Source organism: Vibrio sp. Vf1514 (assembly GCF_052076135.1).
Lineage (GTDB): Bacteria > Pseudomonadota > Gammaproteobacteria > Enterobacterales > Vibrionaceae > Vibrio > Vibrio furnissii.
On record NZ_CP197267.1, the window covers coordinates 460,064 to 690,749 of the forward strand.

Annotated in this window: 203 protein-coding genes, 1 other RNA gene, 1 riboswitch and 1 other annotated feature (2 of these 206 cut by a window edge); of the genes, 138 read left to right on the forward strand and 66 right to left on the reverse strand. The window is 51.1% G+C overall.

The genetic code is table 11. From position 1 onward, the window contains the following. From oadA to luxS, 8 genes are all read left to right on the forward strand, one after another. Positions 1–1,511: the 3' portion of a sodium-extruding oxaloacetate decarboxylase subunit alpha gene (oadA, locus tag ACS18Q_RS02235; protein ID WP_441257325.1), read on the forward strand. 274 nt of this gene lie to the left of the window's left edge; only the last 1,511 of its 1,785 coding nucleotides appear in the window; the start codon falls outside the window, past its left edge; it ends in the stop codon at positions 1,509–1,511. Between the two features lie 9 nt (positions 1,512–1,520). Further along, on the forward strand, positions 1,521–2,651 hold the full coding sequence (locus ACS18Q_RS02240) for a sodium ion-translocating decarboxylase subunit beta (RefSeq protein ID WP_004723858.1): 1,131 nt from the start codon (positions 1,521–1,523) through the stop codon (positions 2,649–2,651). 108 nt (positions 2,652–2,759) lie between these two features. After that, positions 2,760–3,710 carry an NADP-dependent oxidoreductase gene (locus tag ACS18Q_RS02245; protein ID WP_004723861.1) on the forward strand — a complete coding sequence of 317 codons (951 nt, stop codon included), beginning with the start codon at positions 2,760–2,762 and terminating at the stop codon, positions 3,708–3,710. Beyond that, the gene (locus ACS18Q_RS02250; protein WP_014205768.1) at positions 3,704–4,165 is read left to right on the forward strand and encodes a YqaA family protein; all 462 of its coding nucleotides are present in this window, start codon (positions 3,704–3,706) and stop codon (positions 4,163–4,165) included. The genes ACS18Q_RS02245 and ACS18Q_RS02250 overlap by 7 nt, the downstream gene beginning before the upstream one ends. A 9-nt stretch (positions 4,166–4,174) precedes the next feature. After that, positions 4,175–7,030: a M16 family metallopeptidase gene (locus ACS18Q_RS02255; protein WP_172561905.1), complete on the forward strand. Its 2,856-nt coding sequence runs from the start codon at positions 4,175–4,177 to the stop codon at positions 7,028–7,030. Positions 7,031–7,131: 101 nt separating this feature from the next. Continuing rightward, on the forward strand, positions 7,132–8,697 hold the full coding sequence (gene gshA / locus ACS18Q_RS02260; protein ID WP_441257326.1) for a glutamate--cysteine ligase: 1,566 nt from the start codon (positions 7,132–7,134) through the stop codon (positions 8,695–8,697). Position 8,698: 1 nt separating this feature from the next. Next, entirely contained in the window at positions 8,699–9,304 is a 606-nt protein-coding gene (locus ACS18Q_RS02265; RefSeq protein WP_044367718.1) for a transglycosylase SLT domain-containing protein, read from the forward strand. A 25-nt stretch (positions 9,305–9,329) separates the two neighbouring features. Continuing rightward, on the forward strand, positions 9,330–9,848 hold the full coding sequence (gene luxS / locus ACS18Q_RS02270) for an S-ribosylhomocysteine lyase (RefSeq protein ID WP_014205765.1): 519 nt from the start codon (positions 9,330–9,332) through the stop codon (positions 9,846–9,848). Positions 9,849–9,954: 106 nt separating this feature from the next. Here luxS and ACS18Q_RS02275 read toward each other — a convergent pair whose 3' ends face one another. Next, positions 9,955–11,229, reverse strand: a complete 1,275-nt coding sequence (locus ACS18Q_RS02275) for an HlyC/CorC family transporter (protein WP_004723872.1) — start codon at positions 11,227–11,229, stop codon at positions 9,955–9,957. A gap of 90 nt (positions 11,230–11,319) precedes the next feature. Beyond that, positions 11,320–12,114: a cytochrome C assembly family protein gene (locus ACS18Q_RS02280; RefSeq protein WP_004723874.1), complete on the reverse strand. Its 795-nt coding sequence runs from the start codon at positions 12,112–12,114 to the stop codon at positions 11,320–11,322. Between the two features lie 212 nt (positions 12,115–12,326). Here ACS18Q_RS02280 and ffh point away from each other — a divergent pair, with 212 nt between their 5' ends. The 5 genes from ffh to rplS all read left to right on the forward strand — a co-directional run bounded on the left by ffh (position 12,327) and on the right by rplS (position 15,927). Beyond that, positions 12,327–13,706: a signal recognition particle protein gene (gene ffh / locus ACS18Q_RS02285; protein ID WP_004723876.1), complete on the forward strand. Its 1,380-nt coding sequence runs from the start codon at positions 12,327–12,329 to the stop codon at positions 13,704–13,706. A 225-nt stretch (positions 13,707–13,931) separates the two neighbouring features. Further along, positions 13,932–14,180, forward strand: coding sequence for a 30S ribosomal protein S16 (gene rpsP, locus ACS18Q_RS02290; RefSeq protein WP_004723879.1), 249 nt, complete (start codon positions 13,932–13,934; stop codon positions 14,178–14,180). 27 nt (positions 14,181–14,207) lie between these two features. Beyond that, positions 14,208–14,762 (forward strand): ribosome maturation factor RimM, encoded by a 555-nt coding sequence (rimM, locus tag ACS18Q_RS02295; RefSeq protein ID WP_004723882.1) that lies wholly within the window; start codon positions 14,208–14,210, stop codon positions 14,760–14,762. Between the two features lie 26 nt (positions 14,763–14,788). After that, positions 14,789–15,532: a tRNA (guanosine(37)-N1)-methyltransferase TrmD gene (trmD, locus tag ACS18Q_RS02300; RefSeq protein WP_014205763.1), complete on the forward strand. Its 744-nt coding sequence runs from the start codon at positions 14,789–14,791 to the stop codon at positions 15,530–15,532. A 41-nt stretch (positions 15,533–15,573) separates the two neighbouring features. Next, positions 15,574–15,927, forward strand: a complete 354-nt coding sequence (gene rplS / locus ACS18Q_RS02305) for a 50S ribosomal protein L19 (protein ID WP_004723886.1) — start codon at positions 15,574–15,576, stop codon at positions 15,925–15,927. Positions 15,928–16,095: 168 nt separating this feature from the next. Here the strand turns inward: rplS and degS are convergent, their stop codons facing one another. The 3 genes from degS to zapG all read right to left on the reverse strand — a co-directional run bounded on the left by degS (position 16,096) and on the right by zapG (position 19,275). After that, complete coding sequence (degS, locus tag ACS18Q_RS02310) at positions 16,096–17,157, reverse strand: outer membrane-stress sensor serine endopeptidase DegS (protein WP_004723888.1); 1,062 nt, start codon at positions 17,155–17,157, stop codon at positions 16,096–16,098. A gap of 164 nt (positions 17,158–17,321) precedes the next feature. After that, positions 17,322–18,689 carry a DegQ family serine endoprotease gene (locus tag ACS18Q_RS02315; protein ID WP_041942713.1) on the reverse strand — a complete coding sequence of 456 codons (1,368 nt, stop codon included), beginning with the start codon at positions 18,687–18,689 and terminating at the stop codon, positions 17,322–17,324. Between the two features lie 136 nt (positions 18,690–18,825). Next, positions 18,826–19,275: a Z-ring associated protein ZapG gene (zapG, locus tag ACS18Q_RS02320; protein WP_441257327.1), complete on the reverse strand. Its 450-nt coding sequence runs from the start codon at positions 19,273–19,275 to the stop codon at positions 18,826–18,828. A gap of 152 nt (positions 19,276–19,427) precedes the next feature. Between zapG and zapE the strand changes: the two genes are divergently transcribed. The 8 genes from zapE to sspB all read left to right on the forward strand — a co-directional run bounded on the left by zapE (position 19,428) and on the right by sspB (position 25,774). Beyond that, a complete protein-coding gene (gene zapE / locus ACS18Q_RS02325; RefSeq protein WP_441257328.1) occupies positions 19,428–20,531 on the forward strand; it encodes a cell division protein ZapE in 1,104 nt (367 codons plus the stop codon). Between the two features lie 225 nt (positions 20,532–20,756). Further along, the gene (rplM, locus tag ACS18Q_RS02330; RefSeq protein WP_014205760.1) at positions 20,757–21,185 is read left to right on the forward strand and encodes a 50S ribosomal protein L13; all 429 of its coding nucleotides are present in this window, start codon (positions 20,757–20,759) and stop codon (positions 21,183–21,185) included. Between the two features lie 15 nt (positions 21,186–21,200). Further along, positions 21,201–21,593, forward strand: a complete 393-nt coding sequence (rpsI, locus tag ACS18Q_RS02335; protein ID WP_004723802.1) for a 30S ribosomal protein S9 — start codon at positions 21,201–21,203, stop codon at positions 21,591–21,593. Positions 21,594–21,946: 353 nt separating this feature from the next. Continuing rightward, entirely contained in the window at positions 21,947–22,540 is a 594-nt protein-coding gene (gene petA / locus ACS18Q_RS02340; protein ID WP_004723800.1) for a ubiquinol-cytochrome c reductase iron-sulfur subunit, read from the forward strand. Then, positions 22,540–23,805 (forward strand): cytochrome b, encoded by a 1,266-nt coding sequence (locus tag ACS18Q_RS02345; protein WP_004723797.1) that lies wholly within the window; start codon positions 22,540–22,542, stop codon positions 23,803–23,805. The genes petA and ACS18Q_RS02345 overlap by 1 nt, the downstream gene beginning before the upstream one ends. Beyond that, positions 23,802–24,539 (forward strand): cytochrome c1, encoded by a 738-nt coding sequence (locus tag ACS18Q_RS02350; protein WP_004723794.1) that lies wholly within the window; start codon positions 23,802–23,804, stop codon positions 24,537–24,539. The genes ACS18Q_RS02345 and ACS18Q_RS02350 overlap by 4 nt, the downstream gene beginning before the upstream one ends. A gap of 100 nt (positions 24,540–24,639) precedes the next feature. Continuing rightward, positions 24,640–25,275 (forward strand): stringent starvation protein SspA, encoded by a 636-nt coding sequence (gene sspA / locus ACS18Q_RS02355; protein ID WP_004723793.1) that lies wholly within the window; start codon positions 24,640–24,642, stop codon positions 25,273–25,275. A gap of 10 nt (positions 25,276–25,285) precedes the next feature. After that, positions 25,286–25,774: a ClpXP protease specificity-enhancing factor gene (gene sspB / locus ACS18Q_RS02360; RefSeq protein ID WP_004723790.1), complete on the forward strand. Its 489-nt coding sequence runs from the start codon at positions 25,286–25,288 to the stop codon at positions 25,772–25,774. A 64-nt stretch (positions 25,775–25,838) separates the two neighbouring features. Here sspB and ACS18Q_RS02365 read toward each other — a convergent pair whose 3' ends face one another. The 4 genes from ACS18Q_RS02365 to ACS18Q_RS02380 are packed head-to-tail and all read right to left on the reverse strand — an operon-like array spanning position 25,839 to position 29,166. After that, positions 25,839–26,408 (reverse strand): BON domain-containing protein, encoded by a 570-nt coding sequence (locus tag ACS18Q_RS02365; RefSeq protein ID WP_004723788.1) that lies wholly within the window; start codon positions 26,406–26,408, stop codon positions 25,839–25,841. 3 nt (positions 26,409–26,411) lie between these two features. Next, a complete protein-coding gene (locus ACS18Q_RS02370) occupies positions 26,412–27,002 on the reverse strand; it encodes a phosphoheptose isomerase (protein WP_004723786.1) in 591 nt (196 codons plus the stop codon). Between the two features lie 3 nt (positions 27,003–27,005). Next, a complete protein-coding gene (locus tag ACS18Q_RS02375; RefSeq protein WP_004723785.1) occupies positions 27,006–27,374 on the reverse strand; it encodes a YraN family protein in 369 nt (122 codons plus the stop codon). Continuing rightward, a complete protein-coding gene (locus ACS18Q_RS02380; RefSeq protein ID WP_041942712.1) occupies positions 27,361–29,166 on the reverse strand; it encodes a penicillin-binding protein activator in 1,806 nt (601 codons plus the stop codon). The genes ACS18Q_RS02375 and ACS18Q_RS02380 overlap by 14 nt, the downstream gene beginning before the upstream one ends. Before the next feature lie 69 nt (positions 29,167–29,235). Here ACS18Q_RS02380 and rsmI point away from each other — a divergent pair, with 69 nt between their 5' ends. The 16 genes from rsmI to lpxC all read left to right on the forward strand — a co-directional run bounded on the left by rsmI (position 29,236) and on the right by lpxC (position 47,358). Next, positions 29,236–30,099: a 16S rRNA (cytidine(1402)-2'-O)-methyltransferase gene (rsmI, locus tag ACS18Q_RS02385; RefSeq protein ID WP_014205758.1), complete on the forward strand. Its 864-nt coding sequence runs from the start codon at positions 29,236–29,238 to the stop codon at positions 30,097–30,099. Positions 30,100–30,190: 91 nt separating this feature from the next. Beyond that, an RNA gene (gene rnpB, locus ACS18Q_RS02390) (RNase P RNA component class A) lies at positions 30,191–30,584 on the forward strand. A 186-nt stretch (positions 30,585–30,770) separates the two neighbouring features. Further along, positions 30,771–31,721 carry a 16S rRNA (cytosine(1402)-N(4))-methyltransferase RsmH gene (gene rsmH, locus ACS18Q_RS02395; RefSeq protein WP_055465890.1) on the forward strand — a complete coding sequence of 317 codons (951 nt, stop codon included), beginning with the start codon at positions 30,771–30,773 and terminating at the stop codon, positions 31,719–31,721. Between the two features lie 24 nt (positions 31,722–31,745). After that, entirely contained in the window at positions 31,746–32,063 is a 318-nt protein-coding gene (gene ftsL, locus ACS18Q_RS02400) for a cell division protein FtsL (protein ID WP_041942626.1), read from the forward strand. After that, positions 32,060–33,814 carry a peptidoglycan glycosyltransferase FtsI gene (locus tag ACS18Q_RS02405; RefSeq protein WP_004723775.1) on the forward strand — a complete coding sequence of 585 codons (1,755 nt, stop codon included), beginning with the start codon at positions 32,060–32,062 and terminating at the stop codon, positions 33,812–33,814. The genes ftsL and ACS18Q_RS02405 overlap by 4 nt, the downstream gene beginning before the upstream one ends. Positions 33,815–33,858: 44 nt before the next feature. Continuing rightward, positions 33,859–35,346, forward strand: a complete 1,488-nt coding sequence (gene murE, locus ACS18Q_RS02410) for a UDP-N-acetylmuramoyl-L-alanyl-D-glutamate--2,6-diaminopimelate ligase (RefSeq protein WP_441257329.1) — start codon at positions 33,859–33,861, stop codon at positions 35,344–35,346. Then, the gene (murF, locus tag ACS18Q_RS02415; protein ID WP_441257330.1) at positions 35,343–36,704 is read left to right on the forward strand and encodes a UDP-N-acetylmuramoyl-tripeptide--D-alanyl-D-alanine ligase; all 1,362 of its coding nucleotides are present in this window, start codon (positions 35,343–35,345) and stop codon (positions 36,702–36,704) included. The genes murE and murF overlap by 4 nt, the downstream gene beginning before the upstream one ends. Next, positions 36,701–37,783: a phospho-N-acetylmuramoyl-pentapeptide-transferase gene (gene mraY / locus ACS18Q_RS02420; RefSeq protein WP_014205753.1), complete on the forward strand. Its 1,083-nt coding sequence runs from the start codon at positions 36,701–36,703 to the stop codon at positions 37,781–37,783. Before murF ends, mraY begins: the two co-directional genes overlap by 4 nt. 24 nt (positions 37,784–37,807) lie before the next feature. Next, positions 37,808–39,127, forward strand: coding sequence for a UDP-N-acetylmuramoyl-L-alanine--D-glutamate ligase (murD, locus tag ACS18Q_RS02425; RefSeq protein WP_441257331.1), 1,320 nt, complete (start codon positions 37,808–37,810; stop codon positions 39,125–39,127). A 17-nt stretch (positions 39,128–39,144) separates the two neighbouring features. After that, the gene (ftsW, locus tag ACS18Q_RS02430) at positions 39,145–40,338 is read left to right on the forward strand and encodes a cell division protein FtsW (protein WP_004723763.1); all 1,194 of its coding nucleotides are present in this window, start codon (positions 39,145–39,147) and stop codon (positions 40,336–40,338) included. Further along, a complete protein-coding gene (murG, locus tag ACS18Q_RS02435; protein ID WP_081454208.1) occupies positions 40,325–41,404 on the forward strand; it encodes an undecaprenyldiphospho-muramoylpentapeptide beta-N-acetylglucosaminyltransferase in 1,080 nt (359 codons plus the stop codon). Before ftsW ends, murG begins: the two co-directional genes overlap by 14 nt. Positions 41,405–41,414: 10 nt before the next feature. Next, positions 41,415–42,875 (forward strand): UDP-N-acetylmuramate--L-alanine ligase, encoded by a 1,461-nt coding sequence (gene murC, locus ACS18Q_RS02440; RefSeq protein WP_441257332.1) that lies wholly within the window; start codon positions 41,415–41,417, stop codon positions 42,873–42,875. 182 nt (positions 42,876–43,057) lie between these two features. Further along, positions 43,058–43,840 carry a cell division protein FtsQ/DivIB gene (locus ACS18Q_RS02445; protein ID WP_038150565.1) on the forward strand — a complete coding sequence of 261 codons (783 nt, stop codon included), beginning with the start codon at positions 43,058–43,060 and terminating at the stop codon, positions 43,838–43,840. Continuing rightward, entirely contained in the window at positions 43,833–45,095 is a 1,263-nt protein-coding gene (ftsA, locus tag ACS18Q_RS02450) for a cell division protein FtsA (protein WP_004723757.1), read from the forward strand. Before ACS18Q_RS02445 ends, ftsA begins: the two co-directional genes overlap by 8 nt. Before the next feature lie 30 nt (positions 45,096–45,125). Then, a complete protein-coding gene (gene ftsZ, locus ACS18Q_RS02455) occupies positions 45,126–46,343 on the forward strand; it encodes a cell division protein FtsZ (RefSeq protein WP_004723755.1) in 1,218 nt (405 codons plus the stop codon). A gap of 97 nt (positions 46,344–46,440) precedes the next feature. Continuing rightward, on the forward strand, positions 46,441–47,358 hold the full coding sequence (gene lpxC / locus ACS18Q_RS02460; RefSeq protein ID WP_014205749.1) for a UDP-3-O-acyl-N-acetylglucosamine deacetylase: 918 nt from the start codon (positions 46,441–46,443) through the stop codon (positions 47,356–47,358). 49 nt (positions 47,359–47,407) lie between these two features. Here the strand turns inward: lpxC and ACS18Q_RS02465 are convergent, their stop codons facing one another. Beyond that, positions 47,408–47,866 (reverse strand): DUF721 domain-containing protein, encoded by a 459-nt coding sequence (locus ACS18Q_RS02465; RefSeq protein ID WP_038150650.1) that lies wholly within the window; start codon positions 47,864–47,866, stop codon positions 47,408–47,410. Positions 47,867–48,230: 364 nt separating this feature from the next. Between ACS18Q_RS02465 and secA the strand changes: the two genes are divergently transcribed. From secA to carB, 5 genes are all read left to right on the forward strand, one after another. After that, positions 48,231–50,945 carry a preprotein translocase subunit SecA gene (gene secA, locus ACS18Q_RS02470; RefSeq protein ID WP_014205748.1) on the forward strand — a complete coding sequence of 905 codons (2,715 nt, stop codon included), beginning with the start codon at positions 48,231–48,233 and terminating at the stop codon, positions 50,943–50,945. Between the two features lie 116 nt (positions 50,946–51,061). Further along, positions 51,062–51,460 (forward strand): 8-oxo-dGTP diphosphatase MutT, encoded by a 399-nt coding sequence (gene mutT / locus ACS18Q_RS02475; protein WP_004724115.1) that lies wholly within the window; start codon positions 51,062–51,064, stop codon positions 51,458–51,460. A gap of 94 nt (positions 51,461–51,554) precedes the next feature. Continuing rightward, complete coding sequence (dapB, locus tag ACS18Q_RS02480) at positions 51,555–52,364, forward strand: 4-hydroxy-tetrahydrodipicolinate reductase (RefSeq protein WP_004724117.1); 810 nt, start codon at positions 51,555–51,557, stop codon at positions 52,362–52,364. A gap of 481 nt (positions 52,365–52,845) precedes the next feature. Continuing rightward, a complete protein-coding gene (gene carA / locus ACS18Q_RS02485) occupies positions 52,846–53,985 on the forward strand; it encodes a glutamine-hydrolyzing carbamoyl-phosphate synthase small subunit (protein ID WP_038150640.1) in 1,140 nt (379 codons plus the stop codon). 16 nt (positions 53,986–54,001) lie between these two features. Beyond that, positions 54,002–57,232: a carbamoyl-phosphate synthase large subunit gene (gene carB / locus ACS18Q_RS02490; RefSeq protein ID WP_004724121.1), complete on the forward strand. Its 3,231-nt coding sequence runs from the start codon at positions 54,002–54,004 to the stop codon at positions 57,230–57,232. A 115-nt stretch (positions 57,233–57,347) separates the two neighbouring features. Here carB and ACS18Q_RS02495 read toward each other — a convergent pair whose 3' ends face one another. Further along, entirely contained in the window at positions 57,348–58,232 is an 885-nt protein-coding gene (locus ACS18Q_RS02495) for a LysR family transcriptional regulator (RefSeq protein WP_441257333.1), read from the reverse strand. 98 nt (positions 58,233–58,330) lie between these two features. On the opposite strand from ACS18Q_RS02495, the gene ACS18Q_RS02500 reads away from it, so the two are divergent. Both ACS18Q_RS02500 and ACS18Q_RS02505 read left to right on the forward strand, forming a co-directional pair. After that, on the forward strand, positions 58,331–58,828 hold the full coding sequence (locus ACS18Q_RS02500; protein ID WP_199244825.1) for a phenolic acid decarboxylase: 498 nt from the start codon (positions 58,331–58,333) through the stop codon (positions 58,826–58,828). Positions 58,829–59,004: 176 nt separating this feature from the next. Further along, positions 59,005–59,784: a TSUP family transporter gene (locus ACS18Q_RS02505; protein WP_441257334.1), complete on the forward strand. Its 780-nt coding sequence runs from the start codon at positions 59,005–59,007 to the stop codon at positions 59,782–59,784. On the opposite strand, the gene ACS18Q_RS02510 is transcribed toward ACS18Q_RS02505, so the two are convergent. The 13 genes from ACS18Q_RS02510 to gltB (ACS18Q_RS02570) form a co-directional block, all read right to left on the reverse strand. Beyond that, positions 59,735–60,580, reverse strand: a complete 846-nt coding sequence (locus ACS18Q_RS02510; RefSeq protein WP_441257335.1) for a LysR family transcriptional regulator — start codon at positions 60,578–60,580, stop codon at positions 59,735–59,737. The two genes, ACS18Q_RS02505 and ACS18Q_RS02510, sit on opposite strands and share 50 nt — an antisense overlap. Positions 60,581–60,637: 57 nt before the next feature. Further along, positions 60,638–60,886 (reverse strand): hypothetical protein, encoded by a 249-nt coding sequence (locus ACS18Q_RS02515; RefSeq protein WP_441257336.1) that lies wholly within the window; start codon positions 60,884–60,886, stop codon positions 60,638–60,640. 8 nt (positions 60,887–60,894) lie between these two features. After that, entirely contained in the window at positions 60,895–61,452 is a 558-nt protein-coding gene (locus tag ACS18Q_RS02520; protein ID WP_004724131.1) for a flavodoxin family protein, read from the reverse strand. A 25-nt stretch (positions 61,453–61,477) separates the two neighbouring features. Further along, positions 61,478–61,891: a VOC family protein gene (locus tag ACS18Q_RS02525; RefSeq protein WP_014205741.1), complete on the reverse strand. Its 414-nt coding sequence runs from the start codon at positions 61,889–61,891 to the stop codon at positions 61,478–61,480. Positions 61,892–62,143: 252 nt separating this feature from the next. Further along, a complete protein-coding gene (locus tag ACS18Q_RS02530) occupies positions 62,144–62,764 on the reverse strand; it encodes a TRIC cation channel family protein (protein ID WP_004724133.1) in 621 nt (206 codons plus the stop codon). Positions 62,765–62,841: 77 nt separating this feature from the next. After that, positions 62,842–63,657, reverse strand: coding sequence for a vitamin B12 ABC transporter substrate-binding protein BtuF (btuF, locus tag ACS18Q_RS02535; RefSeq protein ID WP_055465904.1), 816 nt, complete (start codon positions 63,655–63,657; stop codon positions 62,842–62,844). Continuing rightward, entirely contained in the window at positions 63,658–64,611 is a 954-nt protein-coding gene (locus tag ACS18Q_RS02540) for a cobalamin biosynthesis family protein (RefSeq protein ID WP_441257337.1), read from the reverse strand. Positions 64,612–64,624: 13 nt separating this feature from the next. Then, positions 64,625–65,320 (reverse strand): 5'-methylthioadenosine/S-adenosylhomocysteine nucleosidase, encoded by a 696-nt coding sequence (mtnN, locus tag ACS18Q_RS02545; protein WP_004724136.1) that lies wholly within the window; start codon positions 65,318–65,320, stop codon positions 64,625–64,627. Positions 65,321–65,400: 80 nt separating this feature from the next. Then, positions 65,401–65,766, reverse strand: a complete 366-nt coding sequence (locus tag ACS18Q_RS02550; protein WP_004724137.1) for a DUF1499 domain-containing protein — start codon at positions 65,764–65,766, stop codon at positions 65,401–65,403. Between the two features lie 235 nt (positions 65,767–66,001). Further along, a complete protein-coding gene (locus ACS18Q_RS02555) occupies positions 66,002–67,414 on the reverse strand; it encodes an FAD-dependent oxidoreductase (RefSeq protein ID WP_441257338.1) in 1,413 nt (470 codons plus the stop codon). Between the two features lie 18 nt (positions 67,415–67,432). Beyond that, positions 67,433–71,896 (reverse strand): glutamate synthase large subunit, encoded by a 4,464-nt coding sequence (gltB, locus tag ACS18Q_RS02560; RefSeq protein WP_441257339.1) that lies wholly within the window; start codon positions 71,894–71,896, stop codon positions 67,433–67,435. Positions 71,897–72,311: 415 nt separating this feature from the next. Continuing rightward, positions 72,312–73,781 (reverse strand): glutamate synthase subunit beta, encoded by a 1,470-nt coding sequence (locus ACS18Q_RS02565; protein ID WP_441257340.1) that lies wholly within the window; start codon positions 73,779–73,781, stop codon positions 72,312–72,314. Then, positions 73,781–78,316, reverse strand: coding sequence for a glutamate synthase large subunit (gltB, locus tag ACS18Q_RS02570; RefSeq protein ID WP_441257341.1), 4,536 nt, complete (start codon positions 78,314–78,316; stop codon positions 73,781–73,783). Before gltB (ACS18Q_RS02570) ends, ACS18Q_RS02565 begins: the two co-directional genes overlap by 1 nt. Before the next feature lie 533 nt (positions 78,317–78,849). Here gltB (ACS18Q_RS02570) and ACS18Q_RS02575 point away from each other — a divergent pair. The 4 genes from ACS18Q_RS02575 to ACS18Q_RS02590 all read left to right on the forward strand — a co-directional run bounded on the left by ACS18Q_RS02575 (position 78,850) and on the right by ACS18Q_RS02590 (position 84,503). Then, entirely contained in the window at positions 78,850–79,782 is a 933-nt protein-coding gene (locus ACS18Q_RS02575; protein WP_143680182.1) for a TIGR01212 family radical SAM protein, read from the forward strand. Positions 79,783–79,857: 75 nt separating this feature from the next. After that, positions 79,858–81,609, forward strand: coding sequence for a GGDEF domain-containing protein (locus tag ACS18Q_RS02580; RefSeq protein ID WP_014205732.1), 1,752 nt, complete (start codon positions 79,858–79,860; stop codon positions 81,607–81,609). 109 nt (positions 81,610–81,718) lie between these two features. After that, positions 81,719–84,055 carry an aerobic respiration two-component sensor histidine kinase ArcB gene (gene arcB, locus ACS18Q_RS02585; protein ID WP_441257621.1) on the forward strand — a complete coding sequence of 779 codons (2,337 nt, stop codon included), beginning with the start codon at positions 81,719–81,721 and terminating at the stop codon, positions 84,053–84,055. Between the two features lies 1 nt (position 84,056). Beyond that, positions 84,057–84,503: a hypothetical protein gene (locus ACS18Q_RS02590; RefSeq protein ID WP_004724145.1), complete on the forward strand. Its 447-nt coding sequence runs from the start codon at positions 84,057–84,059 to the stop codon at positions 84,501–84,503. A 62-nt stretch (positions 84,504–84,565) separates the two neighbouring features. On the opposite strand, the gene arcA is transcribed toward ACS18Q_RS02590, so the two are convergent. Continuing rightward, positions 84,566–85,282: a two-component system response regulator ArcA gene (gene arcA, locus ACS18Q_RS02595; protein WP_004724146.1), complete on the reverse strand. Its 717-nt coding sequence runs from the start codon at positions 85,280–85,282 to the stop codon at positions 84,566–84,568. A 322-nt stretch (positions 85,283–85,604) separates the two neighbouring features. Here arcA and ACS18Q_RS02600 point away from each other — a divergent pair, with 322 nt between their 5' ends. Together ACS18Q_RS02600 and ACS18Q_RS02605 are read left to right on the forward strand one after the other, a co-directional pair. Next, positions 85,605–85,991: a DUF3293 domain-containing protein gene (locus tag ACS18Q_RS02600; protein ID WP_038150646.1), complete on the forward strand. Its 387-nt coding sequence runs from the start codon at positions 85,605–85,607 to the stop codon at positions 85,989–85,991. Between the two features lie 28 nt (positions 85,992–86,019). Beyond that, positions 86,020–86,505, forward strand: a complete 486-nt coding sequence (locus tag ACS18Q_RS02605; RefSeq protein ID WP_004724148.1) for a putative 4-hydroxy-4-methyl-2-oxoglutarate aldolase — start codon at positions 86,020–86,022, stop codon at positions 86,503–86,505. Here the strand turns inward: ACS18Q_RS02605 and ACS18Q_RS02610 are convergent. After that, a complete protein-coding gene (locus ACS18Q_RS02610; RefSeq protein WP_038150648.1) occupies positions 86,502–86,963 on the reverse strand; it encodes a hypothetical protein in 462 nt (153 codons plus the stop codon). The genes ACS18Q_RS02605 and ACS18Q_RS02610 overlap by 4 nt on opposite strands. Positions 86,964–87,262: 299 nt before the next feature. Next, positions 87,263–87,382, forward strand: a sequence feature (Thr leader region). 30 nt (positions 87,383–87,412) lie between these two features. On the opposite strand from ACS18Q_RS02610, the gene thrA reads away from it, so the two are divergent. Genes thrA through thrC form a run of 3 tightly spaced genes read left to right on the forward strand, consistent with a single transcriptional unit; the run spans position 87,413 to position 92,127 of the window. Next, positions 87,413–89,872: a bifunctional aspartate kinase/homoserine dehydrogenase I gene (gene thrA, locus ACS18Q_RS02615; protein ID WP_014205728.1), complete on the forward strand. Its 2,460-nt coding sequence runs from the start codon at positions 87,413–87,415 to the stop codon at positions 89,870–89,872. A gap of 18 nt (positions 89,873–89,890) precedes the next feature. Then, entirely contained in the window at positions 89,891–90,847 is a 957-nt protein-coding gene (gene thrB / locus ACS18Q_RS02620; RefSeq protein WP_143680236.1) for a homoserine kinase, read from the forward strand. After that, positions 90,844–92,127, forward strand: a complete 1,284-nt coding sequence (gene thrC, locus ACS18Q_RS02625; protein WP_004724152.1) for a threonine synthase — start codon at positions 90,844–90,846, stop codon at positions 92,125–92,127. The genes thrB and thrC overlap by 4 nt, the downstream gene beginning before the upstream one ends. Before the next feature lie 76 nt (positions 92,128–92,203). Here thrC and grcA read toward each other — a convergent pair whose 3' ends face one another. Then, positions 92,204–92,581 (reverse strand): autonomous glycyl radical cofactor GrcA, encoded by a 378-nt coding sequence (gene grcA, locus ACS18Q_RS02630; protein ID WP_004724153.1) that lies wholly within the window; start codon positions 92,579–92,581, stop codon positions 92,204–92,206. 325 nt (positions 92,582–92,906) lie between these two features. Between grcA and nfo the strand changes: the two genes are divergently transcribed. Continuing rightward, positions 92,907–93,785 carry a deoxyribonuclease IV gene (gene nfo / locus ACS18Q_RS02635; protein WP_238825048.1) on the forward strand — a complete coding sequence of 293 codons (879 nt, stop codon included), beginning with the start codon at positions 92,907–92,909 and terminating at the stop codon, positions 93,783–93,785. A 73-nt stretch (positions 93,786–93,858) separates the two neighbouring features. Here the strand turns inward: nfo and ACS18Q_RS02640 are convergent, their stop codons facing one another. Further along, a complete protein-coding gene (locus tag ACS18Q_RS02640; protein ID WP_014205724.1) occupies positions 93,859–94,026 on the reverse strand; it encodes a hypothetical protein in 168 nt (55 codons plus the stop codon). 68 nt (positions 94,027–94,094) lie between these two features. On the opposite strand from ACS18Q_RS02640, the gene ung reads away from it, so the two are divergent. Both ung and ACS18Q_RS02650 read left to right on the forward strand, forming a co-directional pair. Continuing rightward, positions 94,095–94,772, forward strand: a complete 678-nt coding sequence (gene ung, locus ACS18Q_RS02645) for a uracil-DNA glycosylase (protein WP_014205723.1) — start codon at positions 94,095–94,097, stop codon at positions 94,770–94,772. Between the two features lie 91 nt (positions 94,773–94,863). Further along, the gene (locus ACS18Q_RS02650) at positions 94,864–95,415 is read left to right on the forward strand and encodes a hemerythrin domain-containing protein (RefSeq protein WP_014205722.1); all 552 of its coding nucleotides are present in this window, start codon (positions 94,864–94,866) and stop codon (positions 95,413–95,415) included. A 50-nt stretch (positions 95,416–95,465) separates the two neighbouring features. Here ACS18Q_RS02650 and ACS18Q_RS02655 read toward each other — a convergent pair whose 3' ends face one another. Next, complete coding sequence (locus ACS18Q_RS02655; RefSeq protein WP_004724158.1) at positions 95,466–95,645, reverse strand: DUF3545 family protein; 180 nt, start codon at positions 95,643–95,645, stop codon at positions 95,466–95,468. Positions 95,646–96,340: 695 nt separating this feature from the next. Here ACS18Q_RS02655 and ACS18Q_RS02660 point away from each other — a divergent pair. The 10 genes from ACS18Q_RS02660 to deoD all read left to right on the forward strand — a co-directional run bounded on the left by ACS18Q_RS02660 (position 96,341) and on the right by deoD (position 106,061). Further along, complete coding sequence (locus tag ACS18Q_RS02660) at positions 96,341–97,771, forward strand: alanine/glycine:cation symporter family protein (protein WP_055465992.1); 1,431 nt, start codon at positions 96,341–96,343, stop codon at positions 97,769–97,771. Positions 97,772–97,874: 103 nt separating this feature from the next. Further along, entirely contained in the window at positions 97,875–98,648 is a 774-nt protein-coding gene (yaaA, locus tag ACS18Q_RS02665; protein WP_432583281.1) for a peroxide stress protein YaaA, read from the forward strand. Positions 98,649–98,673: 25 nt separating this feature from the next. Continuing rightward, on the forward strand, positions 98,674–98,811 hold the full coding sequence (locus ACS18Q_RS02670) for a hypothetical protein (RefSeq protein ID WP_014205718.1): 138 nt from the start codon (positions 98,674–98,676) through the stop codon (positions 98,809–98,811). Next, positions 98,786–99,607, forward strand: coding sequence for a TatD family hydrolase (locus tag ACS18Q_RS02675; RefSeq protein ID WP_441257342.1), 822 nt, complete (start codon positions 98,786–98,788; stop codon positions 99,605–99,607). Before ACS18Q_RS02670 ends, ACS18Q_RS02675 begins: the two co-directional genes overlap by 26 nt. A gap of 185 nt (positions 99,608–99,792) precedes the next feature. Continuing rightward, positions 99,793–101,058: a NupC/NupG family nucleoside CNT transporter gene (locus ACS18Q_RS02680; protein WP_014205716.1), complete on the forward strand. Its 1,266-nt coding sequence runs from the start codon at positions 99,793–99,795 to the stop codon at positions 101,056–101,058. Positions 101,059–101,319: 261 nt separating this feature from the next. Continuing rightward, positions 101,320–101,490, forward strand: a complete 171-nt coding sequence (locus ACS18Q_RS02685) for a XapX domain-containing protein (protein ID WP_004729583.1) — start codon at positions 101,320–101,322, stop codon at positions 101,488–101,490. Positions 101,491–101,736: 246 nt separating this feature from the next. Then, positions 101,737–102,516 carry a deoxyribose-phosphate aldolase gene (deoC, locus tag ACS18Q_RS02690; protein WP_004729582.1) on the forward strand — a complete coding sequence of 260 codons (780 nt, stop codon included), beginning with the start codon at positions 101,737–101,739 and terminating at the stop codon, positions 102,514–102,516. 92 nt (positions 102,517–102,608) lie between these two features. After that, positions 102,609–103,937: a thymidine phosphorylase gene (gene deoA / locus ACS18Q_RS02695; protein WP_004729581.1), complete on the forward strand. Its 1,329-nt coding sequence runs from the start codon at positions 102,609–102,611 to the stop codon at positions 103,935–103,937. 19 nt (positions 103,938–103,956) lie between these two features. Next, entirely contained in the window at positions 103,957–105,177 is a 1,221-nt protein-coding gene (gene deoB / locus ACS18Q_RS02700) for a phosphopentomutase (protein ID WP_004729580.1), read from the forward strand. Between the two features lie 158 nt (positions 105,178–105,335). Next, positions 105,336–106,061: a purine-nucleoside phosphorylase gene (deoD, locus tag ACS18Q_RS02705; RefSeq protein ID WP_004729579.1), complete on the forward strand. Its 726-nt coding sequence runs from the start codon at positions 105,336–105,338 to the stop codon at positions 106,059–106,061. Between the two features lie 69 nt (positions 106,062–106,130). Here the strand turns inward: deoD and ACS18Q_RS02710 are convergent, their stop codons facing one another. Continuing rightward, the gene (locus ACS18Q_RS02710; RefSeq protein WP_014205714.1) at positions 106,131–106,736 is read right to left on the reverse strand and encodes a YtjB family periplasmic protein; all 606 of its coding nucleotides are present in this window, start codon (positions 106,734–106,736) and stop codon (positions 106,131–106,133) included. A gap of 103 nt (positions 106,737–106,839) precedes the next feature. Between ACS18Q_RS02710 and serB the strand changes: the two genes are divergently transcribed. Then, positions 106,840–107,820 (forward strand): phosphoserine phosphatase, encoded by a 981-nt coding sequence (gene serB, locus ACS18Q_RS02715; protein ID WP_441257343.1) that lies wholly within the window; start codon positions 106,840–106,842, stop codon positions 107,818–107,820. A gap of 44 nt (positions 107,821–107,864) precedes the next feature. Here serB and ACS18Q_RS02720 read toward each other — a convergent pair whose 3' ends face one another. Then, positions 107,865–110,213: a PilZ domain-containing protein gene (locus tag ACS18Q_RS02720; RefSeq protein ID WP_238770391.1), complete on the reverse strand. Its 2,349-nt coding sequence runs from the start codon at positions 110,211–110,213 to the stop codon at positions 107,865–107,867. 132 nt (positions 110,214–110,345) lie between these two features. Here ACS18Q_RS02720 and radA point away from each other — a divergent pair, with 132 nt between their 5' ends. Next, positions 110,346–111,725 (forward strand): DNA repair protein RadA, encoded by a 1,380-nt coding sequence (gene radA / locus ACS18Q_RS02725; RefSeq protein WP_004729573.1) that lies wholly within the window; start codon positions 110,346–110,348, stop codon positions 111,723–111,725. Positions 111,726–111,916: 191 nt separating this feature from the next. Continuing rightward, complete coding sequence (gene fusA / locus ACS18Q_RS02730) at positions 111,917–114,004, forward strand: elongation factor G (protein ID WP_172561922.1); 2,088 nt, start codon at positions 111,917–111,919, stop codon at positions 114,002–114,004. A 128-nt stretch (positions 114,005–114,132) separates the two neighbouring features. Here the strand turns inward: fusA and ACS18Q_RS02735 are convergent, their stop codons facing one another. Then, positions 114,133–115,065 carry a LysR substrate-binding domain-containing protein gene (locus tag ACS18Q_RS02735; RefSeq protein ID WP_004729570.1) on the reverse strand — a complete coding sequence of 311 codons (933 nt, stop codon included), beginning with the start codon at positions 115,063–115,065 and terminating at the stop codon, positions 114,133–114,135. A gap of 98 nt (positions 115,066–115,163) precedes the next feature. Between ACS18Q_RS02735 and ACS18Q_RS02740 the strand changes: the two genes are divergently transcribed. Beyond that, positions 115,164–115,370, forward strand: a complete 207-nt coding sequence (locus ACS18Q_RS02740; protein ID WP_041942622.1) for a DUF1127 domain-containing protein — start codon at positions 115,164–115,166, stop codon at positions 115,368–115,370. Here the strand turns inward: ACS18Q_RS02740 and ACS18Q_RS02745 are convergent. From ACS18Q_RS02745 to ACS18Q_RS02755, 3 genes are all read right to left on the reverse strand, one after another. Then, complete coding sequence (locus ACS18Q_RS02745) at positions 115,367–116,272, reverse strand: LysR substrate-binding domain-containing protein (RefSeq protein ID WP_154180789.1); 906 nt, start codon at positions 116,270–116,272, stop codon at positions 115,367–115,369. The genes ACS18Q_RS02740 and ACS18Q_RS02745 overlap by 4 nt on opposite strands. A 354-nt stretch (positions 116,273–116,626) precedes the next feature. After that, the gene (locus ACS18Q_RS02750; RefSeq protein WP_154180790.1) at positions 116,627–118,312 is read right to left on the reverse strand and encodes an AMP-binding protein; all 1,686 of its coding nucleotides are present in this window, start codon (positions 118,310–118,312) and stop codon (positions 116,627–116,629) included. Positions 118,313–118,499: 187 nt separating this feature from the next. Beyond that, positions 118,500–119,129, reverse strand: a complete 630-nt coding sequence (locus ACS18Q_RS02755; protein ID WP_004729563.1) for a helix-turn-helix transcriptional regulator — start codon at positions 119,127–119,129, stop codon at positions 118,500–118,502. A gap of 577 nt (positions 119,130–119,706) precedes the next feature. Here ACS18Q_RS02755 and ACS18Q_RS02760 point away from each other — a divergent pair. From ACS18Q_RS02760 to ACS18Q_RS02825, 14 genes are read left to right on the forward strand one after another with little or no spacing between them, the layout of a single operon-like run. Next, positions 119,707–119,871, forward strand: coding sequence for a Flp family type IVb pilin (locus ACS18Q_RS02760; protein WP_055465924.1), 165 nt, complete (start codon positions 119,707–119,709; stop codon positions 119,869–119,871). Between the two features lie 31 nt (positions 119,872–119,902). After that, complete coding sequence (locus ACS18Q_RS02765) at positions 119,903–120,433, forward strand: prepilin peptidase (RefSeq protein WP_441257344.1); 531 nt, start codon at positions 119,903–119,905, stop codon at positions 120,431–120,433. Between the two features lie 27 nt (positions 120,434–120,460). Beyond that, positions 120,461–121,810: a hypothetical protein gene (locus tag ACS18Q_RS02770; protein ID WP_055465926.1), complete on the forward strand. Its 1,350-nt coding sequence runs from the start codon at positions 120,461–120,463 to the stop codon at positions 121,808–121,810. Then, complete coding sequence (gene cpaB / locus ACS18Q_RS02775) at positions 121,807–122,556, forward strand: Flp pilus assembly protein CpaB (protein ID WP_004729559.1); 750 nt, start codon at positions 121,807–121,809, stop codon at positions 122,554–122,556. The genes ACS18Q_RS02770 and cpaB overlap by 4 nt, the downstream gene beginning before the upstream one ends. An 8-nt stretch (positions 122,557–122,564) precedes the next feature. Next, entirely contained in the window at positions 122,565–124,034 is a 1,470-nt protein-coding gene (locus ACS18Q_RS02780) for a type II and III secretion system protein family protein (RefSeq protein ID WP_441257345.1), read from the forward strand. Between the two features lie 10 nt (positions 124,035–124,044). Further along, the gene (locus tag ACS18Q_RS02785; RefSeq protein ID WP_055465928.1) at positions 124,045–124,302 is read left to right on the forward strand and encodes a hypothetical protein; all 258 of its coding nucleotides are present in this window, start codon (positions 124,045–124,047) and stop codon (positions 124,300–124,302) included. Positions 124,303–124,313: 11 nt separating this feature from the next. Continuing rightward, entirely contained in the window at positions 124,314–125,534 is a 1,221-nt protein-coding gene (locus tag ACS18Q_RS02790) for a Tad domain-containing protein (RefSeq protein WP_286279860.1), read from the forward strand. Next, entirely contained in the window at positions 125,534–125,965 is a 432-nt protein-coding gene (locus ACS18Q_RS02795) for a TadE/TadG family type IV pilus assembly protein (RefSeq protein WP_055465930.1), read from the forward strand. The genes ACS18Q_RS02790 and ACS18Q_RS02795 overlap by 1 nt, the downstream gene beginning before the upstream one ends. After that, positions 125,962–126,450, forward strand: coding sequence for a TadE/TadG family type IV pilus assembly protein (locus tag ACS18Q_RS02800; protein WP_441257346.1), 489 nt, complete (start codon positions 125,962–125,964; stop codon positions 126,448–126,450). Before ACS18Q_RS02795 ends, ACS18Q_RS02800 begins: the two co-directional genes overlap by 4 nt. Positions 126,451–126,461: 11 nt before the next feature. Then, positions 126,462–127,685, forward strand: a complete 1,224-nt coding sequence (locus ACS18Q_RS02805) for an AAA family ATPase (protein ID WP_041942621.1) — start codon at positions 126,462–126,464, stop codon at positions 127,683–127,685. Positions 127,686–127,702: 17 nt separating this feature from the next. Continuing rightward, on the forward strand, positions 127,703–129,163 hold the full coding sequence (locus tag ACS18Q_RS02810) for a CpaF family protein (RefSeq protein WP_055465932.1): 1,461 nt from the start codon (positions 127,703–127,705) through the stop codon (positions 129,161–129,163). A 9-nt stretch (positions 129,164–129,172) separates the two neighbouring features. After that, on the forward strand, positions 129,173–130,138 hold the full coding sequence (locus tag ACS18Q_RS02815) for a type II secretion system F family protein (RefSeq protein WP_055465933.1): 966 nt from the start codon (positions 129,173–129,175) through the stop codon (positions 130,136–130,138). A gap of 1 nt (position 130,139) precedes the next feature. Next, positions 130,140–131,096 carry a type II secretion system F family protein gene (locus tag ACS18Q_RS02820; protein ID WP_055465934.1) on the forward strand — a complete coding sequence of 319 codons (957 nt, stop codon included), beginning with the start codon at positions 130,140–130,142 and terminating at the stop codon, positions 131,094–131,096. A 7-nt stretch (positions 131,097–131,103) separates the two neighbouring features. Next, a complete protein-coding gene (locus ACS18Q_RS02825; protein WP_158141090.1) occupies positions 131,104–132,162 on the forward strand; it encodes a tetratricopeptide repeat protein in 1,059 nt (352 codons plus the stop codon). A gap of 14 nt (positions 132,163–132,176) precedes the next feature. Here the strand turns inward: ACS18Q_RS02825 and ACS18Q_RS02830 are convergent, their stop codons facing one another. The 4 genes from ACS18Q_RS02830 to ACS18Q_RS02845 all read right to left on the reverse strand — a co-directional run bounded on the left by ACS18Q_RS02830 (position 132,177) and on the right by ACS18Q_RS02845 (position 137,006). Beyond that, entirely contained in the window at positions 132,177–133,334 is a 1,158-nt protein-coding gene (locus ACS18Q_RS02830) for an HD domain-containing phosphohydrolase (protein WP_143680168.1), read from the reverse strand. A 102-nt stretch (positions 133,335–133,436) separates the two neighbouring features. Continuing rightward, on the reverse strand, positions 133,437–134,597 hold the full coding sequence (gene chrA, locus ACS18Q_RS02835; protein ID WP_441257347.1) for a chromate efflux transporter: 1,161 nt from the start codon (positions 134,595–134,597) through the stop codon (positions 133,437–133,439). Positions 134,598–134,699: 102 nt separating this feature from the next. Next, complete coding sequence (locus tag ACS18Q_RS02840) at positions 134,700–135,548, reverse strand: phosphatase PAP2 family protein (protein WP_441257348.1); 849 nt, start codon at positions 135,546–135,548, stop codon at positions 134,700–134,702. Positions 135,549–135,917: 369 nt separating this feature from the next. After that, positions 135,918–137,006, reverse strand: a complete 1,089-nt coding sequence (locus ACS18Q_RS02845; protein WP_441257349.1) for a phosphatase PAP2 family protein — start codon at positions 137,004–137,006, stop codon at positions 135,918–135,920. Positions 137,007–137,319: 313 nt separating this feature from the next. On the opposite strand from ACS18Q_RS02845, the gene galM reads away from it, so the two are divergent. Together galM and ACS18Q_RS02855 are read left to right on the forward strand one after the other, a co-directional pair. Beyond that, the gene (galM, locus tag ACS18Q_RS02850; RefSeq protein WP_441257350.1) at positions 137,320–138,414 is read left to right on the forward strand and encodes a galactose-1-epimerase; all 1,095 of its coding nucleotides are present in this window, start codon (positions 137,320–137,322) and stop codon (positions 138,412–138,414) included. 156 nt (positions 138,415–138,570) lie between these two features. Further along, a complete protein-coding gene (locus ACS18Q_RS02855; protein WP_004729531.1) occupies positions 138,571–138,915 on the forward strand; it encodes a tRNA-binding protein in 345 nt (114 codons plus the stop codon). Here ACS18Q_RS02855 and ACS18Q_RS02860 read toward each other — a convergent pair. The 3 genes from ACS18Q_RS02860 to ACS18Q_RS02870 all read right to left on the reverse strand — a co-directional run bounded on the left by ACS18Q_RS02860 (position 138,912) and on the right by ACS18Q_RS02870 (position 142,014). Next, entirely contained in the window at positions 138,912–139,463 is a 552-nt protein-coding gene (locus ACS18Q_RS02860; protein WP_232658472.1) for a gamma-glutamylcyclotransferase family protein, read from the reverse strand. The two genes, ACS18Q_RS02855 and ACS18Q_RS02860, sit on opposite strands and share 4 nt — an antisense overlap. A gap of 110 nt (positions 139,464–139,573) precedes the next feature. Next, positions 139,574–140,515 (reverse strand): zinc transporter ZntB, encoded by a 942-nt coding sequence (locus tag ACS18Q_RS02865; RefSeq protein WP_441257351.1) that lies wholly within the window; start codon positions 140,513–140,515, stop codon positions 139,574–139,576. A 47-nt stretch (positions 140,516–140,562) separates the two neighbouring features. Then, positions 140,563–142,014: a RimK family protein gene (locus ACS18Q_RS02870; protein WP_014205691.1), complete on the reverse strand. Its 1,452-nt coding sequence runs from the start codon at positions 142,012–142,014 to the stop codon at positions 140,563–140,565. Positions 142,015–142,206: 192 nt separating this feature from the next. Between ACS18Q_RS02870 and ACS18Q_RS02875 the strand changes: the two genes are divergently transcribed. Both ACS18Q_RS02875 and ACS18Q_RS02880 read left to right on the forward strand, forming a co-directional pair. Then, complete coding sequence (locus tag ACS18Q_RS02875; RefSeq protein ID WP_004729523.1) at positions 142,207–143,310, forward strand: GNAT family N-acetyltransferase/peptidase C39 family protein; 1,104 nt, start codon at positions 142,207–142,209, stop codon at positions 143,308–143,310. A gap of 168 nt (positions 143,311–143,478) precedes the next feature. Next, positions 143,479–144,663 (forward strand): NnrS family protein, encoded by a 1,185-nt coding sequence (locus ACS18Q_RS02880; protein ID WP_441257352.1) that lies wholly within the window; start codon positions 143,479–143,481, stop codon positions 144,661–144,663. 68 nt (positions 144,664–144,731) lie between these two features. Here the strand turns inward: ACS18Q_RS02880 and ACS18Q_RS02885 are convergent, their stop codons facing one another. The 4 genes from ACS18Q_RS02885 to ACS18Q_RS02900 form a co-directional block, all read right to left on the reverse strand. Beyond that, complete coding sequence (locus tag ACS18Q_RS02885) at positions 144,732–145,739, reverse strand: adenosine deaminase (protein ID WP_014205688.1); 1,008 nt, start codon at positions 145,737–145,739, stop codon at positions 144,732–144,734. Between the two features lie 81 nt (positions 145,740–145,820). After that, positions 145,821–145,920: riboswitch (purine riboswitch) on the reverse strand. 241 nt (positions 145,921–146,161) lie between these two features. After that, positions 146,162–147,193 carry a 2,3,4,5-tetrahydropyridine-2,6-dicarboxylate N-succinyltransferase gene (gene dapD, locus ACS18Q_RS02890; protein WP_158108110.1) on the reverse strand — a complete coding sequence of 344 codons (1,032 nt, stop codon included), beginning with the start codon at positions 147,191–147,193 and terminating at the stop codon, positions 146,162–146,164. Positions 147,194–147,459: 266 nt separating this feature from the next. Next, positions 147,460–147,750 (reverse strand): YebG family protein, encoded by a 291-nt coding sequence (locus ACS18Q_RS02895; protein ID WP_004729512.1) that lies wholly within the window; start codon positions 147,748–147,750, stop codon positions 147,460–147,462. 100 nt (positions 147,751–147,850) lie between these two features. Next, a complete protein-coding gene (locus tag ACS18Q_RS02900) occupies positions 147,851–148,741 on the reverse strand; it encodes a LysR family transcriptional regulator (RefSeq protein WP_004729510.1) in 891 nt (296 codons plus the stop codon). A 146-nt stretch (positions 148,742–148,887) separates the two neighbouring features. Here ACS18Q_RS02900 and ACS18Q_RS02905 point away from each other — a divergent pair, with 146 nt between their 5' ends. The 4 genes from ACS18Q_RS02905 (at position 148,888) to recD (ending at position 159,549) form a co-directional block, all read left to right on the forward strand. Beyond that, a complete protein-coding gene (locus ACS18Q_RS02905; RefSeq protein ID WP_165880207.1) occupies positions 148,888–149,856 on the forward strand; it encodes a TDT family transporter in 969 nt (322 codons plus the stop codon). Between the two features lie 94 nt (positions 149,857–149,950). Further along, positions 149,951–153,472, forward strand: a complete 3,522-nt coding sequence (recC, locus tag ACS18Q_RS02910) for an exodeoxyribonuclease V subunit gamma (protein ID WP_441257353.1) — start codon at positions 149,951–149,953, stop codon at positions 153,470–153,472. Between the two features lie 279 nt (positions 153,473–153,751). After that, positions 153,752–157,396, forward strand: coding sequence for an exodeoxyribonuclease V subunit beta (recB, locus tag ACS18Q_RS02915; RefSeq protein ID WP_441257354.1), 3,645 nt, complete (start codon positions 153,752–153,754; stop codon positions 157,394–157,396). Next, the gene (gene recD / locus ACS18Q_RS02920; protein WP_441257355.1) at positions 157,393–159,549 is read left to right on the forward strand and encodes an exodeoxyribonuclease V subunit alpha; all 2,157 of its coding nucleotides are present in this window, start codon (positions 157,393–157,395) and stop codon (positions 159,547–159,549) included. Before recB ends, recD begins: the two co-directional genes overlap by 4 nt. Positions 159,550–159,691: 142 nt before the next feature. Here recD and ACS18Q_RS02925 read toward each other — a convergent pair whose 3' ends face one another. Next, positions 159,692–159,871 (reverse strand): hypothetical protein, encoded by a 180-nt coding sequence (locus ACS18Q_RS02925; RefSeq protein WP_004729500.1) that lies wholly within the window; start codon positions 159,869–159,871, stop codon positions 159,692–159,694. Positions 159,872–160,135: 264 nt separating this feature from the next. Next, entirely contained in the window at positions 160,136–161,473 is a 1,338-nt protein-coding gene (argA, locus tag ACS18Q_RS02930) for an amino-acid N-acetyltransferase (RefSeq protein WP_014205682.1), read from the reverse strand. Positions 161,474–161,588: 115 nt separating this feature from the next. Here argA and ACS18Q_RS02935 point away from each other — a divergent pair, with 115 nt between their 5' ends. The 4 genes from ACS18Q_RS02935 to csdE all read left to right on the forward strand — a co-directional run bounded on the left by ACS18Q_RS02935 (position 161,589) and on the right by csdE (position 164,653). Further along, a complete protein-coding gene (locus tag ACS18Q_RS02935; RefSeq protein WP_238787706.1) occupies positions 161,589–162,104 on the forward strand; it encodes a DUF2850 domain-containing protein in 516 nt (171 codons plus the stop codon). Positions 162,105–162,174: 70 nt separating this feature from the next. Beyond that, on the forward strand, positions 162,175–163,290 hold the full coding sequence (gene mltA / locus ACS18Q_RS02940; RefSeq protein ID WP_441257356.1) for a murein transglycosylase A: 1,116 nt from the start codon (positions 162,175–162,177) through the stop codon (positions 163,288–163,290). A 106-nt stretch (positions 163,291–163,396) separates the two neighbouring features. After that, entirely contained in the window at positions 163,397–164,206 is an 810-nt protein-coding gene (gene tcdA / locus ACS18Q_RS02945) for a tRNA cyclic N6-threonylcarbamoyladenosine(37) synthase TcdA (RefSeq protein ID WP_024373817.1), read from the forward strand. Between the two features lie 15 nt (positions 164,207–164,221). Beyond that, a complete protein-coding gene (csdE, locus tag ACS18Q_RS02950) occupies positions 164,222–164,653 on the forward strand; it encodes a cysteine desulfurase sulfur acceptor subunit CsdE (protein WP_014205677.1) in 432 nt (143 codons plus the stop codon). Between the two features lie 142 nt (positions 164,654–164,795). Here csdE and csdA read toward each other — a convergent pair whose 3' ends face one another. From csdA to ACS18Q_RS02970, 4 genes are all read right to left on the reverse strand, one after another. Beyond that, on the reverse strand, positions 164,796–166,007 hold the full coding sequence (gene csdA / locus ACS18Q_RS02955) for a cysteine desulfurase CsdA (RefSeq protein ID WP_441257357.1): 1,212 nt from the start codon (positions 166,005–166,007) through the stop codon (positions 164,796–164,798). A gap of 1 nt (position 166,008) precedes the next feature. Then, positions 166,009–166,608 (reverse strand): DJ-1 family glyoxalase III, encoded by a 600-nt coding sequence (locus ACS18Q_RS02960; RefSeq protein ID WP_014205675.1) that lies wholly within the window; start codon positions 166,606–166,608, stop codon positions 166,009–166,011. Continuing rightward, entirely contained in the window at positions 166,605–167,495 is an 891-nt protein-coding gene (gene panE / locus ACS18Q_RS02965) for a 2-dehydropantoate 2-reductase (RefSeq protein ID WP_441257358.1), read from the reverse strand. The genes ACS18Q_RS02960 and panE overlap by 4 nt, the downstream gene beginning before the upstream one ends. Before the next feature lie 106 nt (positions 167,496–167,601). Further along, positions 167,602–168,405 (reverse strand): nucleoside-specific channel-forming Tsx family protein, encoded by an 804-nt coding sequence (locus ACS18Q_RS02970; RefSeq protein ID WP_158164986.1) that lies wholly within the window; start codon positions 168,403–168,405, stop codon positions 167,602–167,604. Positions 168,406–168,733: 328 nt separating this feature from the next. On the opposite strand from ACS18Q_RS02970, the gene ACS18Q_RS02975 reads away from it, so the two are divergent. From ACS18Q_RS02975 to ACS18Q_RS02990, 4 genes are all read left to right on the forward strand, one after another. Next, complete coding sequence (locus ACS18Q_RS02975) at positions 168,734–169,312, forward strand: LON peptidase substrate-binding domain-containing protein (RefSeq protein WP_038152803.1); 579 nt, start codon at positions 168,734–168,736, stop codon at positions 169,310–169,312. A 226-nt stretch (positions 169,313–169,538) separates the two neighbouring features. Continuing rightward, on the forward strand, positions 169,539–170,072 hold the full coding sequence (locus ACS18Q_RS02980; protein WP_441257359.1) for a sigma-70 family RNA polymerase sigma factor: 534 nt from the start codon (positions 169,539–169,541) through the stop codon (positions 170,070–170,072). Further along, entirely contained in the window at positions 170,069–170,737 is a 669-nt protein-coding gene (locus ACS18Q_RS02985) for a ChrR family anti-sigma-E factor (RefSeq protein WP_238819675.1), read from the forward strand. The genes ACS18Q_RS02980 and ACS18Q_RS02985 overlap by 4 nt, the downstream gene beginning before the upstream one ends. 144 nt (positions 170,738–170,881) lie before the next feature. After that, entirely contained in the window at positions 170,882–172,303 is a 1,422-nt protein-coding gene (locus ACS18Q_RS02990; protein ID WP_441257360.1) for an MDR family MFS transporter, read from the forward strand. A 145-nt stretch (positions 172,304–172,448) separates the two neighbouring features. Here ACS18Q_RS02990 and ACS18Q_RS02995 read toward each other — a convergent pair whose 3' ends face one another. From ACS18Q_RS02995 to rdgC, 3 genes are all read right to left on the reverse strand, one after another. Further along, a complete protein-coding gene (locus ACS18Q_RS02995; RefSeq protein WP_014205669.1) occupies positions 172,449–172,703 on the reverse strand; it encodes a YfhL family 4Fe-4S dicluster ferredoxin in 255 nt (84 codons plus the stop codon). A gap of 2 nt (positions 172,704–172,705) precedes the next feature. After that, positions 172,706–174,106, reverse strand: coding sequence for a prephenate-dependent tRNA uridine(34) hydroxylase TrhP (gene trhP / locus ACS18Q_RS03000; RefSeq protein WP_441257361.1), 1,401 nt, complete (start codon positions 174,104–174,106; stop codon positions 172,706–172,708). Positions 174,107–174,262: 156 nt separating this feature from the next. Further along, the gene (gene rdgC, locus ACS18Q_RS03005) at positions 174,263–175,177 is read right to left on the reverse strand and encodes a recombination-associated protein RdgC (RefSeq protein ID WP_014205668.1); all 915 of its coding nucleotides are present in this window, start codon (positions 175,175–175,177) and stop codon (positions 174,263–174,265) included. A 215-nt stretch (positions 175,178–175,392) separates the two neighbouring features. Between rdgC and phoB the strand changes: the two genes are divergently transcribed. The 3 genes from phoB to ACS18Q_RS03020 are packed head-to-tail and all read left to right on the forward strand — an operon-like array spanning position 175,393 to position 178,352. Continuing rightward, a complete protein-coding gene (phoB, locus tag ACS18Q_RS03010; protein ID WP_004729465.1) occupies positions 175,393–176,082 on the forward strand; it encodes a phosphate regulon transcriptional regulator PhoB in 690 nt (229 codons plus the stop codon). Positions 176,083–176,103: 21 nt separating this feature from the next. Continuing rightward, complete coding sequence (gene phoR, locus ACS18Q_RS03015) at positions 176,104–177,402, forward strand: phosphate regulon sensor histidine kinase PhoR (protein WP_014205666.1); 1,299 nt, start codon at positions 176,104–176,106, stop codon at positions 177,400–177,402. After that, entirely contained in the window at positions 177,399–178,352 is a 954-nt protein-coding gene (locus ACS18Q_RS03020) for a PstS family phosphate ABC transporter substrate-binding protein (RefSeq protein ID WP_394624282.1), read from the forward strand. Before phoR ends, ACS18Q_RS03020 begins: the two co-directional genes overlap by 4 nt. Positions 178,353–178,419: 67 nt before the next feature. Here the strand turns inward: ACS18Q_RS03020 and ppx are convergent, their stop codons facing one another. Together ppx and ppk1 are read right to left on the reverse strand one after the other, a co-directional pair. Beyond that, positions 178,420–179,934, reverse strand: a complete 1,515-nt coding sequence (gene ppx / locus ACS18Q_RS03025) for an exopolyphosphatase (RefSeq protein WP_238819678.1) — start codon at positions 179,932–179,934, stop codon at positions 178,420–178,422. Then, positions 179,909–182,023, reverse strand: coding sequence for a polyphosphate kinase 1 (ppk1, locus tag ACS18Q_RS03030; RefSeq protein WP_014205663.1), 2,115 nt, complete (start codon positions 182,021–182,023; stop codon positions 179,909–179,911). Before ppk1 ends, ppx begins: the two co-directional genes overlap by 26 nt. Positions 182,024–182,215: 192 nt before the next feature. Between ppk1 and ACS18Q_RS03035 the strand changes: the two genes are divergently transcribed. Genes ACS18Q_RS03035 through phoU form a run of 4 tightly spaced genes read left to right on the forward strand, consistent with a single transcriptional unit; the run spans position 182,216 to position 187,626 of the window. After that, positions 182,216–184,417: an ABC transporter permease subunit gene (locus tag ACS18Q_RS03035; protein ID WP_441257362.1), complete on the forward strand. Its 2,202-nt coding sequence runs from the start codon at positions 182,216–182,218 to the stop codon at positions 184,415–184,417. A 13-nt stretch (positions 184,418–184,430) separates the two neighbouring features. Further along, entirely contained in the window at positions 184,431–186,083 is a 1,653-nt protein-coding gene (pstA, locus tag ACS18Q_RS03040; protein WP_014205661.1) for a phosphate ABC transporter permease PstA, read from the forward strand. Positions 186,084–186,085: 2 nt separating this feature from the next. Continuing rightward, complete coding sequence (gene pstB, locus ACS18Q_RS03045) at positions 186,086–186,904, forward strand: phosphate ABC transporter ATP-binding protein PstB (protein ID WP_004729454.1); 819 nt, start codon at positions 186,086–186,088, stop codon at positions 186,902–186,904. A 23-nt stretch (positions 186,905–186,927) separates the two neighbouring features. Then, entirely contained in the window at positions 186,928–187,626 is a 699-nt protein-coding gene (gene phoU, locus ACS18Q_RS03050; protein ID WP_004729452.1) for a phosphate signaling complex protein PhoU, read from the forward strand. 11 nt (positions 187,627–187,637) lie between these two features. Here phoU and ppk2 read toward each other — a convergent pair whose 3' ends face one another. The 3 genes from ppk2 to ACS18Q_RS03065 form a co-directional block, all read right to left on the reverse strand. Further along, on the reverse strand, positions 187,638–188,414 hold the full coding sequence (gene ppk2, locus ACS18Q_RS03055) for a polyphosphate kinase 2 (protein WP_441257363.1): 777 nt from the start codon (positions 188,412–188,414) through the stop codon (positions 187,638–187,640). Between the two features lie 53 nt (positions 188,415–188,467). Continuing rightward, positions 188,468–189,220 (reverse strand): copper homeostasis protein CutC, encoded by a 753-nt coding sequence (locus ACS18Q_RS03060; RefSeq protein WP_238809881.1) that lies wholly within the window; start codon positions 189,218–189,220, stop codon positions 188,468–188,470. Positions 189,221–189,473: 253 nt separating this feature from the next. Then, complete coding sequence (locus ACS18Q_RS03065; protein ID WP_055465959.1) at positions 189,474–190,085, reverse strand: peroxiredoxin C; 612 nt, start codon at positions 190,083–190,085, stop codon at positions 189,474–189,476. A gap of 195 nt (positions 190,086–190,280) precedes the next feature. Between ACS18Q_RS03065 and ACS18Q_RS03070 the strand changes: the two genes are divergently transcribed. From ACS18Q_RS03070 to aceA, 3 genes are all read left to right on the forward strand, one after another. Further along, complete coding sequence (locus tag ACS18Q_RS03070) at positions 190,281–191,186, forward strand: hydrogen peroxide-inducible genes activator (protein WP_004729444.1); 906 nt, start codon at positions 190,281–190,283, stop codon at positions 191,184–191,186. 595 nt (positions 191,187–191,781) lie between these two features. Then, positions 191,782–193,419 (forward strand): malate synthase A, encoded by a 1,638-nt coding sequence (gene aceB, locus ACS18Q_RS03075; protein WP_158164991.1) that lies wholly within the window; start codon positions 191,782–191,784, stop codon positions 193,417–193,419. Between the two features lie 120 nt (positions 193,420–193,539). Next, the gene (gene aceA, locus ACS18Q_RS03080; RefSeq protein WP_004729438.1) at positions 193,540–194,850 is read left to right on the forward strand and encodes an isocitrate lyase; all 1,311 of its coding nucleotides are present in this window, start codon (positions 193,540–193,542) and stop codon (positions 194,848–194,850) included. A gap of 177 nt (positions 194,851–195,027) precedes the next feature. On the opposite strand, the gene ACS18Q_RS03085 is transcribed toward aceA, so the two are convergent. Together ACS18Q_RS03085 and ACS18Q_RS03090 are read right to left on the reverse strand one after the other, a co-directional pair. Further along, positions 195,028–196,890, reverse strand: a complete 1,863-nt coding sequence (locus ACS18Q_RS03085; RefSeq protein WP_172561948.1) for a methyl-accepting chemotaxis protein — start codon at positions 196,888–196,890, stop codon at positions 195,028–195,030. Positions 196,891–197,144: 254 nt separating this feature from the next. Then, positions 197,145–197,615 carry a CBS domain-containing protein gene (locus tag ACS18Q_RS03090; RefSeq protein ID WP_014205655.1) on the reverse strand — a complete coding sequence of 157 codons (471 nt, stop codon included), beginning with the start codon at positions 197,613–197,615 and terminating at the stop codon, positions 197,145–197,147. 336 nt (positions 197,616–197,951) lie between these two features. Between ACS18Q_RS03090 and queA the strand changes: the two genes are divergently transcribed. The 6 genes from queA to ACS18Q_RS03120 all read left to right on the forward strand — a co-directional run bounded on the left by queA (position 197,952) and on the right by ACS18Q_RS03120 (position 204,205). Further along, entirely contained in the window at positions 197,952–199,010 is a 1,059-nt protein-coding gene (gene queA, locus ACS18Q_RS03095; RefSeq protein ID WP_055465961.1) for a tRNA preQ1(34) S-adenosylmethionine ribosyltransferase-isomerase QueA, read from the forward strand. A gap of 139 nt (positions 199,011–199,149) precedes the next feature. Further along, entirely contained in the window at positions 199,150–200,289 is a 1,140-nt protein-coding gene (gene tgt, locus ACS18Q_RS03100; protein ID WP_055465962.1) for a tRNA guanosine(34) transglycosylase Tgt, read from the forward strand. 105 nt (positions 200,290–200,394) lie between these two features. Continuing rightward, entirely contained in the window at positions 200,395–200,727 is a 333-nt protein-coding gene (gene yajC / locus ACS18Q_RS03105; RefSeq protein WP_004729429.1) for a preprotein translocase subunit YajC, read from the forward strand. A gap of 22 nt (positions 200,728–200,749) precedes the next feature. Next, positions 200,750–202,603 (forward strand): protein translocase subunit SecD, encoded by a 1,854-nt coding sequence (gene secD / locus ACS18Q_RS03110; protein ID WP_004729427.1) that lies wholly within the window; start codon positions 200,750–200,752, stop codon positions 202,601–202,603. A gap of 14 nt (positions 202,604–202,617) precedes the next feature. Further along, positions 202,618–203,565 carry a protein translocase subunit SecF gene (gene secF / locus ACS18Q_RS03115; RefSeq protein WP_004729425.1) on the forward strand — a complete coding sequence of 316 codons (948 nt, stop codon included), beginning with the start codon at positions 202,618–202,620 and terminating at the stop codon, positions 203,563–203,565. An 82-nt stretch (positions 203,566–203,647) separates the two neighbouring features. Continuing rightward, on the forward strand, positions 203,648–204,205 hold the full coding sequence (locus ACS18Q_RS03120) for an isochorismatase family protein (protein ID WP_441257364.1): 558 nt from the start codon (positions 203,648–203,650) through the stop codon (positions 204,203–204,205). 82 nt (positions 204,206–204,287) lie between these two features. Here ACS18Q_RS03120 and suhB read toward each other — a convergent pair whose 3' ends face one another. Further along, positions 204,288–205,091, reverse strand: a complete 804-nt coding sequence (suhB, locus tag ACS18Q_RS03125) for an inositol-1-monophosphatase (RefSeq protein ID WP_004729422.1) — start codon at positions 205,089–205,091, stop codon at positions 204,288–204,290. Between the two features lie 178 nt (positions 205,092–205,269). Between suhB and trmJ the strand changes: the two genes are divergently transcribed. The 20 genes from trmJ to ACS18Q_RS03225 all read left to right on the forward strand — a co-directional run bounded on the left by trmJ (position 205,270) and on the right by ACS18Q_RS03225 (position 223,681). After that, complete coding sequence (gene trmJ, locus ACS18Q_RS03130) at positions 205,270–206,001, forward strand: tRNA (cytosine(32)/uridine(32)-2'-O)-methyltransferase TrmJ (protein WP_143680139.1); 732 nt, start codon at positions 205,270–205,272, stop codon at positions 205,999–206,001. A gap of 113 nt (positions 206,002–206,114) precedes the next feature. Then, positions 206,115–206,636, forward strand: coding sequence for a Fe-S cluster assembly transcriptional regulator IscR (gene iscR / locus ACS18Q_RS03135; protein WP_081454205.1), 522 nt, complete (start codon positions 206,115–206,117; stop codon positions 206,634–206,636). Between the two features lie 26 nt (positions 206,637–206,662). Further along, positions 206,663–207,877, forward strand: a complete 1,215-nt coding sequence (locus tag ACS18Q_RS03140) for an IscS subfamily cysteine desulfurase (RefSeq protein WP_004729418.1) — start codon at positions 206,663–206,665, stop codon at positions 207,875–207,877. A 36-nt stretch (positions 207,878–207,913) separates the two neighbouring features. Further along, positions 207,914–208,297 (forward strand): Fe-S cluster assembly scaffold IscU, encoded by a 384-nt coding sequence (gene iscU, locus ACS18Q_RS03145; RefSeq protein WP_004729416.1) that lies wholly within the window; start codon positions 207,914–207,916, stop codon positions 208,295–208,297. 59 nt (positions 208,298–208,356) lie between these two features. After that, complete coding sequence (iscA, locus tag ACS18Q_RS03150) at positions 208,357–208,680, forward strand: iron-sulfur cluster assembly protein IscA (protein WP_004729414.1); 324 nt, start codon at positions 208,357–208,359, stop codon at positions 208,678–208,680. Positions 208,681–208,746: 66 nt separating this feature from the next. Beyond that, entirely contained in the window at positions 208,747–209,262 is a 516-nt protein-coding gene (hscB, locus tag ACS18Q_RS03155; protein ID WP_014205651.1) for a co-chaperone HscB, read from the forward strand. Between the two features lie 21 nt (positions 209,263–209,283). Continuing rightward, on the forward strand, positions 209,284–211,137 hold the full coding sequence (gene hscA / locus ACS18Q_RS03160) for a Fe-S protein assembly chaperone HscA (protein WP_143680138.1): 1,854 nt from the start codon (positions 209,284–209,286) through the stop codon (positions 211,135–211,137). 13 nt (positions 211,138–211,150) lie between these two features. Then, a complete protein-coding gene (gene fdx, locus ACS18Q_RS03165; RefSeq protein WP_004729409.1) occupies positions 211,151–211,489 on the forward strand; it encodes an ISC system 2Fe-2S type ferredoxin in 339 nt (112 codons plus the stop codon). Positions 211,490–211,544: 55 nt separating this feature from the next. Further along, the gene (gene iscX / locus ACS18Q_RS03170) at positions 211,545–211,739 is read left to right on the forward strand and encodes a Fe-S cluster assembly protein IscX (RefSeq protein WP_004729407.1); all 195 of its coding nucleotides are present in this window, start codon (positions 211,545–211,547) and stop codon (positions 211,737–211,739) included. A gap of 176 nt (positions 211,740–211,915) precedes the next feature. Beyond that, complete coding sequence (gene pepB, locus ACS18Q_RS03175) at positions 211,916–213,208, forward strand: aminopeptidase PepB (protein ID WP_055465968.1); 1,293 nt, start codon at positions 211,916–211,918, stop codon at positions 213,206–213,208. A gap of 66 nt (positions 213,209–213,274) precedes the next feature. Next, a complete protein-coding gene (gene ndk, locus ACS18Q_RS03180) occupies positions 213,275–213,706 on the forward strand; it encodes a nucleoside-diphosphate kinase (RefSeq protein ID WP_004729403.1) in 432 nt (143 codons plus the stop codon). 205 nt (positions 213,707–213,911) lie between these two features. Continuing rightward, positions 213,912–215,033 carry a bifunctional tRNA (adenosine(37)-C2)-methyltransferase TrmG/ribosomal RNA large subunit methyltransferase RlmN gene (locus ACS18Q_RS03185; RefSeq protein WP_004729401.1) on the forward strand — a complete coding sequence of 374 codons (1,122 nt, stop codon included), beginning with the start codon at positions 213,912–213,914 and terminating at the stop codon, positions 215,031–215,033. A gap of 317 nt (positions 215,034–215,350) precedes the next feature. Next, on the forward strand, positions 215,351–216,256 hold the full coding sequence (locus ACS18Q_RS03190) for a RodZ domain-containing protein (protein WP_055465970.1): 906 nt from the start codon (positions 215,351–215,353) through the stop codon (positions 216,254–216,256). 8 nt (positions 216,257–216,264) lie between these two features. Next, a complete protein-coding gene (gene ispG / locus ACS18Q_RS03195; protein WP_055465971.1) occupies positions 216,265–217,383 on the forward strand; it encodes a flavodoxin-dependent (E)-4-hydroxy-3-methylbut-2-enyl-diphosphate synthase in 1,119 nt (372 codons plus the stop codon). A gap of 25 nt (positions 217,384–217,408) precedes the next feature. After that, on the forward strand, positions 217,409–218,677 hold the full coding sequence (gene hisS / locus ACS18Q_RS03200) for a histidine--tRNA ligase (RefSeq protein ID WP_038152824.1): 1,269 nt from the start codon (positions 217,409–217,411) through the stop codon (positions 218,675–218,677). 37 nt (positions 218,678–218,714) lie between these two features. Then, positions 218,715–219,329, forward strand: coding sequence for a YfgM family protein (locus ACS18Q_RS03205; RefSeq protein WP_004729392.1), 615 nt, complete (start codon positions 218,715–218,717; stop codon positions 219,327–219,329). A 12-nt stretch (positions 219,330–219,341) separates the two neighbouring features. Next, on the forward strand, positions 219,342–220,499 hold the full coding sequence (gene bamB / locus ACS18Q_RS03210) for an outer membrane protein assembly factor BamB (RefSeq protein ID WP_004729391.1): 1,158 nt from the start codon (positions 219,342–219,344) through the stop codon (positions 220,497–220,499). A gap of 205 nt (positions 220,500–220,704) precedes the next feature. Continuing rightward, positions 220,705–222,192, forward strand: coding sequence for a ribosome biogenesis GTPase Der (der, locus tag ACS18Q_RS03215; RefSeq protein WP_441257365.1), 1,488 nt, complete (start codon positions 220,705–220,707; stop codon positions 222,190–222,192). A gap of 73 nt (positions 222,193–222,265) precedes the next feature. Continuing rightward, positions 222,266–223,150, forward strand: a complete 885-nt coding sequence (locus ACS18Q_RS03220) for an alanyl-tRNA editing protein (RefSeq protein WP_441257366.1) — start codon at positions 222,266–222,268, stop codon at positions 223,148–223,150. A gap of 306 nt (positions 223,151–223,456) precedes the next feature. Next, the gene (locus tag ACS18Q_RS03225) at positions 223,457–223,681 is read left to right on the forward strand and encodes a zinc ribbon domain-containing protein (protein ID WP_014205644.1); all 225 of its coding nucleotides are present in this window, start codon (positions 223,457–223,459) and stop codon (positions 223,679–223,681) included. Here the strand turns inward: ACS18Q_RS03225 and xseA are convergent. After that, the gene (xseA, locus tag ACS18Q_RS03230) at positions 223,675–225,012 is read right to left on the reverse strand and encodes an exodeoxyribonuclease VII large subunit (RefSeq protein ID WP_441257622.1); all 1,338 of its coding nucleotides are present in this window, start codon (positions 225,010–225,012) and stop codon (positions 223,675–223,677) included. The two genes, ACS18Q_RS03225 and xseA, sit on opposite strands and share 7 nt — an antisense overlap. A 214-nt stretch (positions 225,013–225,226) precedes the next feature. Here xseA and guaB point away from each other — a divergent pair, with 214 nt between their 5' ends. Next, positions 225,227–226,690: an IMP dehydrogenase gene (guaB, locus tag ACS18Q_RS03235; RefSeq protein ID WP_004729383.1), complete on the forward strand. Its 1,464-nt coding sequence runs from the start codon at positions 225,227–225,229 to the stop codon at positions 226,688–226,690. A gap of 127 nt (positions 226,691–226,817) precedes the next feature. Continuing rightward, positions 226,818–228,371 (forward strand): glutamine-hydrolyzing GMP synthase, encoded by a 1,554-nt coding sequence (gene guaA, locus ACS18Q_RS03240; protein WP_014205642.1) that lies wholly within the window; start codon positions 226,818–226,820, stop codon positions 228,369–228,371. 83 nt (positions 228,372–228,454) lie between these two features. Here guaA and ACS18Q_RS03245 read toward each other — a convergent pair whose 3' ends face one another. After that, positions 228,455–230,428 (reverse strand): alpha-amylase family glycosyl hydrolase, encoded by a 1,974-nt coding sequence (locus tag ACS18Q_RS03245; RefSeq protein WP_441257367.1) that lies wholly within the window; start codon positions 230,426–230,428, stop codon positions 228,455–228,457. Between the two features lie 37 nt (positions 230,429–230,465). After that, positions 230,466–230,686, reverse strand: the 3' end of a protein-coding gene (locus ACS18Q_RS03250) for an ABC transporter ATP-binding protein (RefSeq protein ID WP_004729327.1). It continues 910 nt past the right edge of the window; 221 of the gene's 1,131 nt are visible here — the last part of the coding sequence; its start codon lies off the right edge, out of view; the stop codon is at positions 230,466–230,468.

The window sequence follows — 230,686 nt, forward strand, 5'->3', positions numbered from 1 at the left end:
GCCATTACGCTGATGATGTGGTGGCAAAATTCGTGGAACGTGCGCATACCAACGGGATGGATGTGTTCCGTATCTTTGATGCCATGAATGATGTCCGCAACTTCGAACAAGCGGTCAAAGCGACGATTGATGTCGGCGCGCACGCTCAAGGCACGCTCTCTTACACCACCAGTCCCGTGCACAACGCGGATACGTGGGTTGATTTGGCGAAACGTTTGGAAGATCTCGGCTGCCATTCGCTGTGTATCAAAGACATGTCAGGGCTGTTGAAGCCGTATGAGGCAGAAGAGCTGATCACGCGTATCAAAGCATCCTGTGCTGTACCCCTAGCGTTGCATTGCCATGCCACTACAGGTTTATCGACCGCAACAGCAATCAAAGCGGTGGAAGCGGGCATTGATATTCTTGACACCGCCATCTCTTCGATGAGTCAAACATACGGGCATACCCCTACGGAAACCGTGGTGGCGATGCTGCAAGGTACGGCGCGTGATACACATTTGCAGCTGGAACAACTGGAACCGATTGCTGCTTATTTCCGTGACGTACGCAAGAAGTACGCGAAGTTTGAAGGTCAGTTGAAAGGGGTGGATTCACGCATTCTGATTGCTCAGGTGCCGGGCGGCATGCTGACGAATATGGAAAGTCAGTTGAAAGAGCAAGGAGCCGCGGATCGCTTGGATGAGGTTCTAAAAGAGATCCCTCGCGTGCGTGAAGACTTGGGCTTTATTCCTTTGGTGACGCCGACCTCGCAAATTGTGGGCACGCAAGCGGTGATCAACGTCTTGACCGGTGAGCGCTATAAGAGCATTACCAAAGAAACTGCAGGTGTTCTCAAAGGGGAATATGGTGCGGCACCAGCCTCAGTCAATGCGGAGCTGCAAGCCAAAGTGCTTGAAGGGAAAGCCGCTATCACTTGTCGTCCTGCGGATCTGCTGAATGCCGAAATGGATCATTTGACCACTGAATTGCTGGAAAAAGCGAAAGCGGACGGCATTTCACTGGCTGAAGATACAGTCGATGACGTGCTGACTTATGCCTTGTTCCCACAAGTGGGCCTTAAATTCCTCAAAAACCGTCATAATCCGGAAGCGTTTGAACCGGCGCCGGGCAATGAACCGGCACCCGTCGTGGCGGCTGATCCAACATTGGCTGGCGGCGTTGAAACTTACAGCGTACGTGTGGATGGCCAAGTGTATGACGTCGAAGTGGGACCGCAAGGTCAACTGACCTCCGTGACGCCAGCATCCGCAGGCCAAGCGGTGCCGACTGCGGCTCCGGCGGCCGTCAGCGCAAATGCGGAATCGGTGCCAGCGCCGCTGGCGGGGAATATCTTCAAAATCAATGTGCAAAGCGGGAGCGAAGTGGCCGAAGGTGACATTTTGATCGTGCTGGAAGCGATGAAGATGGAAACCGAAATTCGCGCGGCGCGCGGCGGTGTCGTGCAGGATCTTCATGTTAAAGAAGGGGATTCTGTGACGGTTGGTGCGCCTCTGTTGAGTTTGGCATAAGGAAGAACCATGGACGGATTAATCACCTTATGGTCTGAAACGGGCATTGCAAACTTCGAACTCGGCCAGATCATCATGATCATGGTGGGCGGCTTGCTGCTGTTTTTGGCGATTCGTAAAGGGTTTGAACCTTTGCTGCTATTGCCCATCGGGTTTGGTGCTGTGTTGGCCAACATTCCCAATGCTGGTTTTACTGAACCGGGTGGTCTGCTGTACTACGTCTATCACGTGGGGATTGAGTCAGGGGTCTTCCCACTCTTGATCTTCATGGGGGTTGGGGCGATGACGGATTTCGGGGCATTGATTGCGAATCCGAAAACGTTATGGTTAGGTGCGGCAGCGCAGTTGGGGATTTTTGCGACCCTGTTTGGCGCTATTTTGTTGAACTACGTGCCGGGCATGGAATTCACCATGGCAGACGCTTCCTCCATCGCGATTATCGGAGGCGCGGATGGCCCAACGGCGATATTCCTTGCCAGTCAGCTTTCGCCTGATCTGTTGGGCGCGATTGCGGTGGCGGCCTATAGCTACATGGCGTTGGTGCCGATCATTCAGCCGCCCATCATGAAAGCGTTAACCACACCAGAAGAACGTCAGATCAAAATGGCGCAATTGCGCCACGTCGGCAAAACCGAAAAAATCATCTTTCCTTTGGTGGTGTTATTGATGACGATTTTGTTCTTGCCCGCGGCGACACCTTTGGTGGGCATGTTCTGTCTCGGTAACTTGATGCGCGAAGCCGGCGTCGTGGAGCGTTTGTCGAAGACGGCGCAAAACGAGCTGATCAACATCGTGACGATTTTCTTGGGCTTAGGGGTCGGTTCAAAATTGCAGGCTGATAAATTCCTAAACCTTGAAACGTTGGGCATTCTGGCGCTGGGCGCGGTCGCGTTCAGCATCGGGACGGCTGGCGGTGTGATCATGGCGAAGATCCTCAACAAGTTCTCCAAAGAAGACATCAACCCACTGATTGGTGCGGCCGGTGTGTCGGCGGTGCCAATGGCGGCGCGCGTGGTGAACAAAGTGGGTTTGGAAGCCAATCCACAGAACTTCTTGCTGATGCATGCCATGGGGCCCAACGTGGCCGGGGTGCTGGGGTCGGCAGTTGCGGCCGGGGTGCTGTTGGCGCTGGTCGGTTAATCTCTGGTTAAATTGCGAACTGAGAGTTAACGGTTACTAATAAAATGGTATATATTCAAAGGGATGCTTCGGCATCCCTTTTTATTTGCCTCAATAGGGACCTTGGAAATGGACAACAAGCAGATTGCAATCACCCAGTTTGGCGGGCCAGAAGTGCTCGCGATTCAAACCACCGCGATACCTGAACCTCAGGCTGGCGAAGTGTTAGTCAAAGTGGCATTTTCAGGCATCAACCCTATTGATGTAAAAACCCGTGCCGGTCTTGGCTGGGCAGCTGCGCAGAACAAAGACAATCTACCTTGGGTGCCGGGCTACGATATTGCAGGCACCGTGGTCAGCGTGGGCGACGGCGTTCGCGAACTCAAAGCTGGGGTTCATGTGGCCGGTTTTATTGGTTTTCCACTGCGGGGCGGTGGGTACAGCCAATATGTGTGCGTGCCGGAAAAAGAGCTCAGCATTGTTCCTGATGCCGTGACCCTTGAAGCGGCGGCGGTGCTGCCTCTGGCGGGGCAGACCGCGGCACAGGCGCTCAATAAAGCCCAAGTGAAAGAGGGCGATCGAGTGTTGATCCTCGCAGGCGCCGGTGGTGTGGGGCATTTGGCGGTGCAAATCGCGATTGCGGCGAAAGCCGAAGTCTATACCACATGCAGCGAAAGCAACCTCGATTATCTGGCGACCTTGGGCGCGCACGCGATCAATTATAACTTTGCGCCAGTGTCTCAGCGCTTAGAGCAAGTAGACGTGCTGATCGATTTGGTTGGCGGTGATGCAGCGTTGGATGCACTCAAATGTCTGAACGATCATGCCCGCGTGGTGACGGTACCGACTTTGAGTGCGGAACTGATCTGCGAGAAAGCCAAAATGCTCGGCTTTGAGGCGACTGGCATGCTGGTTGACCCCAACCCAGAACAACTCAACACCATGCTTTACATGGTGAGTGTTGGGCTCTTGAAGACCGAAATTCAGCAAGTGTATCCAATGAGCGACGTGCAGCAAGCGCACACTCAAATTGAGTCCGGACACACGCGGGGCAAGGTGTTGCTTGATATGCAATGCTAGAGTGGTTTAACTCTGGCTTTACCGAACTGGCACTGCTGTTTTCTAACTCCGCCCTCTGGGTTTTGTTCCTCGGGGGCTTTTTGAGTGCAACGTTGCTTCCGGGCGGCTCGGAAGCGGCGTTAGTGGCAACGCTGTCTCTGCAACAATATTCCGTGTTGATGGTGATCGTGGTCGCGACCGTGGGCAATACCCTCGGTGGCGTAACCAACTATTGGTTAGGTTTGTGGCTGCCTAATCGAACTGAACACGAAAAACAAGGTCATAAAGCATTAGCCTGGCTGAATAAACACGGCTATTGGGCATTACTGTTGAGCTGGTTACCCATCATTGGTGATCCGCTCTGTCTGGCAGCTGGCTGGCTTCGCATGAATTGGTTTCCCGTCTTTACACTCATCCTGATTGGTAAAGCATTACGTTATTCACTGCTGGCTGCTCTCTTTTATGGTTTTTTCTAAGGAGAAGTCATGAGAAAACTTTGGTTTGGTGCTGTTTCTCTTATCGCCTTGTATGGCTGCTCATCCACATCGGCACCGGTGTCGCTTTTCTCCTCTCTGCCTTCCGGAGTGTCGCTGGTCGAAACCGTCGACGCACAACCGGGAAAAGTGATGATCCCGTATTCCAAATACCGTCTTGATAATGGGTTGACGGTGATTCTATCGCCGGATCACTCCGATCCGCTAGTGCATGTGGACGTGACTTATCACGTGGGATCTGCTCGCGAAGTGGCCGGGAAATCGGGTTTCGCGCATTTCTTTGAGCACATGATGTTTCAAGGCTCAAAGCACGTTGGCGATCAGCAACATTTTCGCATTATCACCGAAGCGGGCGGGTCGCTGAATGGCACCACCAACCGCGACCGGACCAACTACTACGAAACCGTACCGTCGAATCAGTTGGAAAAAGTGTTGTGGTTGGAATCGGATCGCATGGGCTTTTTGCTCGATGCGGTGTCGCAGCGTAAATTTGAAATTCAGCGCGATACGGTGAAAAACGAGCGCGCGCAAAACTACGACAACCGTCCATATGGTTTGATCTGGGAGAAAATGGGTGAAGCCATGTACCCAGAAGGTCATCCGTATTCATGGCAAACTATTGGCTATGTTGACGATCTCGACCGAGTCGACGTGAATGATCTGAAAGCGTTTTTCCTACGCTGGTATGGTCCGAACAATGCGGTGCTCACCATTGGTGGTGACATCGATGTGGATAAAACGCTGGCGTGGGTGAGCAAATACTTTGGCTCGATTCCACAAGGCCCTGAAGTCGACAATGCGCCCAAACAACCTGCTACTTTAACTGAAGATCGTTTTGTGACGCTGCAAGATCGCATTCAGCAACCGATGGTGGTGATTGGTTGGCCAACGGCTTATCGCGGCGCGAGCGATCAGGCCTCACTGGATGCGCTGGCAAAAGTGTTGGGCAGTGGTTCAAACAGCTTGTTGTATCAGAATCTGGTCAAAACACAAAAAGCGGTCGATGCCGGCGCGTTCCAAGATTGTGCGGAATTGGCGTGTAATTTTTACGTTTATGCCATGGCGCCTTCGGGGGACAAAGCGCAGCTTCAACCGTTGTATCACGAGTTGATGCAGACGTTGCAACAGTTCAAACAGTCGGGAGTTGATAAAGCGCGCCTTGAGCAGATCACCGGCATGGCGGAAGCCAATGCGGTGTTTGCGCTGGAAAGCGTGCAAGGCAAAGTGACTCAACTGGCCAGTAACCAAACGTTCTACGGCCAACCGGATCGCATCGAAACGCAACTTGCGGAACTACGTGCAGTGTCGCCACAATCGGTGTCGCAGGCGTATCAGCGTTACCTTGAAGGGCAGCATAAAGTGACCTTGAGCGTCGTGCCGAAAGGTCAAACGCAACTGGCGGTTCAAGCGGATAACTTCACGCCGCCAGCACGCACCTTGCCGACGTATCATAAGATCAGCGACAGTGATCTTCATTATCGTGCAGTGAAGGACAATTTCGATCGTTCATTGATGCCGAAAGTGGCTGAAGCGGTGCAAGCACACATGCCACCGCTGTATGACATCTATTTCGACAATGGTGCAGAACTTCTCGGCACGCAGACCACCGAAACACCTACCGTGCTGGTCGAGATCAAGCTGCCTGCAGGGGAGCGCCATGTGGCACCGGGGAAAGAAGGATTGGCGAATCTGACGGCAGCCATGCTGGAAGAAGGGTCGACGACGCGAACCGTTGAGCAGATTCAAGCCCAATTGGATCAATTGGGCTCTCAAGTGAGTGTCAGTGCCAATGCTTACTCAACCAGCATTGTGATTTCGAGTTTGAAAAAGAACCTAGCCGAAACCATGGCTGTGGTTGAAGAAGTGCTGTTTAAACCCGGATTTCGAAAAGACGATTTCAACCGCATCAAACAGCAAATGATTCAAGGCACCGTGTATCAACACCAGCAACCGGGGTGGTTGGCTTCGCAAGCCACGCGTCAGGTGCTGTTCGGCGATTCGATTTTTGCGCGCGCCAGTGATGGGACGCAGGCATCCATTGCGGCGTTGACGCTTGAGGATGTGAAGCACTTCTATCACCAATACTACACACCGCATGGTGCGCAAATTGTGGTTGTGGGCGACATCGGTAAACGGGACGTGCGTAAACAGCTGCAATTCTTTGCTCAGTGGCAAGGGGAAGCGTCTCCATTGCTGCGCCCGCAAGTGGTGCCGAATCTGACGGGGCAGAAAATCTACCTCGTTGATAAACCGGGAGCGCCGCAAACCATCGTCCGTTTGGTGCGTCGAGGTCTGCCGTTTGACGCGACTGGCGAGCTGTATTTAAGTCAACTGGCCAACTTTAACTTGGCCGGGAATTTCAACAGTCGCATCAACCAGAATCTGCGTGAAGATAAAGGCTACACCTACGGCGCCAGCAGTTACTTTGCCAGCAATCGAGAAGTGGGGGCGATTGTGTTCAATGCGCAGGTACGCGCCGATGCCACAGTGCCTTCGATTGTCGAAATGGAAAAAGAGATGGATCGATTTAGCCAGCAAGGGCTGACGAAAGAAGAGATGACGTTCTTGCGTTTGGCGGTGGGCCAGCAAGATGCGCTCAGTTATGAAACGCCATCACAGAAAGCGCAGCTCCTAAGTAGTATCCTGACTTACAGCTTGGATAAGGATTATCTGCAGCAGCGCAATGACATCGTCAAAAGCGTGGATAAGTCGACATTGGATGAACTGGCCGCAAAATGGTTTGTGCCAACGGACTACCAAATCATTGTTGTGGGTGATGCCAAATCGCTCAAACCCCAGCTAGAAAAGTTAACTATTCCCGTAGAAGAGCTTGAAATCATCCGCTAGAGTACACATTAAAGAGGAGGCGAAGTTCCGCCTCCTGCTTCTATCGTGGCGGGTTAAGCTCAGCTTCATTGGATTTATAACATTTATAAGCGAATCTCATTTTGACTAATTTTGCCGCGCGACTTGAACGAGTTGCTCATCAACCTGAAGTGTTTCAACAGTTTGGCCGAGGTGTTGAACGTGAAACGCTGCGTTACACTCCTGAGGGGGTGATTGCCCAAACACCTCATCCAACCGCGCTGGGTTCGGCACTGACCAATCGCTGGATCACAACGGATTTCGCTGAATCTCTGCTGGAGTTTATTACTCCGGTTTCGCATGATGTTCCGACGCTAATGTCGCAGTTGGCCGACATTCACCACTTTGCACAAAGCAAAATCGGTGAAGAAAAACTGTGGCCATTGTCGATGCCATGCTATGTCGGCAATGAAGATGACATCACGCTGGCTCAATACGGCTCGTCCAATTCTGGCCGCATGAAAACCCTTTATCGTACCGGCCTGAAGCGTCGCTACGGTAGCCTGATGCAAATCATTTCTGGTGTTCATTTCAACTTTTCTTTCCCGGACTCATTTTGGGACGCCCTGTATGGCGAACAATCAGAAGAACAACGTCAGGCCACAAAATCGGATGCCTATTTTGCGCTGATCCGCAACTATTACCGCTTTGGCTGGTTAATTCCTTACTTTTTTGGGGCGTCACCGGCATTGTGCTCGTCATTCATTCAAGGGCGTGAAACGTCGCTGGCGTTTGAGAACATCGGGCAGACCCTGTATCTGCCGCACGCTACCTCTTTGCGTTTGAGTGATTTGGGTTACACCAACCACGCACAAAGCGTGCTTAAAATTGGATTTAATGGCATTGAGCAATACCTCGCCGGACTCAATGCGGCGATTCGCACCCCGTCTGACGAGTTTGCCGAGATTGGCGTGAAAGTGGCGGGCGAATACCGTCAGCTCAACAGTAATGTGCTGCAGATTGAGAATGAACTCTACGCGCCCATTCGTCCAAAACGTGTGGCGAAAAGTGGCGAGAAACCGTCTGAAGCGCTGGCGCGTGGCGGCGTGGAATACATTGAAGTGCGCTCACTGGATGTGAACCCATTTAGTCCGATTGGCATCAGCGAGCAGCAAGTCCGCTTCCTCGATCTGTTCCTCACGTGGACCGCATTGACCGATTCGGATCCAATGGACGATTGCGAATTGGCTTGCTGGCGTGATAACTGGAGCAAAGTGGTGCTGGAAGGGCGCAAGCCAGGGCTGGAGCTGCAAATTGGTTGTCACGGCGAGAAATTGTCGCTGCAAGCTTGGGCCAAACGCGTATTTGCTGATTTGTCTCTGATTGCTGAACTGATGGATTCCGTGCATGGTGGCAGCGCGTATCAGGATGTGTGTCGCGAGCTTGAAAGCTGGATCGATCATCCGGAACGGACGTTGTCAGCACAGACGTTGGCGCTAACCAAAGAACATGGCGGTCTTGGAAAAACGGGCTGTGCACTGGGCTTGAAATACCGCGAACAGAACTTGAACCATCAATACAAAGTGTACTCCGCGACGCTCATGGAAGAGGAAGTTGTGCGCTCGGTTGCCGCTCAGCAGCAGCTTGAGCAGCAAGACCAACAGAGCTTTGATGCGTTTCTTGAACACTACTTTGCCTATCTGAAATAACATGGCAACAAAGGCGACATGGCTTTCGGTGAGCACACTCCTGCTTTTGGCGGGGTGTGCGACCACACCACCAAGCCAACAAAGCAATCTGTGTGACATTTTTCGAGAAAAGCCGCAATGGTATGACGATGCGGTGGCGATGAATGACGCGTGGGGCACGCCGATTCAGATTGCGATGGCGATCATCAAGCAGGAGAGCAGTTTTCGCCACGATGCCAAACCGCCCAAAGATTACCTATTAGGGTTTATTCCCTGGGGCCGAGTCAGCAGTGCGTATGGCTATGCGCAGGCGCAGGATCCTGCTTGGGAAGATTTTCAACGCGCAACCGACCACGGTGGCTCGCGGACCAATTTTGATGATTCGTTAATGTTTATTGGCTGGTATACCAGCGAAACACAAAAAACGCTTGGGATCTCGAAATGGGATACCTATCATCAATATCTCGCCTATCATGAAGGTCGAGGCGGCTTTAAGCGTAAAAGCTACCAGTCAAAACCGGCCTTGATCAAGGTGGCTCGGAAAGTCGAGCAACAGGCAAAAGACTATGGATGGCAGCTCAAACAGTGCCGTCAGGAATTAGAAGACAATCGAAGCTGGTTTTTCTGAACTGGCATGCAATGGAGAAAGGACAATGCCATTATTAGACAGTTTTACCGTCGACCACACTCGCATGAACGCACCGGCTGTGCGTGTTGCGAAAACCATGCAAACGCCGAAAGGCGACACCATTACGGTGTTTGACCTGCGTTTCACCATGCCAAACAAAGACATTCTGTCCGAGAAAGGGATTCATACGCTGGAGCATCTGTACGCCGGCTTTATGCGTGCGCACCTCAATGGCGCGAACGTGGAAATTATCGACATCTCGCCGATGGGATGTCGCACCGGGTTTTACATGAGCCTGATTGGTGCGCCAAGCGAAGAGCAAGTCGCTGCCGCTTGGTTGGCGTCGATGCAAGACGTATTGAGTGTCGAAAGCCAGGATCAAATTCCTGAGCTGAACGAATACCAGTGCGGCACCGCAGCGATGCACTCCCTGAATGAAGCCAAAGCGATTGCTGAAACCGTGATTGCCGCAGGCATTCAGGTCAACAAGAATGATGAACTGGCGTTGCCCGAATCGATGCTCAATGAGCTGAAAGTGCACTAAAGCTGCGCGTAACGATTACTGCACGTAACCATTGCGAGTGAAAATTCGAGTAATAAAAAAGGCTTGGGATGACCAAGCCTTTTTTGTGGATGCTGAATGTGGGCGCTTACGCTTTCTTCGTTTTACGCGGGTAGACTCGAACCAGTTTGATGCGGTTTTCTTCGAGTTCGACGATCTCCATCGGGTGACCGGCAACTTTGACACTCAGGTGACTGGCTGGAATCTCTTCCAGATGTTCCAAAATCAACCCGTTGAGTGTGCGAGGACCATCGGTCGGCAATTTCCACTTCAAGCTCTTGTTGATGTCGCGGATGTTGGCACTGCCTTCCATCAGGAAGCTGCCATCGCCTTGCGGGGTAATCTCTTCCGCTAAACTTGGCGCAATCGATGTGGTGAACTCGCCGACAATTTCTTCCAGAATGTCTTCTAGCGTGATGAGACCAATGATGTCGCCATACTCGTCGACGATGAGGCCAATCCGCTCTTTATTGCGCTGGAACTTGAGCAATTGCACGTTGAGTGGGGTACTTTCTGGAATGAAGTACACTTCATCGGCGGCCCGCAATAAGGTCTCTTTGGTGAATTCGTTTTTCTCCAACACGAAGCGCGCTGCTTCACGCAGACGCAACATGCCAACCACTTCATCAATGTGATCGCGATACAGCACCACGCGGCCATGCGGCGAGTGTGTTAGCTGACGCACAATGGATTTCCAGTCATCATTGATGTTGATGCCGGTGATCTCGTTGCGGGGAATCATGATGTCGTTCACGGTGACGTGTTCCAAATCGAGGATTGATAGCAACATGTCTTGGTGGCGACGTGGGATCAACCCACCGGCTTCATTCACCACCGTGCGTAGTTCTTCCGAGCTGAGCGGATCATCGCCCCCGTGTTGTGCAGAGAGCCCCAGTAGGCGAATAAATCCATTGGTAATGAAGTTGACGAACACCACCAGTGGCGACAACACCTTCATCAAAATCGAGAGCAGGACGCTGCTGGCGTAAGAGACGCGTTCTGGATACAGCGCGGCCAGCGTTTTGGGCGTGACTTCGGCAAACACCAAAATCACTAAGGTGAGCACACCGGTGGCAATGGCCACGCCGATATCCCCGTACAGACGCATCCCCAAAATGGTCGCAATCGCCGACGCTAAAATGTTAACGAGGTTATTACCGATCAGAATCAAGCCGATCAAACGGTCGGGGCGGCCAAGGAGTTTTTCAACGCGTTTGGCGCCTTTGTGTCCCGTGTTCGCCAAGTGTTTCAGGCGGTAGCGGTTCAGCGACATCATGCCGGTTTCTGAACCCGAGAAATAGGCGGAAATAATAATAAGACACGCGAGTAGCGCAAATAAGATACCCGTTGATATGTCGTCCAAAACGCTTGTTTTCCTTATAACAGTTTTCGGTAAATAAAGGCCTATCCCAGGCGGGGGTGTTCATGTTGATTCAGGTCTAATTCGTTGACCTTAGCGCAGAATAATCTCTCTGACAAATCGGCTGCCGAAGTACGCCAGCGTGAGCAAGGTTGCCCCGGCCACGGCGAACCACGTGACTTTACGTCCGCGCCAGCCTTTCTGATAGTGTCCCCACAACAAAATGGAATACACGACCCAAGCAATAAACGAGAGAATGCCTTTGTGCGCTTTGCCTTGGGCGAACATATCCTGAACAAACACAAAACCGGTGATCAGGGTGCCGGTGAGGAGCAGGTTACCGATCAAAATAATTTTGAACAGGTGACGTTCAACCATTAGCAAGGGCGGCAGGTTCGGGTTGATGGTAAGTCCTTTTTTCTTCTTTAACTTGTAATCCAACCAAGCCAGTTGCAAGGCGTACAACGCGCCTATCGACAAGGTAGAGTAGGAGAAGAGTGCTAAAGAAATATGAAACATCAGCTTGGGATCATTTTCCAGATGGGTCATGAACGTCCCAGGTAGAAACGCCGCCGCAGAGAGGTTAATGGCGGAGAAGCTGTACACCACCGGCAGCAGAAACCACAAACGCGCTTTGAACATCGCCACGCTCATGACCAGCGCAATGATAAAGCTGATCAGCGAGGCCACGTTCAGAATACTTAAGTTTTGACCGCTGCCGTGCAAAATGAGGTCACTCAATAGCCAGGCATGAAAAAGCAGCGCCAGCGCGGCACTGATAAATACCGTTTTAGCTTTGATCCCTGTTTGGTTGGCCAAGCCCGGTACGATCGTCGCAATGGACAGTGCATACAAGATGGCGGCAACGATAGCGATTAAGTTATCCATGCTTCTCACATAAATGGTGATTGAAGTGGCGAATTATACCCTGCATAACCCCAATGAGCTATGCCGGATCGTGATCGATTTCGAGAGTTGAGATATCGCGATGAAGCCCAATCTAACAAAGAAACGTGGATGCAACCGCGCAATGGGTATGCCTATTCATTTGGCTAAGGTATACTCACCGATATGAATCGCCTTATCGCGAAGAGAAAAAGATGTTTGAAAATTTAACGGATCGATTGTCCAAAACGCTGAAAAATATCAGCGGTAAAGGTCGTCTTACAGAAGACAACATTAAAGAGACGTTACGCGAAGTGCGTATGGCGCTGCTGGAAGCAGACGTCGCGTTACCGGTCGTACGTGAATTTGTCAGCCGCGTCAAAGAGAAAGCGGTTGGTGTTGAAGTTTCGAAATCCCTGACACCTGGCCAGGAATTCATCAAGATCGTTCGCGGTGAACTTGAAGCGGTGATGGGGGAGTCGAATGAAGCGCTGAACCTAGCGGCTCAGCCACCGGCCGTGATTCTGATGGCGGGTTTGCAGGGTGCGGGTAAAACCACATCGGTCGGCAAACTGTCAAAATTGCTGAAAGAGCGCGATAAGAAAAAAGTGCTGGTGGTTTCTGCCGACGTTTATCGCCCTGCGGCAATCAAACAGTTGGAAACCCTGGCGAACGATTTAGACGTGGATTTCTTCCCCTCTTCGCCGGATCAAAAACCAATTGATATTGCCAATGCAGCGATTGATCACGCGAAGAAAAAATTCTTTGACGTACTGATTGTCGATACCGCGGGTCGTCTGGCGATTGACGAGCAGATGATGGGCGAAATCCAAGATCTGCACAAAGCGATCAACCCAGTTGAAACGCTGTTTGTGGTCGATGCGATGACCGGTCAGGATGCGGCCAATACTGCGAAAGCGTTTGGCGACGCGCTGCCTTTAACCGGTGTGATTCTGACGAAAGTCGATGGTGACGCCCGTGGCGGTGCTGCGCTGTCTGTGCGTTATATCACGGGCAAACCGATCAAATTCCTTGGTGTGGGTGAGAAAACCGACGCCCTGGAACCATTCCACCCGGATCGCGTGGCGTCACGTATTCTGGGCATGGGTGACGTTCTGTCGCTGATTGAAGATCTGCAACGCAATGTCGACCAAGAAAAAGCCGAGAAACTGGCGAAGAAATTCAAAGAGAAGAAAGGCTTCGATTTGGAAGACTTCCGCGAACAACTGGGCCAGATGCAAAACATGGGTGGCATGATGGGCATGTTGGATAAACTGCCTGGCATGTCGCAACTGCCATCGGACATCAAAGACAAAGTTGATGACCGCATGTTTAAGCAGATGGAAGCCATCATCAGCTCCATGACCATGAAAGAGCGCCAAAACCCCGACCTCATCAAAGGCTCGCGTAAAAAACGCATTGCCGCTGGTTCAGGCACGCAAGTTCAAGACGTCAACCGCCTGCTGAAGCAATTTACGCAGATGCAGAAGATGATGAAGAAAATGCAAAAAGGCGGCATGAAAGGCATGATGCGAAACATGCAAGGCATGATGGGCGGCGGTGGCGGCTTCGGCGGCGGATTTTTCGGTCGTTAAGCATGCAGGTGAGCACCGAAAGTTTTGATGACTAAGTTTTCAAACTGTTAACATGCTCACGGTAATTTGCCCCCACTTTTGGTGGTGAAAAAATAGCTAAAACCCTTGCAATGCCTCGGAATAAGAGTAAAATTCCGAGGCTTTATTTTGGCACGAGACCCCAAACTGTTTTAGAACAACGGTTTTTGGGGTTAATTTTATTTTTGAGAAAGCAAAGAGGACGACATGGTAACCATTCGTTTGGCACGTCACGGCGCTAAAAAGCGTCCATTCTATCAAATCGTTGTTGCTGACAGCCGCAACTCTTCAACTGGCCGTTTCATTGAGAAAGTTGGTTTCTTTAACCCAACTGCTCAAGGTCAAGAAGAAGGCCTACGCCTAGATCTAGCGCGCGTGAACCACTGGGTTTCACAAGGCGCATCTGTATCAGATCGCGTAGCTAAGCTAGTTAAAGACGCTCAAAAAGCGGCTTAATTCTTACTTAGTAAGTAGCACTAGTTTATGTCGATGAAAGGTAAAGAAACAATGAGCAAGCAAGACGAAAAAATTGTTGTAGGTAAGTTTGGTGCTTCTTATGGCATTCGTGGTTGGCTTAAGGTTTTTTCCTATACAGACGATGCTGAGAGCATTTTTGATTACAGCCCATGGTTTGTGAACCATAAAGGCGAATGGGTCGAGTACAAAGTAGAAAGCTGGAAACGCCATAACAAAGGTATGGTGGCAAAACTTCAAGGACTTGATGTTCGAGAAGATGCGAACCTGATGACTAACTTTGAAATCGCGATTGACCCTGCATCACTACCTGAATTGTCAGAAGATGAGTTCTACTGGCGTGAATTGTTCGGTATGCAAGTGGTGACAACACAAGGCTACAACCTTGGTGAAGTTGTCGACATGTTAGAAACTGGCTCGAACGATGTTCTCGTGGTGAAGGCGAATCTAAAAGATGCTTTTGGCCAAAAGGAACGATTGATTCCGTTCCTTGAAGAGCAAGTGATCAAAAACATTGATCGCACGGCTCAACGGATCGAAGTTGACTGGGATCCTGCGTTTTAATTCTGAATCGATAAGGCAGAGAACACATGTGGGTTGGCGTCATTAGCCTATTTCCTGAAATGTTCCGCAGCGTTACCGATTTCGGAGTAACAGGTCAAGCGGTAAAAAAAGGGGTGTTGTCCATTGAGACTTGGAATCCTCGTGATTTCACTCATGACAAACGTCGCACTGTCGATGACAAACCCTACGGTGGCGGTCCTGGCATGTTAATGATGGTTCAACCTTTAAGGGATGCCATTCAGACAGCCAAACAGGCGGCACCGGGAAAGACGAAAGTCATTTATCTTTCTCCTCAAGGTCGAAAACTCGATCAGCAAGGGGTCGAAGAGCTGGCAACACATGAGAACCTGCTTCTCATTTGTGGCCGCTACGAAGGGGTAGATGAGCGCATCATTGAGTCTGAAGTTGACGAAGAATGGTCAATTGGCGACTTTGTGATGACGGGTGGGGAGCTCCCAGCCATGACGTTGATTGATTCGGTCTCTCGGTTTATTCCGGGGGTACTCGGTGATTTTGCGTCGGCAGAAGAAGATTCTTTTGCCAATGGCTTGTTGGATTGTCCGCACTATACGCGTCCAGAAGTGTTGGATGGAAAAGAGGTGCCTCAGGTGCTGAAATCTGGAAACCACGAGGACATTCGTCGTTGGCGACTGAAACAGTCGCTAGGCCGAACTTGGCTGAGAAGACCAGAGCTCCTGGAAAACCTAGCTCTGACTGACGAACAGGAACAATTACTGGCTGAGTACATTAAAGAGACCCAGACCCAGTAACCTATTAAATTTAGTATCAGTTTATTCTAGGAATTTAGACAATGAGTAACATCATCAAGGCTCTTGAAGAAGAGCAAATGAAGCAAGACCTACCTCAATTTGCACCAGGTGACACTGTTGTTGTACAAGTTAAGGTAAAAGAAGGTGACCGTGAGCGTCTACAGGCTTTTGAAGGCGTTGTAATCGCAATTCGTAACCGTGGCCTACACTCAGCATTCACAGTTCGTAAAATCTCGAACGGTGAAGGTGTTGAGCGTACGTTCCAAACTCACTCTCCAGTAGTGGCTAGCATCGAAGTTAAACGCCGTGGTGCAGTACGTCGTGCCAAACTGTACTACCTACGCGAACTATCTGGTAAAGCAGCTCGTATCAAAGAGAAGCTTGCTAAGAAATAATGCTAGAACTCGCGTTCTCATGAAAAAGCGGAGCCCATGGGCTCCGCTTTTTTGTGTCTGAATGATGGTGTTTTCAATTAAGCATGGTGTTTTGAATTAGAACCGTGTCTTCAATTGGGATTGAGAGTCATGCGTGGTTACGGGGCTGTTGGTTGTGAAGCGAACCGACTACTCGCGCGAATCTTCCGCAATGGTCACGGGTAACGTGATCTCTTCGCCTTTACGCAGCAGCGTGAAGTTCACCACGGTTCCTGGACGCAGATCTGTGACCGTATCCATCACGCTTTGACGGCCGTTGATCTTCTGTCCATCAATTTTCAGGATAATGTCTCTTGCTTGGAAGCCTGCACGCGATGCTGGCCCATTCGGGTCGATACCCAACACCACAATGCCACCAATGTGTTCACTGCCAAGCAGGCGTGAGGTGACTGCGTTGATGTCTTGGCCATCGACGCCAATGTACCCGCGAATCACACGGCCATCGGCGATGATTTTATCCATGATTTTACTGGCCAAAGTGAACGGGATCGCAAAGGAAATTCCATAGGTTTCCATTTCCGTTGCTTGTTGAAATGAGGCGGTATTAATGCCTACCAATTCCCCTTGCGTATTCACCAGTGCCCCGCCGGAGTTCCCTTCGTTGATGGCTGCATCGGTTTGAATAAACGCTTGGCGACCATCGGCACTGATCGATGAGCGGCCGGTTGCGGAAATGATACCAAAAGTAGTGGTTTGACCGAGGTTATATGGGTTCCCGATCGCAAGCACAACATCACCGACTTTGGCTTGATAGTTCGGGTTTTGTGGAATGATGGGCAGGTTTGTCCCTTCCACGCGCAGCACTGCGATGTCGGTACGGCGATCTTTGCCCACCAATTGCGCAGCGGCAACGCGCCCATCTTGTAACGCCACGATGATTTGATCCGCCTGCGCGACCACGTGATAGTTGGTAATGATGTAGCCTTTTTCACTGACGATTACGCCAGAGCCCAGCCCCTGTGTCGACAGTTTGGTTTTATCACTTTCTGAATATTTGCGGCTATAGATGTTCACCACCGCAGGTGCTGCGCGGCGGACGGCCTCATTAAATGAGATCTGAAGAGAGGCGAAATTGGCTGGTTGCGCGCTTTTTTCGGGCATCACATGGCTGCGCAACGATGGCACGGCCGCAATCACGACCGCTGCCGTGACCAGCCCAAGTCCGACTGAACGAACCAGAAATTTCAGCATATAGTTTCCAACCACTTACTCAACGAACCGACGAATGAACGTTACGCATCGATAACTTAGGGTGATACGAATCTGTAACGAGTTCGAAGAATAGCATTACCTTACCGAATAACAAAAGGGCAGCGTAACAATGCTGCCCTTTTCTCAAGCGACGAGTCTCGTGTTTATCGCACAACCAGATAAATGGTGCGGTCACCTCGTTGAATATTCAACGCCAGCACGTTCGGACTTTTCTCCAAAATGGCGCGTAAATCGGCGATGTTTTTCACGCGTTTACGGTTCACGCCAATAATGATGTCGTCTTTTTGCAGTTGATAACCTTCTGCGGGAGAGTCTTTCGCTACGCTGGTGACCTTCACGCCTTGAATCACATCGCTGTCGGTAGTGTTACTCAGTTCAGCTCCGCTCAGACCTTGGTGCAGTTTATCGGCCTTGGTCTTGTTGTTACTTTGCTCGCCCAAAGTCACTTCGTAGTTCTTCTCTTTTCCGTCGCGAATCACACCCAGTGTCACGGTTTTACCTGCGCCCAATGTGGCCACTTTGGCGCGTAATTCGGCAAAGGTTTCGACTTTCTTACCGTTCACGGAAATGATGATATCGCCAGCTTTGAGCCCGGCTTTATCTGCGGCGCTGTCAGGGAGGACCTGACTGACAAATGCGCCTTTGCTGGATTCATAACCCAGTGCGTCCGCCAGCTCAGAAGTAATTTCGCCCCCTTGAACACCAAGCATGCCGCGTTTCACTTCACCGAATTCCAGAATCTGATCGGCGAGGTTTTTCATCATGTTGGATGGGATCGCAAAACCGATACCGACGTTACCGCCATTGGGGCCCAGAATGGCGGTGTTGATCCCGATGAGTTCGCCGTTGAGGTTGACTAAGGCACCACCGGAGTTACCGCTGTTGATGGCTGCATCCGTTTGAATGAAGTTCTCAAAGTTTTCGATATTCAGGCCGCTGCGACCGAGCGCAGAAACGATCCCGGAAGTGACGGTTTGGCCAAGGCCAAATGGGTTACCGATCGCTACGGCAAAATCGCCGACGCGCAGTTGATCCGAATCTGCAATCTTAATTTCCGTGAGATTTTTCGCCTTTTCCAGTTTGAGCAGGGCGATGTCGGACATTTGGTCGCCGCCAACCAGTTCTGCGTCGTATTCACGACCATCATGCAACTGAACTCGGATTTTTTCCGCGCCGTTGATGACGTGATAGTTGGTCACGACGTAGCCTTTTTTAGCATTAATCACAACGCCTGAGCCCAAGCCACGGAACGGACGTTCTTGCAGTTGCTCCGTTGGAAAATCCGGGCCAAAGAAGAACCGGAATTGATCGGGAATACGTTGACGAGAGACTTGAGTACCTTCAACCGCAATGCTGACCACGGCCGGGGTGACCTTTTCCAGCATGGGTGCCAAACTCGGAACTTGCTCTCCACTCACGGAGAGAGGTAGCGCGGCAGAGGCCGGCAAGGGGGTGATGATGGAACTTAAGCTTAGAGACAGAGCGGTTAAGACAAGCAAAGGTTTTTTCATCATAAAACTCCTCATAGATTAACGCCTGGTTACAGATATATTTGTTACAAAATATAAATTTCAACAGACTCAGTGAGAGTTATGACTCAAAAACCTTTGCAAAGTTCAGTGGTCGATGATTCAACCGTAGATTAAATTAACTCGCTTTCGCGTTGACCACTTCGGAAGAGTGAATGATCGCTTTCTCTTCTGTTTTCAGCAGACCTGTTGCACCCAGCGCGTAGTCTTTCGGTGGCTGTTCGAACGATTCGTCTGCGTTGCCTGCGGCTTCATTTTCTTTGTGCTGAGCAATTTTCTTCACAAACGGATTATCTTGCTCTGGCAAATTCGGTAATAGCTCAGACGAGGTTTGGGCCATGTGTTGGTAAAGTTTGGTGTAATCCTTACCGAGTGTATCCAGCATTTCAGCCGCCTGAGCGAAATGATCAGCCAGCTCTTGGCGATGCTGTTCAATTTCAAATTTGGCGCTGTCCAAGTCTTTTTGTAGGGACTTTTGCGTCTTGTACTGCGGGGTGGTCAGGCGAGCAATAACGATCCCTGCAACAATCCCCACTAGCAAGCCCACAATGGCGTAAATCCAAGGCATAACTGCTCCTTATTGTTGTTATTTAACATGTTTTTTACTGGTTGGTTACACATGTTCAAGGGACATGTTACTATGAGACTGTTGGCGGATAAAGCAAAAAGCATGTGCTTTCAACGTCAGTTTTTTGCCCTTCATTTTTGCAGTAGACACTCATGACACCGAAGCAACGATACGAACAAGATTTAAAACGATCGGATTTTCAAAGAGATGACGCTCAGGCGCGAGCCGTCGATGGGTTGGATGCGCTGTATCATCAACTGATCGAATTCCTCGACACACCAGTGGTACGACCTTCTCGCTGGCAAAAATTACTCGGGAAAAAGGTGGAGCGTCCTATCCCGCCCAAAGGACTGTATTTTTGGGGCGGCGTGGGGCGTGGCAAAACGTATCTCATGGATACCTTTTATGACGCACTGCCCACGGAACGTAAGATGCGGGTCGATTTTCACCGTTTTATGTATCGCGTGCACGATGAACTCAGATTACTGGGCGAAACCAGTGATCCGCTTGAGGTGGTGGCCGACAAGTTCAGCCGCGAAGCGGTGATCATCTGTTTCGATGAATTTTTTGTGTCTGATATTACCGATGCGATGATTTTGGGCACGTTGTTTCAAGCCTTATTCCGTCGTGGCGTGGTGTTGGTGGCGACATCAAACATTCCACCGCACGACCTCTATCGCAACGGGTTGCAACGGGCGCGTTTTCTACCGGCTATCGCCTTAATTGAAGCCAACTGCCATATTCTGAATGTCGATAGTGGTGTCGACTACCGATTACGCACGCTTGAGCAAGCGGAAATTTACCATTATCCACTTGATGAGCAGGCGCGGGCGAATTTGAGTCAGTACTACAGTCAGTTGGTGGGGCATGAGAAACCGAACGTCAATGAAATCGAGGTGAATCGTCGCAAGCTCAGTGTGATTGAAGCCAGTGATGGCGTGCTGCACGCGTCATTTGCTCAGTTGTGTCAAACTGCGCGCAGTCAAAATGACTATATCGAAATGTCGCGTTTGTACCACACCGTGCTCTTGGCGGATGTGAAACAAATGGATCGCACCTTAGATGACGCAGCGCGTCGTTTTATAGCATTAGTCGATGAATTTTATGAGCGACACGTGAAACTGATTATTTCCGCAGAAGTAGCACTGGAATCGCTTTATACCCACGGTCAGTTGGAATTTGAGTTTAGACGTTGTCAGTCAAGGCTGATTGAAATGCAGAGCCGCGATTATCTCGCCAAAGAGCATCTGGTGTAACCACAAAATTTTTGTCATCAATCACGGGCGAAAAAATTTGTGAATTTATGCAAAAAGAGGTGATTTTTTCCGCGCTCTTCTCTATAATCCTGCGACCCACCGTTACTGCAGGTCTTTTTTAAGGCCGAGAGTGCCACCCACTCGAAGGGGTGATGACTGGGCTCTTAGACAGTGGGAGCGTATGCTCCTTTAAGTGTAAATTTGATTAAACGGGTTATTATTAGCATGAAAACTTTCGTTGCTAAACCAGAAACTGTAAAACGCGACTGGTACGTTGTAGACGCTGAAGGTAAAACTCTTGGCCGTCTAGCAAGTGAAATTGCATCTCGCCTACGTGGCAAACACAAAGCTGAATACACTCCACACGTTGACACTGGTGATTACATCATCGTTGTAAACGCGGAGAAAGTTGCTGTAACTGGTAACAAAGCTAAAGACAAAATGTACCACCGTCACACTGAATTCCCAGGTGGCCTGAAATCTTTCAGCTTCGAGAAGCTGATTGAGCGTAAGCCTGAGATGGTACTTGAGCTAGCGGTTAAAGGTATGCTTCCAAAAGGCCCTCTAGGCCGTGCTATGTACCGTAAGCTGAAAGTTTACGCAGGCGCTGAGCACAACCATACTGCTCAACAACCTAAAGTACTAGACATCTAATCGGGGATTTCGGAAATGGCAGAGAATCAATACTACGGCACTGGCCGTCGCAAAAGCTCAGCTGCACGTGTTTTTATCAAACCAGGCAGCGGCAACATCGTAATCAACAAGCGTAGCCTTGATGAGTACTTCGGTCGTCCAACTTCTCGCATGGTTGTTAAACAACCTCTAGAGCTAGTTGAGATGGTTGAGAAACTAGACCTATACATCACTGTTAAAGGTGGTGGTATTTCTGGTCAAGCAGGTGCTATCCGTCACGGTATCACTCGCGCTCTTATGGAATACGATGAATCTCTACGTCCTGTTCTACGTGCAGCTGGCTACGTTACTCGTGACGCTCGTCGCGTTGAACGTAAGAAAGTTGGTCTACGTAAAGCACGTCGTCGTCCACAGTTCTCTAAGCGTTAATCTTTTCTTTACGAAAAGAATCTCGCTTTCCAGTGTTACTGGAATGTGGTTCAAAAGCTCGGCATTTGCCGGGCTTTTTGTTTTTCTGCACAAAAGTTTTTGTGCACTTCTCCAAAAGAAAGTCCTTTCTCACAAGTCGCTTCATCTCCCTTTCTTTCAATAATGTCCCTTTTGTGACCTCGCGTGCGAATTGCTTCACGAATGTTATGAAAAGGTAGCTTTATCTTGTCAAAAAGTAGGGTTTTATTTATCATTTCATATCAAATAAATACAACGAAAACCCGTATTTTGTTAGCCATGCTCTTTAAGCGGAATAACAGGAATCCACAAGGAGCAAATGGGAGAATGTCTGGATGAGCAATGCGCCTTTGAACAACGGTCGCAGACGTTTCTTAACCGCTACAACAGCTGTTGTGGGTGGTTTAGGAGCGGCTGCGGTTGCCGTACCTTTTATCAAATCGTGGAACCCAAGTGCGAAAGCGAAAGCGGCCGGTGCCCCTGTCGAAGTTGACATCAGTAAACTCGAAGAAGGGCAGATGGTTCGTGTGGAGTGGCGAGGTAAACCTGTCTGGGTTGTCCGTCGTGCTCAGTCTGTTGTGGATGCTTTAAAAGAGCACGACAACCAACTTCGCGACCCGAACTCTAGTGAAGAACAACAACCGAACTACGCTCAAAATACCTATCGTTCAATAAAGCCTGAATACTTTATTGCGGTGGGGATTTGTACTCACTTAGGGTGTTCACCAACCTATTTGCCTGACTCCTTTAACGAACAAGTTCAAGGGGTGAAATCAGGCTTCTTCTGTCCATGTCATGGTTCGAAGTTCGACATGGCTGGTCGTGTATTCCAAGGGGTACCCGCACCACTCAACTTGGTGATTCCGAAATACATGTACCTGAGCGATACCAGAATTGTTATCGGCCTTGACGAAACCGGGGAGGCATAATGCAAGCTCTACTTGATTGGGTGGAAAAACGCCTGCCCGCAATGAATGCGTACAAGAAACACCTATCTGAATACCCAATGCCGAAGAACTTTAACTTTTGGTACCTTTTCGGTTCCTTGGCAATGTTGGTCTTGGTGAATCAGATCCTCACCGGGATTTGGCTGACGATGAACTATGTGCCATCTGGTGATGGTGCGTTTGCTTCAGTGGAATACATCATGCGTGATGTCGATTACGGTTGGTTGCTGCGTTATATGCACTCCACGGGCGCATCGGCATTCTTTGTGGTGGTTTATCTGCACATGTTCCGTGGTCTGATTTACGGTTCATACCAGAAGCCTCGTGAGTTGCTGTGGATCTTCGGTATGTTGATCTTCTTGGCGCTGATGGCTGAAGCCTTTATGGGTTACCTACTACCTTGGGGACAGATGTCTTACTGGGGTGCTCAGGTTATCATTTCGCTATTCGGTGCGATTCCGGTGATCGGGGATGACCTGACGCTATGGATTCGGGGTGACTACGTCATTTCAGGTGCGACGCTGAACCGCTTCTTTGCGCTGCACGTGATTGCGTTACCTATCGTGCTGCTGCTGTTGATCGTACTGCACATTCTTGCGCTGCACGAGGTGGGATCGAACAACCCGGATGGGATCGAAACCAAACTGCCAAAAGGTGAGATGGGCGACGATTACCAAAGTCAGTTCAAGTTCCATGAGTACTACACGAAGAAATACGACATCATCGATTCGATTCCTTTCCACCCTTACGGGACCGTGAAGGATCTCGTGGGTGTTGCTGGCTTCTTGTTCTTATTCTGTTATGTACTGTTCTTTAACCCAGAGATGGGAGGCTATTTCCTTGAGCCGCCTAACTTTGAAGCCGCGAACCCACTGAAAACACCTGAGCACATTGCGCCAGTGTGGTACTTCACGCCGTTCTACGCCATTTTGCGTGCAGTTCCGGACAAGTTGGTCGGTGTTATCGCGATGGGTGCGTCGATTGTTGTGCTGTTTTTGCTGCCATGGTTGGATCGTTGTAAAGTCCGTTCGTACCGTTACCGCAGTAAACTGCACCTGGTGAACATCATTCAATTTACCATTTGTTTCATTGCCTTAGGTATTCTGGGGGCGCTTCCAGCCACACCAACATACACCTTACTGGCTCGAATCTTTAGTTTGGGTTACTTCATGTTCTTCGTCTTGCTGTTCTTCTACAGCAAAAACGAAGCAACCAAGCCACTACCAAAGAGGGTGACATTCAAATGAAAAAATGGATTGTAATTTTGTTTGCCATGTTGCCTTCATTGGCGATGGCTGCGGGCGGAAACGTCCATCTGGACAAAGCGGGCAATGACCTGACCGATACTGCGTCGTTGCAACGTGGTGCCCAGCTGTTCATGAACTACTGTTTTGGCTGTCACTCGACGCAATATCAGCGTTATGAGCGTGTCGCGACGGATCTTGGCATTCCCGCGGATCTGATGAAAGAGAACTTGATTTTCGATCCGCAAACCAAGATTGGTCAGTTGATGGAGAATGCCATTCCGGACAAATCTGCGGCGAAATGGTTTGGCGCGCCACCACCGGATCTGACGTTGGTTGCTCGCGTGCGTGGTGTGGACTGGTTATATACATATCTCCGTTCATTCTATGCTGACCCAAGCCGCCCGTTTGGTGTGAACAACATCGTGTTCCCAAGTGTTGGTATGCCTCATGTGCTTGAAGAGCTGCAAGGCACTCCTGATCCCGTGTTTGGAACGCACCTGGTGAATGGCGAAGAAGTGAAAACCGTGGTCTCTACGAAGTCTCGTGGTAATGGCGAGTTGAGTACCGGTGAATACGATCAAGCGGTGCGTGATCTGGTCAACTTCCTCGAGTATTCCGGTGAGCCGGTAAAACTCGAACGTCAAAGCATGGGCTGGTGGGTGATGGCCTTCCTTGTACTGCTTACCATCGTGGTCGTCGCGCTCAAGAAAGAGTATTGGCGTGATGTGCACTAATTGTGCTATCATATCGCGCTAATTCTCGATTTATCGAATCATCAATGGAGGCTTAGCCTCCATTGTTTTTTATATCTGTAAGTGTGTGCTGGAGGGCTCCATGGCTGTAGCTGCCAATAAACGTTCTGTGATGACTCTATTTTCAAGTGCGTCTGATATGTATAGCCATCAGGTTCGTATTGTGCTGGCCGAAAAGGGTGTCAGTGTTGAAGTTGAGCTGGTTGATGAAGATAACCTACCTGCGGATCTCATCGAGCTGAACCCATACAAGACGGTACCAACGCTGGTTGACCGTGAGCTTGCGCTTTATGACTCTAAAATCATCATGGAATACCTTGATGAGCGTTTTCCCCATCCACCATTGATGCCAGTGTATCCTGTTGCCCGTGGTAACAGCCGTCTGATGATCTACCGTATCGAAAGAAACTGGTACTCACTAGCGAACAAAATCATCAACGGTTCTGCCGATGAAGCAGAATCTGCTCGTACGAAACTGCGTAACGATTTGCTGACGTTGGCTCCGGTATTCGCGGAATACGAATACTTCATGAGTGAAGAATTCAGCCTGATCGATTGTTACTTGGCTCCGCTATTGTGGCGTTTGCCTGTTCTGGGTATCGAACTGATCGGCCCGGGTTCTAAAGAACTAAAAATCTACATGAATCGCGTCTTTGAACGTGATTCATTCCTGGCTTCTTTGACTGAAGCTGAGCGTGAGATGCGTCTCGTTCGTTAATGGTTGTTTGATGGATATTGATCACATGACGCCACGCCGACCATTTATGCTACGCGCATTTTATGATTGGCTGTTGGACAATGACCTGACGCCACATTTGGTTGTCGACGCCACAATGCAGGGTGTTCGAGTGCCAATGGAATATGTGCAGGATGGTCAAATCATTCTGAACGTCGCTCCACGTGCGGTTGGCAATCTGGAATTGGGCAATGACGAAGTGACGTTTAACGCGCGCTTTGGTGGTCGCCCACATCTGGTTGTGGTGCCGATGTATGCCGTTCAAGCGATCTACGCGCGTGAAAACGGTGCTGGGACGATGTTTGAGCCTGAAGCGGCTTATATGGATGAACATGAAGTCGGTATTTTCGAAGAGGATGATGAAGAGACCACAGAAAGCGGATTGAGCGAAGTGACGTCCGAACTGCCAACTGTGGAGGATTCTGAACCGGAAGATGCCCCTCGTCCAAAAGGTAAACCAAGTTTACGAGTGGTAAAATAAGCTCGTAAGTTTCAATAAAAAGCAGCGCTGAAGCGCTGCTTTTTTTATATGTGGCTTATCGAACTTAGTCTGCGTATTGGAAGGCGCGAATCACTTGTTTGACGCCGGAAATATTGCGGGCAACCTCGGTCGCAATGTTGGCGTGTTCACGAGAGACATACCCCAGTAAGTACACTTCTCGATCTTCGGTGATCACCGAAACCTTCACCCCGTTGAGTTCTGATTTGGCGAGCAGTGCAGATTTCACTTTGGTAGTGATCCAACTGTCATTACTGACTTCGCCGAGGGAAAGCGGGGCTTTGATATTGACTTGGTTGTGCAGTTCTTTAACGCCCTTGATTTGCTGGACTTGCGCAATAAACTGCTCGAGCAATTCGGCAGTGCGTGACTGACCAATCAAAATCACGGTGCCGCGATACGAATTGGCAGTAATTCGCATTTGGTTTTGATACGGCGCTTTATTACTCAGGCCGGTAATTTCCAGTTGCAAGTTGCTATCGCGCCAGATCTCTTGCGTGGTTCGTGGGTCGGTGGCGATGTTCACGGTGGTCGCCGCGCCTGCGATAAACAGCCCGGCACACCCGGACAAAGTCATCAGCATCGCAACAACGGCAAAAAGGCGTAAAGTCTTCATCAATTACTCTTCATGAGCGGGAAACAGAACCTGATCGATCAAATCGCACAGGCAGTGCAAGGTCACCATGTGAACTTCTTGAATCCGCGCGGTGCGCTGAGACGGAATGCGAATTTCAACATCGTTTTCACCCAGCAGGCCGGCCATTTCGCCGCCATCTTTGCCGGTCAAGGCAATGATGGTCATGTCGCGTGTTACCGCAGCCTCCATCGCTTTGATGATGTTCTTGCTGTTACCACTGGTGGAGATGGCCAGCAGAATGTCACCCGGCTGACCAAAGGCACGCACTTGCTTGGAGAAAATTTCCTGATAGTGATAGTCGTTAGCCACCGCTGTCAATGTGGTGTTATCGGCGGTCAGTGCGAGTGCAGGCAGGCTCGGGCGTTCAGTTTCAAAACGGTTCACTAAACAGGAGGTGAACTGTTGCGCATTCGAGGCCGATCCGCCGTTGCCACAACAGAGAATTTTGCTGCCGTTCAGCAGGCTGGCCACCATGGCTTGGGCCCCGTGCATGATCGCATCTGGCAACGCTTCGGCTGCGGCGATCTGAATTTGAATACTTTCGGTAAAACTATCTTTAATGCTATCGAGCATCGATTATCCTTCAGTGATTGCGTTTTTTATCCAGTCAATCTGGCGGCCTTCATCATGGATTGCCACCACATCGAAACGAAAATCGGTCGTGTCGGCACTCAGGCCTTGCTTGAGCATCCACCAATTTGCCGCTTTGATCAAGCGTGCTTGCTTCTGTCTGGTGACCATTTCAGCAGCATGGCCGTGACGTTGGTTCTGACGATACTTCACTTCGACAAACACCAAAGTCTGTTTTTCTCGCATGATTAAATCCAGTTCACCACCGCGAATCTGGAAGTTTTGGGCAATCAGTGACAAGCCACGGCGGCGCAAATAATCCGCCGCTGTGGCTTCGTAGTGTTGTCCAGTTTGGCGGCGATTAAAGAGCCCCATGCTCCGCCCAACTGATTTCACGTTGCACGACACATTGTTCGTCAATGCCCAGCACGCCGGTTTGACCATCAATGGTATACCCTTCGACGACTTTCATCTGTGGCAGTTCGACCATCAGGTTGTATGCATCCATCCCCATGGCTTGCAGGCGGCGTTCCGCGTTGCTGGATTTCGGCCACAGTTTTTCCATCTGTTCCGAAATGGCTGGCGTTGGGTGAATCAACAGCGGAATGTCACTGTAAGTCACGCCCGTTAAATCTTCATACTGGCGGCCACCGCTGTTGCTGGCGGAGTTAGAAAACAGTTTCGGTGGTTGGGTATCTGGGTTGATGGCGACTTCGATAAACGGCTTGATCAGCGTGAGGTCAGCGCTGTTGGCCACGATGTATACCGCATCGATGTCACGACGGCTGCGTGGCTGGCTTTCCATTTTCAGTCCGGTCAGCGCTTCCATCTGGGCAATATTTTGTTGGCTATCTTGTAAGCCGAAGACGCTGTTGATGTTGCGTTGCAGCTGCCGACGATCGCCGTATTGGTTCACAGCGACTTTGTTCTTGCTGAATTTGTGCCACTCTTCATCAAATGCTTCCACCACACGCTCGCCATAACTGCCTTGCGGAGCCAAAACCAACGGGTAACGGTAGCCTTGCGTAAAGAGATGTTTAGCCGCTTGCGCAACTTCTTGTTCTGGAGACAAAGCCAAGTAGCAGGTGTCGGAGCCATCAATCACTTGATCGGGAATGTTCAGCGCCAGCGTCGGAATTGATTGCCCCCGTGCTTGCTGGAACTGTTGCAGTTTTTCAATGTTGCCTTTAATCAGTGGGCCCACCACGAAATCGATGTGCTTCGCCGTCAATGTGGCGTCGACTGATTCCAACGTTTCTGCGTTGGTGTCGATGATGGTTAATGTTGCTTCAGGATCGCGATCGTCATCGTTCATCATCGCCATGATAAAACCGTCACGAATCTTTTGCGCTGGGCTTGAGAACTTGCCAGTCAGTGGCAGCAGCAGGGCCGTATTCTTCGGTTTGACGATTTCCAGAGCAAGGATGTCTTGAATCGCTTTAGGCGTGTAGATTGCGGCGGGATGATCCGGGTTTTCAGCAAGCCATTTTTCCAGCGTGTTTTTGAGCTGAGGCAGGTCGCTCCCCATGGTTTTGACGTACACCGCCAATTGCAGCCAACCGTCGAGAGTCGCCTCGTTACGTTCGGCGGACAGCTTGGTGATCGCATATCCCGAGTAGTGATTGAGGTTGGCCCAGATTTGGTCGGCTAACGCTTCTTGTTGATCGCTGTCGGCCAGATCATACAGGGCGACCAATTCGCGACTGGAATCAAATGAACGGTCGAGCGCGGTAAAAATATCGGCGCGCATCTGGTGGTATTCCTGCCATTGCAGCGTCGGCAGTTTCCAGTTGGGCTTAAAGTTGAGCAGGCCAAGGGCGTCTTGGTATTTTTCTGCATTGACCAACAACTGGGCACGTGCCAGTTGCCATTCCGCCTGCTGGCTTTCACTCAGCTTTTGTTTCGCCAGGCGGCGAATCAGCAAGTCCGCTTGCTCGGTATTGTTTTCAGCAATCGCGGCTTTGAGTGCCATGATTAACCAGTCATTTTGCAGGCTGCCTTGACTGCTGTCTGCTTGCATCAGGTACGTCTGTGCAGGCAGGCTCGGTTCACCGGTAATGTCCACCAAAAGTGGCGATGTCGGTGTCGAGGTACAGGCGGCTAGGGTAATTGCTAATGCAACGGGAGTGAGTAAGCGTGGTACACTGCGTCTCTGATGGTTTTTCATAGCCATGAGTTCTTTCGTTAATCCGTGTAAAATTGTCTCTATATTAATCGTTGAAGTGATGGTAAACAAATGACAGATAACAAAACCTTGCCTGCCGAAGTCCCAACTTTGTACATTGTTCCGACTCCGATTGGCAACTTAGGGGATATCACCCAACGTGCCCTCGATGTGCTTTCAAGTGTTGATGTTATCGCCGCAGAAGATACACGCCATTCAGGCAAACTGCTGTCGCACTTCAATATTCAAACGAAGACGTTCGCTCTGCATGATCACAATGAACAGCAAAAAGCTCAAGTCTTAGTTGAGAAATTGTTGTCCGGACAGTCGATCGCGTTGGTATCGGATGCCGGTACACCACTCATTAGTGATCCAGGTTATCATTTAGTCACTCAATGTCGTCAAGCGGGTGTTAAAGTTGTGCCACTTCCTGGTGCGTGTGCGGTGATCACAGCATTGAGTGCCTCTGGTTTGCCGTCCGATCGTTTTAGTTTCGAAGGCTTTTTGCCCGCCAAAAGCAAAGGGCGCAAAGACAAGTTTATGGAAATCGCCAAAGTTGAGCGCACATGTATTTTTTATGAATCGCCGCATCGCATTACGGAATCGCTGCAGGATATGCTGGCCATCTTGGGGCCAGAGCGTGAAGTGGTGCTGGCTCGTGAGCTGACCAAAACCTTTGAAACCATTCAGGGCATGCCGCTGGGCGAACTGATTGAGTGGATTGATGCTGACGAAAACCGCAAACGCGGTGAGATGGTCCTGCTGATTCACGGCTACCGTGACAGTGCAGAAGACACATTGCCGGAAGAGGCGCTACGCACGCTTGGTATTTTGACCCAAGAACTGCCACTGAAGAAAGCGGCGGCGATGACGGCAGAAATTTACAACCTGAAAAAGAACGCGCTCTACAAATGGGGATTGGAGAATCTCGGCTAACTGATGAACTTCTGACCAGTTGCGTCGAAAATCGGTGTGGAGGACGATTCTTCCTAGACAGTGACCTGCGATGCCGATAGAATTCGCGCCTGGAGTTGACTGGGTAGTCGCTGCCTTATTGACGTCCCTTAACCTTGTGTTAGGGAGACTGATAAGGGGGAGGAAAGTCCGGGCTCCGTAGAGCAGGGTGCCAGGTAACGCCTGGGGGGCGCAAGCCTACGACAAGTGCAGCAGAGAGAAGACCGCCGATGGCCCGCAAGGGATCAGGTAAGGGTGAAAGGGTGCGGTAAGAGCGCACCGTGCGACTGGCAACAGTTCGTAGCAAGGTAAACTCCACCCGGAGCAAGACCAAATAGGCCTCCACATAGCGTTGCTCGCGTTAGGAGGCGGGTAGGTTGCTTGAGCCAGTGAGCGATTGCTGGCCTAGACGAATGGCTACTACCGCGCAAGCGGAACAGAACCCGGCTTACATGTCGGCTCCACCTATTCAGACCCATCATAACTTCGCGGTTATGATGGGTTTTTTGCTTTTTATTGACTTAGACGATAGTAAAACCATTAAACTTAGCGCAATGTCACGTCCCGTAAGTGTTTTTATGGGTAGCAGTCGTGTAGGAAAACGGTACACTACACAATCAAACTGACGGACGTTTGTGCTGAACGAGACCCTTATGACTGAATCTTTCCAACATATTTCTGTGCTACTTCATGAATCGATCGACGGTCTGGCGATTAAGCCGGATGGGATTTACATCGATGGCACCTTTGGTCGTGGCGGACACAGCCGCACTATCTTGTCTCAGCTTGGCCCCAATGGCCGCTTGTACAGCATCGACCGCGATCCGCAGGCGATTGCTGAAGCGCAGAAAATTGATGATCCGCGTTTTACCATCGTTCATGGCCCGTTTTCCGGAATTGCCGAATACGCTGCGCGTTACGAATTGGTCGGCAAAGTCGATGGCGTGTTGTTCGATCTCGGTGTGTCTTCACCGCAATTGGATGATGCCGAGCGTGGTTTCAGCTTTATGAAAGATGGCCCGTTGGACATGCGCATGGATCCGACCTCTGGCATGCCGGTGTCGGCGTGGTTGGCACAGGCGGATCTGGACGACATCACGTGGGTGATTCGCGAGTTTGGTGAAGACAAACATGCGCGCCGCATTGCCAAAGCCATTGTGGCGTACCGTGAGAATGAAGAAAACGAACCCCTGACGCGCACGAGTCAGCTAGCGAAGCTGATCTCGGATGCGGCGCCAAAGAGCTTCAAAGAGAAAAAACACCCGGCGACGCGCGCATTCCAAGCCTTTCGCATTTACATCAACAGTGAATTAGAAGAGATCGATACCGCGCTCAAAGGGGCTGCGTCGATTTTGGCCCCGCAAGGCCGCTTGTCGGTGATCAGCTTCCATTCGCTGGAAGATCGCATGGTGAAGCGCTTCATGCGTAAAGAGAGCAAAGGACCGGAAGTGCCTCACGGCATTCCGTTGACGCAAGAACAAATTCGCGCGCTGGGCAGCGCTGATCTGAAAACGGTCGGCAAAGCCATCAAACCGTCTGAGCATGAAGTGGCGATGAACCCACGTTCTCGTAGCTCCGTGCTGCGCATTGCTGAAAAACTCTGAGTGGCCTGAAACTCGATTGCTGTTATGTCTCAAACCAAGCCTAATCTCGCCAAACTGATAGCGTTCGACCTACTCACGGTGGGTCGTATTCCGCTGATCATGCTGATGTTGATCTTTGCGACCGCGATGGGGGTGGTGTTTACCACCCACCACACGCGCCAATCGATCACGCAAAAGGATCTGGCGTTGCAAGATCGCGATCACCTCGACAACGAGTGGCGTAACTTGATTTTGGAAGAAACGGCGTTGGCGGAGCACAGTCGAGTACAAGACTTAGCACGCAAAGATCTCGAGATGAAACGTCCGGATGCTGACAAAGAAGTAGTGATTGAACTCAAATGACGAAGAAGCCAGCGAAAGCCAAAGAGAAAACTCCCGCCAAACCTAAAGCGAGCGTCAAAGCAGCCGGCCCAGACAGCCCGGTGCTGATTCGCTGGCGTTTCTATCTGATCATCCTATTTGTCCTGTTGGCATTTGCGCTGCTGGTTGGGCGCCTTGCCTTTATTCAAATCATTGAACCCGATAACCTCATTCGTGAAGGGGACATGCGTTCCATTCGCGCCAAAACCTTGCAATCGGCTCGCGGCATCATTTCGGATCGCAATGGCGAGGCGCTTGCGGTGAGTGTGCCGGTGGAAGCCGTCTGGGCCGATCCGGCGACGATTTTCAAACAAGGCGGCTTGGTTGAAAAGGATCGTTGGTACGCGCTGGCGGATGTGCTGAATCTGGATCGTCAAGAGATGATGACCAAGCTGGAAGACAACCGCACGCGTCGCTTTATCTATCTGCAACGTCAGGTTAGCCCAGCGATGGCGAAATACATTCGCGAGCTGAAGCTGTCTGGTGTGGGGCTTAAATCAGAATCCCGTCGCTATTATCCGGCGGGAGAGGTCAGCGCGCACTTGATCGGAGTCACCGGCATTGATGGTCATGGTCTGGAAGGCGTTGAGCGCAGTTACGACAAATGGCTGACGGGTGAAGCGGGCAAGAGCATTATTCGTAAAGACCGCTACGGCCGCGTGGTGGAAAATATCTCGCTGGAAGAGCGAGAAGAAGGTAAACCGCTGCAATTGACGATTGATCAGCGCCTGCAAGCGATCGCGTTTCGCGCGGTGAAGCAGGCGATGGCGGATTATCGTGCCACGTCCGCATCCGCGGTGATGCTGGATGTGAAAACGGGTGCCGTGCTGGCGATGGTAAATGCGCCATCCTATAACCCAAACAATCGCGCGGATTGGCAAAGTTTCAAAATGCGTAACCGCGTGATTACCGATGCGTTCGAACCGGGGTCGACGGTGAAACCGTTTGTGGTCTTGGCCGCTCTGGCTAATGGCACGGCCGATGAGCATACCATCATTGATACCGGCGATGGCGTCATGCGTATTGGTGGCAGCCGCGTGCGAGATACCTCGAGAGTCGGCAAAGCCACGCTCCAAATGATCCTGAAAAAATCGAGTAACGTCGGTGTGGCGCACTTGGCGCTGGGTATGCCGCTTGAAGCGATGTTGGGGATGTACAATTCAGTTGGTCTGGGGGAAGTCTCCGGTCTGAACTTGGTGGGTGAAACGACGGGGATTTTCCCGAACCGTCGCCGCTGGTCGCAGTTTGAAATTGCCACGTTGGCCTTTGGGTACGGTTTGTCGATCACGCCGATTCAATTGGCGCATGCTTACGCGACGCTGGGCAACTTCGGTAAATATCAACCCGTGCATCTGATTGAAAGCAACCAACAGGATCTCTCTCACCAAGTGGTGGATGAGCAATACGCGAAGAAAGTGTTGGATATGCTGGAAACCGTCACCCAACCGGGCGGCACGGCCGTGCAAGCCGCGGTGCCGGGCTATCGCATTGCGGCGAAATCCGGGACATCACGTAAAGCAGTCGCGGGCGGTTACAGTGATGAATATTTTGCCTACACCGCCGGTGTGGCGCCGGTGAGCGATCCGCGCATTTCGCTGGTGGTGATGGTCAACGAACCGCAAGGCGACTCTTATTATGGCGGTGCGGTAGCAGGGCCAGTGTTCTCGGAAATCATGAAAGGGGCACTGCAGATCCTGAACATCGCACCGGACGAGAACCGATTTCAAAAATAACAAAGCCCGTTCACGCGGCGGGCAGAACATAGTGTGAGAACTCCATGAACACTAGCAAGGCTTTACAACAACTTATCTCTCCATGGCTGACCATCAGTGCGCCGTCACTGGCAGCGTTGACCGTGACGCATCTGGAACTCGACAGTCGCCACATCCAAGCGGGCGACACCTTTGTCGCGATTATCGGCCACGCCACCGATGGACGTCGATTCATCGATAAAGCCATCACCCAAGGGGCCAATCTTGTGTTGGCGCAAGCGTGTTCACAGCATCCCCATAGCAGCGTCGAAGAGCGCCATGCGGTGCCGGTTGTGTACCTCGAACAGTTGGATAAACACCTTTCAGAGCTGGCTGGGCGCTTGTATGGCGGTCATCGCAATCATGTGATTGCGGTGACAGGCACCAACGGCAAAACCACGATTTCTCAACTGATCGCGCAATGGATTGATTTACTGGGCCATCGCGCCGCGGTGATGGGAACCACGGGCAACGGTTTTCTGAGTCATTTGCAGCCTGCGGCCAACACCACGGGCAACGCAGTTGAAGTGCAGTCGACGCTGTTTGAACTCGCGCAGCAAGGTGCGGAATATACGGCCATGGAAGTCTCTTCACACGGCTTGGTGCAAGGGCGAGTGAAATGTGTGCCGTTTGATGCGGGCGTATTTTCTAACCTCAGCCGTGACCATTTGGATTATCACGGCACGATGGATGCCTACGCGGACGCAAAGTTGTCGCTGTTTACCGAGCATGAGACGCGCCAAGCCATCATCAATGTCGACGATGAAGTCGGCGCGCGCTGGGCGCAGCAACTTCAGCATGCCGTGGGCGTATCACTGAAAGCGAAGCCCAATGCTGAACAAGCGTTGTGGGCGGTGCAGGTGAGTTACGCAGAAAGTGGCATCACGATTGATGTCGATGGCAGTTGGGGCGCAGGGCAACTGCGTGCGCCGCTGATCGGCGAATTCAACGCCTCAAACCTGATGCTGGCTCTGGCCACGCTGCTTAGCCTGGGCTTTGAGCTCGATGCTTTATTAGCGGCGGCACCGCAACTTCAACCGGTGTTAGGTCGCATGGAACTGTTTCAGGCCCCCGGCAAAGCCAAAGTGGTGGTCGATTACGCTCATACGCCAGACGCGCTAGAAAAAGCGCTACGCGCCCTGCGTGTGCATTGCCAAGGTCAGCTGTGGGCGATTTTTGGGTGCGGTGGGGACCGTGATACAGGGAAACGTCCGATGATGGCGGCGATTGCCGAAGCCTTTGCTGATCGCGTGATCCTGACTGACGACAACCCACGCAGCGAAGATCCGCAGGCGATTGTCAATGACATGCTGGCCGGACTCAAAGCCCCGCAATACGCGAATGTGGAACACAACCGTTTTGACGCGCTGCGTACTGCGCTGTCGCAAGCCGGGGAACAAGATATCATTCTGTTGGCCGGTAAAGGCCACGAAGATTATCAAGTTTTGGCCCACGACACGATTCACTATTCGGATCGCGAATCCGCACAAACCTTATTGGAGCTATCAGCATGATTCGTCTTTCTTTGTCACAGCTCACAACGGTTTTAGATGCTCAATTAGTCGGGGATGATACGGACATTGCGGCCGTGTCGACTGACACACGCTCGATTGCACAAGATGCGCTGTTTGTGGCTTTAGTCGGTGAGCGTTTTGATGCGCATGAATTTGCCGCGCAAGCGGTGGCTGCGGGCGCCAAAGCGCTGCTGGTTGAACGAGCGCTCGACGTCAACGTGCCTCAGCTGGTGGTGAGTAATACCAAAACGGCGTTGGGCCAACTGGGGAACTGGGTGCATCAGCAGTGCCACACGCCAACCGTGGCGATCACGGGCAGTTGCGGCAAGACGACCGTAAAAGAGATGGTTGCCAGCATTTTATCGGCCAAAGGCCAGGTCCTGTTCACCGCGGGTAACTTTAACAACGACATCGGTGTGCCGCTGACGTTGCTACGCTCGACGCCGCAAGATGACTATGCCGTGATTGAACTCGGCGCCAACCACATTGGCGAGATTGCTTATACCGTGGGCTTGGTGAAACCGGATGTGGCTTTGGTTAACAACGTCGCCGCCGCACACTTAGAAGGTTTTGGGTCGATTGACGGTGTCAAACGCGCGAAAGGTGAAATTTACCAAGGGCTGAGTGCAGGCAACACCGCGGTAGTGAATTTGGATAGTCAGGGCGGCGCGTTGTGGCAATCGGTGCTGGCTGACAAAAGCGTGAAAACTTTTTCCGTCACAGAGCACAGCGCTGACTTTTACCCACGGGATATCGTGTTGAATGCAGCAGGAGAAGCCAGCTTTGTGTTGGTGACGCCAATCGGTGACGTGGCCGTAAAACTGGGCATCATCGGCAAACACAATGTGGGAAATGCCTTGGCTGCCAGTGCGCTGGCGATTGAGATGGGCGCAACGCTTGCGGATATTCAGCACGGCTTAGCGCATCTGTCGAAAGTGAAAGGCCGCGTGGATGTGACCGAGCTGACCGACCACATTACCTTGATCGATGACAGCTACAATGCCAGCGTTCCCGCGATGAAAGCGGCGGTGGACTTGCTTGGCGGTTTTTCTGCCACCCGTTGGCTAATTTTGGGCAATATGGCCGAGTTGGGCGAGGAAAGCCTTGCACTTCACCAACAAGTCGGTGAACATGCTGCACCATTCCAGTTTGACTATGTTCTGACATATGGCCACGATGCGAAAGTGATCAGCGATGTCTGTCACGGCCGTCATTTTGCGTCCCATCAGGACATGATTATGTTTATCGAGCAGCACCTAGAACAACAACCCGATCGCACTCACGTCCTGATCGTCAAAGGCGCCAACAGTGCGGGTATGAGTAAGATTGTCGCTGCTCTTAAGGAGAAATACTCATGATTATTTGGCTTGCGGAGTTACTCCAGCCATATTTTTCGTTTTTCCGTTTGTTCGAATACCTTTCATTTCGAGCGATTGTCAGCATTCTGACGGCTCTGGGCTTGTCATTGTGGATGGGCCCGCGTTTGATCAAGCGCCTGCAATTGCTGCAGATTGGTCAAGTGGTGCGTAACGACGGTCCGGAATCTCATTTCAGTAAACGTGGTACCCCAACGATGGGTGGTATCATGATTCTGGCCTCGATTATCGTCACCGTGTTGTTGTGGACGGATCTGTCGAACCCGTATGTCTGGGCGGTGCTAGCCGTGCTAATGGGGTATGGCGCTGTCGGCTTTGTTGATGATTATCGTAAAGTGGTGCGTAAAAACACCGATGGTTTGATTGCGCGCTGGAAATACTTCTGGCAGTCAGCGATTGCATTGGTGGTGGCATTTGCACTGTACGCGCACGGCCACGACACCGCTGCCACTCAGTTGGTGGTCCCCTTCTTTAAAGATGTGATGCCTCAGTTAGGCTTGTTCTACATCATTCTGACTTATTTTGTGATTGTCGGTACCAGTAACGCCGTGAACCTGACGGATGGTTTGGATGGTTTGGCAATCTTGCCGACCGTGCTCGTGGCTGCAGGTTTTGGTGTGATTGCTTGGGCGACCGGAAACGTCAACTTCGCCAACTATCTGCATATTCCTTATATTCCGTATACCTCTGAATTGGTGGTGGTGTGTACCGCGATTGTCGGGGCAGGGCTTGGTTTTCTGTGGTTTAACACCTACCCAGCGCAAGTTTTCATGGGCGATGTCGGCTCATTGGCTCTGGGCGGCGCACTGGGTACGATCGCGGTGCTGGTTCGCCAGGAATTTGTCTTGGTGATCATGGGCGGTGTGTTTGTGATGGAAACGCTGTCGGTGATTTTGCAGGTGGGCTCATACAAACTGCGTGGTCAACGCATCTTCCGTATGGCGCCAATTCACCATCACTATGAATTAAAAGGTTGGCCGGAACCACGTGTGATCGTGCGTTTTTGGATCATCTCGATCGTTTTGGTTTTGATTGGTTTAGCGACGCTGAAAGTGCGTTAATCCGTTGAGTGGAAAAGAGATAAAATGGACCGTTGGCAAGGCATTCAGCATGTAGTGGTCGTGGGGCTCGGTATCACCGGGCTCTCTGTCGTTAATTATCTGCAAAAATATCATCCGTCGGTGAACGTTCGCGTCATCGACACCCGCGAAACGCCACCGGGGCAAGAGCAATTGCCAGCCGGTGTGGCACTGCACAGCGGCAGTTGGAACGTTGCGTGGTTGTTGGCGGCGGATTTAATTGTAGCCAACCCGGGCATTGCGCTTGCCACGCCAGAAATTCAGCAGGCGTTGGCGGCGAACATTCCAGTGGTTGGTGACATTGAATTGTTCGCTTGGCACGTGGATAAACCCGTGATTGCGATTACCGGTTCGAACGGCAAAAGCACCGTGACGGACCTGACTGGCGTGATGGCCAATGCGGCGGGGATTGCGACAGCCGTGGGCGGGAATATCGGCGTGCCTGCGCTGGATCTGCTGGCGCAGCCAGCGGAACTGTATGTGCTCGAATTGTCGAGCTTCCAATTGGAAACCACCTCATCTTTGGCGCTAAAAGCCGCGGCATTTCTTAATCTGTCGGAAGATCACATGGACCGTTACGACGGCATGGCAGGATATCGCCAGGCTAAGCTGCGCATTTTTGAACATGCACAAACGGCGGTCGTGAACGCTGACGATACTCAAACCTATCCGGATGCCTACTCGGGTCGCACGGTGCGTTTTGGTCTGGAGCAATCTGCCGAATTTACCACGGCGCAACACGACGGTAAGGAAGTGTTGCTCGCCAATGGCGAAGTGGTGCTGCCAACCTCGGAGCTGAGTCTGGTTGGTCGTCACAACGTGGCTAACGTGCTGACTGTGCTGGCTTTACTCGATGCGGCGGGTGTGAATTATACAAACGCGTTGCCTGCATTGAAGTCTTACACGGGACTGACACATCGCTGTCAGGTGGTTGCCGATAATCAGGGTATCAAATGGGTCAATGATTCGAAAGCGACCAATGTGGCTAGCACATTGGCGGCGCTGTCTGGCCTGACCTTGAATGGCACCTTGTATCTGCTGGTGGGCGGGGTTGGCAAAGGGGCGGACTTTACGCCGCTAAAACCAGTGCTGGAGACGTTGCCGCTAACGCTGTGCTGTTTTGGCCGCGATGGCGATCAATTCATGCCTCTGCATGCTTCTGCACAACGTTTTGACACCATGGAAGCCATCGTTGCCTCAATTCGTCCGCAATTGAAAGCGGGGGATATGGTGCTGCTGTCGCCCGCATGTGCCAGCTTCGATCAATTTAAAAACTTTATGGCACGCGGTGACGTGTTCGCTGAGCTGGCTCAGCGCTACGCCTAGAGACAAAAGGAACGACTTTGTTATTGTCCAAACCATTTCATGCACTCAACCGCTGGCTGCGCACTGCGTCGCCTGACGCATTGTTCGATCGTCAGTTGGTCTGGATCGCGCTGGGGTTGATGCTGATTGGTTTGGTGATGGTGACCTCGGCCTCGTTTCCCATCAGCTCGCGTCTCACCGACCAACCGTTTCACTTTATGTTCCGCCATGCGATCTTCTTGATGCTGGCGCTCATCACCTCTGCGGTGGTGCTTCAAGTGCCGCTGCAACGCTGGATGCAATACAGCTCCGTGTTGCTCGCGATCTCCTTTGTGTTGCTCATCATCGTGTTGTTAGCGGGTAAATCGGTCAACGGTGCTTCGCGCTGGATTCCCCTCGGTCTATTTAACCTTCAGCCTGCGGAAGTGGCCAAGTTATCGCTGTTTATCTTTATGTCCGGCTATCTGGTGCGCAAACACGATGAAGTGCGACAAACTTTCTTTGGCGGCTTTCTCAAACCGATCATGGTGTTTGGCACGCTGGCGGTCTTGCTGCTTGGCCAGCCAGACTTAGGGACGGTTATCGTGATGCTGGTGACGCTATTTGGCATGCTGTTTATCGCTGGGGCAAAGCTGTCGCAGTTTCTCGCCTTGATGGTGGCCGGTATTCTCGCGGTGGTGGCGTTGATCGCCGCTGAACCCTACCGGATTCGCCGGGTAACCTCGTTTCTCGACCCGTGGGAAGACCCATTTGGCAGCGGTTACCAGCTCACGCAGTCGCTGATGGCCTTTGGTCGTGGTGAATGGTTTGGTCAAGGCTTGGGCAATTCCATTCAAAAACTGGAATACCTGCCTGAAGCGCATACGGACTTTGTTTTCGCCGTGATGGCGGAAGAGCTTGGCTTTGTTGGCGTGACACTGGTGTTGATGCTGATTTTTAGCTTGGTGTTCAAAGCCATTCTGATCGGCAAGAAAGCGTTTGAGCACGATCAGCAGTTTGGCGGTTATCTGGCGTTTGGCATCGGGATCTGGTTTGCGTTCCAGACCTTGGTCAACGTGGGCGCAGCCGCAGGGATGGTGCCAACCAAAGGTCTGACATTACCGCTGATCAGTTACGGTGGTTCGAGTTTAATCATTATGTCGGTGGCTGTGTCGATACTGCTGCGCATCGACCATGAATGCCGCATGGCAGACAATCGCAGAACAAAAGAAATAACCAATGAAGAAAACTAAACGATTAATGGTGATGGCTGGGGGAACCGGCGGTCACGTGTTCCCCGGCTTAGCGGTTGCAAAACAGTTGCAGCATCAAGGCTGGGACATTCGCTGGTTGGGAACGGCGGATCGAATGGAAGCGGATCTGGTGCCCAAACATGGCATCGCGATCGATTTTATTCGGGTAAAAGGTCTGCGTGGTCAGGGCATTGCTCGTCTGTTGAAGGCGCCATTTCAAATCGTGAATGCCATTTTACAGGCACGCCGCCACATGAAAGCGTGGCAACCGGATGCAGTCTTGGGCATGGGTGGCTATGTCAGTGGCCCGGGCGGGATCGCGGCGTGGACGCTCGGCATTCCGGTGATTTTGCATGAGCAAAATGCGGTGGCCGGTCTGACCAACCAATGGTTGTCTAAAATTGCCACCAAAGTCTTTCAGGCTTTTGACGGCGCGTTTGCGGGCGTCCCTGTGGTAGGAAATCCAGTTCGTGGTGATGTTGTTGCGCTGCCGGAGCCGGATGTTCGAATGGCGGAGCGCACAGGTCCGCTGCGTATTCTGGTGATGGGTGGCAGCCAAGGCGCGCGGATTCTCAATCAAACCGTGCCGGCAACGTTGGCGTTGTTGGGTGACGGTTACCAAGTGCGTCATCAGGCTGGGAAAAATAACCAACAAGACGTTCAACAAGCCTATGCGGAACGGGGTGTGCACACGGCTGAGGTGACTGAATTCATCGATGATGTCGCACAGGCGTATGCTTGGGCGGATCTCTTAGTTTGCCGCTCTGGCGCCTTGACGGTTTCCGAAATTTCAGCCGCTGGCGTGGCCGCGATCTTTGTGCCTTTCATGCATAAAGATCGTCAACAAGCGCTCAATGCCGACCATTTGGTGGCGTGTGGCGCAGCCCTAATGATTGAACAACCTGAGCTGACGGCAGAGACATTGGCTGCTGCAATTAAGCAGTTAGATAGACCTGCTCTGCTGGAGATGGCGCGAAAAGCTCGCCATGCAGCCAAACTGGACGCGGATAAAGTCGTGGCGGATGCCATCGTCTCCGTCACGCAGTCCCGTGTCGACCAAGAATGAGAACCACTTTATGACGATCAAACACACACAAGATTTAGCACAAATTCGCGCCGTGGTGCCGGAAATGCGCCGCGTGAAATGCATTCACTTCATCGGAATTGGTGGGGCGGGCATGAGCGGGATCGCGGAAGTGTTACTCAACGAAGGTTACCAAATTACCGGGTCTGACATTGCGTCGAATGCAGTGACCGAGCGTCTAACTAACAAAGGGGCGACGGTGTATATCGGCCACTCGGCATCAAACGTCGCGCAGGCAAGCGTGGTTGTGGTGTCCACCGCAATCAATGAAGAGAACCCAGAAATCAAAGCCGCGCGTGAAAAACGAATTCCGGTGGTACGCCGTGCAGAGATGCTGGCCGAACTGATGCGTTTTCGCCATGGTATTGCTGTTGCGGGGACGCACGGTAAAACCACCACGACAGCCTTAGTGACTCAAATCTATTCTGAAGCAGGTTTAGATCCAACGTTTGTTAATGGTGGCTTGGTGAAAAGCGCTGGCACCAATGCGCGTTTGGGCTCGAGCCGCATTTTGATTGCCGAAGCCGATGAAAGCGATGCGTCGTTTTTGCACCTGCAACCGATGGCGACGATTGTCACGAACATCGAAGCGGATCACATGGACACCTACGGCGGTGATTTTGAAACGCTGAAACAGACATTTGTCGATTTTCTACATAATCTGCCTTTTTATGGCCAGGCGATTTTGTGCGTTGACGATCCGGTGGTGCGTGAACTTATTCCGCGCATCAGCCGCCACGTGATCACCTACGGCTTCTCTGAAGATGCCGATGTTCGCATCGAGAATTATCGTCAGGAAGGGCAACAAGGTAAATTTACGGTCGTACGCCAAGGGCGCGCGAATCTCGATATCACCTTGAACATTCCGGGGCGCCATAATGCGCTCAATGCGTCGGCGGCCATTGCGGTTGCCACCGAGGATGACATTCACGACGACGTCATTTTGCGTGCGATGGCGAATACGCAAGGCACGGGACGCCGTTTCGATCATCTGGGCGAGTTTGACACCGGCAACGGCGACGTGATGCTGGTCGACGATTACGGCCACCACCCAACCGAAGTGGGCGTGACCATTGCCGCCGCGCGCAATGGCTGGGCGGACAAACGGTTGGTGATGATCTTCCAACCACACCGTTATACGCGAACTCGTGATCTGTACGATGACTTTGCGAACGTTCTGGAGCAAGTGGATGTGTTGCTGATGTTGGATGTGTATTCGGCGGGTGAGAAGCCCATTGCCGGTGCTGATGGCCGCTCGCTGTGTCGTACCATTCGCAGCCGAGGCAAGCTGGATCCGATTTTTGTGCCAGATAGCAAGACCTTACCGTCAGTTTTAGCCAATGTCCTACAAGATGGTGACCTGGTGCTGACGCAAGGTGCGGGCGATATCGGCAAAGTAGCAAGAGAATTGGCGGCGTTCGAGCTGAACATTGAGCGTATGCAAAATGCGTAATCGCGTTGCATTCCTGTGTCTCATGGTGAATTAAGTCTGTTTGAATACCGAATTTCTGTATTTGAGTATTTGATACTTTTTAACACCTCAGTATAATCCAAAGGTTAAAGTCAGTGCTTTTGCCTCTATTGCGAAATGAAATAGGGAAACAATTTGCCAGTCGCCAACAGGATCAACGGACTTTGATAAACAGCGTGTTAGCCGAAGGCCGTCGAATATCCAGTTCACCACTAGTCAAACAGCATGCCGTTGGAGGCAGCTTTTTCCTGGTGGTGTTGTTGTTGATTGGTTTTTTGTTGTATTCGACGATCAGTTGGATGTGGGATGAGCAGCGTCTGCCACTCTCTAAAATCGTTTTGCAAGGTGACTTACAATACGTGTCAACGCGGGATGTTCAGCGCTCGTTTGCTCGCTTAGAGCACATCGGCACCTTTATGTCTCAGGATATCGATGCGCTGCAAAGCAGTGTGCAGTCCATTCCTTGGGTTGCACATGCATCTATTCGGAAACAGTGGCCTGACACGATAAAAGTGTTCTTAACGGAGCACCAAGTGCAGGCGATTTGGAATGGCAATGCCTTACTTGATGACGATGGCATCGTTTTTGACGGTGATATCGGCGTGGTGAAAGGCGAGCACGTGAAGTTGTATGGCCCAGATGGCAGTGCTCCGGAAGTGTTAAACGTCTGGCGAGAATATAACGCACAGTTTCAGAACATCGGTCGTAACATCTCGTCGTTACTGCTGAATGAGCGTCGTGCCTGGCAGATTATTCTGGATAACGGCATTCGCTTGGAACTGGGTAAAGAGTCGTTGGACGAACGGATAGCACGGTTTTTTCTACTGTATAAGCAGTTGGGCAATGACGCTGATAAAGTCAGCTACATTGACCTCAGATACGATACAGGCGCCGCAGTAGGTTGGATCTCAGAACAAGAGTTAGCACAAGAGAATAAAGATGACTAAAACTGCTAATGACAACATCATTGTTGGTCTGGATATCGGCACCGCCACCGTATCAGCTTTAGTGGGAGAAGTTCTCCCTGACGGTCAGATAAACATTATCGGTGCGGGCACCAGTCCTTCCCGAGGCATGGATAAAGGTGGCGTAAACGATCTGGAATCGGTTGTGAAATCGGTTCAGCGTGCCATTGACCAAGCAGAATTGATGGCGGAATGCCAAATCAGCAATGTGTTTCTGTCGATTTCCGGCCGTCACATTGCGAGCCGAATTGAAAAAGGTATGGGAACTATTTCCGATGAAGAAGTGTCGCAAGACGACATGGATCGGGCGATTCATACCGCAAAATCAATCAAAATTGGTGAAGAGCAGCGAATTTTGCATGTGATTCCTCAAGAATTTACGATTGATTATCAAGAAGGCATTAAAAATCCTTTAGGATTATCAGGTGTGCGAATGGAAGTCAGCGTACATTTGATTACTTGCCACAACGATATGGCAAGAAACATCATTAAAGCCGTAGAACGTTGCGGATTAAAAGTTGAACAGTTAGTGTATTCAGGGTTGGCGGCAAGTAATGCCGTGATCACTGAAGATGAGCGCGAACTTGGTGTGTGCGTGATCGATATTGGTGCAGGGACAATGGATATTGCCGTCTGGACTGGTGGCGCACTGCGACATACCGAAGTCTTCTCTTATGCGGGCAATGCCGTCACCAGTGACATCGCGTTTGCTTTCGGAACTCCCGTGAGCGACGCCGAAGAGATCAAAGTGAAATATGGCTGCGCGCTGAGTGAGTTAGTAAGCAAGGATGATACGGTTAATGTTCCGAGTGTGGGTGGGCGCCCATCACGCAGTTTGCAACGACAAACCTTGTCGGAAGTGATTGAGCCTCGCTACACTGAGTTAATGGGGCTGGTGAATCAGACCATTGACTCGGTACAGGAAACACTGCGTAAAGACGGCATCAAGCACCACTTGGCTGCCGGCATTGTCTTAACCGGCGGTGCAGCGCAGATTGAAGGATTAGTTGAGTGTGCGGAGCGTGTGTTCCGCAACCAAGTCAGAGTTGGCAAACCTCTTGAGGTGAGTGGTCTGACGGATTACGTTAAAGAGCCGTATCATTCTACGGCAGTTGGTTTACTTCATTACGCAAGAGACAGTCAAATTAACGACGATACTGAATATCAAGAGCCAAAGCGCCAATCAATGTCGGGCTTATTGGGTCGTTTGCGTAACTGGATACAAAAAGAGTTTTAACCTGAGTTGCAGGAAAAACGGAGATAACACATGTTTGAACCGATGATGGAAATGTCTGACGATGCTGTAATTAAAGTCGTTGGGGTTGGTGGTGGCGGCGGTAACGCCGTAGAACACATGGTGCGTGAATCCATCGAAGGCGTGGAATTCATCAGTATCAATACAGATGCGCAAGCACTTCGTAAAACCAGCGTAAGCACAGTCATTCAAATCGGCGGTGATATTACTAAAGGTTTAGGTGCGGGTGCGAATCCGCAAGTTGGACGTGACGCAGCTCTCGAAGATAAAGATCGAATTAAAGAAGTGCTGATGGGTGCCGATATGGTATTTGTCGCCGCTGGTATGGGTGGTGGTACCGGTACTGGTGCTGCTCCTGTGATTGCGGAAGTGGCTAAAGAACTCGGTATCCTGACGGTTGCTGTTGTCACTAAGCCATTCAGCTTCGAAGGTAAAAAACGTCTTTCGTTTGCGGAACAAGGTATTGAAGAGCTGTCGAAACATGTCGACTCTTTGATCACCATCCCGAACGAAAAACTGCTGAAAGTACTGGGTCGTGGTATCACTTTGCTTGAAGCCTTTGCCAGCGCGAACGACGTGCTTAAGAACGCAGTACAAGGTATCGCAGAACTGATTACTCGTCCGGGCATGATCAACGTCGACTTTGCAGACGTACGTACTGTGATGTCGGAAATGGGTCATGCCATGATGGGTAGCGGTGTTGCGAAGGGTGAAGACCGTGCTGAAGAAGCGGCAGAAATGGCGATTTCAAGTCCACTTTTGGAAGACATCGACCTCGCTGGCGCTCGCGGCGTACTGGTGAACATCACGGCTGGCTTGGATATGCGCCTGGATGAATTCGAAACTGTCGGTAATACTGTTAAAGCGTTTGCTTCTGACAATGCGACCGTGGTAATCGGTACATCTCTGGATCCAGACATGGCAGACGAGATTCGCGTAACGGTTGTTGCAACGGGTATCGGTAACGAACGCAAACCAGATATTACGTTGGTGGCAGGCGGTAAAGCGAAGCCAGTGCAAGCAACTCAACCACAACAAACCGTTGCTCCGGCAGCCAAAGTGGAAGAGAAAGCGGCACAACCTTTGCAAGAAAGAGTTGAAGTGAAAACACAGCCAGCACCGGCCGCGTCAAGCAGCTCTTCCTCTGCAAGCCAAAGCACTGCGCCTAAGCAAGAGAAAGAGAGTGGATACCTTGACATCCCTGCTTTCTTGCGTCGTCAGGCTGATTAAGATCTCGCCACAATTTGACACTGTTCAAAATTCTGGTAGGATGTCGGTCGGTAACTTTACCGGCCGAGCTTTGTGGCATCGATTTAGAGGCAAGTAGATGATCAGACAACGTACACTGAAAGAAATAGTGAAAACAACTGGGGTGGGCCTTCACTCTGGTCGTAAGGTCACGTTAACTCTTCGCCCAGCTGCTGCAAACACTGGTATTATTTACCGTCGTACCGACGTAAACCCACCTGTGGACTTTCCAGCAGACCCAGAATCTGTACGCGACACCATGTTGTGTACCGCTCTGGTGAATGATGAAGGCATTCGCATCTCAACGGTTGAACACCTGAATGCGGCATTGGCGGGGATGGGGATCGACAACGTTATTGTTGAAGTGGATGCGCCTGAAATTCCAATTATGGATGGCAGTGCTAGCCCATTTGTATACCTGCTGCAACAAGCCGGCATCGAAACGTTGAACACTCCGAAACGTTTTATTCGTATTAAGAAACCGGTGCGTTTTGAAGATGGTGATAAGTGGGCAGAATTGCGCCCGCACAACGGCTTCAAAATGGATTTCGAAATCGAATTTAACCACCCAGCGATCGACGGCGATGAGCAACACTTAGTGTTTGATTTTTCTTCACAAGGTTTTGTGAAAGAAATCTCTCGTGCTCGTACCTTTGGTTTCATGCGTGATATTGAATACCTTCAGTCACAAAACCTGTGTCTGGGTGGTAGCTTCGACTGTGCCATCGTTTTGGATGACTACCGTATCCTGAACGAAGAAGGCCTACGCTTTGCCAACGAATTTGTGACGCATAAAGTTCTGGATGCAATTGGTGACCTATACATGTGTGGTCATGCGATTGTGGGTGAATTCTGTGCTTACAAATCAGGCCATGGTCTGAACAACCAGTTGCTGCGCGCAGTGCTGGCAGATCAAGAAGCTTGGGAATGGGCAACGTTTGAAGAAGAAGCTGGTTCGCCAGTGGCATTCGCAGAACCCAACATGGTTATCGCATAAGCGAACAGATTATTGAAAAAAGCCAGACTTCGGTCTGGCTTTTTTTATGTCACTTTTTCGCGAGTTTCGCGAGGTTCTCTAACCGCTGACGCACTTTGGGTGAGGCTCTATCGGCAATGGTCATCAACACTTGGGCGGCATGTTCTGTCAGGGGAGGGCGAGCTTTTGCCTCTTCCTGCTTTGCCGTTGAACGGGGCTGATGACGATAAAGATCCGGGTTGATCTTGATGTCAATGCTGATCAAACGACCGAATCCATGCGCGCGAAGCTGGTTGAGCAAGGATAGACGATCGTAATCGATCTTCATTTTGATCGCCGCGCTGGCTGCTTCCAAAACCAAGTGGCCGCCGCGAATATTGGCGGCGCGTACGTGCTGTTCGGTCCCTCGAGGGAGCAGGGTTTTGAGGAGCTGATTGAGCTGCAAAATTTCTTTGGCGTGTTCCTGCAGTTGACTGAGTCGTGATGACTCGATCAGCGCTTCGGTATTGGTGGGTCGGTGATCTCGCATAATGCTCATCGGCTGTGTGTCCTGACTCTATTCTATACACAAATCACGGCGACGAAAACGTTGATGGTGAGGCCTCGTGGGACGCAAAAGGTGGCCAATGATGCTTTTTTAATCACTCAACATCCGGCGAAGCGCACAAAATGTTAAGCCGAATGCAAACAAACCGGATTGTTATTGGTTGTTCCATCAAAAATTCCTTAAACTAGGCGCCACTTAAATTCATTTAGTGCCTTGAAAATAAATATCACCATCACAATATCCCTAGATACATGACTTACCTCAGTATCCTTAGTTGAAATTAGGTAGAGACTTAAGGCAGTAAAAGTAGATCGGGAAGATCTAAGTAAAGAGAGATTCACAACAGATGATAACTAAGCTACTGACAAAAGTGATTGGCAGTCGCAATGACCGCACACTGCGCCGCTTGAGAAAGATTGTAAAAGAGATCAACAACTACGAGCCGGCATTTGAAGCGCTTTCTGACGAAGAACTGAAAGCCAAAACCGTTGAATTCCGTCAACGTATTGAGCAAGGCGAAACACTCGACCAACTTCTTCCAGAAGCCTTTGCCACTGTACGTGAAGCTTCGAAACGTGTGTTTGGTATGCGTCACTTCGACGTACAGCTGATCGGTGGTATGGTGCTAAACGCAGGCCAAATCGCGGAAATGCGTACGGGTGAAGGTAAAACCTTAACCGCAACTCTACCTGCTTATCTGAATGCACTGCCAGGTAAAGGGGTTCACATCGTCACAGTGAACGATTACTTGGCAAAACGCGACGCCGAAACGAACCGCGCGTTGTTTGAATTCTTGGGCATGACTGTGGGCGTGAACGTGCCAAACATGCCACCTCAAGAGAAAAAAGAAGCTTATCAAGCGGACATTTTGTACGGCACCAACAACGAATTTGGTTTCGATTACCTGCGCGACAACATGGCATTCCGCACAGAAGATCGGGTGCAACGCGCGCGTTTCTTTGCCGTGGTCGATGAAGTGGACTCGATCCTGATCGATGAGGCGCGTACGCCGCTGATCATTTCTGGCCCGGCGGAAGACAGTTCAGAGCTGTACACTCGCATCAATACTCTGATTCCACATCTGCAAAAACAAGACAAAGAAGATTCAGAAGAGTACCGCGGTGACGGTCACTACACCGTTGACGAAAAATCTAAGCAAGTTTACCTGACGGAAACGGGTCAGGAGTTCGTCGAAGAGCTGTTGGTGAAAAACGGTCTGATGGAGGAAGGCGATACACTGTATTCACCGACCAACATCAGCTTGCTGCACCATGTGAATGCCGCGCTGCGTGCACACGTGCTGTTTGAGAAAAACGTCGATTACATTGTGACGGATGATGGTGAAGTGGTCATCGTGGATGAACACACCGGCCGTACGATGCCGGGTCGTCGCTGGTCTGACGGTTTGCACCAAGCGGTGGAAGCCAAAGAAGGCGTGAAGATTCAAAACGAAAACCAAACGCTGGCATCGATCACCTTCCAGAACTACTTCCGTCTGTATGAAAAACTGTCTGGTATGACAGGGACAGCGGACACTGAAGCGTTTGAATTCCAGTCGATCTACGGCTTGGAAACGGTGGTGATTCCAACCAACAAACCGATGATTCGTAATGATATGCCGGATGTGGTTTACCGCACCGAAGCGGAGAAATTTGCGGCGATCATTGAAGACATCAAAGAGCGCGTGGTGAAAGGCCAACCAGTGCTGGTCGGTACTGTGTCGATTGAAAAATCGGAACTGCTGTCGAACGCCCTGAAACAAGCCAAGATCAAACACAACGTTCTGAACGCCAAATTCCACGAGAAAGAAGCGGAAATCGTTGCTGAAGCGGGTAAACCAGGTTCGGTGACCATCGCAACCAACATGGCGGGTCGTGGTACGGATATCGTGCTGGGGGGTAGCTGGCAGACGAAAGTCGAAGGCCTCGACAACCCAACGCAAGAGCAAATTGATGCGATCAAAGCGGAATGGCGTCAAGTGCACGATGCCGTTTTGGAATCTGGTGGTCTACACATCATTGGTACAGAGCGTCACGAATCACGTCGTATCGATAACCAGTTGCGTGGTCGTGCGGGTCGTCAGGGGGATGCGGGTTCTTCACGTTTCTACCTGTCGATGGAAGATACGCTGCTGCGCATCTTTACCTCTGATCGCATGGCGAGTCTGATCCAAAGCGGTATGGACGAAGGTGAAGCGATTGAAAGTAAGATGTTGTCACGTTCGATCGAAAAAGCGCAACGTAAAGTCGAAGGTCGTAACTTCGATATTCGTAAGCAACTGTTGGAATACGATGATGTGGCCAACGATCAACGTAAAGTGGTGTATGAGCTGCGTGATGAGTTGATGAGCGCAGAAAACATCAGCGACATGATTGAACAGAACCGCATCGACGTGCTGACAGCTGTGATGGATGAATACATTCCACCGCAATCGCTGGAAGACATGTGGGACATTCAGGGCTTGGAAGAGCGACTGAAAAACGACTTCGATTTACCGCTGCCAGTGCAAACTTGGCTCGACGAAGACGACAAACTTTACGAAGAAGCGCTGCGTGAACGCATTCTTGAGCAAGCGGTTACGGTCTACAAAGCGAAAGAAGAGGCGGTGGGTGAAACCGTCATGCGTAACTTTGAAAAATCGGTCATGCTGCAAACGCTGGATACGTTGTGGAAAGAACACTTGGCGGCTATGGATCACCTGCGTCAAGGTATTCACTTGCGTGGTTACGCACAGAAGAACCCGAAACAGGAGTACAAGCGCGAGTCGTTTGAACTGTTTGAGGGCCTGTTGGAGTCGCTGAAAACTGACGTGATCACCATCCTGTCAAAAGTTCGCGTCCAACAACAAGAAGAAGTGGAGCGTATGGAAGCGCAGCGCCGTGCACAAGCGGAAGAGGCTGCTCGCCACGCGCAAGCGCAACACGCCAATGCCGACGGTTCACCTGAGCAAGACGACGATCACCAGCCGATGGTGCGCGACGAGCGTAAAGTGGGTCGGAATGAACCGTGTCCATGTGGCAGCGGTAAGAAATACAAACAGTGTCACGGTAAGATCGATTGATCCCGTTACCTTGAGAGAAGAGTCGCCGCTGGCGGCTCTTTTTTTATCGCAAGTATCTGGACATTGTGTCGGCTTGCGATTAGAAACAAACAGATTTCAGTCAACAGGACCTAACTATGAAACGTATTCACATTGTGGCAGGCATTATTTTTAATCAGGACAAGTCGCAGATCTTCATCACCAAGCGTCCGGATAACCTGCATAAAGGTGGTTTCTGGGAATTTCCCGGTGGCAAAGTCGAAGCGGGCGAGTCGATTGAACAAGCGATGGCACGCGAGCTCGACGAAGAAATTGGCATTGAAGTGACACAACAAACGCCATTTCAACATCTGGAATACGATTACCCCGAGAAGTCGCTGACGTTCGACTTCATTTTAGTGACCGATTTCAACCATCAACCCTACGGACGTGAAGGTCAACAGGGCGAGTGGGTCAATATCGCAGATCTTGCGCACTACACCTTCCCCGAAGCCAATGTGCCGGTGCTAGAGCGCGTACTGAAAGAGTTCGCGTAAGTGCTAGCCACAGCCCTTTATAGTTGGTAGTTTAAACACACAAGTTGGACACTCCGTGCGAAAGCACGTGCGAAAAGAAAATGGAGAAGACGCAATGGTAAGAATTGCGATTGCAGGTGCGGCGGGTCGAATGGGCCGTAATCTGGTTAAAGCTGCCCACCATCACCCTAAAGCGACCGTGGGTGCAGGCTCTGAGCGCCCCGAATCATCACTGGTTGGTGTTGATGTCGGTGAACTGTGTGGCGAAGGCCGTTTTGATGTCGCGCTGGTTGATAACCTAGAACAAGCGATTGATCAATTTGATGTCATCATCGATTTTACCGCCCCCGTCAGTACACTGGCGAACATCGAACTGTGTCAAAAACACGGTAAGAAACTGGTGATCGGTACCACGGGCTTCAGCGACGCCGAACGCGTGCTGATTGATGAAGCTGCGAAAACGATGCCAATCGTCATGGCGCCAAACTACAGCGTAGGCGTCAACTTGGTCTTTAAGCTACTCGAAAAAGCGGCCAAAGTGATGGGGGATTACTGCGACATCGAGATCGTCGAAGCGCACCACCGCCATAAAGTGGATGCGCCGTCAGGCACTGCCATTGGTATGGGAGAAGCCATCGCGCATGCGATGGGCAACAAGCTCAGCGACGTTGCGGTATACGCCCGTGAAGGCATCACCGGTGAACGGACGCGTGATGAGATTGGTTTTGCGACCATTCGTGCCGGTGACATTGTGGGCGAACACACCGCCATGTTTGCCGACATCGGTGAGCGCGTGGAGATTACCCACAAAGCCACTGACCGCATGACCTTTGCGAATGGTGCGGTCAAAGCTGCGATCTGGCTTGCCGAAAAACCGGCTGGGTTTTATACCATGACCGATGTCCTCGGACTTAATGAGCTATAAATACATAATTATGCGCCGGGTGACTCCGGCGTTTCTATAAATCTCGTCCCAACCCCTCAAAAATCTATTCGTAAAATATCACCACTTAACCCTGACTTTTGTTTGGTTTTCTAGCCGTTGGCTTGTGATTTGAAATGTAATCGATATTTTTTTAGTTTAATTTCTCAGATTATCGTTTGCCTGATTTTTAATAATGAATTTGTCTGGAAAAAATTTCCAAACTGACTGTTTTTTATTCGCGCATTCATAACTATCGTTTGAAAGTGCCTAAAACATGCAGTTTTAGTGCCTTTACGTGCTTTTTTAGTTGTAACCTACCAAAAAATAATTTTATTTTTGAACGAATGTTGACAGAAGTCACGGCGCTCATTAGAATACCGCCAATTTGTCTGAAACCCCCTAGAGCAAACTATAAACGCGAAAAGGAAGGCAAATTTGCAGTTTAATTTAATATTTTTGCATTTTTATTCTGGAGGTTGTCTTGAGTAAATCAGCACTGTTAGTCCTAGAAGATGGGACAGTGTTCCGCGGAGTGTCCATTGGTTCAGATGGTTCTTCCGTCGGTGAAGTCGTTTTTAATACCTCGATGACGGGGTACCAAGAAATCCTCACTGATCCTTCCTATTCCCAGCAAATCGTTACCCTGACTTATCCTCACATTGGCAATACCGGCACCAACGCCGAAGACGAAGAATCATCATCGATTCATGCTCAAGGCCTTGTGATTCGCGATCTTCCTCTTCTCGCTTCTAACTTCCGTAGTGAACGTTCTCTCTCCGATTACCTTCAATCACAAAACATTGTCGGCATTGCTGACATCGATACGCGTAAGCTCACTCGTATCCTGCGTGAAAAAGGTGCACAAAACGGCTGCATCATGGCCGGTGACAATCTGGACGAAGCGTTGGCGCTGGCGAAAGCGAAAGAATTCCCTGGTTTGAAAGGGATGGATTTGGCGAAAGTGGTAACGACCAAAGAAGCGTACGAATGGAAACAAGGTTCATGGACGCTGGAAGGCGGCCTGCCTGAAGTGAAAGACGAGAGCGAACTGCCATACCACGTGGTGGCTTACGACTTCGGTGCGAAGCGTAACATCCTGCGTATGCTGGTGGACCGCGGCTGTCGTCTGACGGTGGTTCCAGCCCAAACGTCTGCAGAAGACGTGTTGGCGATGAATCCGGATGGCATCTTCCTGTCAAACGGCCCGGGCGACCCAGAACCATGTACTTATGCGATTGAAGCGACCCAAACCTTCCTCGAGAAAAATATTCCGGTATTTGGTATCTGTCTTGGCCACCAAATTCTGGCGCTCGCTTCTGGCGCGAAGACGGTGAAAATGAAGTTTGGTCACCACGGTGCAAACCACCCAGTGAAAGACCTGGATCGTAATGTTGTGATGATTACCTCGCAAAACCACGGTTTTGCCGCAGATGAAGAGACGTTGCCAGAGAACCTGCGTGCGACGCACAAATCTCTGTTTGATGGCTCGCTGCAAGGGATTCACCGCACGGACAAACCGGCATTCAGCTTCCAGGGCCACCCTGAAGCAAGCCCGGGTCCACACGATGCGGCTCCGCTATTCGACCACTTCATTGAACTGATTAAACAACACCGCGCTTAATTTGGAGTAGTAAACAATGCCAAAACGTACTGACATTAAAAGCATTCTTATCCTGGGTGCGGGTCCGATTGTTATCGGTCAGGCTTGTGAGTTTGACTACTCAGGCGCGCAAGCGTGTAAAGCGCTGCGTGAAGAGGGTTACCGCGTTATTCTGGTCAACTCAAACCCAGCGACCATCATGACTGACCCAGAAATGGCAGATGCGACTTACATCGAGCCTATTCATTGGGAAGTGGTCCGCAAGATCATCGAAAAAGAGCGTCCGGATGCCGTCCTACCAACCATGGGCGGTCAGACAGCACTGAACTGTGCTCTGGCGCTGGAAAAACATGGCGTACTGGCTGAATTCGGCGTGGAGATGATCGGCGCAACCGCTGACGCGATTGATAAAGCAGAAGACCGTTCACGCTTTGATAAAGCAATGAAGTCGATTGGCCTGGCGTGTCCACGTGCTGATACAGCAAAAACCATGGAAGAAGCGTACCGCGTGCTGGATATGGTGGGCTTCCCTTGTATCATCCGTCCTTCCTTTACTATGGGCGGGACCGGCGGTGGCATCGCGTACAACAAAGAAGAATTTGAAGAAATCTGTCGCCGTGGTCTGGACTTATCACCAACCAACGAACTGCTGATTGATGAATCGCTGATCGGCTGGAAAGAGTACGAAATGGAAGTGGTTCGCGATAAAGCGGACAACTGTATCATCGTATGTGCGATTGAAAACTTTGACCCAATGGGTATCCACACCGGTGACTCGATCACCGTGGCGCCAGCTCAAACGCTGACGGACAAAGAATACCAACTGATGCGTAACGCGTCTCTTGCGGTTCTGCGTGAAATCGGCGTCGAAACCGGTGGTTCGAACGTGCAGTTCGGTATCAACCCGAAAGATGGCCGCATGGTGATCATCGAGATGAACCCACGTGTATCTCGTTCTTCGGCTTTGGCTTCTAAGGCAACGGGTTTCCCAATTGCCAAAGTGGCAGCGAAACTGGCGGTTGGCTTTACCCTTGATGAGCTGATGAATGACATCACGGGCGGCGCAACACCAGCATCATTCGAACCGACGATTGACTACGTTGTGACGAAGATTCCTCGCTTTAACTTCGAGAAATTTGCTGGCGCGAACAACCGCTTGACCACGCAAATGAAGTCAGTGGGTGAAGTGATGGCCATTGGTCGTAACCAACAAGAATCGCTGCAAAAAGCACTGCGCGGTTTGGAAGTAGGCGCGACCGGTTTTGACGAAATGGTGGATTTAGACGCACCAGATGCGCTGACCAAAATTCGTTACGAACTGAAAGAAGCTGGTGCAGAGCGTATTTGGTACATCGCGGATGCATTCCGTGCTGGGATGTCGATTGATGGCATCTTCAACCTCACCAACATCGACCGTTGGTTCCTGGTTCAAATTGAAGAACTGGTGAAAATGGAAGAGCAGGTGAAGCTGGGCGGTTTTGCGGGCTTGAACGAAAACGTGCTGCGCGCCATGAAACGCAAAGGTTTCTCGGATGCTCGTCTGTCTAAACTGCTGGGCGTGTCTGAAAGCGAAATCCGCCGTCTGCGTGACCAGTTCAACATTCACCCAGTTTACAAACGCGTGGATACCTGTGCGGCAGAATTCTCTTCTGACACCGCGTACATGTACTCATCTTACGATGACGAGTGTGAAGCCAATCCAACCGATAAAGACAAAATCATGGTTCTGGGCGGTGGTCCAAACCGTATCGGTCAGGGTATCGAATTCGACTACTGCTGTGTACACGCGTCACTTGCACTGCGTGAAGACGGTTACGAAACCATCATGGTGAACTGTAACCCTGAAACCGTTTCGACCGACTACGACACGTCAGACCGTCTGTACTTCGAACCAGTGACTCTGGAAGATGTCCTGTCTATCGTGCGCGTTGAAAAGCCAAAAGGTGTCATCGTGCAATACGGCGGTCAGACGCCGCTGAAACTGGCGCGTGCGCTGGAAGCGGCAGGTGTGCCAATCATTGGGACCAGCCCTGATGCGATTGACCGTGCTGAAGACCGTGAGCGCTTCCAACAAGCGGTCGACCGTCTGGGTCTGCTACAGCCACAAAACGCGACCGTGACGGCGATTGAACAAGCGATTGAAAAATCGCGTGAAATCGGCTTCCCGCTGGTGGTTCGTCCTTCATACGTGCTGGGCGGTCGTGCGATGGAAATCGTTTATGACGAATCTGACCTGCGCCGTTACTTTAACGAAGCGGTGAGCGTATCGAATGAATCTCCGGTTCTGCTGGACCGTTTCCTAGATGACGCCACGGAAGTGGATGTGGATGCTATCTGTGACGGCGAACGCGTCGTGATTGGCGGCATCATGGAACACATCGAACAAGCAGGTGTTCACTCGGGTGACTCCGCCTGTTCGCTACCTGCTTACACGCTCAGTCAGGAAATTCAGGACAAGATGCGTGAGCAGGTTGAGAAACTGGCGATGGAATTGGGCGTTCGCGGCCTGATGAACACGCAGTTTGCGGTTAAAGACAACGAAGTTTACCTGATTGAAGTGAACCCTCGTGCTGCGCGTACCGTACCGTTTGTGTCGAAAGCGACTGGCGCGCCGCTGGCGAAAATCGCTGCGCGCGTGATGGCAGGTCAAACGCTAGAACAGCAAGGCTTTACCAAAGAAATCATTCCACCATACTACTCGGTTAAAGAAGTGGTGCTGCCATTCAACAAGTTCCCGGGTGTTGACCCGCTGCTTGGCCCTGAAATGCGCTCAACCGGTGAAGTGATGGGCGTGGGTGCCACATTTGCAGAAGCTTACGCGAAAGCGGAACTGGGCTGTGGCAACGTCTACCCTGAAGGTGGTCGTGCACTGCTGTCGGTTCGCGAAGGTGACAAAGAGCGTGTGGTTGACCTGGCTTCTAAACTGGTGAAACTGGGTTACAAACTGGATGCGACGCACGGCACCGCTGTGATTCTGGGCGAAGCGGGTATTAACCCACGTCTGGTGAACAAGGTACACGAAGGTCGTCCGCATATTCTTGACCGCATCAAGAACAACGAGTACACCTACATCGTCAATACGGCAGCTGGCCGTCAGGCGATTGAAGACTCGAAAGTTCTGCGCCGCGGCGCACTGGCTGAGAAAGTGAACTATACCACGACGCTGAACGCGGCGTTTGCAACCTGTATGTCACATACTGCCGATGCAAAAGCGAGCGTGACGTCAGTGCAAGAGCTGCACGCGCAAGTGAAAGCAAGTTTGGCGTAACACATTACGATCGGAAAGCCTTCGGCTTATCTGACAACCTCATTGCCCGCTCAATTTGAGCGGGCTTTTTTATGCTCTGTTCTCCGCCGGCTGTGTTTTGCTCGGCTTACATCTTCTACTGGCGTGAGCTGACGGCCGTTTTGAGCATTTCCGCTAACGCCTGAATACAGGCATCGTGTTCGACCTTCGGATTTTTGACCGCATAGATGGAGGTGATGCGGCGGTAAGATTCATGTTCAGTAATCGGGCGAAGGGTTTGATCGCTGAGTTGTTGTTGAATCTCACTGGCTGGCAGCCAGCCACATCCGAGTTTGTTGGTGATTGCGGCAACGGCTGAGGTGATCGAGGTAAAGTACCACGATTCCTGATAATGCGTTGGGCGTTCACCCTGTTGATGGTGTTTATCCACCACTTGTATGGTGGGGTAGTCTGCCAGCTTCATTGCGCGCAGCTCCTCGCGATAGGAAAAGATCGGATGGTCACGGTGGGCAACCAGCATGACGGGCACGTCCAACATTTTCTCTTTCGGCAATGCAATATCTTGACTCAAACTGATGACGTACAACTCATCCTCTTGCTGATGGATGTGGACGATGCCTTCATCTCGAACGGTCTCTTTCAAGTGAATGTGCGTGTGAGGATACCGTTGATGGAACTGCTCAAAGGCGTCAAACAGGCAGGATTTGGGAAACAAACTATCCACCACCAAACTGATGACGGTGCGTTCGCCGTTTTTCACTGCGACTGCTTTTTCCTCTAGCAATTGCCAGTTGTCGAGCAGCACGCTTGCTTGCTCGAGCAGCACCTGACCTGATTGCGTTAACTCCAGTTTGCGTCCTTTGAGTTCCAACAGTGGAAATCCCAACTTGTCTTGCAATTGGTTGAGTTGATAGCTGACGGCGGGTTGGCTACGAAAATGCTGCTCAGCCGCCTTGGCAATGCTGCCGTGTTCGACGACGGCTCTCAGCAATGCCCATTGTTCTAGGTTGGTTTTAAACATATAAAATTATTGGATAGTTAATATCAAAATTACGCGTTTTTTAATAAAAAAATCATAGGTTATAGTGTCTGTGTTGACAAGATACAGGAGAAATTAAGATGTTTGATAAAAATGATTTGAGCGGCATCGTTGGTAAACACTTGGTGTACACTTATGACAATGGTTGGAATTACGAAGTTTACGTGAAAAACGAAACAACCATGGATTACCGTATCCACAGTGGTATCGTCGGCAATCGTTGGGTGAAATCACAACGCATCTATCTGGTGCCAGTGGCCCAAGATGTTTACAAAATTTCGTGGACAGAGCCAACCGGTACGGATGTGAGTTTGATCATCAACCTGGCTGACAACGTGTTCCACGGTACGATTTTCTTCCCACGTTGGATTATCAACGATCCGAAAAAAACCGTTTGTTTCCAAAACGATCACATTCCTCAAATGGAAGCGTACCGCGATGCCGGTCCAGCGTACCCAACTGAAGTGATCGACGAGTTCGCGACCATCACCTTCGTGCGTGATTGTGGCCGTGACAATGACGAGGTGATCAACTGTGCAGCCAGCGAGTTGCCAGCCGATTTCCCAAATAATCTGTAGTCCAACGTAAATTAAGTCCTTACGATCGACTGTCTGAACGAGCAAACCGCCGCCGAGGTGGTTTGCTCTTTTTTATTGATGAATAATTGGAATGAATTGTTTTCTTTCAATTCACTGTTATCACCGCAAAGCCAATGCTAGTTTGTGTTTTTTAGTTGTGGGTGATGTGGACGTTCATGGAAGTCTCAATAGAAGTTTTAGGATTGTTGTTTTTGGTTGCCGGTGTGGCCGGGTTTATTGATGCGATGGCAGGCGGCGGGGGCTTGTTAACGCTACCGGCCCTGTTAGCCGCAGGCGTGCCACCGACTCAGGCGCTGGCGACCAATAAATTGCAAAGCTCTTTTGGTAGCTTTTCGGCCACATGGTATTTTGTGCGCAATGGCATTGTCAGCCTCAAAGAGATGCGCCTAGCGATCGTGTGCACCTTTATTGGCTCAGCAATTGGTGCTGAGTTGGTGCAACAGTTTGATGCCTCACTACTGACCAGCTTGATTCCCTTGCTGCTGATCGCCATTTCTCTCTATTTTCTACTGGCCCCGCAAACCCGTGCCGACTCGGGTAAAAAGCCACTGCCGGAAGCGCTGTTCGCGTTATGTATTGGTGGTGGTATCGGTTTTTATGATGGCTTTTTCGGGCCAGGAACCGGCTCCATTTTTACCGTTTGTTTTGTGGTGTTAGGCCATTTCAGTCTGGTGGATGCGACCGCGCGTACCAAAGTGTTGAACTTCACCTCCAATATCGCAGCACTGACTTTCTTTTTGATTGCTGGCCTGCCGATTTGGCAAATTGGTCTGACGATGGCGGTCGGTGGTTTTATCGGTGCTCGCATGGGCGCGAAAGTCGTGGTCACCAAAGGCCACAAATGGATTCGCCCGTTGGTGATCACCATGTCGATGCTGATGGCACTTAAACTGCTGTGGGAACAGCATTCACAATCGTTTCTATCAATATTCTGACACGCGGTGAGCGGTAGCTAGTCGCCCGGACACAAATGTGGATCGGGCGAAACAGCGGCGCTAATTCGGCAAAGTCAAAGCAATATTGCGGTTCGATTTTGAGCGCATTAACGATGGAGAGGGGCACGAGGGCTGGGGCCATTCCACCCAATGCCAACTGCGCCGATGCGGTGTAGGAGTCCATTTCCATCACCGGATTGATGCCAAGTTTGGCGAGGATAGCGGCCTGATAGGTGTTAGCCGGGTTGGCCAAGTCGTTGGTCACCACTTCGTCGGGCAAGCTGGACAGTGGCTGGCGACTGACAATATAAAACGGTTCATCGAACAGATGCAGCGTCATCAAACCATGGTTACCCGGCAGATAGCCTGCGCAAAATCCCAGCGTGGCTTTGCCCGATTGAACGTGTTCCACAATACGCGGCGTATGGTGAGTGGTGATGGTGAAATGCGGATCGCGCTGGCGATAGTCACCCATCACCTGAGTCAGATAACCCGCGACCAGAGTCTCTGAGCAGTCGAGGCGAATCAGCGTATCATCCTCCAGCGTTTGCTGCTCAAAGATCAGGCCGCGTAGTTCATTGAATGTCGGTCCGATGTTGGCAATTAACTGCTCAGCTTCCGCGGTGAGCTTAATGTGGCGCCCTGACGGAACGATCAGTTTCTTGCCCAGTTTCTTTTCCAGATTCGCAATGCGTTTGCTGACCGCAGACTGGCTGATGTACAGCTGGCTGCCTGTGCGGCTCATGGTTTTTTCTTTACTGAGAACCAGCAGGGTCTCAATGCCTTCCAGTAGCATGGCGTTCCAATGACAAATGGGAATAGATGACAGTCATTGTACTTCACTCCTGCCCATTTAACAGCCACACGGTTTGAGGTTTCGAATCACGGCGCGTAACTGCCGGCGATGGCGCGCTGTGCTTTGCTGCTGACACTCATCGAGAGCACTGGCCGCATTCAGCGCTATATCATGCTGCAGATACGCGGGCAGATGATCGCGGGTGCTGAGCCAGTGATGAAACTTGCGCTGGCAGAGCTGATGTTGCTGACGTTGGTTGAGTGCCAGCAGCGCCAGCACCAGTCGATAAATCAGGATTTGTAACATAGGCCCTCCTATTGATTGAGCAGTGAGGCCATGCGTTCACCATAATAAAATGCCGTGGCCAGATCGTTCGGGTTCACCTGAGAGGTGTTATCAAGGTAGCTCGCCACTACACCAATACTTGAACCTGTATGATTCAAACCACGGGAATCGGTGTGTTTGGAGACATCCAGCCCGACCCAAATCATGCCGTGTTGGCAGGCAAGCGTGACGAAACTGTACAGCGTCTGCTGTTGCTCACCATTGACGCTGCCACCCATGGTTAAGCCGCCCGCCAGTTTGTTGCGCCACAACTTGTTGGCGTAACCGTCACTGCTGGTATCCATAAATGCTTTGAACTGAGCGGCGGGTCCGCCCATATAGGTTGGGCTCGCGAAGACGATGGCATCACATGCCAACAACTGGCGAAATAACGCGTCATTCTGGTATCGGCCGGCCACGATGTCAGTGGCTTTGATCTCTAACGTGATACTTTCTACGCCCTGGTGTTGAGCGCCTTCCGCGACGTGCTGAGCCAGCAAGCGAGTCGCACCATCTTGAGAAAAATAAACAATTGCAATGCGTTTCATAGTTGGTCCTGATATTGATGAATGATTAAGCGGGATAATGGTTTCGTTGGGCAGGATCGTCAGAAAAATACTCAATGAATTCCCACTCCGTCCCGCTCGGATCAAAAAAATAGACCCGATGACGATACTCGTTGTTCTCGGATAGCTCATTGAGTTGATACCCCGCTGCCAACAGGCGCTGCTTCACCGCTTCGGCATCATCGACCACGATACCAACATGATTGATGCCCACATCCCGGTAAGGCATACGATCCACCTCTGTACGGTTTTGCACTTCCTGTAGCGCGATGTACGTCTGCTCTGTGCCAATATGGCACCAGCGATAGTCCTGCTTCCCCTGATGGCGAATCTTGAAATCGGGCAGCGCGGTTTGTAGAAACGTAATCGCCTGATCGATATCGGCGACCGTAATGTTGGCGTGTTCGACATAAGCTTGCATCGTTGCCTCCATGGCTACTAAGTAAAGTTATTTATTTATTAAACTAGTTCAAAATGCCATTAAGTAAACATAAAACTTTATTTATCTGTTTAGTGATCGTATTTCTGTGATCAATGATCTCATTGTGGTGTATTTTTCGTGCAACAGGCGAAGGTCGTCGACAAAGTGCCAACCAGAGAAAGAAGGCTGAAAGCAGGAGAGGAATGCGTGGGGAGATATAAAAAAGGCCGCATGGAGCGGCCTGAATCAAACTTAGCGAGTAATGGCAAAGGTGGGCAGTGATAAATGCCAACGAATGGCGCCCAGGCGAATGATCAGCGTGGATAACACGCCAGAAATAAATGCGGTCGAGCTGTCATACCCCATCGCCAATGCCGTGGTATGGAACACGCCGCCAATGATGCAGGCTGTTGCGTAAACTTCGCTGCGCAGTACCATCGGAATTTCACGGGCCAATACGTCGCGAATGATCCCGCCACCACACCCAGTAATGACGCCCATGATGATCGCGATCAGCGATGATTCTTGATAAATAAGTGCCTTTTCGACACCGATGCCGACAAATACCGCCAAACCAATTGCGTCACACACCGGCAGGATCCACCACGCCAGCCGTTTAGGGCGGCGCACGATCAGCATGGTCAGAATACAAGTGATGAAAATGACCCACAGATAGGTGGGATCTTTAATCCAGAATACGGGGGTGGCACCAAGCGACATGTCACGAATGGTTCCGCCGCCGATCGCGGTGACGCTGGCCAGAACGATGACGCCGAATGGGTCCATTTTTAGACGGCCAGCAAGCAAAACGCCGGAGATAGCAAAAACAGCGGTACCGAACATATCGATCAGATAGAGCAGTGAAGTATCCAAAGTGTGTATCGCTCAGTTAAGTCAGTCATGGGCAAAATTGGCCGCAAATTGTACGAGATTTTTGTTCGATCTGTTACTTATTTTCGCACCTGATCGAAGTAATGACACACTTGTTGAATCGCATTGAGTGTACGGGGGGTGGGGCGGTTTAACCAATCCGATGTTAAGGCCCAGACGTGGTTCTGTTTGACCGCTGGAAGCTGTGCTTGCCAGCGCTGCCACATGTTGCCGTTGTCGATGGCATGCTCGGAGGTGAAGATCACCTCGGGTTGCGCGAGCAGAACTTGCTCCAACCCGACTTGCGGATAAGGGCTTGGGCTGCGCTCAAACACGTTCTCTCCGCCACAAAAACGAAAGACCTCGCTGGGCCAGCTGCCTTGCGCAAGTGTAATGATCGGTTTTTCACTCAACTGGTAAAAGTAACGCACGGGCTTGGCATCGGCGTATTGCGCACGCAACGTTGTCAATTGGTGGCGAAAGTCGTCGGCGGCACGCTGTCCGATGGTTGGATCGTCGGCGTATTGGCTGAGCTGTTCGATGTTGGTGGCAATGTCGTCCAGCGTGCGCGTGTTGGACTCATACAGAGGCAAACCAAGTTGTTTCAGTTTGTCTAATTCACGTGCCGGGTTGCCTCCAGGCCAGACGATCACTAAGTCTGGTTTCAGCGCCACAATGCGTTCAACTTTGACGCCTTGGTAGTTGGATACCTTTTCGATCTGACGCGCTTGCGGCGGGTAATCGCTGTATTCGCTCACCGCGACCAGCTTGTCACCCAGCCCGGCAGCAAAAGCCAGTTCGGTGGCATGTGGCGCGAGGCTGATGACTCGTTGCACGGGGTGCGCCGCATAGGAGATAGAGGTGAAGCATAGTAGCGTCAGCGTCCAAAGGCGCATTTAAACTCCTCGATAAATCACAACCAGCAACAGGCTTTCAATCAGGATCCAAGCGAAAATTCGCCAAGCCAGTAGCCTGTGCAGTTGGGATAAATGAATAGCAGAAGGGGCGATGCGGCCACCGATTTTGACGCGAACGGCTTTTTGTTCGCCGTAAATTGCCGGACCACCGAGTGACAGTTCGAGTTTGTTGCCCACGGCGCATAGCAGCCAAGCGGGGCCAGGCAGTGGCCATGAGCGGCTCTGTTGCAGCGTTCGGTGCAGCGTTTGTGCCGCGTGGTGCCCAGCAATGATCAGCATGCTAAACAGGCGCAGTGGAATGAATTCAAGCACCGCGACCGCTCGCACTACAGGCAGACCAAATGGTTGAAAACGTGGGCGCGATGGCGACCAAGCGCGCGCCAATTCCACCATCAATCGATAGATCAATGCCCCAATTCCTCCCAGCAGCGCATACCAAAACAACACGCAAACCACATTGCGGCCAAAGCCCATAATGATGGTTTCGGCACCCGCTTTGCCAAGGCCCAGTGGTGAAAGCGTCGCGGTGTCGCGATTGACGTATGGCATCAACAAGCTGCGCGCGAGTTTTTTGTCTTCTTTGGCCAGTGCAGCGGCCATGCGATTGGCCAATTGCTCTTGGCTACGCCAATCCAGCGCCAGCAACAGCAGTGCCAGCTCAAATAATTGCGGTTGCCACACCAATGGTTTCAGCGCAATGCATACCACCAGTGCCGGCAATATCATCAGTAGCCAAGCGAGTGTGCCAGAGAGCTGGCTTTGCGCATAACTGGCGTTGGTATTGACCTTGTCCGCCAGTATTTCCGCAAACTTATGCCATAACGTGACAGGATGCGCAGTGCGCGGGATTGGCAGAATCAGATGAAACAACAATGCGCCCCACATGACGAGGAGCGCACCGTTGGCATAGATCGTGTGAAAAATCTCGTCCATGAGGGCGTATCGGTTACTTCAACAATTCAACCATTTTGCTCACCATTTCTGATGAACTTTGTGCAGCCAGCGGCAGGAACTCATCGAACGACATCGGGGACTCTTTATCCGCCACGTCGGAGATCGCACGCACGACCACAAACGGCACTTGGAATTGGTGACAGGTTTGTGCAATCGCAGAGGCTTCCATTTCTACCGCAATCACGGATGGGAAGTTTGCGCGGATGAACGCTTGGCGCTCTGCAGTGCAGACAAACGCATCGCCGGTACAGATCAGACCGCGAACCGCGTGTTTGCCGACCATGGATTCCAGCGCCTTTTCTGCCACAGCCATCAGTTTTTCGTCGGCTTGGAAGGCCGCAGGTTGACCTGCCATTTGGCCGATTTCGTAACCAAACGCGGTCACATCGGCATCGTGGTGGCGCACTTCGGTTGAAATTACGACATCACCCACGTTGAGGGTTGCATCGAAACCGCCCGCAGACCCGGTATTGATCACCACATCTGGTTGGTATTCATCGAGCAAGATCGCGGTGCCAATGGCTGCGGCGACTTTGCCGATCCCCGATTGCAGGAGCACAACGTCAACGCCATGCAGCTGGCCAGAATAGTAAGTACAGCCGCCTTTGCTGACTTCCTGACAGTTGTTCAGTGCGTCTTTCAGAATGGCGACTTCTTGTTGCATTGCGCCGATGATGCCAATTTTCATGCAGTGTCTCTTTTTGAATTACGAAAAATCAGGGCGAAGTTTATCACGACCCGAGTCGTTTGCGCGAGGTTCGGTGTGCGTTATGGTTGACGCAGCATGCCTGCTTCGGCCAGTTTTTCACGCAGGCTTTCTGCACGGCGGCGGTTGACGCCAAAGTCGCTGTAGCCGACGCGCGATTCTGAGCGGACGAGTAGGTGATCATCGGTCAATTTCAGCTCCAGATCGTCGACAAAACGCAGAATGCGCGTGGTGCATTCGATGCGTAAGTACGGGCCATCTTTATCGGCGGTTTTCGCGCCGGGCAGGGTCAGCGCCACGCGCTCAATTTGCTCTAATGTCACGCCGGGGCGCAGAATAAACGGCGCGAGGGTGAATTTCTCACGATTGTCTTGGGTCGACACGCAGTTGGGCTTGTCGCCACAAAGGGTGTTGGTGCGGTCAGTCATCGGAGCCACTCCCTGACTACAGCCGCTCAGCAGGACCACAGCCATCGATAGGGTTACAGTTTTTAACATGCATGCTGCCTTATGGAATTCAGAGTGAGCAGAGGTGGTCAGCATATCGATTTATTCCTCTGTCATGTCAATACGTTACAACTGGTGACAATTATAGGCCGAAAATGAAAAAAGGATTCATCGTTGATGAATCCTTTTGCTCAACCGTGAAGTTAGGTCACGGATTTTATACCTCGAGGTAATCCATGATGCCTTCCGCTGCTTTGCGTCCTTCATCGATGGCGGTCACCACCAAATCTGAACCGCGCACGGCATCACCGCCAGCAAAAATTTTCTCATTGCTGGTTTGGAACTTAAATGCCTGACTGAGCGGCGCTTTAATGCGGCCCCATTGATCCAGCTCGACGCCAAACGGTTCCAGCCAACTCATGTGGTGTGGTTGGAAACCAAATGCCATGATCACCGCATCGGCTTCTAGCACGTGTTCACTGCCTGCGACCGGTTCTGGGCGGCGGCGACCTGCATCATCCGGCTCACCCAAGGCGGTTTGCACCACTTTCACGCCCGTCACTTGACCGGATGCATCCACTTCAATGCCCAGCGGTTGCAGGTTGAACATGAACTCCACACCTTCTTCTTTGGCGTTCTTCACTTCACGGCGGGAACCAGGCATGTTCTCTTCGTCGCGTCGGTAAGCACACACGACGCGTGAGGCTCCTTGACGAATCGACGTGCGCACACAGTCCATCGCGGTGTCACCGCCACCGAGTACCACGACTTTCTGGCCGGCCATGTCGATGAAGCGCTCTGGCGACGGCAGATCCATCACTTTGTAAGTGTTGGAGATCAGAAATGGCAGCGAATCGTACACGCCTTGCGCGTCTTCGTTGTCCAGACCCGCACGCATGTATTTGTAGGTGCCCACGCCAAGGAACACCGCATCGTATTCGTCAATCAGTTGTTGCAGTTGAACATCTTTGCCCACTTCAACATTGAGGCGGAATTCGACCCCCATTTCGCTAAATACGCGGCGGCGGTTTTCCATCACGCCTTTTTCCAGTTTGAATGACGGAATACCAAATGTCAGCAGGCCGCCGATTTCAGGATAACGATCGTACACTACCGGTTTCACACCGTTGCGAACGAGGACGTCAGCCGCGGCAAGCCCTGCCGGGCCAGCCCCGATGATGGCGACTTTCTTATCCGTCCATTCCACGTTGGACATGTCCGGTTTCCAACCCATCTCAAAGGCTGTATCGGTGATGTATTTTTCAACGTTCCCAATGGTCACGGCGCCGAAATCGGCGTTCAGCGTACACGACCCCTCACACAAACGATCCTGCGGGCACACGCGGCCACATACTTCGGGCAGGCTGTTGGTTTGGTGTGACAACTCCACTGCCTCGAGAATGCGGCCCTCATTGGCCAGTTTCAGCCACTGAGGAATGTAGTTGTGTACCGGACATTTCCATTCACAGTACGGGTTGCCGCAATCCAGACAGCGATCCGCCTGAGCGGTGGCTTGCTGTTTGGTAAATGGTTCATAAATCTCTACGAATTCAATCTTACGAATGGTGAGCGGCTTTTTTGCCGGATCCACTCGGTTGACATCAATAAATTGGTATACGTTCTGGCTCATGACTTCGGCTCCTTCCAATTATTGTGCTTGAACGCGCAGTTCAGCAGCGCTGCGGCTTTGGTGACCCAATAGAGTCTGCAGGTCCGCTGCCTGAGGTTTAACAAGGTAGAACTTCGGAATCCATTCATCAAAGTTCGCTAAGATATGTTCAGCATGAACAGAGCCAGTTTCTTCCAGATGTTCTGCAATCAAGCCACGCAGGTGTTCTTGATGGATGTAGAGATCGTTCAGCGCAATCGCTTCGACAGATTCCTCGTTCACGCGGCCTTGGAAATCGCCATTTTCGTCAAGGACGTAAGCAAAACCGCCCGTCATCCCCGCGCCGAAGTTGACGCCCGTTGCCCCGAGAATCGCCACGATGCCGCCTGTCATGTATTCACACGCGTTGTCACCAGCCCCTTCAATCACGGCAATGGTGCCAGAGTTTCGCACGCCAAAACGTTCGCCTGCTTTGCCGGCTGCAAACAGTTTGCCGCCAGTGGCACCGTACAAACAGGTGTTCCCGATGATGGTGGCTTCGTTACAGGTAAATGCCGTTCCCAGATGCGGTTTGATGACAATCTTACCGCCCGCCATGCCTTTACCGACGTAGTCGTTGGCATCGCCTGTCAGGTACAGCTCGACACCGCCCGCGTTCCATACGCCAAACGATTGACCCGCAGTGCCTTGTAACACCACTTTGATCGGCGTGGCGGAGAGGCCTGCGTTGCCGTAGCGTTTCGCGATTTCACCCGACAACCGCGCCCCGACGGAGCGGTCGGTGTTGATCACGTCGTAGTACAGTTCGGTTGAGTACTGGTTTTCAATCGCTTCCAGTGCGTCATCCACGATTTTCTGGTTCAGCGCCGCTTTATCAAACGGGGTGTTTGGTTGAGTACAGAACAGTGGCAAACCTTCCGGTGATACCGGTGCTTCGAGGATGCCAGACAGATCCAGCTTGCTCTGTTTCGCCGTCATGCCTTGTACCGCTTCCAGCAGATCGGTTCGGCCAATCAGGTCGGTGAGTTTTTCTACGCCCAATTCGGCCAGATAACCACGCACTTCTTCAGCCAAGCCGGTGAAGTAGTTAATCACCATCTCAGGCAGACCTTTGAAGTACTCGCGGCGCAGGGTTTCATCCTGAGTCGCCACCCCGGTTGCACAGTTATTGAGGTGACAGATGCGCAGGAATTTACAGCCCATGGCTACCATGGGCGCGGCGCCAAAACCAAAGCTTTCTGCACCCAGAATGGCACCTTTGATGACATCGAGGCCGGTTTTCAGACCGCCATCGACTTGCAGGCGAATCTTATGACGCAGACCGTTCGCCACCAAGGCTTGCTGAGTTTCCGCCAGCCCCAGTTCCCAAGGACTGCCCGCGTATTTTACTGAGGTCAGTGGGCTCGCCGCTGTGCCGCCGTCATAGCCGGAAATGGTGATAAGGTCGGCGTAAGCTTTGGCCACACCGGTCGCGATCGTGCCGACGCCCGGTTCAGAAACCAGTTTGACAGACACCAGCGCTTTCGGGTTGACCTGTTTTAGGTCGAAGATCAGCTGGGCTAAGTCTTCAATCGAGTAAATGTCGTGGTGCGGAGGCGGAGAAATCAACGTCACGCCTTGCACGGAGTAACGTAACTTCGCGATTTCCGCCGTCACTTTGTGACCCGGCAACTGACCCCCTTCACCCGGTTTTGCCCCTTGCGCGACTTTGATTTGCAGCACGTCAGCGTTGGTCAGGTAATGTGGCGTCACACCGAAACGACCCGAAGCAACCTGCTTGATGCGCGAGTTACGTTCGGTGCCAAAACGGCGCGGATCTTCGCCCCCTTCACCGGAGTTCGAGTGACCGCCAATTCGGTTCATCGCGGTCGCCAGCGCTTCGTGCGCTTCCGGGCTCAGTGCGCCGATAGACATGGCGGCCGAGTCAAAGCGTTTGAACAGCTCAGTGGTCGGCTCAATTTGTTCTAGAGCCAGCGGGTTGTCTGATTTTTTCAGTTTGAGCAAATCGCGCAGCATCGCCACCGGACGCTCGTTCACCTGTTTGGCAAACTGAGCGTAGTCTGATGTTTCACCGGATTTCACCGCCGTTTGCAGCGTACCAACCACATCAGGGTTGTAGGCGTGGTATTCACCGCCGTGCACGTATTTCAGCAGACCACCATGTTCCATTGACTTGCGTTTGGTCCATGCTTTGCGCGATAGGTTAAACAAGTCCTGCTGGAAGTCGTCAAAGTTGGCGCCCTGAATGCGGGTGGTGACCCCTTTAAAGCACAGTTCGACGATGTCGCTATGTAGACCCACCGCTTCAAACAGCTGTGAACAGCGGTAAGAGGCCACGGTTGAGATGCCCATTTTAGACATAATTTTGTACAGGCCTTTGTTGATGCCGTACTGGTAGTTTTGCATCGCATCGCGATAGCTCTTCTCCAATACGCCGTCATCGACCAATTTACCGACCACTTCATATGCGAGGTAAGGGTAAACCGCCGTGGCCCCAAAGCCGATCAGCACCGCGAATTGATGCGGGTCGCGCGCGGTGGCGGTTTCGACGATGATGTTGGCATCACAACGCAGGTTGGATTCCACGAGGCGCGTTTGCACGGCGCCAACGGCCATCGCCGCTGGGATCGGCAGCTTGCCTTTGGTCAGCGCACGATCCGACAGCACGATCAGCACGGTGCCTTCGCGCACCACTTGTTCGGCTTGATCGCACAGCGCCAAGACCGCTTGCTTGAGATCGTGTTCCTGCGGATCGTAGTTGATGTCGAGGATCGTATTGCGATAGTGCTGATCGCTCAGGGTCAGCAACTGTTGCATGTCCGAGTAGAGCAGCACCGGCGATTCAAACGTGACTCGGTGTGCGTGACCATCGGTTTCGCAGAAAACGTTCATCTCCTGACCGATACTGGTGGCCAGCGACATGACGTGTTTTTCACGCAGCGGATCGATCGGCGGGTTGGTCACTTGTGCAAATTTCTGACGGAAGTAGTCCGTGATTAGGCGCTCTTTCGATGAGAGGACGGCCATCGGCGTATCATCGCCCATTGAACCAACCGCTTCCTGACCCATGTCGGCCATGACGCGCAGCACTTGATCCACTTCTTCATTGGTCATTGCAAACTGCTTTTGATAGGTGTTGAGCTGATCCGCATCAAAGCTGCGCTCGCCCACCTGATCGTCTGGCAGTTCAGCAAACGAGGTTAACGGATAAACGTTGTTTTGCATCCACTCACGGTAGGGGTGGCGGCTCTTAAGATCGTTGTCGATCTCGGCCGATTGCCATAACTTGCCTTTGCGCGTATCGATCACCAGCAGTTCACCCGGACCCACGCGGCCTTTCTCTGCCACTTCATCCGGGGCGTAGTCCCAAATACCGACTTCCGAGGCCAGCGTGATCAGCTTATCTTTGGTGATCACGTAGCGGGCAGGGCGTAGACCGTTGCGGTCAAGGTTACACGCGGCGTAGCGGCCATCGGATAACACGATACCCGCCGGGCCATCCCACGGCTCCATGTGTTTGGAGTTGAAGTCGTAGAAGGCGCGTAGTTCGTCGTCCATATCCGGGTGGTTTTGCCACGCAGGCGGCACCAGCATCCGCATGGCACGGAAGATATCCATACCGCCCGCGAGGAACAGATCCAACATGTTATCGAGGCTGGACGAGTCTGAACCGGTTTCGTTCACAAAAGGTGCAGCCGTTTGTAAGTCAGGCAGCAGCGGCGACGAGAATTTGTAAGCACGCGCGCGCGCCCACTGACGGTTCCCCTCAATGGTGTTGATCTCACCGTTGTGCGCTAAGTAGCGGAACGGCTGCGCCAATGGCCAACGGGGTTGCGTGTTGGTTGAAAAACGCTGGTGGAACAGACAGATCGCCGATTCCATACGCAGGTCGGCCAAGTCGAGATAAAAACGCGGTAAGTCCGCAGGCATGCACAGGCCTTTGTAAACAATAACCTGCGTCGACAGCGAACAGATGTAGAAATCTTTGTCTTCGGAGATTTGCTTTTCGATGCGGCGGCGCGCGATGTATAGGCGACGTTCAATGTCGCGTTCACGCCAGCCCGCGGGAGCAGAAATGAAGACTTGTTGAATATCCGGTAGTGAAGCTGCGGCGATCGGCCCCAGCACCTTCGGATTGGTTGGCACGGTACGCCAGCCGGAGACCGTGAGTGTTTCTTGCGCTAGCTCTTTATTGATGATGTCGCGCGCAGACTGCGCTTTGACCGGATCTCGGCTAAGAAATATCATCCCAACCGCGTATTGCTTACCCAGCTTCCAGTGCTGTTCTTCAGCAATCAGGCGCAAGTAAGTATCGGGTTTTTGGAGTAGAAGACCGCAACCATCACCGGTTTTTCCATCGGCGGCAATACCGCCACGGTGGGTCATGCGGTCGAGAGCAGAAATCGCGGTGCGAACCAATTTATGACTGGCTTGACCTTCCATATGCGCGATCAAGCCGAATCCACAGTTGTCTTTCTCAAGACTTGGATCATATAGAGCCATTGCAATTCTCCCTTTGCTTCTCTGTCATCCAGACAGTAAATGACTAACTATTCGTTTATATTGTTATTATTTAGATAATTATTAATTAAAACTGATTAAAAATTTAACAATTTCGGACAGTTTAATTTGCACTGAATTCACAACCTATAGCTTATTGTGAAAAAGGTCAAGTTTTTGGTGATTAATCATGTGTGTCAGCGATTTACCAAGCATTACTCTAATTAATATCAATAAATTCAATATGATAGGTTTTTAAATGTTACGACTTTTTAACATTTAAATCTCGCCAGATGAGAAACAAAGAAAAAAGGCTAGCGGGAGGGCTAGCCAAATAGGAACTGTTTGGAAGGAATTTGTTGTGTTTACAGCAAGGTTCCTAGGGAGATACTCTCTAAGAACCTTGTTGAATAGACCTTTATGCTGAAAGCATCAAAGAGTCGGCTTTGGCTTCGAGATGCGTATTGCCCATCAGGTATTCATCGACGGCACGCGCAGACTCGCGACCTTCGTTGATGCAACGAACCACCAACGATTGGCCCGTACGCATATCCCCCGCAGCAAACACCCCTTTTTGGTTGGTCGCGAAGTGTTGTGTAGCCACATTCCCGCGTTCATCCAGTTTGATGTTGAGCTGAGCCAATACGCCATGCGGTTCCGGATGCAGGAAGCCCATCGCCAGAAACGCCATGTCACATGGAATCACTCGCTCGCTGCCTGCCACTTCTTCGAAACTCGGACGCTCGCCCGCTGCGGCTTCTTTCCAAACGATATCAGCAATGCGCAGGCCGGTGACCTCACCGTTGGCGTTGCCAATGAACTCTTTGGTCAGAATGTTCCAATGACGCTCGCAGCCTTCTTCGTGGGAAGTCGACGTACGCAGAATCATGGGGTATTGCGGCCAAGGCATGTTCGCCGGACGTTTGTCCGCTGGCATGGGCATGATTTCCACCTGAGTGATGCTTGCCGCGCCGTGACGGTTTGAAGTGCCGACACAGTCAGACCCGGTGTCACCACCGCCAATCACTACCACGTGTTTGCCTTTGGCATGGATCTCGTCGGTTTTGAGATCCATGTTGTTGGCACGGCGGTTGTTTTGCGCCAGGAACTGCATCGCAAAATACACACCACTGAGCTCGCGGCCCGGAATCGGCAGGTTGCGTGGGACGGTGGATCCGCCCGTCAGCAATACGGCATCGAACTCCTGACGCAGTTGCTGGGCGTTGATGTCGACGCCGACATGCGCATTGACTTCAAATTTCACGCCCGCTTCGGCCATCAGGTTGATCTTGCGATCAATCACATCCATGCTCAGTTTGAAATCAGGAATCCCAAAACGCAGCAGGCCGCCGACTTTCTCATCGCGCTCAAACACGGTCACAGTATGACCCGCGCTGTTGAGCTGCTCTGCGGCAGCTAACCCTGCTGGGCCAGAGCCAATAATGGCGATCGATTTACCGGTGCGAGTGCGCGGCGTTTTGGGCTTGGCATAGCCGTCTTGATACGCGCGTTCAACGATGGTTTTCTCGATATTACAAATGGTGATCGGATCCTGATTGATGCCCAGCACACACGCGCTTTCACACGGCGCAGGACACACACGACCGGTAAATTCCGGGAAGTTGTTGGTCGAGCTCAGGATGTGCCACGCTTCTTCCCAGCTTTCACGATACACCGCATCGTTGAACTCTGGAATGATGTTGCCAATCGGGCAGCCGTTATGACAAAACGGCACGCCACAATCCATACAACGTGACGCTTGTTGGTTGATCTTGTTGCCAAATTCGGCGTTCAACACAAACTCTTTGTTGTTCTTGATGCGTTCTTTCGGGTCGATCTTCTTCGGTAGTTCACGACCAAATTCTAAAAATCCAGTAGGCTTACCCATTACACTGCCTCCACTTCTGCCGCTGCTGCTTCCTGACGTTTTTGAAGTACCGCTTTGTAATCACGCGGCATCACCTTCACCATATCGGCAAGGCTGGCTTCAAAGTTGTCGAGGAAGGACTGTGCCACTTCACTTCCTGTGAACTGAACGTGTTTGGTGAGCATCGCTTTCAGCAGCGCTTTGTCTTCTGCTTCAATTGGATCGAGATCCACCAGTTCAGGGTTGAGTTTCGATTCGAAGTCACCCGACTTATTCCAGACATAGGCGGTTCCGCCGCTCATGCCTGCCGCAAAGTTGCGACCGGTTGCGCCAAGGATCACGGCCACGCCGCCGGTCATGTATTCACAGCCGTGGTCGCCCACGCCTTCAACCACGACTTTAGCGCCGGAGTTACGGACACAGAAACGCTCGCCCGCAAGGCCACGAATGTAAGATTCGCCAGACGTCGCACCGTAGAAACAGACGTTTCCGACCACGATGTTGTCTTCGGCAATCAGACTGGAATCGCGGTTCGGATAGAGCACCAGCGTGCCGCCGGACAACCCTTTACCCCAGTAGTCATTCGCATCACCTTCCACTTCAAATGTCACGCCTTTGGCCAAGAATGCGCCAAACGATTGACCTGCGCTGCCGTTGAATTTGACCTGCATCGGCTGCGGTAGACCTTGATCTTGGTAGACTTTGGAGATCTCGTTCGACAGCATGGTGCCGGTGCTGCGGTCGGTGTTGATGATCGGGAATCGTGCTTGCACCGCTTCGCCTTTCTCCAGCGCCGGTTTAGCGACCTCGATCAACTGGCGATCCAGCACGCTTTCCAGATTGTGGTTCTGCTGCGTTTGACAGTAGATGCCATCGGCTTCACGCGGCGGCTCAAGGAACAGTACCGGAGACAGATCCAGATTTTTGTATTTCCAATGGCCAACATCGTCGCGCAGTTTCAGTTTGTGCGCCTGACCCACCATCTCATTGATGGTGCGGAAACCCAGCTCTGCCATGATTTCACGCAGACCTTGCGCCATGTATTGGAAGAAGGTCACCACGTCATCGACGCGGCCGTCAAAGCGTTCACGTAGCGTTTTGTTTTGTGTCGCGATGCCAACCGGGCAGGTGTTCTTATGACACTTACGCATCATGATACAGCCTTCAACCACCAGTGCGGCGGTAGCCACGCCCCATTCTTCAGCGCCCAGCAGCGTCGCAATCGCGATGTCGCGTGGGGTTTTCATCTGACCATCGGCTTGCACGACGATACGGTTACGCAGGCCGTTTTTCAGCAGGGTTTGATGCGTTTCGGCCAGACCCAGTTCCCACGGCAGACCGGTGTGACGAATCGACGACACTGGAGATGCGCCCGTGCCACCATCGTGGCCAGCAATCAGGACCACATCCGCTTTCGCTTTGGCGACGCCAGATGCGATGGTGCCAACACCCGCTTCCGAGACCAGTTTGACGTTCACGCGGCCTTTGCGGTTGGCGTTTTTCAGGTCAAAGATCAGCTGCGCCAAGTCTTCAATGGAGTAGATGTCGTGGTGTGGTGGTGGCGAAATCAGGCCGACCCCCGGGGTCGAGTGACGCGTTGCGCCGATCCAGTCATCGACTTTATCGCCCGGCAATTGACCGCCTTCACCCGGTTTCGCGCCTTGCGCCATCTTGATCTGAATCTCTTCCGAGTTGGTCAGGTAGTACGACGTCACCCCAAAGCGGCCAGACGCCACCTGTTTGATCGCCGAACGTTCCCAGTCGCCATTCTCTTTTGGCAGGAAGCGCATTGGATCTTCGCCGCCTTCACCCGAGTTTGATTTCGCGCCCAGACGGTTCATCGCAACTGCCAGTGTGGAGTGCGCTTCGTATGAAATCGAACCAAACGACATTGCGCCCGTGGCAAAGCGTTTGACGATACTCTCAATCGATTCCACATCTTCAATAGGAATGGAACCGGCTGGGTTTTTCACAAAGTCGAGCTGACTACGCAGGGTGACGGCTTTGTCGCCTTGGCTGTCCACTTCTGCGGCGTACTTCTTGAACTCTTCAAAGTCTTTGTTGCGCGTCGAGTGTTGCAGCAGGTGAATCGTTTCTGGGTTGAACAGGTGTTTTTCACCCCGTTGTTTCCACTGATACACACCGCCGACATCCAGCACTTGCAGCGGGATTTCACGCGTTGGGTAACCGATGCGGTGACGCACGCCCACTTCTTTGGCGATGTCATCCAGCGTCATACCCTGAATACGGGTGATAGTGCCGGTAAAGTATTTATCGACCACCGCTTTGCTGATCCCCAGCGCTTCAAAAATTTGCGCACCATGGTAGGACTGCAGGGTTGAAATCCCCATTTTTGAGAAGATTTTCAGCAGGCCGGCATTGATGCCTTTGCGGTAGTTTTCGAAATATTTGTCGACCGGAATCTCGGCATCCAGCTTGTTGCGGCGTTTCAGATCGAAAATGGTTTCTGTGACCAGATATGGGTTGACTGCGTTGGCCCCGTAACCGACCAGGGTCGCGAAGTGGTGCGTTTCACGTGCATCCCCAGTTTCAACCACAATGCCACACTTCGAGCGCAGTCCTTTGCGGATTAAGTGATGGTGCACCGCGCCCACGGCCAGCATGGCAGGAATTGCGGCGTGGTTGGAGTTCACGGCACGGTCGGTCAGCAGAATGATCGAGTAACCGTCGATGACTGCGTCTTCTGCATATTGGCAGATGCGTTTCAGCGCGCGTTCGAGTTTGCCCGGTTCGCCGCTGGCCTGGAATACGATATCCAGCGTTTTGGCTTGCAGGTGTTCGTTATCGATCGCGCGCAGTTTTTCCAGCTCAGCGTTGGAAATCACGGGCGATTCAAGTTCCACTTTACGACAGTGCGCAGGCGTTTCAGCGAGCAGGTTTTGATCGCGGCCGATGTAGGTGTTGAGTGACATCACCATGCGTTCACGAATCGGGTCGATCGGTGGGTTGGTCACCTGAGCAAACAGCTGCTTGAAGTAGTTTGACAGATGCTGGGACTGATGCGACAGCACGGCGACTGGCCAGTCGGCGCCCATCGAACCGAGCGGTTCATAACCGGTTTGCGCCAGTGTCAGAATGATGTCGTTCACTTCTTCGCTGCTGACCCCAAAGGCTTGCTGACGGTGCAGCAGGCGTTCTGGCGAAGGCTGGCTGTGCACGTTGTCGGCATCCGGCAGCTTCTTCAGGCTCAGCAGGTTTTCTTCTACCCACTGTTCATAGGGCTGGGCGTTGGCAATGCCATCTTTCACTTCTTCATCCGAAATGATGCGGCCTTGTTCCAAATCGGCCACAAAGATACGACCCGGTTGCAAACGGCCACGGTATTCAACGTTTTCCGGTGCAATTTCCACCACGCCCGACTCGGACGCCATGATGAGGAAGTCGTCTTTCGTCACGGTGTAGCGAGACGGACGCAGGCCGTTGCGGTCAAGCGTCGCACCCACTTGCACGCCATCGGTAAAGCAGACCGAGGCTGGGCCATCCCACGGTTCCATCACGTTGGCGTGGTATTGGTAGAACGCACGACGTTTCGGATCCATGGCTTTGTTTTCTTGCCACGCTTCCGGAATCATCATCATCAGGGCATGTGGCAGGCTGCGGCCAGAGAGCACCAAAAGCTCAAGCACCATGTCGAAGTTGGCAGAGTCAGACGCGCCTTCTTGGCACACCGGCAGTAACATGTCGATTTCGGCTTGCGTAAATAAATTCGATTGCAGAATCGCCTCGCGCGCCTTCATCCAGTTCAGGTTGCCGCGTACCGTGTTGATTTCACCGTTGTGCGCAATGTAACGGAAAGGCTGAGCCAGACGCCATTTCGGGAATGTGTTGGTGGAGAAACGCGAGTGCACCAGCGCCAGCGCCGTCACCATGGTCGGATTCTGTAGATCTAGGAAGTATTGCGGTACTTGCTCGGTCGTCAACTGGCCTTTGTAGACCAGCGTTTTGTACGACAGCGAGTTGATGTAGAAGTCATCACCGATGTTCGACACGCTTTCGAGACAAACGCGGACGGTGTAATTACGCAAGACGTACAGTTTACGTTCCAGCTCGTCGGCACTCATGCCCGGACCGCCGGAAATAAATACGTGCTCAAATTGAGGCTCGGTGCTTAACGGATCTGCACCCAGCATGCTGTTGTCGGTTGGCAATACGCGGTAACCAATCACGTCCAGATCCAGACGCTTGGCGTTACGTTCTAAAATATCGCGACATTGCGCGCGTTTGTGCTCATCTTGGGGAAACAGCACCACACCGACGCCGTATTTATCGAATGCTGGCAATTTGATGCCCAGCTTCACGGCTTCTTCCAATAGAAATTCGTGTGGTTTTTGCAGCAGAATGCCCGCGCCGTCGCCACTGCAAGGGTCACAACCTTGACCACCGCGGTGCTCCATGCGTGCCAGCATATCCAGTGCTTGAGTCACAACTTGGTGAGATTTGCGGTTCTTGAGGTGGGCAACAAAACCGATACCACAAGCATCATGCTCGAGTTCCGGCGTGTAAAGACCTCGCGAACGTTGCTCTCGATCTACCATAGATACATCCTTCCAGTTCAAGCGGACACAAGCAAGCCAAGGCAAGCCCCAGCGCTGTATCCTGTCCTTATTGTTATGAATCTAAACCTGCCAGTGGTGGCGGGTTCGCTTCCTTTCCGTCTCTCACAGGAAAAATTTTGTGAGAAAAACAATCCTTAGTGATATCCCTTTTGTCAGGCCACTTTTGTAGTGGTTTATATAGGTAGGAGCGGAATATCACCGACGTTTCGCAGCGTTTCTTGTAATAAAATAATCAAAAAACAGCGTAAAACTGTAAGTATCCTACAATTTTGTCGTGCAAAAATGCAACGAAAAGTCTGGGATTTTTACGGGCTTTTTTTGTTTGCAAATGCATAACTTGTTTAACATTTGTAAAACATTAAGGGTTAAATGCTGTTTTTATGAATGTTTATTGATTTTGGTTAGAGATGTCTGCGTTTCATACACCTAAAATTTGTGACTAAATAGTGTAATTATGTAATTTAATTACATTTTGTAATTGAGAATTATTTGTATTTATTTTGGGTGTCGCCATGCAGTTACATGAGTTAGTGAACACGATTGGACAAGATCTCCAGCGCCGCTACGGAGAGCGTGTACATAAGTTGACCTTACATGGCGGATTCAGTTGCCCGAATCGCGATGGCACCATTGGCCGCGGCGGTTGTACTTTTTGCAATGTGGCGTCGTTTGCCGATGAAGCGAGCCAGGCCAAAAGCATTGAAGACCAGCTGACTGATCGCGCGGGTGAAGTGCAGCGGGCGAAGAAATATCTGGCCTATTTTCAGGCTTATACCAGTACCTATGCCGAGGTTCAGGTGCTGAAATCGATGTATGAACAGGCGCTCAAAGCGGCGGATATTGTTGGCTTGTGTGTTGGAACGCGCCCGGACTGTGTGCCGGATGCCGTGTTGGAACTGCTGGCTGAATACGCGCAGCAAGGGTTTGAGATTTGGCTTGAATTGGGGCTGCAAACGGCCAACGACCAAACACTCAAACGCATCAACCGCGGCCACGATTTTGCCTGTTACGCTGAAATCACTCGTCGAGCCCGCGCGCTGGGTATCAAGGTTTGTACGCACCTGATCGTCGGGCTACCGAAAGAGGGGCGAGACGATAATCTCGCCACCTTAGAGCAAGTGCTTGCCGTGGGCACCGACGGCATCAAATTGCACGGTCTGCACATTGTTGAAGGCAGCACCATGGCCAAAGCATGGCGTGCGGGCAAATTGGAAGCGCCGACGCTAGACGAATACGTCGCGATTGCGTGTGAAATGATTCAGCGCACACCGCCAGAGGTGGTCTTTCATCGCGTGGCTTCGTCGGCACGTCGGCCAACCCTGCTGTCACCGTTGTGGTGTGAGAACCGCTGGCTGGCGATGACGGAGATTGGACGCCGACTGGATCGTGACGGCGCTCAAGGATCCTTCATCGCACGGCCATTTCAATATCACCCAATCGAATAGTTGCGGATCAAACCCAGAGAAACTGTTATCTTTTGCCCTCTCAATAAACGGTAGTGTTTGAAGGTTTTCATCAGCATGGATCAACTGCAGTGGGCAGCGACAGGATTTATGGAACACTGGGGATGGTTTGTCTCGCTGATCGCTGTGATCGGCGCCGGTTTCCTCTACCTGTATCGTCGTTTGCAGCGGCATTTGGTGTTGCTGATGGCCAGTTCACCGGCGGCGCTGCTGCTATTTCAAGCACAAAAAGGCGAATTGGTGTTTGCCAATTTAGCCGCGTTCTCGCTGTTTGGCATTCGCCGCGTGGGCAAAAACTTTTTCTTTCCTCATACATTACCAACGCAGGCGCTAGAATCGCTGCTGCAAACCGTGGCGGGCTGCGCTGAAACACACGTTGCGGCGGTGATTGACTGGCCACTGTCCAGTGGCGGTGAACACAAAATTGAACTGACCGCGCGCGCGACTCATTATCGTGGTCAGCAAGTCTGGCTGGTCAATGCGGTCGCTTACCACCATGCTGCCTCTGAACACCACCATGAACTCAATACGTTGACCATTTCTAAAACCGCCTTCGATTCTCTGTCGGAACTGATTTACGTCAAAGACTTAGATGGGCAACGCATCGCCACCAACCGCGCGTTTGATCAATTCTGGCATGGCCGTGAAGCCGAAGGCAGTGAAGCATTTTCAGGCGTGATGAAAGGGCGCGCCAGTCAGCAGCGCTGGACCACCACGCCGGATGGGCGCAGTTGTCTGCTGGAAACCCATCAAACGGTGCTGATGTCGCCCAGTGGCGAGAACTTGGGCGTGTTGGGTATCAGTCATGATGTGACGGACTGGCACAACATTGAGCGCAATCTGCGTGATGAAATGGAAAAGCGCAAAGATACGGAAGTGGCACTGGCGCAGCGCGATACGATTTTGCAAAGCATTTTGGACGCCAGCCCGGATTCCATCGGCATTTTCAACGAGAACATGGTTTATCAAGCGTGTAATGAACCGTTTATTGACGCGCTGGGGCTGCATGATGTGCGGGAATTGATCGGCAAGCGCTTGCAAGATGTGGTGCCAGAAAGTGTGTATGCCCGTTTGTCGGAAACCGACAGCAGCGTGCTGGAAAGTGGTCACTCGCTGCGTTATCTGGATAAAGTGGACTATGCCAACGGGCGTCAAGTATGGTACGACGTGGTGAAATCGCCTTTTCGTGATCCCATTTCCGGGACGCGAGGCGTGCTGATCATGGCGCGAGATGTGTCGGAGCGCTATCTCAGCGAGCAGAAACTGGAAGCGGCCAACCAAGAGTTAGAGCGGTTGAGTTACTTAGATAGCTTGACGCAAGTGGCAAACAGACGCCGTTTTGATGCGCAGATGCAAGCGCTGTGGCACCTACATGCCCGTGAAAAGCGTCCACTGAGCGTGATGCTGTGCGATGTCGATTACTTTAAAGGGTATAACGATCGCTATGGCCATTTACAAGGGGACGATATTCTTCGCTTGGTGGCGCAGGCGTTCAATGACGTGATTAACCGTTCGTCCGATTGCGTCGCCCGATATGGTGGGGAAGAGTTTGCCATCATTTTGCCCAACACCGAGTTGGCGGGCGTTCAATTGGTGGCGCAGCGCATTCACGATCGTTTGGCAGAACTGGCCATCCCGCACCAGAGTTCTACTGTGTCGCCTTATATCACCATCAGTATTGGTGTGGTGACCTGCATTCCTCAACCCGAGGATACCCCAGAAACCATGTTGGCTTGGGCCGACAGCGCGCTATACCAAGCCAAAGCCAATGGCCGCAATCAAACCAGCGTGCACCCCATCTCACTTTGAGCATGCGTGGGGGGATTCATCCACGACTTGTCACGGTTATGGCTGACGTTCATAGGCCAAACACGCTAGACTAACGCCAACGTTTATCCTGGAGCTTTGCATGAAACCCATGAAAAATCTCGCCCAGTATTATGTCGATCTGCTGGTCAAGCTGGGCATCCTCCGTTTTTCAATTTTGCTGGCGCTGGCCTTAGTGGCTTTGGCCGTGGTGGTGCAAGTTGGTATCACGCTGGCGCTGAAAGGTTTTGTCGACGACATCGATATTGTTCGCTCGGTGTTCTTTGGTTTGTTGATCACGCCCTGGGCGGTCTATTTCCTGTCGGTGGTGGTCGATCAGTTGGAAGAGTCACGTCAACGCTTATCCAAACTGGTCTCTAAGCTCAAGGACATGCGCTCACGCGATCAGGAACTCAATCAGAAGCTGCAACAGAACATCGTCAAGCTCAATCAAGAAATTGAAGAGCGGATCAAGGCCGAAGAAGCGCGTGAAGAAGCGATGGTGGATCTGGAGAACGAAGTCTATCAGCGTGAAAAAACCCAGGTTGAATTGGCAGAACGGACTGCGCTGCTGCGCTCGTTCATCGATGCGTCACCGGATCTGATCTACTACCGCAACTCCAAATGTGAATTCTCCGGCTGTAACCGCGCGATGGAAGAGCTGACCGGCAAGCGCGAAAGTGATCTGGTTGGGTTGACGCCATGGGATGTGTATCGCAAAGAGATCGCGCAGTCGATCGTTGAAACCGACCAGCAAGTGTTTGATAACAACCGTTCGCTGACGTATGAGCAGTGGTTGGAATACCCGGATGGGCGTAAAAGTTATTTCGAGCTGCGCAAAGTGCCATTTTACAGCAAAGATGGTCGTCATTTGGGTTTGGTGGGCTTTGGGCGCGATATCACGGAACGTAAGCGTCATGAAGAGTCTTTGGAAAAAGCCAGCCGTGACAAAACCACCTTTATTTCGACCATCAGCCATGAATTGCGCACCCCGCTCAACGGCATTGTGGGGCTAAGCCGTATGCTGCTGGATACCCAGCTTGATCCCGAGCAGCGTAAACACATGCAGACCATCAATGTCAGTGCGGTGACGCTGGGCAATATCTTCAACGACATCATCGACATGGATAAATTTGACCGTCGCAAACTGGAGTTATTCCCGGCGCCGCTCAATTTCGAGGAGTTTGTTGCTGAGCTCGAAAGCCTCTCGGCGTTAATGGCCGAGCAGAAAGGACTGCGTTTTGATCTCGAACGGTTGACGGATTTACCAGCGCTGGTGGAAGTGGATGCGACGCGCCTGCGTCAGGTGCTGTGGAACTTGATCAGCAACGCGATGAAATTCACCAAAGAAGGTGGCGTGGTAATGTCGGTCAGCGCTGAGGTTGAGGGGGATTTCGCCAATATCGTGATGGACATTGAAGATACCGGGATCGGCATTCCAGAATCGGAGCTCGATAAGATCTTCGCCATGTATTATCAGGTTAAATCAGGCAAAGATAACTTACACGCGGTCGGCACCGGCATTGGGCTGGCGGTGTCTCGCCAGTTGATCAATCTGATGGGCGGCGATATCAGTGTTAGCAGTGAAGAGGGATTTGGCAGCACCTTCACCGTCACCATATGCGTGCCATTGTCACACGGGAGCGTGGCTGAGCCGCAACCTATACAGCAACAGAGCTTAAATATCTTTATGGTGGAAGATATTGAACTCAACGTCACCGTGGCTCGCTCGCTGCTGGAAAGCTTAGGCCATACCGTGTCGGTCGCGATGACCGGGGAAGAGGCCAAAGCCGTCTTCGAACCGGATCAATACGATTTGGTGTTCCTCGATATTCAATTGCCGGACATGACCGGCTTTGACATTGCTCAGTACTACCGAGACACGTATCCGCATCTGCCGCCATTGGTGGCTTTGACGGCCAACGTGCTGAAAGACAAAGGCGAATATCAACGTAAAGGCATGGATGATGTGATCAGCAAACCGCTGTCCGTACAAGCCGTGCAGGATGTGATTAACAAAGTGGTGCATCACATCGACAAACCGAGTGTGCAGGCCATTTCGCCGCAGCCAGAGCTGCTGGATGCGCAAGATGAGTTGTATCAACGTTTACTCGATTTGCCCATGTTGGAGTCCTACATTGACATTGTGGGGCCGCAGCCGGTGCTCGACAGTATTGAAATGTTTGCCGAGATGATGCCAAGCTATATCGAGGTTCTTGATTCCAATATGGTGGCCAAAGATCAGGCGGGGATTGCGTCGGAAGCGCACAAAATTAAAGGGGCGGCAGGCTCGATTGGTTTGAAACACATTCAGAGTGTGGCCCAGAAAGCGCAATCGCCGGATGCGCCGGCATGGTGGGAAAACATCACCGATTGGGTCGATGAAATTAAAAATGAATACCAGAATGATATTCTGGTGCTGAAACAGTGGTTAGCGCAGAGGAAATAACATGAAAAAGTGGCTTTTGGTTTTAGCGAGTACAGTCTTGGCCGCGTGTGCGACGCATACCGTCAACTGGCAGCACAGCAATTTGGCCATGTTCTCAGACACGGCGATTCAGCTCAAAAGTAACCTCTGGACCGATCAAATGCCCAAGGTCGGAGAGGATGTTGATTCGCAGAATCTCAACGGCACCTTGACTCTGGAAACGTCCGGTCAGCTTCCGGCGGATCTGAATGTCAGCATGGTGGTGATTAAGCAGGGCGATGAGATGTGGACCATTGACGGTGATGACGTGGAACTGCGTACCCAAAGTGAAAACATGTGGGAAGTGGTGTTCCAGAGTGACATTGAAATCGATCTGAACAAGCCAGTCAGCGTGGCGTTGGGCTTAAGTGACAGCCAAGGCGAAACTTGGCTGGTAGAACACAAAGTCACGATCGACAAAGTGTACTGATCGGTAAAGCATAAAAAAGCCTCTGCATGCAGAGGCTTTTTTGTGTTCGTTGATTTGGAAAATTACTCTTCCAGATCACCACAGAAACGGTAACCTTCGCCGTGAATCGTTGCGATGATTTCCGGTGTGCCAGACACAGATTCGAAGTGTTTACGAATGCGGCGAATGGTCACGTCTACGGTGCGGTCATGAGGTTTGAGCTCACGGCCAGTCATTTTCTTCAGCAGATCCGCACGAGTCTGGATCTTGCCTGGGTTTTCACAGAAGTGCAGCAGTGCACGGAACTCTGAACGCGGCAGCTTGTAGCTGTCGCCGTCAGGGCTAACCAGTGAACGACTGTTGATGTCCAGTACCCAACCGTTGAATTCGTATTTCTCAACAGAACGTTTCTCTTCGTGTGTTGTGCTTGCGTTCATTGAACGGCTAAGCAGGTTACGTGCACGAATGGTGAGCTCACGTGGGTTAAATGGCTTCGTGATGTAATCATCTGCACCGATTTCCAGACCCAGAATCTTGTCTACTTCATTGTCGCGACCAGTCAGGAACATCAGCGCTACATCTGCTTGTTCGCGAAGTTCGCGAGCCAGCAGCAAGCCGTTTTTACCTGGCAGGTTGATATCCATGATCACCAAATTGATTGGGTTGTCGGACAGCACATGGTGCATCTCTTCACCGTTACTGGCCTCAAAAACAGCGTATCCCTCTGCTTCAAAAATACTCTTAAGAGTGTTACGAGTTACCTGCTCGTCTTCAACGATTAGAATCTGCGGGGTTTGCATTGGCGGTACCTAAACTTGTGAAAAAAATGTGCTAATAGAACTCATTCTAGGCAAAAACATAACATACAAGTAAAATTATGTTGATAATAAACCAAAGTTTTTAGACAAAGTCTCGACTTTGATTGCCCGCCATCCATGGATAACACTAGCGATTGAGATCCAATACCTCGACAGTTCTACTAGGCTTTGCAGCGAATTCTATAATGTTAACAGCATGCTAACAACGGCCTGTTGTTAATTCCAACAACTTTGTTGTTTTACATCAAGAGTTGGAATGTAACAGATATGAATAGTAATAACGAGTTGTAAAAATACGAGAACAATGACGATAGATAAAAAACTGTGGCAAGCCTACTCCCGTGTCCGATTTGCCTTTGAATCCCCGTTGCGCAAGCGATCGTTCGCCATCATCACGGCATGGAACCCGAAAAGCCAAAGGTTGTCGAATAATGAGAATTGCGTAAATAATCAACGTTTACAACAGAAGTTGATGAATTATGATTGGTCTGAAGTGGTGGTCGGAGATGACCATTTCGACTGGTTTGAAGAGAGTTTTGCCGTGGTCATGCCTTTAGACACGGCGCTGCAGCTGGCCAGAGACTTTGACCAGAATGCGATTTATTACGTTATGAACGATGAGCTGATGTTGCACTCTTGTATTGACGGGAGGGCGGTGTCGTTAGGCTCGTTACAAGAAAAACTTAAATAACAAGCACAACAAGAATCATGGAGGAATGATGAGAGATATTACACCGGATATTTGTGATCAATATGAATCGCAAGTGACATTGTTGGAGCTGCCGTTACAAAATTTCGGTATGCGCAGTGCCTTCTGGGGACAAATCGTCACCGTACGCTGTTATCACGACAATTCGAAAGTGAAAGAAATACTCAGCCAAAACGGCAAAGGGAAAGTGTTAGTGGTCGATGGTCATGGCTCTTGCCAAAAAGCGCTGATGGGCGACCAAATTGCCATTTCCGCCATTGAGAATGAATGGGAAGGCGTGATCATCAATGGTGCGGTGCGCGATGTGGTGGCGATGTCCCAGATGGATCTCGGCATTAAAGCGCTGGGGGCTTGCCCGTTCAAAACAGAGAAGCGTGGTGCGGGGGATGTCAATGTCACATTGACGATTCATAACCAGATGATTCAGCCGGGCGATTACCTCTACGCCGACTGGAATGGAGTTCTCCTGTCGCCTGTCGAGCTGACGCTGAGTTAGAACCGAAAGCCGAGACCAAACTCGATGCCTTGCTGCCACTCCTGATAGTCGAGAGTGGCGTGCAAATCGAGATTTTCGGTCAGGTGCAAGCGGCTGGAGACTTCGGCCGATAAGACGTCAACGCGTTTATTGTCTTCACTAAGTTTGTTCACCGAATAGAGAGTGCTTTTGAGTGAGAAGCGCTCGCTCACCTTGTAGCTGACGCCACTGAGAAACCCATTTTCGCCGCCGTTGATCGATGAGTTGACGCGCGCGCCGACATACAAATCCACATTGCGAAATACGTTATACATGTACCCGCCATCGACCACCCAACTGTCAAACCCCTGATTACCCGGTTCGCTGTACAAGAACATACTGTGTGAAGACCGGTTTTGTTCGGAAGGCAAGGCGGGGAGTTCTACGGCGTGCGCGGCACAACCCATCACGAGGCATACCATACCAAGAATGTGCTTCATGATACCCTCCTTGTTGTGATGATTGGGTGTTCGCTTTCCACTGCGGCAACCCCAATTTAAGCACAAAATATCACCGGTTGCTGCTCAAATTGTTATAGCGATTGGTTATGTCGGAATGATGGTTCGGTTATCTGCATGTCACCCTAGCATATGAATCCTGATGATTTAGCGATTTAGACGTAAGAATTGAAAGAGAAGCGAAAAAAAGCAAATTTTTCGTTGACTCTTTGCGCAAAAATGGGTTAAACGTAAAGGCACGCAAACACACGAGTTACGCAAGATTCCTATGATTAATAACAGCCTAGTAGTAATGACCACGACCATTATTATTACCGACATGACGCATGTTGGGGCAGGCTGCTGAGCGTAAAAAATTCACAAAAAAGGCCTGTATCCCAACCGATACAGGCCTTTTTTTATACCAATTTTCAGAGAGTTTGGAGGAAGGGATGCGAGTATTAAAGTTTGGAGGTTCATCGTTAGCAGATGCTGACCGTTTTTTAAGAGCGGCTGACATCATTGCCAACAATGCACAGCAGGAAGAAGTGGCCGTTGTACTGTCCGCGCCAGGGAAAACAACCAATAAGTTAGTGGCTGTGATTGAGAATGCACTGCGCAATGGTGAGGCGGAATTACAGATCGCCGAGCTGGAAGCATCATTCCAAGCGCTGTTTGACGCGATCAAAGCGGTGTTGCCTCATCTGGACGGCAGCGGTTTTGACAACCAAGTGCGTACGTCGATGTCGAAACTGCGTCAGTACGTGCACGGCATTAGCTTGCTGGGCATGTGTCCCGACAACGTGAATGCGCGCATCATCAGTAAAGGGGAACGTATTTCCATTCAACTGATGAAAGCGGTGATGGAAGCCAAAGGGCTGGCTGCCAACCTGATTGACCCCGTGAAGTACTTACTGGCCAAAGGCGATTACTTAGAAGCCATGGTGGATGTCGACGCGTCGACACAGCTGTTCAAGCAAAATCCACTGCCAGCGCATCACGTCAACATCATGCCGGGCTTTACCGCGGGGAACAAAAAAGGCGAGCTCGTTTGCCTTGGCCGCAACGGTTCCGACTATTCAGCGGCGGTTTTGGCCGCGTGTCTGCGCGCCGAGTGCTGCGAAATCTGGACCGATGTGGATGGCGTCTACAACTGTGATCCGCGTTTGGTGGACGATGCGCGTCTGCTGAAATCCCTCAGTTATCAAGAAGCGATGGAACTCTCGTACTTCGGTGCGTCCGTTCTGCATCCGAAAACCATCGCGCCGATTGCTCAATTCCACATTCCTTGCTTAATTAAAAACAGCTTCAATCCACAAGGCCCAGGTACTCTGATTGGCCAAGATACTGGCGAAGATAAGCTGGCCATCAAAGGCATCACCACACTCAACAACCTGACCATGGTGAACGTGTCTGGCCCAGGCATGAAAGGCATGGTCGGGATGGCCAGCCGCGTGTTTGGCTCCATGTCTGCTGCGGGCGTCTCCATTGTGCTGATTACACAGTCGTCGTCGGAATACAGCATCAGCTTCTGTATTGAAGCAGAGCACAAACAACTGGCGCAACAAGCGTTGGCGGAAACCTTTGAGCTTGAACTCAAAGATGGCCTGCTCGAGCCGGTTGAATTCATGGAAGATCTATCGATCATCACGCTGGTGGGTGACGGAATGCGGACTTCGCGTGGCGTTGCATCGCAGTTCTTTGCATCACTGACAGAAGCGCACGTCAATATTGTTGCGATTGCGCAGGGCTCATCTGAGCGCGCGATCTCCGCGGTGATCCCAGAAGACAAAGTCTCTTCGGCGATCAAAGCGTGTCACGAGAACCTCTTCAATTCCAAACACTTCCTTGATGTGTTTGTGGTCGGCGTGGGTGGTGTGGGCGGTGAGCTGGTCGATCAGATCCACCGTCAACAAAGCAAACTGGCCGATAAAGGCATCGTGATCCGTGTATGTGGCCTTGCCAACAGCAAAGGGTTGCTGCTTGATAGCGAAGGCCTGCCGCTGGATCATTGGCGCGATCGCATGACCGCTGCCACCGAAGAGTTTTCATTGGCACGTTTGATTGCCCTTGTACAACGCAACCACATCATCAACCCGGTGTTGGTGGACTGCACGTCAAGCGATGACATCGCGCGCCAATACGCCGATTTCTTGGCCGCGGGTTTCCATGTGGTCACCCCCAACAAGAAAGCCAATACCGCCAGCATGGCGTATTACTACCAGTTGCGTGAAGTGGCGCGTCACTCTCGCCGTAAGCTGATGTATGAAACAACTGTTGGTGCGGGTTTGCCGGTGATTGAGAACCTGCAAAACCTCATTGCCGCAGGCGATGAGCTGGAAAAATTCAACGGTATTTTGTCGGGTTCACTGTCGTTTATCTTCGGCAAACTCGATGAAGGGCTGTCGTTCAGCCAAGCGACCTCGGTTGCCAAAGACAAAGGCTTTACGGAACCGGATCCGCGCGATGACCTGTCGGGCATGGATGTGGCACGTAAGCTGCTGATCTTGGCGCGTGAATCAGGCATGGTGTTGGAGCTAGACGACGTGATCGTGGAACAGGCACTGCCGCCGGGTTTTGATGCGTCGGGCAGTGTGGATGAGTTTATGGCACGTCTGCCACAGGCCGATGCGTACTTTAAGTCCTTGGGCGATCAAGCGGCTCAAGAGGGCAAAGTCCTGCGCTACGTGGGTGAAATTGCCGATGGTCAATGCCGCGTGCGTCTGGCGATGGTCGATGAAAATGACCCAATGTTCAAAATTAAAGATGGCGAGAACGCGCTGGCGTTCTACAGCCGCTACTATCAACCAATTCCTCTGGTGCTGCGCGGTTATGGCGCCGGGACAGAAGTAACTGCCGCAGGCGTATTCGCGGATGTGATGCGTACGTTAGGCTGGAAATTAGGGGTTTAATCCATGAGTTCAAGTGATATGAGTGTCGTTGTTTATGCGCCGGCATCCATTGGTAACGTCAGTGTGGGGTTCGACGTGCTGGGGGCCGCGGTGTCCCCAGTCGACGGCACTCTGTTGGGTGACCGCGTGCAGGTCAAGTTGGGCAGCGAACCATTCACACTGAAAACAGCGGGCAGCTTCGTCTCTAAGCTGCCCACGGATCCTAAAGAAAACATCGTGTACGACTGTTGGACCGTGTTTGCGCGCGAGCTGGATAAAAAGCAGATTGCCCTCAAACCGCTGGACATGACGCTGGAGAAAAACATGCCGATCGGCTCAGGACTGGGTTCCAGTGCCTGCTCGATTGTGGCTGCACTCGATGCACTGAACCGTTTCCATGGCCAACCGCTGAACGACACTGAGTTGCTGGCACTGATGGGAGAAATGGAAGGTAAAATTTCCGGCGGTGTGCATTACGACAACGTGGCGCCATGCTATTTGGGCGGCGTGCAACTGATGTTGGAAGAGCTCGGTATCATCAGCCAGGAAGTGCCTTGTTTTGATGAGTGGTACTGGGTGATGGCGTATCCGGGCATCAAAGTCTCGACCGCGGAAGCGCGCGCGATTCTGCCGTCGCAATATCGTCGTCAGGACATCATCGCACACGGCCGTTATCTGGCGGGCTTTATTCATGCGTGTCATACCAACCAGCCGGAGCTGGCGGCGAAAATGATCAAAGACGTGATCGCAGAACCATATCGTGAGAAACTGCTGCCGGGCTTTGCCGATGCGCGTAAATACGCGGCGTCTGCAGGGGCACTGGCGACCGGGATATCAGGCAGTGGTCCAACGCTGTTTAGCGTATGCAAAGATAAAGATGTCGCAGAGCGTGTCGCTCGTTGGCTTGAACAAAACTACGTCCAAAATGAAGAAGGATTCGTGCACATTTGTCGCCTCGACAAGAACGGTTCGAAAGTTACAGGAAGTGAGCTATGAAGCTTTACAACATAAAAGAAAATGATGAACAAGTCTCCTTTGGCCAAGCCGTGCGCCAAGGGTTAGGCCGCAACCAAGGTCTGTTTTTCCCGTCGGAATTACCCAAGTTTGACGATATTGATGCGCTGCTGGCGGAAGATTTCGTCTCTCGCAGCACCAAGATTCTGTCTGCGCTGATTGGCGATGAGCTACCGGAAGACAAAGTGAATGCGATGGTGGATGCGGCATTCCAATTCCCTGCGCCGATTCAGTCAGTCAAAGATGGCGTCTATGCGCTGGAGCTGTTCCACGGTCCAACCCTGGCGTTTAAAGACTTCGGGGGGCGCTTTATGGCCCAATCTCTGGCAGCGGTGTCGAACGGCGGTAAAATCACCATTCTGACCGCAACATCGGGCGATACCGGTGCGGCGGTGGCCCACGCCTTCTACGGCATGGAAGACATCAACGTGGTGATTCTGTATCCGAAAGGCAAGATCAGCCCACTACAAGAGAAGCTGTTCTGTACGCTGGGTCAAAACATTCATACCGTGGCCATTAATGGCGACTTCGATGCTTGTCAGGCGCTAGTGAAAAAAGCGTTTGATGACGCTGAGCTGCGTCAGCAGATCGGCCTCAACTCCGCGAACTCGATCAACATCAGCCGCCTGATGGCGCAAATCTGTTACTACTTTGAAGCAGCATCGCAGATGAGCAAGGCAGAGCGCGAGAATCTAGTGATCTCGGTCCCGAGTGGTAACTTTGGTAACCTGACGGCGGGCCTGCTGGCCAAAGCGCTGGGTCTGCCGATCAAACGGTTCATTGCCGCAACGAACGCCAACGATACGGTACCTCGTTATCTGGAAACCGGTCAATGGGATCCGAAACCGACGGTCGCGACCACGTCAAATGCAATGGATGTGAGTCAGCCAAACAACTGGCCACGCATTGAAGAGCTATGCCGCCTGAAAGATTGGGGCCTGGAAACATTGGGCAAAGGGGCGGTGCTTGACCACGAAAGCGCGCAATCGGTGCAAGAGCTTAATGCGCTCGGCTATTTGTGTGAGCCACACGGCGCGATTGCGTACCGCGTGCTCAACGAGCAACTGCAACCGGGCGAAACCGGTCTGTTCTTGTGTACGGCGCATCCGGCGAAATTTAAAGAAGTCGTCGATGAGATTTTAGGAACGGATATCGAACTGCCAGCGCCGCTTGCCAAACATGCGGTCATGGAGTTGCTGTCGGTTGATCTCGACAATGACTTTGACGCACTGAAAGCCTTGCTGGTCAAAGTGCAGCCTTAATTGGCTCACGTGAGTGGCTAAAGAGAATAAAAAAAGCGGCGCCCTCATCGGCGCCGCTTTTTTCATGCATCTGAGATTACAGAGATTCTGTAAATGTACGTGCGATCACGTCACGTTGCTGCTCTGGCGTCAGCGAGTTAAAACGTACCGCGTAGCCTGACACGCGAATGGTCAGCTGTGGGTATTTTTCTGGGTTCGCAACCGCATCTTCCAACGTTTCACGTTTTAGCACGTTCACGTTCAGGTGTTGACCACCTTCAATGCGAGGTGTGGTTTCAATCGCCACTTCACGGCTTTCGAATTCACCCAGTTCATTGATCGCAACAACCTGATCAGCGTCGTAACCGGCAACGGCGGCAACACAACGTGCTTCATTGGCTTCACTGTCGATTAGCCAAATGGAGTTAAGTAGGTCATCATTAGCGGCTTTAGTAATTTGAATACCTTGGATCATCACTATCTCCTAGTCCACAAACGTGGCATTTATTGGTGTTAATTTTCAAATTTTATTGAGCTTCGTATTATATAGCCAATATCCATAATGATAGTATTGATTTAGGTCAAAAAACAACAAAAAACCTTATTTTCTTCAAGGGGAATACTTTGATTTTGGTCAATAAGTTGTTTAAAAACAAAGTATTTACAATTTAGTTTAAAGTTTAAAACATAGTTTAATTTGTATTTTGTTGTAATTTTACTACAAAATACACCTATAACCCGTCGGCGATGACATGAGATCAGGCAGTTAGGCGGCCAAACTGAAAGTGTGAAGTGATTAAATGACAAACAGTAAAATCGATTCTGAAAACAAGTTTATTGGCGCCCATGTATCCGCCTCGGGTGGGGTTGATCAGGCGCCATTGCGTGCCAAAGAGATTGGCGCCAATGCGTTTGCGCTGTTTACCAAAAACCAGCGTCAATGGGTGGCCAAACCGCTTGAAGCGGCAACCATTCGTGCCTTTAAAGCCAATTGCCAGCGTTTGGGCTTTGCCGCAGAACATATTTTGCCGCATGACTCCTACCTGATTAACCTCGGCGCGCCGGAAACTGACAAGCTAGCAAAATCACGTGAAGCCTTTATTGATGAGATGGAACGTTGTCAGCAATTGGGGCTCACGTTGTTGAATTTCCATCCCGGCAGTCATTTAAAGCAAGTGAGCGAAAGCGAATGCCTGCGTACGATCGCGGAATCAATCAACCTTGCGCATCAGGCGGTTCCTGACGTGATTGCGGTGATTGAGAACACCGCTGGGCAGGGGACTAACCTCGGGTGGCGTTTTGAACACTTAGCGGAAATCATTGATCAGGTTGAAGATAAATCGCGCGTCGGCGTGTGTCTGGATACTTGCCACACCTTTGCCGCCGGTTACGACCTGCGCACCCCTGAAGCGTGTGAAGCCACATTTGCCGAATTCGACCGCATTGTGGGCATGCACTATTTAAGGGCAATGCATATTAATGATTCAAAGTCGGCCCATGGCAGCCGCGTCGACCGTCATCATTCGCTGGGGAAAGGGGAGATCGGCTGGCACTGCTTTGAATACATTGCCAAAGATCCGCGCTTCAATGGTATCCCATTGATTTTAGAAACGATTGATCCGGATATTTGGGCGGATGAGATCAACACATTGCGCGAATTTCATCGTCAGGTGTCATAATTTCAAGCAGATTCACACTATTGGCATCTTTCTTTCATTACATTTTCGTGTAAGTGTCATGTCAGTAAGGATGTCAATATGAACTCAGCTCACCCTGTTGCAATTCACGCCATTGCTCGCGCTGTTCCTCGCATGCCGGTGCCAAACCGCCATGTACATGGGCAAGGGCATCATCGTTCACCACAACGCAGTCGTCCCCACCATTAGTTGGTGCGATGCCCGTCAAACACTGAGTCATCATAGACGCCTGACGACGAAGAGCAAATCAGGGTACAATCGCCCTTATTGTTCAAGGAATAAGGATCTTTTATGACTCAGTCACTGACTTGGCATGACGTTATTGGCACCGAGAAACAGCAAGACTATTTTCAGCACACACTGGCATTTGTGGAAGCGGAGCGACACGCGGGGAAGGTGATCTTTCCGCCGGCCAAAGATGTGTTTAACGCCTTTCGCTACACCGAATTTGACCAAGTCAAAGTGGTGATTCTGGGCCAAGATCCTTACCATGGGCCGAATCAGGCACACGGGCTGTGCTTTTCTGTGCAACCCGGCATCAAAACACCGCCCTCTTTAGTCAACATGTATAAAGAGCTGGCGCAAGATATTCCCGGTTTTCAAATCCCCAATCACGGTTACCTTAAAAGCTGGGCTGACCAAGGCGTTCTCTTACTCAACACCGTCTTGACGGTGGAGCAGGGCAAAGCCCATTCGCATGCCAACACGGGCTGGGAAACCTTTACGGATCGTGTGATCGATGCGCTCAATCAGAATGGCGAAGGCATCGTGTTCTTGTTGTGGGGAGCACATGCTCAGAAGAAAGGTCGTATGATTGATCGTCAGCGTCATCATGTGCTGATGGCGCCGCACCCGTCCCCGTTATCAGCGCATCGTGGCTTTTTAGGGTGTCGCCACTTTTCGCAAACCAATCAGTTGCTTGAGGCGCAAGGCAAAGCCCCGATCGATTGGCAACCGCACCTCGATTAACCGATAGATTGGCGTTTTTTCGACCAGAATCAAAGCGTGTTTTTGAAACCTTATATACACTTACAGAAAGTATGTGTAAGGGAGAAACACGATGATGATTGAGAGAATCAGACGCGAGCATGGCTATATGACTCGGTTACTGGCGATTCTGCGTGACAAGCTGAAATTGCTCAAATCCGAACAGGCCATCAATTATACCTTGGTAAAAGAAATCGTGGATTACCTGGGCAGTCACTCCGAAACGGTCCATCACCCGAAAGAGGACATCATCTACCGCTACTATATGGCGCATTATGGTGAGCTTCAAACCGTGGCCGATTTGGAGAAGGAACACGTGACGTTGTCTGAGCAGACGCATGCGTTTCTCGATATCGTGGAGATGATTTTGCAAGATGCCGTGGTGCCTCAAGCGGTGATTATTGAGAAGCTGGAAGCGTTTATCGATGCGCAGCGCCGCCACTTGGAGATGGAAGAACAGTCCATTCTACCGCTGATCAACCGTACCTTTACGGTCAGCGATTGGCAGAACGTCGAATCACAATGGAATGAGAATGAAGACGATCCGGTGTTTGGGGAAACCATCGCCGAGCGGTTCGCGCAATTGGCGCGTCGTGTCCGTAAAAGCGAATCTGAATGCACCTGATGCCAGTCAATGCACGGTAATAAAAAGGCACCCGAAGGTGCCTTTTTATTTCATAATTTGATGTCGTTGATCTCCAGACAAATATCCATATCGAGAAGCTCTTTTTCCAGTCGCTTCTTATCACGAATGGCTTCGATTTCTCTCCACATACGCTTGACCGGTTTGGCTCGGTTCGCGCGGATCTTCGTGATTTCCCTATCCAACAGTTCATCGAAGTGCAAGTCATCCATAATCTAGCCTCATTGTCGTTGTCATCATTTCATGAGTGCTGTCTAAATAGCACAGTTAGCCGAAGCGTAACTTTGATTTGTTTCTCATTTGTTTCGTTTGGATGAAGCTTTGATGAGTTTTTTTACTGTGATTCACAGTTTTTAGGCCAAATTTTTGAGCGAAAAAGCAGCAGTTGAATCGCGCAAACGTTTTTATTGCGTTCAAGCGGTTGTTAAAAAGGTGTTGACGAGTTCGCGGTGGAATGATTGAGTGGTTAATAAATATCCAATTGATTTCAAAATATGACTTTTTACTGACAAATTTCCCTGCCTGAACGTCGAACCCCTTTATTCTCAGGGGGTGAGATTAACTTTATGCAATAAGGTTTTTATGGTTGCTTTTTGCTCTAAAATGTTGCGAAAAAGATAGTATTTTGCTCTGTTGTTGTAGCTTGTTTGATTGGTTGCGTGTTAATGAATGGTGATTTTATAGTAAAAAATAACAATCAAAAGCAATACATTGCATATTGATTTTTGCCACCTCAGGTTGCATTATCCGCCCGTCAAAAAATACGCTGGTTTATTTGGACAGCCTTTTCGGCTGGCTTAATGGCATCAAATGTAACCACAATTCAGATAACTTCGCGGGATGCGAAAGTGCATTTGTCATGCTGAGTGACACTCAGATCAGCGCAATCACTCTACGAGAGGTTCTTGTGACAGACTTAATTAACTTAATGAACGATCTGCTTTGGGGATCGATTCTGGTTTATCTTTTAGTGGGTGTGGGTATTTACTTCACTCTACGTTTAGGCTTTATCCAATTCCGTCATTTCGGCCACATGTTCAGCGTGTTGAAGAACAGCCGAAAAGAGGACAACGCTGGTATTTCTTCTTTCCAAGCCCTTTGTACCAGTCTTGCTGCTCGCGTGGGCACCGGTAACATGGCCGGTGTGGCTGTGGCGTTAACCGCTGGTGGTCCTGGTGCGATTTTCTGGATGTGGATGACGGCGTGCCTCGGGATGGCGACTTCATTTGCGGAAAGTACACTGGCTCAGCTGTACAAAACACGAGATAAAGACGGCAACTACCGTGGTGGTCCGGCGTACTACATGGAAAAAGGTTTGGGCATGCGCTGGATGGGCATCCTATTCTCTATCTTCCTGATCATTGCGTTTGGCTTGGTGTTTAACGCGGTACAAGCGAACTCCATTTCCAGCGCAATGAACACTGCATTTGGCTACGAGCCAATGTATGTGGGCATCGCGATTGTGTGTTTGTCGGCGTTTGTGATCTTCGGTGGTATCCGTAAGATTGCCCGTACCGCAGAAATCATCGTGCCGTTTATGGCGCTGGCGTACATTGCGATTGCGCTGTTTGTGGTATTCATGAACCTTGAGAAATTGCCTGAAGTATTTAGCTTGGTGATCAAGAGCGCGTTTGGCTTCCAACAAGCCGCCGCGGGTGGTTTGGGCTACGCCATTGCACAAGCGATGATCAACGGTGTGAAACGCGGTTTGTTCTCGAACGAAGCGGGTATGGGTTCTGCGCCAAACGCGGCAGCATCGGCAACGCCGTATCCGCCACACCCGGCGTCTCAAGGTTATGTGCAAATGCTGGGCGTGTTTGTGGATACCATCGTGATCTGTTCTGCGACTGTTGCCATCATTTTGATGTCGGGTGAGTACGTGCCACACGGTGAAATTACCGGCATCGAGCTGACTCAGCGTGCGCTCAGTTCGCAAGTGGGCAGTTGGGGCTCTATTTTCGTGGCCTTTGCGATTTTCTTCTTCGCATTTACCTCGATTATTGCCAACTACTCATATGCTGAAACCAACCTAATTTTCTTGGAGCACAACAACAAACGCGGTCTGGTGATCTTCCGTTTGGTGTTCCTTGGCATGGTGATGTTCGGTTCACTGGCCACGCTGCCGACCGTATGGTCGATGGCAGATGTGTCGATGGGCTTGATGGCGATTGTCAACTTGGTGGCGATTCTGCTGCTGTCTGGCATCGTGATTAAGCTGGCGAAAGACTACAACCGCCAGTTGAAAGCCGGCAAAGTGCCGACCTTTGATGCGAACGAATACCCTGAGCTGAAATCTCAGCTGGAAGAGGGCATTTGGGACAACACCAAGAAGTCTTAATAGATAGCATCAATATCAGAGATTGGAAAAGCCATGCAGACAATGCATGGCTTTTTTTGTAGGCTATTGTCAGCTCAACCCATCAAAGAATTAGGATAAAACGATGCTGATTGTAGTTTCCCCTGCAAAGACACTGGACTATGACTCGCCACTGCCAAGTGAGCGCCACACGCAACCGGAACTGACTCAACATGCCAAAGTGCTGATTGATGTGTGTCGTCAGTTGACGCCTGCGGACATTTCAGCACTGATGAAGGTCAGCGACAAAATTGCCGGCCTCAACGTTGCCCGCTTTGCTGAGTGGTGTGAAACCTTCACTTTCGACAACGCGCGTCAGGCGATTTTTGCGTTTAAAGGCGATGTTTACACAGGGCTAGAAGCCGAGACCCTCACGGACGATGATTTAAGTTTCGCGCAAGATCACCTGCGTATGCTGTCGGGTTTGTATGGTTTGCTCAAGCCGCTTGATTTAATGCAGCCGTATCGCCTTGAAATGGGCACCAAGCTTGCCAATGCGCGCGGAGCCAACTTGTACCAGTTCTGGGGCAACATCATCACTGACACGCTCAATGAAGCGATTGCAGCGCAAGGCGACAACGTGCTGGTCAATCTGGCATCCAATGAATACTTCAAAGCGGTCAACACCAAACAGTTGGATGCTCAGGTGATCACACCAGTGTTTAAAGACTGCAAGAACGGCCAATACAAAGTGATCAGTTTCTACGCCAAAAAAGCGCGGGGCATGATGGCTCGGTATATCATTGAGAACCGGATTGCTTCGGTGAAACAATTGGAAGCGTTTGATACCGCGGGGTACTACTTCGTCCCTGACGAATCGAGCGCAACGGAATTGGTCTTCAAACGCGAAGAGCAGTAAATATCAGACGCAGCAGGAGAGTGCTATGTGGGCATGGATGAAAGCAATGATCGCGCGCTATGACGCTTGGTGTCAGTCGATGGGGCTGACGCCGGAACAAAAACGGTGCTGTGTGCCTTACCGTAAAGATCCGGTGCATGAACAAGACCGCGACCAAGCCTGATTTTCCGCTGTTCGATACCCATTGCCACTTTGATTTTGACGAGTTTCGCGGCGATGTAGCCGGCGAACTCGCCAAAGCGCAAAGTCAGGGGGTTGAACGCATTCTGATCCCCGCCATCGGGCCGCAAAACTGGTCGCGAGTGCAGCAACTCGCGGCCGATTTCCCCGCAATGCTTTACTACGCGCTCGGTTTCCATCCTTATTTCTTGGCGTCGCTCGGCGAGCAACCGTTAATGCATCTGGAACAGGCGCTCACAGAGCGTAGCGCCGCGTGTGTGGCCGTCGGCGAGATTGGGCTCGACGGTGTGGTTGATGTCGATGCGCGCATTCAAGAACGCCTCTTGTTGGGGCAGTTGGCCTTGGCTCAGGCCGCGCAATTGCCCGTGATTTTGCACAGTCGTCAAACGCACAACCGCCTACTGCAATTGCTCAAGCAATCAAAATTTTCGGGCGGCGGCGTGTTGCATGCGTTTTCTGGCAGCGAGCAGCAAGCGCGGCAATTTATCGATTTGGGTTTCAAAATCGGCGTCGGTGGCGGCATCACATACCCCCGAGCCAACAAGACGCGCCGTGCGATTGCGGCACTACCCATCGAGCATTTAGTGCTCGAAACGGACGCCCCTGATATGCCGTTACATGGCTATCAAGGGCAAGCCAATCACCCAAGCCAACTGCCAAAAGTGCTCGATGCGCTCGTTTTTCTGCAAAATATGGATAAGCAATCGGTTGCTAGTGCAGTTTGGAAAAATAGCAATTCTGTGTTTTCTATTTGTGAAAGATTACTAAATCATTTGTAGGGTGAATGCGAATTGCGCCATTAAAGGGTGACCGGATTCACACAAATGAATGAACGCAAAGTTAATCTTATTAGAAAGTGTGAGGGGTGCATTACTTTAAGGGTTTAGGGGTGAGTATAATTGCCCCGCTTTTCAGCTCCAATTTGTAACACGCCAACATTAAACATAGAAGGAAGTCATAAACTATGAGCCTGTTTATGAGCCTAGTCGGTATGGCAGTACTTATTGCAATCGCAGTACTACTGTCTGATAACCGTAAAGCTATTAAAATTAGAACCGTGGGTGGCGCATTCGCTATCCAATTCGCACTCGGTGGTTTCGTTCTTTACGTCCCTTGGGGTCGTGATCTACTGGCAGGTTTCTCTGCTGGTGTTCAGAGCGTTATCGACTATGGTAAAGACGGTATTGGTTTCCTATTCGGCAGCCTTGTTAACTTCTCTGTTGACGGTATCGGTTTCATCTTTGCATTCCAAGTTCTACCAACCGTAATCTTCTTCTCTGCACTGATCTCAGTTCTTTACTACCTGGGTGTGATGCAGTGGGTTATCAAGATTCTGGGTGGTGGCCTGCAAAAAGCACTGGGTACTTCACGTGCTGAATCGATGTCTGCTGCAGCAAACATCTTCGTCGGTCAAACTGAAGCGCCACTGGTTGTACGTCCGTTTGTTCCAAAAATGACTCAGTCTGAACTATTCGCCGTTATGTGTGGTGGTTTGGCATCGGTTGCTGGTGGTGTACTGGCGGGTTACGCATCGATGGGTGTGCCTCTAGAATACTTGGTTGCAGCATCATTCATGGCGGCACCAGGCGGTCTGTTGTTCGCGAAAATCATCAAACCTGAAACTGAGGCTCCAGATGAAGAACTGGGCACAGTAGACATCGACGGTGGTGATGACAAACCTGCAAACGTGATCGACGCTGCGGCGGGCGGTGCGTCTATGGGTCTACAACTGGCGCTGAACATCGGCGCAATGCTGCTGGCGTTCATCGGTCTGATCGCACTGATCAACGGCCTTCTGGGTGGTATCGGTGGTTGGTTCGGCATGCCTCAACTGACTCTGGAACTGATTCTGGGTTGGATCTTCTCTCCTCTGGCATTCGTTATCGGTGTGCCTTGGTCTGAAGCGACATTGGCAGGCTCGTTCATCGGTCAGAAAATTGTTGTGAACGAATTCGTTGCTTACCTGAACTTTGTACCATACGTGGGCGAAAACGCTCAGGTACTGGCATCAACAGGTGCAGTGATGTCTGAGAAGACGCAAGCAATCATCTCCTTCGCTCTGTGTGGTTTCGCGAACCTATCTTCAATCGCGATTCTGCTGGGTGGCCTAGGTGGTATTGCACCAAACCGTCGTCACGACATCGCACGTTTCGGTATGAAAGCTGTGGCTGCTGGTACGCTATCTAACCTGATGGCAGCAACCATTGCTGGCTTCTTCCTGTCTTTCTAAGTTTGTAGAGAAAGATTATATAGACGCCGTTTAACATCACCCCGTAGCAAGAGATTGCTGCGGGGTTTTTTGTTTTCTGACCATCGAAAATGAAGAGGGTGCGTGTAATGGATTGCATGCAAAATCTAGCGCCGACAAGGGCTGAACCTCGTTTCGATGGGGAATTATTTTGAGATACAAACCGTTTGCTCTAGCAACGGCACTACAGTTTTGCGACGAATATCTATACTGTATACATCTAGAGAAAATAGGGTAAACCTCATGAATGATGTTGTCCTTGCAACCCTGGCTGGGGTTGTGGTTGGAATCCTGTTTTCTGCCATCAAACTTCCGATTCCTGCGCCACCGGTGTTACCGGGTGTCATGGGGATCGTCGGTGTCTACATCGGTGGTGTAACTTATCAATGGTTGATTGAGAAGTTTTTTAGCTAGCATGAATGAATACATGGAGTATTATTCACGCTGTGGCAACGCGAGTTGTCTGTATACGTTAGACACCACAATCGCAGATTGTTGTGCCATAGACCAAATTTGGTACTGTGCGGTGACAGGGATAGCAATTGGTGCGTCGCACCGAGTCTTCAAGGAACCAAGTCCGTTCATTTGTGACTGTCCGCCACGAAGCAAACGCTGGTGGTTAGACGGTGAACTATTTGAAACTATTGATCGGAGATAGAAATGAGCGATTTAAAAGCAGCAGCACTACGTGCACTTAAACTGATGGACCTGACCACGCTGAATGATGATGACACGGATGCGAAAGTGATCCAGCTTTGTCATGATGCGAAGAGCCCAGTCGGTAACACCGCTGCGATCTGCATCTACCCTCGCTTTATTCCTATTGCTAAGAAGACCCTTCGTGAGCAAGGTACACCTGACGTTCGTATTGCAACCGTGACTAACTTCCCACACGGGAATGACGATGTGGAAATTGCAGTCGCTGAAACCAAAGCTGCTGTGGCTTACGGTGCAGACGAAGTTGACGTGGTGTTTCCATACCGTGCTCTGATGGCAGGCAATGAACAGGTTGGTTTTGACCTGGTGAAACAATGTAAAGCGGCTTGTGGCGACACTGTGCTTTTGAAAGTGATCATCGAAACCGGTGAACTGAAAGAAGAAGCGCTGATCAAAAAAGCCTCTCAAATCTGTATTGAAGCGGGTGCCGACTTCATCAAAACATCAACCGGTAAAGTGCCAGTGAATGCAACGCCTGAATACGCGCGCATGATGCTGGAAGTGATTCGTGACATGGGTGTTGCGAAAAGCGTCGGTTTCAAACCTGCGGGCGGCGTTCGTACTGCAGAAGATGCAGCGCTGTATCTGGCTATGGCGGATGAACTGCTGGGTGACAACTGGGTCGACAGCCGTCACTACCGTTTTGGTGCATCAAGCCTACTGACCAATCTCCTAAATACATTAGAAGTGACCAACGAAACTGCAGACCCTGCAGCGTACTAATTCGTTTTGCGTCTGAGGTGGCGCGCTGCGCCACCAACAATTCACTCTACACGACTAGACCATGGCTCTGATTCAGAGCTTGGGAGGCACTCATGTATTTACCTCAAGAAATTATTCGCAGAAAACGTGATGGGGAAGTCCTGACCGCAGAAGAGATCAACTTCTTTATTCAGGGGGTCGCAAACAATACGGTTTCTGAAGGCCAAATCGCAGCCTTTGCGATGGCGGTGTTCTTTCGTGAAATGACCATGCCAGAACGAATTGCGCTGACTTGTGCAATGCGCGATTCCGGTATGGTGATCGACTGGAGTCACATGAATTTTGATGGCCCGATCGTCGACAAACACTCTACTGGCGGTGTGGGCGATGTGACCTCACTGATGCTTGGCCCGATGGTGGCAGCATGTGGGGGGTATGTGCCGATGATCTCTGGCCGTGGCCTTGGCCACACCGGTGGTACGCTGGATAAACTGGAATCGATTCCAGGCTACAACATTACCCCAACCAACGACGTGTTCGGCAAAGTCACCAAAGAGGCTGGCGTGGCCATCATCGGTCAAACCGGCGATTTGGCACCCGCGGATAAACGTGTTTACGCGACGCGCGATATCACCGCCACCGTCGACAACATTTCGCTCATCACGGCTTCCATTTTGTCGAAAAAATTAGCGGCAGGTTTGGAATCGCTGGTGATGGACGTCAAGGTGGGTTCTGGCGCGTTCATGCCGACTTACGAAGCGTCGGAAGAGCTGGCGAAATCTATCGTGGCTGTGGCCAACGGTGCGGGCACCAAAACCACCGCAATTCTGACCGATATGAACCAAGTGTTGGCTTCATCGGCGGGGAATGCCGTGGAAGTGCGCGAAGCGGTGCGCTTCCTCACCGGGGAATACCGTAACCCACGCTTGTTTGAAGTGACCATGGCGTCGTGCGCTGAAATGCTGGTGCTGGGTAAATTGGCCCAAGACACCACCGATGCGCGCGCTAAACTGCAAGCGGTGTTGGATAACGGCCAAGCGGCGGAACGCTTTGGCAAAATGGTGGCCGGTCTTGGTGGCCCTGCTGATTTTGTGGCGAACTACGACAACTACCTCGACAAAGCAGAGATTATTAAACCTGTCTATGCCGAGCAAAGCGGCGTGGTGTCTGCGATGGACACGCGCGCGATCGGTATGGCGGTGGTCGGCATGGGCGGCGGACGCCGTGTGGCGACAGACAAGATCGATTACGCGGTCGGCTTTGACCAGTTTATTCGTCTGGGTGAGGTGGCCGACAGCAATAAACCTTTAGCAATGATTCACGCCCGCACGGAAGCGCAGTGGCAAGACGCTGCCAACGCATTACAACGTGCAATTAAAGTGGGCGGAGAGTATGTACCAACTCCGGAAGTGTACCGTCAGATTCGTGAAGAAGACGTGTAGTTTCGGCGAGGAGTGAGCAATGAAAAGAGCATTTATTTTAGTTTTAGATTCTTTCGGTATTGGCGCGGCACCGGATGCAGAAGCATTTGGTGATGTGGGTGCAGACACACTCGGTCACATCGCCGATCAGTGTGCCGCTGGCGACGCGGACAACGCCAATCGCAAAGGCCCACTTACGCTACCTAACTTGTCTAAGTTGGGTCTGGCGATGGCCCACAAAGAGTCAACGGGTCGTTTTGCGCCGGGCTTGGATGAGCGTGCAGACATCATCGGTGCTTACGGTCATGCGTCGGAACTGTCGTCTGGTAAAGACACTCCGTCCGGTCACTGGGAAATTGCTGGGGTGCCGGTTCTGTTTGAATGGGGCTACTTCAGCGACAAACAAAACAGCTTCCCGAAAGCGCTAACCGATCGCATTCTGGCGCGCGCGGGTCTCGACGGATTCTTGGGCAACTGCCACGCATCGGGCACGCAAGTGCTAGATGATCTGGGCGAAGAGCACATGAAAACTGGTCGTCCGATTTTCTACACGTCAGCAGACTCCGTCTTCCAAATTGCGTGTCACGAAGAGACGTTTGGTCTCGATCGCTTGCTGGAACTGTGCCAGATCGCGCGTGAAGAGCTGGAAGATTACAACATTGGCCGCGTGATCGCGCGTCCATTTATTGGCCCGGGCAAAGGTCACTTTGAACGAACCGGTAACCGTCGCGACTTGTCCGTTGAGCCGCCTTCAGCGACCGTGCTGCAAAAACTGGTGGATGAGAAACAGGGCCACGTGGTATCGATTGGCAAGATTGCTGATATCTACGCCAACTGCGGCATCACCAAGAAAGTGAAAGCAACTGGCATTCCTGCGCTGTTTGATGCGACGTTGGAGCAGATTTCTGCAGCCGGTGACAACACCATCGTGTTCACCAACTTCGTTGATTTCGATTCTGCATACGGCCACCGCCGTGATGTTGCTGGCTATGCAGCGGCATTGGAATACTTCGACAAGCGCCTGCCACAAGTGCTGGAGCTGATGCAAGACGATGACCTGTTGATCCTGACCGCTGACCATGGCTGCGATCCAACTTGGCCGGGCACTGACCACACGCGTGAACACATTCCCGTGATTGTGTACGGCAAAAAAGTGAAACCGGGCTCTCTGGGCCAACGTGACACCTTTGCTGACATCGGCCAAACGCTGGCGAGCTACTTCGGTACTTCAGCAATGGACTACGGTAAAAACTTTCTGTAATCCCGCGCCGCAGGCCGGAGCGCGTCATGAACGTGTCACGTCTGCGGGCAACTATTTCACTGCCTGTAGGCAACTCTTTCAATGCTTGTAGGCAGAAACAAGAATCAACGATTAAGATTTACCCGATGATTGGGTAAACGAAACAAAGGAAAACACACATGGCTACTCCACATATCAATGCTGAGATGGGCGATTTTGCTGATGTTGTACTGATGCCGGGTGACCCGCTGCGCGCGAAGTACATCGCAGAAACTTTCTTAGACGATGTTGTTCAGGTTTGCGACGTGCGCAATATGTATGGTTACACAGGGACTTACAAAGGCCGCAAAGTGTCAGTCATGGGTCACGGCATGGGCATTCCATCTTGCTCAATCTACGTGACTGAGCTGGTGAAAGACTTCGGCGTGAAGAAAATCATCCGTGTTGGTAGCTGCGGCGCGGTCAACGAAGACATCAAAGTGCGTGATGTGGTGATTGGTATGGGTGCTTGTACCGACTCTAAAGTGAACCGTATCCGTTTCAAAGACCACGATTTCTCTGCAATCGCCGATTACAAAATGGTGAAAGCGGCAGAAGAAGCGGCGAAAGCACGCGGTATTGACGTGAAAGTGGGCAACCTGTTCTCTGCAGAACTGTTCTACACACCAGATCCATCAATGTTCGATGTGATGGATAAATACGGCATTGTGGGCGTGGAAATGGAAGCGGCAGGTATCTACGGTGTTGCCGCAGAATATGGCGCGAAAGCACTGGCGATCTGTACCGTGTCTGACCACATCAAAACCGGTGAGCAAACCACATCAGAAGAGCGTCAAAACACGTTCAACGAAATGATTGAAATCGCGTTGGATTCTGTGCTGATTGGCGATCAAGCTGGTTACTAAGTCGTTCGAAGCGATAAAAAACAAAAACCTCAGCCTAGGCTGAGGTTTTTTTGTGCATGACCCATGAGGTTAGCCGACGTTTTTCAGCAGCAAGTTTTCCCCTTTGCTTTTGGGTTGGCGACGCAGCAGCAGTGTCAGCAACATGCCACTGATAAAGCTCATCAATAGCATCAAATACATGTAACGATCGCTTTTGCGATAGTGATGATCAGAAATTGCGGTCACTTTGCCGGTTTCAAACGTGATGCGTACAAAGCCAATCAAACTGCCATCGTGCATCACCGGCTCGACCAGTTGTTGACGGCCAATGGCGGCAGTTTGCAATGGCGTATCCAATCCCAACACTTCGCGCACACTGAGCGCGGCGTCGCTGGCGGCCAGTTTCACCCCTTCAGCATCGTAAATGGTGGCATCAAACACCAAACGCTCTTGGGCCAGTTGATTGGTTAATGCCAATAAGCGTTCCTGATCTTGATCGGCAATCATGCTGCTTGCTGACAACGAGGCCTGCGTGATCAGTACTTTGGTCAGCGTTTCCAACTGATTGGCTTGAATGCGTTCATTGCCTTTACTGATCACCACACTGTTTTTGATGGTGATGAAAAACATCGTCGCCAGCAGGATCATTGCCACCGCACGAACCACCATTCGGAAGGAGAATAAGGAGCCGTCCATAGACCGTTCACCCTAAGAAAAATAAGACTGGGCTCATATTGAGACTTGCGTTTTTAAATTGCAATAGGGTAACGTCAGGGAATCCCAACAAAGGAAAGTGGACATGGACGCTTTGAAAACCTTACCTATTAAAAAACATACGACTTTGCTCAACCGCCTGCCTGAAACCCGTTTTGCGAGCCAGTTAGACAAGGCCAAAGCCAGCTGGATTATCTTTGGCGAGTTTCTGTCGCCGCAGCAATTTGACGACATCGACTTCTTTACTGGTCAGTACAACACCATCTTGGACACCTGGAAAGTGGGGCATTACGACGTCGCATTGATGGCGGGCGAGTTAACGCCGGAGCATGAAACCATTCTCAAAGGCCTCGCGCTGGATTTTGCGCGCATCACGGAAGTTCCGGATCTCTCGAAGCCCGGTCTGATTGTGCTGGATATGGACTCAACGGCGATTCAGATTGAATGTATTGATGAGATTGCGAAGTTGGCTGGCGTGGGCGATGAAGTGGCGGAAGTCACTGAACGCGCGATGCAGGGCGAACTCGATTTTGAACAAAGCTTGCGCCAGCGTGTCGGCAAACTTAAAAATGCTGATGCCGCGATTCTAGATGCGGTGCGCCGCGAGCTGCCGCTGATGCCTGAACTGGCCGAATTGATTGGCACGTTGCAGTCGTTTGGCTGGAAAACCGCGATCGCATCTGGCGGGTTTACGTACTTCTCTGATCATCTGCAACAGATGTTGTCGCTGGATCACGCGCAGTCCAACACACTGGAGATCATCGAGGGCAAACTGACCGGGCAAGTGTTGGGCGATGTGGTGTCGGCGCAAACCAAAGCCGATATTTTGGTGGATCTGGCGCAGCAGTTTGATATTGAAATGCACAACACCGTGGCGGTGGGTGACGGAGCCAATGATTTGGTGATGATGTCGGCGGCCGGCTTGGGCGTAGCATATCATGCCAAGCCGAAAGTCGAAGCCAAGGCGCAAACCGCAGTGCGTTTTTCTGCTTTGGGCGGCGTGTTGTGTATTTTGTCGGCCGGGTTGGTGAAACAGCAAAAATTGAGCTGGAAAGCGCAGCCGTAAGCAGAACTTTGAATGAAAAAAAACGAGGCGTTTCGCCTCGTTTTTTATTGGGTCAATTCCAAGCGAATCAACACTTCTTCGGTGATGTCGATGATTTCGCCGAATCCCGACATCGCGGTCAACTCTTTTTCCAACGCTTTGGCGTGTGGCATGCTGATCTGCGCCAGTTCGTTGAGGTCGCTGCGCATTAACGTGGTGATGGGGTCAAACACCGGCACGCCACTGACTCGTAGCACATAAATTTCGCCCATGTGTTGCGCGCGCTGAATGAACTGAATGCGCTCTTTGGTGTTGACGAAATCGCTCACCAAACGTGATTCAATGGATTGAATACGAGAGCCAAACTTCATCGCCGCAATGTACACGTCATTGTATTGTGGCTCAGCCCCATCGATGCGACGCATCGGGGTGGCCAGTAACGAATTGGTGTGGCCTTTGAAAATGGGCTCCAGCGAGATGCGATTCTCGTGTCCGAGCTTCGCCAGCAAAGCCAAATGGGGCGGTAATGGGTAATTCACGCCAATCACACGTGGGCGTAAATTTGCCCCCACTTTTTCGACAAAAATCGGCGAGCTGACAATCTTATCCAGCAAAATATTGTGCAGACCTTCCAGCAACGTCGGGCTTGGCAGGATCTCTTCTTTACGCAGCAACTTGTCCTGATTGTTTTCGATGATGCTGTTAAAAAAGGCGATGCTCTTCATCGTCTGCGCGTTTTCTTCAATCATCAGTTGCAAACGACGGCCTTCCGGCCCGACACGCACCACTTGATACGGTAGGGCATCCAGCGGCAGCTTTTTGTCGTACAGTTTGAGTTCCTGAAAATTGACCGTCACCATGTCTCCGGCTTTGAGGTCGACGGGCGAGGCCAGAACCAAACTCAGCCCGCGTTTGGACAAGTCGACGGTAAATCCTTCGGCCACCGCCTGCGCGTCATTCATCAGCTGCATGGGGGTGCGGAATTTATAGCGCGGCTCTTTGCGGCGGGTTTTGGCATCAAAGTAGATGTTGAGCGGCGCGCCTTCCACTTTCCGCGGATGGCGAAACGGGTTGAGTTCACTGCTGGCCATCGTGGGTTTGTCGACCAGCAGATAATCTTTGGCGGCGCTGAGGTCACTCACTTCCTGCAAAATGCCACAATGGGTCAGTTCGCTGGAGTGATTGGTCAACTCCTTTGCATGGGTGGCCAGCTCGGAACGCTCCTCCTCGGAGAGTTCAAACACCGACAGGCGAAATGCTTTCCAACTGTTTTTACGTGCGCCGATGTGCCAGAACAGTTTGCGCTGTTCGCGAGATGCTTCCGGCATCATCATCGAAAAGAACAGGGTTTTGCCTTGATGATCGTGTTTGAACGAATACAACACGTTGTTGCTGCCACGCATGCCCGGTTTGGTCAGCTGTTCCATACGAGCGCTGTTAAACAGGCTACCGAGCGCTTGTTGGTTGCGTTCGTCTTGCCAATATTGCCAAATCGGTTGGTTGTTTTCGGTCATCAATACCAATTTGAGTTCGCTGCCGCTAAAGAACACCGGCAAATTGGCGGTGTGTTTGAGGTAGCTATGTTCAAAACCGCGCGTGCGGGCACGAATGATTTTGTCTTGGTTATCATGCTTGGCTTTTTGCGCGTTATTGCGCAGCGATTCGTCGATCACGCGTTCAATGACGGTGGTATCTGTCAGTTTCAGAGTGCGTAGAAACTTAACGGCATCGTTGTCGTACGAATCGTCAATCGCCAGAATCCGGTATTCGATGGCGGCGCTGAGGCCACCGATTTCAGACGATTGTGCCAGTTCAGTAAAAAACACTGAAATCACGTCGCCGAGTTTGTAATCGAATGCGGACGGCACTTTGAATTTTGCGCCCGAGGCCGATAAGTCAACGCTCAAACCATGCACGACTTGCTGATTTGGGCGCAGATGGATTTTCACCTGCGAGGCTATTTTTAAGCGGTTTTCCTGACGTTTGAGGTCATACCCCAATTTCACCGGTTCGACTTCAAACGGGCTATCGGCACTGGTGAGTTTGGATTGATTGAGCGTGCCGCGCTGTTTCATCACGCGGAAATTATTGCGTGTGTTGTATAGGATTTCCCACACGCCTTCGGTGTAGCTACCGTACTTCTTTAGCCCTTTGTGGTAGGCGTTAAACGCGACGTCATCGAGCCAATGTTTGCGGCCATCCAGATCGTATTCTCGGCACTCGCCTTGCACGCGACCGCGTAGGTCGATGCTCTTGCTACACGGCGCCATCACGCGGTTGAGCTCCATCTTCACCAACAGTTTGACTGATGGCGGATGACTGCTGGTGAGCTGGTTCAGCAGGCGCTCGAAATCGGGTGAGTGAAACACCGGAATTAATTGTTCAGCGAAAGAGAGAATTTCAGATTGCTGCATATTTTTCTGTTAGAGTGTAGTTCTCATTCATGATACATCGGCTTTAGACGCAAAATCTTTAGCGGTATGTTGCAGTGATTCAATAATTTATTAAAGCTGTGTAGTCACAACTTAGACGATTTTTGAGGATTCATGGTTAAAGCAAAACGAGCGTATGTCTGCAATGACTGTGGTGCGGATTTTCCGCGTTGGCAAGGGCAATGTAATGCCTGCGGCGCGTGGAACACCATTTCTGAAGTGCGTTTGGCGGCATCGCCGCAGGTAGCGCGCAATGAACGCTTGAGCGGTTACGCTGGCAGTGCAACGGAAGCGGTGGTGCAAACGCTGTCTGAGATTGATTTGCAGGAAGTGCCGCGTTTTAGCAGTGGTTTTAAAGAACTCGACCGTGTGCTGGGCGGCGGCGTGGTGCCGGGGGCGGCGATCCTGATCGGGGGCAGCCCAGGCGCCGGTAAATCAACCTTGCTGCTGCAAACCATGTGTCTGCTTTCGTCACAAATGAAAACCCTGTACGTCACGGGGGAAGAGTCGCTCCAGCAAGTGGCGATGCGTGCCTCTCGCCTTGGATTGCCGAAAGAGCATTTGCAAATGCTGTCGGAAACTAACGTCGATCGCATTTGCCAAATTGCGGAAAAAGAGCAACCACGCATTATGGTCATTGACTCGATTCAAGTGATGCATGTTGCCGATGTGCAATCGTCGCCGGGCAGTGTCGCGCAGGTGCGTGAAGCGGCCACGGCCCTGACGCGTTACGCCAAACAAAACAATGTCGCGGTGTTTATCGTCGGTCACGTGACGAAAGACGGTACCTTGGCGGGCCCTAAAGTTCTCGAACACATCATCGACTGTTCGGTGCTGCTCGATGGCGGGGCTGACAGTCGTTTTCGCACACTGCGCAGTCACAAAAACCGTTTTGGCGCGGTGAATGAATTGGGCGTTTTTGCGATGACCGGACAAGGGCTGCGCGAAGTGAGCAATCCATCGGCGATTTTCTTGTCGCGCGGAGAAGAGGCCACGTCTGGCAGTTCCGTGATGGTGGTGTGGGAAGGTACACGGCCTTTATTGGTTGAAATTCAGGCGCTGGTGGATTACTCACAGTTGGCGAATCCTCGCCGTGTGGCGGTCGGTTTGGAACAAAACCGTTTATCGTTGCTGCTGGCCGTGTTGCACAAACACGGTGGGTTGCAGATGGCGGACCAAGATGTGTTCGTCAATGTGGTTGGTGGCGTGAAAGTCACCGAAACCAGTGCAGACCTCGCCCTATTGATGGCGCTTTTGTCTAGTTTTCGTGACAAACCACTGCCAAAAGATGTGGTAGTATTCGGCGAAGTGGGGCTGGCCGGCGAAATTCGTCCGGTCCCGAGCGGTCAGGAACGATTGAACGAAGCGTTCAAACACGGCTTCAAAAAAGCCGTTGTCCCGATGGCGAATATGCCGAAAGGTGGCATCCCTGGAATGCAAATTCATGGGGTTCGAAAGTTGTCGGAAGCCATTACGGCCTTTGATGAACTGTGAGGAAGTGAATGGTAAACGCTCGGTAAATATTTCGCTTATCGGCTCGCGTCTTGAAGGCGGATCGCCTATATTTCATCAGCAGTAGACAGCCGTAAACTATTTTTTTTCAGCAAGTGTACGCAGGGGTATCAGTCTTGACGGATTGTGATATACTCTGCGCGCACTTTATACCTTATTAACAGAGTAAGACAATGGCAGATTTATCGAAATACAGAAACATTGGTATTTTCGCGCACGTTGACGCGGGTAAAACCACTACCACTGAGCGTATTCTTAAGCTTACTGGTAAAATCCATAAAACTGGTGAGGTTCACGATGGTGAATCGACTACAGACTTCATGGAGCAGGAAGCAGAGCGCGGTATTACTATCCAATCAGCTGCGGTAACTTGTGAGTGGAAAAAACACCGACTAAACGTTATCGATACTCCTGGACACGTTGACTTTACAGTAGAAGTATACCGTTCACTGAAAGTTCTTGATGGCGGTATCGGTGTATTCTGTGGTTCTGGCGGTGTTGAACCTCAGTCAGAAACTAACTGGCGCTACGCGAACGAATCAGAAGTTGCACGTATCATCTTCGTTAACAAACTGGACCGTATGGGTGCAGACTTCTTCCGCGTTGTAGAACAAGTGAAGAACGTACTGGCAGCGAACCCACTGGTGATGACGCTTCCAATCGGTCGTGAAGACGATTTCGTGGGTGTTGTTGACGTACTGAACCGTCAAGCTTACGTATGGGATGATTCAGGTCTTCCAGAAAACTACGAAGTTAAAGACGTTCCTGCAGACATGGTTGATCAAGTAGAAGAGTACCGTGAGCTTCTGATCGAATCTGCTGTAGAGCAAGACGACGAGCTGATGATGGCTTACATGGAAGGTGAAGAACCAACTGTTGAGCAAATCAAAGCATGTATCCGTAAAGGTACTCGTGATCTAGCGTTCTTCCCAACATTCTGTGGTTCAGCGTTCAAAAACAAAGGTATGCAACTTGTTCTTGACGCAGTTGTTGATTACCTACCAAGCCCAACAGAAGTTGAACCACAAGATCTGACTGATCCTGCAACTGGTGAACCAACTGGCGAAAAAGCAATCGTTGATGCTGATCAGCCACTGAAAGCGCTAGCATTCAAGATCATGGATGACCGTTTCGGTGCTCTGACTTTCATCCGTATCTACTCTGGCCGCATGAAGAAAGGCGACACTGTCCTTAACTCTGCGACTGGTAAAACTGAACGTATCGGCCGTATGGTTGAGATGCAAGCGAACGACCGTACTGAGATCACTGAAGCGCAAGCAGGTGACATCATTGCTGTTGTTGGTATGAAAAACGTTCAAACTGGTCACACGCTGTGTGATCCAAAACACGAATGTACGCTAGAACCAATGATCTTCCCAGAGCCAGTAATCTCTATCGCTGTTGCTCCTAAAGACAAAGGTTCAACTGAGAAAATGGGTATCGCGATCGGTAAAATGGTTGCAGAAGATCCATCATTCCAAGTTGAAACTGACGAAGATTCAGGCGAAACCATTCTGAAAGGTATGGGCGAACTTCACCTAGACATCAAAGTGGACATCCTGAAACGTACTTACGGTGTTGAACTGGAAGTAGGTGCTCCTCAGGTTGCTTACCGTGAAACTATCACGAAAGCAATCGAAGACAGCTACACCCACAAGAAACAGTCTGGTGGTTCAGGTCAGTTCGGTAAGATCGACTACCGCATCAAACCAGGTGAGCCAAACTCAGGCTTCACTTTCAAATCAACTGTAGTTGGTGGTAACGTTCCTAAGGAATTCTGGCCAGCAGTTGAGAAAGGTTTTGAGAGCATGATGGCGCACGGTGTGCTTGCAGGCTTCCCAACGCTTGACGTTGAAGTTGAACTGTTCGACGGTGGCTTCCACGCAGTTGACTCATCTGCAATCGCATTTGAAATCGCAGCGAAAGGCGCATTCCGTCAATCAATGCCAAAAGCGGGCGCGCAACTTCTAGAACCTATCATGAAAGTTGACGTGTTCACTCCAGAAGATCACGTTGGTGACGTTATCGGTGACTTGAACCGTCGTCGTGGTATGATCAAAGACCAACAAGCTGGTGCAACTGGCGTTCGTATTAAAGCAGACGTTCCTCTATCAGAAATGTTCGGCTACATCGGTACGCTACGTACTATGACTTCAGGTCGTGGTCAGTTCTCTATGGAGTTCGAAAAATACGCACCATGTCCAGCAAACGTTGCTGAGAAAGTAATTGCTGAAGTTAAAGAGCGTAACGCTAAGAAGTAATTCTTAAGCGAAGCACTTAACAACAAAGCCCCGTGAGCGAAAGCTGACGGGGCTTTTTCTTTTGGCGCCATTTGAGAGGACGGACGGTGTGATGCGCAGTGACTGCGTTGCCAGCAGTACCTCAGCACTTAGCGATCAAACTGTGTGTCACGAACTTCGCCAGTGTAGGGATAACGCTGCTGAAACTGAGTAATTTCTGAACGCAACCATTGATGAAACGCTTGAATCTTTGGACGCTTGAAATAACCATTTGGCGCACATAAATAGAACTGAAAACGCGGCTTTAACGCCACATTGCCAATCTGCACCAACTTCCCTTCTTCGATGTAGCGACAGACCGTCGCGTGCTTCACCAACGCAACGCCTTGAACGGCGAGTGCACCTTCGAGCACAAACTGCGAGCCGTTGTATTGCAGCGTCGGTTTACTGCTGTCATAGCCAAGGTTACGAAGCCACACGCCCCAATCCATGTCGGGCCAGATATCCTCAATCAGGTCGGCACGCACCAGATCATCGAGTTGATAAATCTTGTGCTGCTGCTGATAAATCGGGTGGCAAACAGGATAGAGCACTTCGTCCATCAACCATTCTGAACGCACGTTCTTATAATCGCCACTGCCGTAGCGAATGCAAACATCCACACTAGAATCTTGAAAATTGACCAAATCGCTGGTGGGTTCGATCAGCAGCGAGATTTCCGGATGTTGCGCGCGAAAATCACCAATCCGTGGCACCAGCCAGTGTTGAGCAAACGAGGGTAGGGTGGAAATGGATAGCTGATGCGGCGCCGGATCTTGGTTGATCAGCCGAATCCCTTCCTGCAAGTGAGCAAAGCCTTTTTGCGCTTGGTGATACAAAATGGTGCCTTCATGGGTCAGCAGGATCTTGCGGTGCTGGCGAATGAAGAGTTCAGCGCCCAACCACTCTTCCAGTAAACGGATCTGTTGGCTGATCGCCGCTGGCGTCACAAATAACCGTTCGGCCGCCAGTTTAAAACTGCCCGTTTCCGCAGCCGTATAAAAATAGAACAGTCCTTGAAAAGGCGGGATACGTTCACTCACATTAGTTTTCCTTAACTCAATAGCAAAATCTATCGTTTGTCGCCTGAATGATTAATGACGATTATTAGCCATAACAAATCAGGGTTCAAGGGGGACTTATGAACGTAACTCACACTGAAACATCCAGCACTCACCATGAAATACCACGTGATTCACTTAACGCATTCTTGAGTCAACTCATGCTGTGGCGCCACAACTACCGGACGCGTCGCCAGTTACGTGAGCTACCACCACACTTACTCAAAGACTTAGGCCTTGAACAGGATCAGGTACAAGCTGAAGCCAATAAATATTTTTGGCGTTAAAGCGGTGCTTGTTGTTTCAGCTCTCGTCGCAGCCAATCACTAAACGCATGAATGCGGGCTGCGCGGGACGAGGCGGGATCGCTGATTAAGCTATAGCGGACGCCGGGCGTGAGACCGATGGCAAACGGTTTCACCAATAAACCTCGGGCGACAAAATCACCCGCTAAGCTATCGGTGGCCAAGCAGGCACCGTGCCCGGCAATGACGGCATTCAATGCCATGTCGAAGGTGCTGACTTCCATCCACTGCACCGCCTCCTTCTTCATGGCGACGTGTGCAGCTTGAAACCAGTGCGACCAGGGGAAACTCTGTGAGTCGAAGTGAATTAACCAGCAGTTCAGCAGTTGTTCGGGTTGGGAGAACTGCATTGATTGAGCCAGCTCGGGGGAACAAAACGGATAGACGGGTTCTTCGAACAATATTTCTTGATCCAGTTCGCTGTCGGTGACCGTTTCATTGCCTTGCCAGATCGCGACATCAATCGCGCTGTGGCGAATATTGGGAGTGTCGCAATCAGTGATGAGACGAATCGGAATATAAGGATGCTCCATGGTGAACTTCCATAGGCGGGGCATTAACCAACGTGACGCAAATGATGGTGGTGTTCGCACACACAGCACCCCTTCAACGGGTTCACTCTGAATTTGATTGAGTCCGGTGATGATTTTTTCAAAGCCACTACTGACTTGTTGGTAGAGCGTTTCGCCCGGTTTGGTGAGGTGCATTTCGCGCCCTTGGCGCACAAAAAGCTGACAGCCTAATGCGTCTTCCAATTGCCGGATCTTTTGACTGACCGCAGCTTGAGAGATAAATAATTCCGCCGCGGCAGCGCTGTAACTGCGCAGGCGAGCGGCGGCTTCAAAATAACGCAGACCAGCTAAGTGCTTCAGTCGATTGTCCATAATCTCTGCTTATAGTCGGTGATGGAAATGATCGTTCGTGTCACGAGGTCGTGCTTTCCATAATACGCATAAGAGAGTACAGGATACAGGAGTAAATCAATGGAACGAGCGATCAAACTCACCCAGAAAAAGACGTGGATTAACCTTTTATCAAGCTTTATGAAGGCTGTGTGGTTGAGCAGGCCATCTCGTCGAAAAGTTGCTTCATTGCCAGAGAGTGCCCATTTGCAAAAAGACATGGGTTTGGAGCCGTCACACAACACTTCATACGACTATCAGCGTTACTTATAGTCATGACATCAAAAAGGGAGCAATAGCTCCCTTGTGGTGTTGATAGCAATGATGAAGGAATGGTTACTCTTCCCACACCACCAATTGCCCTTTGGGCCAGTTTTGGCCGACGTCGTGGTATTTCTGTTCCAGCACGTGGCGTTTGATCTTCAGCGTGGGGGTCAAAATCCCGTTTTCGATGCTCCATGGCGTTTTGATCATCAAGACGCCTTTGATCTGTTCATGCGACTCCAGCTCCTGGTTGATCTTAGCGATCACTTTATGGGTCGTACGTTCATAGCGGGCGCGATCAAAGTTGGTAAAATGATGCGGCACCACCAGCAGAATTGGAGCCGGTAAGCCGAGACCAATCAGGCACATCATCTCCACTCGGCTGTACTCAAACAATTTGTTCTCTATCGGAACCGGAGACACGAATTTACCTTTGGCGGTTTTGAAAGTATCTTTCTTACGCCCTTGAATCGTCAGATACCCATCGGCGTCAAGTGAGCCGATATCACCCGTGTGCAGCCAGCCTTCTTTATCGAAAGACTCCTGCGTCGCAATGTCGTTTTTGTAGTAACCAGAAAATAACCCTTTGCCGAGCACCATGATCTCACCATCAGGGGCAATTTTCAGATTGATGCCGGGGCCGGCTTGTCCGACGGTGCCGATTTTATCCGCGCGGAATGGGTAGTTGATGGTGCTGTATGCAAAAGATTCGGTCATGCCCCACGCTTCCGTGATATTCAGTCCTAAGCGGTGATACCAATGCAATAATGCAGGGGAGACAGGGGCTGAACCACACCCCAGTACGCGCGCTTGATCCAATCCAAGCCCATCAGCTAACTTACGTTTGATCAGCGTGTTGATCAACGGGATTTTGAGCAGAATATCGAGCTTCTTCTGCGGCAATTTATCTTGAATGCGTTGCTGGAACAACGTCCAGAGCCTTGGCACCGAAATAAACAGCGTCGGACGCTGCATCTTCACATCTTCGATAAAGGTATCGAGTGATTCGGGGAACGCGGTTGGCACGCCGCCTTGGATCGATGAACCAAAAATATAAACTCGTTCAGTGATGTGCGCCAAAGGCAGATACGAGAACAGGCGGTCCCCCTCTTGGATACCGATATGACGAATCAGTTGCTGCACTGACCAACTGAACGCGCCAAAGGTCAGCATTGCGCCTTTGGGGAGGCCCGAAGTGCCAGAGGTGTAAACCAAAGACATCACTTTTTCATCGTCATGTTGAGGACGCTTTTCGCTCGGCGGGTAGTGCGCAATCAAATCATGATAGTGATGCTGACACTGCGGCGCTGAATCGTAGGGCAAAGCAATACTGATGAGATCCGGCATCTCGGCCAGAACCTGCGCCGTAGGGTTGGCATCGTCGAGCTTGCCAGCAATGAGAATCTTACTTTCACTGTGCGTCACACAGTATTCGATGGTCTCAGCACCCGCGGTTGGAAAAATCGGGACACTGACAAAATCACCCAGCATCATCGCCAGATCGCAGATGAACCATTCGGCACAGTTTTTTGAGACCAACGCGATTTTATCTCCAGGCTGCGCGCCTAAATCGCTTAGCGCAGAGGCAAGACGCAATGCCTGATCGGCCACTTCGGCGTAGGTAAACTCGACAAATTGGCGATTAATGACTTGCTTGAGATAGACTTCATTAGGGCGTTCCTTGGCCCATTTTAAAATCATCTCGTTGGGTGGGGGGAGAGCACAGGTCGGTTTGCGTAACTCGTTAGGCTGAATCATTCTCTAACTCCATGTTATTGGCAAAACAGTGATACCTTTGCTGCGCAGTGTTTCACGATGGTTCACGGTCTGTGAGTTCATCATTAAAACCGCCCAGATTAGGTACGTTATTGTTATGTTAATTTATTGTTAACTCTAGCAGTTTGTTTTGCCCTGGGGAAGCATTACTCACACCCAGTTACAGAATTTATGACGCGTGAAGCTGACGGAATACGCCAGGGCTAATGCCGGTTTTCTTTTTAAAAATGCGCGAAAAATAGGACACATCCCGATAGCCGCATTGATACGCGATGAAGGCGATTTTCGCGTTTTTCTCATCTACCAGTAAACGCTTCGCCATGGCAATTCGCTTGTTGCAAATGTAATCGCGGAAACTGACACCGATGACTTTGTGGAACAATTTCGAGAAGTAAGAGACGGAGTAATGGCAATAATTGGCGATGTCTTCCTCACGAATTTCTTTGGTAATGTTGAGGTCGATGTAGCGAAGAATGTCCAGCATTTCTTTGCTCATGCTTGTGGGTGATGTTGGGCTGTGGGGCAGCTTGGGGTCAAACACTTGCTGATCAAAACTGAGCTCCAATTTCTCACACAAAGAGACCAGAATGATCGAGGGATCATCGCGCGAAATATCCATCAAACCAAAAATGGCTTCGTGGCGACCAATCGCATTTTTATACGAACCGTCATGAATGATAATCAGATACTTATGAAGATTGGCGCACATTTTCAATGCGGTGAGGAGTAATTCTTGTCCGCGATCCTTTTGATAGAAAAAGAGCGCATAGTGAATATCCGGTTCACTGAGAATGGACACGTCGTTCCCATGCTCCACTAAATCAAAATGATGTCGACACACGTCTTGAACTCGCCTAGGTAAAAAGTTTACCGGGCTTCCCAGCCAGTGCCCCTCGTGTTTCCCTGTCATCGTCGTGCTCACATTGTTTTCATGAATAACCCGTTGGAAAGCCGGGTTTTGTAGTAAGCCTAGAATCACGACCAAAAAGTGCAAGTTTCCCCCCAAAGGTATGAGGTCAAATCACGCGTTTTGGCGCGGTTTCGCAGTGACGTTCAATCAAGTCTGGAATGTAAATCACTGAACAATGTTTCATCCATGAGAATGTGTGTTGTCGGAAAATTTAGCCTGATACTTCAATTCGCGATTTAAATCTGAAACATCCTCAAAAACACCCCATTACCAACGCATGAAACCGAGTGAAAGTAACGGATCATGCCAAATCATTACGGTCTATTCATTCATTATGTTGATAGTTGTTTCAATGTTTTGGTTGTTTTGTGAATAAAAAAGTACCAAAAGAGGTCAAAAAAATCCTAACTACTATTGATAGAACTATCTAGATTCTAAGAGAACCATTCAGGAAGGAGACCACGATATGGATCAATTAATTAATCGCTGCAAAGCATTCTGGAAAGATGAAGAAGGTTTGTCTGTTGTTGAATACGTTGTGGGCGCAGGCCTGCTGGTTACGGCACTGGGCGTGATCTTCTCCGGTTGGGGTTCGACCCTACAATCTGAGTTGAACGACATCTTCTCATAGTTTTGTTGTCTTCATCGGCGAAAAACGACTTATGAGCCTGATTATTTGGACGATGTTATTTGTGGTTGGTGTATACGATGCGCGTCAGCATCGTATACCCAATTATTTACTTGCTTTGTTGATGCTGGCTGGCGCAATTCAAACCGTGTTGATTGACCAAGCGTTTGGACTGTTTGTGGGGCAGATTGGGGCTATGCTGATGGTGTTTGTGCTTGCCTTGTTGTGTCACATGGCTGGATGGATGGCGCCTGGGGACGTGAAACTGTTGGCAGTCGTTGGATTTCTGACCGGTTTTGTTCATCTTGCGGATACGTTTTTCTACATCGGCATTAGCGCGATTTTTATCGGTGTAATGTATGGCGTGTTGAATTACTTGTTGATACACAAAGAGGCGGTCAGCATCGGCGGTATTTGGAGTCAAGTTCATCTGTCTGGACCGCTACGCACGAAGCTAAATCGTGAAAGTTTAAAAAGGCCCAAGGGCTCAGATCTCGTGATGCCTTTGGCACCGGTCATCGTTGTCGGTGTTGCCTTAGCACAATATGCACAAGCCTACTTTTAAACAGCGCGACCATGACAAGGAGTCATTATGGCAACAGCGGTATCCAACGATCTTCACCGATCCGCCCTGACGCCTCAAGCAACTGCGCCGAAGGTTCCGACATCATTTGAGGATCTCAAAGTTCCGAAAGCCGTGTTAGAAAACCTGCTGTTAAAGCATCTGGCCGCTTATCCCAAATCGGACGTGTTGCAGTTGACTCGGCACATGGCGATCAACAGTCATATGATTGAGGATTTGATTGCTGTTTTAAGGCAAAAATCACTGGTTGAAGTCTTTCAAGCGGAACTCTCCTCCTACCTCAATCCTACATCAGGGCACGTGAGATACGGCCTATCGGAAAGCGGTATGCGGGAAGCCGACGTGGCATTTGCGAAAGATGCTTATCTCGGGCCGGCGCCTGTTTCTCTTGAAGACTACAATGCCATGGTTCAGGCGCAAGATGTTCGCTCTAAAATCATTACGCGTCCTGATGTCGAATTTGCGCTGAAAGATGTTTTTGGTTCGGAGCGGTTGGTTTCGGTGCTTGGGCCGGCGATCAACTCGGGTCGAGCGCTGCTCCTTTATGGCGATGCTGGGACTGGGAAAACCTTCGTTGCCACCCGCATTCTCAATTCTCTCAATACATCGGTATTCGTGCCTTATTCGGTGTATGCCATGGGGAACATCATTAAGGTGTACTCGCGGCAGCATCATCGTGCGGTGGATGCCAACAACCAGAATCAATCGCTGTCGTACAAAGATCAATATGACCGCCGCTGGGTGTTGTGTGAACGACCAAGTATTCAAGTGGGTGGGGAGCTCACCATGGATATGTTGGAAGTGAACCACACGGAGCATAACCGTGTTTGGATGGCGCCACTACAAATGATGGCCAATAACGGCATTTTCATCATCGATGATTTAGGGCGACAGCCCATGCCAGTGGCTACTTTACTTAACCGTTGGATCGTTCCGATGGAATACTTCTATGACTATCTGTCATTGCCCAACGGTCAACAAATTACCATTCCTTTTATATTAACACTGGCGTTTTCGACCAACTTGGATCCGGAAAAAATCAGTGACCCAGCATTCTTGCGTCGACTAGGTTACAAAGTTCAGTTTCATCCTCTGGAGCAATCTGAATACCACGCATTGTGGGAAGAAATGGCTTCTAATCGAAATTTACAGGTTCATGCTTCGTCTTTTGAGGTTCTGTACAGTTTGCACAGACAACACGCAGTGGGCTTTTATCCCTGTTTACCGAAAGACTTAATCGGAATCAGTCGAGACATCATTGCATTTGAAGAAAGTGATCCCCTCATCACTCCGGTCATTATGGAGCGAGCTTGGGAAGTTTACTTCACTGCGGATGGCAAAGGAGGAGGTGCTCGATGAGTCGTAATCAAGTGATTTTGTTATTTCTGCTGTCTGTACTGTTTGGGCTTGGCGCGGTGTTTTTTGCCAAACAATGGATGGACCGGCAAGTACAACCACAAACCGAAGTGGAAGTGGTTGAGCGGGTGCCTGTCGTGGTGGCATCCCGTGATATTCCAGCCAGTACGGTGATTGAAGAGCAATACTTAACTACCCGTCTGCTGGAAAAATCATGGATGACCGAAAATCAATTTTCTGAGCCCACGGAAGTGATTGGAAAGATCGCCGAATCCGATATCTACCCCAATGAAATTATCGTCGCGCAACGTCTTAGTATTCCCGGTGAAGGAGCCACGCTCGCCGCGTTGATTCCTGAAGATAAACGAGCGGTCACCATTCGCGTGAATGACGTGATTGGTGTCGCGGGCTTCTTGCTGCCGGGGAATAAAGTCGATGTGTTGAACACGATTCAGTACAGCAAAACGTCTGCCAACACGACCACCATTTTGAAAGACATTCGTGTGTTAGCCGTTGACCAAACCGCAAAGACGCAAGAAAACAAGCCGATTATTGTTCGAGCCGTGACGTTGGAAGTCTCTCCCAAAGAGGCAGAAAAACTATTGAGTGCCAAAAGTAAGGGAGACATTCAGCTGGTGTTGCGTAATCCGCATGCGGTTGAGGAAAAAGTGGTGCGTCGTTATGTGCCGCCACCTAGTGTCACCATCATCAAAGGAACGAACTCATCGAATGTTCGTGTAAAAGAGTGAGGTGAAAGATGAAAACGATAATGACAACACTGATCCTTTTCATGACGTGCAGTCAATGGGTCTATGCCGCGAATCAGAGTGGCAAAGTGGTGACAGTTCCTCATCACAAATCAACTTACGTGAAACTTCAAGGGGCTGCGAGCCGAGTTTCGCTTGGGGATCCAGAGGTTCTGGATATTGTGATGCTGAAAGCTGATGAACTGTTTTTGATCGGGAAGCGATTAGGGTCGACCAACTTAATGGCTTGGGATAGACGAGGCCAATTGCTGGAGTCGATCAACATTGAGGTCACGCACGACGTGAATAGCCTGAAAGCCAAACTGTATGAATTTTTACCCAACGAAACAATCTCTGTACACAGCGCGCAAAATCGTTTGATTTTGAGCGGGCAGGTCAGTTCACAAGAAAAAATGAATTTGGCATTACGACTCGCGGAAACCTACGCGTCAGGCGATACCGCGGATAAGGCGACGGATTCAAGAAATAAAGAGGCGGAAAAAACAGGCGTGGTGAATTTGATGTCGATTGGTGGTGCGCAGCAAGTGATGATTGAAGTCACGGTTGCGGAAGTACAACGCAGCTTAGTTCGCCGTTTTGACTCCAATTTCCATTTCTTCGAAGGGAACGGCAAGTTCTCGTGGGGTGCAACATCTGCGGGGGGCTACATTGATGACATCACGGGAGTTGCGGGGCCGGTATTTAATGCCCCCGGCATCGACAGCACCGGGTTGTTATCAACCTTTATTGATGGCGATACTCTATTTACGTTGGCGTTAGATGTTGCCAAAGAGAACGGGGTGGCCAAAGTCTTGGCCGAGCCTAACCTCACTGCATTAAGTGGGGCTAAAGCTGAGTTCTTAGCGGGTGGGGAATTTCCTATTCCTGTCCCTAATCGAGACGGCATCACCATCGAATACAAAGAGTACGGGGTTGGGTTGAAATTCATTCCGACCGTGTTGAGTGACAAAAAAATCAACCTGAATCTGGCTGTCGATGTGAGTGAAATCGCCAGTTCAACCACCTTAACGGTTTCGCCATCGGGCACCAATGCGGCCTATTACATTCCACCGATCACGCGTCGAAGTGCGGCTTCCACCTTGGAACTTGCTGATGGACAGACCATCGGGATTGCCGGGCTATTGAGTGAGAATGTGCGCGACTCGGTGAGCAAGTTTCCGGGCATTGGGGATATTCCGGTTCTCGGACAACTGTTCAATAGCCAAGAATATGTTTCGGGTGAAACCGAGCTGGTGATTTTGGTCACCCCGCGTCTGGCAAAACCGATTGATCGTAGCAAAGTGGTGTTGCCGACGGATGCGTTTGTCGAGCCGACCGATCTGAAATACTACTTGTTGGGACAAGGGGCTTATATCGCAGGGCCTCGTGATGTGAAACGCACCAAAGCGTCAGATAGCTACGACGAAATGGCGACGACGGGTAAGGGTGGTTCGGAAGGTTCTTTTGGTCATGATCTGTAAGGAGCATCTTATGAAATATGTTGTTTTGAGTTTGTTGCTACCGTTGATGCTGCTGAGTGGATGTGCCAACGAGCCTCGATTAGGGACCCATGTCGCGCAGGTGAAACAGTTACAAACTTATAACCCCAATGCCACGAAAGAAAACCTAGAGGTTTTGCCTGATGGTACTGGGGAACGTATGGAAGGTGTTTACAACACCTATACTGGTAAGAAAGGGGAAGAGCTCAAAGGGGGCTCAACCAGTCAGATTCTTGAGGGCTTTAAATAGTCGAGGTCGTTATGAATACACAACGCCCACTTCGTGGAATTCGTAAGCAGCGAGGTCTGGTTGTTGTGATTGTTACCATAGCAATGTTGGTGCTCATCGCAGTTGCCGCCTTTGCCATTGATATCAACCACGCAATGATGAATCGGACCAAGTTGCAAAATAGCGTGGATGCAGCGGCTCTGGCAGCGGCAATTGTATTGGATAAAGATGGGACAGAGGCGCAAGCCGACACGATTGCGCGGTCGACATTAACCAAAATGTCGACCGCCGCAGGTAACGCTGAGTTGACTCTGGATGTCTCGAATGTGGTGAACGTTGAGGTGCAGTTTTCCAACGATCCGACGGTTTTTCCTGATTCAGGTTATTCGAGTTCGCCTGACGGTGATCGCTATGTTCGCGTGGTGATCAATCAATTGGATTTAGAAAGCTTTTTTTTCGCTCGAGTCATGGGGGTGACTAAACGCTTAACAGCCAGCGCTGTCGCAGGGCCTAGCCCGGGCGGGAATGCGTGTAATATTGTGCCGATGGCGGTGTGTGAAGGCGATGATGCAGGAACCAACGGATACGATTCTGGTGTGGTATATGCGTTGAAGATATCCAGTCAGAGTGACCCAACCATGGGCTCAGGGAACTTTCAATTGCTCGACTTTGGTTCAGGTGCGAGCACCGTGAGAACCTCATTGGCGGGAGGTTACGCGGGGTGTATCGATCTTGATGCCGGGGAAACGGTCACCACCAAACCAGGGAATACGGTTGGGCCGGTGGGGCAAGGGCTCAATACCCGATTTGGCGTTTACTCTGGAGGAGGACTGAGTTCGAGTGATTATCCTCCTGATCTGTATGTCAAAGAAGCGTCTCCGACGTTAACAGATTCAGATGTCGGTTCTACGCCGGCATGGGGATATGATGATTATCAATCTGACCTCGCTGGTGGTGTCTGCCCGTCAGATTCAAACTGTCGATCGAATGGGGATGCCGAACGGAGAATTTTAGCGATACCTGTCGTCGATTGCAGTTCAGCCAGTGGTGGGACGACAAGCTTTCCGGTCACAGCAATTGGTTGCTTTTTCTTGCTACAAAAAGCCCCGACCTCCAACGGTGGACATACGTCGATTTACGGTGAGTTTTTGGAAGATTGCACCGTGAAAAATACCCGTAACAATGGCACCAGTACGTCCAATGGTCCTCATCGAATTGTCCTATACAAGGACCCCAATAGTGAGGAGTCGTAATGATGAAACGCCTCATGAAAAAGCAAGCTGGTTTAGCCGCGGTGGAGTTCATTATTACCGTGCCGTTGTTGCTGGTGTTATTGGGGGGGATTGTTGAATTTGGTAATGCCTTCGTACGGTATAACACGCTCAGCAAAACCGTCCAGAATGGCTGCCGATATGCGGTCACTGATATTTATGGTACATCCAATTCCGACTCGATTGCGCAGGTGGCGGATATCAAAAATATGGTGGTGTATGGCAACAAAGCAGGGACCGGAACGCCATTGCTCACGACCTTGACTGTGGACGATGTCACGGTGACTCATGCGGATAAGTTTGTGGTGGTGTCAGCCAGTTATGACTACGTACCATTGTTGAATATTTTACCGGATGCCTTGCTGGCCAATATCGTACTGAGTTCGTCAGCGGTGATGAGGACGACGCTATGAAATCATTTCGTCGTATGCAGCGGGGCATGACCCTGATCGAATTCACCTTTTTGGCATCGGTCCTGTTGATGATTCTGTTTGCGATTATGGAAATCGGGATGTACGCCTATTCAATTCAGAGCATCAACAACATCACGCGAAAAGCGGCTCGTTTTGCCACCGTGTGTGTGGTATCCGATCCGGATATACCATCGTTGGCATTGAACGATGGGGCGCCGGATGGATTTACTTCGGCCAATTTGGTGATTGAGTATTTGGGCGCGGATGGCAGTAAAGTCACGGACCCGCCAACCAGTTATCAAGCGGACATTTATTACGTGAGGGCTCGCGTTACCGGTTATAGCTACCAGTTTTCAGGGTTGCTGAGTTTTTTAGGTTCAAGTGGCGTGGTTTCCGTTCCTGATTTTGAAACCACTTTACCTTCAGAGTCTTTGGGCGTTCTGCGCCCTGGTTCTTCAGATCCTGATGATAAGACCGATTGCTAAGAGGGATTGCTATGGGAGAGGCCGTGAAGTTATCACGAGGTGACAGCAGTAATTTGAGGCTCAAAACCAGTTTATCGGTATGGGTTCTGTATTCTAGCGACCGGTTCAAGCTCCATATGATGAGCGAGTTATCGAAATGCCATAGCATCAGTTTTGAAGTCATTTCGCTGCATGGTGTGATGTCTGACAGCTTTAAGCATTTTTCGCCACCAGATTTAATTTTTGTCGAAACCGGCCCCAATTGGGCGCAGAAAGTCATTGAACTACAAAATTACGAAAGTCCAGAAGTGGATGAAGAAGAGGTCAATACCTCTCTGATTGTGTTTGGTGATGAGAGTGATAATGGCGCGCTCAAAATTGCCCTGCGTATTGGCGCGGCTGATTTTGTGTCGGATCAAGCCACATTAGAGGAACTGGTCCCGTTACTAAAAAACACGGCCGAAGAGAAAATTGCAGCAAGAAAATTAGGGCAGCTTTTCGTCTTTATTAATACCAAAGGCGGCTCTGGCGCGACGACGATCGCGTTGAATACTGCCGTTGAAGTGGCATTGCAGCACAAAAATAAAGTGTTGTTACTGGATTTAGACATTCACTTTGGGGTGATCATGGATTACCTCAATTTAAACCCGACTTACAGCATCAATGATGCCATTGCGAACGTGGCTGATTTGGACGAAATTTCGCTGCATAGTTTGGTTTCCAAGCATCCATCGGGCTTACATGTACTAAGCTTTAAGCATGAAAATCACAACGAGAATTTTGACAAAGCAATGCAACTGGGCAAGTTGCTGCCGACGTTGATGGAATACTATCCCTATGTTTTTGTGGATCTGTCGATGGGGGTTGATCGCATGTTTGCCCCGGTGTTGTCTCATTCATCCAAAGTGTTTTTGGTGACGCAACAAAACTTAGTGGGGATCAAAAATACCTCGCGCATCGCCAAGTCATTGATGCTGGAGTATGGGATTGCCAAAGAACAGATCGAGCTGATTGTGAATCGCTATGAAAAGCGTCAGCAAATTAAGATGAAGGATATTGAACAGACGATCACGGGGGTCAACGTACATATGATTCCGAATGATTTTAAGGCGGCGATTGAAAGTGCCAACTTAGGCAAACCCGTGGTTGAATCGAAGAAAAACAGCTCGATTACTAAATCAGTGATTGAGTTATCTCAAACGTTAGCGCCTGAAGTCAAAGAGAAAAAAGGTTGGATTAAGCGTTTATTTTCCTGACGGATTAGGAGGGTTGCATGTTCTTCAAAAGAAAAAACATCAATACCGAGTTTCAAGACCAGGTGCTCAAAGTTGAGGATTTACCCCATGTAGAACCCAAATCAACGCTTTCAGCATCTGGCCCCAAGCAGGATGAAAGTCCTTTGGAGAGAAAACTTCGCGAATCGGATGCTAAAAACCGCGAAATCGATGATGCGCGTAAGCAACTAGAGCAAGAGCTGGCCGTGAAGCACTATTATCATCAGCGCTTGTTGGAAACGTTAGATTTGGCACTGCTTTCAAGCTTGGAAAAAGATCGCGCCAAGAAAGATCTGCATGATGCGATCGTGCAATTGATGGCTGATGATCAAACGCATGCGCTGAGTGCAGAAGGCCGCAAGCGTGTGATCAAACAGATCGAGGATGAAGTGTTTGGCCTCGGCCCCTTAGAACCTTTGCTACATGATTCCACCGTCTCGGACATCTTGGTGAATGGCCCTAAAAGTGTGTTCGTTGAACGCCGCGGTAAACTGGAACGAACCCCCTACACCTTTTTGGATGACCGCCATCTGCGCAATATCATCGACCGTATCGTGAGCCAAGTCGGGCGTCGTATCGATGAAGCTTCACCGATGGTGGACGCGCGACTCGCAGATGGCTCACGTGTGAATGCCATTATTCCCCCCCTCGCATTGGATGGCCCATCCGTTTCCATTCGTCGTTTTGCGGTCGACAAGCTCACCATGGATAACCTGCTGTCTTTTAATTCCCTGTCTGAGCAAATGGCTAAATTTGTCGAAGCGGCAGTGAAAGGTGAATTGAACATCCTGATCTCGGGCGGTACCGGCTCTGGTAAAACCACCACGCTCAACATTTTTTCCGGTTTCATTCCCAAAGAAGATCGCATCATCACCATTGAAGACTCAGCGGAGCTGCAACTGCAACAACCTCATGTGGTGCGTTTGGAAACCCGTCCGGCGAATTTGGAAGGCAAAGGGGAAATCACGCAGCGTGATTTGGTCAAAAACTCACTGCGTATGCGACCGGATCGCATTGTGCTGGGGGAGGTCCGTGGTAGTGAAGCGGTGGATATGCTTGCCGCCATGAATACTGGTCACGATGGTTCGTTGGCGACCATTCACGCCAATACACCACGTGATGCATTGAGCCGGGTAGAGAATATGTTTGCGATGGCAGGCTGGAATATCTCGACCAAGAACTTGCGTGCTCAAATCGCTTCTGCGATTCATTTGGTGGTGCAAATGGAGCGTCAGGAAGACGGGAAGCGTCGTATGGTGAGCGTTTCAGAAATTAATGGCATGGAAGGAGACATCATCACCATGTCGGAAATTTTTAAGTTCCAACGTCAAGGGATGGATGATGAAGGCAATGTGGTGGGGCACTACACGGCAACCGGGGTGATTCCTCAGTGCCATGATTCGTTGTCAAAACGAGGCTTCCATTTGCCGTATGAAATTTTCAATGAGACGTACCAGTAGGAGGTCTCTATGCAAGATATCACGATGTTTTTTGTGCTGCTGTTTTTTGCGGTGGTGTTTATTTCACAGGCGTTGATTCTCCCGGCGGCTGGGAGTAAGGCGAAACACAAAGAGCTGGCGAATCGGCTCAAAGAAACACAATCTAATCTGGATGAAGAAAGTCGCTCATTGTTGCAAGAGCACTATCTGAAAAGCCTGACGCCATTGGATCGTCGTTTGGTGCAAGTGAAGGCGTTCGCTTCGCTGAAAAAAAGCATTGAGTTGTCCGGGTTTGATTGGTCGCTCTCGCAGACGCTTGGCGTCACAACGGTTTTGAGTTTGGGGCTGGGGCTACTTTTACTCATTCTCGGGCAAGTCTGGTACTTGTGCCTCGCTTCTGTCGCCTTTGTGTGGGTATGCCTACACATGACGTTACAGAAAAAAATATCTGACCGCTTATCAAAGTTTGAAGAACAACTGCCGGACGCGTTGGACATCATTCGTCGCATGCTACAAGCAGGTCAGCCGCTCACGCAATCATTCAATGAGGTCGGGAATGAAATGCCCGCGCCCATTGGGGTTGAATTCAAAAATACCTTTAACTTGCTGAATTACGGCTATGACTTGCGCCTCGCGATTATGCAGATGGCGGACAGAACGCCCACGGTATCAATGCTGGCATTTTCCAGTGCCGTGTTACTGCAAAAAGAGACGGGCGGTAATTTGTCTGAGAACCTAGACAAAGTCTCGAAGGTGTTGCGGGCTCGGTTTAAGTTGGCTCGAAAAATCAAAACCATTTCTGCCGAAAGCCGCATGTCTGCTTGGATTTTGGTGTTGTCACCCTTCGTTTTGTTTGTGGTGATGTCTTTTATGCGACCCGATTACGTCGCGCCGTTGTATGAAGATCCGAGAGGTATGGGGTTGATCAGCTATGGCGTTGTCAGCCTATTTCTGGGCTCTTTATGGATGAGAAAAATTATCAATTTCGAGGTGTAATATGGACGATTTACTGACTGCATTATCCTCATTTCAACTGACTGAACAGACCGTGTTTCTGGGGTTGATTTTGATCGCCACAGTGTTGTTGATCATGTCGGTGGCGCTGATTGTGGTAGGGACCAAAGCGCCGATTCAACGTCAACTCGAAGAAATTCGCAAAGCGGGTGCGGTGAAAACGCCCAGTACTTTGGCTAAAAAACGCGACAAAATTCATAACACCTTGGAATCCATTGCGCCAATTATGTCGCCCAAAAACATCAAAGAGCGAGAGAGCGTACGTCATCAATTGATGCACGCGGGCTACCATGAAGCCAGTGCTCTGACGACGTTTTATGCACTGAAGGTACTGTCAACACTCGCTGGGGTGTCCATCAGTGCGCTGATGTATTTTCTCTATCCAGACATGAAAAATCTCAAATTAATCGTGATTTTTAGTGTGGCCATGGGGCTGTTTCTACCCAATTTCCTCTTGGATCGAATGGTTAAAAAACGCAAATCGAGAATCAAAGGTGGTATTCCGGATGCGTTGGATTTGCTGGTGGTGTGTACGGAATCGGGGTTGGGGTTTAATGCCGCACTGCGCCGTGTTGCTGACGAGTTGATGATCTCCCATCCGGATCTGGCGGATGAGTTGGATACCGTGTGCGCAAAGATAAAAGCGGGTGTTGAGATGTCTGAAGCGATGGCGCAGTTGGTCGAGCGTACTGGCCTTACTGAAATCAGCGGCTTGGTGAGTATGCTGGCGCATGCCTCGCGTATCGGTGGCAGTATTTCGCAAACCTTGCGTGATTACACGGAAGATTTTCGTGATAAACGGAATCAGGAAGTTGAAGAAATTGCCGCTAAAATTCCGACCAAAATGATTTTTCCGCTGCTTCTGTTTGTTTGGCCCTGCTTTTTTATCGTAGCAGTTGGTCCTTCCATGCTGTCTTTGACGGCGCATTTCGGACGATGAGGTATTTATGAGAAGACGTTACGCGACGTTGCTGATGCTGATCACGCTGGGTGGTTGTGCCAGTCAAACCGATCAACCCAAACCTTTTGAAAATGAGCTTTATGATGGTCGTCCGGTTGAAACGTTTAACTCTGACGCTGCGCCGTTGACTGAAGTGGAGGCGATTAAACGCGGTGATTACGCATTAAAAGGTAACAACACTGACTTGGCACTGTATGAGTACATTCGTTCGTTGGATTTTCCTGATGCGCAATATCGCGATAAAACCTTGTACACCATTGGGCGTATTCATCAATCGCGGGGCAATCTGGAACTGTCGGAAAAGGCGTATCTTCTGGCTTTAGATGCCAACCCGAACAACATCAAAGTGTTGCAACAACTGGGTTCCAACTACACCAAACAAGGGGATGTTGAGCAGGGGGAAAGTTACTTTATTCGTGCGATCAATGCAGACCAACTGCGTTTGGCCAGCCGTGAGAAACTTGCGCTCAACAGTGTCTCGATCACCGCGATTGAACAGCTCAGCAGTGACAATCAGTCGCCCGCGCTGGCATATATGGGCTTGGGGATTCTGTATGATGTGAAAGCCAAACATCACGTTGCCAAAGCGTTTTATCAACACGCTTTGAAAATTGAACCGAAGTCGAGCAAGGCCCTGATGAACATGGGGTACTCTTATTACATGAGTGGCGAGTACGACAACGCTAAGCGCTACACCGTGGCAGCGTTAGAGCAAGACAAAACCAATGAACGGGCGCAGAACAATCTCGCCTTGATTTACCTCGCCACTGGCGAAGAGCAGCGGGCATTGAACGTGTTCATGCGCTTTATGGATGCGCCCGAAGCGTTAAACAACGTGGGCTATTTCTTGATGTTGCAGGGCAAACCGGAGAAAGCGATTCCGTACTTGCAACAAGCGATTGACAAGAAACCCTCTTACTACAAAGTGGCAAATGAAAACTTGGAGCGTGCGTTGTTGGAAGTTCGCGCCAACACCTCAGACGCCAATTCAGGCTCTGCTGCAAATTCAGGCGCTGCTGCAGTAACGACAGTCACAACGCAGTGATGGCATGGCCGAGGTCAGTGATGTGTATCTAGCCTATCTTTGGGGTCTGGCTCAGGATAGGCTTCAATCACTTTCTTCAGAAATTCTTGGTGGTAACGCAGCGCATTGACGCAGTGTTTATCCAGCTTGCCAGACAACACCATTTTCTCCAATTCCAGTAACGCAAATGGCACTGACCACGCTTGTTTATAAGGGCGATGGCTAGTTAGCGCATCAAACACGTTGGCAACCGAAATGATGCGAGCGGACACCGGGATGTCATCTTGCGTCAAGCCATACGGATAGCCACTGCCATCGAGAAATTCGTGATGGTAAGCCACGATTTCTTTTAAGACCGACACGCACGGATGGTTGGGCGCCCCCATGTCGTCAATGATGTGATTGATGATCTCGACGCCCTTTTCCACATGGCCGTTGAGCTGCGCTCGTTCGTCCTCTTCCAAATGACTGGGCTTGGTCAGCACGCTCGTTGGCACGGACAGCTTGCCGATGTCGTGACAGCGTGAAAATTGGCTGATGTTCTCGATGGTTTCATCGTCGAGCTGATAGATCGGTGCCACTTCCACGGCAATCACTTTTGCAAATCGGCTGATGCGTTCACGATGCTCACGTGACTCTTTTAAATGCTCAGGAGAGTTTGCGTTAAGGTGGTTGGCCGAATCCAGCAGCGTATGGACCAGATCGTATTCGGATGAAACGACAAAACGTAAAATTTCAATGTAAGGTTTTAAGCTGGATGTTTTGATTTCATTGAAGAATTCCCGTTGGCAGGAGTTGAGAAATAAAAATCCAATGAAGGCTTTCTCGTGATAAACCGGGATGGCTAACGATGAGCGAAAACCTTGCTCAATTAACCATTTTGTGTGCGGGTAAGTGGGTTTCAGCTCTAAGGGAATATCGTTCACATAGCGGCACTCACCGGATTGAGCGCAGAGTTTGAGCGCGGGTAATTCGCTGAGCGGAAACTCGTAATGCATCAGTTCAAAGCCATGAAACGTACTGTCGGCGTATGTTTTGAGCAAATCATGTTCATGATCATAGAGCGCAAATGAGATGCGGTCGATGTTGGGTTCGGTCACCAACAATCGATGATGAATATCGGCCAACTGATTATTCAATGTGCCCGCAGTGGGAAAGAAACTATGTTCACCTGATTTGCTGTGGGTATTCATGTCGGCGCCTCCTTGCTCACGGTGCTTACCCCGAACTTAAGTTTAGGTCATTGCCAAGAGAAACCACCAACGGATCGCCAACAAATCCAACCAAATCTTGATCTAGATGAACCCCAAGCACACTCCCGCTGCGGCGAAATAAACCACCATCAGTAAAATGGGCAGACGCAGTATTTTGAGCAGCACGAACCCTAACAAGAGACAAGCGATGTCTAAGGGCTGACTGACCGCGCTCACAAACACCGGTTGGTATAGCGCTGCCACGAGCAAACCGACCACCGACGCATTCACGCCCGCTAGCGCACCATGAACCGCTGGTATTGCTGCGAGCGCGCGCCACTGCTTCAAGACCGCCAGTAACAACAAGAATCCCGGTAGGAAAATTGCCAGCGTGGCGAGCAGTGCAGCACTGACCGGGAAATCAGGAGCGAGTGCGTAACCGAGGTAGGTCGCGAGTGTAAACATGGGGCCAGGCACAGCTTGCGCTGCGGCGTATCCCGTCAGAAAGGTATCGGTCGTGAGTTGGGCGCCGAGTGAGTTTTGCAATAACGGCAGCACGACATGGCCACCACCAAACACCAAACTGCCCGCTTGATAAAAATGGTTGAATAGACTCAATAGCGGAGCATAAGCGGCCAGCAGTGGCAAGCCAATCAAGAGGGCGACAAAAAGACTCAGCGGCTGCCAAGCGAAGAAAGCCCCGTTGCATTTTATCCTGTCTGAGTTCGCTGCGGGTGGTGTCGCTTTCAAGCGCACGGCACCCACGAGAGCGGCGACCAGCAGCACCAGCATTTGTGTCGACAGGGTTGGCAGGCAGAGCAACGCAATGGCGGTCAGAAAGCAGATCATCACCGTCAGCTTTTGACGGCAAAAGTTGTGATACATGCCCCAAGCCGCATCGGCTACGACCAGCACAGCCAGTAACTTCAAGCCATGCACGATGTGTAAAAATAGCGGTTGTTCGAGCAATTGGCTGCTGATCATCGCCACAAGTAACATCAGCAGTACTGATGGTAATGTAAAGCCGAGAAAAGCAGCGCAGGCACCGCTTAGGCCGCCTTGTCGGTAGCCAATCGCAAAGCCGACTTGGCTTGACCCCGGGCCGGGTAGAAACTGGCTCAGCGCGACAATTTGTGCGTATTCTTCATCACTCAACCAGCGATGCTTGTGCACGAATGTTTGTCTGAAATACCCGATGTGCGCTGCCGGTCCGCCAAAGCAGACCCACCCCAACGTAAAGAAGATTCTGAATATGTTGACCATCTCATCCTGCTTGTTTGTCGCCCGTCTTCCGCCCGCAATGTAGGGAGAGATAGCATCGAGCTCAACGAAAAAGTTGTAAGAAAATACAGCAGGTTTGTGACATTACGATGAGGGCGTTGTTCTCTTCATCAACCAACCCATGGTTTGCCAAATGATGACGGTCACCAGAGCGCTTACATAGCCATCGATGGCGTAATGCCACGCGAGATGAACTGAACCAATTTGGATCATGAGTGCGTAGCACCATGCCAATATTCCCCATTGACGATGCAATGTAGAAACCGCCAGTGCGAGTAGAACCGCCATTGAGACGTGCATGCTGGGCATTGCTGATATTCCCGAACCAATGCCTTGTTGCCGATTTTCATACATTAACCAAAGATTATTCTGGATCTCAAGTGAACTTAGCATTGGCAAGCCAAGTGATATTAGTTCTCTATTTTGGGTATTTAATTTATCTAGCAATGGCAAGTAGTCTGAACTTTGATTAATGAGATGAACAAAGCATGGGCCAGAAGATGAAAATAATGTCGCCATGAATGTGCCGATTATCAACCAACAAAATATAAATGTTAATATAAATTGGTTTCTTAATGTATTATTTTCTCTATGGACAATAAAGTAAAGTAATGACGCCCACGTTACAATAAACCAAAACTTATAGTTCAAATCAAAAATTAAAGTGAATATAGCATGTTTAAATAGTCCGTGAGTTATTTTCCAAGGGGTTGAGCCAAAATGAATGTAACTATCAATATAACTTAATGTATTGTCACTATAGAAATAATTTACATCTGGAATAATTGTTTTTAAATATGTGTACGTAGAAAATACGAGGCTAATGGAAATAATGAAAAAAATTAATGCTAACGTTTTTGATGGGGTTTTAAAAGCATTTTTTATGGCATTTAACCATGCTATTATAGGGTGAGGGTTTTTAGTTGCTAACATAAGAAAATAAAAGTATACGCACCAACTTATGAATGTTAAATATGATATTTTAAATAAAGAAGATGCATATATTAAACTTGAGTATTTTAATGATGATATATTGTTGGAGAACTCTAAGGTATAAATGAATAGAATCAATAACAATGCTATGTAATGTATATATTTATCCTGTTTTATCAGTGTTTTAAAATGTATTAATTCAGAGTTTACGTATTTATTTATTATTAGAATTGTATCCATGCCCAGCCCTACAAACAATGTTTTCTTACATTATAGTTTATCTGTGATTTTTTCGTTTTTGAATAATTAGAACAATGTCACGTTCATGCATGTATTAAAATGCATGGATGAGATTAATGATCAACTAAGTTAGGAATGTTGCTTATCAATCGTGATGACTTTAAATACAAACCAAATGATGACGGTCACCAGAGCACTTACATAGCCATCGATGGCGTAATGCCATGCGAGATGAACGGAACCAATTTGGATCATGAGTGCGTAGCACCATGCCAATATTCCCCATTGACGATGCAATGTAGAAACCGCAAGTGCGAGTAGAACCGCCATTGAGACGTGCATGCTGGGCATTGCTGATATTCCCGAGCCAATGCCTTGGTCGCGCGTTTCGAACTGATGCCAGAGTACGTCCTGAATATTCAAAGCCCAAATCGAGGGGAAATGGTTTTGCTGTAACCAGTCATTTTGATCCTGAAGGCGCTGCATCAGCGGGGCGTATTCATCGTGTGAAGCATTCAGCAATTCGGTGAAACAAGGGCCCGCCGAGGACAACAGCGTGGCAAACACGCAGCCCAGCAGTATCCAACACGTGATGAAGGAGAGAAAAAAACGTAGCCGGAGGGCGGGTTTGTGTCGGTATAAAATGAAAAACACCAAGATGCCCCAAATGACGAAAAACCACAGATTGTAAAAGAAGTTAATCACCATCGTGGCCAATGGATGGGCAAAGATGGCGTGGGTGATTTTCCAAGGCGACATACCCGCATGGAGTACTTTGTCCCACTGATAAAACAGCGCATCGTATTGATAGAATTGAATATCTGGAATGATGGATTTCATGTAGGTGTAGCTGGACAGGACCACACTAAGACACAACAGTGTCAGCAAGCAGGCCAACGGGCGAGAGAGTGGCGAACAGAAAGAGAGCACGGTTTTGAGCAGATAAAGCGTGGGGTGAGCAATACGGTTTTTGAGCATATAGCCATAAAAGTACGTGCACCAGAGTACAAATGTCACACTGGTCGTGTGCACGATGGATCCCCAATAAGTGGTGAGCCGGTAATGTAGTTTGGTCTCAATGCCACCCCATGAAATCACCCCATAAATACTGACAATCAGAATCAGCACGTAAAGATAGATGAGCTTATCTTCGGCAAGCATCTGTTTCAGGCTGCGCCATTCTTCACGCCAATGAGGGCGTGGGATTCGACATTCCATTGCGTCACTCGACTGACTTTCTGTCATATTAGTTTAGTGCAAATTATTGAATCGACATGACTTGGTGTGTTTCGAGTCATCGCTGCTCAAAACGACTTGGCTCAGCATGCCTCGTTGCTGAGGTCTGTATGGATGCAGATTTTGTGCAAAAAGATAGCGGGAATATCCATGTAAACGTTTCCATTAATGCCAATTCAATCACAGTATGCCGTTGGGGTCGGTTGCTACACTGCCATCCATTCATTGATGTCGATGTAGAGAATGAATGACATGAAAAAAGTATTTACTAGATGGCGACGTGCCGTGAAATCGAATGGCACGGCAACGGAGGTGTTGGGTGGTTAGTCCGTTGTTTGAGTCGATGACTCGCGAACCGTTTCAAGACGGAAACGTGGCGACGTTGGTTGAACTGACCAACCGTCATGGTATGCGCATTGTGCTGATGGATATCGGTGCGACGTGGTTGAGTTGTCAGTTGCCGCTGGAAAACGAAGTGCGTGAAGTGCTGCTTGGTGTCGACACCATGGCTGCGTTTGAAGCGCAAGGCTGCTTTTTTGGTGCCACGGTGGGGCGTTATGCCAACCGCATTGCCAAAGCGCAATACCAATACCAAGGCCAAACCGTGCACGTGACGGCCAGTCAGGGTGAAAACTGCCTGCACGGTGGACAGCCGGGCTGGAGTCATCGCCGTTGGACATTGACCCGTCACTCCGAGAATCAAGCGGTATTTTCAATCGCCTCAGCGGATGGCGAGCAGGGCTTTCCGGGCCATGTCGAGGCATCCGTGACCTATGAACTGACGGACAACAATGAAGTCTGCATCCGTTATCACGCGGTTACCGACAAAGCAACGCCCGTCAACTTAACTAACCACGGTTACTTTAACCTCATGGGCGCCGATTCTGGCGCGAGCGTGCTGCACCATAAACTACAAATCAACGCCGATGATTATTTGCCGACGGATGAAACGGCGATTCCGCTTGGCGAGTTGCATAGCGTTACCGACACCGGGTTCGATTTTCGCCGCATTAAACCTGTCGGTCAGGATCTGATGCTTGATGAGCAGCAAGTGCCGGCCAACGGTTACGATCACAGCTATTGGCTCAACGAGGCCTGTCGCCACGGCGCCTGTGCGGCGACGCTCATTTCCGATGATGAATTGGTCACTCTGCACGTGTACACCGACAAGCCCGCGCTGCAACTGTATAGCGGCAACTGGCTGCAAGGGAATCCGGGGCGTCACGGTTCGGTCTATCAGAATTATCAAGGGCTGGCGTTAGAAACCCAATTCCTGCCCGATTCACCCAACCATCCAGAATGGCAACAGGCGAGTTGCATGCTGCTTCCTGAACAAGAATACGCTTACTCAACCGTGTATCAGTTTCAACTGATGGGGGAGAAACTGTAACGTTTCACGGTGAAGCGATGTTTGCCCTCGCCATGTGACGAGGGCATTTTTTTGTCAAGTGAATGACGTGCGAGTGTTCATAATTCCGCTCAATGTGACTTGTGCTTTCGCAAGGGCTTGCTAGTGTGAGCGATTATTCACTTTCGGAACTCAGCCATGGACTCAACCTTTCATACCGTCGGTTATGACGCGTTTGCCAAACTTGATTTACGCGTTGGCATCATTCGCGCGGTGAAACGCCACGAGAACGCCGACAAGCTTTACATTGTGCAAATCGAAGTGGGGGAACAGACGCTGCAAACGGTCACCAGTTTGGTTCCATATTATCAGGCCGATGAGCTGATGAACCGTCAAGTGGTGGTGCTGTGTAATCTTGAACCGGTCACCATGCGCGGTGAGTTGTCGGAATGTATGTTGCTGTGTGCCGAAACGGTTGATGGGGAAGAGAGTGTGTTGTTAACCCCCGAGCGCCCGATTGCCTCAGGGGTTCGGATTGTTTAACGCACGTGTGCTATCAGTGCGTCGATCACCGATTGATGCGCTGGGGTCACGCCGGCTAAATTGCCATATTTGGGCGCATGGCGATCATTTTCCAAGGGGTGCTGCCAGCCAACGGTGTGCTCCACAAAATGACGCGCAAACGCTTCAGAAACTTCCAAGCAGCCTGCCAAGACGGTGTCCACGTAGGTTTGCACAATCGGGCTACGTTCACACGGCGGTTGATGCTGCGCGGTGACGTACACCCAAATCGCTTGGCTCGCGTCAAACTCGGCATCGGTTTCGATTTGTTCTGCGGTCAACGCAATGCGCTGATACCCGCGTTCGCGGCGATCAAATTCCGCCAAGGCTGCCTCATCAATCTCCAGCAATACGCCGTTCACTTGGCCATCGCCCGGATTGACGACCAGCGGTGAAATGACGTAGCTATCATCGATTTTTCCCCAATACCGTACCAAACCATGCACCGTGGCGGGCAGCGCACGCCCGGTGTTGCCGGTGAGTTGTCGGGATGCAGAATTCATCAGGCTTCCGTAGCCGAAAATGTACATAGTGTCTCCATGACTCCGGTTGAACGTCGAGCAGTTCGACGAGAAAGTGGGTTCGGGCTACGCGCTATGCGTTGTGCGTGACATCATGCTGCAGCCCGAGCGAAACGGGGTTAAGGCTGATTGCTGAAAAACTGCAAACGACGCAGAATCCAGAACTCCAGCGCAAAAATTGCCACCAAGCCGGCACAGAAGAAGCCAAAGGCCAGTGGGGATTCAGTGCCGGGAATGCCTCCCACGTTAACACCAAGCAGGCCGGTTAAAAAGCTGGTGGGTAGGAAAATCGCCGCGATAACCGAGAACAAATAGGTGTTCTGGTTCATCTTCTCAGCGTGGTACTGACGCAGTTCGCCTTTGATGATTTCCAGCTCGCTGAGGTAGAAATCCAGTGTTTCGTTGATGCGCGTGATGGTGTTGACACTGTGGCGTAAGCGCAGGTGCTTGCTGCCTGCCAGTGGCACGCTGGAGTTGAGGTAATCGTCGATGGCGTATTGCTGCGGCTTAATGAAGCGTTTGATTTTCAGCAGCGCTTTGTGGGTGTCCATCAGCTCTTCACTCAGTTCGATTTCATCATCAAAGGCACTGACTTTATCTTCAACCAAATCGAGGTAGTAATCGATGTTGCGGTTTAAGCCATCGATGATGCCCAGTACCAATTCCGCTAAGTTCTTGGCGCCATTGCCGTCAAGCAAGGCATTGCGCAAGGTATTGATGGTTTTGGAGGGAATCTTCCGGCTCGAAATCAACGCACCGTTGTAGTACAGAATGCGCACGCTGAGCATATCGGCTGGGTCGGAGTTGTCGTTCAGATTGACGCCACGCAGAATCAGCAAAAAGTTTTGTTCGTCATACTGTTCAAACAGCGGACGGGTGTCCTCAGCCAGTAAGCTGTCGACGATGGAGGCGGGAATGGTATTGGCGATCAACCAGTCTCGAACGCCCGCAGCATCGCGTTGGCAGTGATACCAGTGACCGGCTTCAATGTGTTGCGGTGACCCTTCAGGTTGCGTTGCCTGATCGTCACTAAAACGCCAGTGGTCAATGAGAAAATCCATAACAATCCTCTTATGCGAAAAAGCCAGGGGTTACCCTGGCTTTCAGTTTAGAATCCGCGCATCTGAATGCGACGGAGAAACTCGGTCATCACCCGGTCGTACAACAGATCGCCGAGGAAGGCGTCTTCGACATGGTGGTCAATGCTCGGGTTATCATTGACTTCGATAACATAAACTTGACCGTCAATCTCTTTTAAGTCAACACCATATAGCCCACCTCCGATGAGATTGGCCGCTTTGAGTGCCACATCCACCACGTGTTTGGGCACCTGTTTCAAGTCTAATGTTTCAAAACCGCCGGAAGACACACGGCCGCTGCTGTGGTGTTGGTAAATCTGCCAGTGGCCACGGCTCATCATGTATTTACACGCGAAAATCGGTTGGTGGTTCAGCACGCCGATGCGCCAGTCAAAGTCGGTTGGCATAAACGCCTGCGCCAAGATCAGCGCACTTTTTTCAAACAGTGCGTTGGCTTCGTTTTCCAGCTCTTGTTCGTTGCGAACTTTGACCACGCCACGTGAGAAAGCGCCATCAGGAATCTTCAACACCATCGGGAACTCTAAATGCTCCATCAGGTAAGATTTCCAGTTGGGATCGAAACTTTGCACGATCACACTGCGCGGAGCCGGAATGTTATGGCGTTGCAGCAGCTCAGTCAGGAACACTTTGTTGGTGCATTTCATGATCGATTCGGAATCGTCCATCACCACCAAGCCCATCTTCTCGGCCGTTTTGGCGAAACGGTAGGTGAAGTTGCTGATGTTGGTGGTCGCACGAATAAACAGGCCATCAAATTCGCCCAAACGGGACAAATCGTCGGGAGAAATGGTTTCCAAGTTCATGCCCAAACGGTTGGCTGCACGGCGAAAACGCTTCAATGCAGACGCATCGGATGGCGGCATTTTTTCCTCGTCGTCGACCAACATCGCCATGTCGTAGCGATACTTTTTCTCTTGTTTGGGTTTACGCCAGATTTTGGTGGAGAACTGTTCCAGTGACTCAATGAAGAAATCTTGCTCTGGATCGTCTAGGTTCTGGAAAGAGAACGGCGCGATCTTGCTGATTTGCCAATGGCCTTGGTGTTTGGTCATGCTGAGCTCAATCACCGGCACCATAAACTGTTCAAACAGATGGCGGGCCAATTTTTCTAACCCGGGTTCCGGTGTACGGCCAAAGTAAATTTTGCAGTGAATCGAGTCGGTGTCTTTGCACAACTTATGCAGTTTGAGTAAGCCGCTGGAGAGCAAAAACGGTTGGTTGATGTCATTGATCGCCATGACGCGAGGAATCACACGGTGACCACGAGCTTCCGCCATCAGGGAGCAGTAATAGCCAGTGCTCATGTAGTCGTAATCGCGACACAGGTTGACCACTTGCAAGCTGCGGTGACTGTCTTTCCAATCAGCGTCGAGGTATTGATCGACACTGATCACTTGTTCGGATGGGAAGTATTGCTGCCAGTCACTGGCTTGATCTGTCACGATTAAAAGGTTTGCCATAGTTAATTTTTTCCTATCACAATAGGTGTATCATAGCCCTAGACTTGACACCCCACGTCAGACTGCCCAACTTCTTTTCTCCGGTGGAGAAAGCGTTCTCGACAGTTTGTATGGCGGTGACGCCAAGTGTTTTGGGTAATCTAAATCGCAATCTTGCCAACCACTATCCTGTAAATTCAGTAAGGACATCGTATGGACTTTCGTCTTGCGAACAGTGCTGATCTCAATGCGCTTAATGCGTTAGAACAACAGCTATTTGATGGGGATAAAATTTCTCCGCGTCAAATGAAGCGTTTTTTACACTCCAACCAGGCGATTATTTTCGTGGCGGACGCCGGTGAGGAACTGGCTGGATATGCATTGCTACTATTTCATCAAGGTACACAGCTATCAAGGTTGTATTCGATTGCCGTTAAACCTGATTTCAGAGGACGGAGGATTGCTCAGACATTAGTCGAGCAATGCGAGCGTGCAGCTCTTGATCAAGGCTCTACTACATTACGGCTAGAAGTACGTGAAGACAATATAGCAGCGATAAATTTATATGAAAAAATGGGCTACAAAACTTTGAAGCTGCTCATCCATTACTATGACGATTTATGTGATGGACGTCGCATGCAGAAACGGTTGACGCCCCATGGTCAGAAAGTGCTGCTACCCATGCCGTTGTACGTGCAAACCACGCCGTTTACCTGCGGTGCCGCATGTCTGATGATGAGCTTTTCATGCCTCGATGAGCACTTTGAACCCAGCCGCACGCAAGAGCTGCAATTGTGGCGTGAAGCGACCACCATTTTCATGGCGGCTGGCCATGGTGGATGCAGCGGACAGGGCCTCGCGCTCTCGGCAGCGCGGCGCGGTTTTCATGTCGAGCTGTGGAACCAGTCACGCAGCACACCATTCATCGACAGCGTGCGCGATCCGAACAAGAAACAGGTGATTGAGCTGGTGCATCAGGACTTTTGTCGTCAATTGGCGCAAGAAGATGTTGAGATCATTGACGCGCCGCCAAGCCAAGCGCAGCTCGAAATGTGGGTCACGCAGGGTTCGTGCGTGCTACTGCTCATTAGCACCTATCGTTTTGATGGCAAGAAAGAGCCGCACTGGATCGTCTTGAGTGGCATGAGCGACAAGTTCTTTTTCTTTCATGATCCACATGCGGAATCAGAAGATCACGCTGTGGCATCGGCTTACGTGCCGGTGGGCAAAAAAGCGTTGTCGCAGATCATCGGCTTTGGCAAACAAAAGCAAATTGCTTGTGTGGTGATTAGCCGCCGCGACCCAGTGTCATCATAGTGAGTCATCATCAATCAAAGGAGTCTTAATGACTCCTTTTTTGTTGTGTTTTTTTGACTCGAAAATGAAAGGTTTATTTTTAATTGATTGATATTTAATGAATAATTTTCTGGCTCGCTTTATGCCTAGGCTAAGTCATACTCCCTGAACGAGGCAGAAGAGGTCAGCGTGTTAAATATTGTCGATAAACGGGTTGAAGAGCGCATTCCGGCTTACTTGCGGTTGGGGTTTCGACCGTTCTTTTTATTGGGCAGCGTGTACGCGGTGATTGCCGTGGTCGCTTGGGTGTGGATGTTCCAGCAGGGGCAGCCGAATGTACTGCGTGTGCCTGCATTGTGGTGGCACGTGCATGAGATGTTGTTTGGGTTTGCGATGGCGATTGTGGTGGGGTTTTTGATCACTGCTGTCCAAAACTGGACTGGCATTCCCGGCACCAAAAGCAGACGTTTAGCGTTGTTGGTCACGTTGTGGCTGCTGGTGCGCGTGCTGTTTTGGACGCCAGTTCCATTGTGGTTAACGTCGAGTATTGAAGCGCTGTTTTTGGCGCTGACGGCGTACGAAATCGGTATGCGCGTGGTGAAAGCCAAAGGCTGGCGTAATCTGTTTTTTGTGCCGCTGTTTGCACTAGCGATGGTGGCCAACTTTGCCAGTTATGCCACCATCAAAGGCATGCCGCCGTTTCCTTCCTCTGCGGTGTGGCAGGCGATGTTGTGGTGGTTCATGTTGCTGTTGTCAGTAATGGGCGGGCGGGTGATTCCGTTTTTCACCGCGCGCCGTTTTCAGTTTGAGAAAGCTGCGCCCAAACTGTGGTTGGATGTACTGGCTAACGGGCCGCTGGTGGCGCTGTTTATTGTCAGTTTTTTCCCGATTGCTGAAGCGCAATTGGCGCAGCCGCTGATGTTGCTGGCAGGCGCCGCGCAATGGGTTCGCTGGTTGCGTTGGCAACCGTGGCGTACGCTCAGTGAACCTTTGGTGTGGTCGCTGCATGGGGCGTATGCGTGTATTCCGCTGAGCCTGCTGGTGCGCGGGTTCGTCAATCCCGGTTTTGTGTCGCATACCCTACTACACCTGTTTGCGATCGGGGCGCTTGCCGGGCTGATTTTAGCGATGATCGCACGTGTGACGATGGGACATACTGGCCGAGCCATTTACCAAGGGCCGAACATGGCGCTGGCATTTGCCGCGCTGCTCTTGGCGGCGTTGGTGCGCAGCTTGGGCGTGGCGTTTTGGCCGGCGCACATGATGGAATGGATTAACCTCAGTGCCGGATTGTGGGCGCTGGCGTTTGGTTTGTTTGTGTTGCGATTTGGCGCGATGTTACTCACGCCCAGAGTCGATGGGCACCCCGGTTAATCGGGCGAAGAAAAGAAAAGCTGCGCCATGCGCAGCTTTTGTGTTGGTGGGGGCGTCAGTTCCTCGTATTACGCAAAGCGCGCCAGCACCTCATGCACTTGCGCGCTCATACGCGCCTTGTCTTCAGCGGAGATGAAGCTCGCTTCAATCGCATTGAGGGTGAATTGCGCCAGCTCTTGGTGCGACATCGGGTGTGCGTTGGCGACCGCCATAAAGTTATCGGTCATGTAGCCGCCAAAGTAAGCTGGATCGTCAGAGTTAATGGTCACGCATAGCCCTTGGCGCAGCAGTTCAACCACGTTGTGCTCATCCATCTCGCTAAACACTTTCAGTTTTAGGTTCGAGAGCGGGCAAACAGTCAGCGGCATGCGCGTCTCTTGCAGCACTTGAACCAGCTCAGCATCTTCCACGCAGCGCACGCCATGATCGACACGTTGCACGCCAAGCAAATCAATCGCGTTGCGAATGTTCAGCGCCGGCCCTTCTTCCCCCGCGTGTGCCACGGCTAGAAAGCCAGCTTCACGGGCTTGGTGAAACACGCGTGAAAATTTTTCCGGCGGATGCCCCGCTTCAGACGAATCGAGACCGACACCGACAATCTTGTCTTTGTACGGCAGTGCTTGCTGCAGGGTGAGCATGGCATCATCTTCGCTGAGATGGCGCAGGAAACACATGATCAGTTGGCTGGAGATGCCCAGCTCTTGCTGCGCTTTGTCCAGCGCCTGCGTGATGCCGCGAATCACGGTGTCAAACGCGATGCCGCGCGCGGTGTGCGTTTGCGGATCGAAGAAGATTTCGGTGTGCATCACGTTGTCTTGCTGGCAACGCAGCAAGTAAGCCCACGTGAGATCGAAAAAGTCTTGTTCGTGGATCAGCACGTTGGCGCCTTGGTAGTAAATATCGAGGAACGATTGCAGATTGGAAAATTGGTAGGCCGCGCGCACTTCATCCGGGGAAGTAAAGGGAATCGCAATCTGGTTCCGTTGGGCGAGGTCGAACATCAGTTCCGGTTCGAGTGACCCTTCAATGTGTAGGTGCAGTTCCACCTTAGGGAGTTGCTGAATAAATTCTTTCATATATCGGCTCTTAATCAAAAAGTTGAGATTAATCGCTTTTCACCTTGGGTGGTTGTGTTGGGCCATACAAAGAGAAAAGCGATCGTGCGCTTAACTCTTCGTAATCAGAATTTTACGGATTCTGGTAGAGACCCCCACACCCTATCAGTGGGGTTATACGAAGCAACAATGTGGATTTCCGCTCTCATGGCTGACGAGTTTCGTCACCAGAGTGGCATTCAATGGCGTGCGGAAATTCATTAAATGATAACTGAATTGAATCAAAACGCCACTATTGAGCAAAATCCTTTTTCAACCCGCTGAATTGGAGTGACAAAAAAGGCCAACCCGCAGGCTGACCTTGTTTTTGATTCCTTTTGAATGTTGCCGACATGTTCGCGGCAAGTTCGCTCTATTTTTAGCGCTGATTCAATCGGGCTGACTTAGTTGTTGCTGTGCAGTTCGCTGTTCAGTTCAACTGCAGATTTGTTCGCCAGACACTCAACCTGACCGGTTTGAGAGTTGCGACGGAACAGTAGGTCGGACACGCCAGCCAAGTCGCGCGCTTTGACGATTTCGACTTCGTTGCCATCTTTGTCCAGCATGCGCACTTTGGTGCCCGCGGTGACGTACAAGCCTGATTCCACCGTACAACGGTCGCCCAGTGGGAAGCCCAGACCGGCGTTTGCGCCCAGCAGTGAGTTTTCACCGATAGACACCACGACTTTACCGCCGCCAGACAGCGTACCCATGATCGATGCGCCGCCGCCGATGTCAGAACCGTTGCCTACCAGAACACCTGCAGAAATACGGCCTTCAACCATGCTCACGCCGGTTGTGCCTGCGTTGAAGTTGATGAAACCTTCGTGCATCACGGTGGTGCCTTCGCCCACGTGTGCGCCCAGACGAACGCGCGAGGTATCAGCGATACGTACGCCTGTTGGGACCACGTAGTCCACCATTTTTGGGAATTTGTCGACACAATCGACGCTCAATGCGCGGCCAGCCAGACGCGCTTCGATTTGGCGATCGGCCAGTTCAGGCAGGTCGATTGGGCCTTCGTTGGTCCAAGCAATGTTGTGTAGCAGACCAAAAATGCCATCGAGTACGGTGCCGTGAGGCTGAACCAGACGGTTTGAGATCAGTTGCAGTTTCAAAAAGCCTTCTGCCACGCTTTGTGGTTTGTCATCTGATGCCAGAATCACCAACACCAATGGCTGTGCTGAAGCGGCTGCTTTCTCGGCAAACGCTGCGCTTGCCGCTTGATCGTTCGCTGCAAACGCTTTGGCCAGCTCAGCGCTTTGCGCTGCGGTGATCTCCAACGCTTGGTTGCCTTCGCTGTAGCCAGCCACTGCTGCCAAATCAGCAACCAGCTGGTCGCTTGGGTTGAGGATCGGCGTCGGGAAGAATACTTCAATGATTTTTCCGTCGCGGTTTTTGGTTGCAGTACCAAAGCCCAGTGCAAAGTTTGCCATGTTGGTCTCCATTAATCGTTAAGCTTTAAAATTATTGTGTGACAGTGATGGGTTGAGCGTCATCCAGTCATTGGGTTGAAATCATCATAGAGAGACTCTTTCAGAGAAGAAAGGGTAAAAAAAGGATCCGTCCATCGAACGATACTTTTTGTCTTTTGAGAGACACATCTCTTTAGATGGAAGTGGAGCTTGATCTGCCGCTGTGCCGACCGATCTGAACGCCAGAGATAAAAAAACCGCTGCTCAGGCAGCGGTTTCGTGTCGAATTAAGCTGCGTCGTCAACCGCGTCTTCGGTTTTGACCGCTTTAGGCTTTTTTGGGGTTGGCTTGCGCTTCGCGCCCAGAGCATAAAGAATCTCTTCTTTGTTCTGTGCCAGGAACATGGCCAGCTCTTCCTGTTTCGCTTCGTCTTCGATCAGTTCACTTTTACCCAGTAGCTCGAACAGCTCATCTGCTGTGTCCAGCATTTTGTCATAAGCGTCAGCTTCGGCCTTCGAGGTAAAAGTCATTTTCTCTTCTCCGTTGCGTTCCACCACGTACTTAACGATGACAGCCATGGTTCATCCTCTACATTATTTTGCTAAAAAATTACTGGCTGTTTATACAGTTTTCAAATGCAAAAGTCCAGCCAGCGACGTCAAACTGAGAGCTACGGCATCACGCTGGCCAGTGGTGACAGAATTCAATAAAACGCTTGAGCAGCGGGCTTTGATATTTCTCTTTATGCACCAGAACCCAAAAGCGGCGCTTCATGTCGAGCGGCACATTGAGCACGTGCACGCGCCCGTCATGAATCGCGGTTTGCGCCGCAAGGCGCGACAGGCAGCCAAAGCCCAGCCCGGCGGAAACGCTGTTGATCAGCGCTTCCGTGGTGTTGAGCTCAAACGCTTCGTGCCACTGCTCAATGCGCGGCGCCATCACGCGCAGGAAAAACTCTCGTGAGCCGGAACCGGCTTCGCGCAGCACCCATTCACTGTGCTCAAAGTCGCTGAGCACAATTTTGTCTTTGCTCGCCAGCGGATGATTCGGCGCGCACACGATGCACATTTCGTCCTGGCTGAATTGAGTCGACATCAATTGTGGGTGCAAGGTTTTGCCTTCAATCAGCGCAATATCAAGCTCGTAGTCGACCAGTTTTTGACAGATCAGCGCCGAGTTAGAAATAAACAGGCTTTGCGACTGATGCTGAAATTGGGCGCGAAAGGCGCTGAGCAAATAGGGTGCGACCTGATTGCCGATGGTGTCACTGGCGCCGATGCGCAGTTGGCCGGAAAGGGTTTGGTTATCTTCAAACAGGTGATCGAGATCTTTGGCGCGGCTGAGCAGTTCATCGGCCAACGGCAAGAGCTTTTGCCCTTCTTGATTGAGGATCAGCCGGTTGTTGACCCGATCAAACAGCGCGTGCCCGAGCTGCTTCTCCAATTCCGAGAGCGCCATGCTGACCGCCGCTTTGGAGAGGAACAGTACCTCGGCCGCCGCCGTCAGGGTTTTGTGCTGCGTGATGGTGGTGAACACGCGCAACTGTTTGAGGGAAATATTAGATGCCATTTTCGTTAAGTTAGATTGAACGTCTGTTAGGAATAATTAGATATATTCAAACGTAGTGCAAGCGTATTATGCCCTCATTCCCGAATACGACGCGGTTGACGGCCGGTTTCGTCGTGTTGTTGAAGTAACCGAGTGATGAGGTGGTTATGATTCGAACTGCGAAAAACAAAGTGATGGGCGCGCCAACACCGATGGCGGGTTTGGCGCTCGGTATCGCCAGTTTGGGCTGGTGCTGGGAAAATGCCGCTGATTTGCATGGCGTCGGTCAATGGACTGGCGCGGCACTGGCCAGCGTACTGCTGCTGATCCTGACCGTGAAGTTTCTGTGTCACGGCCATCTATTGCGCCAAGATTTGGCCCATCCGGTGGTCGGCAGCGTGGTGCCCACTTATGCGATGGCGACCATGGTTGTCAGCCATTCCGTCGGCCAGTTTTTCCCTGTCGCGGGCGATGCATTGTGGCTGATGGCTGTGGTGCTGCATGTGATTTTTCTGGCGAGTTTTGTGTACCACCGCGCCAAAGCGTTCGAACTGCACCACATGGTGCCAAGCTGGTTTGTGCCGCCGGTGGGCATTATCGTCGCTGACGTGGCGTTTTCCGGCAACCCGGCGCTGGCTCCGATTGCTCATGGCGCGCTGCTGTTTGGCATGCTGGCTTACGCGGTGATGCTGCCGGTGATGATCTATCGCTTTATGTTCACCCAAGAAGTGCCGGATGCGGCTAAACCCACCATGGCAATTCTGGCCGCGCCAGCCAGCCTGTCGATGGCCGGTTACTTGACAGTAACTGCCACCCCATCGCCAGTGGTGATTGCGCTGCTGTTTGGGATTGCGGTGCTGATGACTGCGATCATCTACTTGGCGTTCACTCGCTTGCTGCGCCTGCCATTTAGCCCGGGCTATGCGGCATTCACCTTCCCGATGGTGATTGGTGCCACCGCGCTGTTCAAAATGGCGCACTGGATGGACAGCATCGGTATGGCGGCACAAGATGTGCACCAAATTCACGCGTTGGCGATGGTGGAATTGCTGGTCGCTACCGTGGTGGTCAGTTACGTGGCGCTGCGTTATGTGATGTATTATCAGCCAGCGCCTCGAATTATGAGCAATGCGTAACCCTTTGCGCATCGAAAACCGCAAAATTGTCATTCCTCAAATGCACTTATGCTAATCTCAGTGGCTATGAAAGCTAGAGCAGCATGAGTGCATTGTGTTTACCGTTTACCACGCCAACAAAGTTGATACGCTGAAGATTCTGCTGGTGCATCTGATTAAAAACGATCCACTGGCCAATCCGTTTGAGAAAGAGCAGATTCTGGTACAAAGCCCGGGGATGTCGCAGTGGCTGAAAATGGCGCTGGCGCAAGAGCTCGGTGTTGCGGCCAATCTCGATTTTCCGCTGCCGGCAACTTTCATCTGGGAGATGTTCACTCAGGTATTGCCGAACGTGCCCAAACGCAGTGCCTTCAACAAAGAAGCGATGACCTGGAAACTGATGGAACTGCTGCCCTCGCAGTTGGATCAGGATGTATTCGCGCCGCTGCGCCGCTACCTGCAAGACGATACCGACCAGTCGAAGCTCTATCAACTGGCAGAAAAAATCGCCGATATTTTTGATGGTTACTTGGTGTATCGCCCTGACTGGATCGCTCATTGGGAAGCGGGGGAAAGCGTGGCCGAAATCGACGGGGAGCACCCGTGGCAGCCGGTGTTGTGGAAAGCCCTCTACGATTACACGCTGGCGCAAGGCCAATCGCATTATCACCGTGCCAACCTCTACCAAAGCTTCATCGACGCCTTAGCGCACATCGATCTGACACACGATGAGGCGCTGCGTGCAGCGCTGCCAAAACGCCTGTTTATCTTTGGCATCTCGTCGTTGCCTCCTCGTTACATGGACGCCCTCAAAGCGCTCGGCGAACACATTGACGTGCATTTGATGTTTACCAACCCATGTCAGCATTACTGGGGCGATATTCGCGACCGTAAATATCTGGCGCGGGTGGAAAGTCAGCGCCGCAAACAACTGGTCCTCCATCCCAACGCGGAGACACACACCTTCACGGTGGCGGGGGAAGTGTCGCCACTGAAAGGTGAGCTGGACGATTACGCGGGCGATGAGCTGCACACCGCGCAAGCCGTCGGTAACAGCTTGTTGGCCTCGATGGGCAAACTCGGGCGCGATAATCTCTATTTGCTGGCGCAAAGCGACAACGAAGAGCATGAACTGTTTATTGATGTGCCGCGGGATTCGCTGCTGCATCAGTTGCAGGCCGACATTCTGCATCTCGAAGAACATCAAGACGACACGTTGCTGGACAGCAGCGCGCACAAACCCGCACTGCCTCACGGCGATCGCTCACTGACGCTGCATGCCTGCCATAGCCCGATGCGGGAAGTGGAAGTACTGCATGACGAATTGCTGGCGATGTTTGACCGCGATCCGGAACTCAAACCGCGCGACATCATTGTGATGGTGGCCGACATCAACGCCTACAGCCCTTATATTCAGGCGGTGTTTGGTAACGCGCCGGGGGAACGTTTTATCCCGTATTCGATTTCCGACCGCACCGCTGATCAGGAAAGTCCGATTCTCAATGCGTTTATGCAGTTGGTTGCTTTACCACAATCGCGCTGTCTGGCGTCGGAATTACTGGAACTTCTGGAAACGCCAGCGATGATGGCGCGCTTTGCGCTTGATGCGAGCGAATTTGACACCGCCAAACGCTGGGTCGAAGAGTCGGGCATTCGCTGGGGGCTCAACGACGCGACCGCGCAAGAGTTTGAGCTGCCGCAGACCCATCAGAACACATGGCAGTTCGGCATCGCCCGCATGTTGCTGGGCTATGCGATGCCGTCATCGGTTGGCTTGTTTGAAGCGGGCGGTCACGCCATGGCACCGTACAACGAAGTGCAGGGCATGAGCGCGGAACTCGCTGGCAAACTGGCGCATTTCATCGACACCATCAGCGATTACCGTCAGCGACTGGCGCAAACGCAGCCCATTGAGGCGTGGCGTGAGCTACTGTCGTCGCTGCTTGATGACTGTTTCAGCGTCGATCTGGATGGTGAGATGGCACTCAAATCGATTCGCGACACGCTTGCGGCGCTTAAAGAGCAGCTTGCTGACGCCGGATACGCCGACGCGATATCGCCCGCCATCATGGGGCAGTACCTGCATGACAAGCTGTCTGGAACGCGCGTCAGCCAGCGTTTTCTCGCTGGTCAGGTCAACTTCTGTACCCTGATGCCGATGCGTTCGATTCCGTTTAACGTCGTCTGCCTGTTGGGGATGAATGATGGGGTTTACCCGCGTTCCATGCCGCCGGAAGGGTTTGATTTAATGAACGGCCGCACGCGTCCGGGCGATCGCTCGCGCCGCGATGACGACCGTTATCTGTTCCTCGAAGCGATGCTTTCCGCGCAGCATACCTTGTATATCAGCTACGTGGGCCGCTCGATTCAGGATAACACGGAGCGCGTGCCGTCGGTGTTGGTGACTGAATTGCTGGAATATTGCCAGCAGAACTATTGCTTGGCCGGCGATGAAGCGCTGCCGAGTGATGACTCTGGCGCGCGCCTGATTAAGCAGTTGCAGTTCACTCACGCCATGGTGCCCTTCAGTCCACAAGCGTTTTTGACCGATGTCGGCAGCTATGCCAAAGAGTGGCTGCCTGCTGCGCTGCGCCAAGGCACTCCGAGTGGCACGTTCCACCGCGCGTTGGATGATTATCTGCTCGATGCGGTTTATCCGTTGGAATTGGATCTGGTTGAGCTGCAACGTTTTTGGCGCTTACCGGTGCAATATTTCTTCAATCGCCGCCTGAAAGTGGTGTTTGAGCCGCCTTTGCCGGTGATGGAAGACGATGAGCCGTTCGCGCTCGGTGGCCTTGCCAGCTATCAGCTGCGTGACGCGCTGTTGGACGGCTTGCTCAACGCACCCTCGGCGCAGGCACGTGACGAAGTGTTGGCGCAATTCAATAAGCAGCAGCGTGCGCAAGGCAAGCTGCCGGTCGGCGCATTTGGTGAGTTGGAATTTGAAACCAACCGTGTGCAAGCCGAAGAGCTGGTCGAAAAAGTCCAGTTTCTCTGTCAGGCGCCGCTCGATGATCTCGATGTCAACCTGACCCTCACGGCGCTCGGACAGTCACGCCCGGTGCATTTAAGTGGCTGGCTGACACGGCGCTATCAATCGGGGCTGGTGCGCTATCGCAGCGGTGCGATTCGCTCGGAAGATATGCTGGCGGCGTGGATCGACCATCTGGCGGCAGCGGCATCGGGCGCTAACTTGATCACGCATGTGATTGGCTACGATCGCAAAGACGGCGTGGTGCATCAGGTGCTGCCGCCATTGAACGGCAACGCCAGTGAGAGCGCAGCGCTGGCACTCGCGCAACTGAACGAATTGGCGCGCCTTTATTACCAAGGCATGACTGCGCCGCTGGCTTATTTCCCGAAAACAGCATTGGCCAGTATTGAAGCCGGATTTAGCCGCGGGCAATGGGGCGACGATGAAGAAAAATCGCTCAAGAAGATGGCCGAGACATTTAATGACGGTTTCATGACCAGCGGCGAAGGCAATAACCATTACATCGCGCGTTTGTGGCCGCAATGGACGGACGAACTGGCGCATCAGGTGCGTGTGTTGGCGAGTTTGGTCTTGCAGGCACCGCGTTTACAGTTGCGTGATTACGCCGACCACATCTCAATCGAGAAGGCCAGTCAGGCATGATGGGAAGCATCGAATATCGGGAAGAGAGTAGAGTGGCCGCCAGAAAATCATTATTGGTGTAGGGCGTTCGCTGTACGGCCACAGGTCAGAGGGACCATGATTCGGTAGATGGCAAGCGGGGCTTGCTTCAATGGGGTGCAGTGTAATGATCCAATATGGTGCGCGCTGTGAGTCCGATCCCATAACCTCCTGTCTGGGCAAGTTTTTGCACAGATTCATAGAATTATTTAATTCGGATCACATAAATTTTCGAATAATGACCCAAAGGCAACTGGAAATATGAGTGTCACTGCCAACATCACTGCGACGCCACTGGAAACGATGACGTTTCCGCTGCACGGCGCGCGTCTGATTGAAGCGTCGGCGGGTACGGGTAAAACCTTTACCATCGCCGGATTGTATCTACGTTTGCTGCTTGGCCACGGGAGTGAACACACCCGTCACGCCAGCGCGTTGACGGTCGATCAGATTCTGGTGGTGACCTTTACCGAAGCGGCGACCGCTGAGTTGCGAGACCGAATTCGCGCCCGCATTCACGATGCGCGTCTGGCGTTCAGCCGCGGGCAAAGTGATGATCCGGTGATTCAGCCGCTGCTGGCGGAATTTGCCGATCACCCACTGGCGACACGGCTCTTGCTCAACGCGGAGCGCCAAATGGATGAAGCGGCGGTCTACACCATTCACGGTTTTTGCCAGCGCATGCTGACGCAAAACGCATTTGAGTCCGGCAGCCGTTTCAACAACGAATTTGTCACCGATGAAAGCCATCTGAAAGCGCAAGTGGTGGCCGATTACTGGCGCCGTCAGTTTTATCCGTTGCCGCTCAATCTGGCTGCGGAAGTGCGCCGCTTGTGGGCATCGCCGGCGGCGCTGCTGGAAAAAATCGGCGGCTATCTGACGGGTGCGCCGCTGTCGCTGACAACGCCGGTGATGGAGGGCGACCTCGCAGCGCTGCATCAACACAACCTGACTCGCATTGAGGCGATGAAAGCGGCGTGGCTGGCGACGGCTGATGACATTCACGATTGCATCGCCAATTCCGGCATTAACAAGCGCAGCTACACCAAGAAATCATTGCCGGAGTGGATCGCCGCGGTGTCGGACTGGGCGGCGCAGCCAACCCATGGTTACGAGGTGTCGGACAAGCTGGTGCGTTTTGCTCAGGATGTGCTGGTAGAGAAAACGCCATCGGGCGATGCGCCGCGTCATGCCGTGTTTGAGGCCGTGCAGGCGTTTTTGGCGGAGCCGGTCAGCTTGGAAGCGCCGCTGCTGGCGCACGCGATCACGCACTGTCGCACGCTGCTGGCGAAAGCCAAAGCCAGCAAGCAGTGGCTGTCGTTCGATGACCTGCTGACTCAACTATCCGCATCGCTGGATGGTGACGACGAAGGCACACTGGCGGCGCGCATTCGCACGCTCTATCCGGTGGCGATGATCGACGAATTCCAAGATACCGACCCGCTGCAATACAGCATTTTTAGCCGCATTTATCTGCCGCATCCGCAGTGCGGTCTGTTTATGATCGGCGACCCGAAACAGGCGATTTACGGCTTTCGTGGCGCGGACATTTTTACCTATATTAAGGCGCGCAATCAGGTGAGCGCGCACTACACGCTTGGCACCAACTGGCGCTCCAGCGCCGACATGGTGGCGGCGGTGAATCAGGTATTTACCCTGCCAGACAGCCCGTTTATATACGACAACGACATTCCGTTTTTGCCGGTCAGCGCTAGCCCGAAAGCGGGTGGCCGTGCTTGGCTGCTGAACGGAGAGGTGCAACCTGCGCTGACCTACTGGTCAATGGCAGCTGACGCGCCGGTGACCAAAGGCGCGTATCTCGACACCATGGCGGCGGCGACCGCAAGCCAGATTCAAACCATTCTGACGGCGGCGCAGCAAGGGCAGGCGCAGTTTCGTCACGGCGGAGCTATTCAAGCCAGCGACAGTATTCAAGCGGGCGACAGCATTCAGGCGGGTGACATCGCAGTGCTGGTGCGCACCGGAAATGAAGGGCGCCTGATCAAAGATGCGTTGGCTCAGCAAGGCATTGCCAGCGTGTATCTCTCGAACCGCGACAGCGTGTTTACCAGCACGATTGCGCCGGATATGCAGCGTCTGCTGCAAGCGGTGCTGACCCCGGACAACGATCGCGCCATGCGCGCGGCGCTCGCTTCCCCCTTGTTTGCGCTCAATGCGCAGCAGTTGGATGCGCTCAATAACGATGAAAATGAGTGGGAAAACGCGCTGAACGAATTCAAACAGTATCGTCAGTTGTGGCTCGATCGCGGCGTGTTGCCGATGCTGCGTGCGGTGCTGAGCTTGCGCCACATTGCTGAGCGTTGGCTGGAAGAGCCCGATGGCGAACGCCAACTGACGGATTTCATGCACCTGAGTGAATTGCTGCAACAAGCGACGCAAGAGATCGACAGCGATCATGGTCTGCTACGCTGGTTGGCGCAGTCGATCGCTGATGCCGAGCAAGGGCTGGGCGGCAGCGATGAAGCGATTCAGCGCTTGGAATCTGAGCGTAATCTGGTACAGATCGTCACTATCCACAAATCCAAAGGTCTGGAGTATGAGCTGGTGTTTTTACCGTTTGTACTCAGCTATCGCGAAGCGAGCGAAGGCAAGTATTACGATGCCAGCAGCGGCCAGACCTTGCTGGACATCAGCGGTCAGGATGCCTCAATTCAACAGGCGGACAAAGAGCGTCTGGCGGAAGATCTACGTCTGATTTATGTGGCGCTGACCCGCGCCGTGTACGGCTGCTTTATTGGCGTGGCGCCGCTGCGCAACGGCCGTTCCAGCAAAGAACCGACCGGCGTGCATCACAGCGCACTGGGTTATCTGCTGCAAAATGCCCAGCAAGGCGGCCTGGCGCTGCTCGCAGAATCACTGCATCAACACACGGCGTTGGCGTGTGTTGCGGTCACGGAGCCACCCGCTGTGCCTGAATCGGTGTTTGTGCCGTTGGCAGAGCCATTGCCACCGCTGAGCGCGCGTTCGCTGAGCCACGAGATTGATCGCCTGTGGCGCATCACCAGTTATTCTGGCTTGGTCAAACAGGGCAGTCATCAGCATGATGCGAGCTTTGAAATCGGTGGCTTTGATGTCGACTCGGCGGATGAGCACGATGAGGCGGCATTGGCTGAACCCGAGCGCTCGATTTTCACCTTCCCGCGCGGCGCGCAGCCCGGCACATTTCTGCACAGCCTGTTTGAAGAAGTTGAGTTCACCCAACCCGCCAGCGATGAACACAACACGCGTATCATTGCCGACTTGATGGAGCGCGAGCAGATAGACGCCGAGTGGCTGCCTGTGCTGCAATCGCTAGTGGATACCGTGCTGCGCACGCCACTCAACGGCAAAGATTTGTGCCTGAACCAAAAAGCGCCGCATCAGCGCCTGACCGAGATGGAGTTTTTACTGCCCATCGAGGTGCTCAGTGCGCCCGCCCTGAACCGTGTGGTGCAGCGCCACGATCCGCTGTCGGCCAAAGCGGGCGATCTCGGCTTCTACACCGTACAGGGCATGCTGAAAGGCTTTATCGACTTGGTGTTTGAACATCAGGGCAAATATTACGTGCTGGACTGGAAATCCAACCATCTGGGCGATGAAGTCGCCGCGTATCAGGGCGAGCGATTAGCGCAGGCGATGGCTGAGCACCGCTACGATTTGCAGTATCAGCTCTATGCGCTGGCGCTGCACCGTTTTCTACGAAGCCGTTTGGCGGGCTATGACTATCAGCAGCACTTTGGCGGCGTCTATTACCTGTTTTTACGCGGTATGGATGGCTCGTCGCAACACGGCATTTTCAGCGCCAAGCCGAGTCAGGCGATGTTGGAAGAGCTGGATGAACTGATTCAGGGCAAAGTGGTGACGGCGCGCACCACGTCCGCCGGACAGATGGAGTTGGATTTATGATGGATGTCCGTTTGGATTTCGCGCAGCTGAGCGCGCAGTTAAAGCAACTGGCGGCGCAGGGCGCACTGCGCCAGCTCGATTACCAGTTTGCGCATTTCCTCGCACAACAAAGCGACGTGGAGACGCTGAGCGATCACGAGCGCGCGGCGTTGATGTTGGCCGCTGCGGCGGTCAGTGCCGAACTGGGGCGCGGTCATATCTGTTTGCCGCTGGTTGATGAACAGGGCAACTGGGTTGAACTGGCGAGCAAATTGGGGGTGTATGGCGAGGCTGCCCTGCCGTTAAATCAGCTGTGGTTGTCTGTGGATTGGACGGCGCTGGTAGCGCGCACGCCGCTGATTGGCGCACGTGGTGAAGCGGTGCCGCTGATGTTTGATGGTCAGCGCTTGTACCTGCATCGCTATTGGCATTATGAAGTGACCTTGGCGGCGCGTTTGCAGTGCTTTGGGACACCCATGATCTTAAAGCCTATGGCAGTCCAAAACCTTCGCCAGCGTCTGGATACGTTGTTTGCCCGCGACTATCGTTTTTTACAGCAAGCCTTGCAGCGTAAGGGAGACACGTCGGCATTGAATCAGGTTGGTCGTCAGCGTCTGGTGTGCGATATGCTTGATGTGGTCGACGAGTCTGGGCTCGATTGGGAAGCGATTGATAGTGTGTTACAACAGGCCAAACGCAGCGAGGATTTTGCGCCGCTGGAGACCTTGGTGCCCCAAGCGCACTGCTTGAACTGGCAGAAAGTGGCAGCCGCGATTGCACTGACGCGCCGCTTTGCGGTGATTTCTGGCGGTCCCGGCACGGGCAAAACGACCACCGTGACCAAATTGCTGGCGGCGCTGATCAGTCAGGCGCAACAAGCGCAGCACACGCCGACCATCAAGCTGGTGGCACCGACGGGCAAAGCGGCCGCGCGACTGACTGAATCGATCGGAAAAGCAGTGGCAAGCTTAGCCGTCGAACCTGAGCTCAAAGCGCTGATCCCCACCGAATCGAGCACCATTCACCGCTTGTTGGGTGCGATTCCCGACAGCGCTGAGTTTCGCCATCACGCAGGCAATCGCCTGCACCTTGATGTGCTGGTGGTCGATGAAGCGTCGATGGTCGATTTGCCGATGATGGTCAAATTGGTCGATGCGCTGCCAGACAGCGCGCGGCTGATTCTACTCGGTGATAAAGATCAGTTGGCATCGGTGGAAGCGGGCGCCGTGCTGGGCGATATCTGCTCGTTTCTTTATCAAGGCTACAGCAAAGAACAGAGCCGTGTGTTGTCGGAGTTGACTGGCTTTCAGCCGGCGGCGCTCAGCCCGCGCTATGCCGATCATCGCATTGCCGATAGCTTGTGCATGCTGCAAAAGAGTTACCGGTTTGATGCGCGCTCCGGCATTGGTCAGTTGGCGAAAGCCGTCAACAGCGGTCAGGCGGTGTGGGTGGATAAAGTATGGCAGGACGCATTTAGCGACATTCAACATTTTGCGCTCAGCAGCGAGCACTACAACCAGATGTTGCAATCTCTAGTGGGCGCCTATTCGCCGTATTTGGCGTTGATGGCAACGCCACTCACGCCGTCGCAAAGCATGGCGGAGAAGGCGCGCGATGCGTTGCAAGCCTTTGGCCGCGCGCGTTTATTGTGCGCGGTGCGAGAAGGCGATTTTGGTGTCAGCGGCCTCAACTATCGCATGGAACGGGCGCTGGCGGCGCGCAAGAAAATTAAAGTGCAGGATGAAATCTGGTATGCCGGACGCCCGGTGATGGTGACGCGCAACGATCATGGCCTTGGCCTGTATAACGGCGATATCGGAATTTGTCTGCGCGATGAACAAGATGAGCAGCAGCGGCTGAAAGTTTACTTTGAACTGCCCGATGGTAGCGTCAAAGCGGTGTTGCCAAGCCGAGTACCGCAACATGAAACCGCCTATGCGATGACGATTCACAAATCGCAGGGCAGTGAATTTGATTTCACCGTGATGATTCTGCCGCCGGAATTCAGCCCGATCCTCACCCGTGAGCTGATATACACTGGCATCACCCGCGCCAAAACGCAGCTTGCACTGTATTGCGATATGGGCGTGCTCAAACGTGGCATTAAGCTCAAAACGCAGCGGGCGAGTGGCTTGGTGGAACGATTGCGGGATGCGGACGAACCGGTTGCGTGATGCTCTGAGTCTGTGATGCTCCGAGTCAGTGATGTGATGGAGTGCGTGATGTGATCCGTTCGTGATGCCATCGGTGTGCGATATGAAGATTGAGTGTGTTGATATTCATCTGGCAGCCAAGAGGCTGCCAGAAGTAATGAGGTCAGATAAACGCTTTCGTGAACGTGATGCGACGAATGCGGTAGCGCTCTTGTGAGCCAAGGATAAACGCCTTGAGATTTTCACTGACGGGAAACACGCAATGTACATCCAATCCTTCAAGAAACTGGTTGTCGGCCATGTCCCAAAAGCTTTGCAGAGAGTTACAAATAACGGTTTTCATAGAGAATTTGCTCTTAAGTACTTGTTTTAGTAATAAAAGCAATCCATGCGATGTCTAAGCCAGCCAGAGCTTAGGATGCGTCCTGTTGCCAGTGACTCAAAAAAGCGATCTAAGTCACAAGTGGGCGAATTTTACACAGATCATGGGGTGTTGCAAAGTGGTTATTTTGTAATCATTTTAATGAAAAGGATTGCACAGTTCTGAGTGGCTTAATTTTAGTGATTCATGCTGCTTGTTGGCTAAAAACAAGCAGCATGACAGAACTTAGAGGTTCAAAGTAAGAATTTTTGAGCGGCGTTGGTAGTTGTATAAGCTCTGCTTGGCGATCGGCAGTTTGTCGACGCCCACTTCGGTAAAGCCTTGCTCTCGAAACCAGTGCAAACTGTGGGTGGTGAGCACAAACAGGCGTTGAATCCCCATTTGCTTGGCTTGATGTTTCATGTGATTGAGCAGCAGCAAGCCGCGGTTGCCGTCGCGGTATTCAGGATGAATCGCCACACATGCCATTTCGGCCATGCTCTCATCTTGATACGGGTACAAAGCGGCGCAGCCAATCAGCAGGCCATCTTTATCAATGATGGTGAACTTGTGGATCTCTTGCTCGAGTTGTTCGCGTGAGCGGCGCACCAGAATGCCTTGCTCTTCCAGCGGGCGAATCAGATCGAAGATGCCGCCGATGTCATCGATTTGGGCTTGGCGCACTTGTTCGGCACTCGCCATGACGATTTGCGTGCCGATGCCGTCAAACGAGAACAGCTCTTGGATCAGCGCGCCGTCTTCTTTGTAGCTGACTAAATGGCTACGCGGCACGCCCGCGCGGCAGGCAGCAATCGCGGCGCGTAAAAAGCGCAACGTCCCTGTGGTGTCATCGGCCGTCGGGCTGCTTTCCGATTCCAAACGGGTCACGATTTTCTCGACCTCGGCGGGGAACAGTTCTGCGATGGAGTTGCCGTTTTCATCGATGATGCCTTGTGCGGAACAAAAGCCGATCAGCTTATCGGCTTTTAATCTTATCGCCACTTGGGTCGCCACTTCTTCAGAGAGCAGATTAAAACATTCACCCGTGACCGAACTTGCGATAGGGCCAAGCACCACAATGGAGCCTTGATCGAGCGTGCGGTTGATGCCATCGATGTCAATGCGGCGAATGCGTCCGCTATGGCAATAATCAATGCCGTCATCTATACCTAGAGGTTGAGAGATAACAAAGTTACCACTGACGACGTTAAGCTGAGTCCCCGCCATGGGCGTGTTATTGAGGCTCATCGACAGGCGGGCCGTAATTGCGAGTTGCAACTGGCCGGCGGCCTGCATGACTAAACTTAACGCCTCTTCATCCGTCACGCGAATGCCTTTGTGGTAGGGCGTGGAACGGTTGTGTGTAGCTAGAATCTGATTGATCTGTGGGCGAGCACCGTGAACCAGCACTATTTTGACGCCAAGGCTGTGTAGCAAAGCGAGGTCGCTGATAATGTTTGCGAAATTTTTATCAGCAATTGCCTCACCGCCAACCATCACCACCATGATCTTGCCGCGGTGAGCGTTAACATAGGGCGCTGATTGTCGAAATCCTTTGACGAGGGCGGTACTACGAATTTTCACGGCCTGATATCCAACTTGTTTGTTTAAATATGTCCAAATAATGACTTTTTATTCATCTGGAGACAAGCGGTTTTTTCGGGTTTGATGTAAATTATCGTCCTGACGTTTCAGCGGTATGACCGCGTTGATTTCGATGATGAGTGATGGGATGGCCACGGGGCCACAAACCGACCATTCAGATGAACAGACCATGCAAAAAAGAGGGGCGATCGTGCCTGTGAATGATGAACTTCGTCAGCGTAAACGCAAAGCCGTCGAACGGATTCTGTTAGCCATTGCGGTCATCGGGACGGCACTCGCCATCATGATGTACAGCAATTTATTCAGCCGCGTCGCGGACATGTTATTGCCGCCCAAAAGCGATGTGTACGGGCTTTGGGTGGAGCAGCACGTTGCGCCTTATGCAGCAAAAAAAATTCGTTTGGACGCTAAAGGGGTGGTGATTGAGGGGCGCGTGGTGGCCACGTCGTTTGATTTTAATGGCCGCACGCTTGAATACACCATTGGCACGCGTGAGTTTCAATACAGAATGCTCAATGAAGAGAACACCGAAATGCAGCGCGTGAAACCTGCGTCGCATTACAACCCGACCTTCCAATTGTCAGGAAAACATCAAAAAAACCTCCGTTAACAATTCGACAATTGCGCTTCGCACTGGAGTTTGTCATCCTTTTCGCAAATTAGACAACGGATCAACTCCAGTGATGAAACGCCTTTTCCCCTTCGCCACCGTGGCGCTGCCTTTGACAGTCCTGTTTGGTTGTGCGCAGCCGACCGACCGCGCGCAACAATACCTCGACCATGAATTTCCGCAGACGCTCAATCAAGTGACACAAGTGGCCTCCAACACACCACGCGATTTCACCGCATTTGCCAAGCAGAGTGAGCAAGTGGTCGAGAAGTCGCCATCGATGGCGGCGATTTATGGCCCGCTGTATGAGCAACTCAACGAATGGGTGATGCAAAGTGGAGATCCGGCGGAACTGGCGCAGTTTGGCGTTCAGGCGGCGCAGTTGGGCGGCGGTGACAAAAAAGGCAACGTGCTGTTTACCGGTTACTTTTCGCCCGTGATTGAATTGCGCCATACGCCAGACCCAGAATTCCATTTCCCGGTGTATGGTATGCCCGCGTGTGATGTGGATTGCCCGACGCGCGCGCAGATTTATGACGGCGCATTGTATGGTGAAGGACTGGAGCTGGGATATGCGGCCAATCGCATTGACCCATTTATTATGGAAGTGCAGGGCAGTGGCTTTGTTCATTTTGGCGATGATGACACGCTGGAATACTTTGCCTACGCTGGGAAGAACAACAAGGCTTATGTCAGCATCGGCCGCATTCTGATTGAACGCGGGTTGGTGGCGCGTGAACATATGTCGCTGAAAGCGATCAAAGACTGGGTGCTGGCCAACGATGACGAGACAGTGCGAGAGCTGCTGGAACAAAACCCGTCGTACGTGTTTTTCCAACCGCGCGCCGCAGCGCCCGTGACAGGCAGCGCCGGTATTCCGCTATTGCCAATGGCTTCTGTCGCTGGCGACCGTTCGCTGTTCCCGATGGGCACGCCGATTCTGGCCGAAGTGCCGCTGCTCAACGCTGATGGCACGTGGTCGGGCGCGCATCAGCTGCGTCTGCTGATTGTGCTCGATACCGGCGGCGCGGTGAAACAGAACCATCTTGATTTGTACCACGGCATGGGGCCGCGCGCGGGCACTGAAGCGGGTCACTACAAGCATTTCGGCCGCGTGTGGAAACTGGGGCTGGAAAACTCTCCGACACAAGCGCCTTGGGCTCTGCCGCCAGAGAAGTTACAATAGCCCGCGGTCAGCTAGACTTTTTCGAAAAGAGTGCGTATAAATCGCACTCTTTCTTTTTGTGAACCTTATCATTGCGGATTAACGATCCCGATTTTGGATGATGAACATGCGTGAACTCGATACTCCAGCCTCAGACAGTTACAACCAGCGTTTTGGTGGTACCCGCCGTTTATACGGCCATTCTGAAGTCGATATTTTGCGAGCGGCGCATGTGTGTGTCATCGGCATCGGCGGGGTCGGGTCTTGGGCGGTGGAAGCACTGGCGCGTACCGGCATTGGCGAACTGACGCTGATTGATATGGACGACGTGTGTGTGACCAACATCAATCGCCAGATCCATGCGCTGAGCGGCAACGTCGGCAAGAGCAAGATTGAAGTGATGGCAGAACGGGTGAAACTGATTAACCCAGAATGCAAAGTCAATTTGATTGACGATTTCATCACGCCGGACAATCAGCATGAATACCTGAGCAAAGAGTTCGATTACGTGCTGGATGCCATTGACAGCGTGAAAGCCAAAGCGTCGTTGCTGGCGTACTGTCGCAGCAATAAAATCAAAGTGATCACCACCGGTGGTGCGGGCGGTCAGACCGATCCCACTCAAATCATGGTCGCGGATTTGACCAAAACCATTCAGGATCCGCTGGCGAAGAAAATCAAAGATCGCCTGCGTCGTTTCCATAACTTCCCGACCAATCCGGCGCGTAAGTTTGGGATTGACTGCGTCTTTTCAACTGAGCAGCTCAAATACCCGCAAGCGGATGGCAGCGTGTGCGCGGTGAAATCGACCGCAGAAGGTCCGAAACGCATGGATTGTGCCAGCGGTTTTGGCGCAGCCACTGTCGTGACGGCAACCTTTGGCTTTGTGGCGGTCTCACGCATTGTTGAAAAACTGATTCAGAAACACAGAAAATAAATAGGCAGGGTTGTTATGTCTCGCTATCCCACATCTCCGTTTGGCCGTGAAATCACCAGTGAACAGATCGCCGCAACCATGCAGTCGCTGCATGGCTGGGAAGATCGCTATCGTCAGGTAGTGCAGTGGGGGAAAAAACTGCCTCAGATGCCTGATGAGCTGAAAAGTGAACAGGTGACGGTCTCGGGCTGCGAGAGTCTGGTGTGGCTGGTGGGGGAGCCGCGCGAGGGCGTCTGGCATTTCTGCGCAGATTCGGACGCGCGCATCGTGCGCGGTTTGATTGCGATTGTCATGGCGGCGTTTGACGGAAAAACAGCGGCTGAGATTCAGGCGTTCGACATCAATGATTATTTTGACCGACTGGGGTTAATTGCCCATTTGAGCCCATCACGCGGCAACGGTCTGCGCGCCATCGTCGAGCAGATTCAAACCATGACGCACGCATAACCGATGTTGCCCCTCAGCGCGTTCAAAGCACCTTTTATCGCTTGAACTCGCTTTCCTCACGTCATGTTTTTTTAATCGATCCCATCAAAATAGCCGCATCGTGATGCGGCTATTTTAGTCCGTGAGGCCATGCCCTCACGACTTACAGAATATCGACCGCTTTTTCGATGGCGGCAATCAAGCGTTCAACGTCCTGCGCTGAATTATAAATACCAAACGAAATTCGCACGGTCCCCGAGACGCCAAACGCATCCATTAATGGGTGCGCACAATGATGCCCTGCGCGCACGGCGATGCCTTGTTGATCGAGCAAGGTGGCCAAATCCTGATGGTGCACCCCATCCATCACCAGACTCAGAATGCTCGCCTGAGGCTGATAACCCAACACGCGAATGTCGTCCATTTGGCTCAGGGCTTGATAGGTAAGCGTCTGCAAGTGATGTAGATGCGCTTCCACGTCTTGGCGCGCAAATTGGCTGTACCAATCAATCGCGGCTTTGAGTGCAATCGCGCCAGCCACGTTGGGAGTGCCCGCTTCAAATTTCCCAGGTAAGCCCGCGTATGTGGTGCCGCTGAACGACACTTTCTCGACCATTTTGCCACCACCGTGCCACGGTGGCATCGCCTCCAGTAATGCTGGCTTGCCGTACAACACGCCAATGCCGGCGGGCGCATACAGTTTGTGACCAGAGAAAACATAAAAGTCGGCATCCAGCGCGGTGACGTCCACCGCTTCATGCACAATGCCTTGCGCGCCATCGACCACCACAACGGCGCCCACTTGATGCGCGGCAGCGATCACCGCTTCAATTGGCTGACGGGTACCCGTGACATTGGTGATGTGGGCCAGCGCAACTATTTTACAGCGTGGTGAGAGCAATGCATGGAATGCGTCGAGGCCAAATCCACCATGGTCGGTCATCGGTACTTTGACGACGCGGGCGCCGGTTTGCTCGGCGACCATTTGCCACGGCACGATGTTGGCGTGGTGCTCGGTTTCGCTGACCAAAATCTCATCGCCCGCTTGAAGCGTGCTGCGCGCGTAGGTTTGTGCGATCAAGTTCAGCGCTTCAGTCGCGCCGCGTGTCCAGACAATACTGTGACTGCTCTGCGCGCCAATGAACTGCGCCACTCGGTCGCGCGCCGCTTCAAACTGGCTGGTGGCTTGCGCCGTCAGGCTGTGACTGCCGCGGTGTACGTTGGCATTGTGCGCGCTGTAGTAATGGGCGATCGCATCAATCACGACTTGCGGTTTTTGCGTGGTCGCGGCGCTGTCGAGATAGACCAGCGGCTGCTCATTGACCGATTGATCGAGGGCGGGAAATTGCGCGCGAATGGCGGCGATATCTAACATGTTACTCTTCACCCAGCTTTTCGTAATTGAGCTGCGGCAGCGCCACTAATGGTAGCGCCACTTCGCGGGCCAGGGCTTTGCCGGACAATTGCACGATGATTTCGACGGCAAACTCCAACGCGGTGCCCGGCCCTTGGCTGGTGAGCAGGTTGTTGTTGACGTCAAAGGTCACACGACGGTTGCGCCACAGGTCTTGCGGAATATGACTTTGAAAATTGGGGTGACACGTCATCAGTGCGCCCGGGTAGATATCGTGGTGTTGTAGCACCACGGCCGGAGAAGCGCAGATCGCGGCCACCAAGCGACCATCGTATTTTTGCTGTTTGATTACTTCCATCAACAGGGGGCTGTCGCGAAAGTTTTCTGCGCCGCCCACGCCGCCGGCTAAAACCACGGCGTCGAATTCGTCGTCGGCGACATCCACCAGCTTGTGTGCTGCGGTTAAGATGACGCCGCGTGACGCAGTCATGCTCAATTGGCCGTCGAAATCAGCGCTGGCGACAACCACCTGATAGCCCGCGCGGACCAGAATATCAATAATGGTCACGGCTTCCATCTCTTCAGTGCCCGGTGCGATCGGGACCAGAATTCGTTTTGTCATGATTGTGTCCAACTTTGTTCGATTGATTGAATGTGTTGATAAAGTGCCTGATTGGCTGGAACGGCGATGCCGTGGTGCTGCGCTTTGCGCACCACGTAGCCGATAATAAAGTCTATCTCGGTTCGCCGCTGATGAACAATGTCCTGATGCATCGAGGAGCGATTGGCGGCGGTTGCATGGATCACGCGGTCGACCGTCGATTTGAGTGCGGCGCTTTCTACCGGGATCTGTTCGGCCTGCATCACGCACACCACTTCGGCGATGATTGCGTCTAAGGTGTGACGAAATTCAGGCTGCGCCAGCTCACCATTGGTGATGTGATGAATCGCGGTGAGCGGATTGATGGCGCAGTTGACCGCCAATTTTTGCCACAGTGCGTGTTCAATGTGTGGGTGCCAGACGGCAGACGGCAGTGCGTGATGGAGCACATCGGCCATAAAGCGGCACTGCGCGCCGAGCGGATTCAAAGCGCCGAGTTGCGTTTGTCCCATGCCGGTGTGTTTCACTGTGTGAGCGGAAGTCTTCAACGCGCCGTGTGTGGTGGTGGCCAGCAGGACAGGGAACGTGCTCAAGTGCTCAGCAAGATCATCCAAGGCGCCCATGCCATTGTGCATAAACAGCAGCAGCGTTTCGGGGGCGATGTGTGCCCAGATGGGGTGCAGCGCGGCGGCCACTTGCCATGCTTTGACGGTGACCAGTAATACATCGGCGTCGCGCAAAGCGCTGACTTGGTTGTAGGCAAACTCGATACAAGGCGCTTCATCGAGCTGAAGTGCCCAGTGAGCGTTGTTGCCTGTGCCCCACAGGGACACCTGATGTCCGGCTTGGTGCAAAGCGCAAGCCCATAAGCTGCCGATAGCACCCGGGCCGACGACCACGATATTCATTGAATCTGCTTTGGTTGAGGGTTTGCGCTAAGGATAATGCGCAGCTTGCTGAAAGCAATAAAAAAGGCGCCCATCGGCGCCTTTTCTGCGTAACTGCAAGTCAGAATTAGAACTTGTAAGTTACAGATACGTAGTGACCAAAGCCAGTTGACTTCAGAGAGTCAGAGTCTTTGATACCGTAAACATCTTTGTAGCCTTTCAGGCCGTAACCCACTGCAAAGCGGTCTGAGTGCCAGTAGATACCGTTGAACATCGCGCCGCCGTTGCTTGAAGATGCGAACTCATTTTTCATGCCGAATTGGTAATCGATGTAACCTTGGTAAGAGATGAATGAACCGTTTTCAAAGAAGTAGAAAGGTTTGAACCAGTTAGTAGCAAAGTGGTAACCGTTCCACTCTTTACCGTCGCCATCCCAAGTTGCGTACAGGTTTACGCCAATTTTGCCCAACCAAGGAACCATCACGTCTGAACCCAGACCGATTTTTTGGTTGTTTACTGCGTATGAATCTGAGTGGTTAGTTGCGCCGTCCCACTCGATCAGAGACGCAATGTACAGCTCTTGTACTGGACCGAAAGACAGGTCTTTACCAGTCAGTGCGTCCAGAGACATACGTGGAGCAAATTTCATGAAGATTTTGCTGCCTGCAGTCGCTTTGTCGCTGCTTGATTTGCTTGCTAGGTTGAATACGTCAACGTAGCCGTACAGGTCGAAAATTCCCGAGCGACCACCAAACTCCATCTCCATGTAGTCGTGGCTAGACTCGCCTGGCAGTTCGTCAAACGCACCCATCAAGTTGAATTGCATCCACTTGTAATCGTTTTTGTGGATATCGCCATCTGAATAGTCTGCTGCCATTACTGGCGCTGAAGTAGCCGCTAGAAGGCTAAGAGCTAAAAGTGATTTACGCATTAGGGGACTCTCTATGGTTGTATTAATTCAGAAGAGCAATGATTCCTTGCTGCTTCCAATTGGCCGGAATGATAGCGACTAAATTCTCAATTAAAAGTGATAAAGGGTGCAAAAATAATCAAACTTGGTGATCTACTTCACATGTTCAAATAAATATTACGGAACTTTTTGGGGTTTCATTTTGTTGCATTTTTATTGTGATTTAGATCGTTAATTTTCAGCCTGTGTCAGAGTTTTAAGCCGATCGATTAACCAACAAAATTAGTAAGTGATCGCAGAAAACGCCAATTTCGTAGACAGAAAAAACACTTGGAGACAGGTATTTGGCATGGAAGAGATTATGTTATTCCCGCTTAGTTCGATTGTTTTGCCCGAAGGGAAGATGAAACTGCGCATTTTTGAGCCCAGATACAAACGCATGGTGGCGGAGTGCAGCAAAGCAAACAGCGGATTTGGCATGTGTTTGTTTGATAGCAAAGTGAAAGGAAATGCAAATCCACTTTCTGAATTTGGTACGTGGGTAAAAATTGTTGATTTTGAAACACTTGGTGATGGCTTGCTGGGGGTTACGGTGGTGGGCATTAAGCGCTTCTCAATTCATAAGGTGCGCGTCGAGTACGACGGCTTGCGCCGCGCGAAGGTGGAGTGGCAGCCAAGCTGGCCAACACAGGCGCTGGACGAAGACGACCTGTTCCTCAGCCATCATTTGCAAAAATTGTATCAGGAGTTTCCGCAGATTGGTGAACTGTATCCCCATTGCTTTTTTGATGATGCCAGCTGGGTGGCGCAGCGCTGGCTGGAACTGCTGCCGCTGTCGAATCAGCAGTTTGATTCACTGGCTCAATTTGCCGATTGTCGTCATGCGTTGTCGTTTTTAACGCAGACCATTGAGGCCTATGACGAATAAGTGAGACGCTTGAACCCTCACAGGGAACTTGAACTCCCGATGGGGCGTTTGGCGTACGATCGATTGGGGCGCACTATCTATACTGATAACAGTGATCGAATCTGCTGCACGCCCGTACAAGGTGACGTGAGGTGACAGACGGCCCAATATTGGGTCGCGAAGGACAGGACATCCTATGACGAGTGTGAATCCACAAACTTTCAGCCGGCAGGACTGGACTGTGTGTATGGACAAAGTGAAGCTGCATGACAAAGAGGCGTTTGCGCTCGTGTTTCACTTTTTCTCGCCGCGCCTGAAACAATTTGTTTATAAGCATCTGGGCAATGAACAAGTGGCGTTGGAATTGGTGCAAGAGACGATGGCCACGGTGTGGCAAAAGTCGCATCTATTTGACGGTCACAAAAGTTCGTTATCAACTTGGATCTACACGATTGCGCGCAATTTGTGTTTTGACCTGCTGCGCAAGCAGAAAGGCAAAGAGCCCCATGTACTGGCGGAGGACATCTGGCCCAGTGATTTTTGCCCGCCGGATCTGGTGGAACATTACGCACCGGAGCATGAAATGCTGAAAGAACAGGTGCTGAAATTTTTGGATACGCTACCGGAAGCGCAGCAGAAAGTGGTGCGAGCGGTGTATTTGGAGGAGCTACCTCATCAGCAGGTGGCGGAGATGTTTAACATTCCTTTGGGTACGGTGAAATCTCGCCTGCGTTTAGCGGTAGAAAAACTTAGAACTTCAATCGATGCGGAGCGGTTATGAGCTACCATCCTGATCTTCAATTGCTCGAAGCCTATGCGGAAGGCTCAATTGACGCAACCCACGGCTTGGCTGTGGCCACTCATTTGGAAATGTGCCCCCATTGTCGCCATCAGGCAAGGCAGTTGGAGGAACAACATGGCGAGGCGCTACTGAGCACCGAAGCGATACCGAACGACGAATCGAATTGGCAGCACATGCTGAGCCAGATCACGGCAAGCGACGTCCATCCAGCCGCCAAGCCGCTGCGCAGCAAACCGGTGGTGGTGTCGGTGAATGGCCGCCGCATTCCGGTGCCGCGTTCGCTCAAGCGACTGGTGTCGCCACACGCCAAATGGCGCAGTTATGGCGGAAAGGTGTTTAGTTTGCCCCTGCATCATGATGACGATGTTCACATGAACCTGATGTACATCAGCGCTGGTGTCAGTATTCCTCAGCACACCCATCGCGGGTTGGAATCCACATTGGTGCTGCACGGGGCGTTCAGTGATGAAGATGGTCATTATGATGCAGGCGATTTCTTGCAGCGTGATGCCTCGATTCGTCATTCACCGCAAACCGCGTTGCAGCAAGATTGTTTGTGTTTGACGGTGCTGACGCAGCCGATGGTATTTACTCAAGGGGTGGCGCGCATCTTCAATCTGTTCGGTAAGGGGCTGTATCCCTAATCGAACGCTCAATGGTTCTACCTTACTGAGTGCTTTCTTTCGGCCACCTTCGGTGGCCTTTTTTTACACAGGACAACACTTTTCTGGCATGGGGAGGAGGCGTTCAGTGTATGATGGCGACGTTTTCACCACTTAGATGCCGTTATGTCACAGCCCGTTGATAAAAAAACCTTTCTGACGATTTTTACTACCGTCTTTTTGCCGATGTTTTTGGCTGCGGTGGATCAAACGCTGCTCGCCACCGCGACGCCTGCGATGGTGCGCGATCTGGGCGATATGCAGCTCTCTTCTTGGATTGCGGTCGGCTACATGTTGGCGGGCGCCGCGTCTGTGCCGGTGTATGGCTGGCTCGGTGACCAATATGGGCGCAAAAAAATGCTGGCCATTGCGCTGAGTATTTTTGGCATCGGCTCCATCGTGTGTGCGTTGGCGGTCAATATGCCGCTGTTGGTCGCAGGCCGCATTGTGCAGGGCTTGGGCAGCGGCGGGTTGATGAGTCTGTCGCAAGCCTTGATCGGTGAGCTGGTACCGCCGCGTCAACGAGCACGCTTCCAAGGCTATTTTTCAGCGCTGTTTGCTCTGGCGAGCATCGGCGGGCCGGTGCTTGGCGGGGTCATCGTGACCTATTTGACATGGCATTGGTTGTTCTGGATTAACTTGCCGCTGGTCGGCTTTGCGCTCTATCGCTTATCGAAACTGCAATCGACGCAAGAGCACGCCAGCAAAACGCGCATTGATATTCTCGGGCTGGTGCTATTTCCGAGCTTGATGACGGTGATCATCTACTGGCTGTCGGCCGGTGGGCATTACTTTGCTTGGGATTCTCGCATGAGCTTTGGATTGCTTGGGCTTTTTGCCGTCTTGGTGGTGCTGTTTTTGATTCAGCAGAAACGGGTGAAGCAGTCGTTTCTGCCGTTGGCGTTGCTGGCAAAACGAGAAATCCATATTCCGCTCATCTCCACGTTTTTGTTTGCGTCGTGTCTGTTTGCGCTGGTGTTTTTCTTGCCAATTTTCTTGCAGGTGGGGTTGGGCGTTAGCGTGGCGCAATCGGGCATGTTGATGATTCCGCTTTCGGCTGGGGTGATTTGTGGCTCGTTTATCACCGGTAAAGTGATTGCCCGTACTGGTGTGCCGAAGTGGGTGCCGGTGTGCGGAATGTCGATCAGTTCAAGTGCATTTTTTGCTTTGGCAATGTTGGATTTAAGCCCATCGATTGTCAGCGCCATCGGCTTTTTCTGCTGTTTGGGGCTCGGCAGCATCATGCCTTCGACACAAATTACGATTCAAACCATTGCTGGCAAAGCGAGTTTGGGGCGCATTACGTCAATGGCCGGGTTGTCGCGTTCGTTGGGAGCGTCGGTGGGGACGGCGGTGTTTGGCACGCAGATCTATTCGCAGATCCCGGGATTCAATGCGCAAAGCTCGCTGACGGCCCTGCTCGACACGCCACGCGATGTGATTATTGATGCGTTCCAAACCGGCTATTTGCTGGCGGCAGGATTGGCGTTCTTGTGTCTGCTCAATGCCCTGCGTGCGCCACGGATTCAGTTGGATGACTACAGCTAAGCGCTGGTGGTGAATACGGCGCTCATCTAGCCATAAACTGAGTGCTGCCATCAACAGTGCCGTCATCAACAATGCAACCATGAAAAATGCAGCTATATAAAAATAGAGCAATAAAAAAACGGCCCGGTGAGGCCGTTTTTTTGTCTCAGGCGAGTCCCTGAATGATGACGAACTTTTCTAACAGCTGTTCGTCCGTTTCAATGTGCGCTGGATCGGTGATGATACAGTTGGTGATCGGGCACACTGACTCACACGTGGGCTTGTCGTAGTGGCCTTTGCACTCGGTACACAAATCCGGGTTGATCTCGTAGATGCTGTCACCCATCGAGATCGCGCCGTTCGGGCACTCCGGCTCGCACATGTCACAGTTGGTGCATTTACCTGTGATTAGCAGTGCCATAATTATTTGCCTGTTGGGTTACGGGTATCCTGACCAGCATTAAGGTTGCGCATCAGCAGGCCGTATTCCAGATCCATGTCCTGAGGAACGGGGATGAACACGAAGTGGCCATTGCCTTTCGCGTCGTCGGTTGCTTCGCCTTTGCGGTTTTCCATCGCTTCTAGCGTGAACACCACGTTGCCTTTTGGTGTCATCAGCTCGAGGCTATCGCCAATGATGAACTTGTTCTTCACTTCGACTTCGACCATGTCGCCACGGCGTTTGCCCGTGAACTCACCCACGAACTGCTGCGCGTCGGATACAGAGTAGCCGTAATCGTAGTTTTGGTATGCGTCGTGCGTGTGACGACGAAGGAAACCTTCGGTGTAACCACGGTGCGCCAAGCTTTCCAGCGTGCCCATCAGCGTGTCATCAAATGGTTTGCCAGCGACAGCGTCATCAATCGCTTTACGGTAAACCTGCGCGGTACGTGCGCAGTAGTAGAACGATTTAGTTCGACCTTCGATTTTCAGCGAGTGCACACCCATCTTCGTCAGACGTTCCACGTGTTGAACCGCACGCAGGTCTTTCGAGTTCATGATGTAAGTGCAGTGCTCATCTTCAAACGCGGCCATTTTTTCTTCTGGACGATGGCTTTCAGACAATAGCACCACGTCGTCGATTGGCTTGCCACGACCGATGGTGGTTTCAGGGCGCTCTTCCTGCACTTCAATCGCTTGTGGCGCATTTGGATCGAACTCTTCCACGATCTGACCTGCGTCGTCTTCTTTGCCTTTCTCAACTTTGTATTCCCAACGGCAAGCGTTGGTGCACGTGCCTTGGTTCGGGTCACGTTTGTTGATGTAGCCAGACAGCAGGCAACGACCTGAGTACGCCATGCACAGTGCGCCGTGTACAAACACTTCCAGTTCCGTTTCTGGGCAGTGCTCGCGGATCTCTTCGATCTCTTCCAGTGACAGCTCACGAGACACGATCACGCGCTCTACGCCGTTTGCTGCCCAGAATTTGACGGTCGCCCAGTTCACTGCGTTCGCCTGTACTGACAGGTGAATCGCCATATCCGGGAACGCTTCACGCACCATCATGATGAGGCCAGGGTCTGACATGATCAGCGCATCCGGGCCCATGTCAACCACAGGTTTCAGATCGCGAATGAAGGTTTTGAGTTTTGAGTTGTGCGGTTGAATGTTGCACACCACGTAAAACTTTTTGCCCAAGGCATGCGCTTCGTTAATACCGATTTGCAGGTTTTCGTGGTTGAATTCGTTGTTACGCACGCGAAGGCTGTAACGCGGCTGGCCAGCGTAAACGGCATCGGCACCGTATGCGAACGCGTAACGCATGTTTTTCAGGCTGCCTGCTGGTGACAGCAGTTCAGGGACGAAAGTTTTTTCAGTAGACATTGCTTGTATTCTCAATCTGATCTCAAGTCAGGCCAATACCACCTGATGGTATTGGAAGGGGCGCAAATTTTACGCCAAAAGAGGGCGCATGACCAGTTGAGATTGCAAGCAAACATCAGGCTTGGTCGTGAGACGCAAGCCTGATGAGGGAAGGGGTTACGCGTCAGCGTGTGGCAGGCCACCAAGCGCGTTGAACAGATCCGGCAGGAACACCGCAAATTCACCACACATTAGTGAGAAATCGGCATCGAAACGCGCAGCTTGATCTTCACGAGGAATGTCTTCGTTTTGATCTTTGAGTTCATCGCTGAATGCCAGACGTTTCAGGCTGCAATCTTCCGCCAGAATAAAGCTGATGCGATCTTGCCAGTTGATGGACAGCTTGGTCACCACCTTGTTGGCGGCGATGTGGCTCAGAATCTCATCGCTCGACAGCTCTTGTTTCTTGCAACGTACGGTAGCGCCATCATCGAGAATCGATTTCAGCTCTGCTTCGTCCAGCAAGTTAAAGCCTTGTGGCAGATTGCCTTCTTTGACCCATTCGGTCAGTGTGGTTTCGACTGCGACTTCTGGAATCGCAGGGACAACAGGCAGGCTACCCATGGTTTTACGCAGCAGCGCTAGGACGTCTTCGGCTTTTTTGTAGCTGCTGGCATCGACCAGAATCAGGCCCTGTTTGGGCATGATCAGCACTGGGGTCAAGTGGCTGCGGCTAAACGCACGTGGCAGCAGATCGACAATGATGTCTTCTTTGATATTGTCTTTTTCTTTCTTTTTCAGCGGGCGACCTTCTTCGGCTTCCATCGCTTCCACTTTGGCGTTCAGTGAGTCTTTGATCACCGACGCTGGCAACATTTTTTCTTCTTTCTTGGCACAGATGAGAATGCGGTCTTCGCTGACGTGAGTCATCATGTCGCCATGTCTGCCCATCGCATGCACCCAGCCAAACTTCTGTTTATCCTGGCTGCCACATGGCGTGAAACGGAACTCAGCCAGTTGTGTTTCCAGCTGATCGGCATTGAAGTCAATCTCGCGGTTCACGCGATAAACCATACAGTTTTTAAACCACATATCTATTTCTTTTCCTTGTTCGAAAGCCCCACATCATAGGGGATTTCAGCGCTAAAGTCTTACCTCAAATTCAAAATTCCGTGATTGATACAACTGAGATAGAACGATGAATTTGATAAGAAAGTTATATTAAAAATTGTTTTCAATGGTCACAAAAGTGTCATAATCATTTCTCATAATGCGTAGCGTTGATTAAAAATAAAGGTTATTCAATTATGTCTAGAAGGATTCTGGTTGTTGAAGACGAAGCGCCGATTCGTGAAATGCTGTGTTTCGTGCTTGAGCAAAAAGGTTACCAGGCCGTGGAAGCAGAGGATTATGATACTGCCGTCAACAAACTGGCTGAACCCTTCCCTGATCTCGTTCTGTTAGATTGGATGTTACCTGGCGGTAGTGGCATCAACTTCATCAAACATATGAAACGCGAAGAGCTGACACGCAACATTCCGGTAGTGATGCTCACGGCGCGGGGTGAAGAAGAAGACAAAGTCCGCGGCCTTGAAGTGGGTGCAGACGACTACATTACCAAACCTTTCTCGCCTAAAGAGCTGGTGGCTCGCCTCAAAGCGGTGATTCGCCGCGTGACCCCCACGGCACTCGAAGATGTCATTGATGTGCAAGGTCTGAAACTGGATCCCGTGTCGCACCGTGTCACGGCCAACGACGCACCACTCGATATGGGCCCAACCGAATTTAAAATGCTGCACTTCTTTATGACCCACCAAGAGCGTGTGTACAGCCGCGAACAACTGCTGAACAACGTATGGGGCACCAATGTGTATGTGGAAGACCGCACGGTCGATGTGCACATTCGTCGCCTGCGTAAAGCCCTCGAAGAAGCGGGTCACGACAAGCTGATTCAGACCGTGCGCGGCGCGGGCTATCGTTTCTCAACCAAAGCGTAAGAGGATCCACTGCGAAGTATTATGGTTGAACGGTTAACTTGGAAAAAGCTGGCCTGGGAGCTGGCTTTTTTTTACCTGCCATGGATTGTGGTCGGGTGGATATTTGGATACATGCCGTGGTTGCTGTTGGCAGCCACGGCGTTGCAGCTTGTGTGGCATCTGCACAACCAAATGCGCCTCTCGGCGTGGTTGTGGGATGAAAAGCGACTGACACCGCCGTCGGGGTCCGGCAATTGGGAATACCTGTTTAACGGCATTTATCGTTTGCAGCAGCGTCAGCGCAAAAAGCGCAAAGAGTTAACCAACCTGATTCGCCGCTTTCGCAATGGGGCGGAATCGCTGCCCGATGCGGTGGTGGTGTTTCGCGGTGAAGGCAATATCGTGTGGTGCAACCGTCTGGCGCAGCATCTGCTGGGGTTTCGTTGGCCGGACGATGCCGGGCAGCCGATTTCCAACTTGATCCGCACACCGGATTTCATCAAATATCTGCAAAAAGATGACTTCACTGAGCCGTTGGAGATGCGTTCTCCGCTCAATGTGGAGCGCTCCCTTGAACTGCGTATCGTGCCGTACACCGAAGGCGAACACCTGATGGTGGTGCGCGACGTGACCCAACTGAAACAGTTGGAAGGCATGCGCCGTAACTTCTTTGCGAACGTGTCGCACGAGCTACGCACACCGATGACGGTGCTGCAAGGTTATCTGGAAATGACCGAAGATCCGGACATGCTGGTAGGGCCGATGTGGGGCAAAGCGCACGGCGTGATGACCGAGCAGCTCAACCGCATGAACAGCTTGGTCAATCAACTGCTCACGCTGTCGAAGATTGAAGCGGCGCCGATGCATGAATTGGAAGATGTGGTCGATGTACCGGCTATGCTCGAAGTGTTGGAAAAAGAGGCGGTGAGCCTTAGCGGTGACGATCAGCATCAGCTCAAGTTTGACATCGATAAGCAGCTGCGCGTGCTGGCCGATGAAGATCAACTGCGCAGCGCCATTTCCAACTTGGTCTATAACGCGGTCAAATACACGCCGCCGGGCGCAGAAATTAACGTGCGCTGGTTCCAAACGCCGCAGGGCGCCTGTTTGGAAGTGGAAGACAAAGGCGATGGCATTGAGCCGCAGCACCTGCATCGCCTTACCGAACGTTTTTATCGCGTCGATAAAGCGCGCTCGCGCGATACCGGCGGCAGTGGCTTGGGGCTGGCGATTGTGAAACACGCCTTGTCCCACCATGATTCGCATCTCGAGATTAACAGTACCGTGGGCGTGGGGAGCCGCTTCTCGTTTGTGCTGCCTAAGCGTCTGGTGGTGAAATGATGTGGCGTCTCACCCTCGTACTTGCCGCGTGGCTGGGTTGGGTTTCGCAAGCGCAGGCCGATGAGCTGCCGGAGTATCACAAACACACTGGTGTGGCGGGCAGTTTGCTCTCGGTGGGGTCCGACACGCTGGCGGGCATGACGACGCTGTGGGTCGAAGAATTTAAATCGATTTATCCGAACGTCAACGGTCAAGTGCAAGCGTCCGGTTCGGCCACCGCTCCTCCCGCGCTGGCTGAAGGCACCGCGCAGTTTGGGCCGATGAGCCGCCCGATGCGCACGCGAGAAATTGAAGCGTTTGAACGCACACATGGCTACAAACCAACCGCGCTGCGCGTCGCGATTGATGCGATCGGCATTTTCGTCCATCGAGACAATCCCATCCAAGGGCTCAACTTTACTCAGCTCGACAGCATTTTTTCTTCCACACTGCGCTGCGGCGCGAACCACTCTGTGACCACGTGGGCGGAACTTGGTTTGCCCTATGAATGGGCGCGGCGGGGCATTCAACTCTTTGGGCGCAACTCGGTGTCCGGAACTTACGGTTACTTTAAACAAAATGCGCTGTGTGGCGGCGATTTCAAACGCAACGTCAACGAGCAACCGGGGTCGGCATCGGTGGTGCAGTCGGTGGCGTCATCCATCACCACGCTAGGCTATTCCGGCGTCGGGTATCGCGTTTCGGGTGTGAAATTGATCCCCATTGCGCGCCGAGGCACCGACTATGTCGAACCGAGTCATGCCAATATTCTGTCGGGCAAGTACCCGTTGTCGCGTTATTTGTATGTCTACGTCAACAAACATCCGACACGGCCGCTGACGCCCATTGAGCGCGAATTCATTCGCTTTATCTTCTCCCAACAAGGGCAATCGTTGGTGGCCAAAGATGGTTATCTTCCGATCTCGCCCGAGTTTGCTCGTGAAGAGCTTGCCAAAGTTGGGATTGAATGACATGAAAAAGCCAGCATCGCGCTGGCTTTTTCATGTTGAACAGATTGGCTGATTTGAACGGATGACATTAAAAATCCAGTTGCCAGCCCACACTGCGCCAATATTCTTGCTCAGTCAGCAAATCGGCATGCAGCAGCTTGTTGTTGTCCAGCCACTCGTGATCGGCGCATTTGAGTTTCCATTCATCATCGTGCGCGGTAAGGCTCAGCTCCGGTAGCGGATCATCATTGCGCTGGCTATTGAGCAGAATCGACAAGCGCAGCACACGAATCAGGCCGATAATGTGCTTTTTCTTAAACAGCGAAAAATCGGCCATTTCATTGAGCTTAAGTGATTTGCGCTGAAAACGCGCCAGCGTGGACAATACCAGTTGCTGTTCGCTGTTAAAGCCGGGCATGTTGGTGTGGCGCAGAATGTAGGCCGAGTGACGATGAAACGCCTGCAAGCTGATGCTCAGGCCTACTTCATGTAGCAGCGCGCTCCATTCCAGCAGATCAAACAGCTCGCTGTTCTTTTTCAGCCCCAGCTCATCGGCGACTTGATCGAGAAACTCACGCGCATGGCCTTTCACTTTGGCCGCATGTTCGAGATCGACCAGATGTTTAGTGGCGAGATTTTCCGTGGTGCGCAGGCGAATATCGGAATACTTGAAACGTTCTTCCATTTCGTACAGCAAGCCTTCACGCAGGGCGCCGTCGGAAAAGAACATCTCTTTGATTTTGAAATCTTTGAAGATGGCAGCCAAAATCGCCACGCCAGCGGCAAACACGGGTTTGCGATCGTCGGTGAGTCCGGCGAGCTGAATGTCGTCAATCGAATCCCATTCGCACAGTTTGTCGATGAGTTTTTGCAGCCGTTCGGCATTGATGATGCCATCGTCATGACCCAGACCAACCAACACTTCGTGAATTGCCTTCACGGTGCCGGATGAGCCAAACGCGGTTTGCCAGCCCAGTTTGCGGTATTTGCTGGCGATGGATTCCAGCTTTTGTTCGGCGGCGAGAATGGCATGAGCAAAATTCTTTTTCGACAGTTTGCCGTTGGCGAAGTAGCGGTCGGTGTAGCTCACGCAGCCCATCTGTTTGCTGTTGACCAGCTCCGCTTCAAACCCTTTACCGATGATCATTTCCGTGCTGCCACCGCCAATATCGACCACCAGCATCGATTCTGCTTGGGGCTGCGTATGCGCCACGCCCAAGTAGATCAAGCGCGCTTCTTCAGTGCCGGGAATGATTTCGATCGGAAACGGCATCACCTCGCGGGCGCGTTGAATGAAAATATGTGCGTTGTTGGCCTGACGCAGTGTGTGCGTGGCCGCGATGCGCACGTTCTCGGGTTCAAACCCTTGCAGGCGTTCGGCAAACATGGCCAAACACTCCAACCCCCGTTCAATGGCTGCGTGATCGAGGTTCTTCTGTGCATCGAGTCCTGAGGCCATGCGCACGCGCTGTTTGTGGCGACTGATCAGTTGTAAATCCTGATCCACCACCTTGGCCACCACCATGTGAAAACTGTTGGACCCTAAATCGATGGCCGCAATTTCACGCGCAACATTGTCACGAGTTATGTTGGGTTGGTTCATGGATGTCTGTTTGCCCCTTAATCCGAGTTCGCGTTTGTTTTTCTACGTTTTTAAGATAGTCATAAATGGCGAGTTGCGAACGGACTTTCTTGCGGTTCCCGCGTTTGACGTAGCGGTTACTCATCTCTTTGTCGATCACGCGCGCTTTGACCGTATCGGTAAACTGCAGATTGATGATGTCTATCATACGCTGTTTCAGACGTTCGTCACGTACGGGCGCGGTGACTTCAATGCGGTGATCGATGTTTCGCGTCATCCAGTCGGCCGAAGAGATGTAGACCTGCGGATTGCCGTCGTTGTGGGTGATGAGAACGCGCGGGTGCTCCAGAAAGCGGTCGACGATGCTGATGATGCGAATGTTGTCGCTCAATCCTTCAATGCCCGGCACCAGCGAACACATGCCGCGAATGATCATTTTGATTTGCACGCCAGCGGTGCTGGCGCCGTAGAGTTTATTCACCAAGCCGCGGTCGACGAGGTTATTCACTTTGAGGGTGATGGCGCCTTTTTTGCCTGCTTTGGCATTGGCGATTTCGGTGTCGATTAAGCGATAGAGTTGGGTGCGCGAGTTGCGTGGCGACACAATCAAGTGATTGAATTTGACTGGGCGGAACGGGTTTTCAATGTAGCCAAACACATTGCGCACTTCGGTGGTCAGTTCGCGGTCTGCGGTCAGCAGAGAAAAATCGGTATAAATGCGCGCCGTTTTTTCGTGAAAGTTGCCGGTGCCGATATGCGCGTAGCGGATAAATTCGCCCGCTTCACGGCGAGTGATTAGCAGCAGTTTGGCGTGAATCTTCATGCCGGGTGTCCCAAAGACCACATGCACACCGGCTTCGGTGAGCACGCGCGACCATTCGATGTTGGCTTCCTCGTCAAAGCGTGCTTGCAGCTCCACCACCACCACCACGCGTTTGCCGTTGTGCACTGCATCGACCAACGAATTCATCAGACGTGAATCTTTCGCCACGCGGTAGATGTTGATTTTGATGCTGACCACTTTGGGATCGAATGCGGCTTGGCGTACCAGTTCGGTGATGTGCTCAAAGCTGTGGTACGGGTAGTGCAGCAAAATGTCTTGGGCGCGAATGGCATCAAAAGCGTTGGGAAAGCCTTCAAAATCGGCACATTTCATCGGCGGCAAGGGGCGGTTTTCGAGATATTCACGTCCGACGTTGGGAAAACCGATGAAGTCTTTGAAATTGTGGTAACGACCGCCCGGCAGCAAGCTGTCGTAGTGGGAGATTTTGAGTTTCTCGCACAAGAATTGCAGCATCTCTTGTGGCATGTCGTGTTCATAGACAAAGCGCACCGGCATCGCCGTCAGGCGCTGGCTCAAGCCTTCCGACATCTGTTCTAGCAGGCTGTATTCGACTTCGTGGCTGAGGTCATATTCCGCGTCACGGGTCATCTTCATTGCGTATCCGGCCAGTGTGTCATAGTCGAAAAAGCCGCGGAAAATGTCGTCTAGGCAGTGGCGAATGATGTTGTCGAGCAGAATGATGGTTTTGCGTCGTTTGCCTTTTTGCTCAGGCACCATCACAAAGCGTGGCAGGTGATCGGTGGGGATCTCAATCAGCGCGTAATGGGAATCGTCGCCTTTTTTCAAATCAACCGCGATGTAAGCGTATTCGTCTTTGAGAAATTGCAGTACGTCGATGTCATCTTTCATCAACAATGGGGTGATGTGCGGCAGCACTTCCTTATGAAAATATTTGACGATCCAGCGTTGCTGCGCTTCATCCAATTGGGTTTCGTTGACCAGAAAAATGCGGCGGCGCGCCATCTCGAGGATGATCTCCCCGTAGAGGTTGTCAAAGTCCTGATTGAGCTTGAACGCTTTGCTCTGCATACGGGTGAGCAAATGTTTAGAGCTGTCGTTGCCGCCACGCTCGCGGTTAATCAAAATGCGTCGTTTGACATCCGAAAAGCGGACTTTGTAAAACTCATCGAGGTTGTTGGAAAAAATCCCCAGAAATCGAATCCGTTCGACCAGTGGCACGGTCTTATCGGCGGCTTCTTGCAAAACCCGCTCATTGAACGAAAGCCAACTCAATTCCTTATCGATGTACAACTTTTCCGCGCTCATGGCATACCTTCCGACGTTTAGTGACATTTTAATTATGAACCACTGCAAACTAGGGTTTTAATGTGACACTTTTATTGCAAAACAGATTAGTATGCAGAGTTGTTTTATTTTCAGTTGTTTAATGTGACTTGTAATATAATTGTCACCTATTCGAAATATTATGTTATTTGGACTAAAAAGGTAGAGTGATTCATGGCACAGGCCGAGTTTTCATTGAAAGAACGAGATCGCAAGCGACTAATCAAAGATCGCCTTGTTCGTTTTGCAGTGACTGCCGGTGGCGTGAGTGTGCTTGGCGCTTTGATCCTCATTTTTGTCTACTTGGCGATGGTGGTTTTTCCGCTGTTTTCCGACGCCAAATTAGAGACCGGTTTTGCCAGCCAGCCGATCACCACGATCGCGCCGCAAATGCTGGCGATTGATGAATATGGCGAAAATGCTTTTGTGGTGGGCGAACACGGCAAAGCCGAGTTTTGGGCGCTGAATCATGAGCGCAGCCTGCCGCGTTGGAGCCAGCAGTTGCCGTTTGAGCCGGTGCACATCGCCACAACCTCGCCTGACAGCGGTTGGTTTGCGGCAACCGATGCCGACAATCATGTCTATGTCGCTCGCCCACAATTTACCTACTCGGTGACCGCAAAAGGGCGCGCCTTTACGCCGGAATTAGAGATCTTACCGCTACCCGCCCAATGGGCATTGATTTCACGTCCGCTGACCATTTCGCGCTTGAGTGTCGCGGTTGGCGATACGCACGCATTTTTCGCCGTGTATCAATCAGACAAACAGGTGTCGGTGCATTGGGTCAGCTTGGATGCGCCGCACGTGACGCAGCAATTTACTTTTCCCTCACCGTTTGAACAGCTCGACCAGCTCCTGCTGACGCCGGATGGTCAAACCTTGTATCTGCGCAGTGGTTCTGAACTGGTGATTTCGCAACGAGTGCATGACCGCTATCAGGTGCGCGAGATTGTCGATCTCAGCCAAGGTCAGCAAAAACACGCGGTGGAGAACATCAATTTGCTGTCGGGCGCCTATTCACTGTTGGTGACACATCGTGATGGCTTGGTGACGCAATGGTTTGACGTGCTCAAACAGGGCGAGCGCCATTTTACGTTGATTCGTGACTTTAAACTCGCTTCCGAAGTGCAGTTTTTGTTGCCCGATACCTATCGCAAAGGCTTTTTCAGTTTCTATCGCAACGGCACGGTACAAAGTCATTACACCACCAGTGAAAAGTTGGTGATCTTTGAACGTGCGTATCAACAAGCGCCGGTGCTGGCGGCGATGTCCAAAAATGAGCGCTATTTGGCAAGCTATGATCGCGGCACCATCAGCGTGGCGAAAGTGGATAGCGGCTACCCGGAAGTGTCGTTTTCGTCGTTGTGGCAAAAGGTGTGGTACGAGAGTTACCCCGAGCCGCAGTACGTGTGGCAATCGACATCGGCCAGTGACGAGTTTGAAGCCAAGTTCAGCTTGGTGCCAATTGCCTTTGGCACGCTGAAAGCGGCCTTTTACGCCATGCTTTTTGCGGTGCCGGTGGCGGTGTTTGGCGCGATTTATACGGCCTATTTTATGGCGCCGAAAATGCGCCGCGTGGTGAAACCCAGCATTGAATTGATGGAAGCATTGCCGACAGTGATCATCGGCTTTTTGGCGGGCTTGTGGTTTGCGCCGCTGGTGGAAAATCATCTGACCTCGATTGTGGCGCTGATGGTGTGCTTGCCCTTGTCGACCATGGTCGTTGGCCTGCTGTGGTCGCAACTGCCCAAGGCGTGGCTACGTAAAATGGCTGGCGGCTGGCATGCGCTGATTTTAATCCCGGTGCTGCTGATGCTGTCGGTGACCATTTTGTCCTACAGCGCTGAGATTGAGCAGTGGCTCTTTCATGGCGATGTGCGCGTGTATCTGGCGCAGCACGGCATCGACTTTGATCAGCGCAATGCGTTGGTGGTCGGCTTTGCGATGGGCTTTGCGGTGATCCCCACCATTTTTACCATTGCCGAAGATGCGATTTTCTCGGTACCCAAACACCTGTCGGATGGGTCGTTGGCGCTGGGCGCCACGCCGTGGCAGACCTTGACGCATGTGGTGCTCCTCACCGCAAGCCCGGGTATATTTTCGGCGGTGATGATGGGGCTGGGCCGCGCGGTCGGGGAAACCATGATCGTGTTGATGGCGACCGGGAACACCCCGATTCTCGATTGGAACATTTTGGAAGGCATGCGCACGCTTTCGGCGACCATTGCGGTGGAATTGCCGGAATCCGAAGTGGGCAGCTCGCATTTCCGTCTGCTTTTCTTGGCAGCTTTGCTGCTGTTTATCTTCACGTTTGCCGTGAACTCCTTGGCTGAATGGGTGCGTCAGCGCCTGCGAGCCAAGTACCGGGCGTTGTAGTGGGGCGTCTGCGATGAAAACAATGAATTGGGTCCGTTCCGGAGCCCCTTGGATATGGTTAACCGGCGGTGCGGTCAGTATCAGTTTGATCTCCGTGCTTGGCCTGCTGCTGCTGATTGGTTGGAAAGGGCTGACCTATTTTTGGCCGGGGCCACTGTATCAATGGCAAGATAATCATGGCCAACGCTTGGTGGGGCGATTGTATGCGACCGAGTCGGTGCCCGTGAGTCACCTCATCGAAATGGGCGTAGATTTACCTGATGCGGTGGAAGCAAAAGGCAGTGCAAAGCGTTTGAGCATCAAAGTTGCCAACCGGGAATTGTATGGCGCGGATTTTGTCTCGATGCTCAGCCTCGAGTTGTCGGAGCCGACCAAACCCCAGGGTTGGATGGTCATTGAACGCGCGCGCGATGGTCAGTTCTATGGCAAACCGATTGGCTATGAACAAGTGAACGGTCATGTCAGTGAACACGTGGACATTTTGCTCGCGCAAGGGATTGAACAAGCCAATGCGCTGCGTGAGCAGATCGATCGGGTGGTCAATGAACAGATTCGAGTGATCGGCAGCAGTATTGAAAAACTGCGGCTGGAGAAGCGCCGCCGTGAATTGAATCATCGCTTGGATGAGGCGTATCTGGCCTTGTACCAAACGCGCAAAGGTCAGTTGGAACAGCAATTGGCCAAAGCGGAAGAACATCTCGATTTGCTGCGCACTCAGATGGAACGCCAGGCGCTGATTGCGCAAGATATGAAAGGCGATAGGGTGCGCATTCCGCTCAGCCAGATCTTGGATTACTGGTTTCCGAACGACATGAGTGTGCTGCAGAAAATTGGCCAGTGGGGCAAACAAGCATGGGCGTTTTTGTCGGAGGACCCGCGCGAGTCGAACTCCGAAGGGGGCGTGTTCCCCGCCATTTTTGGCACCGTGTTTTTGGTGCTGATCATGTCGATTATTGTCATGCCGCTGGGCGTTGTGGCGGCTGTGTACTTGCATGAATACGCCAAAGATAACGCGTTGACTCGCATCATTCGGGTGGCGGTGATCAACCTCGCTGGGGTGCCGTCGATTGTGTACGGTGTGTTTGGTTTGGGCTTTTTTGTCTATACCATCGGCGCCTCCATCGATAGCCTGTTTTATGCCGAGCGTTTGCCTGCTCCAACGTTTGGGACGCCGGGCCTGTTGTGGTCGGCATTAACGCTGGCGGTGTTGACGTTGCCGGTGGTGATTGTGGCGACCGAAGAGGGGTTAACCCGCATTCCGCTATCCGTCCGTCATGGGTCATTGGCGCTTGGCGCTACTCAATTTGAAACCATCTGGCGCATTGTTCTGCCGATGGCGAGTCCTGCTATGATTACAGGATTAATTCTGGCGATTGCACGCGCCGCTGGCGAAGTGGCGCCGCTGATGCTGGTGGGCGCAGTGAAACTGGCGTCGAGCTTGCCAGTGGATGGTGAGTTTCCGTTTGTGCACCTAGAGCGCAAGTTCATGCACTTGGGATTTCACATCTATGACGTCGGGTTTCAAACCACCAACATTGAGGCCGCGCGGCCGTTGGTGTACGCCACCTCTTTCTTACTGGTGACGGTGATTGTGGCATTGAACCTCACCGCCATCAGCATTCGTAATAACTTACGAGAGAAATATCGAACCTTAGGACAAGATTAAACATGTTTTCTGTCAACCAAACACTGGGGTACCAATCGCCTCTGGACGTCAACAATTTAACCGATAAACAGACCGCCATCGCGATCGAAGGGTTAAATCTGTACTACAACCAGACCCGTGCGCTAAACGATATTTCGATGCGAATTCCCAAAGGTCAGGTGACCGCTTTTATCGGTCCGTCGGGCTGTGGTAAATCGACCCTGCTGCGCTGCATCAATCGAATGAACGATCTGGTGGAAGGCTGCCGTGTGGAAGGTGAGGTGAAGCTACATGGCAAGAATGTTTACCTGCCGGAGGTGGATGTACCGACGCTGCGTCGCCGTGTCGGCATGGTGTTTCAGCGTCCGAACCCGTTTCCGAAATCCATTTATGAAAACGTGGTGTATGGATTGCGCTTGCAAGGGATCAAAAACAGTCGCACGCTAGACGATGCCGTGGAGCATTCACTGCGCGCGGCGGCCTTGTGGGATGAGGTCAAAAACCGCTTGCATGAAAATGCGTTTGGCTTGTCGGGCGGTCAGCAGCAGCGACTGGTGATTGCGCGCGCGATCGCGATTGAGCCGGAAGTGTTGTTGCTCGATGAACCGACGTCGGCACTGGATCCGATTTCGACGCTTACGATTGAAGAGCTGATTCACGATCTGAAAACCAAGTACACTGTAGTGATTGTAACGCACAATATGCAACAGGCAGCGCGGGTCAGCGACCACACCGCTTTCATCCATATGGGAAAATTGATCGAGTACTCAGATACCGATTCTATTTTCACCTCCCCATTGAAAAAACAGACCGAAGACTACATTACTGGGCGATACGGTTAACCGGCAACAGCAAAGGATTCATCATGCAATTAGGACGACATATCTCAGGGCAGTTTAACGTTGAGCTGGAGTCTATTCGAACTCATGTCTTAACCATGGGGGGATTGGTGGAGCAGCAGTTGTCGTTTGCCATGCAGGCACTCAATAAAGATGACATTGAACTGGCCCGCAAAGTGGTGCGCGATGATCACAAAGTCAATGCGATGGAAGTGTCGATCGATGAAGCTTGCACACGCATCATTGCCAAGCGTCAGCCCACGGCCAAAGATCTGCGCCTGATCATGGCGATCATCAAAACCATTACGGATCTTGAACGTATCGGCGATGTGGCGACCAAAATGGCGTATGTGGCCATTGAAAGTCCGTCGACCAAAGAGAGCAAGTTTCAGGTGTCATTGGAGCCGTTGTGCCGTCAGGCGATTGCGATGCTGCATCAAGTACTGGACGCATTTGCGCGCATGGATGTGGAATCGGCGGCGGAAGTGTACAAGCTTGATGACAAGCTGGATAAAGAGTACGAAGCGGTGATCCGTCAGTTGATGACTTACATGATGGAAGACCCGAAAAATATTCCGCACATTCTGCAAGTCATGTGGTCAGCACGCTCGATTGAACGAGTGGGGGATCGCTGCCAGAACATCTGCGAATACATCATCTATTTTGTCAAAGGCAAAGACGTGCGTCATTTAGGCGATCAGGGCATCAACGACGCCCTGCGCTAATACTGCTCTCATCAGTACGTGAACGGCACAAACGTCTGTTCATCGACGGGGGCGCGAACGTAGCCCTCTTGATTCAACGCTGGCAGTGTGACTGGCGGATATTCAACATTGCGGTAGTCAATCTGGCTTAGCAGGTGGCTGATGCAGTTGAGGCGTGCGCGGCGTTTATCGTCCGATGGTACCACCCACCACGGGCAATGTTTGGTGTCAGTGTAGGCGAACATCTTGTCTTTGGCTTTGGAGTAATCGACCCAGCGATGGCGGGATTCCAAATCCATTGGGCTGAACTTCCAGCGTTTGATTGGGGTTTTGATCCGTTCCAGAAAGCGTTTTTCTTGCTCTTCATCGGAGACGGAAAACCAGTATTTGAGCAGGATAATGCCGGAACGTTGCAGCATACGCTCAAATTCCGGGCACGCTCGAAGAAACTCTTCGTATTCCTCATCGGTGCAAAAGCCCATCACCTTCTCAACCCCAGCGCGGTTGTACCAGCTGCGGTCAAATAGCACCATTTCACCGCCCGCCGGCAAATGCGCGACATAGCGCTGAAAATACCATTGGGTTTTCTCTTTCTCAGTGGGAGCTGGCAAGGCAGCCACGCGACACACCCGCGGGTTGAGTTTTTCGGTGATGCGTTTGATGACACCGCCTTTGCCAGCCGCATCACGGCCTTCGAAAATGACGATGACTTTGAGCTTTTCGTGCTTCACCCACTCTTGCAGTTTCACCAGCTCAACTTGCAGGCGTTCGAGCTCGTGTTCATAAAATTTGCGTTTTAATTTAGCCATGGTTCCCTCCGTTGATAGCAAAATCATAGCACCAAGGGAGGGGACAAACTGCGCTAGCGGATGGATTTGAGTGCGAATGCCGTGCGGCGAATCGCCTCGGTATCGGTGATCGGCACAATGAAGTCATCTTGGTCGCTGGCGCCCATTTTGCTTTCGTGCGCCACAAACTGCATGTGGCTGGCCCGAGTGGTTTTGCCCGACAAGTGCAGTTCGGTCACGCCCGTTGCTTGCGCCAGTTGGCTGACGTTTTCGGCGTTGACACCGGCACCCGCCATGATCGCAATGCGTCCGGCGCTGCGTTGAACCAGCGCAGTCAGCATCTCGGTGCCAAGCGGTGCAGTGCGCGCCAAACCGGAGGTGAGAATGCGTTCGCACCCCAGTGAAATGACCGTTTCCAGCGCGGCAAAGGCATCGCTGCACTGATCAAACGCGCGGTGAAAGGTGACGCCCAACCCCAACGATTGCGCCAATGAGACCAACGTTTGGCTGCGACCCGCATCAATGCTGCCATCTTGATTGAGGAGTCCCAATACCACACCTTGCAGCCCCGCTTGGTGCGCCGCGTGAATGTCTGAGGTCATGATCGCCACCTCTTCATCGCTGTAAAAGAAATCGCCCTGACGAGGACGAATCATGGCGTACACCGGAATGGTGGCGGCCTTCGCGGCTTGCTGCATCAAGCCAACGCTGGGGGTTAACCCGCCGAGCGCCAAAGCCGAACACAGCTCGATGCGCGTGGCGCCGCCCGCGATCGCGTTGTGCAATGATTCAATGTTGTCGATACACACTTCAAGTTGATAAGTCATGTCAGATCACCGATGAGAAACAGTGCGCGAAGTGTAGCAAGCCAGAGCGGCTTCGTCTGTCTGCTGGGCGTGAGAAATAGGGGTAAACTTTGCGGGGCGGATTTCCTCAAATGGGCGGCTTTGCGCACAAAAAAGCCCCGGACAGTGTCCGGGGCTTGATGATGACTTTACTTAAACTGATTGGCGTTGCGTTTTTCGCTTATAAGATTCCAACCACAAACCCGAATTGAGCGCGGGTGTTTAAGTTTTTCAATTACTTTTTACCAAGGTCTGCAGTGTGCTCAGACAGGTAAGCCGCAACGCCTGCTGGCGAATCTTTCATACCGGCTTTACCTTCTTCCCACTGTGCTGGACATACTTCACCGTGAGTTTGGTGGAAGTTCAGCGCGTCAACCATGCGTAGCATTTCGTCAATGTTACGGCCAAGTGGCAGGTCGTTCACGACTTGGTGACGGACAACGCCTTCTTCGTCGATCAGGAATGAACCACGGAAAGCAACGCCCGCTTCTGGGTGCTCTACATCGTATGCTTTAACGATTTCGTGTTTCACGTCAGCAACCAGTGGGTATTGCACTTCACCGATACCGCCATTTTCAACGGCAGTGTTACGCCATGCGTTGTGAGAGAACTGTGAATCGATCGATACGCCGATCACTTCAACGCCTTTCGCTTTGAAGTCTTCGAAACGTTTGTCGAATGCGATCAGTTCAGATGGGCAAACGAAAGTGAAATCTAGTGGGTAGAAGAAAACAACCGCTTTCTTACCTTTAGTGAATTCTGCGAAGTTGAAGTTATCAACGATTTCACCGTTACCTAGAACAGCTGCAGCTGTAAAATCAGGGGCTTGACGACCTACTAGTACCATTTTTTTGCTCCTAAGATTAATGGTTTGTTCCGAGTTGACATAGAATTTGCAACTTGGTCCGTGTAATAACGAGACGAACTATAGTACAGTTTTGGTTTTGAAAAAAAGCGAAATAAATAGATTAAGTTAATCGAAAAAAGCGATGATAAAAACCGTCGGCCAGACTCGAAAAACTGCACAAAGAATAACCGAATTATGAATAAATGGCCAAGTTTAAAGCAACTGCATTATTTGGTGACGCTCAATGAAACGCGTCACTTTAGTGAAGCCGCGGAACGTTGCTATGTGAGTCAGTCAACCTTAAGTAAAGGCATTCAAAATTTAGAAGAGCTGATTGGCTGCCCGCTGTATGAGAAGAAAGACAAAAAGAGCCCGCTGGTCTTTACCTATGCTGGCGAGCAAGTGGTCAAGCGTGGACGTGAGCTGCTGGCGCGTGGTCAGGATCTGATTGAGTTGGGGAAACAGTGCCAGGGCGGCGAAATGGAGGGCCAGTTGAAACTGGGCTGCATTCCCACCATCGCGCCTTTTTTATTGTGCGATTTGGTGCAGGAAGTGAACGTCCGTTACCCCAATTTGCATCTTCTATTACGGGAAGATACCACCGCCAATCTGCTTGCGGCGCTGCGCACGGGGGAGTTGGACGTGTTGATTCTGGCGTTGCCGATGGAGATTGGCAATCTGGAACGTCGCATTGTCGGGCAGGATCCGTTTCGCATGGTGATGAGCCGTCATCAGGCCGATGGCATTCGTGTGCCGATCAAATATGACGATTTGCCGGACGAGTCCGTGTTTCTGTTGGAGAAGGAACACTGCCTGACGGAGCACGCGGTGTCTGCATGTAAACTCACGGATAAAGAGAAGATTAACCCGTTCACGGCAACCAGTTTACATACTCTGGTGCAAATGGTGGCCAATGGTCTCGGCACCACCTTTATTCCGCAAATGGCGATCGAACATGGCCTGATCGATAACCAAAATCTGGTGGTGATCGACCCACCCGGGCAGAAGGCTTATCGTGAAATTGGCTTGGTATGGCGACCCAGTTCGTCGCGCAGTCACACTTTTGAACGCTTGGCGGATGTGGTTTCTGAACTGCTTTAGCGAATAGTCGTACCGGAGAGCTGAAAAAATACTAGTGAAAACACGCTGACTTTGGCGTGTTTTCTGGTTTATTCCTCTGTTGGTTACTTTTTAATTGTAAAATTTTACAGAAACTAATTTTTGAACCTTTCATAAAATCGTAAAAATTCACAAAGTAAATTTTACAGATTCTACCGCAAGCCCTGTTTCAAAAATCGGTGCGGCTTTGACGCGCTGCCTTGTTTCATCAACCGTTCCTTCCCTTGTCTGTGGCTTCACACACCGTTTTAAATCGTTTTTACGCGGTTTTGTTTGTGTAATTAAATTACGTAATTACTTACACTTTAGCCTGTCATTTCAAGCGCGAGTTTGAAACGGAATAAAACTTCGAATTTCACCATGGGTTAACTTTTGGTCTTTTCGCTTAATGCCTTATCGGGTAAGGTTTAATTAAGTGTTGTAAGACTTATGTCTAGCTTCGAAAGTCTTGAACTTATCCCCGGAATTGGGGAATGTATGGACACCGGATGACGAAATTAGCCCGATCAACACACGATGAATTTTGTAGTCTGAAAATTACAAATGAGATATGGACACGATTCTAAGGAAGGACGTTATGCTTGCTCAAACGCCAGACAAAGATTTAGCACACCCCCAATCGACCCGTCGCGAAGGCCTGCTTGAGGTGACCGGAGCACTTGCTTCGGCACATCAGGCGATTTTCCCTGTTGAAGCCCAAACCTTTTTATCTGAGTTGTGTGCTCAGTTTGCTCCGCGAGTCGACACGCTGCTGGCAGCGCGAGAAGAAAAACAGAGTCAAATCGACCACGGTCAACTGCCAGACTTCCTTCCCGAGACGCAAGACATTCGTGAGGGCAGTTGGAAAATCTTGGGGATTCCGCAAGATCTGCAAGACCGCCGCGTAGAAATTACCGGCCCAACTGATCGCAAAATGGTGATTAATGCCCTGAATGCGAACGTGAAAGTGTTTATGGCGGACTTCGAAGACTCGATGGCGCCTGCGTGGGACAAAGTGTTAGATGGCCAAATCAACTTGCGCGATGCGGTGAATGGCACCATCAGTTACACCAATCCGGACAACGGCAAACGTTACGAGTTGGCTGATGACCCTGCCGTGCTGATCTGCCGCGTACGAGGTTTGCACCTTAAAGAAAAACACGTCACTTTTGGTGGTCAGATCATTCCCGGCGCGTTGTTCGATTTCGCACTTTATTTCTTCAACAACTACAAAGCATTGCTGAAAAAGGGCAGTGGTCCGTATTTCTACCTGCCTAAACTGCAAGCATACCAAGAAGCGCAGTGGTGGAGCGATGTGTTCCATTTCACCGAAGATTACTTTGGTTTGGAAACGGGCACCATCAAGGCCACGGTGCTGATTGAAACTTTGCCCGCCGTGTTCCAGATGGATGAGATTCTGTTCTCCCTCAAAGAGCATATCGTCGGCCTGAACTGCGGCCGCTGGGATTACATCTTTAGCTACATCAAAACCTTGAAAAAACATAGCGATCGCGTGCTGCCGGATCGCCAAGTCGTGACGATGGACAAGCCGTTCCTCAACGCATACTCACGTCTGCTGATCTACACCTGCCACAAGCGCGGCGCGTTTGCGATGGGCGGCATGGCGGCTTTCATTCCAGCCAAAGATCCGGCGGAGAACGCCAAGGTGCTAGAAAAAATTCGCAACGACAAAATGTTGGAAGCGACCAATGGTCACGATGGTACTTGGGTGGCGCACCCGGGCTTAGCCAGTACCGCGATGGACGTGTTTAACCACGTATTGGGCGAGCGCAGTAACCAATTGGACGTGAGCCGCATGTCGGATGCGCCGATTTACGCTGATGAGCTGCTGGCGCCGTGTGACGGCCCGCGCACGGAAGCGGGCATGCGCCACAACATTCGCGTTGCGCTGCAATACATCGAAGCTTGGATCTCCGGCAATGGGTGTGTGCCGATCTATGGCCTGATGGAAGATGCCGCCACGGCAGAAATTTCTCGCGCCTCGATTTGGCAATGGATTCAACATGGCAAATCGCTCGACAACGGCCAGCAAGTCACGAAACAACTGTTCCGCGATTATCTGGCGGAGGAAATCGAGGTGGTGAAAGCGGAAGTCGGTGAGCCACGCTTCAACGCAGGCCGCTTTGAAGAAGCCGCGCAACTGATGGAAACGCTGACCACCAGCGATGAACTGACCAATTTCTTAACCATACCGGGTTACGACTACTTAGCGTAATACCACTGATAACAACAGTAACGTGAAACTAACGATTCAATATCAGCGCCTGTTGTACTGATAGCGAAAAGGACGACCATGCGCATGCCGAGCGCTGCGCATTACAAGAAGGGATAGATTATGACACTGACTCGCCGCCAACAAATTGAAGCGCTGGAAAAAGATTGGGCAACCAACCCACGCTGGAAAAACGTAAAACGTACCTATACTGCCGAAGAAGTGGTGAACCTGCGTGGTTCGGTCACGCCGGCCAATACAATCGCCCAGCGCGGTGCTGACAAACTGTGGTCGCTGGTGAATGGCGACGCGAAAAAAGGTTACGTGAACTGTCTGGGCGCGCTGACGGGTGGTCAGGCGGTGCAGCAGGCGAAAGCCGGTATCGAAGCGATTTACCTGTCGGGCTGGCAGGTGGCGGCGGACAACAATACCGCAGGCACCATGTATCCAGACCAATCGCTTTACCCAGTGGACTCCGTGCCAAGCGTGGTGAAGCGCATCAACAATGCATTCCGCCGTGCTGACCAAATTCAGTGGTCTGGCGGCAAATCACCAGAAGATGAAGGTGGAATTGATTACTACCTGCCGATCGTGGCGGATGCGGAAGCGGGCTTTGGCGGGGTGTTGAATGCCTATGAGCTGATGAAATCGATGATCGATGCAGGCGCTGCGGGCGTGCACTTTGAAGACCAATTGGCCTCCGTGAAAAAATGTGGCCACATGGGCGGGAAAGTACTGGTTCCGACACAAGAAGCGGTGCAAAAATTGGTGGCGGCGCGATTGGCGGCTGACGTTTCTGGCACCACCACGTTGGTGATTGCACGTACCGATGCCAACGCGGCTGACCTACTGACGTCGGATTGTGACCCATACGATGCGGATTTCATCGTTGGTGAGCGTACGTCTGAAGGCTTCTACCGTGTGCGTGCTGGCATTGACCAAGCGATAGCGCGTGGTCTGGCATATTCACCTTACGCGGACTTGGTGTGGTGTGAAACGGCAAAACCGGATCTGGAAGAGGCGCGTAAGTTCGCAGAAGCGATTCACGCGCAGTACCCTGATCAACTGCTGGCGTATAACTGCTCGCCATCGTTTAACTGGGAGAAAAACCTAGACGCGGAAACTATCGCGAAATTCCAGCAAGAGCTGGCCGACATGGGCTACAAATACCAGTTCATTACGCTGGCGGGCATTCACAACATGTGGTTCAACATGTTCGAACTGGCACACGCGTACGCGCAGGGCGAAGGCATGCGTCACTACGTGGAAATGGTTCAGCGCCGTGAATTCCAAGCGGCAGAAAAAGGCTACACCTTCGTGGCTCACCAACAAGAAGTGGGCACCGGCTACTTTGACAAGATGACCAACACCATTCAAGGTGGTCAGTCATCGGTCACTGCCCTGACTGGTTCGACCGAAGAAGACCAGTTTTAACTGAGTTCCCTTACCTCAGTACGTTACAACGATAATCTGTGCAACACCTTTTGAGCGGCTTCGGTCGCTCTTTTTTTGTGGGGCTTTGAGTGACTACAGAGCGCATCAAGCTCCCTTTTTTTTCCAAAAAAAAAGAGGCGGCACATTGGCCGCCTGCATAGCGTTTATGTATTGATTTTATGCATTCAATTTGAAGAAGCTCAGTTGTTCGTTCAAGGTCACAGACATTTGCGCCAATTCATTGGTCGCTTGGTGACAATGTTCAATCATGTCTGACGTTTCATCAACATGTGAGCGCATGGTACTCAAACTTTGGTTGATCAACTCTGCGGTGTAGTTTTGCTCTTCCGTGGCGGTGGCGATATGAGCGTTCAAATCATTGCTCTCACGCACGCGTTCGCTGATGTTGGTAAAGGCGAGCTGTGCATGTTTTGCTTGCGACACGGTCTCTTCCAGCATCACTTGGCTGTGATCAATCGATTTCACCACGGTGGTGGTGTTGCGTTGCAGGGAGACAATTTGATGTTCAATGGTCTCGATGGCATTTTGAGTCTGCTGAGCAAGTTGACGCACTTCGTCGGCGACCACTGCAAAGCCGCGACCTTGTTCACCAGCGCGCGCGGCTTCAATGGCGGCGTTCAATGCCAACAAGTTGGTTTGCTCGGCAATTTTCTGAATCACGTTCATCACGTCGCTGACTTCTTCTGTGCCCGTTTTGAGCTCAGAAATGTCGTGGCTTAGTTGCCCCATGGTGTTGGCCAGTTCGCTGACTTTATCCATGGTCGTGCCAATCAATAGTTGGCCTTCTTTGGCTTCTGCGCTGGTGGCGATCGATTTACTCGACGCTTCGCTGGCGTTGGTCGACACCTCGGTGATCGCGGCTGCCATTTGATGAATCGCAGTGGCCACTTGATCGGTTTCTACTTTCTGCTGCTTTGAGCCACGCAAAATGTCTTGGTTGATGACCGACAGCTCTTCCGACGATGCCGAGAGCAAACTGCTGCACGTTGCAATTTCGGTCAGCGTGTTATGGAACTTGTGTTCCATGTCGCGCAGCGATGACTGCATTTGCGAAATTTCATCGTTGCCGCTGATCTCATACCACGCTTTGATGTCGCCGTTAGCCAAACGTTCGGCTTGTTCTTTTGCTTGCTGAACCGGCGTCGTAATGCTGCGTGCCACCACGATCGACAGCAAAATCACCAGCGGTGTTGAGATGAGAAACGTGGTCAGAACCACGATGACGGATTCATCAATTTGCTCGCGAATACTTTCCCGTGACTCGATTTGGGCTTGCAAGGCATCGCTACGCACCTGATTGATGGTGTTGACGATGTCGTTGCCTTGGTTGGCCATTTGGGTATCCCACAAGTGGTTGCGATGAACGATGATGCGTTCGATTTCTTGCAAAATTCCCCGTTGTCCTTGAATCAATTCGATCAGTGGCGCAGAGAAATTGGCGTCGGATTGATCGATCAAGGTTTCCACTTGGCTGTAAGTCTCATCGGCTTCTTCATAATCTTTGAGTGCATTCGTCAGCAGAAAACGCAGCGTGATGTTGTGCGCCAGCGTGTAACGTTCGTTCAACTGGCGGACTTGCGCGAATCGAGAATTGTGTTGAGAGAAGTAAGTTCGAATCTGTTCATGTCGGCGGTTAAAGTTTTGAATGACATCGTCACGCTGTTGCATCACGTTGCTCACTTCGGTGAGCGCATTGCGATACTCCTGAACCTCTCTGAGCGTTCGATTCATTGCCGTTTGGGTCCGGCTGTCGGGATAGTCGCGCAACTGGTTTTGAATCAGTTGCTCAGACTTATCCAAATGCAGCATGGCCTCGCGCAGATCTTGACTGTTTTGTGTGGTGCGATATGTGAGTACGCCGATGCGCGTCATCAACATCTCTTCTTGCATGAGGGAAGCGTTGTTGTTGGCCAAGTTGTTGGCAGTAAAGTACTCGAAGTTGTGGCTGATGCCGGAAATAGACAGGTAGCTGGAGGCTGCAAGGATGAGCGCTGATAAGCTACTGACCGTGATGATCATGAATATCTTGTGCGATATTTTCCGAAGTCGGTGAAACATTGTTTGTTCGCTTTTGCATGAGTTGATTTGCGCGCGATATTAGACGCAATACGGCGTTTGAACAAAAATGCCTCAGTAGCTTATATTTTCTAATTTATTGTTATTTAAGTGAAATTTTCAGTGTCAGTTATTTCTTACGCCAAGTTTAGTCATTACTGACTCGGATGGCTTGGCGAATGTATTTTTGGCTTCTTTCGATTCATCGCACGGATGAATCACAGTTCCGTGGTATCTAAATCGGCGTCTTGCTCCACTTCATCGGGTTCACTCTCTTCGGCCAATTCCAGCAAATTGATGGCGATGGAGACAAAATCACTGTCCGTGATGATGCCGACAAGTTCCCCTTTGGCCACTACAGGTAAGCAACCCACTTTGTGTTTTTGCATGTACAGCGCACTCTCTTTGAGCCCAGCTTGCGGCGCCACACTCATCACTTCGGTGTGCATCATTTCGTACAGCGGTGTGTCGGCGGTGTAGGAGTGCTCGGCAGAGAGTTTTTGCAAGCTTGATTCCTGTGCGGCGAGAATGTCACGCTGGGTCACAATGCCAAGCAATTTGCGATTGGCATCGACAATCGGAATATGGCGAATGTCCAGCGCCTCCATCATATGACGGGCATCAGCCAAGGTATGCGAACGCAATAAAGTGTGGGGACTGCGAGTCATCATGTCTTCGACCTTGATCATAACCAACTCCTGTTTGTTGATATCGAGTTTTGTATCAGAAACGCTGAGGCGTTGAAGCGAGTCACGCCGTGGGGTCAGCCCTTCAGACCTTGTGTCTATCACTATAGTTTTTTTGTGGGTAAATATCTGAGAGTTCAGTCAGTTTTTGTTGTAAGTGCGCGTGTAACAAGTCAAGGAAGTGTCACTTTTCATTACAATCCTTTGCTTTTCAACCCCGCCTTTAAACGTGCACAATCCTGTATCTTGTGATGACTTGGGTATATACTATCGCGCCGCGAAATAAACCGTCGCACCTATCCTGAGAAAGGCGAAAGCCAAGAGAATCAAGAAAGAGTCATGCAAGTTTCAGATTTTCATTTTGAACTCCCGGACGAGCTGATTGCTCGCTATCCGATGGCGGAACGAACCGCCAGCCGTCTGCTGCAGCTAGACGGCAACACCGGTGAGCTGGTTGATGGCACCTTTAAGGATGTTCTCAACTGTGTTGAACCGGGTGATTTACTGGTGTTTAACAACACACGCGTGATTCCAGCACGTATGTTTGGCCGTAAAGCCTCTGGCGGTAAGCTGGAAGTGCTGGTGGAACGTATGCTGGATGAGCATTCGATTTTGGCGCACGTGCGTTGCTCGAAGCCTCCCAAGCCAGGCACCGAACTGTTTTTAGGCGAAAACGATGAATTTCATGCCGTCATGGACGCGCGCCACGATGCGCTGTTTGAGATTCGTTTTACGGCTGAAACCGTTGTGCTGGACATTCTGAACCAGATTGGTCACATGCCGCTTCCCCCGTACATCGATCGTCCTGACGAGGATGCGGACAAAGAGCGGTATCAGACCGTCTACAACCAGAAGCCAGGTGCCGTGGCTGCGCCAACGGCCGGCCTGCATTTTGATCAAGCGTTGCTTGAACAAATCAAGGCGAAAGGTGTCGAATTTGCTTACGTGACGCTTCACGTGGGCGCCGGCACATTCCAGCCTGTGCGCGTGGACAACATCAACGATCACCACATGCATGCGGAATACGTTGAAGTGCCGCAAGAGGTGGTGGACGCGATTGCCGCGACCAAAGCCCGTGGTGGCCGCATTATTGCGGTGGGTACCACGTCTGTGCGTTCGCTGGAAAGCGCAGCACAAGATGCGCTGAAAAAGGGCACTGAACTGGTCCCGTTCTTTGGCGATACCGAAATCTTCATCTACCCGGGGTATGAATACCAACTGGTGGATTGTTTGATCACCAATTTCCATTTGCCGGAATCGACCCTCATCATGTTGGTGAGCGCCTTTGCCGGTTATGCACACACCATGGCCGCATACGATCATGCGGTGAAGCAGCAATATCGCTTCTTTAGTTATGGTGATGCGATGTTTATTCGTAAACGAACCGTTGACGCATAAGTCGACAGGCGTTTCGTCATAAACACCATGAACAATGACTCGTCAGGACACTTCTCCGGGCGATGTGGTATTGACGCCAGCGTGACGCGGCGAAAATACATAATCCGTCAGACTGTTTCTCTGACATTTGGAGGCTTTAGTGAAACTTAAGTTCGAACTGAAAAAGAAAAACGGCACCGCTCGTCGTGGTCAATTGACCTTTGAGCGTGGCACAGTACAAACGCCGGCATTTATGCCAGTGGGCACTTACGGTACGGTAAAAGGCATGACGCCGGAAGAAGTGGCCGCGACGGGCGCGCAAATCCTGCTGGGCAACACGTTCCACCTGTGGCTTCGCCCGGGTCAAGAAGTGATGAAAATGCACGGCGACTTGCATGACTTTATGAACTGGCAAGGCCCAATTCTGACCGACTCAGGCGGTTTTCAGGTCTTCAGTTTAGGCGACATTCGCAAAATCACCGAAGAAGGGGTGCATTTCCGCAACCCGGTGAACGGTGACAAAATTTTCATGGACGCAGAAAAGTCGATGGAAATTCAGAAAGACCTTGGCTCGGACATCGTGATGATCTTCGACGAATGTACGCCTTACCCGGCGACACACGACGAAGCGAAGAAATCAATGGAGATGTCACTGCGCTGGGCTCGTCGTTCACGCGATCACTTCGACAAGCTAGAAAACCCGAACAACCTATTTGGTATCGTTCAGGGCGGCGTGTATGAAGATTTGCGTGATGTGTCGGTCAAAGGCCTGACTGAAATTGGTTTTGACGGTTACGCGGTCGGTGGTTTGGCCGTGGGTGAACCGAAAGAAGATATGCACCGCATTCTGGAACACACCTGTCCACAACTGCCGGAAGATAAACCCCGTTACCTGATGGGCGTGGGCAAACCGGAAGACCTGGTGGAAGGTGTTCGCCGCGGTATCGACATGTTTGACTGCGTGATGCCAACGCGTAACGCACGTAACGGCCACCTGTTTGTGACTGGCGGTGTGATCAAGATCCGTAATGCAACACATAAAACGGATACATCACCTCTGGATCCGCAGTGTGACTGTTACACTTGCAAAAATTATTCTAAATCGTACCTGCACCACTTGGATCGCTGTAACGAAATCCTGGGTGCACGCTTGAATACGATCCATAACCTGCGCTACTACCAGCGTTTGATGGAGAGCATTCGTCGCGCGATTGATGAAGACCGCTTTGATGAATTTGTAACGGAATTCTACGCGCGCCGCGACCGCGACGTGCCACCGCTGCAAAAAGAAAAGGCGTGATTTCGTGCGCCAGGTTGGATTTGTGCACCGAGGTGCTTGAATTTAACCTGGCGTAGCCCAATAGAATCGAAAATTACACAACAATAACTTAGAGGACGTTTCTCAATGAGTCTAATTTCTGTAGCACATGCAGCAGGTGAAGGTGCCCCACAAGGTGGTGGTTTTGAAATGCTGATCATGCTGGGCATGTTCGCGGTGATCTTCTACTTCATGATCTACCGCCCACAGTCAAAGCGTGTGAAAGAGCACAAGAGCCTGATGGCTTCCATGGGCAAAGGCGACGAAGTTCTGACGAGCGGTGGTCTGGTTGGCAAAATCACGAAGATTGCTGAAGACAACGACTACATCTCCATCGAATTGAACACAAACAATGAAGTTGTGATCAAAAAAGACTTCGTCACTGCAGTGCTGCCAAAAGGTACACTGAAATCTCTATAAAAACAGCTAGAGGATCCTCGCTGTGTTAAACCGTTATCCATTGTGGAAGTACCTGATGGTGGTGTTCGCCATTGCCATCTCTGCCTTGTATGCACTTCCAAATATCTACGGTGAAGATCCGGCTATTCAAGTTACAGGGGCGCGTGGCGCCTCTGTAGATATGTCAACGCTGGATGCTGTCACCAAAGCGCTCGATACGGCGCACCTTTCTCATAAATCCATTGCTCTCGAAGATGGATCCATTCTTGTTCGATTTAACGACACCGATACGCAAATCAGTGCCCGCGACGTAATCAGCGAAGCGTTAGGCAGTGACAAGATTGTGGCGTTAAACCTTGCTGCTTCAACACCAAGTTGGTTGGAATCGATTGGCGCTGCGCCAATGAAACTCGGTCTCGACTTGCGAGGTGGTGTGCACTTCCTGATGGAAGTGGACATGGATGCGGCGATGGAAAAGCTGATTGGCCAACAAGAAGAAGCTTTCCGCAGTGAACTGCGTGAAGAAAAAATCCGTTACCGTGCGATTCGCCCGCTGGCGAACTCTGTGGAAATTACGCTGCGCGATGCCGAACAGGTTGAGCAAGCGCGTAAAGCCCTGGAATCGAAGCACCGTGACATGACGTTTGTTCCTTCAGGCACCGAAGGTCGTTTCACTCTGACTGCCACCTTTACTGAGGCTCGCCTGCAAGAGATTCGCAATTACGCTGTTGAGCAGAACATTACCATTCTGCGTAACCGTGTGAACGAATTGGGTGTGGCGGAGCCACTGGTTCAACGTCAAGGCGCAACCCGTATTGTGGTTGAACTGCCGGGTGTTCAAGATACGGCACGTGCTAAAGAAATCTTAGGCGCAACGGCGACGCTTGAATTCCGTGAAGTGGATGATCAAGCCGATTTAGCCGCAGCAGCAGCCGGTCGTGTACCTGCGGGCAGCGAAATCAAACTGGATCGCTCTGGCCGTCCGGTTGTGCTGAAAAAACGTGTGATTCTGGGCGGTTCAAGCATCACAGATGCAAGTTCAAGCACGGATGAATATGGTCGTCCGCAGGTGAATATCTCACTGGACAGCGAAGGTGGCAGCAAAATGTCAGCGTTCTCGAAAAAGAACATTGGCAAGTTGATGGCGACCGTGTTTGCTGAGTACAAAGACAGTGGCGAGAAAACCGCAGAAGGCAAAGTGATTCTGGCCAAGCATGAAGAAGTGATCAACCAAGCGACGATTCAATCGGCGTTGGGTCGTAACTTCCGCATCACGGGGATTAACTCGGTTGCCGAAGCGCACAACTTGGCACTGCTACTGCGTGCTGGTGCGTTGATTGCACCGATCTCGATTGTCGAAGAGCGCACCATTGGTCCATCAATGGGTCAGCAAAACATCGACATGGGGATTCAAGCGTGTATCTGGGGCTTGCTGGCGGTGATGATCTTCACGGCGTTGTATTACCGTAAGTTTGGTCTGATCGCCAACGTGGCGCTTGCCGCTAACTTGGTGTTGATTATCGGTGTGATGTCGATGATTCCAGGCGCGACCATGACGCTACCGGGTATTGCGGGTATCGTGCTGACGGTGGGGATGGCGGTCGACGCCAACGTCCTGATCTTCGAGCGTATTCGTGAAGAACTCCGTGAAGGACGCAACCCACAACAAGCGATTCACCAAGGATATGCCAACGCGTTCAGCACCATCGCCGATGCCAACATCACCACGCTCATCACCGCAATCATTCTGTTTGCTGTGGGGACGGGGGCGATTAAAGGCTTCGCGGTCACGCTGTCGATCGGTATTTTGACCTCCATGTTTACTGCGATTATCGGCACGCGTTGCATCGTCAACCTGCTGTACGGTGGTAAACGTATCAACAAATTGTCGATCTAAGGCCAGGAATTATTATGTTTCAAATTCTGAAAGCAGAGAAAACGATCGACTTCATGCGTTGGTCGAAGGTCACCTTCATGCTGTCGCTGCTGATGATCGGTGCATCGATCTTTACGCTGTCGACCAAATGGTTGAACTGGGGCTTAGACTTCACCGGCGGTACGCTGATTGAAGTTGGCTTTGAACAGCCAGCGAACTTGGAAGAGATTCGTTCATCCCTTGAAGCCAAAGGTTTTGGTGATGCAACGGTGCAAAACTTTGGTTCTGCGCGTGAAGTGATGGTGCGCCTGCGTCCACGTGACGACATGGCCGGTCAGGTGCTGGGTAACCAGATTCTGGAAGCCATCAAAGACGGCACGGGCAAAGCGGTTGAAATGCGCCGAATTGAATTCGTGGGCCCAAACGTGGGTGACGAACTGACAGAAGCAGGCGGTCTGGCGATCATTGCGTCTCTGATCTGTATTCTGATTTACGTCTCCGTGCGTTTTGAATGGCGTTTGGCTGCTGGTGCCGTGATGTCTTTGGCGCACGACGTCATCATTACGCTTGGCGTGTTCTCGCTGATGCAAATCGAAGTGGACTTGACCATTGTGGCAGCGCTGCTGACGGTGGTCGGTTACTCGCTCAACGATACCATCGTGGTGTTTGACCGGATTCGTGAAAACTTCCGCAAACTGCGTAAGGGTGAATCGACAGAGATCATCAACAGCTCTATCACGCAAACGCTGAGCCGTACGTTGATCACCTCCGGGACCACCTTGTTCGTGGTGATTGCTCTGTTTGTTCAGGGCGGTGCGAACATTCATGGTTTTGCGACGGCTTTGTTGTTGGGGATTACCGTCGGTACTTACTCCTCTATCTACGTTGCATCGGCATTGGCGCTGAAACTCGGCATTACTCGAGAACACCTACTTCCACAACAAGTGGAAAAAGAAGGTGCAGACCTCGACCAACTGCCTTAACGACGCGAAAGCCACTGATGATTCAGTGGCTTTTTTCTTATCTCGGCGTCTCTAGGACTCCCGCAACTCACAGGATGCTTTTATGGCGATTACTCAACTCGATTCTCACACCGCTTTGATTGTGATTGATTTGCAATGCGGTATTGTGGCGTTGCCGCCTCAACAGACCGTGCCGGGTGTGATTGAGCAGGCCAATCGTTTGATTGATGCCTTTCATCAACAGGCGCGGCCGGTGGTGTTGGTGAATGTGGCTGGCAGCGCGCCGGGGCGGACTGACCAGCAATTGGGAGCGCATGCATTGCCCGACAACTGGGCGATGTTGGTGAAGGAACTGCATGACCAAGACGATGACATTCGAATCACCAAACGTACGTGGGGCGCGTTCATGCACACCGACTTGCATCAGCAGTTGCAAGCGTTGGGCGTAACGCAAGTGGTCATTGTGGGTATCGCAACCAGTATTGGCGTGGAATCGACTGCGCGTCAGGCGTTTGAACTCGGCTACCATGTCACGCTCTGCACCGATGCGATGACGGATTTGAACCTCGAGAATCACCAGCATGCGATTCAGGCGATTTTCCCCCGCTTGGCGGAAACCGGCAGTACGCAAGATGTGTTGGCACTGTTGACATCAAAGTGAGTGCTAACCCTCAGGTATAAAAAAGCCCCGCGGATGCGGGGCTTTTTATCAGCTGTGACGGGCTGGCATTGTCAGGGCGTTCTTATTTCAGAATCGCGCTGTTGCCGTTTTCACGGATGTGTTTCAGAATGGCTTTCACACCGCGTGGGCTTGAGCCAACGATGTTGCCAGATTTCATGTAATCAGTGCCGCCAGCGAAGTCTGTCAGGATAGCGCCAGCTTCACGAGCAATCAGTTCACCTGCAGCCATGTCCCAAGGTTTCAGACCCAACTCAAAGTAACCGTCAACACGGTTAGACGCGAGGTAGCACAGGTCCAGCGCGGCAGAGCCAGTGCGACGGAAGTCTGCACACTCAATGAACAGCGCAGAGATGATCTTCATGAAAGATTCAGAATGCTGCTTCTGTTTGAATGGGAAACCTGTTGCGAGAACGGCGCCTTGCAGATCTTTAATCGGTTGAACACGAATACGCGCGTTGTTCAGCTGTGCGCCAGAACCACGTTGTGCGGTAAACAGTTCATTGAGCATTGGATCGTAAACACAGGCAACTTCAGTTTTGCCTTTGAAGCGAACCGCGATAGAAACCGCGAAGTGAGGAAGACCTTTCACAAAGTTAGTGGTGCCATCCAGAGGGTCGATGATCCATTGTACGTCCTTATCTTTTCCTTCGATAAGACCGCCTTCTTCGGCAACGATGCAGTGCTCTGGGTATGAGCTTTTGATCGTTGAAATAATGATAGCTTCTGCTTCTTTGTCGACGTTGGTGACAAAGTCGTTCGTGCCTTTCTGAGTTGATTCAATTTTCTCAGCGTTTTCTAGAGATTTGGCAATATGGTTGCCTGCTTTTCGCGCTGCGCGAATAGCAATGTTTAGCATTGGATGCATACGAATTTCCCAAAGGATGTTAAAGAACGAAAAAGCGGCGGGCAGTATATCAAAACTTTTGCAAAAGGGAAGTGGTTATTTTTTGCTCACTTAAGAATGATGCGAACAAAGGGTCGACCATTTTACTCAGGTTTATGTTAAGATTCTGCGGCTATAAATTGAGTGGTGCAATAAGTCAATGTTAGACAATGTTAAAGTCGTTTTAGTCGGAACTTCACATTCAGGAAATATCGGTTCTGCCGCCCGTGCGATGAAAGTCATGGGGCTCAAGCAGATGGTATTGGTGGACCCACAATGTGAAGTGGACGCCCAAGCGATTGCACTGGCAGCGGGCGCGAGCGATATTGCGCTCAACGCGCAGATTGTTGACACGTTGGACAGTGCCATTGCCGATTGTGGCTTAGTGGTGGGGACCAGTGCGCGTTCTCGTACGCTGGAATGGCCAATGCTCGATCCTCGCGAATGCGGTGAAAAGTTCGCCGTCGAAGGCGAGCAGCATCCTGTGGCAATTGTGTTTGGTCGCGAACGAACCGGCCTCACCAACGATGAGCTGCAAAAGTGCCATTACCACGTGAGTATTCCAGCCAACCCGGAATACAGTTCCTTGAATCTGGCGATGGCCGTGCAGACGCTGTGCTATGAAATTCGCGTGGCGCATCTGAATCGACAGCAATCTCAGTTTCCAACAATGTCCGAAGCGGCGTATCCCCGTCACAACGAATTGGAATTATTCTACACCCACCTTGAAAAAGTGTTGGTGCAGACCCAGTTTATCTCTGAAGAGAAGCCTGGCCAGGTGATGAATAAATTGCGTCGCCTGTTTAGCCGTGCGCGTCCGGAAGAGCAGGAATTAAATATTCTGCGCGGTGTGCTCACCGCCATAGAAAAACAAGCGCTGCATAAAAAATGACCACATTTCGGTCGGGGTTAAATACCCGACTAAATTAGTCAAATAAATACTTGACCAATTTTGTCAGGTATGAAAAACTTCTATCCACAGAAACAATGTGGATACGGTGTGATATGAGACTTACATCTAAAGGAAGATATGCAGTGACAGCCATGTTAGATGTGGCTCTGCATTCGCAACAAACCCCGGTACCCCTGGCGGACATTTCAGAGCGCCAAGGTATTTCGCTTTCATATTTAGAGCAGCTGTTTTCTAAGCTGCGTAAAGCTGGCCTAGTGGCGAGCGTACGCGGACCTGGGGGCGGTTACCGTCTGGGTTCTGACGCGAATACGATTTCAATCGGTACGGTCATTGCTGCAGTTGACGAATCTGTTGATGCAACCAAGTGCAATGGCAAGGGCGATTGTCAGGGTGGCACGCGTTGTTTAACGCACACTCTGTGGCGTGATCTCAGTTCACGCATCAGCGACTTCCTGAACAACATCACCTTAGGTGAGTTGATGATTGACAACGAAGTCTTAGAAATTTCAGACCGCCAAGATATTGATCTCGCGGTTAGCCAAGGGCTTGCACACAAAAATTCAAACACAGTCACCGTTGGTGCGGCACCCGTTGGTATTAACGTTCGCTCGTAGCGGCAATGTTTACATTGGAGTAAAAAATGAAACTGCCAATTTATTTAGACTATTCAGCAACTTGTCCAGTCGATCCGCGTGTTGCTGAAAAGATGGTTCAGTGTATGACGATGGACGGTAACTTCGGTAACCCGGCCTCGCGCTCCCACCGTTATGGCTGGCAGGCAGAAGAAGCGGTAGACACCGCGCGTGAGCAAATTGCGGATCTTCTCAATGCAGACCCACGTGAAATTGTCTTCACTTCGGGTGCCACAGAGTCAGACAACCTGGCGATCAAAGGTGCTGCGCACTTCTATCAAAAACAAGGCAAGCACGTTATTACTTGCAAAACCGAACACAAAGCGGTGCTGGATACCATGCGCCAGCTGGAGCGTGAAGGGTTTGAAGTGACTTACCTTGAGCCAGAAACTAACGGCCTGATTGACCTGAACAAGCTGGAAGCCGCGATGCGTGATGACACAGTTCTGGTTTCTATCATGCACGTGAACAACGAAATTGGTGTGATTCAAGACATCACGGCGATTGGCGAACTATGCCGCGCACGTAAAATCGTATTCCACGTTGATGCAGCGCAATCTGCGGGTAAGCTACCAATCGACGTTCAGGCCATGAAAGTGGACCTCATCTCTCTATCGGCTCACAAAATTTACGGTCCTAAAGGCATCGGTGCACTGTACGTGCGTCGTAAACCCCGTATTCGTCTGGAAGCTCAGATGCACGGTGGCGGCCATGAGCGCGGTTTCCGTTCTGGTACTCTGGCGACTCACCAAATCGTGGGTATGGGCGAAGCGTTCCGCATCGCGAAAGAAGAGATGCAAAAAGACTACGAGCACGCTGTTGCGTTGCGCGATCGCATGCTGAATGGCATCAGCGATATGGAAGCAGTCACCATCAACGGTGATTTGAAACAACGTCTGCCAAACAACCTCAACATCAGCTTTGCATTTGTTGAAGGTGAGTCGCTGCTGATGTCTCTGAAAGACATCGCGGTATCGTCAGGCAGTGCGTGTACATCGGCAAGCTTGGAGCCATCTTACGTTTTGCGTGCACTGGGTCTGAATGACGAACTGGCGCACAGCTCTATTCGTTTCTCTTTCGGTCGTTTCACGACAGAAGAAGAAGTCGACTACGCAATCGAACTGATTCGTGTAGCGGTAAACAAACTACGCGACATGTCTCCTCTATGGGATATGTATAAAGAGGGTGTGGATCTGAGTTCTGTTGAATGGGCTCACCACTAATCGTTCCAGGGATATAGAGGATTTGAGGTAACTATCATGGCATACAGCGAAAAAGTAATTGATCACTACGAGAACCCACGTAACGTTGGTTCTTTCGATAAAGAAGATCCATCCATCGGTAGCGGCATGGTTGGTGCGCCAGCATGTGGTGACGTGATGCGTCTGCAAATCAAGGTGTCTCCAGAAGGCATTATTGAAGATGCGAAGTTCAAAACTTACGGCTGCGGTAGCGCAATCGCATCCAGTTCATTGGTAACCGAGTGGGTGAAAGGCAAATCTATCGATGAAGCCGCATCCATCAAGAACTCTGAAATTGCAGAAGAGCTTGAGTTGCCACCAGTGAAAGTTCACTGTTCAATTCTGGCAGAAGATGCAATCAAAGCGGCTGTTGCTGATTACAAGAAAAAACACGAACTGTAATTCATAAGGGAGCACACGCTGCTCCCCCCTTTAATTAATTGAGAATCAAAGGTTGTAGTATGGCCATTACCTTAACCGAAACCGCAGCAAGCCGAGTCAAATCTTACCTGGATAACCGGGGAAAAGGGGTTGGTTTACGTCTGGGTGTAAAAACCACAGGCTGCTCGGGTATGGCTTACGTGTTGGAATTCGTGGATGAACTCAACGAAGAAGATGAGGTGTTTGAAGATCACGGCGTGAAAGTGATCATCGACAGCAAAAGCCTAGTCTACCTCGACGGCACTCAGCTCGATTACAAGAAAGAAGGGTTAAACGAAGGTTTTGAGTTCAACAACCCAAATGCGAAAAGTGAATGTGGTTGTGGTGAAAGCTTCAACGTTTAACGGTTAAATCTCGGTGTTGCAGGCGGTTGTTGCTGCCTGTCGCCGAATATGAAGGACCGGTTTTACATGAATTACTTTGAATTATTTGGGCTACCAACTCAGTTTGATCTGGATGGTAGCCTTCTTTCTTCTCAGTTCCGTGAGTTGCAAAAGCGTTTCCATCCGGATAATTTTGCCACCGCGTCTGAGCGGGATCGCCTGTTAGCGGTCCAGAAAGCGGCGCAAATTAATGACGCCCACCAAATTTTGAAAAGCCCAATCAATCGCGCAGAATACCTGCTGTCACTCAATGGCGTTGAGCTTCGTGGTGAGCAACAAACGCTGCAGGATCCCATGTTCCTGATGGAACAGATGGAATTGCGTGAAGAACTTGAAGCGGTCGAACGCAGTACTGATCCAGAAAGTACCTTGTTTGATTTTGATGGCAAAGTCAGCAAAATGTACAAACAACATTTGGTTCAGGTTGAACATGAGCTCAATGACGGGCAATGGGAAACTGCTGCTGACACCGTACGTAAACTTAAATTTATTGCCAAATTAAAAACTGAAATAGAACGAGTGGAAGACAAGCTGCTCGGCTAGTTCAAATAAAAGGACCCATCCATGGCATTACTTCAGATTGCAGAGCCTGGTCAAAGCTCGGCGCCCCATGAGCAAAAGCTAGCCGCGGGCATCGATCTAGGCACCACCAACTCACTGGTTGCTTCCGTGCGTAGCGGGAGCGCAGACACTTTGCTAGATGAGCAAGGTCGAAGCATCCTGCCTTCGGTCGTGAACTACTCTGGCGAAGAGAGTGTGGTTGGCTACGACGCACGCGATAAAGCGCAGGCTGATCCTGAAAATACCATCATTTCGGTCAAACGCCTGATCGGTCGTTCCCTGCACGACATCCAAACTCGCTACACCAACTTGCCTTACCGTTTCAAAGCGAGCGACAACGGCCTGCCAATTCTACAAACCGAACAGGGTGACAAAAACCCGATTCAAGTTTCCGCCGATATTCTCAAATCACTGGCCAAACGTGCTGAAAACACGCTGGGCGGTGAACTGGCTGGCGTGGTGATCACGGTACCGGCTTATTTTGATGATGCGCAGCGCGCAGGCACCAAAGATGCCGCGAATCTGGCTGGGCTACATGTGCTGCGTTTGCTGAACGAACCGACGGCGGCCGCAATTGCCTATGGCCTCGATTCTGGTCAAGAAGGTGTGATTGCAGTCTACGATCTCGGCGGCGGTACGTTTGATATTTCGATTCTGCGTCTGTCAAAAGGCGTGTTTGAAGTGCTGGCAACTGGCGGCGATTCTGCGTTGGGTGGCGACGATTTTGACCACTTGATTGCTGACTATCTGCAAGCTCAAATCGGCGTGGAAGGTAAACTCAGTGCCGAGAACTATCGCGCGCTGATCAACGCTGCGACCCAAGCTAAAATTGCGCTAACTGATGCGGATGTTGCCGACGTCAGCGTGCTGGGTTGGCAAGGTTCATTGCGCCGCGAGACGTTGAACGAACTGATTCAACCTCTGGTGAAAAAAACCTTAATGGCGTGTCGTCGTGCCCTGAAAGACGCAGACGTTACAGCAGAAGATGTGCTTGATGTGGTGATGGTCGGTGGTTCAACGCGCACACCATTTGTACGTGAGATGGTTGGCGAGTTCTTTGGACGTACGCCCCTGACTAGCATCAACCCAGACGAAGTGGTTGCGATTGGGGCGGCGATTCAAGCCGACATTCTGGCGGGCAACAAGCCGGATTCCGAAATGCTGCTGTTGGATGTCATTCCGCTGTCGCTGGGCATTGAAACCATGGGTGGTCTGGTGGAGAAAATCATTCCACGCAATACCACGATTCCAGTTGCGCGCGCGCAAGAGTTTACCACCTTCAAAGATGGTCAAACGGCGATGAGCGTGCACGTGGTGCAAGGAGAGCGTGAATTGGTGGACGATTGTCGTTCGCTGGCTCGTTTCTCACTCAAAGGCATTCCGCCAATGGCTGCTGGTGCGGCGCACATTCGTGTGACTTACCAAGTGGACGCAGACGGATTGTTGTCGGTGACGGCGATGGAAAAGAGCACCGGTGTTCAGTCTGAAATTCAGGTCAAACCATCTTATGGTCTGAGCGACGACGAAGTGGCCAACATGCTGAAAGATTCGATGGCATACGCCAAAGATGACATGCAGGCGCGTGCGTTGGTGGAACAGCGTGTTGAAGCGGACCGCGTGATTGAAGGTCTGATTTCTGCGATGCAAGCCGATGGCGATGATTTGCTGACGGAAGAAGAGCGCCAAGCGCTGCTGCAAGCGATTGAAAAACTAATTGAACTGCGCAATGGCGACAACGCTGATGCCATTGAACAGGGCATTAAAGATACCGACAAAGCCAGTCAGGAATTTGCATCGCGTCGTATGGATAAGTCCATTCGTGCTGCACTGGCCGGTCATTCTGTTGACGAGATTTGAAGAGATAACCAACATGCCAAAGATTATTGTTCTGCCTCATGAAACCCTTTGTCCGGAGGGCGCGGTCCTAGAAGCGCAACCCGGGGAAACGATTCTTGATGTGGCATTGAAAAACGGTATCGGTATTGATCATGCGTGTGAGAAATCGTGCGCATGCACCACCTGTCACTGCATCGTTCGCGAAGGTTTTGATTCTCTGGAAGAGAGTGATGAACTGGAAGACGATATGCTCGACAAAGCGTGGGGCCTAGAGCCGGAATCCCGACTGAGCTGTCAGGCTCGTGTGACAGATGAAGACTTAGTGGTTGAAATTCCTAAGTACTCTCTGAACCACGCATCGGAAGATCATTAATTCGTGTGCCTCGCCTACACTGTAGCCGAGGCCACTTTGCATTAGGAACGTTGACATGAAATGGACAGATTCGCGCGATATCGCGATTGAGCTGTGTGACCAATACCCGGATGTTGATCCGCAAAACGTACGTTTTACCGATCTGCACCAGTGGATTCTGGATCTGGAAGAGTTTGACGATGAGCCAAATCGCTCGAACGAAAAGATTTTGGAAGCGATCATCCTGTGTTGGATGGACGAACGCGACTAGTCCGCTGGACGTGCTGCTCCAAAACGGAGCCAAGTTAACAGTTTTTACTAAAAAAAGCGGGCCTGATGGTCCGTTTTTTTATCAAGTTGACATTTTTACCTGACAAAATGCTAACATCCGAACGTTAATTATTCGACGTGGCCAAGATCACGCCACGACAAGGACAAGGAGAAACCATGTCTACACAGATGTCTGTATTGATTAGCCAAGATTCTGCTCAGCCTCAGTGGGGAGAAAAGGCGTTACTTTCGTTTTCAGAACAAGGTGCAGTGATTCACCTTGAGCAATCTCATGATTTAGGCGCGATTCAGCGCGCAGCGCGCAAATTGGATAACCAAGGGTTGCGTTCGCTCATGCTGGATGGCGACGGTTGGACGCTAGAAGCGATTTGGGCGTTTTACCAAGGCTACCGCGATCCGAAGAAACTGAATACGCTGGAATGGAAAGCGTTACCTCAGGCGGAACAAGCGGAGCTGGAAGCTCGCATCAAAGCGACAGATTGGGCACGCGATATCATTAACAAAAGTGCTGAAGAAGTGGCGCCACGTCAACTGGCAACCATGGCCGCGGAATTCATCAAATCGGTGGCACCTGAGCACGTCTCTTACCGCATCGTGAAAGACAAAGATCTGCTCACTGAAGGGTGGGAAGGCATCTTTGCGGTAGGCCGTGGCTCCGAGCGCACGTCAGCCATGCTACAACTGGATTTCAACCCAACTGGCGATGAAAACGCTCCTGTGTACGCGTGCTTGGTGGGTAAAGGCATCACGTTTGACTCAGGCGGTTACAGCTTGAAGCCGTCTAATTTTATGTCTGCGATGAAATCGGACATGGGCGGTTCGGCCATGGTCACCGGTGCATTGGGGCTGGCTATCCTGCGTGGCCTGAACAAACGCGTGAAACTGATCCTGTGCTGCGCTGAAAACATGGTGTCTGGCCGTGCGTTGAAATTGGGTGATGTGATCACCTATAAAAACGGGAAAACCGTGGAGATCATGAACACGGATGCGGAAGGCCGTTTGGTCTTGGCAGATGGTCTGATTTACGCTTCAGAGCAAAACCCGGAACTGATTATTGATTGTGCGACCCTGACAGGCGCGGCGAAGAATGCGCTGGGTAACGATTTCCACGCGCTACTGAGTTTTGATCACGCATTGTCGCAAGATGCGCTGAACGCCGCGAAAGAAGAGCATGAAGGCTTGTGGCCGCTGCCGTTGGTGGATTTCCACCGTGAAATGCTGCCATCGAGCTTTGCCGATTTGTCGAACATCAGCTCCGGAGATTACTCGCCGGGTGCGAGCACCGCGGCGGCCTTCTTGTCTTACTTTGTCACCGACTACAAAACCGGTTGGCTGCACCTTGACTGTGCCGGCACTTACCGCAAATCGCCCAGTGACAAATGGGCGGCTGGCGCAACCGGCATGGGCGTGAAAACTGTTGCCCGTATCCTGTTGGATCACGCGAAATAATAGCGAAAAATCGCGGGCAGCGTGCTGCTGCCCTTTATAACTACAATAGAAGTAAAAGGACATCTTATGGCTCTTGAAAGAACATTTTCGATTATTAAGCCCGATGCAGTGGAACGTAACTTGATTGGTGAAATTTACCATCGTATCGAAAAAGCTGGGATGCGCATCGTTGCTGCCAAAATGCTGCACCTGACGGAAGCGCAGGCGAGCGGTTTCTATGCTGAACACGAAGGCAAAGAATTCTTCCCAGGACTGAAAGAATTCATGACCTCTGGCCCGATCATGGTTCAGGTGTTGGAAGGGGAAAATGCAATTGCCCGTTACCGCGAACTGATGGGGAAAACCAACCCAGAAGAGGCGGCGTGTGGCACGCTGCGTGCAGATTATGCCATCAGCATGCGTTTGAACTCGGTGCATGGCAGTGACAGCCCGGCGTCTGCAGCCCGCGAAATTGAATTTTTCTTCCCAGAGTCTGAGCTTTGTCCACGTAGCAAATAAGCTCGATTTGGTGTGAAAAAGCCCTCGAAATGAGGGCTTTTTTGTGCCTGAAACGACGCTCAGTCACACTCGTTCTGGGTGGCTATTTTTTAATCACAATAATATTAATGCCTTAGTAAAGTCATGGATTTGCGGCTCTTGTTGTCATTGCGTAAAGGCTGTACAATTCGCGCCCTTAATTCTTGTTCCATCTCTGAGAGGCTACATGACCACAGAAAAAGTCAATCTGCTCGATTTTGATCGCAAAGGCTTACGCGCATATTTCGCTGATGAATTGGGTGAGAAAGCGTTCCGCGCGGATCAAATCATGAAGTGGATCTATCACTTTGGTTGTGATGATTTCGACAAGATGACGAACATCAACAAGAAACTGCGTGAACAACTGAAAGAACGTTGTGAAATTCGTGCGCCGTACGTTTCTGAAGCGCAGCATTCCAGTGATGGCACCATTAAATGGGCGATGCGTGTCGGCGACCAAGACGTCGAAACTGTGTACATTCCGGAAGATGACCGTGCCACGCTGTGTGTGTCATCTCAAGTTGGTTGTGCGCTGGAATGTAAATTCTGCTCCACTGCTCAGCAAGGCTTTAACCGTAACCTGCGTGTGTCTGAAATCATTGGTCAGGTATGGCGTGCGGCTCGCGAAATTGGTCTGGAAAAAGAGACTGGCCGTCGTCCGATCACCAACGTGGTGATGATGGGAATGGGCGAACCGTTGCTGAACATGAAAAACCTGATCCCAGCTTTGGAAATCATGTTGGATGATCTCGGCTTTGGTTTGTCGAAACGCCGCGTGACGGTATCGACTTCCGGGGTGGTGTCCGGCTTGGATCAGATGACCGGCCAAATTGACGTGGCATTGGCGATCTCATTGCATGCGCCGAACGACACGCTGCGTAGCGAAATCATGCCTATCAACGATCGTTGGGACATTCAAGACTTCCTTGCCTCGGTGCGTCGTTACATCGCCTCATCAAACGCCAACCGTGGCAAAGTGACCGTGGAATATGTGCTGCTCGATCATGTGAACGATGGCACTGAACACGCGCATGAACTGGCGCAGTTGATGAAAGACACGCCGTGTAAAATCAACTTGATTCCGTTTAACCCATACCCGGGTTCGCCGTATAAAAAACCAAGCAACTCGCGCATCGACCGTTTCCAAAAAACACTGATGCAATACGATCACACCGTGACCGTGCGTAAAACGCGTGGTGATGATATCGATGCGGCGTGTGGTCAATTGGTCGGTGATGTGATTGACCGCACCAAACGCACCAAGATGAAACAGGCGGACGAAAACGCAATTCCAGTCAAGACGCTGTAATTTATTGATGTTTCAAAAAAGCCAGAGCTTGCTCTGGCTTTTTGCTTTTGGGCGTTTTTTCATCCCTTTGGACCATTTTCAATGTCAATTTAACGAAAAACCTTGACGTGTCTGTAATTTCTTTCCCAAATCCATGTTGTTTACCGCCTAATATCTATTAGAATGATTCTCTGTTATCAAAGTCGATTGAAATTACTGATACAATTGACGCTACCACATTCCTTATGTTGAAGTCGGTGACGAATTCGCTACTAACAATGAAGAACAAAGGCGAATGGAAACAGGCTTGAGCACAAAACACGAGATTGATATCGCGGATGAATACAGAACAAGACAACATCACAGAAAGCACATCAACAGTACAACCCGGCACGCTTCTTAAAGAAAAACGTGAAGCGTTAGGCCTGACTCAAAAGCAAGTCGCTGACCGACTGAGACTGCGCGTTACCATTATTCAAAATATTGAAGAAAACAATTTTGATTCTGATTTAGTGGCCACGTTTACGCGTGGCTACCTGCGTTCTTACGCCAAAGCGGTTGGGGTGCCCGACCACCAAATTTTGGATGCATTTGAAGCAAGCGTCAGCACTGAACCTCAAGAGCAGACCATGCAGAGCTTCTCAAAGAAAACCAAACGTGAGAAGCATGACAGCCGCATCATGACCATTACGTGGATCATTTTGTTGGTGATCATTGGGATGTCGTCGCTGTGGTGGTGGCAGAACAATGAACAAGATACGTTAAAACCGGATCACAATGCGGAAGCCGTGTCTGCTGTGGCGGATCAAGCGGCCGCGCCAAGTGCGGATGAACCGCAACCTGAATTCAACACCATTGATGCGCTGCAAAACGAGGCGTCTGGCGCGCAAGCGACCGAAGAGCCAAGCGACGAAGAGATGATGATGGACGAGCCAGCACCCGTAAACACCGTGACTGAGCCTGAAGTGGCGCCAGTGGCACCCCAAGCGGCAGACGATGCTAAGGCAGGGGATTTGCTGACGATGAATTTCAGTTCTGATTGCTGGATTCAGGTGAAAGATGCAGCGGGTAAAACGCTCTCAACAGGCATTAAGAAAGCCGGCCAGACACTAAATTTACGTGGTCAGAAGCCGTTACAAGTGATTCTCGGTGCTCCGGAAGGGGTTTCAGTCACATTTGCGAGTGAACCTGTCGACCTTTCTGGGTATACTTCCGGTAAAGTAGCACGATTCACCTTACCTTAGACAATACTATGCAACACGAGTCTCCTATCAAACGTCGCCCATCGACACGCATTTACGTGGGTGACGTGCCAATTGGCGATGGTGCACCGATCGCCGTCCAATCCATGACCAACACGCGCACCACCGATGTGGAAGCAACCGTGGCGCAAATTCGCGCGTTGGAAAATGTGGGTGCAGATATCGTACGTGTCTCGGTTCCAACCATGGATGCCGCAGAAGCGTTTAAACTCATCAAGCAACAGGTTTCTGTCCCTCTGGTGGCCGATATCCATTTTGACTACCGTATTGCGCTGAAAGTGGCGGAATATGGCGTTGACTGTCTGCGAATTAACCCCGGAAACATCGGTAATGAAGACCGAATCCGTTCGGTGGTGGATTGCGCACGTGACAAGGGCATTCCAATTCGTATTGGTGTCAATGGTGGCTCGCTGGAAAAAGACATCCAAATGAAATATGGCGAACCGACCCCAGCCGCGCTGGTGGAATCGGCGATGCGCCATGTCGACATCTTGGATCGCCTGAACTTCGACCAATTTAAAGTCAGTGTGAAAGCGTCTGACGTGTTCCTTGCGGTCGACTCTTATCGCCTACTGGCGCAAAAAATTGATCAACCCTTGCACCTTGGGATCACCGAAGCTGGTGGTGCGCGTGCGGGGTCGGTGAAATCTGCGGTCGGTCTAGGCATGCTGCTGGCGGAAGGCATTGGCGATACACTGCGTATTTCCTTGGCGGCGAACCCGGTGGAAGAGATCAAAGTGGGCTTTGACATTCTGAAGTCACTGCGCATTCGTTCCCGCGGCATCAACTTCATTGCTTGCCCAAGCTGCTCGCGTCAGGAATTTGATGTGATCGCGACGGTGAACGCACTGGAACAGCGCCTGGAAGATGTGCTGACGCCAATGGACGTCTCCATCATCGGCTGTGTCGTCAACGGTCCGGGTGAAGCGGAAGTGTCTCATCTTGGGTTGGCTGGCAGCAATAAAAAGAGCGCATTCTATGAAGATGGTGTGCGTCAGAAAGAGCGTTTCGACAACGATGATTTGGTCGATCAGCTGGAAGCGAAGATTCGCGCCAAAGCCGCTCAGCTGGATGTGAAAAATCGCATCGATATTCAGCAACAAGATTAATCTCAACGATATTACGGTAAGTACTGTGGCAAAGACTATTCAAGCAATTCGAGGCATGAACGATTGCCTCCCTACTCAGTCTCCGCTTTGGCAAAAAGTGGAAGGCATTGTGAAAAACGTGATTAGCGCATACGGCTACAACGAAGTGCGCATGCCAATCGTTGAGATGACTCATCTGTTCAGCCGCGCGATCGGTGAAGTCACTGACGTGGTTGAAAAAGAGATGTACACCTTTGAAGACCGCAATGGCGATAGCCTGACTCTGCGTCCAGAAGGCACGGCGGGCTGTGTCCGTTCAGGCATCGAAAACGGTTTGTTGTACAACCAAGAGCAGCGCCTGTGGTACATGGGCCCGATGTTCCGTCACGAGCGCCCACAAAAAGGTCGCTACCGCCAATTCCACCAATGTGGTGTCGAAGTGTTCGGCATTGATGGTCCAGACGTTGATGCTGAATTGATCATGATGACCGCACGCCTGTGGCGTGAATTGGGCATCGCGGATTACGTGCGTCTTGAGCTCAACTCGATCGGTTCTTTGGAAGCGCGCGCAAACTACCGCACCGCGCTGATTGAATACCTTGAGCAATACCAAGACGTTCTGGATGAAGACTGCAAACGCCGTATGTACACCAACCCACTGCGCGTGCTGGACACCAAAAACCCAGATGTGCAGGCTGTACTGGGTGATGCACCGAAGCTTTCTGATTATTTAGATACTGAATCTAAACAACATTTCGCAGGTTTGTGTGAACTTCTTGACGCCGCAGGTATCGAATACACCATTAATGAGCGTTTAGTCCGTGGTTTGGATTACTACAACCGCACCGTATTTGAGTGGATGACTGACAGCCTAGGCGCACAGGGCACTGTGTGTGGCGGCGGTCGTTACGATGGTCTGGTTGAGCAGTTGGGCGGTAAAGCCACACCAGCGGTGGGTTTCGCAATGGGCCTTGAGCGTCTTGTGCTGATGATGGAAACCTTGGGCAACACCGACGTACGTCGTAACGTTGATGTGTACATGGTGACTGCCGGTGAAGGCACGCTGACGGCGGGTATGAAGCTAGCGGAACAGCTACGCGAGCAGATCCCTGGCCTGCGCGTGATGACGCACTTTGGTGGTGGTAACTTTAAGAAACAATTTAAACGCGCGGACAAAGTCGGTGCAGCCGTTGCTCTGGTACTGGGTGAAAACGAAGTGGCAGAGCACACCGTAGTTCTCAAAGACCTGGCTGGTGGTGAACAAGAAACGATTTCTCAAACTGAAGTTGCGAGCAAACTGGCTCACCTCGTCTAAACGCAAATTTTGAGATGTCATACTAAGAGGACAGGAAGTGGAACTCTACGATACTGAAGAACAACAAGTTGAAGCGATCAAAGATTGGTGGAAAGAGAACGGCAAAGCCGTGATCTTTGGCGCTGTGATCGGCTTGGGTGGTTTGTTTGGCTGGCGTTTTTATCAAGATTCTGTGACGTCAGGACAAGAAGCCGCTTCAGCAAGTTACACCAAGGCAATTCAAACGCTGACAACCAAAGGCGTTGATGGTGAAGCCGACGTACAAAGCTTTATCGACAGCAATTCGAAATCTGAATACGCTGTTTTGGCGGCAATGCAACTGGCGAAAGCACAAGTGCAAGCCGGTCAACTCGATGAAGCGCTGGCTCAGCTTGAGTGGGCGAAAAATGCGACCGGTGATGCGGCGCTGAAACCCGTGATCACGTACCGCGTGGCACGTCTGCAAGCAGAACAAGGCAACTTTGATGCGGCGTTGAGCGAATTGGCAACCATCAAAGAGCAAAGCTGGACGGGCCGTGTGGCTGAATTGCGTGGCGATATTTCTCTGCGTAAAGGCGACAAAGAGGCCGCTTATGCTGCCTACGCTGAAGCGCAGCAAGCGGATGATGCGAGTCAAACGCTGCAAATGAAACTGGATGATCTGGCCAAATAAGGGCACACCTTGATGAAAAAGATGTTCAACAAAGTGCTCTTGTCTGCCGCAGTTCTCGGGCTGCTAGCTGGATGTGCGGGCGAAGAAGAGAACGTCATCATGGCACCAGTGCCTGTGGTGAAAAGTGAGTTTACGCCAAAATCTGATTGGAGTGCTTCCGTCGGTGGCGGTGTTGGTCATTACTTCTCTAAACTGTCTCCGGAATCGGCCTACGGCAAGATTTACGTGGCCAGTCGTGATGGCGAAGTGAAAGCGCTTGATCCAAGTAACGGTAAAACGTTGTGGAATGTGGATCTGGAGCAAGACACGCCCGCGCGTTTATCAGGCGGCATTGCGTCGGCATATGGTCAGATTTACATCGGCAGTGAAAACGGTGAAGTGATTGCACTGAACGCAGAAACCGGTGAAGAAGCTTGGCGTGCGAACGTTGAAGGTGAAGTGTTGGCAGCCCCAGTTGCAGATAGCAGTTTGGTGATTGTGAACACCAGCCGTGGCGCTTTGATCGCGCTGGATGAGAAAACTGGCGAGCAAAAGTGGACCATCAGTACCGAAGTTCCGAACCTGACCTTGCGTGGCGACAGTCGCCCAGTGGCGGCATCGGGTGGCGTATTCTGGGGTACATCCGGTGGCCGTTTGGCTGCGGCGATTTCTGAGCGTGGTCAGCTGATTTGGCAACAACCCGTTGGGCAGCCGAAAGGCGCCACGGAAATCGACCGTCTGGTCGATGTTGATTCGTCTCCGCTGATTATTGGCGCAACCCTGTATACCGTGGGTTTCAATGGTCAGCTAATTGCTATCGATCTGCGTTCGGGTAACCCGATGTGGAAACGCAATTACTCGTCGTCAACGGACATTGCCAGCGATGGTGGTCGTCTGTTTGTGATTACCGATAAAGATCACGTGATTGCTGTGGATGCTCGCAGTGGCACGGAGCTGTGGAGCAACGATCAGTTACAAAACCGTTTGTTGACAGCACCTGTGCTGATCAATGGTTTTGTGGTGGTCGGTGACAGCGAAGGATACTTGCATTGGATTGACCGCAGCACGGGCGAGTTTGTTGCTCAGCAACTGGTCAATGACAGCGGTTTCGCCGTGAGTCCATTGGCATTATCCGACGGTTATCTGGTGATCACACGTGATGGCAAAATAAAGAAACTGACGATCCAGTAATATTTCGTGATATAATTCACAAACGGCTCCTAGCTGGTAACAGTTAGGAGCCGTTTTATACTTTTCGCCCATAGAAGTTGCCTGCTCGTAACTCAACGGCGTGAAGTCATTGGCATTCACCTTGTGGTTATAGGTAAAAATTTAGCGCTTGTGAAAGAGTGTTTACCTATAACTACATAAGAAAAGAATCATTGTAGAGGTTGTTATGATACCTGTAGTTGCTCTTGTTGGGCGTCCGAACGTAGGTAAATCGACGCTATTTAACCGACTCACCCGCACACGAGATGCACTGGTAGCGGACTTCCCAGGTTTGACTCGTGACCGTAAATACGGTCAGGCAAAACTGGGCGAACATGAATTCATCGTGATCGATACCGGCGGTATTGATGGCAGCGAAGAAGGCGTTGAAACCAAAATGGCGGCACAATCGCTTGCCGCGATTGATGAAGCGGATGTGGTGCTGTTTATGGTGGATGGCCGTGCTGGCCTGACCGTTGCGGATGAAGCGATTGCGAACCACTTGCGCCGTGTTGAGAAAAACGCGATTTTGGTGGTGAACAAAGTTGACGGCATTGATGCGGAAACCGCCAGTGCTGAATTCTGGCAGCTTGGCGTTGTTCAGATGTTCCAAATCGCGGCGGCACATGGCCGTGGTGTGGGCGCGTTGATTGATCGTGCGCTAAACCCACTGGCGGAACAAATGCAGCAAGAAGAAGCGGCACTGGAAGACTTAACCGGTTTCGTGGATGCTGAGCAAGAAGAGAAGCTGGATTACACCGAAGAAGAAGCGGAAGAAGCGTACAAACGTCTGCAAGATCAACCAATCAAGCTGGCGATTATCGGTCGTCCGAACGTAGGTAAATCAACGCTGACAAACCGCATTCTGGGTGAAGAACGCGTGGTTGTGTACGACATGCCGGGCACGACGCGCGACTCCATTTACATTCCGATGCAACGTGATGAGCGTGAATACGTCTTGATCGACACCGCAGGTGTTCGTCGTCGTAAACGCATCAACGAAACCGTTGAAAAATTCTCGGTGGTGAAAACCCTCAAAGCGATTGAAGATGCAAACGTCGTGCTGCTGGTGGTGGACGCGCGTGAGAACATCTCCGACCAAGATTTGAGCCTGCTGGGCTTTGCACTGAACGCGGGTCGCTCGATCGTGATTGCTGTGAACAAGTGGGATGGTCTGGATACTGACGTGAAAGAGCGCGTGAAGAAAGAGCTAGACCGTCGTCTGGGCTTTGTTGACTTCGCACGTATTCACTTTATTTCCGCGCTGCACGGTACGGGTGTCGGTCACCTGTTCGAATCGGTTCAGGAGGCTTACCGCTCTGCAACCACTCGTGTGGGGACTTCAGTACTGACGCGTATTATGAAAATGGCAACCGAAGATCACCAGCCACCTTTGGTGCGTGGTCGTCGCGTAAAACTGAAATATGCGCACGCTGGGGGTTACAACCCGCCAATCATCGTCATTCACGGTAACCAGGTGAATGAACTGCCGGATTCTTACAAACGTTATCTGATGAACTACTACCGTAAGTCATTGGATATCATGGGAACGCCAATTCGCATTCAGTTCCAGAACAGTGAAAACCCATTTGAGGGTAAAACCAATAAGATGACCCTGTCTCAAGAACGCAAACGCAAGCGTCTGATGACCATGATGAAAGATCGCAAAAAATAAAAACAAAGCCCGGGTTTAGCCCGGGCTTTTTGCTATTCTGTGCCCACGAAATCAATCTCACTGAGAAGTTTGTATGTCTTACACACCAACGATCGTGATGTTTACGCAATCGTGCCACACGCTCACCAGCCAAGTACAATTGGTTCAATCATCCTCGGACAAGCTGTATGTGGTCACGCACAGCACGCCGTTTCATCCCGTGAGTCATATTTGGCCGGATCACCCGGCTGACCAAGGAACGCTCCATTCTGAGCACGGAGCGTTTGCCGTTGTTGATTGCCAAGTCGGTGCGATTGAATTGGCAACAGGCCATCTCTCGGTTGGGCAGGCGATTCCGGTGAAGCGCGACGCACCGGGGTGGGTGTTTGTGGTGGTTCATGTGCTTGAGGCCGAAGTCAACGCTGTGGCTTTAGGAGAGGCCGTGACACTCACCGTGAACGCAGCCTATCAGCAACGCCTTAGTCGTGGTCACAGCGCCGGACATCTGGCTTATTTAGCGCTCAACAAGGTGCTGGCGAAAGGATATTGGCGGAAAGACGCCGATCGAAAAGACCCGCACGGCCATTGTGATTTTAATAGCTACGCACAGGTCACTAGCTTTGTAACAGAAGATCGCTGTGTCGATACCTATCGACTTGGTAAAACACTCCGTAAAAGAGGGTTAAACAGTGATGATATGCTAAATGACCTTGCGAGCATCGAAAAGCAAGTGAATCAGCAGTTGGCGGATTGGTTAGCGTTGCGATCGCCAATGATGGTATCGCGCGATGGGGATGCGCTCACCGATTCTCGTTACTGGGAGTGTGATTTACATGAAGGCGAAATCGCACGTATCCCTTGTGGCGGAACGCATGCAACGAGTTTGCGTGATTACCAAAGCATCGTTGTGAACTTGCAAATACGGGATGACCAACACATCGAAATGCACACGCATGTAACACCAGCCTCGGAAGAATGATCTTTTTATTAAATTCTGACAGTTTGGCTTATTTAAATGTCCATTAGATTTTAAGTCTGTTTAAAATCCAAAAACAGGATATGTAACTTATGCTTTCGGTGTGTGGTTATATAAATGTTCTTTTAAGGGGAGATCGCTGATCAACGTGAATAAAGCAGATGATCGGACGACGATCTTTTAAAGCAAGGATAGCAGCATCGCCTGAGGAAGGCCGATGAGGTTGAAGATGCTGTGATAAAGATCAAGGTGATGTATCCGTTTGTTTTGGATCATCAAATGACAAATAGCATGCATGAGAGAAACGCGATGAATAACCCTTGCCCGACCTGCCAGCAGCCATTGGTGTGGGATGGTCAGTATCACTGCACGCAGTGCGACGAACACTTTAAGAAAGTGGGCTTTTGCCCGGATTGCGGTGCAGAACTGGAAAAGCTGCAAGCGTGTGGTGCGGCGAATTACTTTTGTCATCACTGCAATGAATTGAAATCCAAATCGCGAGTCCGATTTGAATTTCACAAGCAGGATCATTGAACGGTGGAGTGAATCTCACCATCGGCTAAACGGGTGACGAGTTGGTCGCCCGTTTTGACATCTGAAGCTTGGCGCACAATCTCACCTTGTGACGTTTGGGTAATCGAATAACCGCGCGATAGGGTAGCGAGTGGGCTGACGGTGTCGAGTTTGTCGATAAGCCGCGTAAAGCGGTGACGAGACGAAACCAGTTGGCGCTGCATGGCATCAATCAAACTTCGTTCGCGCAAGGCGAGGGTGTAATGCTGCTCGCGTAGGGTTTTCTCTGGCGATTGCAATTGCAGGCGATGCTGTTGTTTGGCCACGTGTTGACGTGTTTGGTTGAGCTGTTTCTGAATCGCGCGTTCGAGACGCATACTCAACTCATCAAGTTGCTGCTGCTGACGTTGCAACCGGTACATCGGGTGCTGCTTGTCCAAGCGATACTGTAATTGCTTCAGCGCCCCTTTTTGTTCAGAAACGTAATGGCGCATCGCGCTGGACAGCTTGTGCTCGTATCCCTGAAATGCTTGTTTTTTATGACTGTTGTCTCGGCTAACCAGTTCTGCCGCCGCCGATGGCGTTGGCGCGCGGACGTCAGCGACAAAATCAGCGATGGTCACATCGATTTCATGGCCAACTGCGCTGATGATCGGGATTTGACTGGCCGCAATGGTGCGCGCCACGATCTCATGGTTAAAACACCATAAATCTTCCAACGAGCCACCGCCCCGTCCAACAATCAACACATCACATTCTTCGCGGGCATTGGCGCGGCCAATGGCTTGCGCAATCTGAATTGCGGCATCTTCCCCTTGGACGAGGGTCGGATAAATGATGATGGGCAAGCTGGGATCTCGGCGTTTAAGCACCTGCAGAATGTCGTGCAGAGCAGCGCCGGTTTTTGAGGTAATCACACCCACGCAGCGCGGGTGTTCCGGCAGGGGGTGTTTGAGTGTCTGGGCAAACAGGCCTTCTGCGGCCAGTTGCATTTTGAGCTGATCGAATTCTTGTTGAAGACGACCGTCGCCTTCCGGCTGCATGCTCTCAATGATGATCTGATAATCCCCACGCGGCTCGTAAAGCGACAAGCGGGCTTTGACCAGTACTTGCTGACCATTTTGCGGCTTAAAGTGAACGAAGCGATTACTGCCCTTGAACATCGCACATTTGACTTGTGCACGGGAGTCTTTGAGGGTGAGGTACCAGTGTCCGGAGACGGGCGCGGAGAAGTTCGAGATTTCGCCAATCAACCACACAATGCCCATTTCATTTTCCAGTAACAACCGGACTTCAGCATTGAGACGGGAAACCGTATAGATGTTTGGATTGGTCAAAGAGGACTCGCTAATTTGCTCAGACGTGGGTATGGAAATTAGCGGCAATATAATACATATCAAGGGGGTAATTGCAAATAAAAAATGAAAAAATGAGTGGTCAAGCGATTGCTCTGGGCGTATAATCCGTCCGCAATATCTAATCCAAATGCAGCATCGCTGCACTCATTATGCGAAACGATGAGGCTTGGATTGTTCTTTTTACTCCTTATATTGTGAGATATTGCAAATGCTAAGAATTGCCAAAGAAGCGCTGACATTCGATGACGTCCTACTTGTGCCAGCACACTCCACCGTTCTCCCAAATACCGCTGATCTTCGCACTCAGCTGACGAAAAACATCCAACTGAACATCCCAATGATCTCTGCGTCGATGGATACCGTGACGGAAGCCCGTCTGGCTATCGCTCTTGCGCAGGAAGGTGGCATTGGCTTTATCCACAAAAACATGTCTATTGAGCAACAGGCTGCTGAAGTTCGTCAGGTGAAGAAATTTGAAGCTGGCGTGGTTACCGATCCGGTCACCGTAAGCCCTGATGCAACTATCGCTGATGTGATCGCCCTGACTGAAAAGCACGGTTTTGCGGGTTTCCCTGTAGTGACTGAAAGCCACGAGCTGGTGGGGATCATCACGGGTCGTGACGTTCGTTTTGTGACGGATTTGTCGAAGAAAGTTTCTGTGGTTATGACGCCGAAAGAGCGTCTTGCATCGGTCAAAGAAGGTGCGACTCGCACTGAAGTTCAAGAAAAAATGCACGAAGCACGCGTTGAAAAAGTATTGGTCGTGAACGATGAGTTCCAACTGACCGGTATGATCACCGCCAAAGACTTCCATAAAGCTGAACGTAAACCTAACGCATGTAAAGATGCACGTGGTCGCCTACGTGTTGGTGCTGCGGTTGGCGCTGGTGCTGGCAACGAAGCGCGTGTCGCTGCTCTTGTTGAAGCGGGCGTAGACGTTCTGCTGATTGACTCTTCACACGGTCACTCTGAAGGTGTTCTTAACCGCATTCGTGAAACGCGCGCGGCTTACCCAGATCTAGATATCATCGGCGGTAACGTTGCAACTGGCGCAGGCGCTAAAGCGCTGATCGAAGCAGGTGTGAGTGCTGTGAAAGTGGGTATCGGCCCTGGTTCTATCTGTACAACTCGTATCGTGACAGGCGTTGGTGTACCTCAAATCACTGCGATTTCTGATGCGGCTGAAGTGGCGGGTCAATACGGTATTCCTGTCATTGCGGACGGCGGTATCCGTTTCTCTGGCGACATCTGTAAAGCGATTGCAGCTGGCGCATCTTGTGTGATGGTTGGCTCAATGTTCGCAGGGACTGAAGAAGCTCCGGGCGAAGTGATTCTGTACAACGGTCGTTCTTACAAAGCTTACCGCGGTATGGGTTCTCTGGGCGCGATGTCTCAAGGTTCTTCTGACCGTTACTTCCAATCCGATAATGCAGCGGACAAACTGGTTCCTGAAGGTATCGAAGGCCGTATCGCGTACAAAGGTCGCCTGAAAGAGATCGTTCACCAACAAATGGGTGGTTTACGTTCAAGCATGGGTCTGACTGGTTCTGCGACCATTGAAGATATGCGTACGAAAGCAGAATTTGTACGTATCTCTGGCGCGGGTATGGCAGAGTCTCACGTACACGACGTTCAAATCACGAAAGAAGCACCAAACTATCGTTTGGGTTAATCAACGTCGCATTGATTTTTCTCGAACGAGAAAACAACGTAAACGTTTGCTTTTTCCTTGAAGCATTAATAAGAGGCGAGTACACTCGCCTCGGTTTTAATCACTTAGCCCTAAAAGACTGCTCAAAATGACTAAAAATATCCATGACCAACGTATTCTGATCCTGGACTTCGGTTCTCAGTACACTCAACTTGTGGCGCGTCGCGTCCGTGAAATCGGCGTTTATTGCGAACTGTGGAGCTGGGATGTTGAAGAAGCGGATATTCGCGAATTCAATCCAGACGGCATCATTCTATCTGGTGGTCCGGAAAGCGTAACGGAAGCGAACTCTCCCCGTGCACCGCAATACGTTTTTGACTCAGGCGTGCCTGTGCTGGGTGTATGTTACGGCATGCAAACCATGGCTGAACAGCTGGGTGGTAAAGTTTCGGGCTCTGACGAGCGTGAGTTTGGCTACGCACAAGTGAAAGTGTCTGGTGAGTCTGCGCTGTTCAAAAATCTTGAAACCACACAAGACGTTTGGATGAGCCACGGCGACAAAGTTGTCGAGATTCCTGCTGATTTCGTCAAAGTCGGTGAGACAGACACTTGTCCTTACGCGGCGATGGCAAACGAAGAGAAAAAATACTACGGCGTACAGTTCCACCCAGAAGTGACACACACCAAAGGCGGCCTGCAAATGCTGGAAAACTTTGTGCTGGGTGTTTGTGGTTGTGAGCGTCTATGGACGTCTGAATCGATCATTGAAGACGCGGTTGCTCGCATCAAAGAACAAGTGGGCGATGATGAAGTGATCCTTGGCCTGTCTGGCGGTGTGGATTCGTCAGTTGTGGCGATGCTGGTTCACCGTGCCATTGGCGACAAACTGACCTGTGTGTTTGTTGACAACGGTCTGCTACGCTTGAATGAAGGTCAGCAAGTGATGGATATGTTCGGCGATAAATTCGGTCTGAACATCATCAAAGTGGACGCAGAAGAGCGCTTCCTTGATGCACTGAAAGGCAAGTCTGATCCAGAAGACAAACGTAAAACGATCGGTCACGTGTTTGTCGACGTATTCGATGAAGAGTCGAAGAAACTGAAAAACGCGAAATGGTTGGCGCAAGGCACCATCTACCCAGACGTGATCGAATCTGCCGCGTCAAAAACTGGTAAAGCGCACGTGATTAAATCACACCACAACGTGGGCGGTCTGCCTGACGACATGGAAATGGGCTTGGTTGAACCATTGCGTGAGCTGTTTAAAGATGAAGTGCGTAAGATTGGCCTAGAGCTTGGTCTGCCGTACAACATGCTTTACCGCCACCCATTCCCAGGGCCAGGCCTTGGCGTTCGTGTGCTGGGCGAAATCAAGAAAGAATACTGTGACTTGCTACGTCGCGCAGACGCGATCTTCATTGAAGAACTTCATGCGGCTGACCTATACGACAAAGTGTCTCAAGCATTCACCGTGTTCCTCCCTGTACGCTCAGTGGGTGTAATGGGCGATGGCCGTAAGTATGACTGGGTTGTTTCACTGCGTGCTGTTGAAACCATCGATTTCATGACCGCGCATTGGGCACACCTGCCATACGACTTCCTTGGCAAAGTGTCAAACCGCATCATCAACGAAGTGAACGGTATCTCTCGCGTGGTTTACGATATTTCAGGTAAGCCGCCAGCAACTATCGAGTGGGAATAATCCCGCCTCGCTAGTCAGTGAGTCATCAACTTCAAAAGCCCCGGATGAACGCCGGGGCTTTTTTGTTCAGGGAATAAGGGGAATCAAAAGCTGCCCTGTGTCGTAGTTTGATTATCACTATTAAACTGGTTGTTTGAACCGGATTGCCAAACGAGATTTGCAGTAGGATCCGATTCATCGCGTTTGATGCATTTCCACTCTACATCCTGTTGCGCAGGTACGGTAATCGTTGCGCTCCAGGTGGGATATTGAGAAGGATCCAGTTTTACAGCACTTTCCACGGCCCAGTTGCCAAGTTGGGCAACGCTTCCAACGGCATAAACACTTTGGCCAAGTGTGGTATAACCATTGTAGCAACTAAAAGAGATCGCTATCGAGGTTGGATCGCTATCACCGCTGCTTTGCCCATGCAGCACAATCGCTTGGTTCTGTGCCAGATGAAGTGTAGCCTGTCCACCACTGACGGATACATTGTCATCACCAAGTAAATTGCTATGACTACCGTCTGACAATGCTAAATTGCTTACGGTAATAGAATTTGCTGTGCCACGGTTGAGTGCAACAGTGACCACATCGTTATCTTCCTGACGCTCATACACTAATATGTCATCATTGACCCAACGTGACGTATAGCTGCCACGCTGAATGGCGAGACTGTTTTGGCGTAGGTCGGTCAATGTCTGAATGATTTTGAATGCTTGGGTATTCTGAGTGAAGCTTGGCATTTTTTCACGGTTATAAGGATCGCTACCCACTTGACCAAAGTCGTTTTGGGTGAAATTTGCCGCGTACTGCTCAGTTCCATAGTATATGGCGGGGATTCCGCGTACGGTCATTGTTGCGACCAGCCCTAAGTCAACTCGCTGTTGGGCGAATTCTTCGTTTTGACTTCCGCCTGCTTCGTTGTTTCCTGGGCCAAACGTTGATTCACTGGAGCGTAACGCAGTCGAAATCCGCGCCATATCGTGGTTATCCATAAAGACAACTTGCCAGTCATCACTGGAAAACACGGTTTTTCGGGTGTTGAGGTAATTGTTTAGTGTCTGCATCGTATTACCCGAACGGTTTGCCAACACGCGTTCCAAGGTATCCCTAAAACCAAAATCAAGCAGTGCAGAGCCCGAGGTATTGGCATAATCGATAGCATAGCCGTCAATACCCGAAGTGGTATTGGCACTGGCGCCGAACCATTCACCGAAGAAGTAAAATCCTTCCCGACCAAGCGTTTGGCTGTAGTCATAAATCTCAGTTGTCCATTGCTGGATAAAAGACTTATCCATATGTTTAATCGCATCAATACGAATCGCGTCAACACCAGCATCGATCCAGAATTTTGAACCATCTAGTAAGTATTGATATACCTCGCTATTCGACTGATTAAAATCCGAGAGGTTGAACAAGTTATGGTTGCGTACTTGGTACCAGTCGTTCCAGTCGGAAACGCCACCATTATGGTGATACCAGTTCGTTCCGGCAGCAACGTCGGTGTTGTAATCTGTGATGAACTGACCGTCGCGGTATAACGCGCCGAATTCGTTTTCGTCATTCCCATTGGAATGATTTGGGGCATAATCGAGTACTAACTTCATGCCGTATTCCGCACTATGCATTGTTGCGGTCAACTCTTTGAAATCTTCCAGTGTCCCAAAGTGTTCATCTACCCGGAAGAAGTCACGCCCCCAGTAACCATGGTAACCAGCACCACCATTGACATCGACGTTATCTGCATTATCGATCGGTGGCGTAATCCAAATAGCCGTTACGCCGAGTGATTTTAAGTAAGGTAATTGATTAATTAAACCACGCAGATCACCCCCTATATATTTCTTTAAATTGTTGGGGTCATATGTTGCTGAGTTATTCCCTGTATTATTACTTGAATCTCCATCGCTGAAGCGATCAAGAAACACAAAATAAATAGTCTCTTTTCGAAAGTCGAGAAAGCTGTCTGTTTCAGCTTGTATGTTTGTCTCAGCAAAGAGCGGTGAACTTAATGTCAGCCCATTTAAGGCAATAGCAGTCAGCAGCGCACTGCAAAGCAAGGTGCGTTTTTTCATTGGAGATTTCCTTGTCGTGGTGAATATTAACCGGTGATCATTCCCGGTCGTTGGTTAAACTCTTTTCACTGTAGAAATCGAAAATATGGCAGAACTCTGTATTGAGATTAAAACGAATTGATTTACCGATATCTGAGGTTGAGATGGTTTGATCATTGACGCGAGCAATTAGTTCTTTACTGCCCACCTGAAAATAGAGATATTTTTCATTGCCCATATTTTCAACAACCGTTAATTGTCCGGTCACTACATTGAGCG

Bases quoted from the DNA above. Each gene is read 5' to 3' on its own strand.
- mraY (WP_014205753.1), top strand. From the start codon at position 36,701: ATGATTATTTGGCTTGCGGAGTTACTCCAGCCATATTTTTCGTTTTTC.
- gltB (WP_441257341.1), bottom strand. From the start codon at position 78,316: ATGGTAGATCGAGAGCAACGTTCGCGAGGTCTTTACACGCCGGAACTC.
- ACS18Q_RS02375 (WP_004723785.1), bottom strand. From the start codon at position 27,374: ATGGGGCTCTTTAATCGCCGCCAAACTGGACAACACTACGAAGCCACA.
- ACS18Q_RS02465 (WP_038150650.1), bottom strand. From the start codon at position 47,866: ATGCGAGATCACCGACCCACCAATACCGAAGCGCTGATCGAGTCATCA.
- ACS18Q_RS03035 (WP_441257362.1), top strand. From the start codon at position 182,216: ATGGCACAGGCCGAGTTTTCATTGAAAGAACGAGATCGCAAGCGACTA.
- ACS18Q_RS02830 (WP_143680168.1), bottom strand. From the start codon at position 133,334: ATGAATACCCACAGCAAATCAGGTGAACATAGTTTCTTTCCCACTGCG.
- ACS18Q_RS03185 (WP_004729401.1), top strand. From the start codon at position 213,912: ATGACCACAGAAAAAGTCAATCTGCTCGATTTTGATCGCAAAGGCTTA.
- ACS18Q_RS02895 (WP_004729512.1), bottom strand. From the start codon at position 147,750: ATGGCTGTCATCGTTAAGTACGTGGTGGAACGCAACGGAGAAGAGAAA.
- panE (WP_441257358.1), bottom strand. From the start codon at position 167,495: ATGAATATCGTGGTCGTCGGCCCGGGTGCTATCGGCAGCTTATGGGCT.
- ACS18Q_RS02405 (WP_004723775.1), top strand. From the start codon at position 32,060: ATGACGAAGAAGCCAGCGAAAGCCAAAGAGAAAACTCCCGCCAAACCT.
- recD (WP_441257355.1), top strand. From the start codon at position 157,393: ATGATGGATGTCCGTTTGGATTTCGCGCAGCTGAGCGCGCAGTTAAAG.
- ffh (WP_004723876.1), top strand. From the start codon at position 12,327: ATGTTTGAAAATTTAACGGATCGATTGTCCAAAACGCTGAAAAATATC.
- fusA (WP_172561922.1), top strand. From the start codon at position 111,917: ATGGCAGATTTATCGAAATACAGAAACATTGGTATTTTCGCGCACGTT.
- ftsA (WP_004723757.1), top strand. From the start codon at position 43,833: ATGACTAAAACTGCTAATGACAACATCATTGTTGGTCTGGATATCGGC.
- deoA (WP_004729581.1), top strand. From the start codon at position 102,609: ATGTATTTACCTCAAGAAATTATTCGCAGAAAACGTGATGGGGAAGTC.
- ACS18Q_RS02255 (WP_172561905.1), top strand. From the start codon at position 4,175: ATGAGAAAACTTTGGTTTGGTGCTGTTTCTCTTATCGCCTTGTATGGC.
- ACS18Q_RS02900 (WP_004729510.1), bottom strand. From the start codon at position 148,741: ATGGCATCTAATATTTCCCTCAAACAGTTGCGCGTGTTCACCACCATC.
- ACS18Q_RS02870 (WP_014205691.1), bottom strand. From the start codon at position 142,014: ATGGCAAACCTTTTAATCGTGACAGATCAAGCCAGTGACTGGCAGCAA.
- ACS18Q_RS02845 (WP_441257349.1), bottom strand. From the start codon at position 137,006: ATGGAATGTCGAATCCCACGCCCTCATTGGCGTGAAGAATGGCGCAGC.
- arcB (WP_441257621.1), top strand. From the start codon at position 81,719: ATGAAAAATCTCGCCCAGTATTATGTCGATCTGCTGGTCAAGCTGGGC.
- pepB (WP_055465968.1), top strand. From the start codon at position 211,916: ATGTCTACACAGATGTCTGTATTGATTAGCCAAGATTCTGCTCAGCCT.
- ACS18Q_RS02815 (WP_055465933.1), top strand. From the start codon at position 129,173: ATGCAAGATATCACGATGTTTTTTGTGCTGCTGTTTTTTGCGGTGGTG.
- ACS18Q_RS02970 (WP_158164986.1), bottom strand. From the start codon at position 168,405: ATGCGTAAATCACTTTTAGCTCTTAGCCTTCTAGCGGCTACTTCAGCG.
- ACS18Q_RS03020 (WP_394624282.1), top strand. From the start codon at position 177,399: ATGATGTGGCGTCTCACCCTCGTACTTGCCGCGTGGCTGGGTTGGGTT.
- ftsL (WP_041942626.1), top strand. From the start codon at position 31,746: ATGTCTCAAACCAAGCCTAATCTCGCCAAACTGATAGCGTTCGACCTA.
- ACS18Q_RS02860 (WP_232658472.1), bottom strand. From the start codon at position 139,463: ATGTACATTTTCGGCTACGGAAGCCTGATGAATTCTGCATCCCGACAA.
- rplS (WP_004723886.1), top strand. From the start codon at position 15,574: ATGAGTAACATCATCAAGGCTCTTGAAGAAGAGCAAATGAAGCAAGAC.
- ACS18Q_RS02240 (WP_004723858.1), top strand. From the start codon at position 1,521: ATGGACGGATTAATCACCTTATGGTCTGAAACGGGCATTGCAAACTTC.
- ACS18Q_RS02580 (WP_014205732.1), top strand. From the start codon at position 79,858: ATGGATCAACTGCAGTGGGCAGCGACAGGATTTATGGAACACTGGGGA.
- arcA (WP_004724146.1), bottom strand. From the start codon at position 85,282: ATGCAAACCCCGCAGATTCTAATCGTTGAAGACGAGCAGGTAACTCGT.
- serB (WP_441257343.1), top strand. From the start codon at position 106,840: ATGGACGCTTTGAAAACCTTACCTATTAAAAAACATACGACTTTGCTC.
- nfo (WP_238825048.1), top strand. From the start codon at position 92,907: ATGACAAACAGTAAAATCGATTCTGAAAACAAGTTTATTGGCGCCCAT.
- ACS18Q_RS02380 (WP_041942712.1), bottom strand. From the start codon at position 29,166: ATGAAAAACCATCAGAGACGCAGTGTACCACGCTTACTCACTCCCGTT.
- fdx (WP_004729409.1), top strand. From the start codon at position 211,151: ATGCCAAAGATTATTGTTCTGCCTCATGAAACCCTTTGTCCGGAGGGC.
- deoC (WP_004729582.1), top strand. From the start codon at position 101,737: ATGAGCGATTTAAAAGCAGCAGCACTACGTGCACTTAAACTGATGGAC.
- ACS18Q_RS02800 (WP_441257346.1), top strand. From the start codon at position 125,962: ATGAAATCATTTCGTCGTATGCAGCGGGGCATGACCCTGATCGAATTC.
- ACS18Q_RS02520 (WP_004724131.1), bottom strand. From the start codon at position 61,452: ATGAAACGCATTGCAATTGTTTATTTTTCTCAAGATGGTGCGACTCGC.
- phoB (WP_004729465.1), top strand. From the start codon at position 175,393: ATGTCTAGAAGGATTCTGGTTGTTGAAGACGAAGCGCCGATTCGTGAA.
- ACS18Q_RS02875 (WP_004729523.1), top strand. From the start codon at position 142,207: ATGGACTTTCGTCTTGCGAACAGTGCTGATCTCAATGCGCTTAATGCG.
- ACS18Q_RS02605 (WP_004724148.1), top strand. From the start codon at position 86,020: ATGAGAGATATTACACCGGATATTTGTGATCAATATGAATCGCAAGTG.
- ACS18Q_RS02245 (WP_004723861.1), top strand. From the start codon at position 2,760: ATGGACAACAAGCAGATTGCAATCACCCAGTTTGGCGGGCCAGAAGTG.
- mtnN (WP_004724136.1), bottom strand. From the start codon at position 65,320: ATGAAAATTGGCATCATCGGCGCAATGCAACAAGAAGTCGCCATTCTG.
- ACS18Q_RS02540 (WP_441257337.1), bottom strand. From the start codon at position 64,611: ATGGACGAGATTTTTCACACGATCTATGCCAACGGTGCGCTCCTCGTC.
- dapB (WP_004724117.1), top strand. From the start codon at position 51,555: ATGGTAAGAATTGCGATTGCAGGTGCGGCGGGTCGAATGGGCCGTAAT.
- trmD (WP_014205763.1), top strand. From the start codon at position 14,789: ATGTGGGTTGGCGTCATTAGCCTATTTCCTGAAATGTTCCGCAGCGTT.
- carB (WP_004724121.1), top strand. From the start codon at position 54,002: ATGCCAAAACGTACTGACATTAAAAGCATTCTTATCCTGGGTGCGGGT.
- zapG (WP_441257327.1), bottom strand. From the start codon at position 19,275: ATGCCTTGGATTTACGCCATTGTGGGCTTGCTAGTGGGGATTGTTGCA.
- ung (WP_014205723.1), top strand. From the start codon at position 94,095: ATGACTCAGTCACTGACTTGGCATGACGTTATTGGCACCGAGAAACAG.
- ACS18Q_RS02495 (WP_441257333.1), bottom strand. From the start codon at position 58,232: ATGTTTAAAACCAACCTAGAACAATGGGCATTGCTGAGAGCCGTCGTC.
- ACS18Q_RS02935 (WP_238787706.1), top strand. From the start codon at position 161,589: ATGACCGCGTTGATTTCGATGATGAGTGATGGGATGGCCACGGGGCCA.
- ACS18Q_RS02805 (WP_041942621.1), top strand. From the start codon at position 126,462: ATGGGAGAGGCCGTGAAGTTATCACGAGGTGACAGCAGTAATTTGAGG.
- hscA (WP_143680138.1), top strand. From the start codon at position 209,284: ATGGCATTACTTCAGATTGCAGAGCCTGGTCAAAGCTCGGCGCCCCAT.
- phoU (WP_004729452.1), top strand. From the start codon at position 186,928: ATGCAATTAGGACGACATATCTCAGGGCAGTTTAACGTTGAGCTGGAG.
- ACS18Q_RS02575 (WP_143680182.1), top strand. From the start codon at position 78,850: ATGCAGTTACATGAGTTAGTGAACACGATTGGACAAGATCTCCAGCGC.
- chrA (WP_441257347.1), bottom strand. From the start codon at position 134,597: ATGGTCAACATATTCAGAATCTTCTTTACGTTGGGGTGGGTCTGCTTT.
- ACS18Q_RS02590 (WP_004724145.1), top strand. From the start codon at position 84,057: ATGAAAAAGTGGCTTTTGGTTTTAGCGAGTACAGTCTTGGCCGCGTGT.
- ACS18Q_RS02765 (WP_441257344.1), top strand. From the start codon at position 119,903: ATGAGCCTGATTATTTGGACGATGTTATTTGTGGTTGGTGTATACGAT.
- ACS18Q_RS02780 (WP_441257345.1), top strand. From the start codon at position 122,565: ATGAAAACGATAATGACAACACTGATCCTTTTCATGACGTGCAGTCAA.
- ACS18Q_RS02550 (WP_004724137.1), bottom strand. From the start codon at position 65,766: ATGACTGACCGCACCAACACCCTTTGTGGCGACAAGCCCAACTGCGTG.
- dapD (WP_158108110.1), bottom strand. From the start codon at position 147,193: ATGGCAAACTTTGCACTGGGCTTTGGTACTGCAACCAAAAACCGCGAC.
- csdA (WP_441257357.1), bottom strand. From the start codon at position 166,007: ATGTTAGATATCGCCGCCATTCGCGCGCAATTTCCCGCCCTCGATCAA.
- ACS18Q_RS02350 (WP_004723794.1), top strand. From the start codon at position 23,802: ATGAAAAAATGGATTGTAATTTTGTTTGCCATGTTGCCTTCATTGGCG.
- ACS18Q_RS02525 (WP_014205741.1), bottom strand. From the start codon at position 61,891: ATGCAAGCTTATGTCGAACACGCCAACATTACGGTCGCCGATATCGAT.
- murG (WP_081454208.1), top strand. From the start codon at position 40,325: ATGAAGAAAACTAAACGATTAATGGTGATGGCTGGGGGAACCGGCGGT.
- ACS18Q_RS02370 (WP_004723786.1), bottom strand. From the start codon at position 27,002: ATGCTCGATAGCATTAAAGATAGTTTTACCGAAAGTATTCAAATTCAG.
- ACS18Q_RS02990 (WP_441257360.1), top strand. From the start codon at position 170,882: ATGTCACAGCCCGTTGATAAAAAAACCTTTCTGACGATTTTTACTACC.
- ACS18Q_RS03220 (WP_441257366.1), top strand. From the start codon at position 222,266: ATGTCTTACACACCAACGATCGTGATGTTTACGCAATCGTGCCACACG.
- thrB (WP_143680236.1), top strand. From the start codon at position 89,891: ATGAGTGTCGTTGTTTATGCGCCGGCATCCATTGGTAACGTCAGTGTG.
- rpsP (WP_004723879.1), top strand. From the start codon at position 13,932: ATGGTAACCATTCGTTTGGCACGTCACGGCGCTAAAAAGCGTCCATTC.
- rplM (WP_014205760.1), top strand. From the start codon at position 20,757: ATGAAAACTTTCGTTGCTAAACCAGAAACTGTAAAACGCGACTGGTAC.
- pstB (WP_004729454.1), top strand. From the start codon at position 186,086: ATGTTTTCTGTCAACCAAACACTGGGGTACCAATCGCCTCTGGACGTC.
- ndk (WP_004729403.1), top strand. From the start codon at position 213,275: ATGGCTCTTGAAAGAACATTTTCGATTATTAAGCCCGATGCAGTGGAA.
- secF (WP_004729425.1), top strand. From the start codon at position 202,618: ATGTTTCAAATTCTGAAAGCAGAGAAAACGATCGACTTCATGCGTTGG.
- ppk1 (WP_014205663.1), bottom strand. From the start codon at position 182,023: ATGAGCGCGGAAAAGTTGTACATCGATAAGGAATTGAGTTGGCTTTCG.
- bamB (WP_004729391.1), top strand. From the start codon at position 219,342: ATGAAAAAGATGTTCAACAAAGTGCTCTTGTCTGCCGCAGTTCTCGGG.
- rsmI (WP_014205758.1), top strand. From the start codon at position 29,236: ATGACAGATAACAAAACCTTGCCTGCCGAAGTCCCAACTTTGTACATT.
- ACS18Q_RS02345 (WP_004723797.1), top strand. From the start codon at position 22,540: ATGCAAGCTCTACTTGATTGGGTGGAAAAACGCCTGCCCGCAATGAAT.
- rpsI (WP_004723802.1), top strand. From the start codon at position 21,201: ATGGCAGAGAATCAATACTACGGCACTGGCCGTCGCAAAAGCTCAGCT.
- ACS18Q_RS02855 (WP_004729531.1), top strand. From the start codon at position 138,571: ATGGACTCAACCTTTCATACCGTCGGTTATGACGCGTTTGCCAAACTT.
- murC (WP_441257332.1), top strand. From the start codon at position 41,415: ATGACGATCAAACACACACAAGATTTAGCACAAATTCGCGCCGTGGTG.
- ACS18Q_RS02315 (WP_041942713.1), bottom strand. From the start codon at position 18,689: ATGAAAAAACCTTTGCTTGTCTTAACCGCTCTGTCTCTAAGCTTAAGT.
- ACS18Q_RS03090 (WP_014205655.1), bottom strand. From the start codon at position 197,615: ATGATCAAGGTCGAAGACATGATGACTCGCAGTCCCCACACTTTATTG.
- trhP (WP_441257361.1), bottom strand. From the start codon at position 174,106: ATGTCTACTGAAAAAACTTTCGTCCCTGAACTGCTGTCACCAGCAGGC.
- ACS18Q_RS02750 (WP_154180790.1), bottom strand. From the start codon at position 118,312: ATGATTCAGCCTAACGAGTTACGCAAACCGACCTGTGCTCTCCCCCCA.
- iscX (WP_004729407.1), top strand. From the start codon at position 211,545: ATGAAATGGACAGATTCGCGCGATATCGCGATTGAGCTGTGTGACCAA.
- queA (WP_055465961.1), top strand. From the start codon at position 197,952: ATGCAAGTTTCAGATTTTCATTTTGAACTCCCGGACGAGCTGATTGCT.
- ACS18Q_RS02280 (WP_004723874.1), bottom strand. From the start codon at position 12,114: ATGGATAACTTAATCGCTATCGTTGCCGCCATCTTGTATGCACTGTCC.
- ACS18Q_RS02795 (WP_055465930.1), top strand. From the start codon at position 125,534: ATGATGAAACGCCTCATGAAAAAGCAAGCTGGTTTAGCCGCGGTGGAG.
- rimM (WP_004723882.1), top strand. From the start codon at position 14,208: ATGTCGATGAAAGGTAAAGAAACAATGAGCAAGCAAGACGAAAAAATT.
- ACS18Q_RS02905 (WP_165880207.1), top strand. From the start codon at position 148,888: ATGATTCGAACTGCGAAAAACAAAGTGATGGGCGCGCCAACACCGATG.
- btuF (WP_055465904.1), bottom strand. From the start codon at position 63,657: ATGCGCCTTTGGACGCTGACGCTACTATGCTTCACCTCTATCTCCTAT.
- ACS18Q_RS03245 (WP_441257367.1), bottom strand. From the start codon at position 230,428: ATGAAAAAACGCACCTTGCTTTGCAGTGCGCTGCTGACTGCTATTGCC.
- ACS18Q_RS02825 (WP_158141090.1), top strand. From the start codon at position 131,104: ATGAGAAGACGTTACGCGACGTTGCTGATGCTGATCACGCTGGGTGGT.
- grcA (WP_004724153.1), bottom strand. From the start codon at position 92,581: ATGATCCAAGGTATTCAAATTACTAAAGCCGCTAATGATGACCTACTT.
- ACS18Q_RS02760 (WP_055465924.1), top strand. From the start codon at position 119,707: ATGGATCAATTAATTAATCGCTGCAAAGCATTCTGGAAAGATGAAGAA.
- ACS18Q_RS02770 (WP_055465926.1), top strand. From the start codon at position 120,461: ATGGCAACAGCGGTATCCAACGATCTTCACCGATCCGCCCTGACGCCT.
- ACS18Q_RS02720 (WP_238770391.1), bottom strand. From the start codon at position 110,213: ATGCAGCAATCTGAAATTCTCTCTTTCGCTGAACAATTAATTCCGGTG.
- ACS18Q_RS03140 (WP_004729418.1), top strand. From the start codon at position 206,663: ATGAAACTGCCAATTTATTTAGACTATTCAGCAACTTGTCCAGTCGAT.
- ACS18Q_RS02995 (WP_014205669.1), bottom strand. From the start codon at position 172,703: ATGGCACTGCTAATCACAGGTAAATGCACCAACTGTGACATGTGCGAG.
- luxS (WP_014205765.1), top strand. From the start codon at position 9,330: ATGCCATTATTAGACAGTTTTACCGTCGACCACACTCGCATGAACGCA.
- guaA (WP_014205642.1), top strand. From the start codon at position 226,818: ATGACTAAAAATATCCATGACCAACGTATTCTGATCCTGGACTTCGGT.
- zapE (WP_441257328.1), top strand. From the start codon at position 19,428: ATGACACCGAAGCAACGATACGAACAAGATTTAAAACGATCGGATTTT.
- ACS18Q_RS02675 (WP_441257342.1), top strand. From the start codon at position 98,786: ATGAACAAGACCGCGACCAAGCCTGATTTTCCGCTGTTCGATACCCAT.
- ACS18Q_RS02555 (WP_441257338.1), bottom strand. From the start codon at position 67,414: ATGAGCCAGAACGTATACCAATTTATTGATGTCAACCGAGTGGATCCG.
- ACS18Q_RS02510 (WP_441257335.1), bottom strand. From the start codon at position 60,580: ATGCTACTGGAAGGCATTGAGACCCTGCTGGTTCTCAGTAAAGAAAAA.
- ACS18Q_RS02365 (WP_004723788.1), bottom strand. From the start codon at position 26,408: ATGAAGACTTTACGCCTTTTTGCCGTTGTTGCGATGCTGATGACTTTG.
- guaB (WP_004729383.1), top strand. From the start codon at position 225,227: ATGCTAAGAATTGCCAAAGAAGCGCTGACATTCGATGACGTCCTACTT.
- murE (WP_441257329.1), top strand. From the start codon at position 33,859: ATGAACACTAGCAAGGCTTTACAACAACTTATCTCTCCATGGCTGACC.
- ACS18Q_RS02885 (WP_014205688.1), bottom strand. From the start codon at position 145,739: ATGAAAGAATTTATTCAGCAACTCCCTAAGGTGGAACTGCACCTACAC.
- ACS18Q_RS02680 (WP_014205716.1), top strand. From the start codon at position 99,793: ATGAGCCTGTTTATGAGCCTAGTCGGTATGGCAGTACTTATTGCAATC.
- der (WP_441257365.1), top strand. From the start codon at position 220,705: ATGATACCTGTAGTTGCTCTTGTTGGGCGTCCGAACGTAGGTAAATCG.
- suhB (WP_004729422.1), bottom strand. From the start codon at position 205,091: ATGCATCCAATGCTAAACATTGCTATTCGCGCAGCGCGAAAAGCAGGC.
- ACS18Q_RS03085 (WP_172561948.1), bottom strand. From the start codon at position 196,890: ATGATCATCACGGTCAGTAGCTTATCAGCGCTCATCCTTGCAGCCTCC.
- ACS18Q_RS02505 (WP_441257334.1), top strand. From the start codon at position 59,005: ATGGAAGTCTCAATAGAAGTTTTAGGATTGTTGTTTTTGGTTGCCGGT.
- sspB (WP_004723790.1), top strand. From the start codon at position 25,286: ATGGATATTGATCACATGACGCCACGCCGACCATTTATGCTACGCGCA.
- galM (WP_441257350.1), top strand. From the start codon at position 137,320: ATGGCACGGCAACGGAGGTGTTGGGTGGTTAGTCCGTTGTTTGAGTCG.
- tcdA (WP_024373817.1), top strand. From the start codon at position 163,397: ATGCGTGAACTCGATACTCCAGCCTCAGACAGTTACAACCAGCGTTTT.
- csdE (WP_014205677.1), top strand. From the start codon at position 164,222: ATGTCTCGCTATCCCACATCTCCGTTTGGCCGTGAAATCACCAGTGAA.
- ACS18Q_RS03225 (WP_014205644.1), top strand. From the start codon at position 223,457: ATGAATAACCCTTGCCCGACCTGCCAGCAGCCATTGGTGTGGGATGGT.
- ACS18Q_RS02745 (WP_154180789.1), bottom strand. From the start codon at position 116,272: ATGGACAATCGACTGAAGCACTTAGCTGGTCTGCGTTATTTTGAAGCC.
- ACS18Q_RS02710 (WP_014205714.1), bottom strand. From the start codon at position 106,736: ATGGACGGCTCCTTATTCTCCTTCCGAATGGTGGTTCGTGCGGTGGCA.
- yaaA (WP_432583281.1), top strand. From the start codon at position 97,875: ATGCTGATTGTAGTTTCCCCTGCAAAGACACTGGACTATGACTCGCCA.
- ACS18Q_RS02865 (WP_441257351.1), bottom strand. From the start codon at position 140,515: ATGGATTTTCTCATTGACCACTGGCGTTTTAGTGACGATCAGGCAACG.
- ACS18Q_RS02250 (WP_014205768.1), top strand. From the start codon at position 3,704: ATGCTAGAGTGGTTTAACTCTGGCTTTACCGAACTGGCACTGCTGTTT.
- ACS18Q_RS02740 (WP_041942622.1), top strand. From the start codon at position 115,164: ATGAACGTAACTCACACTGAAACATCCAGCACTCACCATGAAATACCA.
- ACS18Q_RS03065 (WP_055465959.1), bottom strand. From the start codon at position 190,085: ATGGTACTAGTAGGTCGTCAAGCCCCTGATTTTACAGCTGCAGCTGTT.
- ftsZ (WP_004723755.1), top strand. From the start codon at position 45,126: ATGTTTGAACCGATGATGGAAATGTCTGACGATGCTGTAATTAAAGTC.
- ACS18Q_RS02565 (WP_441257340.1), bottom strand. From the start codon at position 73,781: ATGGGTAAGCCTACTGGATTTTTAGAATTTGGTCGTGAACTACCGAAG.
- mutT (WP_004724115.1), top strand. From the start codon at position 51,062: ATGAAACGTATTCACATTGTGGCAGGCATTATTTTTAATCAGGACAAG.
- ACS18Q_RS03120 (WP_441257364.1), top strand. From the start codon at position 203,648: ATGGCGATTACTCAACTCGATTCTCACACCGCTTTGATTGTGATTGAT.
- murF (WP_441257330.1), top strand. From the start codon at position 35,343: ATGATTCGTCTTTCTTTGTCACAGCTCACAACGGTTTTAGATGCTCAA.
- sspA (WP_004723793.1), top strand. From the start codon at position 24,640: ATGGCTGTAGCTGCCAATAAACGTTCTGTGATGACTCTATTTTCAAGT.
- ACS18Q_RS02980 (WP_441257359.1), top strand. From the start codon at position 169,539: ATGGACAAAGTGAAGCTGCATGACAAAGAGGCGTTTGCGCTCGTGTTT.
- thrC (WP_004724152.1), top strand. From the start codon at position 90,844: ATGAAGCTTTACAACATAAAAGAAAATGATGAACAAGTCTCCTTTGGC.
- ppx (WP_238819678.1), bottom strand. From the start codon at position 179,934: ATGAACCAACCCAACATAACTCGTGACAATGTTGCGCGTGAAATTGCG.
- iscA (WP_004729414.1), top strand. From the start codon at position 208,357: ATGGCCATTACCTTAACCGAAACCGCAGCAAGCCGAGTCAAATCTTAC.
- ACS18Q_RS02650 (WP_014205722.1), top strand. From the start codon at position 94,864: ATGATGATTGAGAGAATCAGACGCGAGCATGGCTATATGACTCGGTTA.
- aceA (WP_004729438.1), top strand. From the start codon at position 193,540: ATGACACTGACTCGCCGCCAACAAATTGAAGCGCTGGAAAAAGATTGG.
- ACS18Q_RS02820 (WP_055465934.1), top strand. From the start codon at position 130,140: ATGGACGATTTACTGACTGCATTATCCTCATTTCAACTGACTGAACAG.
- hscB (WP_014205651.1), top strand. From the start codon at position 208,747: ATGAATTACTTTGAATTATTTGGGCTACCAACTCAGTTTGATCTGGAT.
- ACS18Q_RS02655 (WP_004724158.1), bottom strand. From the start codon at position 95,645: ATGGATGACTTGCACTTCGATGAACTGTTGGATAGGGAAATCACGAAG.
- rsmH (WP_055465890.1), top strand. From the start codon at position 30,771: ATGACTGAATCTTTCCAACATATTTCTGTGCTACTTCATGAATCGATC.
- pstA (WP_014205661.1), top strand. From the start codon at position 184,431: ATGAAAACAATGAATTGGGTCCGTTCCGGAGCCCCTTGGATATGGTTA.
- iscR (WP_081454205.1), top strand. From the start codon at position 206,115: ATGAGACTTACATCTAAAGGAAGATATGCAGTGACAGCCATGTTAGAT.
- deoB (WP_004729580.1), top strand. From the start codon at position 103,957: ATGAAAAGAGCATTTATTTTAGTTTTAGATTCTTTCGGTATTGGCGCG.
- ACS18Q_RS02790 (WP_286279860.1), top strand. From the start codon at position 124,314: ATGAATACACAACGCCCACTTCGTGGAATTCGTAAGCAGCGAGGTCTG.
- rdgC (WP_014205668.1), bottom strand. From the start codon at position 175,177: ATGTGGTTTAAAAACTGTATGGTTTATCGCGTGAACCGCGAGATTGAC.
- ACS18Q_RS02840 (WP_441257348.1), bottom strand. From the start codon at position 135,548: ATGTTAGCAACTAAAAACCCTCACCCTATAATAGCATGGTTAAATGCC.
- aceB (WP_158164991.1), top strand. From the start codon at position 191,782: ATGCTTGCTCAAACGCCAGACAAAGATTTAGCACACCCCCAATCGACC.
- ACS18Q_RS02670 (WP_014205718.1), top strand. From the start codon at position 98,674: ATGTGGGCATGGATGAAAGCAATGATCGCGCGCTATGACGCTTGGTGT.
- ACS18Q_RS02785 (WP_055465928.1), top strand. From the start codon at position 124,045: ATGAAATATGTTGTTTTGAGTTTGTTGCTACCGTTGATGCTGCTGAGT.
- murD (WP_441257331.1), top strand. From the start codon at position 37,808: ATGGACCGTTGGCAAGGCATTCAGCATGTAGTGGTCGTGGGGCTCGGT.
- ACS18Q_RS02610 (WP_038150648.1), bottom strand. From the start codon at position 86,963: ATGAAGCACATTCTTGGTATGGTATGCCTCGTGATGGGTTGTGCCGCG.
- ACS18Q_RS02810 (WP_055465932.1), top strand. From the start codon at position 127,703: ATGTTCTTCAAAAGAAAAAACATCAATACCGAGTTTCAAGACCAGGTG.
- deoD (WP_004729579.1), top strand. From the start codon at position 105,336: ATGGCTACTCCACATATCAATGCTGAGATGGGCGATTTTGCTGATGTT.
- phoR (WP_014205666.1), top strand. From the start codon at position 176,104: ATGGTTGAACGGTTAACTTGGAAAAAGCTGGCCTGGGAGCTGGCTTTT.
- radA (WP_004729573.1), top strand. From the start codon at position 110,346: ATGGTTAAAGCAAAACGAGCGTATGTCTGCAATGACTGTGGTGCGGAT.
- lpxC (WP_014205749.1), top strand. From the start codon at position 46,441: ATGATCAGACAACGTACACTGAAAGAAATAGTGAAAACAACTGGGGTG.
- petA (WP_004723800.1), top strand. From the start codon at position 21,947: ATGAGCAATGCGCCTTTGAACAACGGTCGCAGACGTTTCTTAACCGCT.
- ACS18Q_RS02600 (WP_038150646.1), top strand. From the start codon at position 85,605: ATGACGATAGATAAAAAACTGTGGCAAGCCTACTCCCGTGTCCGATTT.
- ACS18Q_RS02985 (WP_238819675.1), top strand. From the start codon at position 170,069: ATGAGCTACCATCCTGATCTTCAATTGCTCGAAGCCTATGCGGAAGGC.
- ispG (WP_055465971.1), top strand. From the start codon at position 216,265: ATGCAACACGAGTCTCCTATCAAACGTCGCCCATCGACACGCATTTAC.
- cpaB (WP_004729559.1), top strand. From the start codon at position 121,807: ATGAGTCGTAATCAAGTGATTTTGTTATTTCTGCTGTCTGTACTGTTT.
- ACS18Q_RS02960 (WP_014205675.1), bottom strand. From the start codon at position 166,608: ATGACAAAACGAATTCTGGTCCCGATCGCACCGGGCACTGAAGAGATG.
- secA (WP_014205748.1), top strand. From the start codon at position 48,231: ATGATAACTAAGCTACTGACAAAAGTGATTGGCAGTCGCAATGACCGC.
- trmJ (WP_143680139.1), top strand. From the start codon at position 205,270: ATGTTAGACAATGTTAAAGTCGTTTTAGTCGGAACTTCACATTCAGGA.
- degS (WP_004723888.1), bottom strand. From the start codon at position 17,157: ATGCTGAAATTTCTGGTTCGTTCAGTCGGACTTGGGCTGGTCACGGCA.
- gltB (WP_441257339.1), bottom strand. From the start codon at position 71,896: ATGGCTCTATATGATCCAAGTCTTGAGAAAGACAACTGTGGATTCGGC.
- ACS18Q_RS02500 (WP_199244825.1), top strand. From the start codon at position 58,331: ATGTTTGATAAAAATGATTTGAGCGGCATCGTTGGTAAACACTTGGTG.
- ppk2 (WP_441257363.1), bottom strand. From the start codon at position 188,414: ATGGCTAAATTAAAACGCAAATTTTATGAACACGAGCTCGAACGCCTG.
- ACS18Q_RS02515 (WP_441257336.1), bottom strand. From the start codon at position 60,886: ATGTTACAAATCCTGATTTATCGACTGGTGCTGGCGCTGCTGGCACTC.
- recB (WP_441257354.1), top strand. From the start codon at position 153,752: ATGAGTGTCACTGCCAACATCACTGCGACGCCACTGGAAACGATGACG.
- ACS18Q_RS02975 (WP_038152803.1), top strand. From the start codon at position 168,734: ATGGAAGAGATTATGTTATTCCCGCTTAGTTCGATTGTTTTGCCCGAA.
- ACS18Q_RS03190 (WP_055465970.1), top strand. From the start codon at position 215,351: ATGAATACAGAACAAGACAACATCACAGAAAGCACATCAACAGTACAA.
- ACS18Q_RS02685 (WP_004729583.1), top strand. From the start codon at position 101,320: ATGAATGATGTTGTCCTTGCAACCCTGGCTGGGGTTGTGGTTGGAATC.
- ACS18Q_RS03070 (WP_004729444.1), top strand. From the start codon at position 190,281: ATGAATAAATGGCCAAGTTTAAAGCAACTGCATTATTTGGTGACGCTC.
- ACS18Q_RS02265 (WP_044367718.1), top strand. From the start codon at position 8,699: ATGGCAACAAAGGCGACATGGCTTTCGGTGAGCACACTCCTGCTTTTG.
- ACS18Q_RS02640 (WP_014205724.1), bottom strand. From the start codon at position 94,026: ATGATGACTCAGTGTTTGACGGGCATCGCACCAACTAATGGTGGGGAC.
- yajC (WP_004729429.1), top strand. From the start codon at position 200,395: ATGAGTCTAATTTCTGTAGCACATGCAGCAGGTGAAGGTGCCCCACAA.
- iscU (WP_004729416.1), top strand. From the start codon at position 207,914: ATGGCATACAGCGAAAAAGTAATTGATCACTACGAGAACCCACGTAAC.
- thrA (WP_014205728.1), top strand. From the start codon at position 87,413: ATGCGAGTATTAAAGTTTGGAGGTTCATCGTTAGCAGATGCTGACCGT.
- ACS18Q_RS02925 (WP_004729500.1), bottom strand. From the start codon at position 159,871: ATGAAAACCGTTATTTGTAACTCTCTGCAAAGCTTTTGGGACATGGCC.
- ACS18Q_RS03060 (WP_238809881.1), bottom strand. From the start codon at position 189,220: ATGACTTATCAACTTGAAGTGTGTATCGACAACATTGAATCATTGCAC.